Genomic DNA, 229,172 nt, shown 5'->3' on the forward strand with positions numbered 1-229,172 from the left:
GATCCAGGCGCTGTTCGACGACTGTGCGACGGCGGCGGCGGACAAGCTGATCGGGGACTTCGGTGGGCCGGTGTGGGACGAGGAGTCGTACCGGAAGCTGTACGACAGGGTGCGGGCCGAGATCGTGGACGTGACCGTGCGGACCGTGGGCCAGGTGCAGCAGGTGCTGGCCGCCTGGCAGGCCTGTGAGCGCCGTCTGAAGGCCGTACGCAGCCCCGCGCTGCTGCCGAACCTGGCAGACGTACGGGCGCAGCTGGACGGCCTGGTGAGGCCCGGCTTCGTGACGGAGGCGGGGATACGGCGCCTGCCCGACCTGATGCGGTACCTGGTGGCCGCGGACCGGCGCCTGCAGCAGATGCCGACGAACGTCCAGCGGGACACCACGCGCATGGAGAAGGTCCATGACATGCAGGACGAGTACGCGTGGCTGCTCGAGCGGATGCCGCAGGGCCGGCCGGTGCCGTCCTCGGTGCTGGACATCCGCTGGATGATCGAGGAGCTGCGGGTCAGCTACTTCGCCCACGCGCTGGGCACGGCGTACCCCGTCTCGGACAAGCGGATCGTGAAGGCGATCGACGCGGCGGCCCCGTGACGGCCCGCGCACCCTGAGTGAGTTCGACCAGGCGCCGCGCCTCCTGTACAGTCTCTTCTCGCAGCGCAACGCACCAATGGCGCCGCGAAGCCTGGTCCTGTGGAGCAGTTTGGAGTGCTCGCCACCCTGTCAAGGTGGAGGCCGCGGGTTCAAATCCCGTCAGGACCGCATCACACACGAAGGCCCGCCCCCGGCAACGGAGGCGGGCCTTCACCGCATCACCCGCCCGCCCCGCCAACACAACCCGCCACCCTGTCAAGGTGGAGGCCGCGCCCGCGGCGCAGCCGCAATCGGGACAGCAAATCCCGTCAGGACCGCATCACACACGAAGGCCCGTCCTCCCCCACACAACGGAGGCGGGCCTTCACCGCATCACCCGCCCCGCCCTCCCTCCCGACAACAACGTGCAGGCGCGCCCCTGGGACAGGCCATGGTCTCGGGGTGTCCCACGAGCCCTCAGGACGGCTCTGGGCATCTTGACGGAGTCACATTCCCTCGGTACCCAGAGAGGCAGAGCCCGTTCCCGTACGGTCCGCTGGAGGTGGCGTATGGCGGCATCGGCCAGGCACGAGACGCGGGCGTTGCTCCGTGCGCACCTCGCGGCCGCCTCGTCGTATCGCCATCTCACTCGCCACTGTCCTGTCTGCCATCACCTGTTGCGGCTCGCGATGGACAGCGCCCCGCGGACGGCCTCTCAGCCCCCGGAGGACGCGGTCGAGGACGACAGCGCTCCCAGCGTGTGAGGCGCGAACTCCCTTGCCGGCGTGGGGTGGTGGAAGCGCGGGTTCCAATAGCGCAGAGACCCGGCGGGCAACAAGCGTCTCAGCGTGTGACGGGTGTCACCGCATGAGTTTCTGGAAGTGCGGTATTTACACCCCTCCTACAACCACTCAATTTAATATGTGCAATTGCACTGCCTCGCAGGGCGCTCCACAGATGATCCGCCGAGCCTCCCCAGACTCCGACAAGCCCACTCACAGAGCCACCCGGCAGGCCGCCGCAGACGCACAAAAAAGATCGCGCCGGACCCAGCGGAGTCCAGCGCGATCGACGACGCACCCTTGTTCACTTGCCTGCGAAGCTCTGACGGCTTGGGCGTGGGGTCTGTTGGGGCAGGCCCCGCGTCGCTTGGAGCTGTGGTTTCGGGCGCCTCGGCCAATTGGGGGACCAGCCGGTTTGCCCGGTTATTCGGTTGTTCAGGCCTCGCTGCGCTGCTGCGGAATACCCGCCAGCAGTGCACGGACCTCGGCCTCGCGGTAGCGGCGGTGCCCGCCGAGCGTGCGGATCGACGTGAGCTTGCCGGCCTTCGCCCAGCGCGTGACCGTCTTGGGGTCGACGCGGAACATGGTGGCGACCTCAGCCGGGGTCAGCAGCGGCTCGGCATCAGGGGTGCGAGCGGTCATGAGCGGCCTCCTCGGGAGAACCGACGTTCTCGGTTCTTTCCTCTAAATTCTGCACCTTGACCCGCGTTGCCCGAAATGGCGGACGCGAGTCGAGTCGGTTATAGGACGAACGGCTTGTCCTCGGCACTACAACTACACCATCTGTCCAGCCGCGTCGGCCAAACCGATGGAATTGCCCTCCCAGGTGTTCATCAGCGACGGAAGCCGATGGACCATGCCATAGCGGACAGTCACGCCGTTGTGACGATCAGTCACAGGGCAATCAGGAGTTACCAAACCCCCCAAAGTGTGCAATGCGGAGAGTCCGCCCATGATGGAGCGTAGTTGGACGGATGGAGCCCTCCCCGGACTCCTTGTCCTATTTTGGCATGAGGAGGGGCAACAGAGGCAAGGGCCTTGTACGTGCGGTCCGTCACCCTTGACGCAAAAGCCCGGATCGGGACCTACGCCCCGCCAGCTCCCCGAAAGACCCTTGACGGTACGCCGTTGACGGGCGACGGCACCGTGACCTGCGTCACCCGCACCGCGCCCGCCGCACCTGTTGCCCCGTCAGTTGGCCGACCGCCGGTCGCGCACCGCCCGCCAGCGCTCCACGAGCCGCCCGTACGCCTCCCCCGCCGCCGCGCCGTCGCCGAGCCGCAGCGCCTCGATCCCCTCGGCCACGTCGGCGGCCGAGTGGTCGCCCTCCAGCTCACCGGCCGGCAACGCGTGCACCAGCCCGCCGTAGTCCAGCTCCACCAGCGAGCGCGGGTGGAACTCCTCCAGCCAGCGCCCGACGTCCACCAGGCCGTCGATCAGCGGCCCCTCGTCGATGGCGTCCTTCAGCGCCCGCAGCGCCCGCGCCACCCGCCGCCGGGCCTGCACCATCGGCGTGCGGTAGCGCAGCACCGAACCGTCGCCGCCGAAGTCCGGGGAGTCCTCGGAGCCGCCGTCGCCCTTGACGTACTCCCGCTCCTCGTCGGACACCAGCACGAACCAGTTCAGCGGCACCTGCCAGGTCGCCGTGCGGATCCAGGGGCGGGCGTCGGGGTTGCCGGCCAGCCAGCGCTCGTAGTCCTGGGTGGCCTGGCGCCGTACGACCGGGGGCAGTACCGCGTCCAGGACGACCGCCGGGAGTTCCTCGGCGAGGTCGCCCAGGGCCTGCCAGCCGCGCAGCCGGGTGCGCCAGGGGCAGACGCAGACCACCCCGTCGACGTCGAGCACGAACGCGTCCCGGCTCTCGTGCACCGGCACCGGCACCGGCGGGGTGGGCAGCAGGTCGGCCAGGGAGCGGCGCAGTTCGTCCTGGTAGGAGGGGCGGTCGGGGCGGCGGGCATAGCGCGCCCAGTGGCTGCGCTCCGGCTCCGGGAAGGCGGCCAGCGGCTCGTAGACGCGCAAGTAGGTCGCGTACGGGACGACCACGGAGGACACCTTGGGCACGCCTGCTCCCTCCCCAGCGGACCGGACCCGAAACCCGTCCGGCCCGCGCCCGGGTGGACGGAAAACCACTGCAAATCGTCCCACGCCCGGGTGGGAACGTACTCCGCGGGAGGGTGATCCCGACCACTGCGGGCATGGCGGAGGTGGTCAGGGTCTAATCTCCTGGCACGGCCCCCGCCACCCGCACGAGGGCCTGTCCCCACTCGCCGCTACTTACCCGGGAGTCACCACCGTGACCGACGTGACCGACGGCGTCCTGAACACCCTGTTCCACTCGGAGCAGGGGGGCCATGAGCAAGTCGTGCTCTGTCAGGACCGCGCCAGCGGCCTCAAGGCCGTCATCGCCATCCACTCCACCGCCCTGGGCCCCGCGCTCGGCGGTACGCGCTTCTACCCGTACGCGAACGAGGAGCAGGCCGTCGCCGACGCGCTGAACCTCGCCCGCGGCATGTCGTACAAGAACGCCATGGCCGGCCTGGACCACGGCGGCGGCAAGGCCGTGATCATCGGCGACCCGGAGCAGATCAAGACCGAGGAGCTGCTGCTCGCCTACGGGCGGTTCGTGGCCTCGCTCGGCGGGCGGTACGTCACCGCGTGCGACGTCGGCACATATGTCGCCGACATGGACGTGGTGGCGCGCGAGTGCCGCTGGACGACCGGCCGCTCGCCCGAGAACGGCGGCGCGGGCGACTCCTCGGTGCTGACCTCCTTCGGTGTCTACCAGGGCATGCGGGCCGCGGCCCAGCACCTGTGGGGCGACCCGTCGCTGCGCGACCGCACGGTCGGCGTCGCGGGCGTCGGCAAGGTCGGGCACCACCTCGTGGAGCACCTGCTCAAGGAGGGCGCCCGGGTCGTGATCACGGACGTACGGGAGGAGGCCGTACGGCGCGTCGCCGACCGGCACCCGTCCGTGGCCGTGGCGGCCGACACCGGCGCACTGATCCGGATGGAGGGGCTGGACGTCTACGCCCCCTGCGCGCTCGGCGGCGCCCTGAACGACGACACCGTGCCGGTGCTGACCGCCAAGGTGGTGTGCGGCGCGGCCAACAACCAGCTCGCTCACCCGGGTGTCGAGAAGGACCTGGCCGACCGCCGGATCCTCTACGCGCCGGACTACGTGGTGAACGCCGGCGGTGTCATCCAGGTCGCCGACGAGCTGCACGGCTTCGACTTCGACCGGTGCAAGGCGAAGGCTGCGAAGATCTTCGACACCACGCTCGCCATATTCGCACGTGCGAAGGAGGACGGGATTCCGCCGGCCGCCGCCGCCGACCGGATCGCCGAACAGCGGATGGCGGACGCGCGGGCCGCCCACTGAGGGTGCAGGGATCTCGCTCATTTGTGCGGTACCTGTCGGTGGAGGGGTGGAGAGAACCATCACTTCCACCGGCGGGTCGTCCGCCGATAAGTGGTTGAAATCGCCGCTGACCAGCGAGGATGGGGTGCCTCGACGGTTCTGTGCACACGCGCGTCCTGTGGGCGACGTACCGTATGGGCGCGGGCTCAGGTACCGTGGAAGCCCTACGGACCGGTCTCTCCACGGAGAGCCCGTTCCGGATCATGAACGCGTGTCAGACTCTGGGGCCGTTGAGCCCCGTCGTTGAGGGGGTCGAGCCATGGGGCGCGGCCGGGCCAAGGCCAAGCAGACGAAGGTCGCCCGCCAGCTGAAGTACAACAGCGGTGGGACGGACCTCTCACGCCTGGCCGAGGAGCTGGGCGCATCGACGTCGAATCAGTCACCGAAGGGCGACCGCTTCGAGGACGATGAGCACGACGACCTGTACGCACGGTACGCCGATCTGTACGAGGACGACGACGAGGACGAGGAGGACGACTCCTCGAGGCAACACCGTCGCGGCGCGTAACGCCCGCGGCGGCTCAGCCGTCTCTCGCCGCGTGCCGTAGGCATCGCACCTCACCCGGTCCGGGGCTCACGCACCGGACCGGGTTTCGTGCTGCCGACCCCGATCGGCACCGCTCACGGCCGGCTCGCGCCGCGCGGTCACGGGCGGTCTGCCCGTGCGGGGCGCGGGCCGTCGCCGGTGCTGGTTACGGACCGCCGGCCCGTGCTGGGCGGAGGGCACGCTCACGCGTGGGCTCCCACCAGGGCCGCGCCTGTGGTGTGGTCGCCGCGGTCGGTGATCTCGCCGGCCACCCAGGCGTCGACGCCGCGGTCGGCCAGGGTGGCGAGGGCCGCGTCGGTCGACTCCCCGGGCACGATCGCGAGCATGCCGACGCCCATGTTGAGGGTCTTCTCCAGCTCCAGCCGCTCGACGTCGCCGCTCTTCGCGACGAGGTCGAAGACGGGGGCCGGGGTCCAGGTGGCGCGGTCGATCACGGCGTGCAGACCGTCCGGGATCACCCGGGCCAGGTTGGCGGCGAGCCCGCCGCCGGTGACGTGGCTGAAGGCGTGCACCTCGGTGGTGCGGGTCAGCGCCAGGCAGTCCAGCGAGTAGATTCTGGTCGGCTCCAGCAGCTCCTCGCCGAGGGTGCGGCCGAGGTCCTCGATGTGCGCGTCCAGCGACAGGCCGGCCCGGTCCAGCAGCACATGCCGGACCAGGGAGTACCCGTTGGAGTGAAGACCGGAGGACGCCATGGCGATCACCGCGTCACCCTTGCGGATGCGATCCGCGCCGAGCAGCCGGTCGGCCTCCACGACGCCCGTACCGGCGCCGGCGACGTCGAAGTCGTCCTCCCCGAGCAGCCCCGGGTGCTCGGCCGTCTCGCCGCCGACCAGGGCGCAGCCGGCCAGCACACAGCCCTCGGCGATGCCCTTGACGATGGCGGCGACCCGCTCGGGGTGCACCTTGCCGACGCAGATGTAGTCGGTCATGAACAACGGCTCGGCGCCGCACACCACGATGTCGTCCATGACCATGGCGACCAGGTCGTGGCCGATGGTGTCGTAGACGCCCATCCGGCGGGCGATGTCGACCTTCGTGCCGACGCCGTCCGTGGCGGAGGCGAGCAGCGGGCGCTCGTAGCGCTTGAGGGCGGAGGCGTCGAAGAGTCCGGCGAAGCCACCGAGGCCGCCCAGCACCTCGGGACGCCGGGTCTTCTTCACCCACTCCTTCATGAGTTCTACGGCGCGGTCGCCCGCCTCGATGTCGACGCCGGCGCTCGCGTAGCTGGCGCCAGTGGTCTCGGAAGACATGACCTTGGGTACCTTCGTGTCGTCTGCGGGCTTACGGGCGGCGGATCGCGTCGTCCGCGGCCGTGGCGGAGGGGCCGGCGGCCAGCTCGGTCTCCAGCAGCTGCTTGCCGAGCAGCTCGGGGTCGGGGAGTTCCATCGGGTACTCGCCGTCGAAGCAGGCGCGGCACAGGTTGGGCTTGGCGATGGTGGTCGCCTCGATCATGCCGTCGATGGAGATGTACGCCAGCGAGTCGGCGCCCAGCGAGGTGCCGATCTCCTCGATGGTCATGCCGTTGGCGATGAGCTCGGCGCGGGTGGCGAAGTCGATGCCGAAGAAGCAGGGCCACTTCACCGGCGGGGAGGAGATGCGGATGTGCACCTCGGCCGCGCCGGCCTCGCGCAGCATCCGGACCAGCGCCCGCTGGGTGTTGCCGCGCACGATGGAGTCGTCGACGACGACCAGGCGCTTGCCCTTGATGACTTCCTTCAGCGGGTTCAGCTTCAGGCGGATGCCGAGCTGGCGGATGGTCTGCGAGGGCTGGATGAAGGTGCGGCCGACGTAGGCGTTCTTCACCAGGCCGCTGCCGAAGGGGATGCCGGAGGCCTCCGCGTAGCCGATGGCGGCGGGGGTGCCGGACTCGGGGGTCGCTATGACGAGGTCGGCCTCGGCCGGGGCCTCCTTCGCCAGCCGGCGGCCCATCTCGACGCGGGACAGGTAGACGTTCCGGCCGGCGATGTCGGTGTCGGGGCGGGCCAGGTAGACGTACTCGAAGACGCAGCCCTTGGGCTTCGCTTCCGCGAATCGGGAGGTGCGCAGACCGTTCTCGTCGATGGCGACGAACTCGCCCGGCTCCATCTCCCGCACGAAGCTCGCGCCGGTGATGTCCAGGGCGGCGGTCTCCGAGGCGACGACCCAGCCGCGCTCGAGGCGGCCGAGGACCAGCGGGCGGATGCCCTGCGGGTCGCGGGCGGCGTAGAGGGTGTGCTCGTCCATGAAGACGAGGCTGAAGGCGCCCTTGACCTGCGGGAGGACGGTGTGGGCCGCCTCCTCGACGGTCAGCGGCTTGCCGTCCTCGTCGACCTGGGCGGCCAGCAGGGCCGTGAGCAGGTCGGTGTCGTTGGTGGCCGCGACCCGGGTCGAGCGGCCGTTCGTGTCCTTGGGCAGCTCGGCGACCATCTCGGCGAGCTGGGCGGTGTTGACCAGGTTGCCGTTGTGGCCGAGCGCGATGGAGCCCTGCGCGGTGGCGCGGAACGTCGGCTGGGCGTTCTCCCACACGGAGGCGCCGGTGGTCGAGTAGCGGGCGTGGCCTACCGCGATGTGACCCTGCAGGGAACCGAGCGAGGTCTCGTCGAAGACCTGGGAGACCAGGCCCATGTCCTTGAAGACGAGGATCTGGGAGCCGTTGCTGACCGCGATACCCGCGGATTCCTGGCCCCGATGCTGGAGGGCGTACAGCCCGAAGTACGTGAGCTTTGCGACCTCTTCGCCCGGAGCCCAGACACCGAAGACGCCGCATGCGTCCTGGGGGCCCTTCTCACCGGGGAGCAGATCGTGATTGAGTCGACCGTCACCACGTGGCACGCCATCGAGTGTAGGCGAGGTCGACCACTGGTCCGAATTGGGGAAGGCCCGAAAAGGCGCGGCCGCAGTGGAACACGCGTGCGCGCCCGCAGGCGTTCCTGCTGGTGTTTCCGCTGGTCAGAGGGGTGAGCGGGAACACCGACCGAACGAGCGACCGCGCCCCTCGAAGCGGTGCGTCGGCCCGGTGCGCGGACACACGAGTGAGGCGTCGCACATCATTCGGTCCCCGGGCGGCCGCTCATGCCATCAGCGGCAGCAGCCCTGAGAGATCCGCCCGCTCCCCGCTCGCGCCGACCTTCGCCGCCTCGAGGGCGTCCGTCCAGGCGAGCCGTCCGGTCGCGAGGCGCAGCCAGGTCAGCGGGTCGGTCTCGACGACGTTGGGCGGGGTGCCACGGGTGTGCCGGGGTCCCTCGACGCACTGCACGACGGCGTACGGCGGGATCCGCACCTCGGTCGACCCGCCGGGCGCCCTCGCGGCGAGCACGTCGGCGAGCAGGCGGGTGGCGGTGGCGAGGGCCTGCCGGTCGTACGGGACCTCCAGGCCGGGCACGGCGGCGTTCAGGTCGTCGGTGTGGACGACGAGTTCGACGGTGCGGGTGACGACGTAGTCGGTCAGCGGCAGGACGCCCGCGCTGGTGTCGAGCAGCCGGGTGCCGGGGTGCTCGGCGAGGGCGGCCGTGAAGCGCCGCTCGACGTCGTCCAGGTAGGCGGCGAGGTCCGTGTTCCGCTCGGCGACGTCCCGGGCGTACGCGGCGATGGCCGGGGCGTCGGCGCCGATGGCCGAGGGCCAGTCGAGCAGCGCGCCGCCCGGCCGCGCCGGTTCCGGCCGCTCCAGCAGCCGGCCGACGGCCGCGAGCGTCATACCGACGTGCGCGACCAGCTCCCGCACCCGCCAGTCCCCCAGCCGCGTGGGCGACGCGAGCTGCTCGGGAGCAAGCGTCCGCACGGCATCCCGCACATGCCCGAACTGCGCCAGAACGGCGGCACGGGTCTTGTCGGGGTCGTAGCTCCGAGTGCGCTTCTTGGCCGGCGACATGACGGTGAGCCTATGCCAGTCGCGCGAAAGCCCCGGCCGTTCAAGTGGCCGGGGCCTTCACCGTCGTACGGCGGATTACGCGAGCAGCGCCGGGATCGTGGCCTCGTGGGCCTCGCGCAGCTCGGTGAGCGTGAGCTCGAACTCGCCCTGGACCTCGATCACTGCATTCGAATCGGACACAGTGCCGTCGACGACGCCGATGCGGGTGGCGGGCAGGCCGCGGGCGCCGCACATGTCGTTGAAGCGGACCTCCTCGGAGCGCGGCACGGCGACGATCGCGCGGCCGGCCGACTCGGAGAGGAGGAAGGTGAACGCGTCCAGGCCGTCCGGTACGACCAGACGCGCGCCCTTGCCGCCCAGCAGCGCGGACTCCACGACCGCCTGGATCAGGCCGCCGTCGGACAGGTCGTGCGCGGAGTCGATCATGCCGTCGCGGGAGGCGGAGATCAGGATCTCGGCCAGCAGGCGCTCACGCTCCAGGTCGACCTTCGGGGGCAGGCCGCCGAGGTGGTCGTGGACCACCTGCGACCAGGCCGAGCCGCCGAACTCCTCACGGGTGTCGCCGAGGAGGTACAGCAGCTGGCCCTCCTCCTGGAAGGCCACCGGCGTACGGCGGGACACGTCGTCGATCACTCCGAGGACGGCCACGACCGGCGTCGGGTGGATCGCCGCCTCGCCCGTCTGGTTGTAGAGCGAGACGTTGCCGCCGGTCACCGGCGTCCCGAGCTGCTGGCAGCCGTCCGCCAGACCGCGTACGGCCTCCACGAACTGCCACATGACCGCCGGGTCCTCGGGCGAGCCGAAGTTCAGGCAGTCGGAGACGGCGAGCGGCTTCGCGCCCGTGGTGGCGACGTTGCGGTACGCCTCCGCCAGCGCCAGCTGGGCGCCCGTGTACGGGTCGAGCTTGGCGTAGCGGCCGTTGCCGTCGGTGGCGATGGCGACGCCGAGGCCGGTCTCCTCGTCGATGCGGATCATGCCGGAGTCCTCGGGCATGGCGAGGACGGTGTTGCCCTGCACGAAGTGGTCGTACTGCTGGGTGATCCACTTCTTGGACGCCTGGTTCGGGGACGCCACCAGCTTCAGGACCTGGTCCTTCAGCTCCTCGGACGTCTGCGGGCGCGGCAGCTTGCCGGCGTCGTCCGCCTGGAGTTCGTCCTGCCAGGACGGACGGGCGTACGGGCGCTCGTAGACCGGGCCCTCGTGCGCGACCGTACGCGGGTCCACGTCGACGATCTTGCCGCCGTGCCAGTAGATCTCCAGGCGGTCGCCGTCGGTCACCTCACCGATGACGGTGGCGATGACGTCCCACTTCTCGCAGATCTCCAGGAAGCGGTCGACCTTCTCCGGCTCGACGACGGCGCACATGCGCTCCTGCGACTCGCTCATGAGGATTTCCTCGGGCGAGAGCGTCGAGTCGCGCAGGGGGACGTCGTCCAGGGTCACGCGCATGCCGCCGGAGCCGTTGGAGGCGAGCTCGCTCGTCGCACAGGACAGGCCGGCCGCGCCGAGGTCCTGGATGCCGACGACCAGCTTCTCGGCGAAGGCCTCCAGGGTGCACTCGATGAGCAGCTTCTCCTGGAAGGGGTCGCCGACCTGGACCGCGGGGCGCTTGGACGGCTTGGCGTCGTCGAAGGTCTCCGAGGCGAGGATCGACGCGCCGCCGATGCCGTCGCCGCCCGTGCGGGCGCCGTACAGGATGACCTTGTTGCCCGTGCCCGAGGCCTTGGCCAGGTGGATGTCCTCGTGCCGCATCACGCCGATGCAGCCCGCGTTGACCAGCGGGTTGCCCTGGTAACAGGCGTCGAAGACGACCTCGCCGCCGATGTTGGGCAGGCCCAGGCAGTTGCCGTAGCCGCCGATGCCCGCGACCACGCCCGGCAGGACGCGCTTGGTGTCGGGGTGGTCGGCGGCGCCGAAGCGCAGCGGGTCGACGACCGCGACCGGACGGGCGCCCATGGCGATGATGTCGCGGACGATGCCGCCGACGCCGGTGGCCGCGCCCTGGTAGGGCTCGACGTAGGAGGGGTGGTTGTGCGACTCCACCTTGAAGGTGACGGCGTAGCCCTGGCCGACGTCCACGACACCGGCGTTCTCGCCGATGCCGACGAGCAGGGCGTCGTTCTCGGGGGCCTTCTCGCCGAACTGGCGGAGGTGGACCTTGGAGGACTTGTACGAGCAGTGCTCGGACCACATCACGGAGTACATGGCGAGCTCGGCGCCGGTCGGGCGGCGGCCCAGGATCTCCACGATCCGCTCGTACTCGTCCTTCTTCAGGCCGAGTTCGGCCCAGGGCAGCTCGACGTCGGGGGTCGCGGCCGCGTGCTCGACCGTGTCCAGAGGCGTCCTGCTCATGCGGTGACCAGCTTCTTGAGGATCGAGGTGAAGAAGGGGAGGCCGTCGGTGCGACCGGTGCCGATCAGTGGCTCGGTGGCGTGCTCGGGGTGCGGCATGAGGCCTACGACGTTGCCGGCCTCGTTGGTGATGCCGGCGATGTCGCGGAGCGAGCCGTTGGGGTTGCCGTATCCATCAGCGGCTTCGCCGCGGACCAGGTAGCGGAAGGCGACCCGGCCCTCCGCCTCCAGCTTGTCGAGCGTGTACTCGTCGGCGACGTACCGGCCGTCCATGTTCTTCAGCGGGATGCGGATCTCCTGGCCGGCGGTGTAGTCGCTGGTCCAGGCGGTCTCCGTGTTCTCCACCCGCAGCTTCTGGTCGCGGCAGATGAAGTGGAGGTGGTCGTTGCCGAGCATCGCACCCGGGAGAAGGTGGGCCTCGGTGAGGAGCTGGAAGCCGTTGCAGATGCCGAGGACCGGCAGTCCGGCCTTCGCCTGCTCGATGACGGTCTCCATCACCGGCGAGAAGCGGGAGATGGCGCCGGCCCGCAGATAGTCGCCGTAGGAGAAACCGCCGGGCAGGACGACCGCGTCGACCTGCTTGAGATCCTTGTCCTTGTGCCAGAGGGCGACCGGTTCGGCGCCCGCGAGGCGGATCGCGCGCTGGGTGTCCCGGTCGTCGAGGCTGCCAGGGAAAGTGACGACGCCAATACGAGCGGTCACTTCGCGGCCTCCGCGACTACGTCATCGGACTCGACCTTGACAGTGAAGTCCTCGATCACGGTGTTGGCGAGGAAGGATTCGGCAAGATCGTGAATGCGGGCGAGCGCGGCCTCGTCGACCGGCCCGTCCACTTCCAGTTCGAATCGCTTTCCCTGACGTACGTCGGAGACGCCTTCGAAACCCAGCCGCGGCAGTGCGCGCTGCACCGCCTGGCCCTGGGGGTCGAGGATCTCCGGCTTGAGCATGACGTCGACTACGACGCGTGCCACTGGCACTCCCGGTGTGTGGTGCTGAGCAGGTTCCTTCAGACTACCCGCCCAAAATTTCTACGCGGGTAGCCTCGTAGGAAGCTACGTGACGACCATCACGGTCCCGCATCGACGGGGGCCTTCGTGAAAAGTTCTGGGAAAGTTCCGCGCCCCCTGCCGGATCCCGTATTGCACTGAGGACACGCGGACAGATTTAGCCGGGCTTCCCCTTGCAATGCCCGGCACTGTACAAATGAATTGGCGACAGCCGATACTTTTCCCGATAACAGCCGAACAGCCGGCATCCGGCGAACATCTCGGCACGTCATGCGCATCATGTGCGCATGACGGAGCAGATGACCGCCGAGGTGCCGCACGAAGGGACCGATATTCGTGGCGCAGCGTGTCGTAGTCACTCTCTTTGACGACATCGACGGCTCGGAAGCGGCGGAAACGATCGCCTTCGGACTCGACGGCAAGTCCTATGAGATCGACCTGAACCAAGCCAATGCCAAGAAACTGCGCAAGGCGCTCGCGCCGTACGTGCAGGCCGGCCGGAAGCGGTCGAACTCGGGCAAGGCGTACCGGCAGACGGAGGTCGCCCCGCACCCCGCGGCCGTCCGGGCCTGGGCGCAGGCCAACAAGATGGACGTACCGGCGCGCGGCCGCATCCCCAAGAAGGTCTACGAGGCGTTCAGCGCGGCCCAGTGAGGGACGCCTGTCAGGGGACGGACCCAAGGCGCTCGGAGCCGGCCCCAGGGTCCGTCAGCGGGCCCTGGGAGCAAGCGACTTGCGCACCCCCCCTGCTGATCAGCTAATGTCTGGGGCACGCCGAGGGGCGAGGCCGAAAGGCCGAGGCCCACGGAGTCCATGCGGGTGTAGTTTAGTAGCAGAACAACCCCCTTCCAGGGGGAAGGCGCAGTGTGCGATTCCTGTCACCCGCTCTGCACCACCGGTCCCGACCGCTCATGTGGATCAGGTAAGCTGGTGCTCGCACCGATCGGTGAAAGCCGGTCGGAGGCATTGCGGACGTAGCTCAGTTGGTAGAGCGCAACCTTGCCAAGGTTGAGGTCGCGAGTTCGAGCCTCGTCGTCCGCTCGGGAAAAAGACCCCGGTCCACTGGACCGGGGTCTTTTCGTAGATCCTTCCGTTCCGCTGCCCTCGCTCTGACATTTGTCATGCCGAGCGATGACATCGCGCACTGCTGCCGCGCCCCGGCCGCCGGGACGCTGAAGCCATGGACACGAGCGAACACGTGATAGAAGTCACCGACCTGCGGCGGGTGTACGAGGACGGATTCGAGGCGGTGCGCGGCGTCACGTTCCACGTGGACCGCGGAGAGATCTTCGCCCTGCTGGGCACCAACGGCGCCGGCAAGACCTCGACGGTCGAACTGCTGGAGGGCCTGGCACCACCGGACGGTGGACACGTGCGCGTCCTCGGGCACGACCCCTGTGCCGAGCGTGCCGCCGTACGGCCGCGCACCGGCGTGATGCTGCAGGAGGGCGGCTTCCCGTCCGAGCTGACCGTCGGCGAGACCGCGCGGATGTGGGCGGGGTGCGTGAGCGGAGCCCGCCCGGTCCGGGAGGCGCTGGCGCTGGTCGGTCTGGAGCGGCGGACGGACGTACGGGTCAAGCAGCTGTCCGGGGGAGAGCGGCGCCGCCTGGACCTGGCGCTCGCGCTGCTCGGCGAGCCCGAGGTGCTGTTCCTGGACGAGCCGACGACCGGACTGGACGCCGAAGGGCGCCGGGACACCTGGGAGTTGGTGCGGGCGCTGCGCGACGGCGGGACGACCGTGCTGCTGACCACGCACTACCTGGAGGAGGCCGAAGGGCTCGCCGACCGGCTCGCCATCCTGCACGAGGGGCGGGTCGCCGCCGCCGGCACCCCGACCGAGGTGACGGCCGCCCAGCCGTCCCGGATCTCCTTCGAACTGCCCACCGGGTACTTCCCGGGGGACCTGCCGCCGCTCGCCGGACTGGGGGTGGTCGAGCACGAGACGGACGGCCGCCTCGTACGGCTGCGCACCCGTGAGCTCCAGCGGACGGCCACGGAACTGCTGCTGTGGGCCCGGCGGGCCGGCGTCGAGCTGCGCGGGCTCGATGTGCGGTCGGCCTCGCTGGAGGAGGCGTTCCTCGGGATCGCGCGGGACGCCTCCGCGCCGCGGACGAAGGAGTACGCCGCATGAGCGCCACGGTGACCACCCCCGCGGGCCGGATGGCCGCGCTCGCGCGCGCCGAGCTGACCCTGCTGGGACGCAGCAAGGGCGCCCTGGTGACGGCCGTGTTCGTGCCGCTGGTGCTGCCGCTCAGCGTGCGGTCGGCGGCCGGGCAGATGAACCTGGAGGACACCGGGCTGACCGTCGGGCTGGTCATCCTGCCCGCCGCGATCGGCTTCTCGCTGCTGTTCGCGGTGTACTCCACGCTCGTCGGGGCGTTCGTCGCCCGGCGCGAGCAGCTGGTGCTCAAGCGGCTGCGCGCGGGCGAGCTGCGGGACGCCGAGATCCTCGCCGGGGCCGCGCTGCCGGCCGCCGCCATCGGCCTCGCCCAGTGCCTGCTGCTGGCCGGCACCTGCGGCGCGGTGCTGGATGTGCCCGCCCCGCGCGCGGCCCACCTCGCCGTGGCCGGGCTCGTTGCGGGGCTCGTGCTGTGCGTGGTGCTCGCGGCGGTCACCGCGGGCTTCACCCGGACCACCGAGAGCGCGCAGGTCACCTCCATCCCGCTGATCATGGTCTCGACGATGGGCTCCGGGCTGGTCGTACCGGTGGAGCTGCTGCCCGACCGACTGGCCGCCGTGTGCGAGCTGCTGCCTCTGACCCCGGTGATCACACTGGTGCGGGGCGGCTGGACCGGCGACCTGAGCGCCGCCGACGCGCTGCGTGCGACGGCCGTCGCCCTGGCCTGGCTGGGACTCGGGGTGTTTGCTGTACGGCGGTGGTTCCGGTGGGAGCCGCGACGCTGAAAGGTGGGGGAAGATGCGCGGGCCCGTGGGCTGGTGGCGCGGCAAGAGCACGCCGGAGAAGGTCGAGACGTACACGCGGTGGTCGTTCCACTTCTTCGCGGTGATCGAGGTGGCCGCCTTCGGCCTCTCGTCCCTCCGGCAAGCGGGTCCAGAGCTGGGTGCCTGGCTGCTGCTCATGGTGTGCGGACACGCCGTGATCTGTGCGGTCACCGCGGCACGGGCGCTGGACTGGACGCGCGGCCGCCGCGCACAGCCCGTGCGGTTGCTGTGGACGCTGGCCGGCGTCACGACGGTGATCGCCACCGCCGCGATCGCGATCGCGGAGCGCGGGCCGAGGAGCGACGACGCCGTCACCGCGGCGGGTGCGGTCTTCGGGGGCGTGCTCTGCTTCAGCGCCGGCTTCATCGCGCTCGGCGTGCGCGACCGGCGGCGCGTGGTGGCGATCGTGATGGGCTTCGCGGTCGGCGCCGGTCTCTACACCTTTCCGCTCGGCGTCCCCGGCATCGTCGCGCTGACCACGATGGCCGCCGTGCTGGTCGGCGCAGGCTTCCTCGCCTTCACTTCCGTCTTCTCCGTCTGGCTGCTCAACGCCGTCTACGAACTCGACGAGGCCCGGGAGGCCCGCGCCCGGCTCGCCGTCGCCGAGGAGCGGTTGCGGTTCGGGCGGGATCTGCATGACGTGATGGGGCGCAACCTCGCGGTGATCGCGTTGAAGGCCGAGCTGGCCGTGCAGCTGGGCCGGCGCGGGCGGCCCGAGGCGGTGGAGCAGATGATCGAGGTGCAGCGGCTCGCCCAGGAGTCGCAGCGCGAGGTGCGCGCGGTCGTCCGCGGCTACCGCGAAGTCGACCTCGCCGCCGAACTCGCCGGTGCCCGGGGCGTACTGGCGGCGGCCGGCATCGACTGCGCGGTCACCGGCTCGCCCGCCGGCCTGCCCGCCCCGGTGCAGTCTGCGCTCGGCTGGGTCGTCCGCGAGGCCACGACGAACGTGCTCCGGCACGGCGACGCCCGGCGGTGCACCGTGTCCCTGCGCGTCGCCGACGGCCGGGTGGAGCTGTCCGTCGAGAACGACGGGGTGCGGGAGGCCTCCGTCGGCGACCGGCCGGGCTCGGGACTCGCCGGGCTGCGCGAGCGGCTGTCGGAGCTCGACGGCACGCTGCGCGCCGGACCCGCGGGCCGCGACCGGTTCCGGCTGACCGCCGAGGTGCCTCTGCCGGCCGCCGCCGAACCCGTGTCCGCCCGTCCGATGAGTGAGGTCACCGCATGACGACGTCCCCGGCGCCGGTCCGGCTGCTGCTGGCCGACGACGAGCACCTGATCCGCGGTGCGCTCGCCGCGCTGCTCTCGCTGGAGGACGACCTGCTGGTCGTCGCCGAGGCGGCGAGCGGACCGGAGGCACTGGCCATGGCGCGGGCGCACGAACCCGACGTGGCCGTGCTGGATCTGCAGATGCCGGGCGCGGACGGTGTGAAGGTCGCCACATCCCTGCGGGCCGAACTGCCCGGCTGCCAGGTACTGATCGTGACCGGTCACGGGCGCCCCGGTCACCTGAAGCGGGCGCTCACGGCGGGGGTGCGCGGGTTCGTCCCGAAGACCGTCAGCGCCCAGCGCCTCGCCGAGATCATCCGTACCGTGCACGCCGGAAACCGCTACGTCGACCCGGAGTTGGCCGCCGACGCGATCTCCGCCGGGGACTCGCCACTGACCGTGCGGGAGGCCGAGGTGCTGGAGTTCGCCGCCGACGGGGCACCGGTCGCGGAGATCGCCGAGCGGGCCGCGCTGTCGCCGGGGACCGTACGGAACTATCTGTCGTCGGCCGTGACCAAGCTGGGGGCGGAGAACCGGCATGCGGCAGTGCGTCTCGCACGCGAGCGGGGTTGGGTATAGTTGGCTTCGCGCCACGGCGCAACGCGGACGTAGCTCAGTTGGTAGAGCGCAACCTTGCCAAGGTTGAGGTCGCGAGTTCGAGCCTCGTCGTCCGCTCCAGCAAGAAGCCCCCCGGCCTTCCGCCGGGGGGCTTCTTCGCGTCCTACGACCAGCTCGTGCCCGTCAGCCGCTCGTACGCCTCCGTGTACTTCTCCCGGGTCGCCGCCACGATCCGCTCGGGCAGCGGCGGCGGGGGCTGCTCGCTCGTGCGGTCCCAGCCGGACTCGGCGGAGGTCAGCCAGTCCCGGACGAACTGCTTGTCGTACGACGGCTGCGCGCGGCCCGGCTGCCACTGGTCGGCCGGCCAGAAGCGGGAGGAGTCCGGGGTGAGGACCTCGTCGGCGAGGACCAGCGTCTCCCCGTCGAAGCCGAACTCGAACTTGGTGTCGGCGAGGATGATCCCCCGGTCGCGGGCGATGTCCCGGGCGCGGCCGTAGACGGCGAGGGTGACCTGGCGCAGCTGGGCGGCGGTCTCCGCGCCGACCTGGCGGGCGACCTCCTCGTAGGAGACGTTCTCGTCGTGCTCGCCGACCTCCGCCTTGGTGGCCGGGGTGAAGATCGGGCCGGGCAGCTCGGAGCCGTCGACCAGGCCCTCGGGCAGGGCGAGGCCGCAGACCGTGCGGGACTCGTCGTACTCGGCCAGGCCCGAGCCGGTGAGGTAGCCGCGGGCCACGCACTCCACCGGGACCATCCGCAGGGACTTGCAGACCAGGGTGCGGCCCGCCCAGTCGGCGGGGGCGCCCTCCGGCACGTCGGTGCTCAGGACATGGTTCGGGACCAGGTCGGCGAGTCGGTCGAACCACCACAGGGACAGCTGCGTGAGGATGCGGCCCTTGTCGGGGATCTCGGTGGGCAGCACCCAGTCGTAGGCGGACAGGCGGTCGCTGGCGACCATCACGAGGTCGCCCGCCTCGTTCCGGTACAGGTCGCGCACCTTGCCGGTGTGCAGATGCACCAGACCCGGAACCTGGATCGGTTCGGGCTTTTCGACGAATCCGGACACGGTTCCTCCCCGTGGTTCTGTCCAATGCCTCGATTCTCCCGTATGGGGCAGAAGGCGAGGACAGCGGGTCAGTCGCGTTTGCAGATGCGGTCGAGGAGGTTGGCGGTGGCGCGCTGGACACGGGCGTCGACGTGGCCGGGGCGGTCCAGGGCCGGGGACCAGGCGAAGGTGCCGGAGGCGAAGACCAGGGCGCCGGAGGGGGCTCGGTACAGGGACGTCTCCTGGTGGCGCATGGCCCCCTCGCTGTCGGTGTACGGGGAGTGCGCGAGCAGGATGCGGTCCTGGTGCTCGGGCAGCGGGGTGCGCGGGAAGTAACGGTCCGCCTCGCCCGCGACCAGGCCCGCGATCTCCTCGCCCTCCTCCGCCCCGGTCGCCTCCCACAGCCAGTGGTCGGCGTTGCGGACGATCAGCGGGTGCGGCTCGGGGACGCGGCCGGCGTACTGGATGCCGACGAGTTGCTGCTCGGGGCGGTCGATCTCCCGCCACAGCACCGGCCGGCCGGGACCCTTGCGCTTGCGGCAGGTCAGCAGGCGGTCGGGGACGCCGGACGGGGAGGGGCCCAGCTCCACCTGCCAGTACATGGTGTTGGCGGACAGGAACACCAGCGACGTGCCGTGCTCGCGGGCGAGCTCGACGGTGCGGCGCATGCTGACCGACCAGTACTCGTCGTGGCCGGGGAAGACCAGGCCGCGGTAGCGGGTGGGGTCGACGCGCCCGGCGTGCAGGTCGCGGGCGTCGGCGTAGGCGAGGTCGTAGCCGTAGCGCTCGGCCCAGCGGACGAAGTCGTAGGCGTGGCCGACGTGCAGGGGCAGGCCCGCGCCCGCGTACGGCCGGTCGAAGGAGACCGTGGTGGCGGCGTCGGCCTCGCCGAGCAGGCGGCCGTTCTCGTCCCAGGCGTGGTAGAGGCTGGCGCCGGTGTGGCCGTCCTCCGGGTAGAGGTTGTAGGCCTGCCAGGTGACGTCGGGCAGGAGCAGGAGCAGGTCCGCCGGGTGGTTGTCGCGGACGGTGAACGGGATGTGGGAACGGTAACCGTCGGCGGTGGTCAGGACGGCGACGTACGCGCCGATGCTCCAGTACGACGGGACCTGCAGCCGCCAGGACAGCCACCAGTGGTGGCAGGAGACCGTGCGGTCGGCGGTCAGCGGCGGGGGCTGGACGATACCGGACAGGCGCGGGCTGGTGGTGATCTTGGCAGCGCCGTCGCCGCCGTAGTGGCCGATGCGGTAGACGTCGACGCCGAACTGCTGGGGCGGGTCGACCGTGATGTGGAAGTCGATCGCCTCGCCGGGTGCCACGGCGCCGGTGGAGGCGAAGCCCTTGATCTGCCGATGGACGTCGTCGGCCGAGCGGGGGCTGCCGTCGGAGGCGCGGGGGGCGGGGACGCGGGGAGTGCCGGGCGGGGTCTGCGGAGGCGGGTCGACGTACCAGGGGACCACGTGGCCGGTGTCGTCGAAGTACGTCTCGCTGCCGCGCAGCCAGGGGACGGGGCCCTGGCCGAAGGGGTCCGTCACGGCGTGCGCGAGCGCTCCCGACTCCCAGCGGCGGATCTGCTCCGATCCCATGGCCGTTCCCCTCCCTTGCCGTGCCCCCGTGATCTGTCGTGCGGCGGTGCGGGTCTGTCGGTGGCTGTCGTATGTCGGACGCGTTTGCCACGCGTGTCGGCGGTCCCAGCACATCACATTACGCACGCATGCTGTCACTATTCGTTGTGAATTGGCCGAAAGTGGAAGCGGGGGATCCGGTAACGCGGTGGTGGGCTCGGCATCGACGCAGGTCAGACCAGTCGTACCGGTTTTTCCGGACGTATGCCCGAGTCGATCAGCCAGGTCCGCAACGGTGCCGGATCGCCGTTTTCGACCAGGGCGAGGACCTTGGTGCCGAGGTCGGCGGCTCTCTCGCCGTTGATCAGGAGGGCGGGACCGTCGAGCCAGTCGAGGCCCGGGATGGCGCCCGCGGTGTCCATCGCGGCGCAGCACACCATCGCGGTGACGTGGTCGGCGAGCAGTTCCCGGCCGGTGCGGGGCGGTTCGAGCGGGAAGAGGGGCAGCGAGCCTTCGTCCCATTCGGGTGTGGCGGGGAGCCGGTCGGTGTCCGACGCCGGCGCCGGGCGCACCGGCGGGGCGGCGGCCTCCTCGCGGGCCAGTTCGGCGCTGAGGCCCGCCACGAGGGCGGCGCCGCGCTCGACGCCGAGGCCGGCTTCTTCGTCCGGTGCGGCGGGGGCGGTCGCCGGAGAGGCCAGGGCGGACGGGGCGGGGCCGGCGCCGTCGTCGACTGAGGGTTCCCCCTGCTCGGAGAGCTTGGGGGAGGGCGATGCGGGTGACGGAGCGGACAGGTGCTCCAGGACCCGGGCCAGGGTCGGTCCGTGCGGATCGGCGGCGGGCCCGGCGGACTGGCGGACGCCCAGGGTGTCCAGAACGCGGTGGAGACGGGCGGCGTCGGTACGCCACTTCCGGTCGACGACCTCGTCCGGATACTCCCGCCAGTCCACCGGGGACCAGCCGGGGCCGCGCTCGGCCGGGCCGCCGTGGAAGAGCCGTGCGGCCAGCAGCGAGGCGGCCTCGTCGACGACGCCGGGCTCCTCGAGCAGGTCGCAGGCGGGGCGCTCGCCGAGCCGGGAGGCGAAGCCCTCGGCCAGGCGGTCGCGGCGGGACAGCTCGGTGAGCGCCGCGACGACACCCGCGTCCAGCCGGGAGGGCCAGCGGCCCATGCGCCAGGCGGGGAGCGCGACCCGGGTCAGCAGCCGGTCCCAGCCCGCGTACGCCAGGCCCACCTGCTCCTGGGCGACGATCCTGAGCCCGTAGTCCACAGCCTGTGCACGCTCGGCGGCCGCGGCCGCCACGCCGCGCTCCATCTCGGCCGCGTGCTCCCGGCAGCCGCGCAGCAGCAGCCGGGCCGTCCAGCCGAGGCCGGCGCACACCGAGCGGGACAGGGGGCAGCGGCCGGACGTGGAGGCGACGGCCACCGCCGCGTCCAGACCACGGACGAAACGACGGGCCGCGGCTATGTCCGGCTGCGCCGAGGGTCCCGTACCGGCGACGACCGGGGCGAGCACGGCCCGCAGCTCACCGACGCGCATCCACCACAGGAACGGTGAGCCGATGACGAGGACGGGCGCCGCCGTACGGCGCGGACGGGCCGGGGCCGGGCCGCGCAGGGCATCCGGCTCGTCGGGGTCCTCCCGTGGGGGAGGGCCGTGCGCCGGGTGCGTACGGTCCTCCAGCCAGCTGTCGCAGTCCGGGGTGAGCGCTATGGCGGACGGGGCGGGCACGTCCAGACGATCGGCGAGGTCGCGCACCAGGCGGTACAGGTCCGGGGCCGACTCCTCCGGTATCGGAACGGTGGGGGTCATGGCGGGGCGGGCACGGGCAACGACCAGTCCGATACCGGCGGCCAGGAGCAGGACGACGACCGCGACGGCGCTCACCACCCAGCGGGCGAGGTCCCAGCCCCGGCCCAGGAGATGACCGGCGGAGCCGCCGGCGAGCAGGATCACGGCGAGGGCGGCGGGCAGCAGGGCGACGGCCAGCGCCCGGCTGCGGACACGCAGCACGGCGAGGGCCCGGGAGCGCGCGGTCCGCGCACCGACCTCCATCACACCCATACCGGTCACGACCGGACGTCACCCCCTCCCGACTGTCCTGGTGTTGCTCACTCCCCCACTGTGGCACCCGCCACTGACATCGCAATGCCGATGGGCCAAGTGCCGGACCGCCTGCGCCGCACCCTAGTTGGGGCTCCGGCCCACGTCAGCCGGATGGCCCATTGGTCACTCGATGGAATGGCTTTGGTCAAAGCAGACCGACACACGGCAACGGATCAGGACCCGGATCGGGTCCGGGGCCTGCACGGAGCCTCTGCGGAGGGAGCGGGGGTGCGGGGAGAGGGGGCCGCCGGGCTCTCGGGCCGGGCCCGGGGAGGCCGGGGCACGTGCGCCGCGCCGCCGGGCACAGGCGCCCCGCCGCCAGGAGCGGACACCGCCCCGTCGAGAAGCCGCGTCGACCCGGCACGCGGCAGGTGCCGCGTTACGCCTTCGCCGCCGCGCTCGCCGCGATGTCCGAGCGGTGCTGGGAGCCTTCGAGACGGATGCGGGAGACGGCGGTGTACGCACGGTCGCGGGCCTCGGTGAGGTCCTTGCCGGTCGCCGTGACGGACAGCACACGGCCGCCCGCGCTCAGGACGGTGTCGCCGTCACGCCGGGTGCCGGCGTGCAGTACGTACGCGTGCGGGGCGTCCTGCGCGGCGACCTCCCCCAGACCAGTGATCGGGTCGCCGGTGCGCGGGGTGCCGGGATAGTTCTGCGAGGCGACGACCACGGTGACGGCCGCATCGTCGCTCCACCGCAGCGACTCGAGGTGGGCGAGGTTGCCGGTGGCCGCGGCCATCAGGACACCGGCCAGCGGGGTCTGGAGGCGGGCGAGGACCACCTGGGTCTCGGGGTCGCCGAAGCGGGCGTTGAACTCGATCACGCGGACGCCCCGGCCGGTGATCGCGAGCCCGGCGTAGAGCAGACCGGAGAACGGGGTCCCCCGGCGCCGCATCTCGTCGACCGTGGGCTGCAGCACCGTCCGCAGAACCTCGTCCACGAGCTTGGGGTCGGCCCAGGGCAGCGGGGAGTACGCGCCCATGCCGCCGGTGTTCGGACCCTCGTCGTTGTCGAGCGCCCGCTTGAAGTCCTGGGCCGGCTGGAGCGGCACGACGGTCTCGCCGTCGGTGACGGCGAAGAGGGAGACCTCGGGACCGTCGAGGTACTCCTCGATCACCACACGCTCACAAGCCTCCGCGTGTGCCCTGGCCGCGTCCGCGTCACCGGTGACGACGACGCCCTTGCCGGCGGCGAGCCCGTCGTCCTTGACGACGTACGGCGCGCCGAAGGCGTCGAGGGCCGCGGCGACCTCCTCCGCCGTCGTACAGACGTACGACCGAGCCGTGGGCACACCGGCCGCGGCCATCACGTCCTTGGCGAAGGCCTTGGAGCCCTCCAGCCGCGCGGCCTCCTTGGAGGGGCCGAACACCGGGATGCCCGCCTCGCGCACGGCGTCGGCGACCCCGGCGACCAGCGGCGCCTCGGGGCCGACGACCACGAGGTCGGCACCCAGCTCCGCGGCCAGCGCGGACACGGCCGCGCCGTCGAGGGCGTCGACCTGGTGCAGCTTGGCGACCTCGGCGATGCCGGCGTTGCCGGGCCCGCAGTGCAGCGCGGTGACGGCGGGGTCGAGGGACAGGGAACGGCACAGGGCGTGCTCGCGGGCGCCGCTGCCGATGACGAGGACCTTCACGAGGTCAGCCTAACGGCAGCGGCCCGAGGTGCTTTGTGCGGGTTGCCGAGGGGGTGGGAGCAACGCACTTGTACGTTCCTCCGAGACGGGCGGGAACGGCGGTGGCCGCGGCGCCGCTACTCGGTCGTGTACTCCTCCACCACTGTCGCGCCCAGCTCCCGCACGATCAGTTCGTGACCGGAGAGAGCCGACTCGTCGAGGTCCGGGTCGTCGTCCTCGGGGATGTCGTCCTCGGGGGCGACGGGAGCCGGCTCGAAGGCGGAGGGCCGTGGCGGCGGGGCCGCGGCGGGCGTGGGAACGGCTGCGGCCGACGGCGGGGACGGGGTGGACGCGGGCGCCGAGGCCGTGGGCTGAGGAGCCGGCGTACGCGGCGCGGCCGTACCACCGCCACCACCGCCGCTGCCGTATCCGCCACCGAAGCCGCCGGAGCCTCCGCCGTATCCACCGGCCGCCGGAGATGCGGAGCCGCCGCCCGTCGGGTCGACGATCGCCTCGATCTTCCACTGCACGTGGAACTGCTCGGCCAGCGCCTGGCGCAGCACGTCCTCGCTGCCGCTGCTCGCGAAGTTGTCGCGGGCGCCGGCGTTGACGAAGCCGAGCTGGAGGGTGGTGCCGTCGAAGCTCGTCACCTGGGCGTTCTGGCTGAGCAGGATCCAGGTGAAGCGGCGGCGGTTCTTCACGGCTTCGAGGATGTTGGGCCACAGCGACCGCGGGTCGAGCCCGCCGGCCGCGGGGGCCGGGGACGCGGGCGAGCCGGGCGGGGCTGCCGGAGCGGCAGACCGCGCGGGGGCCGGGGCGGCCGGAGCCGGCCCGCCGCCGGGCGCCGCCGCGGTGGGCCAGCCGCCGGGCCGTCGTCCACTGCCCGCGGCGGCCGCGGTGGGCCAGGCACCCGGCGCGGCGGCGGCAGGCGCCCCCGTGGGAGCCGCGGCCGGCGCGGAGGCGCCACCGGGGTCCGCCGCGCCGCCATGCGGCGGAACGGCGGCCGCAGGGGGCGCGGGAGCCGCCGCCCCGGCGGGACCGGGCCCGCCCGGTGCTCCCGGGGTCCGTACGGCAGCTCGCGCGGCCGCGGCCCCGCCGCCCGGCGGCACCACCGGAGCCGCCGGAACAGGCGCAGCCGCCGGAACAGGCGCAGCCGCGCCACCACCGCTCATCGGGCCGCCCACCGGGCCGCCATGGGCCTCCGGCCCCGGCGCGTACCCCATCGCAGGCGCCCCGGCCCCCGTGGAAAAGCTCACACCCCGCTCGAGCCGGTCGAGGCGGGCCATCACCGACCGCTCGTCGCCGTAAGCCGCGGGCAGCAGCACGCGGGCACAGATCAGCTCGAGCTGGAGGCGGGGCGAGGTGGCGCCGCGCATCTCGGTCAGCCCCTCGTTGACGAGGTCGGCCGCGCGGCTCAGCTCGGCGGCGCCGAAGGACCGGGCCTGGGCCTGCATCCGCTCGACGACATCGGCGGGGGCGTCGATGAGCCCCTTCTCGGCGGCGTCCGGAACGGCGGCCAGGATCACCAGGTCCCGCAGCCGCTCCAGCAGGTCGGCGACGAACCGGCGAGGGTCGTTGCCGCCCTCGATGACGCGGTCGACGACCTCGAAGGCGCCGGAGCCGTCCCCGGAGGCGAAGGCCTCGACGACGGAGTCGAGCAGCGAGCCGTCGGTGTACCCGAGGAGCGAGGTGGCCATGGCATAGGTCACGCCCTCCTCCCTCGCGCCGGCGAGCAGCTGGTCCATGACGGACATGGAGTCACGCACGGACCCGGCACCGGCCCGCACGACCAGCGGAAGGACTCCCTCCTCGACCGGGATGTCCTCCTTCTGGCACACCTCACCGAGGTAGTCGCGCAGGGTCCCCGGCGGGACCAGCCGGAAGGGATAGTGATGGGTCCGCGACCGGATGGTCCCGATGACCTTCTCGGGCTCGGTGGTCGCGAAGATGAACTTCAGGTGCTCCGGTGGCTCCTCGACCACCTTGAGCAGCGCGTTGAAACCGGCCGACGTGACCATGTGGGCCTCGTCGATGATGTAGATCTTGTACCGGCTGCGCGCCGGCCCGAAGAAGGCCTTCTCCCGCAGGTCACGGGCATCGTCCACACCGCCGTGCGAAGCAGCGTCGATCTCGATGACATCAATGGAACCCGGCCCGTTCCTGGCCAGGTCACGGCAGGAATCGCACTCACCGCAGGGCGTGGGAGCCGGCCCCTTCTCGCAGTTCAGGCACCGGGCGAGGATGCGCGCGCTGGTCGTCTTGCCGCACCCGCGCGGGCCGCTGAACAGGTACGCGTGATTGACCCGGTTGTTCCGCAGCGCCTGCTGCAGCGGGTCGGTGACATGCTCCTGCCCGATGACCTCGGCGAACGACTCCGGGCGATAGCGGCGGTACAGCGCGAGAGACGACACGCCTACGAGGTTATAGGCGCCCACTGACAACCGGCCCGCCCACGGACGCGAGCCCTCTTGGAACGCAAGCGCCCCCCACGCACCCGCCAGAGCCAACCTACCCTTGCTGCCTTCCGGCCCTGGGGGAGTTCAGTCAGATAGCGCCGCGTGAGGGGCTGCGAGAAGCCTACCCGATGCCGGCGGCGGGGAACGAGTTCGCGAGCACTCCTCTCGGTCATGTAATGTTTCCGGCGGAGGATTCGCCTAGAGGCCTAGGGCGCACGCTTGGAAAGCGTGTTGGGGGCAACCCCTCACGAGTTCGAATCTCGTATCCTCCGCAGTCGCCCAGCAGGGCAGACGCAAGGCCCCGACCGTTCGCCGGTCGGGGCCTTCGTCGTACTCCGTCTCAGTTTCCGTCTCAGTCGGCTTCCGGCGGCTCCCAGAGCGCACCTCCGACTTGCTGCGCGACCTTCCGGAGCATCGGCCCGGTCACGTGCATGTACCGAGCCCGCATCCGCGCCGCTCCCCCAGGCTCCCAACCCATGATCGCGTCGACCACGACATCCGGGACGTCAAGGATCAGGAGCACGGTCGCGGCGGTATGACGTGCGTCATGCAGACGGCCGTCCCGTACGCCCGCGTCCCGAAGCAGCCGCTTCCAGACGTGATAGTCGGTGTTCGGGCTCAGCGGCCCGCCGGTCGGTGAGGCGAAGACGTACCCCTTGCCCTCCCAGTCGGTGCCGGCCTCCACCCGCTCCTTCTCCTGCTCCTCCTGGTGCTGGCGCAACAGCTTGATCAGCGGATCGGGCAGACCGACCGTGCGCCGCCCGGCACGCGACTTGGTGCTCTTATGCTCGCGGCGGATCTGCTCGCGCTTGGGGCAGTACCCGGCCTTCCGGCCGCACGGATCGTCACCACAGCCGTGCGCGTACTTGGGCCGCAGCCGGTTCTTGCGGATACGGACGTACCCCGCCTCCAAGTCGACGTCTTCCCAGTGCAGCCCGAGCGCTTCCCCCTGCCGAAGACCCAGCGCCAGGGCGACAACCCAACGAGCGCTGTTGCGGAGCTTGGCCGCCTCCACGAGCAGGCTCTGAACCTCTTCGATCGTGTACGGCTCGATGTCCTCTTCTTCGAGCCGCGGAGCTTTGGCGATCTCAGCCGCATTGGTCGGGACGTGCCCGCGCCGCACGGCTTCCCCGAGGGCAGTCCGGACAGTGCGGTGAACGTGGTGGGCGGTGCCGGCGGAACCCCCGGACTCCTGCATCTTCCGGTAGAAGCGCTCCAGATGCTCGGGCTCCAGACGGTCGAGCTTGTGGGCGCCCAGGCCGGGCACGAGGTGCACGCGGACGTCGACCTCGTACCCGGCGTACGTGTTCTCGGAGACGTACGGCTTGGCGATGTTCTCGACCCAGTGCTCAAGCCAGCTCTGCAGGGTCCAGCTCTGCCCAGGCTTCCGGAGTTTCTTGGCGTCCCGCGCCCGTTCTATCTCGCGAACAGCTCTGGTGACCTCTGCCTTGGTCTTCCGCTCGATGTGGCGGCGGTCGGGCTTGCCATCATCACGGACGCCGACCGTCACCCTGCCGTGCCATTTCCCGTCCTTGCCGAGGTAGATCGACGAGGCGCCGTTGGGCTGGCGGGTGCGCTTCCTCTCTGCCATGCCGTCCCCCTCAGGCCGCATCGGCGGGACGGTGACGCAGTTTGGCCACGTAGGCGGGCACAGCGTCGACAGGAACCCGGCGCAGCCTTCCGACCATCACCGACTCAATCTCTCCGGCCAGGACGAGCCGGAAGCACGTCGTACGCCCGATGCGGAGCCGCCGGGCCGCCTCCTCGACGGTCAGCAGAATCAGCGTGGGGTCAACGTCTTGAGATCCGTTCACTGCCATGTCCCTTCGTCGTCGAGGTCGTGGAGGGCTTCGTGGGCGATTTCGCGGTTTTGCTGGATGTCCCGGCGGATGTTGGCGGCGAGCCAGGATTCGCCGGGGGTGTGGCCGTGGCCGGCGTAGGCCCAGTGGGCGAGGGTGAGTGTGGTCGCTTCCTCGTCGTCGGGGTCGGGCAGGCCGAGGGCGGCGCGTTGCTGGTCGGCGCGGTAGTCGGCGCGGGTCTGGCGGAGGGCGCCGAGGGTGGTGGAGTAGCGGCGGGACTTGGTGGAGAAGTGGCCGCGGAAGCCGAGCATGTGGGCCCAGTCGCGGAGCTTGCGGTCCGGGTAGAGCGGGTGCAGGTCGAGGCACGCCTCGATGAGCCGCCGGGGGTGGTCGGGCACGCCGAGGAGGTCTCGGCGATCCGGTCGAGGGCCGAGGCGGCTTCCCCGGCGGCGCGAGCCAGGGCGCGCAGGGCGTCGGCCGTGCCCGGACGGGCGATCAGCGCGAGGTCGACGAACTCTCCCCCGATGCGCAGGCTGACGAAGCCTTCGTCCTCGGGCGTGGGGTCGAACACGGTCACCCGGGCGGTGGTGTCCGGCTCCAGGTGGGCAGAGGTGGTGAGCGTCCTCACGTGGCGGTCACCTCCCGGCGCGGACGAGGCCGGCGGCGGGGACGGTGCGGCCGGTGCCATGGCAGGCCGGGCAGGCGACGCGGACGGTGGCGCGGGTGCCGTCGTGGTGGCGGGTGCCTGTGGTGATGGCGACGGTGGCGAAGCCGTCGCAGTCGCGGCAGATCCGCGCGGTCGGGGCGTGCTGGGGCATCATGGGTTTGCCTTTCGGGTCCGTTGGATCTGGAAGGTGGGAAGGCGCCCGGAGCGGCGGATGTTTGGCGACGGATGCCGCTCCGGGGGCCGTTCAGCGGTGGTTGTGCATGTCCTTCACGAGCAGGCGCAGGACGCTGGCGACCAGGGCGACGGAGACGCCGGTGATGGCGACGGCCAGGAGCATGGAGACCAGGACCGCGCCGACGACGAGGACGACGGCGCCGCCGCCGGCCGCGAGGGCGAGCGCGCTGCCCGGTGTGAGCTGGACAGTGGGCCGGTTCGAGGCCGGAACCACCGGAGCCGGGGCCGAGGCGGGGACCGGGGCCGGCGTGGTCGTGGCCGGGGCGTCGGTCGCGGGTGCCGGGGCCGGGACGGCGGGGGCGGTGTCCGGGGGCGGGTACTTCGGAACGAACACGGGTTCTTCCTCCTGTCAGGGGTTGCAGCGGTGGGTACGGGCGGCGAGTTCGGCGGCCGACCGGTCGCGGTGCTCGGTGGAGAAGCCGCAGCCGGGAGCGGTGCAGGCGGCGGTGTGTCTGGTCTGGCCACGGCCGTTGTTGTAGGTGCCGACCTTGACCGGCCCGAGCTGGATCACGTTGTAGAAGCGGTTCGGGCGCATCGGATCAACCTCCTTCGGTGTCAGATCAGTTGGAGTTGTTCGGCGATCGCTTGGCAGGTCGGGACGGGCAGGCCGAGCCGGGCGGTGAGCGCGTCGGCGGTGATCGGCTCGCCCGTGGTGTTCCGGTGTGCGTCGGCGATCGACCGGGCGTGGTCGAGCAGTGCCGGCGGGACCGCCGGACCAGTGGCGGGCGGCTTGGCCGGTGCCGGATCCAGTTCCGCCGCCGGGGCAGGGACCGGGACCGGGTCGGGTGTGTCGGTGCGGTGCATCTCGACTTCCGGCGCCGCTGGTTCGTCATCCGGCACCGGTTCCAGGTCCGGCGTGGCCGGGGTCGGGGTGGGGGCGTGGACCAGGAGGGTGCCGCCGAGGAAGGCGAGGGCGGGCCAGCAGGCGACGAGGATGCGCAGCCAGGCGGGCACGTGGTGCAGGTCGAGCAGCCCGGCCGTGGCGACGTTGGCGCCGAGCGAGGCCGCCAGGGCGATGGTGAACCAGGTCCAGGCGGAGCGGTCCCGGCCGGCGCGCAGCCGACGCCAGGCGGCGACCATCAGCAGGTCGACCGAGACCGGGTAGGCCCACGCCTTCCATCCGGACTGCCCGGCCGCCGCAGCCAGGTCGTACAGGTGCGCGAAGGACAGGGCACCGGCGATCACGGCTTGGATGAGGACGGCATCGAGGCGGAGCGAGCGGGTCACGGCGATCACTCCCCTAGTCCGTGACGGGCAGCGGCTTGACCAGGGACACTCCCGGGGCCGGGGCGTCGGTGGGCACGTGCGGGCGGAACGGGTCCAGGGTGGGGAAGTCCGGGACGAGGTGGGCGGACTCCCGACACACCGCCACGGCCTCATCGCGGGAGGTGTGCGGCGTGCGGATCTTCGCCCAGCCCCCGGAGGAGTCGGCGGCGACCGCCGTTCCCGGACGTTCTGCGGGGATCAGGCCGGCAGCCACGACCGCGTCCGGGGCCACATCCGCGAGGCCCATTTCGGCGGTCTGTTTGTCGTTGACGCGGTGCACGACCCGGCCGGTGAGCTGGGCGCGCAGCATGGTCGCGCCCTTGCCCGGCTCGGAGCCGAAGCGCTGCCCGCACACCTCCAGGTGGATGCCGACCGCGCGGGCCATCTGCGCCAGCCGGATCAGCGCGGTGACGATCCGTTCCCGCCGCTCCTCGTCCTTCCTGGAGGCGATGAGGAACAGTTCGGCCGCCTCGTCGACCAGGACGACGACCGGCACCGGCCGTAACCCTTCGGGCAGCTCCCACACGTCGGAGACGTCGCGCGCGCTGAGCAGGTCGAAGCGGGATTCCATCTCCGCCACCAGCACGTCCAGCAGCGAGGCGGCATCGTCCGGCGTGGTGGCCAGCGCCGACAGCCGGGGCGCGTACGCCTTCTGTTCCACGCCGCGCTTGCAGTCGATCCCGACCAGCGCCACCGGCAGCCGCGCCAACCCGCTGATCAGGTTCCGCTGGTACACGGACTTGCCCGAGTTGTTCGCGCCCAGCGTCAGCGCCATGGGCACCTTGCGGTAGTCGCGGACGAACGCGGTGCCGTCCTCCCGCAGCGCCACCGGCACCGCCAGCCCGTCAGGGCGCGCCCCGCGCGGCATCTTCACCCGGAACAGCACGTCATAGCCGGTCATGCGCAGCTCGACGTACCCCGGCTTGGTCTCCGCGATGGTCACTGAGTGCACGCCCCAGGCGTGCCGCAGCCGCTCCGAGGCGGCCACCAGGTCCGCCGGCTCCAGACCGGCCTGGAGCCGCAGGGTCACCCGCAGCCCGGTCGACGTGCCCCGAACTCGGCGCACCTTCGGCGGGACCGGCAACACCTCCCGCCGGGCGATGTTCCGCGCGAGGAACGCCCGCAGCCGCGAGGGCTGCACCGTCAGCCCGCACACGTCCATCGTGGAGCGGTAGGTGATCGTGAACCGGCCCCCGGTGACCGGCAGCCCGACCAGCGACCAGTACACGCGCGGCGCGCGCACCCTCGCGTAGCCCAGACCGCCGGCCCCCGCCAGAGCGCCCGTGGCCTCCAGCCACATCGTCAGGTCGGTCATGGTCAGGCCGCCGAGGTGATCGCGACCGCGCGGAACGAGATCCCGTGGCGCTTCTGGCCCTGGGGACCGGCTGCCGTCAGAAGCGGACTTGTCCGCTCGCTTCAACCTCTCGCGGAACACCGTCCGATCAGGGTTGAGTCTGTTGGTGAGCCAGGGGCTCATCACGTCGAGCCAGGGCCTGGGCTACGAGGTGCGGAAGCACGAGGTGTTCGAGCTGAACGCTTCCCGCTTCGAGAACTTGGACTTCCCGCAGAACGACGACGCGTACTCGACGGACGTGACGAACGCCGGCCGACGACCGCACCAGACGTTCCGGGTGGAACTGACGAAAGCACCCGAGTACATCGCCGAGCGGTTGAAGGTCGAGCCGGGAACGCGCTCCGTACTGCGGTTCTGCCATCGCTTCGTGGACGATGCGCCGTGGTCGACCCAGGCGACGCACTACCCGGATTGGCTGGTCCAAGAGGCGCCGCGTCTCGCCGAGCCGGGCGATATCGACGAGGGCACCACCCGCTACCTCACCAGCCTGGGCATTGAGCAAGTCGGGTACGCGGATGAGATCGCCACCCGGATGCCCACGCCAGAAGAGGCACGCCTCTTGGAGATTGGCCCCGGAGTCCCGGTTCTGCTCTGGACGCGCACGGGCTACACGACTGAACGTCCCGTGCGGTGCACGGTCACGACCTTCCGCGGCGACTTGAACCGCATGAACTACGAGATCGGCGACCTGTCCGCCCGGAACGAGAACGACGCCAAGTGAGAATCACGAGTGCCACGCCGGCAGACCTTGACCAGTTGCTGAGCTTCCGGAAGGAAGCGGCGGAGTGGATCAGCAAGCTGGGCAGCGACCAGTGGAGTCGGCCGTACCCGGCAGACCGCCTCTTGGCGACCATCGAGGTCGGAACCGTCTTCATGCTGAGGGATGGAGGGTGCACCACCGTCACCATCACGCTTACACCGGAGGCCGAGGAGGGGTTGTGGTCCGCCGAGGAGCTCAGCGAACCGTCCATGTTCGTCAACAAGTTGACGGTGTCGCGCGACTACGCAGGCCAGAACCTCGGGGGCAGGCTTCTCGATTGGGCCGGCGATCGAGCGTACCGCGTCGGGGCGAAGTGGCTGCGACTCGACGCATGGACCACCAATGACCGGTTGCAGCGGTACTACCTGGACCAGGGCTTCCAATACGTGAGGACCGTCCTCGAAGGCAATGCCGTCAACGGCGGCCCGCGTGTCTCAGGCTGGCTTGCCCAACGCCCAACCCGTCGAACCGAGCACGGATTCACCGACGAGGCAGCAAGCCCCGAGCCACTACGCGCCTGAGCTGTTACAGGTTTCTCTACCTCATCAAGCCCCGGCTGCGCTCCGCTCCGCCGGGCGCGCTTCCCGGCTCCGCTGCGCGCTGCGCTCCTGCCTTCGGCCCGCTCCGCGCACGCTGCGCCGACGCGCGCCCACATGTGGATAGGGCCGGTGGCCATGAGTCGAGCACCGCAGAGCGCGGCCCACGGTCAAGGCAATGCCTCCGGCGGGGGATCGGCCGGCACCGGGATGGAGGGGGCGCCGCTTCCGACTGCGGGTCCGTAGTGGCGTGCGCGGGGAGCTCCCATCCCGTCCGCCGTCGACCCAGGCAGAGCCGAGCAGACGCGGCCCATGGCGTCCAGGTCGTTCGTACAGTGGCGCGCTCCACCTGGACGCCAGGAACCACGCCCGCTCCACAGTGTGTGGGTCGACGGCAGACGGGATGGGAGCTGGGGTGAGTGGTGGGTGCAGGGGGCGTATGCAGTGACCGACGGCGGGATCGGCAAGGTCACGTCCGCCGACTCCCCGTGATCGGCCTGACAAGGATGAGGCCAGATCTCGAAGCCGGCCCCCTGACCGCAGCACGGCGGCCCGGTCTACGCCGGATGGCGGACGTCATGGACACAAGGCCCTGGCGGGGCAGGGTGGCTGCCGTGATCCGGTCTGTGACCCGCCTGTCCCGGTACGCCCGGGCTCATCGCGCCGGCGGTTCCAGGTGACTCGCTGCCGCATGGGTGAGCAGGCGTCAGAGATCACCTTGAAGGCCTAATCGATCATCGATTCGCCTTTTCTATTGGGTCATTTGACGCTCCATCAGCAAATGGAGAGTGCCCCGTTCGGCCCTTCGGCGCCAGCTTTTCCGATATGCCCGAAATGACGTCTCTGGGGGTCGTCAGTACGTTCAGTCACACGTCGGCTGTTGAAGCCGGCTTCTCAGAGAAGGAGCAAAAACGACATGATCATGACCCGTTCCTCCGCCATCACTGCGGCCGTGGCGGCCGCCGCGGCCCTGACCGCGACCGGCATCACCTACGCCACGGCCGCCCCCGCGTCGGCACCCCAGACGGCCCCGGCCGTCGTCCAGCAGGCGCCCGTTCCCGCCCAGGCACCCATGGGCAACGAGGGCGGCGAACGCGGCGGCGAGGGTGGCGAGCGCGGCGAGCGCGGCGAGCGCGGCCACGAGAAGAAGGAGCGCCACCACAGGGTGGGCCGGATCTTCATCAACGAGCGGTCGTTCTCCGCCCGCCCGGACGGCTGCATCACCGTGGTGAGCGGCCTGGGCGCCAACAGCTTCAACATCCGTAACGACAGCCGCGACACCGTCGAGTTCTTCCGCGGCGTCACCTGCGACAACGGTGCCCCCATCGCCACCGTCGGCCCCCACAGCGAGGCCAACAACGTCCGCCCGAAGTTCAAGGACGAGGACGAGAACTGCGAGAAGGGCGAGCACCACAAGAAGCACCACGAGGAGATGGAGGACGGCCTGAAGGTCAAGAACGGAGTCGTCGGCAGCTTCCGCGTCATCAAGCGCCACCACCACGAGAAGGGCGGATTCGACGGATTCGACGGATTCGACGAAGACTAAAATCGGCAACCGCGTGATGCGCATGCTGGAGAACCCCCGCCCGCCGTAATCGGGCCGGCGCCCTCCGGCCAGGCGCACAACACAGGATCCCGGCCCGCCGTAATCGGGCCGGGATTCTCGTCCGGACCCCGGCCCAAGGACATCCCTTCTCGGAACATCCACGCCAGACCATTGTCCGACAGATCACGCGCCTGCTACGCCATCCTCACCCCGGCGACGACCGCCAGTCCACCTTCCACGGCATGACCGGACACATCCCCCTCGTTCCCCCGCCAGTCGGCCAACTGGTGCCAGGTGGTGAGCGTGTCGGGATGCTCGGGACCGGACGACGAAGCGGTGCGGCTGTGGGACACGTTCACCCGCTGGCCCGTCGGCGAACCCCTCACCGCCCATAAAGACCGGGTTCAGGGTCTGGCGTTCTCGCGAGCACATCGCAGCTGGCGCGCCCATCCCGGAACGCCGGCGGAGGCGGAGGAGCGGCTGGGCCGTGTATTCAGGTCCCTGGGTGACTCGCTCGGCAGGAAGGGCAGGCTGGTCCAGCGGCAGCCGCCGGGCCGTCTCTGACGGCGCTCGGCCCGCTCGTGGGACCGGAACCCTCCACCGAGGGATTTGCGGGACGTGGGCGAAGCCGGTGGCGGTACAGCAGCGAAGCACAGCAACCGGCCCCGCCCGGCGGCGACCTCGTAAGGCCGTAGCGCGACCGGTATGACCGCCTCCGACCGATCCACATAGAGCTACGGATCAGAAGGTCATGCAGCTCACGAGACGGCCCAGTCACCGGCGGGCCGTCTCGGTTCCCGTCTCATTCAGCCCCGTACAGGGCCGTTCAGCCCGGGCCGTGAGCGAGGCTCGTCCCGGCACCCGGTCAGCCATGAATACAGGTGAACGACCCTGTACGAGGTTGTGTCCCGCCTCGTGGTGTAAGCGACCTTGCTCGACGCGTTCCGGTAAGCCGCACGCCGGCCACCCCATGGGACACGGCTCCCGCATCGCGCGCGGTTGACCTGCTGTCAGCGCCATGGGTGGCCCCTGAACCGCATCGATGCGGCGGCGACCTGCGCATTCCGAGTACTTGATCGGCTACACCACCTGGCGGGACGCGATCCTGTACGAGGCTCACCACCCCGCCAACACAGTTGGAAAGCGTGTTGGGGGCAACCCCTCACGAGTTCGAATCTCGTATCCTCCGCAGCCGCCCGCCAGGGCAGGCGAAGGTCCCGAGCGCTCAGCGGTCGGGGCCTTCGTCGTTCCTTGGTCGCAGTTCATCGCCGGGCAACGCGACGCCGGCACCACGAGGAACGCCGACAGTCCTCATGCGTCGACGAGGGCGACCCGGTGCGAGAAGGCATCGCGAAGCTCGGCGGGGATGCCCACGATTTCCCAGACCCCGGTGCGCTCGTTCCGCTCGCGCCGTACGCCGAACCGCTCGTACGGCAAGGAGCGGTCCCGGGCCTTGAAGCAGGCGTCCGCGGCGCCGGTGTGGGCGTGCGGGTCGTTGCCGGAGTTCGCGGTCGAGCGCCACTTCCCGTCCTCACACAAGTCGAGGTCGGCAATCGCGATGTGCCGGTGGCGGGCTCGTCGGGCGCAGGGCGGATGTCAGTGCGGATGTCAGTGCGGCGCAGGGCTTCGCCGGTGACCTTCTGGCGAAGGATGCCGACGCAGGTGCTGGACAACAGCACGCAGGCCGGCGCCGTGGCAGTGACGCCGCTTGCGAACGCCCGCTGATCTCTCCGCACTTCGGATGCCATATCCTCCACTGGCGAGCGGTGCCGGGGGCATCGCTCAGGGTCTCTCAGGGGGGAGTCACCGTGCTCGTACTGTCATGCCTGCTCGTTCTCGCCGCCGTGGTGATGTACTTCGTCGCCCGTGCCCAGAACTCGTTCCGGCTTCGGCTGGGTGCCGGCGCCGCACTGCTCGGCAGCGTGCTCTGCGGCATCGCCAGCAGCGTGTACGTCGTCGGCGCCTACGAGGTCGGCGTGCCGGTGACGTTCGGCAAAGTGGGTGCGCCGATGACGTCCGGGATGCATCTGAAGGCGCCGTTCACCGATGTCACGCCCTTCTCCACCCGTCCGGTCGACCTCAACCTCTCCGACAGGGACGTCGTCGAGGTGCGGTCCTCCCAGGGCGGTGTGATGTACGCGGAGTTGACCGTGAAGTGGGCGGTCACCCCGGACAAGGCGGGGGAGCTGTACCGGCTGGCAGGGAGCGAGGAAGCCATTCAGCAGCGGCTGGTCTACCCGGACAGCCGGGAGATCGTCCGGAACGTCTTCGCCCGCTACACCAGCGAGCAGGGCTACGCCTCGGCCCGGGAGAAGATCAACGCGGAGATCGGTGAGTTGATCAAGGAGCGACTCGCGCCCCGCGGTATCGACATCACCGCCGTGAACCTGCGCAACGTCAAGCCTTCGGACGCCCTCCAGAAGCAGATCGACCGCAAGATCCAGCAAAAGGAGGCCACCGAGCGGGCCGCCGAGGCGACCCGCACGGCGGAAGAGGAGGCCAAGCGCCGCAAGATCGAAGCCGAGGGCATCGCCCGCGCCAACAAGATCCTCAACGACTCTCTGACCGACAAGGTTCTGATGAACCAGTGCATCGACGCGTACAGGGAAGCGTCCAAGGAGAACCCGGTCTACGCCGTGCCCTGCGGCTCGGGCAACGGCACCCCGGTCATCGTGAACGGCGGCGGCCGGAACTGATTCTTCTTGCCGGCCGAGCCGGCGCATCGCACTCGGCTCGCACGGGCACACCCGGTGAACCTGTTCCCGGGCCCAGCCGCACCCGAGATCGTCCCGGGTGGCGTCAAGCAATCCGCGGTCGGGGTGGCGTGCGGTCAAACGGCATGGCAGGGCACCGCCCCGCCGGGTCCTGGCGTACGTGGGGCTACCGCCGACCTCACCCGCACATATTGCCCGCAGGTCAGAACGGTCACGAACACCCCCGTACACCCCCGCACACCCCCGCATACCCGGACGAAGACTTGGAAAGCGTGTCGGGGACAACCCCTCACGAGTTCGGATCCCGTACCCTCCGCCGCCCCAGAGGGCCGGACCACGAAAGTGGCCCGGCCCTCTGGCGTCCGTCCCAGTCTCCGTCCCAGTCTCCGCCCCAGTCGGCTCTCCGGCCCGCGCCGGGCGGCTCCCGGAGCGCGTCTCCGACCTGCTGCGCGACCTTCCGCGGCATCGTCCCCGTGATGTGCGTGTACCGGCCCGCATCCGGGCCGCTCCCCCGGGCTCCCCACCTGTGATCGCGTCGACCACGGAGTCCGGAACACCGGCATGTCCTCGGTGGTGGTCAGCCGGTAGGGCCGGAAGCCCCGGAAGAAGCGGGAACGGTTGCGGCGGTATCCGTATCCGGCGTGCCCGGTCGGCTCGGAGTGTTTGACGGTCCTGCGGGAGGCTGCGCAGGGCAACGGGGTGGAATCGATCAGCCGCAGGCTGTCGTGCCGGGTGGGCACCTGCCGGGCAGGGGCTCGATGACCCGGCTGACCGGTGGCCCGGCGACGCGGGGCCACCTGGTCGTCGATGAACACGTACAGCGCCGCCGGAAGGGCGTCCGGACCGGCAGTCGCACCTCAGCTGCGGGCGATGGACTGTTCGACGAGGGCGACGGTGGCGCGGGGGTCGTCGACCTCGATGACGAGGCGGTCGTAGGTTTCGGCGTCGGCGAGTTCGATGACGACCGCCTTGTCCGGGTTCTTCACGTCCCAGAAGAGGCGTTCGCCGCCGCGGCGGAAGCGGCCGGCGGTGATCACGCCGGGGAAGTGGGTGCCGCCGACGCGGATGCCCTTCGGTTCGCGGGCGATGCCGGGGTCGTGGGTGGCGCCGCGCACGTGGGCGAGGGGGATTTCCAGGCGGCTCTTGAAGGTCCAGAGCTTGTCGAGGCCCTGGAACTCGACGGTCAGCAGGTTGCGTTCACGGTCGATGGCGATCAGGGCCATGTCACTGCTCCTTGGAGGTGGTCGGCTGGGCGCGCAGGCGCAGGCGGGTGCCGAGGACGGTGGAGGCGAGTTGGGGGGCGGCGTCGCCGTGGGTGGGGCGCAGGGCGTTCTCCAGTGCGGTGATGCCTTCCGCGACCAGCGCGGCGACCTCCGGGTCGTGGGGGGCGCGTTCGGCAGCGGCGAGGAGGAGGAGTCCGGCGGCCGGGCCGTTGTCGTACGAGGCGATGGCCGCCGTCAGTGCCTGCGCGGGGTCGGTGAGGGCGGCGATGGCGGCGGTGGTCGGGTGGATCTCGTGGTCGAGGTGGTTGCGCAGGGCGGTCAGGTGCAGGCTCCGTTTGGAGCCGAAGACCTTGTAGAGACTGCCCCGGTGGATACCGGTGGCGGTCACCAGGTCGTCCACCGAGGTGCCCTCGTAGCCGTGGGTGGCGAAGAGGGCGGCCGCGGTTCCGATGGCCTGGTCGGTGTCGAAGGCGCGTGGTCGTCCCATGGCCATGATCGTATGCGGTTGGAGAACGATCAGTCAAGAACGAGCGTTCTTTTACGAGGACGCCGGAGACGCCGGCAAGCCGACACGCCTCAAGGGATGGGGCGCCCCTGGCGACGGTGCGGCACCGGTTCAGGGCGCGGTGGGCCCGCACCGCCTTCACGCAGGGCCTGGAATTCTGCGGCGGCGACCTCGTACGCACCGGCCGGAGGCAAGGCCGACGACAGTGACCGGCACGTTCCGGTCCGGGGTGTCGCGCCCGAGACCGACGAGCCCCATGCGTCGAACACCCCGCCTGGTCCCCGGACGGCAAGCGGATCGTCTACGACAGCCCGCGCGGCATGGAGTGGATCAACAGCGACGGCACCGGGCAGGAGGTGCTCACCGCGACCGGCAGCGCGGGCACCTTCTCGCCCGGCGGTACCCGGATCGCCTTCTCCACCATGGACGGCTCCGACTGCACCCGCAGCACCTACGTCGTCGATGCCGGGGAAAGAACCTCCAAGTCCTCCGACGGCCGCCTTCGACGCCGCCCTGATCACGGACGGTCTCCCGCTGATCTGCGCAAAGTGGCGGGCCGGAGCGGATGTCCGGGAGTTCCTCCGCGACTCGCTGGACAACCCGATCCCGGCGCTGCTGGTCTCCGCCGAGCGCTCACTGGCCGCGGAGCTTCCACCGCGGGCGATGAGCAGGGAGGTCCTGCGGGCCATCGGAACCGGGGAACGGACCTTCACCAACATCGCGCGCGCCGCAGGCGGCATCGCCCACACCACTCTCACCCGAGCCACGGAGGTCCTGACCGGGAAAGCGTGGTGGCAGTCGAGTTGCCGCTCTCACTGCGTCCGTCGAAGGAACGCCGCCACCGAGCGGTCGACCCTTGTCTGCGATTCTGGCTCGCGTTTCCGGACCCGCACATGGCGGAGATCGAGCGAATGCGGGGAGATCGAGCGAATGCGGGGAGATCTCGCTCTGGGCCGGATCAAAGAGCAGTGGACGAGTTGCCGGGGCCGCGCGATCGAGCCCCTGGTCCGGGAATCCCTCGCCCGTCTCCTGCCGGACGGGCGCCTGCCCGCCGCCCCGGCGATCGGCGGGTACCGGACCCGGAGCAACGACGTCGAAATCGACTTGGTGGGCGCCGACGGGTAGCCGATGGCCAAGCAGTCGCCCTTCCTCGGCTCGGTCGAATGGCTGGAGAATCCCACGTCCGACAGCCACGACCTGGCCGCGCTGCGGAAGCACCGGGCGGCGATCACCGACGAGCCGGTACCGCTCGTGGCGGTCTCCCGCAACGGGGTCGGCCGTTCCGGGCTCCAGGTCGCGTACGGCCCCGAGGAACTGCTCAGCGCCTGGCGCAGGTCCTGAGCAGGGCATGGACTCCCTTGGTTGCGGTACCGGTTGCGCCGGCCCACGTTCGACGGACTGCGCGTCGGCACATGATTCCCTCACCAGCGAGTTCATTCACGATCCGCAATATTCACATTCTCGTCACAAGTGACTCCAACACCCCCACCCCCTCCACAAAACAGGGCGGGCACATCCATCGGATGGTGTTTCTCGGCAAGTAATGCGGGAAAATCCCCAAGTTTGCCCGGGACGCCGAAACAGTGATTGCATCACGCCTGAGCACGGTGACGGAAAGTCAGAGCACGCGAATGGAGAACGGCGACCGTCCGCCCCGAACGGGCGGTGCGCGCCGGTCAGAAGGGAGCAACATGGGTTGCTCGCACGCCGCAGCATGTCCCCTTTTCCCCCTGCTCAGGGCGAGCTTGCAAGGTTGGCGCAACTACTACTGCGACAGCGCGGACCGGTGGCGCGAGTGCGCGCGCTACGAGTTGTCACTGACCGGCGAGCGCGTGCCCATCAGCCTGCTGCCCAACGGGGCCACCGCGCGACACCTCGAACGCGATGCCGACGCGAACCGGTCGGGCGTGGCCGGTCCGAAGCAGACACCCCGGCACACCCCGCCGTCACAGCCCGGTCCGTGGTCCCCGGAGACCGAATCCTGGTCCCAGCCGGTACCGGTCGGATCACCCGAGCCGTCGGAACCCGGAACCGCGGCAGCGGAGACCACGGCCCGGCCCGAGGCGACACTCACGCCGGCACCGATCCGGCCTCACCCCTCGTCACCCTCCATACGGATCACCCAGCCGCCGGACCGCCCCATGGGACACAGGCGCCAGGCGAGCAGTCCGAAGCGCGGCTGGTGGGCTCGACTCGCCGATTGGATGAGAAACCCCGTATGAGTACGTACTGGCCCTGGTGGGCGGGCGCCATCGGGCTCGCTCTGGTCACCATCTACTACACCCTCACCACCGACCGGTCTTTCGGGATGTCGTCGGCGTGGGATCGCGTGTTGCACTGGCGCCGCGAACGCCGCCTCGAACGGATGGAGGAGGAGTTCACCGACGAGCGTGCGCTCGCCGACGCGCTTGCCGCGGCCACCGCGGAGCACTTCGGAACCGGCGCCGGCGCGCCCGTCGCGCCGCAGCTGCCGTACGGGGATTCACAGCCGCCGCCCCCGGACGGTGAACGGACGGCGCACGAGTCCCCCTCCGTCACGAACCAGCGGCCGGCCCCGCTGGTCACCCAGGCCGCCCTGTTGGTGTCGGTCTTCCTCGGCGGATTGATCGCCGCGTTCACTTCCGGACGGTTCCAGATCCGCTACGACATGGGTCCGGGTTTCCGGGACCTGATCACCGCCGATCCCGTCGCCATGATCGCCCTGCTGTTCCTGGGCGGCGTGCTGGTCGGTTTCGGCACTCGACTGGCCGGCGGGTGCAGCTCCGGCCACGGACTCAACGGCTGCGGCCGTCTACGCCCGGTCAGCATCGTCGCGACTGCCGTGTTCTTCGGCACCGCCGTCGGAGTGTCGTTCCTCCTGTGGAAGGTGATCTGATGCGTACCAGGGGCCGTACCAGGGGCGCGATTCTGCTGGCCAACGTCGTCACCGGGCTGGCTCTCGGCTACACCGTCGCCAACATCGGCTTCGGCGACTACGCCGAGCTGAACCGCATGTTCACCTTCCAGGACCTGCGCATGTTCCTCTCCTTCGCCGGCGCGGTCGCGATCATCGTGTGCGTGTTCGCTCTGCTGCGGGTCCCCCGCACCCCGGGGCGCATCCACGCCGGTGTGATCCCCGGAGCGGTGTTGTTCGGTACGGGCTGGGCGATCTCGGGCGGATGCCCGGCGATCCCGATCGTCCAGGTCGCCGGCGGATACCTGCCCGCCGTGGTCACCATCGTCGGCGTCGCCGTCGGCATCCGGCTGTGCCGCTGGGCCAATGCCCGGTACTTCCACCTCGACCGCGGCTCCTGCGGGCTGTAATCGGATACGAAGGCGGCCGCGGAGCCGCGGGACCGGCTCCGGCGGTCAGCTCTTCTTGCCGGCCGTTCCTCCGGGGGATCGTGTCGTCGTGGTGCGGCTGGTGTCGCGGGCGGAGGCGGGGGTGGGGGGCTGACGGTGGCGGGGGGTCGTGCGGCGGGGTGGGCGGGTCAGGGTGATCTGGCGTACGAGTTGCTGGAAGCAGGCCAGGGACGCCAGGCCCGGCAGGGCGGCCGCCGCGATGTCGACGATCGTCCTGGGCGCCTGGACGACGCACAGAAGCATCGCGATGGACGAGAAGATCAGCACCACGCACCAGGAGTGGACGGCGCGGCGCTGGTGCAGCGCGGCCCGCAGGACCGACAGCGACGCCACCAGCCAGGGCCCGTACACCAGGAGAGGCCACCACGACGCGAGGCCGTCCTCCATGCGGGCCAGGGCCACGACGCGGAGGGGTTCGTAGGCGACCATTCCGCCGAAGAAGCTCACCGAGGAGGCGATCACCGCGGTCAGCGCGGCGACGACATGACTGGCGGTCCGCAGGGCGTTCGGGCGCTTGCGTTCCCGGACCTTTCGATGGCGTCGGGAGACCTCCCTCAGCGGAGGCAGTTCCGCGGTGATCTGCTGCAGGTTCTCCAGGGGGGTGTTCGGGGTGTCCGGGGTGTCCGGGACGGGCTCGGCGGTGACCGGTGCCTCGTCCCGGACGGTGGGAGCAGTCGGACCGTGCTCCTGCCGGTGCTCCTGCATCGCGTCCTGGAGCATGAAGGCCAGTTCCTCGGCAGGGTCCCAGGCCTCGTCCGGCGGTACCAGAGGGGATGAGAAGAACTCCGTCGGAGCCCGGTGGCGGCCCGTGCCGGCCTCCCGGTATCCGTCCGGGTAGGGCGAGTGGTCCGAGAAGCCCGGGTGACCCGAGTGGCGCCAGGAATCCGGATCACCTGAATAGCCGGTCGAGTAGCTCGTGGAATTTACCGAACGGCGGTCGATACGTTCGTCATACATCACGCGGTCGGCTGTTCCGCTGCCGAGAAGGCGGACCTGGCCTCCGAACCGACCCAGCGGCAGGCGAGGTCGGCTTCCAGTGTGCTCATCGCGTTCAGGAAATCCCGCAGCAGGGGCTCGGTCACCTTCAGCGCGACCGGGCAATCGCCTCTGGTCAGGGTGCCGTTGACGGTGGCCGACGAGTGCACCGGGGCGGGAAGGTAGGTATAGGGACCCAGCGGCACCGCCCGTGCGGCGGCGCTCGTGCTCTCTCGCTCCCGCCCCACGAGCAGACCCCAGTACCCTTCCCTGGTTGTCTTGGTCATATCCCGACTAACGCCGTCCGACTTCCCCGGATGCGCGGCAAACGGGTGAAGGAATTCGACCGTTCGGGGCTGTGTCGCCGACGACTCGAACGGTGGCGTTGCGCTGATCGGGGGTAACCGCCCGCCATGGGCGAGATCCTGGTCGGTACGTGTTCGTGGACGGATCCGACGCTGGTGCGCAGTGGCTGGTATCCGGCGGGGTCACGCGGTGCCGAGGGCCGGCTGCGGTACTACGCCACGCGGTTCCCGGTCGTCGAGGCCGACTCCGGGTACTACGCCCTTCCCAGTGAGCGGAACAGCCGGCTCTGGGTCGAGCGGACTCCGGAGGACTTCGTCTTCGACGTGAAGGCGTTCTCGCTGCTCACCGGGCACCCGACCCGGCGCGGCGCGCTGCCCGAGGAGCTGCGCGGCACGTCGTACGACCCCCGCGACGCGAAGTCCCTCGACGCCGTGTGGGCGCGGTTCGCCGAGGGGATCGGGCCGTTGCGGCGCTGCGGACGGCTGGGCAGTGTGCTGTTCCAGTTCCCGCCGTGGTTCCGGCCGGGCGCGCGGGCCGAGGCGTTCCTGGCCCAGTGCGCCGAGCGGACCGCGAACTGGCCCGTCGCGGTGGAGTTCCGGCACCCCTCGTGGTGGCGGGAGGAACAGGCGGACGCGACCGCCGCGCTGCTGCGCCGGTACGACTTCACCGCCGTCGGCGTCGACATGGTGCGGACGCTGCCCTCCTCCATCCCGCCGGTCGTGCCCGTCACCTCACCGCGGCTGTCCGTCGTGCGCTTCCACGGGCGCAGCCCCGCATGGGGGACCGGGAGCAAGGAGGACCGGTTCCGGTACGAGTACGCCGGCCACGAGCTCGAGGAGTGGGTGCCGCGGCTGCGCTCCCTCGCCGGGCGCGTCGAGCGGCTCCACGTACTGTTCAACAACTGCTGCGGCGACGCGGCGGTCCGGGCCGCCGAGCGGATGCGCTCGCTGCTCGACGACCGGCGTCCCGCGTCCCGCGCTCCGCGTCCGGCTGACTAGCGCAGGATCCGAACCTTCCCCTCCGCGCTCACCTGATCGATCTCCGACACCCGCACCGTCGCCTTCATCGTCCACTCGCCGGCGATCGGGAGGTTGAGGGTGTCGGTGCCCCAGAAGCCGCCCCTCTTGGTGAGCTTCGCGTCGATCGGACCGATCTTCTGTGCGGGCAGGGACAGGGACAGGCGCAGCTCGGGGACGCTGCTCAGGCCGCCGTCGGGGCCGTAGACCACGGCCTCCACCGCGTTCTGGCCGACGCGGCCCGGCACCAGCGTGATCTGCACCGTGCCGCGGCCGCCCGGGGTGCCGACGTCGAACGGGATCATCGTGAGGGAGGCGCCCGGCGCCCCCGCCACGGGCGGGGCCTCGGCCGCCTCGGCGGCCACGCGGCCCGGGAGGGTGCTGACCAGCATCGTGGTGACGACCAGCACCGCGATGCCCACGGCGACCTCGGCCAGGACCGAGCGGCGCAGGGCACGGTGGTGGGCGTCGGACGCCGACGAGGGCGCGGATTCCCCCGCCCCGGGTTTCTCCGCCGGGGCTTTCTCCGCCCCGGGTTCCCCCGTCTCGGGAAGCCGCGTCCCGCCCGCCGGCTCCGGGATCCGCTCGTGTGCCACCGCCCGCGGCTTCCCGGCCCGTACGGCGGCCTCCTCGTCCACCGTCACCAGCCGCGCCGTCCAGCGCCGCGAGAGGCTCGCCACGGCCAGCATCAGCACCACCGCCACCAGCTTGACCAGCAGCAGCCGGCCGTACGTGGTGTCGGTGAGCGTGGCCCAGGAGCCGAGGCCGCGCCAGGACTGGTAGACCCCGGTGACCACGAGGACGGTGACGGCGCCGAAGGCGATCCGGGAGAAGCGGGCCACGGCCGCCGTCAGCGCGGGGCCGCCGCCGTCCGGGGAGACGTCCGGTCCACCGGCGTTCGAGTCGCCGTCCGGGGCCGCCGTCCGAGGCTCGTCCGCCGTCACCCGCTGCAGGATCGTGAGGAGGGCCGTCAGCCCGCCCAGCCAGACCCCCATCGCCAGCACGTGCAGCACCGAGGACGTCATCGCCACCGGGACCTGGATGCCGGCCGAGGCGTGCTCGGACGCCGCCAGTGTCAGCGCCAGGGCGAGGGCGAGCGCGGCGCCCGCCGCCAGGGTCGCGCGCGCGGGCTCCTGGCCCGGCCGGCGCCGGAAGAGCCGTACGAGGAAGACGGCCGTCGGCGCGAGCAGGGCCAGACGGGCCATCAGGACCAGGCCGGGGCGGCTGCTCAGGGTGCGGGAGACGGCCGCGAGGTCGAAGGCCGACGCCGGGCCGGTTCCGGTCTCGTAGGGAGCCCGCAGCACCAGCAGGACGAGTGTGGACGCCAGCGCCGCCCACCAGCTCGCGACCAGCGGCCTGCGCAGCGGGCGGGGGTCCGGCGGACGGCACAGCAGGGCGAAGGCGGCCGTGCCGATGAGCAGGGCGGCGGCGCCGTAGGCGGTGTAGCGGCCGAGGTCGTAGAGGCTGCCGGTCACGGGGTCCTGGTCGGGGCCCGTGTCGATCGCGGCAGGTGCCGGGGAGGGCTTTCCCACGGAGAAGGTGAAGGCGCCGGAGACCGGGTGGCTGTCCGCCGAGATCACCCGCCACGCCACGGTGAAGGTGCCCTCGCCCAACCCGTCCGGGAACGTCACCCGGGCCGTGTCCGACTGGCCCGGCGCATGCCTCGGTTGGCCCGTCCTCACCCGCCGGCCCTCGGGGTCGAACAGGCGGAAGGAGTCGTCGAGCAGAGCGACGGACTCGGAGTAGGTCAGCGTGATCGTGCGGGGCGCCGACTTCAGGACGCTTCCGTCGGCGGGGTCGGCCTTGCGCAGGGCCGCGTGGGCGAAGGCGGGAGCGGCCCCGCCGAGCAGGAGCAGGGCCAGTACGGCGCCGAGCAGCGTCAGCACCCGAAGTGGTCGCCGTACGGTCACGTCGCTTCTCCGTCTTGGAACTTGCCGGCTTCCGGAGAGGTACGGATGAAGACGGCGCCTTGCTCACCGGGATCGTGCGGGAAGACTATCTCGCGATACGAAAGGCCAGTTGGGCGCAGTACGGCCGTACGCGGCGCCGCGACACCCCCGCTCCGGTCGGGCGACGGGGAGAGTACGGAAACCTCGTCCGGCCGCGCCCCGCACCGCGGCGGGTGACCATCGGGACATGGACGTCGCTCTTCACCTCGCCCAGGACCCCGAGGCCGACGCGCTTCTCGGCCGCAGTCCGCTCGCCGCGCCGGTCGGGATGGTGCTGGACCGGCAGATCCCGGTGGAGTGGGCGTTCAAGGGGCCGGCGACGATCGTCCGGCGCATGGGCACCGACGACCTGACGCCCACGAGATCGTCGCCTTCGGGCCGGAGACCTTCGCCCGGCTCCTGTCGGACGAGCCGGCCGTGCACCACTGCCCTGGGCCATGGCCAAGCTGATCCAGCAGCTGTGCCACTACCTCGTCAAGCACTACGACGGCGATCCCGAGGCGATCCGGCGGGACGTCGACAGCGGGCGGGAACTGCTGCGGCGGCTGGAGGAGCTGCCCGGGTTCGGCAGGCAGAAGACGCAGATCCTCCTCGCGCTGCTCGGCAAGCAGCTCGGTGTGCGTCCGGTTGAGCCGGAGCACCTTGGACAGCAGCAGCGGGCCGAAGCTGGTGACGGTCGCCCGCAGCGGGACGCCGGGGCCCGTGCCGCCCAGGGCGTGGAACTCGGCGGGGAAGCCGGCCGGCGTCCACTGCTGATGCACCTCGGCGGTCCGCGAGCGGATCCGGTCGTTCGCCGCGCCCGGCTCCGAGATTCCGGACAGGTCACCTTTGACGTCCGCGAGGAAGACCGGCACGCCCTGCGCCGAGAGCTGCTCGGCGATCAGTTGCAGCGTCTTGGTCTTGCCGGTGCCGGTGGCGTCCGCGACCAGGCCGTGGCGGTTCAGCATCGGCAGGGGATGCGGATCCGCGCGTCGGGCAGGCAGTGGCCGTCCCGGATCAGGGCGCCCAGGTCCAGGGCGGGCCCGGCGAAGGCGTATCCGGAGGGGATCTCCAAGGCCTTCCGCGGGAGCGCCGGGGCGCTTCCCGGAGCCTCGCGAGCGGCGGCCCCGGACACGGTCTCGCTGTCACCCGTCTCAAGCCCCTGTTCCCGATTCGCCCGGGTTTGCTGCGGCTTTTCCAGCGTCGCACTCCGGCGGCCGGGCTGCGCCCGGAAGCTCTTGGCCGGTAGGCTTTCCGTGTGATCTTCAAGCGCATCGGAAACGGCCGGCCGTACCCCGACCACGGCCGGGAGAGCACCCGGCAGTGGGCGGACGTCGCGCCGCGCCCGATCCGCCTCGATCAGCTCGTGACCACCAAGCAGCAGCTCGACCTGGAGACCCTGCTCGCGGAGGACTCGACGTTCTACGGCGACCTCTTCGCGCACGTCGTGAAGTGGCAGGGCGACCTGTATCTGGAGGACGGCCTCCACCGCGCGGTGCGGGCGGCGCTCCAGCAGCGCCAGGTGCTGCACGCGCGCGTGCTCGAGCTGGACTGAGCCGTCCGGGTCGCCGTTCGGTAACGGCTTGGACCTTTTGGGTTCTCCTGCGCGGTATCGAATGATCATCTAGTAGGAATCACCGCTCACGCGCACTACGCTGCGCCCATGAGCATGCTGACTCCCCCCGGCATGGGCGGGAAGTACCGGATCACGGGGAACAAGTACCCGCGGATGCGCAGGCCTCGGAGGCACGGCAGGCTCGTGTTCCCCGCCGTCGCCTCCGTCGCGGTGCTCGGTGTGATCGGCTGGGGCACGCTGCAGCTCATCGACGTCTTCACCGGCAGCGGCAAGAAGGTCTCGGCGGTCGGCACCAAGGAGGACTGCTCGACGAAGACGGCGCCCGGGGCGAGCCCGTCGGCGGCGAACGCGGCCCGTACGCTGCCCAAGCCGGGCCAGATCACCGTCAACGTCCTCAACGCCACGCCCCGCAGCGGCCTGGCCAAGCAGACCGCGGACGAGCTGAAGAAGCGCGGCTTCCGCATCGGCCAGGTGGGCAACGCGTCCAAGGAGTTCGACAAGAAGGTCAAGGGCGCCGGGATTCTCCTCGGCCCGGCCTCCTCGCTGAACACCTCGCTGCCCGTCCTCGCCACCCAGCTCGCCGGCGCCGAGAGCCGTACCGACACCCGCAAGGGCGCGGAGGTCGACCTGATCATCGGCACGGGCTTCAAGGAGCTGACCCAGCAGGCGGCCGCCGAGAAGGCCCTGGCCGCCCTGAACGCCCCGCAGCCGACGGCGGACACGGCGAAGAAGAGCTGCTGAACGGCCGTACGGCTGCGTACGAAAAGCGCTCGGTCCCGAAAAGGGCGACCGAGCGCCGTACCGCTTCCCTGCTCGCGCAGACCGGACGGGCCCCGTGGCACCGGGACCCCGGGGCCTGCCCGGCGGATCATGCCGCAGACGCGGGGCCCGGCACTCCCCCAAGCTCTCCGAGCAGGGGCCCCAGCGGCGTTGTCGCCGGTTGCCGACTCCCCCGAGCTTCGGCTTCGCTCGCGCAGGGGGACCCATCGCCCCCGCTCACCCGGGCCGCTGGCCGACCGCCGATTCCCTGCGACTCGACCCGCCGGGCGGACCCTAGGACCCTAGTCCGCCGCCCCGTACATCCGGTCGCCCGCGTCTCCGAGGCCCGGGACGATGTAGCCCTGCTCGTTGAGGCGTTCGTCGACCGACGCCGTCACGACGGTCACCGGGGTTCCGGCCAGGTCGCGTTCCATGACCGCGACGCCCTCGGGGGCGGCCAGGAGCACCACCGCGGTCACGTCGTCGGCGCCGCGCTTGATCAGCTCCTGTATCGCCGCGACCAGCGTGCCGCCGGTGGCGAGCATCGGGTCGAGGACGTAGACCTGGCGGCCGGAGAGGTCCTCCGGCATGCGCGTGGCGTACGTCGAGGCCTGCAGCGTCTCCTCGTTGCGGATCATGCCCAGGAAGCCCACCTCGGCGGTAGGCAGCAGCCGGACCATGCCGTCCAGCATGCCGAGCCCGGCCCGCAGGATCGGCACCACCAGCGGGCGCGGACGGGCCAGCTTGACGCCGGTGGTCCGGGCGACCGGCGTGTCGATGTCGACCTGCTCGGTGCGCACGTCCCGCGTCGCCTCGTAGGCGAGCAGGGTGACCAGTTCGTCGGCGAGCCGGCGGAAGGTCGCGGAGTCGGTACGCCGGTCGCGCAGCGTGGTGAGCTTGTGGGCGACCAAGGGGTGGTCGACGACATGGAGACGCATGTGCCAACAGTAACCGGGCCCCCAATCCGTCCGCCCCCCTGCCGTCCCGCCCAGGGCACCCCGGCCGCACCCCCGCCACCGTGCACCGTTGTGGCATCAAGCCCTCGTCAGAGGGAAAGTGGGAGGGACGCACTGGGGTGGTGAATCAATGCCTGACCGGGAATCCCGCAAGAAACCGTCGCCGCGCGCGCAGCCGGAGACGGCGGACGCGCCGCGGACGGCGGACATGCCCGAGACCGACAGCGAGCGCCGGCGCCGCCGGGCCCGCTTCCTGCGCGACCTCGCCGAGGCCCGCGCCCTGCGCGACCGCGTCCAGCCCCGCCGCGCCAAGACCGCCCGGCTGCGGCGCGCCATGCGTATGCGCACGTTCCGCTGGTAGGCGGGACACGCGGGAACAACGACACCCGCGCGGACGCCCGGACGGTGGACGTGCGTGGACGCCGGGGGAAACCCGCGTACGATCCGGGTGCGGCGGCAACGACTGCGCTGATGAGTCCTCTGCCCGACGTACCGACGTACCGACGAAACCGCCGGACACAGGGAGGCGAAGACGTCCCCTGATGGCATTGTTTCTGCCACGATTCCGAGTGGGCGGGGCTCGGAGCCAAGCTCTCTCCGCCCAGAACCTCCGCCGGGGGGACCCCCAACCGGCACACCTATGACCAGTGGGAGAGTCACGGTGTACTTCGCCGCACTGCTCGCGCGCACCGAAGACGGGTGGGAAGCGAGCGACACAGAGCTCGACGACGTGGAGACGCTGTCCGACCTGGCCGACCTGGCCCGGGAAGCCTCGGCCGACGACGACACGGTGCTCGTCCTGATCGAGCAGGAGGACGCGTGGTTCGGCGTCGTCCGCGTGGACGGCGAGGACGACCCTCGTATCTACGTCTCCGACGCCGCCGCCGCTGCCCGCAGTTCGTACGGCGAGATCCTGCTCACCGACGAACTGCTCGGCCGGGAACCCGGCGACGACGGCCCCGACCTGGACTCCCTCGACCTCGACGGCACGGAGGACGGCGAACCGGCGTCCGTCGAGGACGACGAGGAGCCGTCGTCCGCCGAAGCCATCACCCACAGCCCGCTGGGCGACGGCGAGATCCTCGACGACCTGGGCGTCAGCGCGAAGGAGCTGCGCACCCTGGACGCGGAGGACGCGCTGAGCGCGATCGCCGACGCCCTGGGCGCCTCGGAGGTCCTGGAGACCGTCCGCTGACCGGGCCGGGCACCCCGGGCACGAGCAGGACGCCGGAGGCGGCCGGGGCCCCGGACCCGGTGCGCGACCGCTGGCGGGCCGCGATGCGGCTCGCCCTGGACGAGGCCGGGCAGGCCGTCCGGGGCGGGGACGTCCCCGTCGGCGCCGTCGTGCTGTCCGGCGACGGTACGACCGTGCTCGGCACCGGCCACAACGAGCGCGAGGCCACCGGCGACCCGACCGCCCACGCGGAGGTCCTCGCCATCCGGCGGGCCGCCGCGAAGACCGGGCAGTGGCGACTGTCGGGCTGCACGCTGGTGGTGACGCTGGAGCCGTGCACGATGTGCGCGGGCGCGATCGTCCTGTCCCGTGTCGACCGGGTGGTCTACGGCGCCCGCGACGAGAAGGCGGGTGCCGCCGGCTCCCTGTGGGACGTCGTACGGGACCGGCGGCTCAACCACCGGCCCGAGGTGATCGAGGGCGTGCTCGCCGACGAGTGCGCCGCGCTGCTCACCGACTTCTTCCGCGGCCGCTGAGCCCCGGGGTCCGCCGGACGGGAAACGGATTTCGGCCCGCGCCACCTGTGCTGTAAGGTCTCCCTCGGTAGCGTGTCCGAGCGGCCGAAGGAGCTCGCCTCGAAAGCGAGTGTGGCGCAAGTCACCGAGGGTTCAAATCCCTCCGCTACCGCTCGAGAAGGGCCCCGTCCGGTGGACGGGGCCCTTCGTGCGATCATCTACAGCGCTCGGCCCGGTACGGCTCTTCGGCAAGGCAGTCCCTCGACAGGGCAGTCGACGACAGGACAACCAGCGACAGGGGGAGACCGCGATGGCGATGAACGCCAAGAAGATCGTCGTCTATGTGCTCGTGGTCTTCGTGCTGTACGTGATCATCACAGATCCGAAGGGGGCTGCGGGCTACGTCCAGATAGGGTTCGAGGGCATCTCGGACGCCGCCAAGGCCATCGGCGAGTTCATGACGTGGGTCGCCGACGGAGGAAAGTGATGATCCGCCACCTGGTCCTGTTCAAGCTCGACGAGGGCGTCGAGCGCGACGACCCGCGCGTCGTGGCCGGCGTGGAGGCCTTCCGCGCCCTCGGCGGCCGGATCGACGAGCTGCGCTTCTGGGAGTGCGGCTGGAACGTCAGCGACCGGCCCATCGCCTACGACTTCGCGATCAACTCGGCGGTCGAGGACGCCGACGCCCTGCGCCGGTACCTGGAGCACCCGGCCCATCAGGCAGGCGTCGCCCTGTGGCGGGAATTCGCCACGTGGGTGATCGCCGACTACGAGTTCTGACGGCCACGGATTTCCCGGCCGCGCAGCCGTACGGCCGTATGGCTGCACGGCCGGTCCCGCACCGGAACGGTGCGGGACTTTTCCGCGTTTTATGACCTGATTCATCCCTCAACACGTGAGTATGTGGTGCTTGAACCCCATGCAGCTGTCTTGTGATGCTATGACCGCTTTTGCTGGATGAGTTGATCGATGAAGAGGTGGCGTTGACCGTGTCGGCCAGGACTGCGCCGCCCCCGGAGGGAGCTTCCGCCCAGGCGGCCGCCCCTGCCGCCGCCCCGCCCCCGGAGAAGCGGCGCGGCGCCGACACCCGGGCCCTCACCCAGGTGCTCTTCACCCAGTTGAAGGAGCTCGAACCGGGCTCAGCGGAGCACGCCCGCGTGCGAGGAGCGCTCATCGAGGCGAACCTCCCGCTCGTACGCTACGCCGCCGCCCGCTTCCGCTCCCGCAACGAGCCGATGGAGGACGTCGTCCAGGTCGGCACCATCGGGCTCATCAACGCCATCGACCGCTTCGACCCGGACCGGGGCGTGCAGTTCCCGACCTTCGCGATGCCGACGGTCGTCGGCGAGATCAAGCGCTACTTCCGCGACAACGTCCGCACCGTCCACGTCCCGCGCCGGCTGCACGAACTGTGGGTGCAGGTCAACAGCGCCACCGAGGACCTGACGACCGCCTTCGGCCGCTCCCCCACGACCGCCGAGATCGCCGAGCGGCTGCGCATCACCGAGGACGAGGTGCTCTCCTGCATCGAGGCGGGACGCTCGTACCACGCGACCTCCCTGGAGGCGGCCCAGGAGGGCGACGGGCTGCCCGGACTGCTGGACCGGCTCGGCTACGAGGACCCGGCCCTCGACGGCGTCGAACACCGCGACCTGGTCCGCCATCTCCTCGTCCAGCTCCCCGAACGGGAGCAGAGAATCCTGCTGCTGCGCTACTACAGCAATCTCACCCAGTCGCAGATCAGCGCGGAACTCGGCGTCTCCCAGATGCATGTCTCCCGGCTACTCGCACGTAGCTTCCAGCGGCTGCGATCCGCAAACAGGATCGAGGCGTAACCGGCACGGGCGAATCGCCCACCTGGGCGGTTCCCGACATCTTCGACCCGAAAAGCCGTCAGACCCCTTCTTTCCAGGGCCGATTCGCTTCTCACATGTCGACAAGTCCCTACAGCGCGTTGCCGACATGTGACATTCTGCGGGAAGCGCGTTTGCCGTGGCTTCGGCTCCGGTATCTCAGGTGAGGGCTGCGTTCTTCTCTTCGGAGGGCGCGGCCGCGACCGTCCCGCGACCCAAAGGGGGTGGCATGTCCGCAGAACAGGGCAGCTCCAAGGTGCTGACGCTCACGAAGAGCGAGACGCCCTCCCCGGCGCTCGAGCCGATCGACGCCCTCGACGATGTGGCGGCCCTCGAGGCCGCTCCCGCCACGGCTCTTCCGGCCACGGCCTCGCCGGCCTCGGAGACCATCGACACCCGCACCCTGTCCCGCTCCCTGTTCCTGCGGCTCGCCGCACTCGACGAGGACAGCCCCGAGCGTGCCTACGTCCGGGACACCCTGATCGAGCTCAACCTCCCGCTGGTCCGCTACGCGGCCGCCCGCTTCCGCTCCCGCAACGAGCCGATGGAGGACATCGTCCAGGTCGGCACGATCGGCCTGATCAAGGCGATCGACCGCTTCGACTGCGAGCGTGGTGTGGAGTTCCCGACCTTCGCGATGCCGACGGTCGTGGGCGAGATCAAGCGCTTCTTCCGCGACACGTCGTGGTCGGTGCGGGTGCCCAGGCGCCTGCAGGAGCTGCGCCTGGCCCTGACGAAGGCGTCCGACGAGCTCTCCCAGAAGCTCGACCGCTCCCCGACGGTCACCGAACTGGCCACCGTCCTCGGTGTGTCGGAGGAGGACGTGGTCGACGGCCTGGCGGTGGGCAACGCCTACACCGCCTCCTCGCTGGACTCCCCGGCCCCCGAGGACGACGGCGGCGAGGGCTCCCTGGCGGACCGCCTCGGCTACGAGGACACGGCGCTGGAGGGCGTGGAGTACCGCGAGTCGCTCAAGCCCCTGCTGGCCAAGCTGCCGCCCCGCGAGCGGCGGATCATCATGCTGCGCTTCTTCGCCAACATGACCCAGTCGCAGATCGGCGAGGAGGTCGGCATCTCGCAGATGCACGTCTCACGGCTGCTGACGCGGACTCTCGCACAGCTGCGGGAGGGGCTCATCTCGGACTGATCCGTTCGGGTCGGCCCTTCCCCGTCGACGGGTTGTCAGCCACCATGGCGCGCTGCCATGGTGGCTGATTTCTCATGCTCCTGATCGCCCTACCTGAGCGCGAGCCAGGCGACGGCCGCGACGATCGCCACGGCGACGACGACACCGACGATCAGGCCGACGCGCGGGCCCGAGGAGGCCTGCTGCTGCCTGCCCTGGGGAGCCTCGTCGACGAACGCGCGGAACATCTGGGTGCTGCCGGCGGGGTCGTAGTTGCCCTGGGGGCCCTGGGTGTTAGCCATGGCCCGAGACCCTAGCGAAGACGCTGGGCGCTGCCCAAGCGGGGGTGGTCCTGCCCTCGCTTGGTACGCACCGGAGTTGGCGTGACCGGCCCTGGGGCTGCCGCCCCCAGACCCCCGCTGTCGGCCTGGACGGCCTCGTCCTCAAGCTCCCCCAAGCTCTTCGAGCAGGGCCCCCAGACAGGCTGATTGCACCGGTCTGGGCTGAATGGTGATCGTCGGTGGCCCTCGCGTCCGCCATCACCTGCGGGTTTACGTCCGCCAATACTTGCCTTTGCCAAGTTTTTGCGCCGCCGACCCCCAATTTGTTTGCCTACAGCAACCAACCACTCTTATCGTTGCCCAAAGCAACGAATACGGGAGGTGTGATGGCTGAGCAGGCGCAGTACGAAGAGCTGGCGCGTCAGCTCAGTGCCGTCGGAGTCGTGAAACGGGGCATGGGGCGGATCCTGCCGCCCGACTGCCCGGCCGGCTCGGCCGGCGTGCTGACCCTGCTCGGCCGCCACGGGGACATGCGCATGAGCAAGCTCGCCGAGCTGCTCTCCGTGGACATGTCGGTGACCAGCCGGCATGCCGCGCACCTCGCCGAGCGCGGCTGGATCGAGCGGTTCCCGGACCCCGCGGACAAGCGTTCGCGCATCCTGCGCCTGACGCCCGCCGGGGTGAACCTGCTCGACGAGCTGTACCGGCGGACCACCCACCTGCTCGCCGAGCGGCTGAGCGACTGGACCGACGACGAGGTCGGCCAGCTCATCCGGCTGATGACACGCCTGCGCGCCAGCTTCGGCGAATGCCGGTCCACCGCGAACCGGCTCCCCACACCTCTGGGACCTGGGTCCTAGTCACCAAGACCACCCGTACACCCGCAAACACGTAAGAAAAAGGAAGCCCATGGCAACGACCACACCAGCCGGTGTGCGGGCCCACGCCAAACACGGGGGAGGCTCCTCCAGCGACGCTCCGATGACGCACCGGCAGATCATGGAGGCGCTCTCCGGGCTGATGCTCGGCATGTTCGTGGCGATCCTGTCGTCCACGATCGTCTCCAACGCGCTGCCGCAGATCATCGGTGACCTCGGGGGCGGCCAGTCCGCCTACACCTGGGTGGTCACCGCCGCCCTGCTGTCGATGACCGCGGCCACTCCCCTGTGGGGCAAGCTCGCCGACCTCTACAGCAAGAAGGCGCTCGTCCAGATAGCGCTCGTCATCTTCGTCCTGGCGTCGGCCTGCGCGGGCCTGTCGCACAACCCGGGCATGCTGATCGCCTGCCGCGTGGTGCAGGGCATCGGCAGCGGCGGTCTGGCCGCCCTCGCCCAGATCATCATGGCCGCGATGATCTCCCCGCGGGAGCGCGGCCGGTACTCCGGTTACATCGGTGCCACCTTCGCCGTGGCCACCGTCGGCGGCCCGCTGCTCGGCGGTGTCATCACCGACACCTCCTGGCTCGGCTGGCGCTGGTGCTTCTACGTCGGCGTGCCCTTCGCGGTGATCGCGCTGATCGTCCTGCAGAAGACCCTGGACCTGCCCGTGGCCAAGCGGGAGGTCAAGGTCGACTGGACCGGCGCGTTCCTGATCTCCGCCGCGGTGTCGCTGCTGCTGGTCTGGGTCACCTTCGCCGGTGACAAGTACGACTGGCTGTCGTGGCAGACGTACACGATGGTCGCCGGTTCGGTCGTCCTCGGTGCGCTGTTCGTGCTCGTCGAGGCCAGGGCGAGCGAGCCGATCATCCCGCTGCGGCTGTTCCGCAACCGCACCATCACGCTGGCCTCGCTCGCCTCCCTGTTCGTCGGTATCGCGATGTTCAGCGGGACCGTGTTCTTCAGCCAGTACTTCCAGCTGGCCCGTGACAAGTCCCCGACCATGTCGGGCGTCCTGACCATCCCGATGATCGGCGGTCTGTTCGTCTCCTCCACCGTCTCCGGTCTGCTCATCACCCGTACCGGGCGCTGGAAGAGCTGGCTGGTCGGCGGTGGTGTGCTGGTGACGGCGGGACTGGGTCTGCTCGGCACCATCCGGTACGACACGGACTACTGGAAGACGGCCGTCTTCATGGCGCTGCTGGGCCTCGGCATCGGCATGATGATGCAGAACCTGGTGCTGTGCACGCAGAACCAGGTGGCGCCGAGCGACCTCGGCGCGGCCAGCTCTACGGTCACCTTCTTCCGCTCCCTGGGCGGTGCGGTCGGCGTCTCCGCGCTGGGCGCGGTGATGGCCCACCGGATCACCGAGTACGTCAAGGACGGTGTGGCCGGCCTTCCCCCGAAGTACGCGGCCGCCCTGTCCGGTTCCGGCTCGGCGAGCGACAGCATCCCGGACATGGACGCGCTGCCCAAGCCGCTGCGCACGGTCATGGAGAGCGCCTACGGGCACGGCATCGCCGACATCTTCCTGATCGCCGCCGCGCTGGCCGCGGTCGCCTTCCTGATCTCGCTGTTCATCAAGGAGGTCCCGCTGCGGACCCAGGGCGCGCTGGCGCAGGCCGCCGAGGAGGAGACCACGCCGGTGGGCCCGGCCGCGGCCCCGGTGGTGGCCGAGGCCCGGTCCCCGCAGCCCGCGGCCGTCGCCGCGGAGACGCCCGGTGCCGGGGAGGTGCCCGGTCCCGTCGGGGAGCGGGTGCCCAGCTGGGCGGTGGCCGCCTCCACCGAGGCCGGCCCCGAGGGCACGCCGCGGCCGGCCGCGCTCGCCACGGCGGCGCCCGGTGAGTCGGCCGCCGGGTACGGCGGCGGGCTCCCGGTGCACGGCTTCGTCCGGGGCGCCGAGGGCGCGCCGGTGCCGCAGGCCGCGGTCACGCTGATCTCGCTGGCGGGCCGCCAGCTGGGCCGGTCGGTCGCGCAGGCCGACGGTGCCTACGCGGTGGACGCGCCGGGCGCGGGATCGTACGTCCTGATCGCCTCCGCCGACGGCTTCCAGCCGCAGGCTTCCACGATCGTGGTGAACGGCGAGCCGGTGGCGTACGACATCCTGCTCAGCGGCACCAGCGGACTGAACGGTGTGGTCCGGGCCGCTCAGAGCGGGCTGCCGGTGAAGGACGCGATGGTCGTCGTCACCGATGTGCGCGGCGATCTGCTGGCCACCGGGACCACCGGTGAGCAGGGCGAGTTCTCCTTCGCCGAGCTGGTGCCGGGAGCCGTGACCGTCGCGGTGAACGCCGCCGGGTACCGACCGCGGGCGCTGCCGGTCGAGGTGGCCGGCAGCGGGGTCACCCGGGTCGAGATCGACCTGGACGCCGGCGCCCGGCTCCAGGGTGTGGTCCGCGCCCCGCACGGCCCGCTGGCCGACGCCCGCGTGACGCTGGTCGACGCGGTGGGCAACGTGGTCGGCACGGCCACCACCGGCCCCGACGGGGCGTACGCCTTCACCGACCTGGGCAGCGGCGAGTACACCGTCATCGCGACGGGCTACCCGCCGGTGGCGACGGCCCTGACGGTCACCGGCCGCGGCGTCGACGCCCACGACATCGAACTCGCTCACCCCGGCGAGTAGTTCGAACCCCGGCCCGTGGTGGGACGCTTCCCGAGCGGCGGAGCGTCCGGTCACGGGCCGGTCATTTTACGACCATTTTGTGATGCTTTGCAGGGAGAAAACGGGATGGGACTGACCGCGAGGATCCGTACCCGGGACGGATGGGCCGTGTCGCACGCGGTCGTCACGGTGACCGACATGACCGGCACGCAGGTGCTGCGGGCCGAGGCCGACGCGGAGGGCGCCGTACGGCACGCGACCGCGCTGGCGCCGGGGGCGTACACGGTCATCGTCACGGCGGTCGGGTACGCGCCCGCCGCCTCCAGCGCGATCGTCACCGCGAGCGGGCGGGCCGAGGTCGGCACGGTGACGCTGGCCCGGCAGGGCGGCAGCGAGCTGCCGCCACCGGGACCGTGGACCATCGACCCGGCGCACTCCTCGGTCGCCGCGGTCGCCCAGCACCTGGGGATCTCCAGCGTGCACGGCCGGTTCACGGACTTCGCCGGCACCATCGAGATCGCCCCGGACGACGTCTCCGAATCCAGGGTGGAGGCGGTCATCCGCGCCGGCTCCATCGACACCGGCAACGGGACGCGCGACAGCCATCTGAAGTCCCCGGACTTCCTGGACGTCGAGCGGCACCCGCGGATCATCTACCGCTCCACCGGCCTGACCGCCGCCGGCCCGGACCGCTGGACGGTCCACGGCGAGCTGGGCATGCGCGGCGTGGTCCGCCCGGTCGACCTCGACCTCGCCTACCTCGGCACCGGCGCCGACCCGTGGGGCGGCACCCGCGCCGCCTTCCGCGCGACGGCACAGCTGCGCCGCGAGGACTTCGCCATGAACTACAACCAGATCCTCCAGGCCGGCATCGCCGCCATCGGCACGACCCTGAGGGTGGAGCTGGACATCCAGGCGGTCCAGGGCACGGTGCTCCCGGCGGCGTGACCCGCCGGAAGCACCCTCACTGGGTGTTGTGCGCGTCGACGAGCCGGCGGGCGAGGTCCCGCAGCTTGATGTTCTCCCGCTGCGAGGCGCGCACGAGGCTGTCGAAGGCTTCCGCCGCGTCGATGTTCAGCCGCTCCATGAGGATGCCGGTGGCCTGGCCGATCAGGTCCCTGGTGCGCATCGCCTCGGTGAGCTGCTCGCGCACGGTCACCGAGTCCAGGGCGAGGCTGACGTGCGCGGTGAACAGCCGGCCGATGCGTGTCGCGGCGTCGTCGAAGGCGCGCGGCTTGCGGGAGTAGGCGGTGAGCACGGTCAGCCGCCGCTTGTCGGCGCGCAGCCGCAGGGCGAGCGCCGAACGCAGCCCCAGGCCGGCCAGCGACTCCCCGCCGTCCTCGGCCTCGCTGTCCGCCACGCGCACGACGGGCGCCTGCCACAGGTGCTCCCAGTACGGCGCCTGACGACGGTCGCCGCCGGAGTCCTCGGCGGTGCGTACGACCTCGTCGGTCCAGGCGACCGTACGGCGGTGGCGGCCGCGTTCCAGTACGGAGATCCCCGAGTGCTCGGCGCCCGGCAGCAGACGCACGGCGAGCTGGACCGCCGCGCGCATGGTGCTGTGCGGGGTGACCGTGTCGTGCAGTTGCCGAGCCGCCACCGTCAGGGCTTCGGCCAGCTCGAAATCCCCCGAAAAACGGGGCGATTCGGAAAAATCGGACGCAGGCACCACGAACCTCTTCGGCATGCACGGCCATACGGCCATGCGCAGGAGAGCTCCGCAGCACATTCCCGACTGCGAGCACAGGACGGACAGAACTTTATATCGTCCGTGCTCGGAGGTTTCCGCCTGGTGGACACTTGGGCTCCGGCCTCTTCGAGACGTACGGACGTCCGCCTTCTGTCAGGTGAGTGCCGTGACCCGCTTCCCGAGCCCGTGTCAGCCGCGGGCCACCATCGCCTCGATGCCCGCGACCAGCAGATCGAGGGCGAAGGCGAAGTCGCGGTCCAGCATCTCCGCGACCGTGTCGCCGCCGCGGGCCGCCATGAAGGTCACGGACTCCTGGAGCACCTCGGCGGCGTCCGGAGCCTGGGTCGCGGCGCTCAGCGCATGCCGGAAGTAGTCGTCCGGGGCCATCCCCGCGTCGGCACAGCGGGCCACGAAATGGCCCTCGATCGTGCCGTAGCCGTACACGAACTGGAAGACGGCCGCGATCGCCCCCGTCAGGCGCCGCTCGGGCAGCCCGGTGCGGCGGACGACCCGCTGCACCGTGCCCGAGAAGGCGAGCGAGTTCGGGCCGATGTTGAGGAACGTCCCGGCGAGCGGCGACAGCCAGGGGTGGCGCACCAGCAGCCCCCGGTACTCGGTGGCGAGCCGGCGCATCTGGTCGCGCCAGTCCGCGTCGACGTCCGGGGCGGGCAGCCGCAGCTCGCCGAAGGCGGCGTCGAGGGCGAGTTCGAGCAGGTCGTCCTTGGTGTCGACGTACCAGTACAGGGACATCGCCGTCACGTTCAGCTCGGTGGCGAGCCGGCGCATGGAGAACTTCGCCGGCCCCTCCGCGTCCAACAGCCGCACCGTGACCTCGGTGATCCGCTCCCGGCCGAGCCCGGAGGACGGCTGCCCGCCGCCGCGCCCGCCCCGGCGCGCCTTGCCCTCCAGCCAGACGCTGGTCCGCGCCGCGCCCTTGGCCCGGGCTGCCTTCACCATGCCGTACCTTCCTGAGCATTCCGACGCCGGTCATGAGTCTGCCCGCTCAGCCCCGCCCGGCAACGCGGTCGTACGAGAGAGGCGGTACCCAGGCGGGTACCGCCTCTCTCCCCGGTGAACCGTCAGTCGCTCGTCTTCCGCGTGAGGTCGTAGAAGGTGGCCGGACCGACCGTCACCTTCCTGAAGTTCTCCTCGACCCGCGAGGTGGTCCGCGAGGCGGTGCCGGTGCCGCCGCCCAGGCCGCCTCTCCCCATGCCTCCGCCGGCGATGAAGCAGTGGATCCTTCCTTCCGTCACGTCTGCCCGGAACTGCGCCGGCGTCGTCACGGTGCCGATCACCGCGCAGACCACGGCGATCAGCACCACGGACGCGACGACGAGCCGGGTCCGCAGGGTGCGCGGCTGACGCGGACGCGGCCGTCGCCGCCCGCTCATGGCACGGCGGGCTTGATCAGGTAACCGGCGCCGCGCCTGGTGTGGATCATCGGCTCGCGGCCGGCGTCGATCTTCCGGCGCAGGTACGAGATGTAGAGCTCGACGACGTTGGCCTGCCCGCCGAAGTCGTACGACCACACCCGGTCCAGGATCTGCGCCTTGCTGAGCACGCGCCGTGGATTGCGCATGAGGAAGCGCAGCAGCTCGAACTCGGTGGCGGTGAGGTGGATGCCGTCCCCGCCCCGGAAGACCTCGTGGCTGTCCTCGTCGAGGGTGAGGTCGCCGACGACGAGCACGGAGTCGGGCCGCCGGTCGGCGGCACCGGAGCGGCGGATCAGCCCGCGCAGCCGTGCCACGACCTCCTCCAGGCTGAACGGCTTGGTGACGTAGTCGTCCCCGCCGGCGGTGAGCCCGGCGATTCTGTCCTCGACGGCGTCCTTGGCGGTCAGGAAGAGGACGGGCACGTCGGGGAGCTCGCGGCGCAGCCGCCCCAGGACGGCGAGTCCGTCCATGTCGGGCGGCATCATGTCCAGGACGACGGCGTCGGGCCGGAACTCGCGCGCGGTCCGGACGGCACCCTGCCCGTCCCCCGCGCTGCGGACCTGCCAGCCCTCGTAGCGCAGGGTCATGGACAGCAGTTCGGTGATCGACAACTCGTCGTCCACCACAAGCACCCGGACGGGGCTCCCGTCCGGCCTCAGCAGTTCGGTGCGCCCCCGGGGCGAGGTCGTGGTCATGGTGGACACCGTGTCGGGGTCCTCTGAGAGCGCGCTTTCAACCGTCTGTGATTCCCCTGAGATTCCCCTGAGAAAGCCACAGGCGGCTCTCGGGGAACGCCTGGAAAGCGCGTGGCTCACGGCGGGGTGTGGCTCACGACAGCCCGAACAGCCGCGCCCCGTTGTCATGGCACACCGCGCGCAGCCAGTCGTCGCCGAGGTCCAGACGCTCCAGGGCGTGCAGCTGATGGACATAGGGGTAGGGGATGTTGGGGAAGTCCGAGCCGAGCAGGATCCGGTCGGCGAGGCCGGCCAGCCGGGGCAGGGCGTGCCGGGGGAACGGGGCGAGCCGTTCACTGAAGTCGGTGAACGCCATGGTCGTGTCGAGCCGCACCTCCTCGTACCGCTCGGCCAGGTCGAGGAAGTCCTCGTACTCCGTCATGCCCATGTGGGCGACGACCAGCCGCAGCCGCGGGTGCCGGGCGAGCACCCGCCCGACCGGCTCCGGCCCGGTGTGCTTGCCGGGCGCCGGCCCGGACCCGCAGTGGATCACGACGGGAACCTCCGCCTCGGCGAGCAACCCCCAGGTTTCGTCGAGGAGTTCGTCGGCGGGATCGTACGCCCCGACCTGGACGTGCGCCTTGAACACCCGGGCGCCCGCCTCGAGGGCCTGCCGGACGTACGCGTGCACGTCCGGCTCCGGGAAGAGAGTCGAGGTGTGCAGACAGTCGGGCGTGCGGCGGGCGAAGCCGGCCGCCCAGCCGTTGAGCCAGCGGGCCATGCCCGGCTTGTGCGGGTACAGCATGGCGGTGAAGGCCCGCACCCCGAACTCCCGCAGCCGCGCGACCCGTTGTTCCTCCTCCTCCCGGTAGGTGATGGGCCACTCGATGCCGCCGGTGAGCGCGCCGAGTCCGTCGAAGTAGTCCCAGACCTTGCGCAGTACCCGCTCGGGCATGAAATGGGTGTGGACGTCGACGAGCCCGGGCAGCCCGAGCCGCTCCTGGAACCGCCGGACCTCGGCGGTCTCCGGCGCAGGGATCATGGACGGCGGCTGATCACTCATGCGCCCACGATCGTCCCGGGAGGTGCACGGCGTCCAGCCCCCTCCTCCCGGCACCTCAGAACAACCCGTCCTGCACCCCCGTCGGCTCCCGGAACTCCCGCACCGGCACGGTGAACCCCACGCCCCTCGCGGGCCGGAGCCCCCAGCCGGTCATCAGCCGTGTATCGAGCACGACGACCCCGCCGTCCGTCACCAGGTGCAGATCGGGCCCGGCGGCGGCGACCAGCTCACCGCTCACCACTGAGCCCGCGACGAGCTCGGTCACCTCGCCCACGGCGGCCGGCAGACCGGCCAGCCCGAACACCCCGGCGTGATCGACGGGCCGGAACGGCTCCGGCTCCAGCGACTCCGGCCAGCCGCCGAGCGCGGTCGCCCGCCCGTGCAGCTCCCCGATCTCGGCGGCCCGCTCCGTCGCGGTGGCCGGCAGGGCGGACCGTACGGCGCGCTTCTTGGCGTACGGAATCCGGTCGGGGACCCGGAGCGCGGCACGCAGCAGCTCTTCGGTGCGGCGTGCCGCCATGAGCGGCCCCGCCCCGAGCCGGCTGAAACAGACGGCACCCTGCTCAAGCAGCCGCGCGGACCCCCGCTCGACGGCCGTGATCCCGACCTTGACCATGCCGGGCCCGAACCACGCCAGATATACGTGGTACGGCCGCGGGTCGTCCGCGATCGTGTCGGCGGCCACGGAGTGCGCCCGCTCCAGCCGCGCGCACTCCTCGCACCGCGCCCCCGTACTCCGCCCCGGCACGACCGCCCGGACCGGACACGCATGCCCCCGCGCTCCCGCACATGTCCGCACTCCCCCTTCCGCGACCTCGAAGGCCACCCGTTTCCCCCGGTGCAGCGCACTCGACCGCCCGCCGTCCCACACCAGCAAGGGACCGTCCGCCGGCCACCGCAGCCCCGAGCACCTCCACACCCGCGCCATCACGTCCGAGAGTACGAGCCACCACTGACAACGCGGATTCGTCCGCGCTCCCGCCGGAGCCCGGAAGTACCGTGGTGGGTGCGAAGGGCAACGCCCCGGAAGTTGGTGAGCGCGATGCCCGAACGGGCCCAGGCACTACTTCGCCTGTTGAGGAACTACGCGACCGTCGCGCCCGCCGACCTGCCCGAGGAGCTGCGGCGCGAGTACGAATCGCTGCACATCAGCCGTCTGAACATCTACCTCGCCGACCTCCAGCAGAACGTGCTGGTGTCGGTACCGGACGCCCGCTTCGAGGCCCCGCGCACGGTCCCCATCGACGGCACCCTGGCCGGCTGGGCGTACCGGACACTCTCACCTCGCATCACCGAAGACGACATGACCGACGGGCTGATCCTGTGGCTGCCCCTGCTGGACGGAGTGGAGCGGTTGGGCGTCGTCTCCGTCCAGGCCCCGTCCTTCGACGCCGCCACCTTGGAGACCTGCCGCGCCCTGGTGTCCTTGATCGCCCTGATAACGGTCGACAAGGCCGCCTACAGCGACGCCTACATCATGCGGCAGCGCCTGTCGCCGATGGCGCTGCCCTCCGAGATGGTCTGGGCGTTTCTCGCCCCGCGGACCATCGGTACCGACCGGTTCACCTCCAGCGCCGTGTTGGAGCCCGCCTACGATCTGGGCGGCGACGCCTTCGACCACTCCACCCTCGACCACACCCTGCACCTCGGCATCTTCGATTCCATGGGCCACGACCTGGCTGCCGGACTCACCACCTCCGTGGCTCTCGCCGCCTGCCGCACCGCCCGCCGCAGGGGCGTGGGCCTCGCCGGCATCGCCGCCACCATCGACGAAGCGGTGCACGAGGTCTTTCCCGACCGCTACGTCACCGCCGTCCTGGCGAACCTGCAGACCGGCACCGGCAGGCTGGAGTGGGTCAACTGCGGCCACCCCGCACCAATGCTCATCCGCGGCGACGAGGTGCTGCGCGACGCGCTGCAGGGGGAGCCGGAACCGCCGCTCGGCCTGAGCGACATGTGCTCCGGCACGGCACGCCGCGTGCAACGATTCCAGCTGGAGCCCGGTGACAGGATCCTGCTCTACACCGACGGGGTCACCGAGGCTCGCTCGCCGAGTGGGGTCCGCTTCGGCGAGGAACGCTTCACCGACTTCAATCATCCGCGCCATAACCGCCGGCGACCTGGCCCCCGAAGCGCTGCGCCGCCTGATCCACACGATCCTCGACCACCACGGCGGCCGGCTCGACGACGCGACCATCGTGCTCTCGGAGTGGCACCCCCTCCCTCAGGTACAGGGCATGCCCCAGGCCTGAGACGCACCTCCGGAACGCCAGAGGCCCCGGATCTCTCCGGGGCCTCTTACCTGTGTGCACTCGGCAGGATTCGAACCTGCAACCTTCTGATCCGTAGTCAGATGCTCTATCCGTTAAGCTACGAGTGCCTGTTCTGTTTTTCTGCCTTCGCTCTCGGCCCTTCCGGGCCGCTCGCGGCGACAGGAAGAACATTACATGACTGCCGCCGTCATGTGAAATCCATTCCCCGCACCCCTTGTGACCTGGGGAAGTATGGTCGGAGACGGACGGGAACACCGAAGCCCCGGTCGGGAGGACCGGGGCTTCGGCGATCACGCGCGGAGGCGGAGGGATTTGAACCCTCGATGGGCTTTAAGACCCAAACCGCATTAGCAGTGCGGCGCCATAGACCGGACTAGGCGACGCCTCCAGCACAACCGCTCGCGCGAGTGCGTGAGTGGTGCGTGCAGATGATGACACAGTCGCGTGGGGTGTCACCAATCGCCCCCCACGGTACTAGGCAGGCAGGGTCCAGGGCAAAGTCCTTGCCGTGGCGTCGGGCGTGGTGCCGGTGGAGCGGCGCAAGGAGCGCAACTTCCTGGGGGCCGTCGCGTTGGTCCGGGCATGATGCAGGTCTCCTCCCTTCCGCCGCGGCGCACCGCCGTCCTGCGTGCGCTTCTCCTCGGCGTCTCCGCCTCTCTCGCCGGTCTCGCGTCTCTCTCCGCCGTGCCCGCCGCCGCCTCGTCCGCCGTGCCTCCGCCCGTGCGGGGCGAGGGCCGGGGCGGCGATCACCTCACCGTCACCGTGCGGCACACGGGTGGGCGCGGGGACGGGACGTACGAGCTGTACTGCCACCCCGCCGGCGGCAGTCACCCGGATGCGCGGGGCGCCTGTGACGTGCTCGACCGGAACACGCGCTGGGGACGGGAGGTCTTCGCGCCCGTGCCGGACGGCAGCCTCTGCACCATGCAGTACGGCGGGCCGGCCACCGCCCACGTCACCGGGACCTGGGCCGGGCGGCCCGTCGACGCGTACTACGACCGCGGCGACGGCTGCCGGATCGACCGCTGGAACCGGCTCGTGCCGCTCCTGCCCGACCTCGGTGCGCCGGGGAGATCCGGGGGGCGGTAGAGATCTCGCGAAGGTCGTGTGCGGCGAAACCGTACGGTCACAGGTTCGACGTCACTTCCTCGTGCGACCTCCCTCTCATCCGGCGTCGCGGGCGCAACGTCTGCGCATAGACTCCCTCGCGTGACACGTTGCGGGCCGGTTGGCAAGATGGCCCCCGCGGTCGGCAAGGTGCGGTAACAGGGAGGAAGCGTCTCGTGAGCAGCAGGCCATCCCGAGGCGCTGCTCGCCTCGCTGCCATACTCGACGCGCTGCCCGACGCCTTGGTGCTGGTCAACGCCAACGGCACCGTCGTCAACGCCAACACCATCGCCCTGGAGGCGTTCGAGACGCCGGGGACGGCGCTCGTGGGGCGCGGGCTGCTCGATCTGCTGCCGCAGTTCGACTCCAAGCTGATCCCCGGTTCCATGCGCCGGCCCGACCACATCGACCCGCGCGGACGCACCAAGCCGACCCGGATGACGGCGCGGCGGACCGACGGAAGCGAGTTCCCGGTCGAGGTCACGAGCGCGAATCTGGAGAACAGCCAGCAGGCCTACGACGCGTCCGGCTACACCGGCGACGAGCTGCTGATGCTGGTCGTCCGCGACCTGTCCGGCACCGTCGACACCGAGGCCGAGCTGGCCCGTTCGCAGCGGCAGACCGAGATGATCCTGCGGGCCGCCGCCGAGGGTGTCGTGGGGACCGACACCGACGGGCGGGTCGTGCTCGTCAATCCGGCCGCCGCCCAGATACTGGGTTACCGGGCCGGCGAACTCGGCGGGCGCGAGCTGCACACCCTCGTCCTGCACTCGCGCGCCGACGGCTCGCCCTTCCCGTACGAGGAGTCCCCGCTCGCCGACACCCTGCGCTCCGGGCGCAAGCACCGGGTGCGCGGGCAGGTGCTGTGGTCCAAGGCCGGCGACAAGGTGCCCGCCGATCTGACCACCGCGCCGGTGCGCGACGGCGACCAGCTCGTCGGCGCCGTCATGACCTTCACCGACCGGCGCCCCTACGACGCGCTCGCCGACGAGAAGGCCGCCGCCGAGAAGCGGCACGAGGAGGAGCTCGAGCGGCTCGCCGAGGAGCACGCCTCCGAGCTCACCGCCCTGCGCCAGCAGCACGTCACCGAGGTCGAGGATCTCACCGAGCGGCACGCGGAGGAACTCGCCGCGAACGAGGAGCGGTACGCCGCGCTCGGCGAGCGGGAGAAAGACCGCTACGAGGCACTCGCCGCCCGGCACGAGCAGCTGCTCACACTCCTCGGCGGCTCCCTGCGCGGGCCCCTGGACGAACTGCGCCGCGAGCTGGCCGCTCTCGCCTCCGACGACGCCGGGCAGCTGTGGCCCGAGGCCAACCAGGTGCTGCACCACCTGTCGGCCGGCTACGCGCGGATCACCACCCTCATCGACAACGTCCTCGGCTACCAGCGCCTCGACGCCGGCGGCGAGGAGATCGCCCGTACGAAGGTCATGCTCGACGCGGTCGTCGCCGCCGGTGTCGACGGAGCCGTCGAGCTGATCGGGCCCGGCCGGGTGCAGTTCGCCGTGCACGCGCCGCCCATCGAGGCCGAGGTCGACCCGCGGCGCCTGGCGACCGCGCTCGCGCACCTCGTCGCGGACGTGGCCGGCGTCGACGCGACCGGCAACACGCCCGTGTCGGCGGGCGGCTACATGGACAACACCGTCGTGGTGGCGGCGGCGCAGCGCGGCGAGGTCGTACGGATCGAGGTGCGCGGGCCGTACGCCGGGGGAGACCCGGTGCACGAGCCGATCGTGCGCGGGATCGTCCGGGCGCACGGCGGGGTGCTGCAGACGCACGAGGTGCCCGGGATGAGCGGCAGCGCGTACGTCCTCGAGGTGCCGCTCGGCGGAGGCGCGGGCGTCGTCCCGGTCGAGGTCCAGGGTCCGGCGGCCGGCACGGAGGAGAGCACCTCCGCGGAGGTCGCCGTGCCCGAGCAGCGTGCGGGCGGCGGGCGGCGGCGGGCCCGGCGGGCCTCCACGGACGCGTTCCTCGAGGGTGACGGCGAGGGCGAGACCGCCGGCGCCCAGGCGACTCCGACCGGGCGGCGCAGGCGGCGGGCGGCCGAGGAGTCCCAGGGCGCCGCGCGGATTCCGGCCCGGGAGCCGGGGGCTTCCGGCGGTACGGGGCGGCGGCGCGGGCGGCCCGCCGAGGACGCGGCGGGCGTGTCCGAGGGTGCCGTGGTCACCGCGGCCGAGCATGCCGCGGGCGCGGCGGCCTCGGGTACGGGCCTGGGCGGTACGGTGCCGCCGCAGGGCGTGCCCGCGCCCACCGGACGGCGTGCCCGGCGCGAGATCGGCGAGCCCCAGGCGCTGCCGGCGGCGCTGCCCGCGGCCGCGGACGCGCAGCCCGAGCCGGGCGGTGAGAACCCCGCGGCGCCCGCTGCGCAGCCGACCGGACGGCGTCGCCGTGCCCTGGCCGCGGCGACCGAGCGTGCCGCCGCGCAGGAGGCGGCTCCCCGTACGGTGTTCGCCCTGCCGCCCGCGGGGGTGGACCGGCCGGACGACGGCCCGGAGGGAGCGGGGGCGGTTCAGCTGCCGGCGCAGGGCGACGCTCCCGTCGTCCCCGTGGCGGACGAGGGACGGCACGACGCCGTACCCCACGATCAGGCCGACGACCACACTCCGCCGCAGCCGCACCCGGCGAGCGTGCCGACGGGACGCCGGCGCCGAGCGGTGGCCCAGCCGCAGGAACCCGCCGCAGCGGGCGCGACGCCCGCGCAGGAGGTGCCCGGAGGGGCCGCAGTGCCGGGGACGATGCCTGCGGGGGCCCTGCCCGCGCAGGGCGTGCCCGCAGTGGCCGTGCCCGCGGGGTCGATGCCCGCGGTGGCCGTGCCCGCGCAGGGCGCGCCTTCGCAGGGGGCTGCCGGACCGGGTGTTCCCGCGCAGACCGGCCCGGGTGGCGCGCAGGCGTTGCCGCAGGTCGTTCCCCAGGTGGCTCCTGGGCAGTCGGTCGCGCCCCAGGGGGTTCCGGGGCAGCCGATCGCGCCCCAGGCAGCCCCCGGACAGCCGATCGCGCCCCAGGCAGCCCCCGAACAGCCGGGGGCGGGACCGCAGCAGCCGGTGCTGGGGCAGGTGGCCCTGCCCGCCCAGGGCGGTGCGGTTCAGCCGCTGCCCCAGCAGGGCGTGACGCTCGTACCCGCGCAGAATCCCGCCGCTCCGGCCCAGCAGGCCGCCGCCGGACCGCTCCCGGCGCAGGCCGTGCCGGCCCAGGGCGCACCCGCCCCGCAGCCGGCTCCCGCCGCCATGCCGGCCCCGCCGCAGCCGTGGCCCGGCACCGACGCCACCCCCGGCGCGAGCACCCCCGTACCACCGCACGGCCCCGCCGCCCCCGTACCGAACCCTGTCGGCACGCCCATGCTCCCGGCCCAGGGCACTCCTGCCCCACAGCCCTGGCCCAACGCCGACGCCACCCCCGGCGCGAGCACCCCCGTACCACCGCACGGCCCCGCCGCCCCCGTACCGAACCCTGTCGGCACGCCCATATCCCCGGCCCAGGCCGCCCCGCAGCAGGCCGCCCCCGATACGCCGCCCCACGGCACCCCCGCCTCCGGCACCGCCCTCCCGCCCGAGCAGGCGGCCGGGCAGCCCGCCGTACCGCCGGCGCCCCGCACGGCTCAGCCGCTGCCCGCCGAGGCCGCCGCGCCCGTCGACCCGAACTCCACGCAGGGGCGGGCGTTCAGTGTGCGGACGTTGGGACAGGGCGTGCCGTTCAGCCGGCAGGCCGCGCAGGTGCAGGCGCCGCAGCCGTCGTCGGCCACGCCGCCCCCGCACGCGACCGGCGGCTCCGGCCGCCGTCGCAAGCTGGGCACGCCGCCCGACCCGGCCGCCGCGCGCCCGCAGGCACAGGCGCAGGCGCAGGCACAGCGGCCGGAGCAGACGGCCCGCCCGCACCCGCCGGCCGAGCAGCCCCCCGCGCAGCCTTCCCCGGGCGGGCCCCCGGCGCAGCCCCGGCCGGTACAGGCCACCGACGGTGCCGGACGGTCGTACGCCATAGGAGCCCCGGACCGGAACGCCGCCGAGGGTCCCGAGCCGCTGGACGGCCCCGGCGGTGCGGTGGAGGTCGCGGACTCCCCCCGGCCGCAGCCGATGGACGACGAGCTGCCGCCGGAGCCGCTGGACAACCCGCGCCGGCTGCTCGTCTGGCCGGCCCCCGACGTCACCACCCAGCAGGCGCTGAGCGACCGCGGCTACAGGCCTGTGATCGTGCACTCGCGCGAGGAGGTGGACGCGCAGATCGCGGCCTTCCCCGCCGCACTGTTCGTCGACCCGCTGACCGGGCCGATCACCCGCACGGCGCTGCAGTCGCTGCGACAGGCGGCGGTCGCCGCGGAGGTGCCGGTGCTGGTCACGGCCGGGCTGGGACAGGCGACGCGCGAGGCGGCCTACGGCGCCGATCCCGCCGTACTCCTCAAGGCCCTGGCTCCGCGCGACAGCGAGCAGCACCCGCCGCGCGTGCTGCTGATCGAGGAGCACGCCGAGATCGCGCTGGCGCTGACGGCGACGCTGGAGCGGCGCGGGATGCAGGTGGCGCGGGCCGCGAGCGACAACGACGCGGTGACACTGGCCGGGCAGTTCCGGCCGAACCTGGTCGTGATGGACCTGATGCAGGTCCACCGCCGCCGGGCCGGGATCCTGGACTGGCTGCGGGCGAACGGGCAGCTCAACCGCACCCCGCTGGTCGTCTACACGGCCGCCGTCGACCAGGCGGACCTGCCGCGGCTGGCCTCGGGCGAGACGGTGCTGTTCCTGGCGGAGCGGTCCACCGGCACCGAGGTGCAGGACCGGATCGTCGACCTGCTGGCCCGTATCGGCACCAATTAGCAATCGGTACGCGCGGCATGACGCCGGGCGGGAAGCCCCGAGGCTCCCCACCCGGCCCCCGCGCTCGTCAGATCCGGGTGACGCCCAGCTCCCCGGCCGCGTACTGCCGGCGCAGTACCTTCTTGTCGAACTTGCCGACGCTGGTCTTCGGGACCGCCGTGACGATCGTCCAGCGCTCCGGGAGCTGCCACTTGGCGATCCCGCACTCCTCGGCGAGGAAGGTGCGCAGGGTCTCGAAGTCGGCGGTGGCGCCGTCCTCGAGGACGACGGTGGCCAGCGGGCGCTCGCCCCACTTGTCGTCGGGGACGGCGACGACGGCGGCCTCGGCGACGTCCGGGTGGGACATCAGGGCGTTCTCCAGCTCGACGGAGGAGATCCACTCGCCGCCGGACTTGATGACGTCCTTGGCGCGGTCGGTGAGGGTGAGGAAGCCGTCCGGGCTGATGGTGCCGACGTCGCCCGTCTTCAGCCAGCCGTCCTCGCTGAACTTGTCGGCGGGGCGCAGCGGTTCGGCATCGGGGCCGTTGTAGTAGGCGCCGGCGATCCACGGGCCGCGGACCTCCAGCTCGCCGGCCGACTCGCCGTCCCAGGGGAGGCGTTCGCCGCCGGGGCCGGTCAGGCGGGCCTCGACTCCGACCGGGAAGCGGCCCTGGGTGAGGCGGTAGCCGAACTCGTCGTCCGTGCCGACCGCGTGGGCCGGCGGGCGGGCCACCGTGCCGAGCGGGGAGGTCTCCGTCATGCCCCAGGCGTGGCAGACCCACATGCCGAGCTGGTCGAAGGCCTCCATGAGGGAGGGCGGGCAGGCCGAGCCGCCGATGGTGACCTGGGTGAGGGCGGAGACGTCCCGGGGGCGGGCGGTCAGCTCGGCGAGCAGGCCCTGCCAGATGGTGGGGACGGCGGCGGCGTGCGTCGGCTTCTCGCGCTCGATCATCTCGGCGAGCGGGGCGGGTTGCAGGAAGCGGTCCGGCATCAGCATGTTGACGCCGGTCATGAAGGTGGCGTGCGGCAGGCCCCAGGCGTTGACGTGGAACTGGGGGACGACGATCAGCGAGGTGTCCTGGTCGGTCAGGCCCATGGACTCGGTCATGTTGACCTGCATGGAGTGCAGGTAGATCGAACGGTGGCTGTAGACCACACCCTTGGGGTCGCCGGTGGTGCCGGATGTGTAGCACATGGCGGCGGCCTGGCGTTCGTCCAGCTCGGGCCAGTCGTACGTGGTCGGCTTGTCCGCGATCAGGTCCTCGTACTCGTGCACCCGCGCGTGGGAGCCCTCGAGCGGGGCGCGGTCGCCGGGGCCGGAGACGACGACGTGCTCGACCGTCTTCAGGTGCGGCAGCAGCGGGGCGAGGAGGGGGATCAGGGAGCCGTTGACGATGATCACGCGGTCGGCCGCGTGGTTGACGATCCAGGTCAGCTGCTCGGCGGGCAGGCGCAGGTTGAGGGTGTGCAGCACCGCGCCCATGGAGGGGATCGCGAAGTACGCCTCGACGTGCTCCGCGTTGTTCCACATGAGGGTCGCCACACGGTCGTCGCCGCGGACGCCGAGGTCGTCGCGGAGGGCGTTGGCCAGCTGCACCGCGCGGGCGCCCGCCTCGGCGAAGCTGCGCCGCTGCGGTTCGCCCTCGCCGGTCCAGGTGATGATCTGGGACCGCCCGTGCACCAGCACCCCATGAGCGAGGATGCGGTTCACGGTCAGCGGTACGTCCTGCATGGTGCTCAGCACGGCGTCCTCCCGGGGCGGCGTTGCCTACTCGGTAGTAGGGGTTGCGCAGATTCTGCTCACATACCGATTGGTATGTCACTAGCCCCGGCCGATCGATCACATAATCGCCGCGCGGTTCGCGCCCGCGGGCCCTGCCGGCCCTGCGGACGGATCAGCGCACGAGGCCCAGTTCCGGGTCGTCCCGCAGCTTGCCGAGTGCCCGTGACACCGCCGACTTCACGGTTCCCACCGACACTCCGAGCACCTCGGCCGTCTGCGCCTCGGAGAGGTCCTCGTAGTACCTGAGGACGACCATCGCCCGCTGCCGGGCGGGCAACTTCATGATCGCCCGCCACATGGCGTCGCGCAGCGCCTGCTGCTCCGCCGGGTCGGCCGCGCCGGCCGCCGGCTCCGGCTCGGGCAGCTCCTCGCAGGCGAACTCGTCGACCTTCCGCTTGCGCCACTGCGAGGTGCGGGTGTTCAGCAGGGCACGGCGCACATAGCCGTCGAGCGCCCGGTGGTCCTCGATCCGCTCCCAGGCGGTGTACGTCTTGGTCAGCGCGGTCTGCAGCAGGTCCTCCGCGTCGCTCTGGTTCGCGGTCAGCGACCGGGCGGTGCGCAGCAGTACCGGCTGCCGGGCCCGTACGTACGCCGCGAACGACGGATACGCCAGAGTCTGGGTCGCCGCCGGTACGGCGGCGGTCGACGCGCTGGTGCAGACGGGTGTGGTCATGGCTCCACGCTAGGAGCGGTACCCGCTGCGGCGGATCGCCCGCAGGTCCCGAAGCGGAGTCCGCCTCAGGTTGTAGGGGTGGGGTTGGCCTCACCTCCTGAAGGTGGAGGAGCGGGCCGCGCGCCCTGCGGGTTCTCCCCTGGGTGAGCGCGTCTGCGCGGCGGAGCCGAAGCGCCGCCGCGCAGACGCGTGTCACGTCCCCACAAGCACACCCACAAGAGGGTTCAGGGCCGGCGGCGGGTCCCCGAAGTGCGCGCCGGCCCGCCCCGGCTCACCACAGAGGGGTGAAGTGGACGGCGACGTTCTCGTTGCCCTGCTGGACGGATGTGAAGGGGGAGCCGTTGACCTGGGCGGTGTTGCTCCGGTTCGAGGCGCCGGCGCCGATCGCCTGCTGTCCCGTGGTCGACGAGTTGCCGCTGTTGTTGTGGCCGACGCCGCTGCCCACGACGCCCGCGACGCCCGCGTTGGATCCGTCGCCCGCGATGGCCCCCGTGTCCGCGGCCGCGGCGCCGGTGAAGAGTGCGGCCGCGAGAGGGACGGCCGCGACGGCGGCGAGAACGCGGGCGGTACGGCTGCTTGCCATGTTGCTCCTCCAGTACGAGGTACGCACCGGCTGCCTTGCCGGAAGTACGTGAAGCTGTGAAGTACGGCTGTCACCAGGGCAGTTGGCCGACCGCCCGGGCGGATTCCTCACGACGTCGCAGGATCAGGGTTGCCCACCGGAACCAGGCGAACCACCCCGGAAGGCTCGGTTCCCACGCAAGCGTGAGGACAGGTCGATAAACCTCTGCGGCCACTTTTCCCGCCCGGAAGCTCCACCGTGGAGCGATACGGAACCCTCCCTCCCCAAGCGCCGCAAGGACTGAAGCCGCCCACCGGAAATCCGCCCGAACCGACCGCCCCCGGCGTGTCGCACCCACCCCTCTTCCTTTTTTCGAACTTACGTACGAATATAGAGTCATGGCCACCATCGACCGGCAGGCCACGACGCTGGCCCTCGCACACGCCCTGTCAGCCGCCGAACGCGGCCTGGCCGTCATCCCCCTCTCCCGGACGAAACTCCCGGCCCTGCGCTCCCCGCACCGCGACGACCCGGATCCGGCCGGCCCGCCCTGCCACGGCGAGTGCAGCCGCTTCGGCCACGGCGTGTACGACGCCTCCACCGACCCGGCCCGTATCCGCGCCCTGTTCGCCGCCGCGTCCTGGGCCACCGGCTACGGCATCGCCTGCGGGCTGCCCCCGCACCACCTGATCGGCATCGACCTGGACACCAAGACCGGCACGGACTCCTCCACCGCCCTGCGCGAACTCGCCCTGCGCCACCTGTTCACCATCCCCGCCACCGTGGTCGTCCTGACCCCCAGCGGCGGCCGCCACCTGTGGCTGAGCGGACCACCGGACGTCGTCGTGCCCAACTCGGCCGGGCGCCTGGCACCCGGCATCGACATCCGCGGCGCCGGCGGCTACCTGGTCGGCCCCGGCTCCCGCACCGAGCACGGCGTGTACGCCACCGCCCCCGGCACCGCGCGCCTCGCGCCCGCGCCCTGCCCGCGCGCCCTTCTGCGCCTCCTCCTCCCACCGCCCCGCACGCCCCACCGCCCCTCGCCGGCCCCGGCGGGCCGGCACGGCCAGGGCCTGGTGCAGTTCGTCCTCGGCGCCCACGAGGGCCAGCGCAACACCCGCCTGTTCTGGGCCGCCTGCCGCGCCTACGAGAACGGCATCGGTCCCGCCCTCGTCGCCCCCCCTGGTCGACGCGGCCCTGCACACCGGCCTGACCGAGCACGAGGCCCGCGCCGCCATCGCCTCAGCGGCCCGCTTGACGGGCCACCGGCCGTAAGGTCCTGCGGCGCATGCTCCGCACGAAGAGCGGCACCGAGAGCAGGAGCAGGGCTCCTTCGACGGCCAGGCTGACGAGCCCGAGCATCTCCGTCCAGTTGCCGATGTCGTCGCTGTAGTCGGGCAGGCCCGGGCCCCTGGAGAGGACGTAGCCCAGTATGGGACCGGCAGCGACCCCGATCGCCAGCAGCCACCCCAGTCGGACGAGGCCGACGAGGAGCAGCACGGCGGCGACCACGGCGGCGACCTCCAGGACGTGGTAGGCCACGCCGACGTAATAGGGGTCTCGCGTCACCGTGACGCCGCCTTGGTCCACCACGTGGATGACGGCCACCGCGAGGCACAGCAAAGCTCCCGCCCACCTGGTCACCCAGGTGTCTCGCGGCACCGTCCCGGTGCGGTGTGCCATGCCGAGGTACCTCGCCGTAGCTCTCAGTGGCGCGCGCCCGCCGCTGCGGCGTCAGGCCGCGCCGTGATCCCATGAGCGCGTTCGACTGCCGGACGGGCAACGCGCCGCACCATCACCCGATCTTGGACTGCGTCTGTTCGGCGAGCCTCAGGTGGGTCTGGAGGACAGGCAGGTCCTTGCGTGCCTCGTTGATCACCCGTTGGTCGCTGCCGGTGGAGATCTGCTTCTTGGCGTCGGAGATGTCCATCTTGTGGTCGCTGATCTCCGTTTTCACGTACTGCTTGTCGAACGCGGCCCCGTGCAGGGAGGCCAGCCGCGCCAGCTCTGCGCGCTGCTTGCCGTCCGGGGTGGTCGGGAGGGTGACCCCCAGCTGTGCGGCGAGCTTTTTCATGTCCCTGGAGGACTTGGTGTGGTCGGATGCCAGCCGAGCGCCGAACTGCTTGACGGCAGCGCTGTGGGCGTGGGTCTGGGCCATCTGCCCGCCCTGGATTTCGAACAGGTCTCCGGCGGCGGATGCTTTCATCCAGGCGATGTCCTGCGGCGAGGGGCTGGACGCCGCGAGCGCGGTGCCCGGCGACAGGGCTGCCGCAGCGATGACTGACGCGGTGACCACGACTGCTTTGGGACTGGGCACGATGCCTCTCCTCTCGAAAAAGGCGGGAACGGACCCCGGCTGCACGTGTTGCGGCAGGGTGCGCTTCTGGCGTCGGCAGAGCGAGGCCGCTTGTCCGTCATACGGCGGGTTTCCACTGCTGTGAGTCACGAGCAACACGAACAGCAAAAGGTGAGCAAATAACCCAAAACGTCACCATTACTGGTCAGTACGACCACTGATGGACGGACCGGTCAATGATCGGCTTCCCACGGCGGGCGGGCAGCGAACAGCGCAACGGCCCCTGACCGATGACCTGGTCAGGGGCCGTTCCCGCGACTCGTCGAGCGGAGGCGGTGGGATTTGAACCCACGGTGACATCGCTGCCACGACGGTTTTCAAGACCGTTCCCTTAGGCCGCTCGGGCACACCTCCCCGCGCCGCCCGTGATCGGCGACGCGGGACAAGACTAACGGGTCCGCACGCGCGCGCGTGGGTCAGCCGTTGTCGCCGATGCGGGAGCCGAGGGTGAGGTCCACCGTGTGCTCCTTGCCGGCGCGCTCGTAGGTGAGGGTGACCTTGTCGCCGGGCTTGTGGGTCCAGATCTCGCCGATGAGGGTGGGGCCGGAGTCGATGACCCTGTCGTCGAGCCTGGTGATGACGTCGCCGGGCTTGAGGCCGGCCTTGTCGGCGGGGCCGCCCTGTTCGACCGGGTCGGAGCCGCCGGCGCCCTGCTCGGTGACCTTGGCGCCGTCCGTGGTGCCCTCCAGGGAGACCGACGCGCCGATCTTGGCGTAGACCGGCTTGCCGGTCTTGATCAGCTGCTGGGCGACGTACTTGGCCTGGTTGATCGGGATGGCGAAGCCCAGGCCGATCGAGCCGGACTGGCTGGAGCCGCCGAAGCCGCCGCCGCTCGTGGACTGGATCGCGGAGTTGATGCCGATGACCGCGCCGCGCGCGTCGAGGAGCGGGCCACCGGAGTTGCCCGGGTTGATGGAGGCGTCCGTCTGCAGGGCGCTCATGTAGGACGCCCTGCTGTCGGAGCTGCCGTCGCTGGAGGCCACAGGACGGTTCTTGGCGCTGATGATGCCGGTCGTCACCGTGTTCGACAGGCCGAAGGGAGCGCCGATGGCGATCGTCTCGTCGCCGACGGCCACCTTGTCGGAGTCACCGAGGGGAAGCGGCTTGAGGTCGGAGGGCGCGTTCTTGAGCTTGATGACCGCGACGTCGTAGCCCTGGGCGTTACCGACGATCTCGGCGTCGTACTTCTTGCCGTCGGGGAAGGTCGCGGAGAGCTTGCCGCCGTTCGCGGCGTCGGCCACCACGTGGTTGTTGGTGGCGATGTGGCCCTGAGTGTCGAAGACGAAGCCGGTGCCGGTGCCGCCCCGGCCGCCGGTGCCCTCGGCCTCGATGGTGACCGTGCTCGGCAGCGCCTTGGCGGCCACGCCCGCGATCGAGTTCGGATCGCGCTTGATCTGCGAGGCGCCGGTGTCGGAGGCGGAGACCGTGGTGGAGGTGGCGTCGTCGTTCCTGGCCAGGGTGTAGCCGATGCCGCCGCCCAGGCCGCCGGCGACCAGGGCGGCCACCAGGACCGCGGCGACCAGGCCGCCGCGCCGGCCGGCCGGCTTGGGCGCGGGCTGCTGGTGCTGGTACGGGAAGCCCCAGCCGGAACCTCCTCCCGCGCCGCCGTCGCCGTACGAGGGCGGGGGCGGCCAGGAGCCGTCGACGGGCGAGCCCGTGCCGCCCTGCGGTCCGGAGGCGCCGGTCTCGCCGTGCGCTCCCGGCACGTGCGGGGGCGTGCTGGGGGGCGGGGGTGTGGCGCCGCCCTGGGTGGCCGGATGCGGGGAAGCTGCGGGAGATTCCACCGGCACGGGAGGTGCGGACGGGGCCGGGGGTACCGCGTTGCCCTCGTTCTCGGTGCTCACAGCTCTTCTCCTCGATCCACGGCTGTTGTTGTCGGTCGCACTCGGTCACGCTCGTCACGCCTGCCGGCGACCCGGCCTGCTCCAGCTGTGCATGTGCATGTGTATGTATTCAGTTTTTCCCATGGGCCGTCAGAGCACCATAAGCGGTGGCTGTGGGTCCGGGCTCATTCTTTATATAGGTCATCTCGCATGAAACGGACACATTGTCGACGGTCTCCCACCGCCCCACCTACCCCGCCGCGGTGGCACCATGACGCGGTGACCCACGCACGGCAGCACCACATCCAAGTCGTCGCCCACCGCGGCGCCTCCGAGGCCGCCCCCGAGCACACGCTGGCCGCCTACAGGAAGGCGATCGAGGACGGCGCGGACGCCCTCGAGTGCGACGTACGCCTGACCGCGGACGGCCATCTCGTCTGCGTGCACGACCGTCGCGTCAACCGTACGTCCAACGGCCGTGGAGCGGTGTCGGCCCTGGAGCTCGCCGACCTCGCCGCACTGGACTTCGGCTCCGGACGTGCGCGCGCCTTCTGGCGGGGCCGGGACGAGGAGCCGGACTGGGAGGTGCGGCCGGAGGACCCCGAGGACACCTCGGTCCTCACCCTGGAGCGGCTGCTCGAACTCGTCGCCGACGCCGGGCGGCGGGTGGAGCTGGCCATCGAGACCAAGCACCCCACGCGATGGGCGGGGCAGGTCGAGGAGCGGCTGCTGATGCTCCTGAAGCGGTTCGGCCTGGACGCCCCGGCGTCGGCCGAGGAGTCGCCGGTGCGTGTGATGAGTTTCTCGGCGCGCTCGCTGCACCGGGTGCGGGCGGCCTCGCCGACACTGCCCACGGTCTATCTGATGCAGTTCGTCTCGCCCCGGCTGCGCGACGGGCGGCTGCCGGCGGGGGTCCGGATCGCGGGGCCCTCGATCCGGATCGTGCGCAATCATCCGGCGTACATCGAGCGGCTCAAGCAAGCGGGGCACCACGTGCACGTGTGGACGGTGAACGACCCCGAGGACGTCGATCTCTGCGTCGGCCTGGGCGTCGACGCCATCATCACCAACCGCCCGCACGCGGTCCTGCGCCGGCTCGGCCGCTGACCGGCCGCAGGTCCACCGGGGCTCGGCCACTGACCGGCCGCGGTCCGCCGCCGGTCCGCCGCCGGTCCGTCACGGGCAGATCGCGCCCCGGTCGCGGGCCCGTCGCAGGTCGGCCGCTGATCGGTCGCGGGCCTTGACCGGGGCGGCCGCACTGCACCATCCTCCTTTTTCGGCCACACCGTAGAAATCCAGCCACACGATGACAGGGAGTGCTCCGGCGCGTTCGGTGCGTGTTCGACCGTTTTGAATGCGTCGCCGGACGGCGATCGGCCGGTTTCCGGTACAGGCCAGTGGGGCATCCACACCGTGGCGTGGGGCGAAGGAGGTCTCGGGGGTGGCGTTGGTGGTGGCACAGGAGGTGCCCACGTCGTCGAGCATGGCCGTACCCCATGGTCCTGCGGGCGTGGGGGAAGCACGACACCGGATGCGCGACCAGTTGCGCAGAGGTGGCGTGGCGGAATCGGTCATCGACGATGCCGTACTGGTCCTTTCCGAACTCTTGAGCAATGCCTGCAAACACGGCCGGCCACTGGACGGCGCCCTGGCCGGTGACGGCGACGTCCGGGCCGCGTGGCACGTGGACGCGGGCGGCCGGCTGGTCGTGGAGGTGACCGACGGCGGCGGTCCGACCCGCCCGGCCCCGGCCACCCCCTCGGTCACCGCGCACGGCGGCCGCGGGCTGAACATCATCACCGCGCTCTGCGAGGACTGGGGCGTACGGGACGACGTGGACGGCGAGGTCACCGTGTGGGTGGTCGTCCACGACGACGTGCACGACCCGGATGCCGGCCACCGCCGCGACGACTTCGCCTCCCGGGTCACCGCACCGCCGGTGTCGGCCCTGCCCGAGCTGGGTTTCGCGGACGTCTTCGACGACCTGGACTGAACGCGCACGCGTGCCACATCGCCCGCCCCGTCCACAGGGTCCCGTCGTCGGCGGCGTGAGCGGCTAGGCTCGCGCCCGTACGAGACGAGCCGTAACCGGGAGACACCCAGATGGCCAAGAAGCGACCCCAGACGAAGGCCAAGCGCCCGCAGCTCACGGACGGAGAGATCCCGGTGGTCGGCGCGCGCGAGCCGTGCCCCTGCGGCAGCGGCCGCCGCTACAAGGCCTGCCACGGCCGGGTCGCCGCGCACGCGGTGACCGAGCTGGTGCAGCGGCCGTTCGAGGGACTTCCCGGCGAGTGCGACTGGGTGGCGCTGCGCGAGCTGGTCCCCGCCGCCACGGTCGAGCTGACCCTCAAGGACGGCCTGCCCGAGGGCGTCCCGGCGGTCACGCTCGCCACGGTCCTGCCGATGGCCTGGCCCGCACTGCGCCGTGACGACGGCTCGGTGCTGCTCGGCCTGCAGAACGACACGGCGTCCGGTGACATCAGCCGCGACCTCGCCGATACCCTGCTGCGCGCGCTGGAGGCCGAGTCCGGCACTCCGGTGCAGGGCCGCCGCGCCCCGGCCGACGGTCCGCGGCTGCAGGACCTGCTCGATGCCGGGGCTCCTTTCGAGCCGGTGGTGCACGAGGGCTTCGAGTTCTGGGTGCCGGACGCGGAGAACGCGACGCCGGAGGTCACCGCCTCCCTGGAGCGGGCCAACGCGGCGGCCATCCCGACCGTGCGCCTGCAGGGCGTCGAGGCCGCGTACTGGTGCCGGACACCGGAGAAGAACCACCTGCGCTGGGTCATGCCGCATCCGGAGGAGCGGCTTCTGGACGCTCTGGCGCGGCTGCACGCGGCGGGCCGTTCGAGCCTGGGTGAGAACACCCGGCTCGTGGGCTCCTTCCGTGCCCACGGCCTCACGGTGCCGGTGTGGGACCTGCCGAGCGAGGTCGGCGCCCAGGATGTGGAGAAGCCGGCCGCCGAGTTCGCCGAGCGGCTGGCCGAGGCCCTGGCCGCCCAGGCGCCGCTGACCGGGGACGAACGCCGGGCCCGCGGCGGCCTGACCAACCGGCAGGTCACGCTCAGCTGATCCAACGGGGTGCGGCTGACCGACCGGTCAGCCGCACGGCTTCGCCACGGTAGGTGACTCCAGTCACAACTCCCGGTCGTCGCAGGGAAGTCGGTGACCGGAAAGGCAGTCCACCCGGTGACTGGAAAGCCGAGACCGAATTTGCGAACCGCCGATCTCTTGTTACCGTGCAAGTAGCCCGGTTGCTGGTGCATCCCCCGTCGCCAGCAACCGGGCCTTCGCATGCGCGCCGTCGATCACCGCGCGCAGCCACTCATCAACCGTCCGTCACCGCAGGCGAGTTGCTTCCGGAGCGCAGCAGCAGCGGCCCGCTCGCGCCGCGTTCGGCGAACTCCGCGACGGCGGTGTACGCCATGGGCGCTCCCCGGACGTGTTCCCGGGGTGTGTCGCACGTTCCCGGCTCGTCGTCCCCGTCCGGCGCGCAGTGCGTCCGCACGGTGCGCTCGCCCGGGCCCATGAGGGTCAGATCGGCGTCCAGGGGACGGCCGGTGGCGTTTCGGTAGTAGGCGCGTGCCCAGGTGTCCTGCCCCTGGGTCAGCACGCAGGTCTGAGCCTCGACTCCGTCGGGCGAGGTGACCTCCGGGCCGCAGCGTGCGGCGGTGGCCAGGCCCAGGCCGAGCAGCAGCGGGGAACGGCCGGGTTCGGCGGACGGGATCCCGTCGTCGCCGCGCGGCAGGGGGCGTACGGCGGACCGGGCGGCCGCGGGGCTCCGGCCGCCCACCTGGCCCGCGGACGCCACGGCCAGCGGCAGTGCCACGGCGCCGGCCACGACGGCCGACAGAGCGAGCAGACGGACTCGTCGGGGGCCGGGACCGCCGCGCGGCAGCGATCGGCCTCCGTGTCCTCCGCAATGACGCAGCATGCGGGGACGATAACGGCGCGAGGCGGGCCCTTCGCCCGCCGCGCGCCCGACACCCCTACAACTCGGGCGCGCTCACACCCGTACGAGTGAGGGTCTCCACCACGGTGTCGACCACGGCCTCCACGTCGGGCACCCAGGGCGAGGCGGAGCCGGGCAACGGGGCCCGCTCCCAGCGGATCGGGCCGGCCCCGGTCTCGGAGGGGGGCAGCGCGAGGTAGCCGCCCTCGCCGTGGAAGCGGAGGGAGCCGGGGACGAAGTCCTTGGCGTAGAGCAGTTCGCCCAACTGCTCCATGGAGTACGGCTTGACGAGGATCGCCCAGCGCGTGGGCGAGGCGACGACCGGGCCGAGCCGTATGCCGACGCGGTCGAGCGCGGTGAGGGCCCGGGCGGCCGGGAGGGCCGGCAGGCTCACCGCGCAGGGGGCCTTTCCCCCGGTGGCCAGGACGATCGGCGCGGCGGGCCGGTTGGTCCACCACCAGCGCACCATGCGGGCGTCGGTGGTGGCCGCGAGGAGGCCGGGTTCGAAGGGGTGCGCGCCGGGCACCGTGCAGTCCGGGTCGGGGCAGCCGCAGCGGCCGGGCCGCCGCGGATCCGGCGCCACGCCCGGGAGTACGGGCCACTGCCACTGGGCCGCGAAGGCCAGGGCCGCGCTGATCGACTCGGACCTCCCGTCGCTGCGCTGGGACAGGAGCCTGCGTCGCCTTCCCGGGATCTCGCGCATGAGCGCTCGTTCCTTTCCGTTGCACCGCTGGCAACACCGCTGGACCACTCACATCATGTGTCGATCACTTCACTGTGCGTACCTGTTGGCGCATCACACCCCTGCCTTCAGGCACGGGGAACCCCTATGGCCGAGCACTGGCTGCTTCCGCGGCAGCCCCGTCCATACTGCGTCTACCAAAGCATGGGCGTGGCGTGGGGTGGCGGAGCATGGCGATTTGGCGTCGCGCGTTTGCTCTCCGCCTCCGTCACGCGAGGATGGGGCACGGTCGTCGGTGGATAGGACGCCCGGGTCCGTCGCCAGGTTCCGGGTGGCCCCCAACCACCCCTGGCCTTCTCCGAGTACGTACCCATCACGACCGCTGTGACGCTCTGTGGAGCAAGCCCAGTCGACCGCAATAGGCCGTCACTCGAGGCAGTTTCAAGCCAACTTCGTGTTTTCGCAAGGGGTTCGGGAGAACACCCCGGGAGTCCCTCTGACACCAGGAATCCCGGCAGGACAATGCTGGACATCTCCTCACGAGTCCGTGTACATGTGGAGACACTGCCGGCGGCGCAGAATGACATGGGGGTTTGCGATGCTTTTGAGCAGTACGCACTGGCCAGAAAGCCGGACGCCATGAACGCCCCTCACCCTTCGAAAGTGGCTGGAATCGATGCGACGGTTCCGGCCCCCGCACACACTGTCGCGCCCGCGTCTGCCGCCTCGGGTACCTCCCCGGCCTCCTCCGCAAACAGCCCGGCGGCCCCGCACGCCCCCTGCGCACCGGGCGCCCTCCTGCAGGACCGGCTGGCCGGCTGGGTCTCCGACCTGACCACCCTGCACGAGCTCACCGAGCGGCTGGCCCGGACGAGCGGGATCGACGCCGCCCTGCAGGAGTTGCTGCGCGCCGGCGCCGCCCTCGTCGGCGCCCGGCGCGGTCTGGTCGTACTGGAACCGGACGACGGACTCGGCCCCGACACCACCATCGGCCTCGGCCTCGCACGGGCCGATCTCGGCCACATCGAGACCGTGCCGCGCAGCGCCATGCCCTACGGCACGCTCCTCGACACCGCGGCCGGGCTGCCGGGCGGCGAGGGCGAGGTCGTACGCCCCGACCTGTTCTCCGAGGACGGCCTCGACCCCCGCCACCGCGAGGTGGCCGCCCGCCTCGGCTACGCCGCCAGCTACGCGCTGCCCCTGTCCACCGACACCGCCGGCCGCATCGGCGCCGCCGTATGGCTCTACGACGAGCCCGCCAAACCGGTCGAGCGCCGACGCCACCTCGCCGGTCTCTACGTCCGCTTCGCCACCGAACACCTGGCACGCCTGCTCGACACCGAGCGCACGCGCGCGTGCATGGCGACGGTCTACGAGGAGCTGCTGCCCTCCCGGCTGCCCCGGGTGCCCGGCGTCCAGCTCGCCTGCCGGCACCGCACCGGACCGCGCGGCGGCGGCGACTGGTACGACGCGTTGCCGCTGCCGGACGCCGCGCTCGGCCTCGCGGTCGGCTCGGTCACCGGCTCCGGGCCGGGAGCGGTCGCCGCGATGGGCCGGCTGCGCGCGTCCCTGCGGGCGTACGCGGTGATGGAGGGCGAGGACCCCGTCGCCGTCCTGTCCGACCTCGAACTGCTCCTGCGGCTGACCGAGCCCGCCCGCTGCGCGACCGCCCTGTTCGCCTACTGCGAGCCCGCGCTGCGCAGGATCACCCTGGCCGGCGCCGGGCACAGCCCGCCGCTGCTGGTCGGCGAGCGGCGCACCGAGTTCGTGGAGACGTCCGTGTCCGCGCCGCTCGGCATGCTCGCCTGCTGGGAGGCGCCCAGCGTGGAGTTCCAGGTGACGGCCGGCGAGACAGTGCTGCTCTACACCGACGGGCTGCTGCACCGCACCGGCGACCCGGTGGACCGCGCCTTCGCCCGGCTGCAGGCGGCCGCGGCGAGTGTCCCGCGCGCGCGGCGCCACGATCCGGAGGCCGTCGCCGACCACGTCCTGCACACGGTCCTGCCGGGCGATCAGGACATGACCGACGGCAGGGAGGACGTCGCCCTGATCGCGGCGCGCTTCGAGTAGGCCCCGGCACCGGCGCTCCCGGTAACAGGTGCTTCCGCCCCGGGCCCCCTTCCGCACGACCGTACGATGGTGGGGGTCCCCCCTGCTCGCGCGAGCCGAGAGCTTGGGGGAGGTCCAGTGCGTATCGAGGAGGAAGACAGTGGCGGAGGAGCTCCCGGAGACCCCGGAGACCACCGAAGAAGAGCCGGTCAAGCAGCGCAAGAACGGCCTGTACCCGGGCGTGTCCGACGAGCTCGCCGAGAACATGAAGTCCGGCTGGGCCGACACCGAGCTGCGCGACCTGAAGCCGGTCGAGCAGGCGGAGCACACCGCGCGCCGCCGCGCCGCGCTGTCCGCGCGCTTCCCCGGCGAGCGCCTGGTGATCCCCGCGGGCAACCTGAAGACCCGCTCGAACGACACCGAGTACCCCTTCCGGTCCGCGGTCGAATACGCCTACCTCACCGGCAACCAGACCGAGGACGGCGTCCTGGTCCTGGAGCCCACCGCAGACGGCCACCAGGAGACGCTCTACCTCCTGCCCCGCTCCAACCGGGAGAACGGCGAGTTCTGGCTCTCCGGGCAGGGCGAGCTGTGGGTCGGCCGCCGCCACTCCCTGGCCGAGGCCGAGCAGCTGTACGGCATCCCGGCCTCCGACGTGCGCGAGCTGCCGCGGAAGCTGAAGGAGGCCACCGGCCCGGTCCGCGTCGTGCGCGGCTACGACGCCGACGTCGAGGCCGCCCTGACCGACAAGGTCACCGCCGAGCGCGACGAGGAGCTGCGCGTCTTCCTCTCCGAGGCCCGCCTGGTCAAGGACGGGTTCGAGATCGGCGAACTGCAGAAGGCCGTCGACTCCACCGTGCGCGGCTTCGAGGACGTGGTGAAGGTCCTCGACAAGGCCGAGGCCACCTCCGAGCGCTACATCGAGGGAACGTTCTTCCTTCGTGCCCGCGTGGAGGGCAACGACGTCGGCTACGGCTCCATCTGCGCCGCCGGCCCGCACGCCTGCACGCTGCACTGGGTGCGCAACGACGGCCCCGTCCGCTCCGGCGACCTGCTCCTGCTGGACGCGGGCGTGGAGACGTACACCCTCTACACCGCCGACGTCACGCGCACGCTGCCCGTCAACGGCACGTACAGCGAGATCCAGAAGAAGATCTACGACGCGGTGTACGAGGCCCAGGAGGCCGGCATCACGGCGGTGAAGCCGGGCGCCAAGTACCGCGACTTCCACGACGCCGCCCAGCGGGTGCTCACCGAGAAGCTCGTCGAGTGGGGCCTGGTCGAGGGCCCGGTCGAGCGGGTGCTGGAGCTCGGCCTGCAGCGCCGCTGGACGCTGCACGGCACCGGCCACATGCTCGGCATGGACGTCCACGACTGCGCGGCCGCGCGCACCGAGACGTACGTCGACGGCACGCTGGAGCCGGGCATGGTCCTCACTGTCGAGCCGGGCCTGTACTTCCAGGCCGACGATCTGACCGTCCCGGAGGAGTACCGGGGCATCGGCGTCCGCATCGAGGACGACATCCTCGTCACCGAGGACGGCAACCGCAACCTCTCGGCGGGCCTGCCGCGCCGCTCCGACGAGGTCGAGGCGTGGATGGCGTCGCTGAAGAGCTGATACGACGGTGACGGCCGGGTACCTGACAGGTGCCCGGCCATTCACGTGCCTGGGGGAGGATTTTCGTGGACGTGGACGACTTCTGGTCCGGTGTCGGAGCGGACCTGCGTCCGGAGCCGGACACGGCGGCGGGCCGCCGGGCGGGGCTGGAGAAGACGCTCAGGAACGCCGTGCGCGACGGACGGCTCGCCCCCGGGACGCGGCTGCCGGCGACCCGGCGGCTGGCGTCCGAGCTCGGCATCTCGCGCGGCACCGTGAAAGCGGCGTACGACCAGCTGGTCGCCGAGGGCTACCTGACGGCACGGCAGGGCTCGGGCACCCGGGTCGCCGCGCTGCCCACCGTCGACGAGGAGAAACCGGGCGCGGCGGCACGCGCGCGTGCGCCCCGGTTCGACCTGCGGCCGGGCAGTCCGGACGTGGGGGCGTTTCCGGCGGCGGCCTGGCTGCGGGCACTGCGCCGCGCCATCGCGACGGCGCCCTCGCTGGCGTACGACTACGGCGATCCGCGCGGCCGGATCGAGCTGCGCACGGCGCTCGCGGGCTACCTGGGGCGGGCCCGCGGAGTGATCGCGTCGCCCGAGCGGATCGTCATCACCTCCGGGTACGTGCAGGGGCTGGCGCTCCTCACGCGCGTGCTGGACGGCGGCGCGGTCGCCATGGAGGACCCCGGACTGCCCTTCCACCGCGAGGTGGTGCGGCGGGGCGGCGGGAGCGTGGTGCCGGTGCGGGTCGACGAACAGGGCGTGCGCGCGCAGGACCTGGGCGAGGAGAGGGCCGTGGTCGTCACGCCCGCGCACCAGTACCCGACCGGCGTGCCCCTGCACCCGGAGCGGCGGCGGGCGCTGACCGACTGGGCACGCGCGCGTGGCGCCCTGATCGTCGAGGACGACTACGACGGCGAGTTCCGCTACGACCGCCAGCCCGTGGGCGCGCTGCAGGGCATGGCGCCGGGTCAGGTCGCGTATCTGGGTACAGCCTCCAAGACACTCGGGCCGGCGCTGCGGCTCGGCTGGATGGTGCTGCCGCCGCACCTGGTCGACGCGGTGGCCGACGCCAAGCTGCACAGCGACCACCACACCGAGTCCATCGGCCAGTTGGCGCTGGCCGAACTCATCGACAGTCACGCCTACGACCGGCACGTACGCGCGTGCCGACTGCGCTACCGGCGCCGCCGGGACCAGCTCCTGGACCGGCTGGGCTCCCGCCGGGTGCGCGGCATCGCGGCCGGGTTGCACGTCCTGGTGGACGTCGCCGACGAGCGGGAGACCCTGGCCCGCGCGGTGGCGGAGGGCCTGGCCCTCGGCCACCTGGGCGACCACTGGCACACCCCCGGCGAGGACCACCCGCAGGGTCTGGTCGTCGGCTACGGAACGCCCCGGGAGCGGCTGTATCCCGAGGCGCTGGAGGTGCTGGTGAAGGTCCTGGACGGGTCCTGAGACCCTGTCGGCCGTCTACACCGCCACCAGCGGCGCGTCCTTCCGCCACTTGAGGATCTTGTCGAAGCTCACCACCGCGCCGCCCCGTCCCGGCTTGTTGCCGATGTGGACGTGGTCGGCGAGTTCCTGGATGAGGCACAGACCGCGGCCGTGCTCGGCCTCGGGGTGCACGGCGCGGAACGGGGGGCGGCGGCCGCCGGACGGGAAGCCGGGGCCCGCGTCGGCCACCTCGATGCGGCACTTCTCCCCGTCGAGGTAGGCGGTGACGCGGTACGCCTCGGAGGATCCGGCGTCCCCGCCGTGCTCGACCGCGTTCGCGCAGGCCTCGCTCAGGGCGACGGACAGGTCGTAGGAGATGTCGGGGTCGACGCCCGCGGTCTCCATCGTGCCCAGCAGCAGCCGCCGGGCGAGCGGCACGCTCGCAGCGTCACGCCGCAGATGGAGTGACCACCAGATGCTCATGCTCCAGCCTCCCGGCCGCGGCTCGACTACCGTTACGTATTGCCCCGAGTGCCCGGCCGTAAGCACGGAGTTGACGCGACACCGTCCAATCGGCGGATGCGGCGGCCAAGGAATCGGTGTATGTACGGGCCGGTGGCGACAGACCGCGACCTTCCGGACGTACCACATCTTGCGGACCTGCCGTACGGCACCCCGGGGTCCAGTGCGATGATGAGGCTGCCATGACTGCCCCCCACCCGCGCACGGCGTGCGCCGGACGCGATCTCAGGATGCTGCGGGCCGCGGTGTTCGCCGCGGTCTGTGTCGTGCTGGCCGCGGCCGGTCACACGGTGGCCTCCTGCGCCGCGGTGCCGCTGTGGACGCTGGGCGTGGGTTTCCTGGGGGCGCTGGTCGTGGTGGCGCCGCTCGCCGGGCGGGCGCGTTCCCTGCCGGGGATCGCGACACTGCTCGCGGCCGGCCAGACCGTGCTGCACATCCTGTTCGGACTGGGCCAGAGCGGCACGGGCGGCACGACCACGGGGTCGGCGGGGGCCATGGTGTCGACGGGATCCATGCCCGTCATGTCCGACGCCGAACTCGTGCGGCAGGCCGCGCGGTACGTGTGCGGGGCCGGCGTCGGGGCGATCAGCCCGGCCCAGGCCCATCGGATACTCGTCGACGCACGCGTCTACGACGGCGGCGGCATGGACATGAACGCCATGCACCACCCGGCGGACGCCCTGGCCACCAACGGTGCGGCCGCGCTGCTGCCGTCCCTGACGATGCTGCTCGTCCACGTCCTCGCCGCGGTCGCCGCGGGCTGGCTGCTGCGCCGCGGCGACCTGGCCCTGCTGCGGCTGATCGACCTGTCGGCGCACGGAGTCGCCGAGGGGGCGCTCATGCGGTCCCTGCGCGCGGCGCTCGCGCTGGTGCGCGCCCTGTGCGCCGGGCTGCCGACCGCGCCCGACGCGGTTCCCCGCTTCTGGCGGGCCACCGGCTCCGCGTCCCCGGCCCCCCACACCACCGCACTCCAGCACACGGTGATCCGCCGCGGCCCGCCGGCCGCCGCACTCGTCCTCGCTGCCTGACGCGACGCGACCACCAGCCCACCGAGCGGGTTCCGCCGGAGGGAGCGGCCGCCGTCGTGCGGCACGCGCGCGTGCCCGTCCGCCGGGAACACCGCACCGCCGGCCCCGCCGCGCACGCGCACCCCTCCGACACCGAACACACTCGAAAGGGAGTGCACCCCCCATGAAGACTTCCCGTCTCGCCGCTGCCGCCGCCCTCGCCGGCTCGGCCGTCCTCGTCCTGTCCGCCCCCGCCTTCGCACACGTCAGCGTGCAGCCGGAGGGCACGGCCGCCAAGGGCGGCTACGCGGTCGTCGACTTCAAGGTCCCCAACGAGCGCGACAACGCCTCCACCACCAAGCTCGAGGTCGCCTTCCCGGCCGACCACCCGCTGGCCTCCGTGATGCCGCAGCCGATGGACGGCTGGAAGATCGAGGTCACCAAGTCCAAGCTGGACAAGCCGCTCGAGGTGCACGGCAGGAAGATCTCCGAGGCCGTCACCAAGGTCACCTGGACCGCCGACGGCAAGGGCATCGAGCCCGGCTACTTCCAGAAGTTCGCGGTCTCCATGGGCGCCCTGCCCGAGGACACCGACCAGCTGGTCTTCAAGGCGATCCAGACGTACTCCAACAAGGAGGTCGTGCGCTGGATCGAGGTGCCGCAGAAGGGCCAGGAGGAGCCGGACACCCCGGCGCCGGTGCTGCAGCTGGCCGCGGCCTCGGACGACGGTCACGGCGCGTCGGCCAAGGACACCTCCGGCGACGCCGAGCCCGCCGCCCAGAGCACCGCCGCCGACACCTCGAAGAGCGGCAGCGACACCACCGCCCGCGTCCTCGGCATCGCCGGCATCGTCGTCGGCGTCGCCGGCGTGGCCTACGGCGTACTCGCCGGCCGCAGGCGGACCGCCGCCTGATCCGGCTCATCCGTCACGCGCCCGGGGGTCGTGCGACTCTTGCGTACGACCCCCGGTGCGCGCCGGAGTTTTCACATCTGGGACATTTTTCTATGCGTAAGAAGACATTCGCGGCAGCCGCGCTGCTCGCCGCCGCCACGATGACCCTCTCCGCCTGCGGCAGCGGCGACGACAGCAAGAAGCCCGTCGCCGTCGTCTCCGAGGACACCTCACGGAAGGCCGCGACCGTTCTCGACAAGCCGTTCGAGAAGCCCGACCTGGTCCTCACCGACACCCACGGCAAGGAGTACGACCTCCGCAAGGAGACCGCCGGCCACCCGACGCTGGTCTACTTCGGCTACACCCACTGCCCCGACGTCTGCCCGCTGACGATGAGCAACATCGCGGTCGCCACGAAGAAGCTGCCCAAGGCCGAGCAGGACAAGCTGCGCGTGGTGTTCGTCACCACCGACCCGGCCCGCGACACCCCGGCCGAGCTCGGCAAGTGGCTCAAGATGATCAACGCCGAGTTCATCGGCCTGACCGGCGACTTCGCCACCATCCAGGCCGGCGCGCGCACCCTCGGCATCTCCATCGAGCCGCCCGCCAAGGACAAGAACGGCAAGATCGTCTCGTACCACGGCACCCAGGTGATCGCGTTCTCCCCGAAGACCGACGCCGGATACGTCCTGTACGGCGAGGACGCCACCGTCGACGACTACACCAAGGACCTCCCCAATCTCGTCAAGGGTGAGAACCCATGAGGCGGCCCGCACCGGCGGCCGCGCTCATGGCCGCCGCCCTGGCAGGGACGGCCATGCTCACCGGCTGCGGCGGCCCCTCCTCCGACTCCGGCGGTGCGGAAGCCGAGCTGTCCGTCCACTCCGCCTACATCCCCCAGCCCGTCTCGGACTCGATGGCGGCCGGCTTCCTGACCATCGAGAACAAGGGCGGCGCCGCCGACCGGCTCACCTCGGTCACCAGCGCCGACGCGGGCGAGGTCACCGTGCACGAGACTGCCGGCGGGGTGATGAAGGAGGCCGGCCCCCTCACCGTCCCCGCCCATGGCGAACTCGTGCTCAAGAGCGGCGGCGACCACCTGATGTTCGACAAGCTGAAGCGCAAACTCCAGCAGGGCCGGACGGTCACCGTCGAACTGCACTTCGCGAAATCCGGCGACCTCAAGGTCGAGATGCCGGTGAAGGCGGCCACGTACAACCCCACGACCGGACACTGAGGGAGGGACCACCTTGTCGCAGACCATCGCCCCCCGTGTCCGGAACCTGGTGCTGCTGCTCCTGGCCGCCACCGGGCTGCTGCTCGCCGGCGCCGCCCCGGCCTCCGCGCACGCCGCGCTGACCGGCAGCGATCCCCAGCAGGGGGTGGTGGTCGACAAGGCGCCCGGCCAGGTGTCGCTGACCTTCTCCGAGCAGGTCGCCCTGAACGACGACTCGCTGCGCGTGCTCGACCCCAAGGGCAACCGTGTCGACGCCGGGAAGCCCTCCGCCGTCGGCGGGACGACGTACGCCGTGCAGCTGCGCGGCGGCCTGCCGGACGGCACCTACACCGTCGTCTACCAGGTGGTCTCGGCCGACAGCCACCCCGTCGGCGGTGCCTACACCTTCTCCGTCGGCGCCCCTTCCAAGACCTCCGCCGCGGTCGGCGGCCAGGACGTGGGCGGCGGGGTCGTCGGCGCGCTCTACGGGTTCGGGCGATACGTGTCGTACGCCGGCTTCATCGTTCTCGTCGGCGGCGCCGCCTTCGTCCTGGCCTGCTGGCAGCGCGGCTCGGGGGTGCGGGCCGTACAGCGGCTCGTCGTCTCCGGCTGGGTCGCCCTCACCGCGGCCACACTCGCCCTGCTGCTCCTGCGCGGCTCCTACACCACCTCCGGGAAGGCCGGGGACATCTTCGACCTGACCCTCCTCGGACAGGTCCTCCAGACCAAGACGGGTGCCGCCCTCGTCTCCCGGCTGCTGCTGCTCGCCGCGGCGGCCCTGTTCGTCGCGGTGCTCTTCGGGGCCTACGAGAAGCGGGACGACGAGGAGAAACGCGATCTGACCTTCGGGCTCGCGATCGGCGGGACCGTGGTCGCCGCCGGACTCGCGGCCAGCTGGGCCATGGCCGAGCACGCCTCGACCGGCCTCCAGACGGGCATCGCGATGCCGGTCGACGTCCTTCATCTGCTCGCCGTGGCCACCTGGCTCGGCGGGCTCGTCGCCCTCCTGGTCGCACTGTACGGGGCGTCCGAGCAGACCCCGGTCGAGACCGCGGCCGTACGCCGCTTCTCCCGCCTCGCCTTCGGCTCCGTCCTCGCTCTGGTGGCCACCGGTACCTACCAGTCCTGGCGCCAGGTCGGCTCCTGGCAGGCGCTCACCGGCACCCGCTACGGGCAGTTGCTCCTGGTCAAGATCGGCCTGGTGGTGCTGCTGGTCGGCATCGCCTCGATCTCCCGCCGCTGGACGGGACGGCTGGCGGAGACGGTGACCGCGGAGGCGGCGGTCACGACGCGCACCAAGGTCCCGGCGACCGCGGGCGAGAAGAACGGCTCGGACAAAAAGGCCGGGACCGACGGCGGGTCCGGAGGCGAAGGGGAGTCCGGGTCCGGCGAGAGGGCGAAAGCCGGTGGCAGGGCGGCGAACGGCGAGACCTCCCGGCGGGCCGCCCAGCTCGCCCGGCAGCGGGCCGCCCTGGACACCGCACGGCGCAAGCGGCTGCGGGACGCCGACCCCAGCCGCCTGGGACTGCGCCGGTCCGTACTGACGGAGGCCGGTGTCGCCGTCGTACTGCTCGCCGTCACCACCGCGCTGACGCAGACCGAACCGGGACGCACCGAAGTGGAGGCCAAGGCCGCCACGTCGTCCTCGTCCTCGCCCTCGTCCTCCTCGGAAGGCGCGGTGACCCTCGACATGCCCTTCGACACCGGCGGACAGAACGGCAAGGGCCTCGTACGGCTCGACATCGACCCCGCGCGCGTGGGCGGCAACGAAATGCACGTCTACGTACAGCGCACCGACGGGCGCCCCTACGACATCCCCGAGGTCAAGGTCGCCTTCTCACTCGCCGCCAAGAAGCTCGGGCCGCTGCCGGTGGCCCCCGACCGCATCACCACCGGGCACTGGGCCGCGAGCGGAGTGCAGATCCCGCTGGCCGGTGACTGGCAGGTCGAGGTGACCGTGCGGACCTCCGACATCGATCAGGTGACCGTCACCAAGAACGCGCAGATCGGCTGAACCCCACCATGACCGACCAGTCCACCCCGGAGGCCACCTCCCAGCGCCCCTCGCCCGCGGTTCCCGCGCCCACGACACCGGACGCTCCCGCGAGAGCGGGCGTATCGCGTCGGCGGTTGCTCGGCACGGCCGGCGCGACCGGACTCGTCCTCGGCGCGGCGGGCGCCTCCGCCGGATACACGGCGGCGCCCGCCGGCGCCACCCCGCTCACCTCGCTCGGCGCCGACCGGGCGATGTTTCACGGGAAACATCAGCCCGGCATCACCGACCCCCTGCAGGCCCGCGGCCATCTCATCGCCTTCGACCTCGCGGCCGGTGCGGGCCGCAAGGAGGCCGCCGGGCTGCTGCGCCGCTGGTCGGCGACGGCCGAGCGACTGATGGCCGGCGAGCCGGCCGATCACGCCGACACCGGCGTGGCCCTGGACGCCGGCCCCTCCTCGCTGACGGTCACCTTCGGCTTCGGCCACTCCTTCTTCGAGCGGACGGGCCTGCGAAAGCAGCGTCCCAGCGCCCTCGACCCGCTGCCCGACTTCTCCTCCGACCAGCTCGACAAGGCCCGCAGCAACGGCGACCTGTGGGTGCAGATCGGCGCGAACGACGCGCTGGTCGCCTTCCACGCCCTGCGCGCCCTGCAGAAGGACGCGGGCAGCGCCGCCCGCGTCCGCTGGCAGATGAACGGCTTCAACCGCTCCCCCGGCGCCACGGCGCACCCCATGACGACTCGCAACCTGATGGGCCAGGTCGACGGCACCCGCAACCCCAAGCCGTCCGACCCCGACTTCGACCAGCGCGTCTTCGTCCCCGCGAACGGTGAGCCGGCCTGGATGGCGAACGGCTCCTACGTCGTCGTACGCCGCATCCGCATGCTCCTGGACGACTGGGAGAAACTGTCGCCCGACCGGCAGGAGAACGTCATCGGGCGCCGCAAGTCCGACGGCGCGCCGCTCAGCGGGGGCACCGAGACGACCGCGATGGACCTGGAGAAGACGGGGAAGGACGGCAGCTATGTCGTCCCGGTCAACGCGCACGCGCGGATCACCCGGCCCGACCAGAACGGTGGCGCGGCCATGCTCCGGCGTCCCTTCTCCTACCACGACGGCTTCGGCGCCGACGGCACCCCCGACGCGGGCCTGCTGTTCATCTGCTGGCAGGCGGACCCGCTGCGCGGCTTCGTGCCGGTGCAGCGCAAGCTGGACCGCGGTGACGCGCTGTCGCAGTACATCCGGCACGAGGCGAGCGGGCTGTTCGCGGTGCCGGGCGGGGCTGCCAAGGGCGAGTACGTGGGGCAGCGGCTGCTGGAGGGGTGAGCGCGGCGAGGGGGAATGGTCCGGGTGGGGTTACGCGGGTTCACCTTCGGGAGGGGCTCTCGTGAGACACGCGAGCCTGCTCCCCGGACGGCCATTAGGGTGAGGTCATGCCAGCGAGCTACGCGTACCTCGGCCCCGAGGGCACCTTCACCGAAGTCGCCCTGCGCACCCTTCCCGAGACGGCCACCCGGGAGCTGATCCCGTACGTGTCCGTGCAGTCCGCGCTGGACGCGGTCCGCGCCGGCGAGGCCGAGGCCGCGTTCGTGCCGATCGAGAACTCCGTCGAGGGCGGCGTCACCACCACCCTCGACGAGCTGGTCGCGGGCGAGCCGCTGATGATCTACCGCGAGGTGCTGCTGTCGATCACCTTCGCGCTGCTGGTCAGGCCCGGCACGAAGCTGTCGGACATCAAGACGGTCACCGCCCACCCGGTGGCTCAGCCGCAGGTGCGCAACTGGCTGAAGGCGCACCTCCCGGACGCCGTCTGGGAGTCGGCCGCCTCGAACGCGGACGGCGCCCGCCTGGTCCAGGAGGGCCGCTACGACGCCGCCTTCGCCGGTGAGTTCGCGGCCGCGCGCTACGGGCTCGTGCCCCTGGAGACGGGCATCCACGACGCCGAGAACGCGCAGACGCGGTTCGTGCTGGTCGGCCGGCCCGCCCGGCCCGCCGCCCCGAGCGGCGCGGACAAGACCTCCGTGGTGCTGTGGCAGCGCGACGACCATCCCGGTGGGCTGCGCGATCTGCTGGGCGAGTTCAGCACCCGCGGCATCAACCTGATGCTGCTGCAGTCCCGCCCGACGGGCGCCGGCATCGGCAACTACTGCTTCTGCGTCGATGCCGAGGGGCACATCAACGACCGCCGGATGGCCGAGGCCCTGATGGGGCTGAAGCGGATCTGTCTGCAGGTGCGCTTCCTCGGCTCGTACCCGCGGGCGGACATCGGCGTGGCGGACGTACGGCCGCCGCTGGCCGGGACCTCGGACGGGGAGTTCGTGGCGGCGGCGGACTGGGTGGCGCGCTGCCAGGACGGTCGTTTCTAGCCGACGACGTTATCCACAGGAGTTGTCCACAGGCCGCCTTCTCGACCAGGGGACAAGTCGACATCTGCGGACGATTCGATCAACAAATCCCCCTGCGATCCACTGGGGGGGATCAGGGTGGACAGGTCACTCTTCGTCCACTCGTCTCCTTTGGTTCATCTTTTGAGGCGACCCCTTTCCACCCGAAAGTGGGCGTCAGGCCGGTCGAGCAGGGAATTCTTCCTTCCGATCACGATTTCCGGAGTGATCGATTCCGGCTTCCACAGATCTTCCACACAGCCTGTGGATAACTTTCCCGGGCATGTGGATCGTTGTTGACCGCTGTGGACAACGCGGGCCCAAATCCCGGTCTTCGCGGGGAAATCCGGTCAACCGCACGTCTGCCGCCCGCCCTGTTCCAGGGAGCGGGACGACTCTTGTGACACAGGGGGCAATTCCTCCATAACGGTATGTAATGCGCGGTTCGGAATACTGGGTCGTGAGGTGGAACGCCGCACCGGTAGCCTTGACCGCGTGATTGACCTTCGCCTGCTCCGTGAGGACCCCGACCGTGTGCGCGCCTCCCAGCGCGCCCGTGGAGAGGACGTCGCGCTCGTCGACTCCCTCCTGTCTGCCGACGAGCGGCGCAGGTCGTCCGGCGTCCGCTTCGACGAGCTGCGCGCCGAGCAGAAGGCGCTGGGCAAGCTCATCCCCAAGGCCTCCGGCGAGGAGAAGGCCGAACTGCTGAAGAAGGCGAGCCAGCTCGCCGCCGACGTCAAGGCGGCCGACGCCGAGCGCGACGCGGCGGACGCGGAGACCCAGGAGCTGCTGCTCCAGCTCGGCAACCTCGTGTACCCCGACGTGCCCGTCGGCGGCGAGGAGGATTTCGTCACGCTGGAGACGCACGGCACGATCCGCGACTTCGAGGCCGAGGGCTTCACGCCCAGGGACCACCTGGAGCTCGGGCAGTCGCTCGGCGCGATCGACATGGAGCGCGGTGCGAAGGTCTCCGGTTCGCGCTTCTACTTCCTCACCGGTGTCGGCGCCCTGCTGGAGCTGGCCCTGGTGAACGCGGCGATGGCCCAGGCCACCGCGGCCGGCTTCACGCCGATGCTGACCCCGGCGCTGGTCCGCCCGCAGTCGATGGCCGGAACCGGCTTCCTCGGCCAGGCCGCCCAGGACGTGTACCACCTCGACAAGGACGACCTGTACCTGGTCGGCACGTCCGAGGTGCCGCTGGCGGCCTACCACATGGACGAGATCATCGACGCCGAGCGCCTGCCGCTGCGGTACGCCGGCTTCTCGCCGTGCTTCCGCCGCGAGGCCGGCTCGCACGGCAAGGACACCCGCGGCATCTTCCGCGTGCACCAGTTCGACAAGGTCGAGATGTTCTCCTACGTCACCCCCGAGGAGTCTCAGGAGGAGCACCGGCGGCTGCTGGAGTGGGAGAAGCAGTGGCTGACCTCGCTGGAGCTGCCCTTCCGGGTCATCGACGTCGCCTCGGGTGACCTGGGCGCCTCGGCCTCGCGCAAGTTCGACTGCGAGGCGTGGATCCCGACCCAGGGCAGGTACCGCGAGCTGACCTCGACCTCGGACTGCACCGAGTTCCAGTCCCGCCGCCTGCAGATCCGGGTGCGCGAGGACAAGAAGGTCCGGCCGCTGGCCACGCTCAACGGCACGCTGTGCGCCGTCCCGCGCACCATCGTCGCGATCCTGGAGAACCACCAGCAGGCCGACGGCTCCGTACGGGTGCCCGAGGTGCTGCGTCCCTACCTCGGCGGCCGGGAGGTCCTGGAACCGGTGGCCAAGTGAGCCGTCCCGCTGGATCCTTCCCCTACAAGCTGATAGCGACCGACCTCGACGGCACGCTCCTGCGCTCCGACGGCTCGGTCTCGGGACGCACCCGTGACGCGCTCGCCGCGGCCACCGCGGCGGGTGCCGCACATCTCGTGGTCACGGGCCGCGCGGTGCCCTGGACACGGCACATCCTCGACGACCTCGGCTACCGGGGCCTCGCGGTCTGCGGCCAGGGCGCCCAGGTGTACGACGCCGGGGAGCACCGCCTGCTGACCTCGGTGACCCTGGACCGGCAGCTGGCCGGTGTGGCGCTGGCCAAGATCGAGGCCGAGGTCGGTCCGCTGTACCTGGCGGCCGGCCGCGACGGCCTGGACGGCGAGGTGCTCGTGGGCCCCGGCTACGCGGTCTCCGGCCCGCTTCCGGCGATTCCGTTCACGGACGCCTCGGACCTGTGGAGTGCGCCCCTCAACAAGATCTACATCCAGCACCCGACCCTCACGGACGACGAACTGGCCGACGTGGCCCGCCGGACCGCCGGCGGTTTCGTCTCGGTCACCATGGCCGGTGAGGGCATAGTCGAGCTGCTGCCGCTCGGCCTGTCGAAGGCGACAGGCCTGTCGCTGGCCGCGCGGCGGCTGGGCCTGAAGGCGGCGGATGCCCTCGCCTTCGGCGACATGCCCAACGACGTCCCGATGTTCGCCTGGTCGGCCCACGGTGTGGCCATGGCCAACGCCCACGGGGAGCTGAAGGCGGTCGCGGACGAGATGACGGCCTCGAACGACGAGGACGGCATCGCGGTGGTGCTGGAGAAGTTGCTGGGCTGAACTGTCGGTCTGTGCCTTCGGTCTCTGTTCCCGGTCTGTGCGGAGGATGCACGGATCGAACGTGCGCGGGCTTTCCGGGCCCGACCACGGTTTAGCAAACCGGTGCCTTACCACTCGGCCAATCCTCCGGGTGGGCGGCCCACGCGAAGCGATTCGCGTGCTCGAAGCGGCCGCCCCGGGCAGCTCCCCGTGCGGGGCGGGCTCGACGGAATGGGTAGTTACTCCGGAGCCCGCCGTGGGCTGCCCTGTCGGGAGCTCGGCGTACTGCCGTGCATGGACATCGCCCAGCTCCTCTCCCAGATCGTGACGCCGGCTCCGTCCGGCGTCGTGGACACCACCACTGTGCCGTGACGACGGCGTCGGCGCCACCGAATTAGCAGGCGACCGGCCCGGTCACCGCCGCCGACGGGGTCTCACTCCTCGCCGGCGAGGGTCAGCGACCGCAGCTTCTGCCCGGCGTACCAGGTGGCCAGCACGGTCACCACCACCAGCAGCACGGTCGCCGTCGGCAGTCCGACGTCGGAGGTGACCAGGTCTGTGCCGGCGACCTTGTGGGCGACGGCCAGCGCCCACTGCTGGACGCTCAGCGTGCGTGCCCCGGGGACCAGGGAGCCGAACAGCGCCTCCCACACGAGCGCGTAGACGAGCCCGAGGACCACCGCGTGCCGGGAGACCGTGCCCAGCAGGAGGAAGAGGGCCGCGTAGGCGATGGAGGCGACCAGCGCGGCCACGGTGTAGGCGACGGCTATCTGCTGGCCGTTGCCGTTGAGGATCAGCCCGGCGACCAGCGTCGGCACGGCGGAGAACACCATGGTCACCGCGATCGCCACGATCAGCTTGGTGAAGATGATCGTCGGCCGCTTCAGCGGCTTGGACAGCAGGTAGACCACCGAGCCGTCGTCGATCTCCGGCCCGATGGCGCCGGTGCCGGCGATGACGCCGATGATCGGCACCATGGTGGCGAGGGCGAACCCGCCGAGGACGTTCACCGCGGTCTGGTCGTCGGCTCCGGCGAGGGCGCGGACGGCGGCCGCGATCACGATGAGCAGCAGCGGCAGCGCGCCGAGGATGAGGGCCCGGCGGCGGCCGAGCAGGGCCCGGTAGGTGAGTCGGGCGACTGTGGGGTCGTACATCGTGGGCCTCCTACGCCGCGACCAGGTACGAGAAGACGGACTCGAGGGACTCGTCGGACGGCGAGACCGTGTGCAGCCGGATGCCGTGGTCCCGGGCCACCCTCGGCAGCAGGGTCGTGAACCGGCCGAAGTCGACGGCCTGGATGCGCAGTGCGCCCTCGGCGAGGTCCACCTCGATGCCCGACGTCGAGGGATCGGCGATCAGCGCGGCCGCGAGGGCGCGGTCGTCGCTGGAGCGCACCAGGTAGCGGTGCGGGCGGTCGGTCATCAGGCGGCGGATCTTGCGGAAGTCACCGCTGGCCGCGTGGCGTCCGGCGACGACGACCTCGATGTGCCGGGCGAGCTGTTCGACCTCCTCCAGGATGTGGGAGGAGAACAGCACCGTGCGGCCCTCGTCGCCCATGCGCCGCAGCAGGTCCATCATCTGCATGCGCTGGCGCGGGTCCATGCCGTTGAACGGCTCGTCGAGCAGGAGCAGGGACGGGTCGTGGACGAGGGCGCTCGCCATCTTCACGCGCTGCCGCATGCCCTTGGAGTAGGTGGAGATCTTCCGGTCCTGCGCGTACTCCATCTCGACGGTGGCGAGCGCCTTCTGGGCGGCCTTGGCGCCCAGACCGTGCAGTTCGGCGTTGGCGACGACGAACTCGCGGCCGGTGAGGAAGTCGTACATCGCCTCCCGCTCGGGAACGATGCCGATGTGCCGGTAGATCCGCTCGTTGCGCCACACCGGCTGCCCGTCGAGGGTGACGCTGCCGGTGGAGGGGGCGAGGAAGCCGGCCATCATGTTGATCAGCGTGGACTTTCCGGCGCCGTTGGGGCCGAGCAGGCCGGTGACGCCGGGACCGATCGTCATGGTGATGTCGTTGACGGCGACCACGTTGCCGAACCAGCGGGAGACATGGTCGATGCTGAGGGTGGTCACCTGAACCTCCGGAAGCAGTCCTGGCGTTCGGGCCGAGGAAGAATGCGGCTTCCCGCGCAGCGGGGCAGCGATCTGCGGTACGCACGCGGCGTGCCGAGCGAGAGCCGAGCCGGCACAGCAGCCTCCAATTCATCGGGCGACCGGGCTGGTTCCAACCCGGCTGGTGTTGATCGTGTGAGGCTCGAGCGCTCGCGGAGCGCTGGAGCAGCGTGAGCCGGGATTCCCCCTCGGTCACGAAGGGGAGGGCTCAAAGTCCCACCTTCTTGTAGCGGCGCATCAGCAGTCCGTAACTGCCGGCGATGAGGCCGAGGACGGCGAGGACGTACACGATGCCCTCGCCGTTCGCCGGGCTGACACCGCCGGGTGCCGAGGAGGTCGCGCCCAGGAAGGCGGTCTGCACTCCGTCGATCAGGGTGACCGGCGAGAACAGGCCGATCCAGGGGATGGCGCCGGTGTTGTTCCGGGCGTCCGCGATGGCCTGGAGGGTGGAGACGGCGCCGTAGGAGATGACCAGCACGGCGATCACTGCGGCTATGCCGAAACCGCGGCGCGGGGTGACGGCGGCGATGACCAGGCCGATGCCGGCGAAGAGCAGTGAGAGCAGTGCCACGGAGACGAGTCCCTGAGCGAATCCCTTGGTCTGGTCGGCGAAGTCCAGCTCGGCCAGCAGTGCGCCCACGTAGAGCACCAGCAGCGGGGCGGCGGTCAGGACGAACATCGCCGAGGCCAGCGCCGCGTACTTGGCGCGGACGTAGTCGGCGGTCTCGATGGGCCGCGAGAAGTACAGCGGAACGGTCTTGAAGCGCAGGTCGCGAGAGACGGACTGGGGTGCCTGCGAGGCGACGTAGAGGCTGATGACGCCCTGCATGATGATGGCGTAGTCCGTGTAGGCGACGGGCAGGTCCTTGGCCTTGGTGGCGACCGCGACGGCGACCATGATGGCCGCGGGCACGCACATCACCACGAACAGCAGCATGGGCAGCACCTTGGACTTCACCGAGCGGCCGAGGCCGTAGGCGCCGCGCAGGGACTGCGAGTACAGCGAGCGGCGGGCGTAGGCGCGGCCGAGGCGGGGGCCGTCGTAGCTGCGGTAGCCGATGTTGTGGATGCGGGTCTGGCCACCCGAGGGCGGTGCCGCGGAGTGCTCAACTGCCATGGCCGACCGCCTCCTTCCGCTGTCCGTCGCGCTGTTCGTCGTTGTCCCGGAAGACCTCCGAGATGTGGTGCCGGCGCTGCTCCATGCGCACCAGGCCGAGGCCGAGGTCCGCGATCACGTCCCGCACCAGGTCGTACGTCTCCTCGCCCCGCGCGGTGAGCAGCAGGACGTGGCCGGCGCCCGGCAGGCCCGTGCTGTCCTGGGTGTCCACCCCGCGCGCGTGGAGCGCGTCGCGCACCGCGCGAGTGCCGTCCGGGTGCTCGTCGCTGTCGGTGACCTCGATGGCGAGGGTGGTCGTGGTCTGGGTGAAGTCGGTGGTGGAGCTGGAGCGCAACAGCTTGCCGCCGTCGACGACGACGACGTGGTCACAGGTGCGTTCCAGCTCGCCCAGCAGGTGGGAGGTGACCAGGACCGAGATGCCGAAGTCGGTGTGGATGCGGCGGATCAGGCCGAGCATCTCGTCGCGGCCGACCGGGTCGAGACCGTTGGTCGGCTCGTCGAGGAAGACCAGCTGCGGGTCGTGCACCAGGGCCTGGGCGAGTTTCACGCGCTGCTTCATGCCGGTGGAGTAGCCGCCGATGGGGCGGTAGCGCTCCTCGTACAGGCCGACATGGCGCAGGGTGTCCGCGGTGCGCTCGCGCGCGGCCGTCGGGGGCAGGCCGGACATGCGCGCCATGTGGACGACGAACTCGGTGGCCGAGACGTCGGGCGGCAGGCAGTCGTGCTCCGGCATGTAGCCCACGCGCTCGCGGATGGCGGCGCCCTTGGTGGCGACATCGAGGCCGAGCACTTCGGCGCGGCCCTCGGTGGCGGGGGACAGACCCAGCAGGATCTTGATGAGTGTGGACTTGCCGGCCCCGTTGGCGCCGACGAGTCCGGTCACACCGGGTCCGACGTCCACGGAGAGCCGGTCAAGCGCGGTCACCCGGGGGAACCGCTTGCTCAGGCTTTCGGTCGCGATCACAGTCACGCCCTCGACGGTAGTGACCCGTGCCACGCACGTCGTCAGACCCGAGAGCCGTCTTGGCATCAGACTCGAGTATTACGGGGACCTTAGGGGTCACACCCTCAAGACCTCGCACAGTCTCAGGAGAGGTGACGCGCGTGACGCCGTTGGAAGGTGCTCGGGAGCGCTGGGTCCGCACGGGCGGGGTCGAGCTGTGCGTGGCCGAACTGGGGGACCCCCGGCAGCCGACGGTCGTCCTGGTGCACGGTTATCCGGACAGCAAGGAGGTCTGGTCCCAGGTGGCCCGGCGCCTGGCCGGCCGGTTCCACGTCGTGCTGTACGACGTCCGGGGCCACGGCCGCTCCACCGCGCCCCTGCCTCTGCGCGGCGGCTTCACGCTGGAGAAGCTCACGGACGACTTCCTGGCGGTCGCGGACGCGGTCAGCCCCGACAGGGCGGTGCATCTCGTGGGGCACGACTGGGGTTCGGTGCAGTCCTGGGAGTTCGTCACCGTCCGCCGCACCGAGGGCCGGATCGCTTCCTTCACGTCCATGTCCGGCCCGTCCCTGGACCACTTCGGCCACTGGATCGACACGTGCGTCAAGCGCCCCACCCCGCGCCGGGTGGGCCGGCTCCTCGGCCAGGGCGCCAAGTCCTGGTACGTGTACCTGCTGCACACGCCGAAGCTGCCCGAACTGGCCTGGCGCGGCCCGCTCGGCAAGCGCTGGCCCAAGATTCTCAAGCGCGTCGAGAAGCTGCCCGACGGCGACTACCCGACCTCGTCGCTGCCCCAGGACGCAGCGCACGGCGCCTGGCTGTACCGGGACAACGTCCGGTCCCGGCTGCGCAGGCCGCGACCGGACGCCTACGCGCACGTGCCGGTGCAGCTCATCACGCCCCTCGAGGACGCCTTCCTGTCGGAGCACCTGTACGACGGCCTGGAGCGATGGGCCCCGGAGCTGGTGCGCCGTACGCTCCCCGCCAAGCACTGGACCCCGCGCACCCGACCCGACCAGCTGGCGGCCTGGATCACGGAGTTCGTGACGGCCACCGAGGACGGCCGGCAGCGGCCCGCCGCCGGGAAGTACGCCGACCGATTCGCCGGGCAGCTCGTGCTGGTCACGGGCGCGGGCAGCGGCATCGGACGGGCCACGGCGTTCGCCTTCGCCGAGGCGGGCGCGCGCGTCGTGGCCGTCGACCGGGACGCCGAGGCCGCGGCCCGTACCGCGGAGCGGTCCCGGCTGCTCGGCGCGCCGGCCGCCTGGGCCGAGCCGGTGGACGTCTGTGACGAGCAGGCCATGGAGAAGCTGGACGAGAAGGTCGCCGCCGAGTACGGCGTGGTGGACGTGCTGGTGAACAACGCCGGCATCGGCCTGTCCGGCTCGTTCTTCGACCACACCACCGAGGACTGGAGAAAGGTCCTCGACGTCAATCTGTGGGGAGTCATCCACGGCTGTCGGCTCTTCGGGAAGCGAATGGCCGAGCGCGGGCAGGGCGGCCACATCGTCAACACCGCGTCCGCGGCGGCGTACCAGCCCTCGAGGGCTCTGCCCGCCTACAGCACCTCCAAGGCGGCGGTGCTGATGCTGAGCGAGTGCCTGCGCGCGGAGCTGGCCGGGCGGGGGATCGGCGTCACGGCGGTCTGTCCCGGCTTCGTCAACACCGACATCACGTCGACGGCGCACTTCGCGGGTGTCGACGCGGAGGAGGAGAAGCGCCTGCGGCAGCGCACGGCCCGTCTGTACGGGCTGCGCGACTACCCGCCGGAGAAGGTGGCCGACGCGATCCTGCGCGCCGTCGTGCGCGACGAGGCGGTGGTACCGGTGACGCCGGAGGCGCGTCTCTTCCACGCGATGTCGCGTTTCGCTCCGCGGGCCCTGCGCAGGCTCGCGCGGGTGCGGCCGCCGCTGGGAGCCGCCGATCCGGGCACAACGTCCTGAATCGGCGACCGTTGTCCACAGGTCCCGTCAATTAACCTGTGGATAAAGCAAGTTCGCTGTGGATCAAACCTCCCGGGCGAAATTGGCCTGCGTGATGCTCGTCTCTCCCGGCAGGCTGGTCCGATGGACGAAAGACGCACCGTGAAGGTGTCGAAGTACCTCTCCAAACACCTCCGCCACCAGCCCGGGAGGATCGGGATCACCCTCGACGAGGGCGGCTGGGTCGAGATCGACACGTTGCTCGCGGCGGCGGCCGCCCACGGCTTCCGCATCTCGCGCGAGGAACTGGACCATGTGGTCGCCACCAACGACAAGCGGCGCTTCGCGATCGAGGGCACCCGCATCCGCGCCAGTCAGGGGCACAGCGTCGAGGTCGACCTCGCACTGCCGGCCGCGACCCCGCCGCCGTACCTCTACCACGGGACGGTTGCCCGCAGCCTGGACGCCATCCGTGTCGAGGGCCTGCGGCCCATGAACCGGCACGACGTGCATCTCTCACCCGATCGCGAGACCGCCACCCGTGTCGGCGCCCGCCGCGGCCGTCCGGTGGTGCTCACCGTGGACGCGGCCGCCATGCACCGCGACGGCCATGTCTTCCATGTCAGTGCCAACGGGGTATGGCTGACGAAGGCCGTGCCACCTCGCTACCTGCGGTTTTCCTCCAAGCGCTGAGCCCGGTCCGGTATGATCGACGGCATGGGCCGCCACCTGGCCACCACCGAAGCCGCCGTCACCGCCTGCCGCGCCATCGCCGCCGAGTACGCACGCGAGGTGGAGATGATCCATGGCATCGGCGCCGACCAGACCTCCCGCCGCGGTGCCGCAGGCGCCGGCGTCACCACCGCTCCGGACGGCTCGCTCTCGCACGAGGCCTCCCTGGAGTTCGGCGGCTTGCCCCGGGTGACCGCACGCACAAGGAGTACGTCCCGATGCTCGTCCTCAGCCCGCGGCCGGCCGGCCGCGAGCGGTGATGGTTTCACGTGAAACACTTGCGGGCGCTTAGGCTCGGGCCCATGAGTCTGCGTCTGAGCACCGTGATCCTTCCGTACCGTCGCTGGCAGGAGGGCGGCCGTTCGGCATGGACGCGTGCCGAGCAGCTCGGCTTCCACAGCGCCTACACCTACGACCATCTGTCCTGGCGCAGCTTCCGGGACGGCCCGTGGTTCGGGGCGGTGCCGACACTGACCGCCGCCGCGGCTGTGACCGACCGGCTGCGGCTGGGCACGCTGGTGACCTCGCCGAACTTCCGGCATCCGGTCACCCTCGCCAAGGAGCTGATCTCCCTCGACGACATCTCCGGCGGACGGGTCACGCTGGGCATCGGCGCGGGCGGTACCGGCTTCGACGCCACCGCGCTCGGACAGGAGCCGTGGACGCCGCGGGAGCGGGCCGACCGGTTCGTCGAGTTCGTATCCCTGCTCGACCGGCTGCTGACCGAGGACGCGGTGTCCTACAAGGGCGACTTCTACTCGGCCCACGAGGCCCGCAACATCCCCGGCTGTGTGCAGCGTCCCCGGCTGCCGTTCGCGGTGGCCGCGACCGGTCCGCGCGGGCTGCGGCTCGCGGCGCGATACGGGCAGGCGTGGGTGACCACCGGCGACCCCAAGCTGTATGAGAGCGGCACGCCGGAGCAGTCCGTTCAGGCTCTCCGCGCTCAGGCCGAGAAGCTCGCGGACGCCTGTGCCGAGGCGGGCCGTGACGTTGCCGCGATCGACAAGGTCCTGCTGACCGGATTCACACCGGACCGGGGGCGGCCGCTGGAGTCCCTCGACGCGTTCGTCGACTTCGCCGGCCGTCACCAGGAGCTGGGTTTCACCGAGATCGTGGTCCACTGGCCGATCCCCGACTCGGACTTCGCCGCGGAGGAGAAGGTCTTCGAGCGGATCGCCCTGGAAGCGCCCGCCCAGCTGACGTGACCGAGGCAACCCCTCAAATGTGCGGAGTGCCGCACGGTCGTGCGGGCATATGCGGGACAATGCCCCGGTGACCTCAGCGACTCGACAGCCCGAGACCCCGGCCGCCGCCCTGCCGCCGCGGCTGATCGCCACCGATCTCGACGGCACCCTGCTGCGCGACGACAAGTCGGTCTCCCCCCGCACGGTCGCCGCCCTGGCGGCCGCGGAGGAGGCGGGCATCGAGGTCTTCTTCGTCACCGGCCGTCCGGCCCGCTGGATGGACGTGGTCGCTGACCACGTCCACGGGCACGGCCTGGCGATCTGCGGCAACGGCGCGGCCGTGGTGGACCTGCACGGCGGCCCCGGCGCCCACCGTTTCGTGAAGGTGCGCGAGCTGGCACGGGAGAACGCGCTGGACGCGGTACGGCTGGTGCGCGAGGCGGCACCGGGCACGGTGTACGCGGTCGAGCAGACGTACGGCTTCCATCAGGAGCCGGCCTATCCGAAGCTGCACATGGAGATACCCGACGCCCTGGCGCCCGCCGAGGAGCTGCTGGCGGCGGGCGGGGTCGGCGCCGAGCAGCCGATCCTGAAGATCCTCGCCCACCACCCCACCCTGGACCCGGACGCGTTCCTCACTGTCGCCCGGCTCGCCGTCGGCGAGCGCGCCACCATCACCCGGTCCAGCCCCAGCGCCCTGCTGGAGATCAGCGGCCCGGACGTCTCCAAGGCGAGCACTCTGGCGCTGTGCTGTGCCGAGCGCGGCATCTCGCACGAGGAGGTCGTCGCCTTCGGCGACATGCCGAACGACATCGAGATGCTCACCTGGGCCGGTCAGTCCTACGCCATGGGCAACGCCCACCCCGACGCGATCGCCGCGGCCTCAGGAGTGACGTTCGCCAACAACGAGGACGGGGTCGCCGCGGTGATCGAACGGATGCTGGGGGAGCGGCTGTAACGGGCGCACTGCCCGGTCGGCGGGACTTGGCCCGCGGGTGAGCCGCTACCTCCTCCCCACCAGCAGCTGGGTCTCCGCCTCCCGCTCGGTCATCCGCCGCAGCGGTCCCGGCAGTGCGGCCAGTTCCGTGTACGCCCCCTGCTGGACCACGCATCCCTGGTCCAGGACGATCACCTCGTCCACTGCCTCCAGCCCGGCCAGGCGGTGCGTGATGAGCAGCGTCGTACGGCCCTCGGTGGCGGCCAGCAGATCGGCGGTGAGCGCGTCGGCGGTGGCCAGGTCGAGGTGTTCGGCGGGCTCGTCGAGCACGAGCACCGGGAAGTCGGCGAGCAGCGCACGGGCCAGGGCCAGCCGCTGGCGCTGCCCGCCCGACAGCCGGGCCCCGTGCTCGCCGACGAGCGTGTCGAGCCCGTCGGGCAGGGTGTCGGCCCAGTCGAGCAGCCGGGCCCGTGCGAGGACGTCCCGCAGCTCGGCCTCGGTCGCGTCCTTCTTCGCGAGCAGCAGGTTCTCCCGCACCGAGCTGTCGAAGAGGTGCGCGTCCTGGGCGCACAGCCCGACCAGCCGTCGTACGTCGTCGCCGGCCAGGGCGTGGGCGTCGACGCCGCCGAGGGTGTAGGTGCCCGCTTCCGCGTCGAGGAAGCGCAGCAGTACCTGGGCGAGCGTGGTCTTGCCGGACCCGGACGGCCCGACCACGGCGACCCTGCGGCCCTCCTGGAGCGTCAGGCCGACGCCGGCGAGTGCCGGCCGGTCCTGGCCCGCGTGCCGGGCCGTCAGGTTGTCGACGGTGAGCGGGAACGGTGAGGCGGGCGCCTGCCGGGGCCGCTCCGGCTCGCGGACGGGCTCGGGGGCGTCCAGGACCTCGTGCACCCGCTCCGCGCTGCGGCGCACCCGTTGCCGGTACTGCACGGCGAGCGGCATGCCGAGGACCGCTTCGAAGGCGGCCAGCGGAGTGAGGACGACGACGGCCATGGTCACACCGGCCAGCCGCCCGTCGGCAACCGCCTGGGCACCGACGAGGGCCGCCGCGGCGACGGTCAGCCCGGAGATCAGAGCGGTGAGTCCGTCACCGAGCGCGGTGGCGGTGGCGGCGCGCGAGGCGATCCGGGTCAGCACGCCGTCGGCCCGCCGGGTCTCGGCGGTACGAGCGGGCAGGGCACCGGCGACCGTCAGTTCGGCGGTTCCGGTGAGCAGGTCGGTCACCCGGGTGGCGAGCGCGCCGCGTGCGGGGGCGAGCCTGTGCTCGGCGCGCCGTGACACGGCCCCGGTGACAAGGGGGATGCCTGCCCCGGCCGCGAGCAGGCCGGCAGCGAGCACCGCACCGGCCTCGGGCAGCAGCCAGGTGGTGAAGGCGACGGAGACGGCGGACACGGTCAGTGCCGCACCGGCGGGCAGCAGCCAGCGCAGCCAGTAGTCCTGCAGGGCGTCCACGTCCGCGACGAGCCGCGTGAGCAGATCGCCGCGGCGCATCCGCCGCAGCCCGGCGGGTGCCAGCCGTTCCAGCCGCCGGTAGACGGCCACCCGCGTATCGGCCAGCATCCGCAGCACGGCGTCGTGCGACACCAGCCGTTCCACGTAGCGGAAGACCGCCCGCCCGATGCCGAAGGCCCTGGTCGCCGTGACGGCCACCATCAGGTAGAGCACGGGCGGCTGCTGGGACGCCCGCGAGATGAGCCATCCGGACGTGGCCATCAGCCCGACCGCGCTGCCGAGCGCGAGGCTGCCGAACAGCAGGGCGAGGGCGAGACGTCCGCGCCGGGGTCCGGACATCGCCCGGACCCGGGCGAGAACGCCACCCGCGGTCGTCGTGACCTCGGTCCCGGGTCCGACCGGGGTATCGGTGCGCCCCGGCTGCGGCTCTTCCGCCGGGCGTGCCGCGGCGCTCGGGACCGCGGCACGCGCGGACGCGGAGAACTCGGCCTCGTCGAGGCGCACCACCCGGTCCGCCACCTCCAGCAGGGCCGGCCGGTGCACCACCAGCAGCACCGTCCGCCCGGCGGACAGTCGACGCACCGCCGCCACGACCTCCGCCTCGGTGGCTCCGTCCAGCGCGGCCGTCGGCTCGTCGAGCAGCAGGACGGGCCGGTCGGCGAGGAAGGCCCGGGCGAGCGCGAGCCGCTGGCGCTGCCCTGCGGACAGCCCGGCCCCGTCCTCGCCGAGCCCGGTGTCCATTCCCTTGGGCAGCACGTCCACGAACTCCAGCGCACCGGCGTCGGTCAGCGCCCTGCGTACGGCGGCGTCATCCGCGTCGGGCCGTGCCAGCCGTACGTTCTCGGCGATCGTCCCGGCGTACAGGTGCGGCCGCTGCGGCACCCAGGCGATCCGCGACCGCCACTGCTCCAGGTCGATGTCGGCGAGATCGACTCCCGCGATCCGCACCCGGCCCGCGGTGGGCCGCACGAACCCCAGCAGAACGTTCAGCAGCGTCGACTTGCCCGCACCGCTGGGCCCGACAAGCGCGACCGTCTCCCCCGGCCGCACGGCGAAGGACACGCCCGTCACGGCGTCCGCGGACCGCCCGGGGTAGCGGACGCTCACGTTCTCGAAGGCCAGGTCGCCCGTCGGGACGGCACCGGTGCCGGACTCCGGCACCGGTGCCTCCAGCACGGCGAAGATCTCCTCGGCCGCCGCCAGCCCCTCTGCCGCCGCGTGGTACTGCGCACCCACCTGCCGCAGCGGGAGATACGCCTCGGGCGCGAGCACGAGGATGACCAGCCCGACGTACAGGTCCATGTCGCCGTTGACGAGCCGCATGCCGATCGTGACCGCGACCAGGGCCACCGACAGCGTGGCCAGCAGTTCCAGGGCGAACGAGGACAGGAAGGCGATCCGCAGGGTACGCATGGTCGCCCGCCGGTACTCGCCGGTGATGCGCTGGATCGACTCCGCCTGCGCCTTGGCCCGGCCGAACACCTTCAGGGTCGGCAGCCCCGCCACGACGTCCAGGAAGTGCCCGGACAGCCGGGACAGCAGCCGCCACTGACGGTCCATGCGGGACTGCGTGGCCCAGCCGATCAGCATCATGAAGACCGGGATCAGCGGAAGGGTGCCCACGATGATGGCCGCGGAGACCCAGTCCTCGGTGACGATCCGCGCGAGCACCGCCACCGGGACGACCACCGCCAGCCCCAGCTGCGGCAGATAGCGCGAGAAGTAGTCGTCCAGGGCGTCGATCCCGCGTGTGGCCAGGGCGACCAGCGAGCCGGTCCGCTGCCCGCTCAGCCAGCCGGGGCCGAGTGCCGTCGCGCGCTCCAGCAGCCGCCCGCGCAGCTCCGACTTCACCGCCGCGCTCGCCCGGTGCGCGGCGAGCTCGGTCAGCCAGGAGACCAGCGCACGGCCGCAGGCCACGGCCACCAACAGCAGCAGGGGAGTGCGGAGTTCGGCGACCGCCATCCGGTGCTGGAAAGCGCCCACCACCACCTCGGCGATGAGCATCGCCTGTGCGATCACCAGCACCGCGCCGACGGCGCCCAGCCCGACGACGGCCACCAGGAAGAGCCGGGTGGCACGGGCGTAGCGGAGAAGTCGCGGATCGATCGGTTTCACGTGAAACATGCCCTTCGGCCCCGAGGGTGTGTTTCATGTGAAACACACCCTCACCGGACTCAGTGCGCGGGTTCGGCGATGTGCTGCGTACCGATCCGCTTGCGGAACACCCAGTAGGTCCACCCCTGGTAGAGCAGGACGACCGGCATGGCGATCACCGCGAGCCAGGTCATGATCTTCAGGGTGTACGGGCTGGAGGAGGCGTTGGTGACCGTCAGGCTCCAGTCCGCGTCGAGCGTGGACGGCATGACGTTCGGGAAGAGCGTCAGGAAGAGCATCGCCACAGCCGCCACGATGGTGACGCCGGACAGCGTGAACGACCACCCCTCGCGTCCCGCCCGGTTCGCCACCAGGGCGGCGACCAGCGCGGCGACCGCGGCGACCAGCGCGACCAGGCTCTTGCCGTCACCGCCGTCGGCCTGCGTCCACAGCAGGAAGGCCAGAGCCAGTACGGCCGCGACCAGCCCCACACGCTGCGCCAGCTGCCGCGCACGCCCGCGGATGTCACCGACGGTCTTGAGCGCCGCGAACACCGCACCGTGGAAGGTGAAGAGTGTCAGAGTGACCAGGCCGCCCAGCAGGGCATACGGGTTGAGCAGGTCCCAGACGTTGCCCACGTACTCGAACTCGGAGTCGATCTTCACTCCGCGCACGATGTTCCCGAACGCCACGCCCCAGAGGAACGCGGGGATGAGCGAGGTCCAGAAGATCGCCGTCTCCCAGTTGCGCTGCCAGCGCTCCTCCGGCCGCTTCACCCGGTACTCGAAGGCGACACCCCGGACGATCAGGCTGATCAGGATGACCAGCAGCGGCAAGTAGAAGCCGGAGAAGAGCGTGGCGTACCACTCGGGGAAGGCGGCGAAGGTGGCGCCACCGGCCGTGAGCAGCCACACCTCGTTGCCGTCCCAGACGGGGCCGATGGTGTTGATCAGCACCCGCTTCTCGGCGCGGTCGCGGGCGAGCAGCCGGGTGAGAATCCCGATCCCGAAGTCGAAACCCTCCAGGAAGAAGTAGCCGATCCACAGGACGGCGATCAGAACGAACCAGACGTTGTGCAGTTCCATGACTGTGCGACTCCCTCGGCCTAGTACGAGAAGGCCATCGGCTTGTCGGCGTCACGGGGATCGCCGCCGAGCTTCGTGGGCGGGTTGAGGTCGGCCTCGGTGAGCTCGGGCGGGCCCGCCTTGACGTACTTGGCGAGCAGCTTGACCTCGATGACGGCCAAAGCGGCGTACAGCGCGGTGAAGACGCTCATCGAGGTGATGACCTCGGCCTGGGACACGCCGGGAGAGACCGCGTGCCGGGTCTGCATCAGGCCGTAGACGACCCAGGGCTGCCGGCCCATCTCGGTGAAGATCCATCCCCAGGCGTTGGCGATCAGCGGGAACGCCATCGTCCAGAGCGCCAGGAGCCAGTACAGCCGGCTGAGCCTCGGACCGATCGGCTTCTTCAGCAGCACCAGATGCGGGACCTCGTCCTCCCCGGTGCGCAGGGCGGCCGGCAGCAGGAACCTCTTCCGCGTGAGCCAGAGCCCCAGCAGGGCGAGCGAGAAGGACGCCATACCGAAGCCGATCATCCAGCGGAAGCTCCAGTAGGCGACGGGGACGATGGGCTTGTAGTCACCGGGGCCGAACTTCTCCTGCAGGGCCTCATTGGTGTCGTTGATGCCGGGCACGGGCGAATCGAAGTCGCCGTGGGCGAGGAAGGACAGGAGTCCGGGGATCTCCAGGGCGACCTTGTTGTGCCCCTTGTCGACGTCTCCGTACGCGAAGACCGAGAAGGGCGCCGGACTCTCGCTCTCCCACAGCGCCTCGGCGGCAGCCATCTTCATGGGCTGCTGCTCGTACATGACCTTGCCGAGGGTGTCCCCGCTGACCGCGGTGAGCAGTCCCCCGACCGCCATGGTGACCAGGCCGAGCCGGAGCGAGGTGCGCATCACGGGGATGTGCTTCTTGCGCATGAGGTGGAAGGCGGCGATTCCCACCATGAAGGCGCCGCCCGTCAGGAAAGCCGCCGAGAAGCTGTGGAAGACCTGGTTGAGCGTGGTGTTCTGGGTGAGCACCAGCCAGAAGTCGGTGAGTTCGGCCCGGCCCTTCTCCTCGTTGATCCGGTAGCCGACGGGGTGCTGCATCCAGGAGTTGGCCGCGAGGATGAAGTAGGCCGACACCAGCGTGCCGAACGAGACCATCCATATGCAGGCCAGGTGGATCTTCTTGGGAAGCTTGTCCCAGCCGAAGATCCACAGGCCGATGAACGTGGACTCGAAGAAGAACGCGATCAGCGCTTCGAAGGCGAGTGGGGCGCCGAAGATGTCACCGACGAAGCGGGAGTAGTCCGACCAGTTCATGCCGAACTGGAACTCCTGCACGATGCCGGTGACCACACCCATGGCGATGTTGATCAGGAAGAGCTTGCCCCAGAACTTGGTGGCTCTGAGGTACTTCTCCTTCTCCGTGCGCACCCATGCGGTCTGCAGCCCGGCCGTCAGGGCGGCCAGCGAGATCGTCAGGGGGACGAACAGGAAGTGGTAGACGGTCGTGATGCCGAACTGCCAGCGCGCCAGTGTCTCCGGCGCCAAAGCCAGGTCCACGTCGTCACTCTCCTTACGTCACCGCTGTGGCGGCGGCCGTTTGCCCCGGTGTGTCCTGCACAACAGAGCAACAATCGGACTCGCTTGTGAACGCGTTCACATTCACAAGCAATTATGACGCACGTGTCTTCGAAGTCCGTAAGGGGGGGTCCCTTCCTGCGCCAACCCCTCGAGTGCGACTTGCCGGCCGGCAGCAAACAGGGCGGGCACCCCGGGACTCACCCGATGCCCGCCCCGGCCGCGGCGCTCAGACCTCCTTGCGGAACGCCTCCGCCGCCTTCAGGAAGATGTCGTTCGCCTCGGCCTCCCCGACGGTCACCCGCACGCCCTCGCCCGGGAACGGCCGGATCACCACGCCGGCCTGCTCGCACGCCTCGGCGAAGGCGACCGTACGCTCCCCCAGCCGCAGCCACACGAAGTTGGCCTGCGTCTCGGGTACCGTCCAGCCCTGCGCGCGCAGCCCGTCGACCACACGCGTGCGCTCGCACACCAGCGAACCCACCCGGCCCAGCAGTTCGTCCTCGGCCCGCAGCGAGGCGATCGCCGCCTCCTGCGCCAGCTGGCTCACGCCGAACGGCACCGCCGTCTTGCGCAGCGCCGCCGCCACCGGCTCATGGGCGATCGCGAAGCCGACCCGCAGCCCGGCGAGGCCGTAGGCCTTGGAGAACGTGCGCAGCACACAGACGTTCGGCCGGTCGCGGTAGAGCATCACACCGTCCGGCACCTCGGGGTCGCGGATGAACTCGCGGTAGGCCTCGTCCAGCACCACCAGCACATCGGAGGGCACCCGGTCGAGGAAGCGTTCCAGCTCGGCCCGCCGCACCACCGTGCCGGTCGGGTTGTTCGGATTGCAGACGAAGACCAGACGGGTGCGGTCGGTGATCGCGTCCGCCATCGCGTCCAGGTCGTGCACCTCACCCCAGGTCAGCGGCACCTGCACGGAGGTCGCCCCGCTGATCTGCGTGATGATCGGGTACGCCTCGAAGGACCGCCAGGCGTAGACGACTTCGTCACCGGGGCCGCTGGTGGACTGGATCAGCTGCTGGGCGACACCGACGGAGCCGGTGCCGGTGGCCACGTGGGAGGCCGGCACGCCGAAGCGCTCGGCCAGCTCGTTGGTCAGGGCCGTGCACGCCATGTCCGGGTAGCGGTTGAAGGAGCAGGCGGCGGCCGTCACCGTCTCCATCACTCCCGGCAGCGGCGGGTAGGGGTTCTCGTTGGAGGACAGCTTGTACGCCACCGGGCCGCCGGCCGCAGCAGGCTTTCCCGGCTTGTAGGTGGGGATACCCTCCAGCTCGGCACGCAGCTTCGGGCTCGTCTCGCTCACCGCAGTCCTCCTCGTGACCACCACCGGCTTCCAATACTGCACACCTTATGAGGATTGGGCGCCGCTGCGTATGGGTCGGACGCCACCACCTGTGCACCAGCACTGACCTCATGGGTCACACTGGCATCAGAGGCATCACCGTACGAAGGCGTACGAATCGAGGGGCGCGTCAAGATATATCTACGCGCCGGTGGCTCACGCCGTGGCGCGCATCCCTCGTGAAGGTGAGTTGAGACCTCTTCGAAACATCGAGGGCTCGGCAGGTCCATGCGTGCCGCCGCGTCAGGTCCTGGCATCGCGCCATTCAACTGACATGGTTTCAAAGGAAATCGAGCCCGGATGACCATGCAGAAACGTGCCTGTCAACGCGTGCATATGCGTCCGCACTACCCCACCGCATGAGCCCTACTATCGGCTCGCCATGACAGCAGCAGGGAAGCACCAGGTGAGCCGCGCGGAAACCTCACGCCGAGGCGGCCGGCCGGGCCGGGCGGGCATCAGAGACGTGGCCGCCGCCGCCGGAGTCTCCATCACGACCGTCTCCGACGCCCTCAACGGCAAGGGCAGGCTCCCGGACGCCACCCGACGCCATGTCCGCGAGGTCGCCGACCGGCTGGGGTACCGCCCCTCGGCCGCGGCCCGCACCCTCCGTACCGGCAAGTCCGGCCTCATCGGCCTGACCGTGACCACATACGGGGATGAACCTTTCACCTTCACCGAGTTCGCGTACTTCGCCGAGATGGCCCGGGCCGCCACCTCGGCCGCGCTCGCCCGCGGCTACGCCCTCGTCATCCTGCCCGCGACCTCACGTCACGACGTGTGGTCGAACGTCGCACTGGACGGCACGGTCGTCATCGACCCCTCGGACCAGGACCCGGTCGTCAGCGAACTGGTACGTCAGGGCTTACCGGTGGTCAGCGACGGCCGCCCGGCCGGCACGCTCCCCGTCACCGCCTGGGTCGACAACGACCACGAAGCCGCCGTCCTCGGCATCCTCGACCACCTCGCCGAGGCCGGGGCCCGCCGCATCGGCCTGCTCACCGGCACCACCACGGACACGTACACCCACCTGTCGACGACCGCCTACCTGCACTGGTGCGAGCGCGTCGGCCAGGACCCGGTCTACGAGGCCTACCCCGCCCACGACCCGTGCGCGGGCGCCGTCGCCGCCGACCGGCTGCTGGCCCGCCCCGACCGGCCCGACGCCGTCTACGGACTGTTCGACCCCAACGGCACCGACCTGCTCGCCGCCGCCCGCCGCTACGGCCTGCGCGTCCCCGAGGACCTGCTGCTGGTGTGCTGCAGCGAGTCCACCGTGTACGCCGGCACGGAGCCGCCCATCACCACGCTCTCCCTGAAGCCGCGCCGGATCGGCACGGCGGTCGTCCAGCTCCTCATCGACGCGATCGAAGGCGTCGAGTCGGACCGTCCGGTCGAGCAGGTCATACCGACCGAGCTGATCGTGCGCACCTCGTCCCAGCGACGCCCGCAACGCCACACGGTCAGCCCACCACGCACATCGGGCGGGCACTAGAGCAAGGCGGCCGGCAGGGCCGTCGAAGACCGGTCATTCGGGGCGAAAGCCACGGCGAACCGGAGTCCTGCTCCGATTCACCACCCCTGGGTCATCACATGGCGCGATCCGCATTCCTATGATGGGCCCACGACACCGCGGGCCGCTGCGACCAGGCAGTCCGAAGCGGTGCAGATGCGGCGCGATGGTGGAGGGGTCGATGACTCAGGGGGCCGGTCAGGGACCCGAGGTGGAGCGCACGTCAACGCTGCGCGACTTCCGGGTGCCCGCGTACGTCAACGAGACCGGTCCGTACGCCCACGGCATGCCCCCCGCCGAGACGGTCCGGCCGGCCCGGGAGGGCTACTCCGACGCGTACACGCCCACCGAGCGCGACCTGCCGGTCATCAACCGCGGTGACACGGTTCAGGTGGCCGTCGACCCGGCCCCCGCGCCCGCCGCACAGCCCGGTACCGGCCCGGGTCCCCTGTACGTCGTCGGTGACGTGCACGGCTACCTCGACCAGCTGGTGGCCGCCCTCCAGGAGAAGGGGCTCATCGACTCCGCCGGCCAGTGGCGCGCGGGCACCACGCGGCTGTGGTTCCTCGGCGACTTCACCGACCGCGGACCGGACGGCATCGGCGTCATCGACCTCGTGATGCGACTGTCCGCCGAGGCGGCCGCCGCCGGCGGCTACTGCAAGGCCCTCATGGGCAACCACGAGCTGCTGCTGCTCGGCGCCAAGCGGTTCGGCGACACCCCCGTCAACTCCGGCGCGGGCACCGCCACCTTCCAGGCGGCCTGGCTGCTCAACGGCGGCCAGAAATCCGACATGGACCGCCTCCAGGACCATCACCTGCAGTGGATGGCCCGCCTCGACGCGGTCGAGGAGGTCGACGGCTATCTGCTCGTGCATTCCGACACCACCGCCTATCTCGACTACGGCGCCTCGATCGAAGAGGTCAACGACACCGTCCGCGAGACGCTCACGCGCAACGACGCGGACGAAGTCTGGGACCTGTTCCGCAAATTCACCAAGCGCTTCTCCTTCCGCGACGAGGGCGGCGCCGACGCCGTACGCTCCCTGCTCGATACGTACGGCGGCACCCGTATCGTTCACGGCCACAGCCCCATCCCCTATCTGCTGGGCGAAGTCGGCTCCGAGGACGGCGACGAGAGCGCGGGTCCGGTCGTGGAGGGACCGCACGTCTACGCCGACGGACTCGCCATCGCGATGGACGGCGGCGTGACCATGGCCGGAAAGCTGCTGGTCCAGCAACTTCCCCTGGAAAGCTGACCGTTCACCGGGCAGCCGCTCTGCGGAGACGACCGCGCGGGTCGGCACCCAATTTGTGGAAACCCCCTGTCACCGCGCACCGTCACGGCTCTACCATCGGCTTATCCGTAGCAGGCTCCCCTCCGTTTCTGCCCGACGGCTCGCCGCCGTGCGAGCCCCAAGCCCTACGGAGCATCGGGGGATGCACATGAACAGCGTTCCGCAGCACCTGCTGAGCGAGGACCGCCAGGAATACGAGCGGATCCTCGATGAGGCGCTGCGCTCCGCCCCACACCACCCGGAACTGGCCGCTGTCGGACGGCGGCTCAACCCAGAACAGCTGCGCACCATGGCGCTGGGCGCCACCGCTCTGATCACGGCGGCCGCGGCGACCGAATACCACCACTACGTCAAGGTCCGCGAGGAACTGCGCCGACCGGCGTCGACCACCCTGTCCACCACCGGCCAGCCCGGCTCCGCCGAGCCGGGCGGAACCGGACTGGCCGCCACCATGGAGGGGGTGGTCGAGACCACCGGCGCGGGCGCGGGCGCCGTCGTGGCGGTACTCGCCCCCGTCCTGGCCGGTATAGCCGCCGCCCTCTTCCTGCTCGTCGGCTACATCCTGAAGATGCTCGACCCGGCGCAGACCTTCGCCCAGGCCATGATCACCACGGGCTGGGTGTTCGGCGCCGTGACCGCGGTGGCGATCCTCGTGGCCGCCGCCGGGCTGCTGCTCACCGCACTGCGCAACCGCCCTTCACCGGAGACCGGACCCTACGGCGAACCGGACGAAGAGCTAGCCCAGGCGAGGGAGGCCTGGCACGAGGCACTGCTCGAACGAGGCATCCTGCCGTTCCTGCGCGACGCACTCGCCGACGCCGGCTCCCCCGCGCCGGACCGTACGGACCCGTCGACGCCCTCCGGCCGTATCCCGCAACTCGGCTACGACCGCCCCGGTTTCAGCAGCCCGCACGACGGAGCCCCGAGTCCTCGCCCGAGCTTCACCAGTCCCGACTTCACCAGCCCGGACTTCGGAGGCCCGGACCACCAGCCGGAGTGACCGGAGCCCTCACCCCGAGGGTCCCGGCACGCCTCCCCGCCCCGCACGCGGCGGGGCTCGGTCCACGACCGGCAGGTACACCGGGTTGCCGGCGGCCGCGAACTCCTTCGCCTTCCGAGCACGCCCTCCTCGACCCCGGCCTTGCCGAGCCGTGTTCACGGCGGATTTCCTGCGAGATCTTCATCGACAACATCGGGCAGCAACAAGCCCTACAGACGTCGGATGACTTGTGCCTCCACTCGTTCGACGAGCGTACGACTGTAGGCATGTACGAGCGAGAGGTGAAACAGCGCCGGCGCCAATGGCGCCCACCGATGAACGCGATCGTTTCGCAGCATGTATCTGACCACCGCTGCGGGGCGGAAGGGGACGTAATCGATGGTCTGGTGTTCCCATCGGTCCGCGACGCCCCGGCTCATGCGTGCTTGCAGGTCTGAGCTCTTCAGGTCTTTCAGCTTGGCGTAGAAATGACCGCTCCAGTGGCGCTTCTCAATGTCCAGGACGAAGGCCAGCAGGTCGAGTGAGTACTCATGCGGCTCCAGGGAGAGTTCCTCGCGCATCCCTCGACGGGACACGGCATGAAGATCTGGTGCGCTCCTTCCCGACGAGTCGATATGTCGGGACAATCCCTCGTTGACGGAGGAGTTCCAGACGCCCGGAGCCATACGAACCCGGTCACTTCGCTGGCTGACCACGAGCATGTCATCGGCGGTGACGACCGCTACGTTGACGGCGAAGCTGCACTGCAGAAAGGGCGGTGCCTTCAAAGGCTCGTCCGGGTTCAAATAACGGGATCGGGGTGTGCTGCCGTCCGGAAGCCGACGATCGAGTTGCTGAGCAGCCAGAAAAGTGTAGTAGTCGGTCGGCCGCAGCCGCAGATGGACTTCGGGCCTCTCGTCGAGAGCAGTTCGCGAGATGTCGAACGATTCGACCGCATACCGTGGCCCATTCCACAGAGGGGTGCGCCCCTCGGCGCGCAAGTGCTCGCTCTCGGCAGCGATTTCGTCCCGCCAGGACAGCATGTCCGAGGGCAACTCGACCTCGTCGTCGAGCACGTGAACGTAGACGGTTTCGGGAGGAATTGGAGATTCTCCGTCCCCCTCGGCAATCAAAGCAGAGGTCTGCAGGGGCCCGAGTGAGAACGTGCGCCAAGCGGGACCCGATTCCTCCCGACGTCCCAGACTACGAATCGCACTCGTTGAGCGCCTGCGCAGTCGGTACCAGGCGTCCTGCAACGGCTGCTGGAACAGCACAGCAAACAGCATGCCGATGACAGCGCCCACTACTCCGTTGGCAACATCAATCCCAGCCATAGGCAAGACACATTACGGATCTTGATCGAACCAAGCGACACTGTGTCCTTTTCGTTACTGGATCGGATCTCGTTGAACGAAGCGCGGAGTGTCTGTCCGGCCCGGATGCAGGCGTTCGGGCCGGACAGGACTGGAACACGCGCCGAGCAGGTGGCCCGCGGATCAGTCCACGGTCGGCAGATACACCCGGTTCCCGCCTGCCGCGAACTCCTTCGACTTCTGCAGCATCCCCTCAGCGATCTCCTCGGGCGAGGCCCCCTCAGTCACGTCGCCGCCGAACCGCTCTGTGATGCTTTGACTGATCTTCATCGAGCAGAATTTCGGGCCGCACATCGAGCAGAAGTGGGCCGTCTTGGCGGGTTCCGCCGGGAGGGTCTCGTCGTGGAAGTCCCGTGCCGTGTCCGGGTCGAGGGACAGGTTGAACTGGTCCTCCCACCGGAACTCGAAGCGGGCGTCGGACAGCGCGTCGTCCCACTCCTGCGCGCCCGGATGTCCCTTGGCGAGGTCGGCGGCGTGAGCGGCTACCTTGTAGGTGATGACGCCGGTCTTGACGTCGTCGCGGTTGGGCAGGCCCAGGTGCTCCTTGGGCGTGACGTAGCAGAGCATGGCCGTGCCCCACCAGGCGATCATCGCGGCGCCGATGCCGGAGGTGATGTGGTCGTAGGCCGGCGCGATGTCGGTCGTCAGCGGGCCGAGCGTATAGAACGGTGCTTCATCGCAGATCTCCTGCTGAAGGTCGATGTTCTCCTTGATCTTGTGCATCGGGACATGTCCCGGGCCCTCGATCATGGTCTGTACGTCGAAACGCCTGGCGATCCGGCCGAGTTCCCCGAGCGTGCGCAATTCCGCGAACTGGGCCTCGTCGTTGGCGTCCGCGATGGAGCCGGGCCTGAGGCCGTCACCCAGGGAGTATGTGACGTCATAGGCGGCGAGGATCTCGCTGAGCTCCTCGAAGTGCTCGTACAGGAACGACTCCTTGTGATGCGCGAGGCACCAGGCCGCCATGATCGAGCCGCCGCGCGAGACGATGCCGGTCTTGCGGTTCGCGGTCAACGGCACGTAGGCCAGGCGCACGCCGGCGTGGACGGTCATGTAGTCCACGCCCTGCTCGGCCTGTTCGATGACCGTGTCCTTGTAGATCTCCCAGGTCAGTTCCTCGGCCTTGCCGTCCACCTTCTCCAGGGCCTGGTACAGCGGCACCGTGCCGATGGGGACGGGGGAGTTGCGCAGCACCCACTCCCGGGTGGTGTGGATGTTGCGGCCGGTGGAGAGGTCCATGACCGTGTCGGCGCCCCAGCGGGTCGCCCAGGTCATCTTCTCCACCTCCTCCTCGATGGACGATGTCACCGCGGAGTTGCCGATGTTGGCGTTGACCTTCACCAGGAACCGCTTACCGATGATCATCGGCTCGGTCTCCGGGTGGTTGACGTTGGCCGGCAGCACGGCGCGGCCCGCCGCGATCTCCTCGCGGACGACCTCGGGAGCGAGGTTCTCCCGGATCGCCACGAACTCCATCTCCGGCGTGATCGCCCCGCGGCGCGCGTACGCGAGCTGCGTCACCGCCCGGCCCTCTCGGCCGTGGCGCGGCTGACGCGGCCGTCCGGGGAACACCGCGTCGAGGTTGCGCAGGCCACCGCGCGGTGAGGTGTGCTTGATCCCGTCGTCCTCGGGGCGGACGGGACGCCCCGCGTACTCCTCAGTGTCACCGCGGGCGACGATCCAGTTCTCCCGCAGCGGCGGCAGCCCCCTGCGGACGTCGGTGTCGAGGAGTGGGTCGGTGTACGGGCCCGAAGTGTCGTACAGCGTGACCGACTTCCCGTTGGTGATGTGCACCTGGCGGACCGGCACCCGCAGATCGGTGCGCGAGCCCTCCACGTACCCCTTGTGCCAGCCGATGGACTTCTGCGTGGAGACAGGCGTGCGCACGTCCTCGTTGGTCATGAGACCTACTCCCTACGCCGGCATTACCCGGTAACAGGTTCGGCGGTCGACGCAGCGGTGTCCGTCCGCCGATGTTTCAGGTGAAACATCACATGTTCCACGTGAAACATCGCGAAGACGGAGGTCAGCGCCCTCTCAGCCCGGTGCTCCGAGCTCCCGCGTGTACAAAGGCACCTCAACGCTAGCGTCATGTGTGGCGCGGTGAACAGTGGGCCTGTGCCGTTCTTGCGATGATCGGGCGGTGACCACGACACAGCAGTCCCCCTATCCGCCACCCGAACCGCGGCACGGACACGACCCCGGGCACGGCCAGAACGTCACCGATGCCGGCCACGGACACGGGCATGGGCACGGTTCGGGGACCGGCGGCGGGCACGGGCACTCGCACAGCCACGGACCGGCCACGCCCGTCTCCAAGCACCTCCGCAAGGTCATCGCGGCAATCCTGATCCCGTTCGCCGCCGCGGTGGTGGTCGGTCTCACCGTGCTGTGGCCGGGCGGCGCCCCGGCGCACGAGCGCACCGGCGTGGGTTTCGACCGGCAGACGCAGCAGGCCACCGTCACCCAGGTGGTCGAGGTGAGCTGCAAGTCGGTGAACGCCTCCGCGGCCACACCTACCGGCGACACCTCCACCGCCGAGGGCTCCTCCGCACAGCAACAGGCGTCCGGTACCTGCAAGAAGGCCACGATCCGGGTGGACACCGGCAAGGACAAGGGCCGTACGTTCACCGAGATCGTGCAGCCCGACCAGTCCCGCCAGTTGCACCAGGGTGAGAAGGTCGTGGTCGCCTACGAGCCCTCCGCGCCAGAGGATTTGCAGTACTCGGTCGCCGACGTCAACCGGCACTTCCCGATGGCGCTGCTGGCCGGTGTCTTCGCACTCGCCGTCGTGGTCGTCGGGCGAATGCGGGGCGTCATGGCGCTGATCGCGCTGGCCATCAGCTTCCTGGTGCTGAACCTGTTCATCCTGCCCGCAATCCTGCAGGGCTCGAACCCTTTGGCCGTGGCGGTCGTGGGGTCGAGCGCCATCATGCTGATCGCGCTGTACATGTGTCACGGCCTGTCCGCCCGTACGTCGGTGGCGGTGCTCGGCACACTGATCTCGCTGATGCTGATCGGGGTGCTGGGATCACTGTTCATCGGCTGGGCCGCGCTCACCGGCAACACCGACGACAGCACCGGGCTGATCCACGGCCTGTATCCGTCGATCGACATGAGCGGTCTGCTGCTGGCCGGCGTCATCATCGGCTCGCTCGGTGTGCTCGACGACGTGACGGTCACACAGACGTCCGCGGTCTGGGAACTGCACGAGGCCAATCCCTCGATGGGCTGGCGCGGGCTGTACCGCGCGGGCATCCGCATCGGGCGCGACCACATCGCCTCGGTGGTCAACACCCTCGTCCTCGCGTACGCGGGTGCCGCGCTTCCGTTGCTGCTGCTCTTCTCCATCGCGCAGAGCGGCGTGGGGACCGTCGCCAACAGTGAACTGGTCGCCGAGGAGATCGTGCGCACGCTGGTGGGCTCGATCGGCCTGGTCGCCTCCGTTCCGGTCACCACGGCCCTGGCGGCGCTCGTGGTCTCGGCCGACCGTGGCGGACGGGGGCCGGCCGCCGCATCGGCCGCCGTGCCCGCTCCGGCACGCGGCGGGAGGGGCAGGCGCCGCAAGCGGTGACCCGGTACGGGGACCGGCGCCTGGTCGGCGAACCGTTCCTGCACTCTTGCGGGGCGCGGCCAAGCGCTACATCACCACCCGTGCAGCCAATGCCGTAACGCTTCAGCCCGTGCTCTGCTCCTCCGCCAGGATGCGGTCCAGGGCCTCGTCGAGGTGGGCGTCGAAGTCGGCCAGCGCGCCCTCCTGGCCCAGCGGCACCAGCTTGTCCGTGCGGTCCAGGAACGCCACCAGCGGCGCCGTGGAGGAACGGAACAGCGCCCGGTCGCCACCGACCTGAAGCCGGATCAGGACCTCGCTGAGCGAGCCGGCGTCGGCGGGCGCGATGCGCACATCGCCGTCCCCGCACGGTGTGCCCACTCCGTCGATCAGCAGCTCCCGTCCGAACGCCCAGGTCACCGGGGCATCGCCGGGAAGATGGAAGGTCAGCCGCACGGCATAGGGATCACAGGTCTCGTACCGCAGCTCCACCGGAATGCGGAAGGAGAGCTCCTCGGACACGAGAAAGCTCATCATGACCTCTGCCTGTACGGACTCGCGCATCGCTACCCCGTCATTTGCCGTCGACTGGCCGGGAACCCATCCCGTGACACTGGTGCATCTTGCTGAACGTACACGGCAGATCACAAGGAGTGAGTTTTCAGATACTGATAGAGAGCGCCAGGGAGCCCAGACACCGTCCCACCTCACGCTGCAGTTGTCGCGCGGCGGGCAGCAGCCGATCGGCCTGGTGGGCGGGAAGGGAGAGGGCCATGGTGGCCGCCGTGGCGCCCATGGTGATGGGAACCGCCGCGCACGCCGTCCCCAGCGCGTACTCCTGCCGCTCGGTCACCGGCTCCATCCGCGGCGTCCGCTCCAGGCGCCGCAGCAGGCTGTCCTCGTCACGGACCGTGTACGGGGTGAGGGACAGTACGGGATAGCGGTCGAGGTGGTCGCGGCGGGTGCTGTCGTCCAGCTGGGACAGCAGGCACTGGCCGACCGCGTGCGCGTGCCCGGTCTCGCGGAAGTCGGCCCACTCCTCGACCGCCGGGTTGGCCGCGGAGGCCGAAACGCACATGGTCTCGATCTCGCCGTCGCGGTACATCGCGTAGTACACCGGCGCACCGATCGCATCCCGCCACCGCGCCATCGCCTCGACGACTGCGCTGCGACGTTTCTGCGCCGCCCCGCTGCTGCCCAGCCGCTCGGCCGCCTCGCCCAGGAAGAACAGGCCCCGGTCGCGGTACAGATAGCCCTCGTGGACGAGGGTGCGCAGCAGGTGGTAGGCGGTGGGGAGCGCCAGGTCCGTCTCGCGGGCGAGCTGTTTGGCGGGCGCTCCCTGCTCGTGCCGTGCGACGGATTCCAGCAGGCGCATCGCGCGCTGCACGGACCCGATGAGGGTCTGGGGCTGCTGCTCCGGGGCCGCGGCGCGGGGCTGTTCCACGGGGGGCGACGAGCGCGGCTGCGTCAGAAGTGCCGTGGAGTGGCACAGCCCCCGGGGTGCGGAGGGCGCGTGCCGTTCTGCGGGTGCGGTTTCAACCGTGGCCAAGGGTCACTCCCGTAGCGCGAGGGGGCAGCCGTGCCGGGAGCACGGGTGGGGGTGCAAGCCGCCCGCGGGGATCTGCCCCGCGTCGATTTCCGGACCTTATCCGCCTGTCACCGCTCACAGACGGACTGTCCGGGAAACTTCCCTCCCCCGAGGGAACCGGCGATTCCCGTCACCGGTCACCGGTGTCCCACGGCTCTCACCAGTCGCTGCGTGAGGACGAGCTCGACATGAACTTCCGGACGATGTAGATCAGTCCGCCGACCAGGGCCACGAAGACCAGCAGCTTGAACAGCAGGCCGATCACGAAGCTGACCACGCTCGCTATCAGGCCGCCGAAGACGACCAGGGCGATGACCGGCACCGCGATCCACTTCACCCACCACGGCAGACCCGCGAAGATCTCTCGCATTGCCCTCGTCCTCATCTCTCCACCGGTCCTGTGCCGGTCCTGTCGGTGTCCCGCACTCCCCGGTGCGGGCCCTTCGATGTCCTGCACTCGATGCTAGGACGGCCAGGGGGTCCGGTGGGGCCCTCACACCCCTTGTCCTCCCCTGACCGTTCCCCTAGGGAACCCCGAGACGGCGCCTCAGGCTTCCGGGGGAGAGAACACCACCAGGACCCGCAGATCCTCGCTGATGTGGTGGAACTTGTGGGCGACTCCGGCCGGCACGTAGACTACGCTGCCGCGCGCCACTTGGGTCGTCTCCAGGCCGACCGTGATCGAGGCGCGGCCGCTCACGACGAAGTACACCTCGTCCTGGTTGTGCGGCTTCTGCGGGTCGTGATCGCCCGCGTTGAGCGCGTACAGACCGACCGACATGTTCCGCTCCCGCAGGAACTGAAGGTAGGCGCCCTCGTTGGCGGCTCGCTCCGCCTCCAGTTCGTCCAGCCGGAATGCCTTCATCGCCCTCGCCCACGCTCGTCACCGATCTCGTCTGCCACGATCAGACACATGAAGAATTTCGTAGTCAAGACGATCGCCAACGCGGGCGCCCTGGCGGTCGCCGTCTGGCTGCTCGACAAGATCACCCTGACCGGCGACAGCACTGCTCGGAAGGTCGGCACGCTGATCGCCGTCGCCCTGGTCTTCGGCCTGGTGAACTTCCTGGTCAAGCCGGTGGTGAAGGTGCTGACCTTCCCGCTGTTCCTCCTGACGCTCGGCCTGATCACCCTGGTGGTCAACGCGCTGATGCTGCTGCTCACGTCGTGGGTGTGCGGCAAGCTCGAGGTGAGTTTCCACGTCGAGGGCTTCTGGGCGGCCGTCCTCGGCGGTCTGATCGTCTCGGTCGTCTCCTGGGCGCTGCACATGGTCCTGCCGGACGAGGACTGAGTGACCGATGACGGGCCGAACGAAGGAGAGCAGGGCGGCATGAACGATTCCGCTGCGAATGGTCCGGACGGTGTTCGGAAGGAGTCCCTTTTCTCCGCCGACGCCGGTGAGGGCACGCGCGCGGTGCGGGCCGGACTGCCCGAGCCGGTCAAGCACGAGCCGACGCTTCCGGGGCCGGTGTTCGCCGCCCACTTCCATCTGCCGGGCGACCCGACGGGCCCCTACACCTACGGTCGCGACGAGAACCCGACCTGGACCCTGCTGGAGCGCGCCATCGGCGAGCTGGAAGCGCCAGGGCAGGGCGGCGTGGAGACGCTGGTGTTCGCCTCCGGCATGGCCGCCATCTCCTCGGTGCTCTTCTCCCAGCTGCGCGCGGGGGACGCGGTGGTCCTGCCCAGCGACGGCTACCAGGCGCTGCCGCCGGCAGGCGAGCAGCTGCGGGCGTACGGCATCGAGGTGCGCACCGCACCGACCGGCGGGAACGCCCAGCTCGACGTGCTGGACGGAGCACGGCTGCTGTGGATCGAGTCCCCGTCGAACCCGGGGCTCGACGTGTGCGACATCCGTCGGCTGGTTCAGGCGGCCCACGCGCGTGGGGCCCTGGTCGCGGTCGACAACACCCTGGCGACCCCGCTCGGGCAGCGGCCACTGGCGCTCGGCGCGGACTTCTCGGTGGCCAGCGGCACCAAGCAGCTCACCGGGCACGGCGACATCCTGCTGGGATACGTCGCCGGCCGCGGCGGCGAGGCCATGGCGGCCGTACGCCGCTGGCGCAAGATCGTGGGTGCGATCCCGGGGCCGATGGAGGCCTGGCTCGCACACCGTTCGATCGCCACCCTGCAGATGCGCGTCGACCGGCAGAACGCCTCCGCCCTGGCACTCGCCAAGGCGCTGCGCGGACGTCCCGAGGTGACCGGGCTGCGTTATCCGGGGCTCCCGGACGATCCCTCGCACAAGATCGCCTCACAGCAGATGCGGCGCTACGGGTGCGTGGTGTCCTTCACGCTGCCCACGCGCGCGCGTGCCGAGCGTTTCCTCGGCGCGCTCCGGCTCGTGGACGCCGCGACGAGCTTTGGCGGGGTGCGCTCCACGGCCGAGCGACGTGGGCGCTGGGGCGGGGACGCGGTGCCGGAGGGTTTCATCCGGATGTCCGTCGGTGCCGAGGACCCCGAGGATCTGGTGGCGGATGTGCTGCGGGCACTGGAAGAATCGGCTCACTGACCGCCTTGGGGACGCCGGTCGAACGCCGATACGCCGCCGGCCACGTACGACGGGCGGTCCGAGCCTCCCCCCTCGTGGCTCGGACCGCCCTCCGGTTCCCGCGCGTAGAACCGCGCGAACAAGGCTAGTTGACTCAGTGTCAGTGTCCAATCACGGTAGCGACAGAGACCTATCGACATATTTATAGTTGGGCGGGGCCGGGGGGCCGCGCGAAGGGCACCGAGAGGGGTGGGTGCGCCATGGATCTGGCGTTGCTGCGCACGTTCGTGACTGTGCACCGGGCGGGCTCCTTCACCCGGGCCGCGGCGCTGCTCGGTCTCTCCCAGCCGGCCGTCACCTCCCAGATCCGTACGCTGGAACGGCAGGTGGGCCGCCCCCTGTTCCTGCGCCAGGCCCGCGGTGTGACGCCCACGACCATCGGCGACGAACTCGCCCACAAGACCGCGCCGCATCTCGACGCCCTGGTGGAGATCACCGAATCCGGCCTCGACGACGAGTCTTCCTTACGCACTCTGCATCTGGCCGGTCCGCCGGAATTCACCGCGGAGCGGGCACTGCCCGCGCTGACCGGACTGACCGGCGACGACGGGCAGGGATTCGCCTTGCGCACCTCGTTCGGGACCGCCGAGGAAACCCTGGACGGCCTGTCCGCCGGACATCATGATCTGGCCATCAGCACGGCCCGGCCGCGCGGCGGACTGCTCACGGCGGCTCCGTTGTGCGACGAGGAACACGTCCTGGTCGCCGCCCCGCGCTGGGCCGAGCGGATCGGCTCCGCGAAGCCGCGTCGCAAGACCGTACCCCCTCTGGAGGCCATTCCCCTGGTTGAGGTCCACGAGTCGCTTCCCTTCGCATCCCGCTACTGGGCCTCGGTCTTCGACTCCCGGCCGGCGGCGTCCGGCACGGTGATCGTCCCCGATCTGCGCGCGGTCCTCGCCTGTGTGGTGGCGGGCGCCGGGCTCGCGGTACTGCCCCGGTATCTGTGCGCGGCCGCCCTGGGGCAGGGGGAGGTCGTGGCTCTCCACGAACCGGCGGTGCCGCCGCTGCGCACCTATTTCCTCGTCGTCCGGACCGGCACGCTGGCGATGCCGCACATCGCGCGGGCCCACGAGTGGCTGCTGCGTGCGGCTGCCGACTGGTCCTGAGCCGCCAGCGGAACGCCGTGCCCTGAGGGCTGCGGCGTCGCGCGATGTTTCACGTGGAACCAGCCGGGCCACATTTCCCCCATGACCGTCCGACCCGTGGTCAAGCGCACCGCCCGTGCCGTTCTCCTCGACGGTGACGACCTGATCCTGATCAAGCGTACGAAGCCCGGTGTCGATCCCTACTGGGTCACTCCCGGTGGCGGAGTCGAGCCTGGGGACACGACCGTCGTCGACGCCCTGCACCGCGAGGTCCACGAGGAGCTCGGCGCCAAGATCACCGACGTGGTGCCTTGTTTTGTGGACACCGTGGAGCACATCGGCGAGGACGGCGGTGCGACCGGTGTGAAGGTGCAGCACTTCTTCGTCTGCCGACTGGAGTCCATGGACGCCTCCCAGCGGCACGGCCCCGAAATGGACGAGCCCGCCGGCGAGTACGAGATCGTGCGGGTGCCGTTCACCCGGGTCGGCATCGCCTCCGTCCACCTGGTTCCGCTGTCCCTGCGGCACTATCTGGACGGAAACATCGAGGGCGTACGCGCCATGCACGCGCCTGACCTGGGCTGAGAAACCGGATGTTTCACGTGAAACACCGCACATCTGTCCATGGGCTGCGCAGATGACCACCGTATGGCCAGAACCACGTCCGCCCGGTCCGAAAACGGCTGGACGCCGAGGGCGCCCGTCGGACAGCCTGACCTGCGTGTCGACTCCTTCCCCCGTCCTTTCCCCCATCCGCCGTCTGACGCTTCGCGATCTCACCGCCTGCGCCGACCTGTCCGAGAACCGGGGGTGGCAGCGGGAGGAGCACAAGTGGGGCTTCCTTCTGACATCCGGGACGGGCTACGGCATCGACGATCCGAACGGGGGGCTCGTCGCCGCGTGCGTCCTCACCCAGTACGGACCGCAGGGACGTCCGGATCTGGGCGCCATCGGCATGGTCCTGGTCGCCGAACGACACGCCCGCCAGGGCATCGGGCGCCGACTGATGCACCACGTCGTCTCGACTATGGGCACCACACCCCTGACGCTCCACGCGACGCCGTACGGCCGTCCGCTGTACGAGGAGCTGGGCTTCAAGGTCACCGGATGGGCGGAGATGGTGCTCGGGCGCTTCACACCGACGCCGGACGAGCAACGCCCTTGTATCGCCACGCGAGCGGCCACCGCCGGTGACCTCACCGGCATCATCCGGCTCGACGAGGAGGTCTTCGGCGCCGATCGCACCTCCCTCGTCACCCGGCTTCCCGCGTTCGCGGACCAGCTGCGGGTCGCCGAGGACCACGGCCGGATCATCGGCTACGCCACGGCCTGGCCCAACATGGACACCCACGTCGTGGGTCCCCTGATCGCCCGGGACACCGAGACGGCCAAGGCCCTGCTCGCCTCCCTCGCCGCTCACACCAGCCGCCCGCTGCGCACGGACATCGACGTACGCCACGAGGAACTGCTGGTCTGGCTGAAGGAACGCGGGTTGGCGTCCGTGGCCCGCAACGCCGTCATGACCTACGGCATCGTGGAACCACCCGGGGACTGGAGCCGACGCTTCGCCCCACTCACCGTGGCGGCGGGCTGAGGGAACCGCCTCGGGCAAGCGTTGTGCACACGCGCGCCCCGACCGCACCATAGGGTGCGGGACATGACAGATTTCGAGATACGGTCGGCTGTTGCCGGTGACGTGCCCGCCATCGTCGGCATGCTCGCCGACGACCCGCTGGGTGCGCAGCGCGAGTCCCCGGACGACCTCGCGCCCTATATGGCCGCGCTGGAGCAGCTGAGCGCCGATCCTCATCAGCACCTGGTGGTCGCGGTGCGCGAGGGCCGCGTCGTCGGCACGCTCCAGCTCTCGATCATTCCCGGCTTGTCCCGGCGCGGCTCCACCCGGTCGATCATCGAAGGCGTCCGCGTCCACGCCGACGAGCGCGGCAGCGGCCTGGGCACGCAGCTCATCGAGTGGGCCATCGACGCATCACGACACCACGGCTGCCAGTTGGTGCAGCTGACATCGGACCGAACCCGCACCGACGCCCACCGCTTCTACGAACGACTGGGCTTCGAAGCCTCGCACCTGGGCTTCAAACTGCGGCTGTGAACCCCCGGTCCCTAACCGATGCCTCGCCACCCCTCCGGATCCACGCCACCGGGCACGGAAGCCTCCGCGTCGTACGGCTGGCGTGTGAACACGAACGACCCGAGGTCCAGGTGGTCCACCGATCCGTCCGGCCGCCGTACCGCCCGCAGCACCTCGCCGGCGTAGTAGCCCTCCAGCCCCGTCCAGGTTCCGTCACCGTTCGCCCGGAACCGTGAACGCCGACCGCTGCCGGACAGCGGCTCCAGCGAGAGGAGTCCGTCGGCGGTCAGCCGCAGACCGAAGCCGTACGTCCCCCAGTACCACTGTCCCGCCAGCTCCAGTACCGACGGGTCGGTCTCCCGCAGCGGCCGCCAGGGCTCGGGAATCCGCGGCTCCGCGTCGGCGACGATGCGCACGAGGTCGGCACCCACCGCGACGGGCAGCGGGCCGGACGTGCAGTTGGTCAGTACGACCGCGGCCACGTCGTCCTCCACATCGATGGTGAGCGAGGCCAGAAAGCCCGGGAGCGACCCGCTGTGCCCCACGAGGAGCCGGTCGCCCCACCGCCGCAGTTCGAGCCCCAGGCCGTACGCGTACCCGGAGGCCACATCCGCCACTTGGGAGGGGGCCGCCGGAGTCCGCATTTCCCGAAGCGAATCGGCGCTCAGGACCCGCTCGTCCCCCTTGGTGAGGAAGGCGGCGAAGCGAGCCAGATCCCCTGTGGTGGACCACAATTGCCCGGCAGGAGCCATCCGGCCGAGGTTCTCGGCGGGCTCCGGCAGCATCACATCGGCCCAGGGATGCACCGCCCAGCCACCCGCGTACGGCGCCTCGGGGTGAGCGCTCGTGCGGTTCAGTCTCAGGGGTTCGAGTACTTCCCGCCGAAGGACCTCCTCCCAGTCGGCGCCGTGCACCTCCTCGACGAGCGCGCCCAGCAGGGTGTAGCCGGGATTCGAGTAGTGGAACCGCCGGCCGACCGGATGCCGCAGCGGCTCCTCGCCCAGTACGTCGGCGAGTTCGGGGCGCAGAGCTCCGGGCGATCTCTCCCACCACGGTGCGGGCGACTCGGCGGCCAACCCGCCCGTGTGCGCCAGCAGGTCGGCGATCGTGGCCTCCCCCACTCCGGTGCCCGGCAGATGTTTCTCCAGCGGGTCCGTCAGGTCCAGGACACCCTCGTCGCGCAGCCGCAGGACGAGCACGGCGGTGAAGGTCTTGGTGATCGAGCCGATCCGGTACTGCGTCTTCTCGTCCGGTCCGTGGCCCTCCACCGACGTCCGCGCGCCATGCCAGACGGTCCGCCCCTCGCGCACGACCGCGGCGACGAGCGACGGCGCCCGCCCCTCGGTCTGTGCCACGGCGATCCGGTGCGACAGCGCCCGGCGCGTACCGGGAAGCAATTCGTCCTGAGAAGTCGTCATGCCCTCAGTCCATCCGGTGTGCCCGCGCACGTCGAGCGCATTTCTGGCGGACACGGCGACAGCCGCGGCGGACCACGGGACGCCGCTCAGGTCTGCGCCATGTCCACGAACCGCGAGTAGTGGCCCTGGAAGGCGACCGTGATCGTCGCCGTCGGGCCGTTGCGGTGCTTGGCGACGATCAGGTCGGCCTCACCGGCGCGCGGCGACTCCTTCTCGTAGGCGTCCTCGCGGTGCAGCAGGACGACCATGTCGGCGTCCTGCTCGATGGAGCCCGACTCACGCAGATCGGAGACCATCGGCTTCTTGTCCGTGCGTTGTTCGGGGCCACGGTTGAGCTGGGAAAGCGCGATGACCGGGATCTCCAGCTCCTTGGCCAGCAGCTTGAGGTTGCGGGACATGTCCGAGACCTCCTGCTGCCGGCTCTCGGCGCGCTTGGAGCCGCCGGACTGCATCAGCTGCAGGTAGTCGATGACAACCAGCTTGAGGTCGTTGCGCTGCTTCAGGCGCCGGCACTTGGCGCGGATCTCCATCATCGACAGGTTCGGAGAGTCGTCGATGTAGAGCGGGGCGGCCGAGACGTCCGGCATCCGGCGGGCCAGCCGCGTCCAGTCCTCGTCGGTCATCGTGCCCGAACGCATGTGGTGCAGGGCGACACGAGCCTCGGCGGACAGCAGACGCATCGCGATCTCGTTGCGCCCCATCTCCAGCGAGAAGATGACGCTGGGCAGGTTGTGCTTGATCGACGCCGTCCGCGCGAAGTCCAGCGCGAGCGTCGACTTGCCCATCGCGGGGCGCGCTGCGATGACGATCATCTGGCCCGGGTGCAGGCCGTTCGTCAGCGAGTCGAAGTCGGTGAATCCGGTGGGCACACCGGTCATCTCGCCGCTGCGCGAGCCGATCGCCTCGATCTCGTCGAGCGCGCCTTCCATGATGTCGCCCAGCGGCAGGTAGTCCTCACTGGTGCGCTGCTCGGTGACCGCGTAGACCTCGGCCTGGGCACGGTTGACGATCTCGTCGACGTCGTCGTCGGCCGCGTATCCCATCTGCGTGATGCGTGTACCGGCCTCGACGAGGCGGCGCAGGATCGCACGCTCGTGGACGATCTCCGCGTAGTACGAGGCGTTCGCCGCCGTCGGCACGGTCTGCACGAGCGAGTGGAGGTAGGAGGCACCGCCCACCCTGTTGATCTCACCGCGCCTGGTGAGCTCGGCGGCGATGGTGATGGGGTCGGCGGGCTCACCCTTGGCATAGACGTCGAGGATGGCCTGGTAGATCGTCTCGTGCGCCGGTTTGTAGAAGTCATGGCCCTTGAGGATCTCCACGACATCGGCGATGGCGTCCTTGGACAGGAGCATTCCACCGAGGACCGACTGCTCGGCGTCCAGGTCCTGCGGGGGCAATCGCTCGAAGGAGGAGCCTCCGTCGTCCCACGCGCCGCGGTCCTGGCCGCGGTCGTGCTGCTCGTCGCGGCCGGGACCCGAGCCGAGACGGCGGGAGGCGGGTAGACGATCACTGGGCCCTCTGTCGGCCCACGGGTCGTCCAAGGGCTCGGAAATGCTCACCGAGCGTCCTCCTCCCGTCCGCCGAGCGGACCTCGCCGTGCCCCTCTTTCCTAAGGGACGGCACTGACAAATGAGGGGCCCGTCTCCGCTTCAGGCATGCCAGGTTTATGACGGTTCGGAAGGCCGACGAACAGAGGGGGCGCCGGACCACGGTAGGTCCCCGGAGGGCGTCAGCCAATCTGGTTATCCACAGGCCATGTGGACGAGCGCCCGGATGCTGTGGAGAACTCCGCCAAACCTGTGCACGACCCGGTGGACAGCGCTGTGAACAAGCCCTCGACATCTTCCGCGGGGCGCTTCTGACCTGGGGCTTTCCCATCCACTGGCTGTGCAGGAGAAAAACTTTCCCAGTTGGGTCAAGATCGCTTGAGGCGGTACGCACAAGCGAACGCCACGAGAGCAGAAGTAAGGAGCAATACGCCTTTGCATCTCTTACCTGTGGACGATTAGATTGGTGCTCATGACACAGGCCCCCGCACGCCGCACGGCCATCCGGCACCGGCACGACCGAGAGATCGTCGCGCTGGCCGTCCCGGCCTTCGGCGCACTCGTCGCCGAGCCGCTCTTCGTGATGGCCGACAGCGCGATTGTCGGCCATCTCGGCACGGCGCAGCTCGCCGGGCTCGGCGTCGCCTCGGCCCTCCTGATGACCGCCGTCAGCGTCTTCGTCTTCCTTGCCTACGCCACCACGGCGGCCGTCGCCCGCCGCGTCGGCGCGGGCGATCTCCGGGCAGCCATCCGCCAGGGCATGGACGGCATCTGGCTGGCGCTGCTGCTCGGCGTCACCGTGATCGCGGTCGTGCTGCCCACCGCCCCCGCTCTGGTGGAGCTCTTCGGCGCCTCCCGGACCGCGGCTCCGTACGCGACCGTCTATTTGCGTATCTCCTCACTGGGCATTCCGGCCATGCTCGTCGTTTTGGCCGCCACCGGTGTCCTGCGCGGACTGCAGGACACCCGGACGCCGCTGTATGTGGCCGTCGCGGGTTTCGTCGCCAACGCGGTCCTGAACGCCGGTCTCGTCTACGGTGCCGGACTCGGCATCGCGGGCTCGGCCTGGGGCACTGTCATCGCCCAGTGCGGCATGGCGGTCGTCTACCTTGCCGTGGTCGTCCGCGGAGCCCGCAGGCACAACGCCTCTCTCCGCCCCGATGCGGCCGGTATCAGGGCGTCCGCGCAGGCTGGCGTCCCCCTGCTCGTCCGTACGCTCTCCCTGCGCGCGATCCTGATGATCGCCACGGCGGTGGCGGCCCGCCTCGGTGACGCGGACATCGCCGCTCACCAGATCGTCCTGTCCTTGTGGAGTCTGCTCGCGTTCGCCCTCGACGCCATCGCGATCGCCGGACAGGCCATCATCGGCCGCTATCTGGGCGCCGAGGACGCCGAAGGTGCCAGGGAAGCCTGCCGGCGCATGGTGCAGTGGGGCATAGCCGTCGGGTTCTGCCTCGGGCTCCTCGTGATCCTGAGCCGCCCGCTCTTTCTGCCCCTCTTCACCAGCGACGTCGTCGTCAAGGACACCGCGCTGCCCGCACTGCTCGTGGTGGCGCTCTCCCAGCCGGTCTGTGGCATCGTCTTTGTCCTGGATGGTGTGCTGATGGGAGCCGGAGACGGGCCGTATCTCGCCGGAGCCATGCTGGTCACCTTGGCGGTCTTCACCCCGGTGGCGTTGCTCGTTCCCACCCTCGGGGGCGGACTCACCACGCTCTGGGCGGCCATGGCACTGATGATGACCGTGCGCATGCTGACCCTGTGGCTGCGCTCCCGCTCGGGCCGCTGGGTCGTCACGGGAGCGGCGCGCTGACCGTTTCACGTGAAACACCGCTTCTCGCACCACAGCGCGCCGACCACGCAAAGGGGCCGCACCCTCGACGGGTGCGGCCCCTTTGCCGACTTCTCAAGCCGAGTGCAGCGGTCAGGCCGCGACGACCTCGATGTTGACCTTGGCGGCAACCTCGGGGTGCAGACGCACGGACGTCTCGTGGGCGCCCAGGCTCTTGATCGGCGCGCCCAGTTCGATGCGGCGCTTGTCGACCTCGGGACCGCCGGCAGCCTTGATCGCCGAGGCGATGTCGGCCGGGGTGACGGAACCGAAGAGGCGACCAGAGTCGCCGGAGCGGACCGACAGGCGGACCTTCACACCCTCGAGCTGGGCCTTGATCTGGTTGGCCTGCTCGATGGTCTGGATCTCGTGGATCTTGCGAGCGCGACGGATCTGCTCGACGTCCTTCTCGCCGCCCTTGGTCCAGCGGATCGCGAACTTCCGCGGGATCAGGTAGTTGCGGGCGTAACCGTCCTTGACGTCGACGACATCGCCCGCGGCACCGAGGCCGGAGACCTCGTGGGTGAGGATGATCTTCATGAGTGGCTCACCCTTCCCTTAGCGCGCGGTGGAGGTGTAGGGCAGCAGCGCCATCTCACGGCTGTTCTTGACGGCCGTGGCGACGTCACGCTGGTGCTGCGTGCAGTTGCCGGTCACGCGGCGGGCACGGATCTTGCCGCGGTCGGAAATGAACTTCCGCAGCATGTTCGTGTCCTTGTAGTCGACGTACGTGACCTTGTCCTTGCAGAAAGCGCAGACCTTCTTCTTAGGCTTGCGCACAGGCGGCTTCGCCATGGTGTTTCTCCTGTGTGATCAAGAAGTGTGGGTACGGCCCGCCCTCGGTCCGAGGACCTAGAAGGGGGGCTCGTCCGAGTAGCCGCCACCGCCGCCGGAGCCGCTGCCGGAGCCGCCGCCCCAGCCGCCGCCCTGGTTGCCACCGGCGGGAGCACCGGTCGCCCACGGGTCGTCGGCGGGAGCACCGCCCTGCTGGCCGCCGCCGGGGCCGCCGCCCCAGCCGCCGCCACCCTGGCCGCCACCGCCGCCGTAACCGCCCTGGCCACCGCGGCCGGTGGTCTTGGTGACCTTGGCCGTGGCGTTGCGCAGGCTGGCGCCGACTTCGTCGACGTCCAGCTCGTAGACCGTGCGCTTGACGCCCTCACGGTCCTCGTAGGACCGCTGCTTCAGCCGGCCCTGCACGATGACGCGCATGCCTCGCTGGAGCGACTCGGCGACGTTCTCCGCCGCCTGACGCCAGACCGAGCAGGTGAGGAAGAGGCTCTCGCCGTCCTTCCACTCGTTCGTCTGGCGGTCGAAGGTGCGGGGCGTGGACGCGACGCGGAACTTCGCGACCGCCGCACCGGAAGGGGTGAAGCGCAGCTCGGGGTCGTCGACAAGATTGCCGACGACCGTGATGACGGTCTCGCCTGCCATGGGGAACCTCTCGGCGGGTGTGCTGCTGGCTGCTTGTGCTGCTACTCGAATCCCGAGGCCGGCTGAGCGGAAGGGCTCAGTGGGTCTCGGGGCGGAGGACCTTGGTCCGGAGGACCGACTCGTTCAGGTTCATCTGGCGGTCGAGCTCCTTGACGACCGCAGGCTCGGCCTGCAGGTCGATGACCGAGTAGATGCCCTCGGGCTTCTTCTTGATCTCGTACGCGAGACGACGACGGCCCCAGGTGTCGACCTTCTCGACCTTTCCGCCACCGTCACGGACGACGGAAAGGAAGTTCTCGATCAGCGGGGAGACAGAGCGCTCCTCGAGATCGGGGTCGAGGATGACCATCACCTCGTAGTGACGCATGTGGAACCCACCTCCTCTGGACTCAGCGGCCACGGTCGTTCCGTGGCAGGAGGGTTGTGATGCGTACGCAACAGTGTCTGCATTACATCAGCCGCCACTGACAATAGGGTCGGCCGACGCACTCTCCAGGTTCGCCTTGGCTCCGCCGGGGCAGACACTGTGCAGACCGTACAGAGTACCCGCACATCCGCTTCCGGTTGAAATCGGGTCGCAGGACCCGTCAACCTGTACATCACGGGTGTGCGCGGCGCTAGGATGCGTCGCCTTTCGCAGGAGGTGCCCCATGGCACAGACGATGCGACCGAACACCGCCGCGAGCGGCGGCCTCTTCGCCACGGACGGCAAGCCCCATCCACTCCAGGACACCCTGCTCGTGGTGACCCTGGTGCTGGGCGTGCTGGCCTTCATCACCGGGCTCCTCTTCCACAGTCTGCACCTGTTGAGCTCCTGGGCCGGCCTGGTGGGCATCCTCACCGGCGCATACGGCCAGTGGGTCTCGGAGACCACACGCGGACGCTTCGGACTGGTCCTCGGCCTCGGCGCCTCCGCGATCGGCTTCTACCTCGGCCTGGCGCACGGCGGTCTCTTCGGCGGCCTCTTCAGCTGATCCCGGGCACCCCGGCCGCTCCTGACGGGCGGCGTCCACCGGACTTCGCGGACGTCGCCCGCACGACCGCGCACGGCGCCCCGGCGGGCGACAGGCCGGGGCGAAGGTTGCGTGCGGCCAGTCTGCGCGCTCCCCGGGCGCAGTAGGCTTCGGCGCGAGAGCCGGAGCCCCTGACCCCATGGGGACACACCAGCCCGAGGAGCGCCCCGAATGAGCCTGACCCTGAGGACCATCAGCCGAGAGCAGCATCTGGCCTACATCCAGAGCCTGCCCGCGGCGAGTCACATGCAGGTCCCGGCCTGGGCGGACGTCAAGGCGGAGTGGCGCTCGGAGAACTTGGGCTGGTTCGACGACCGCACCGGCGAGATGGTCGGTGCGGGCCTCGTTCTGTACCGCCAGTTGCCCAAGATCAAGCGGTATCTCGCCTACCTGCCCGAGGGCCCGGTCATCAACTGGTTCGCGCCGAACCTCGACGACTGGATCCAGCCGATGCTGGCGCACCTGAAGCAGCAGGGTGCCTTCTCGGTGAAGATGGGCCCGCCGGTGATCATCCGTCGTTGGAGCGCCGAGACCATCAAGAGGGGCATCCAGGACTCGGACGTCAAGCGTCTGCGTGACCTGGAGGCCGACTTCATCGAGCCCCGCGCCTTCGAGGTCGCCGACAAGCTGCGTCGTATGGGCTGGCAGCAGGGTGAGGACGGGGGCGCCGGCTTCGGTGACGTCCAGCCCCGCTACGTCTTCCAGGTGCCGTTGGCCAACCGGTCCCTGGAAGAGGTGCACAAGAACTTCAACCAGCTGTGGCGCCGCAACATCAAGAAGGCCGAGAAGGCCGGTGTCGAGGTTGTCCAGGGCGGCTACCAGGATCTCGAGGAATGGCAGCGGCTGTACGAGATCACCGCGGTGCGTGACCACTTCCGGCCTCGCCCGCTGTCGTACTTCCAGCGCATGTGGACGGCCCTCAACACCGAGGACCCCAACCGCATGCGGCTGTACTTCGCCCGGCACAACGGCGTGAATCTGGCCGCGGCGACCATGCTGATCGTCGGCGGCCACGTCTGGTACTCCTACGGCGCCTCCGACAACATCGGCCGGGAGGTCCGGCCCTCGAACGCGATGCAGTGGCGGATGCTGCGCGACGCCTACGCGCTCGGCGCCACGGTCTACGACCTGCGCGGCATCTCCGACTCGCTGGACGAGACCGACCACCTCTTCGGTCTGATCCAGTTCAAGGTCGGCACCGGCGGGCAGGCCGCCGAGTACCTCGGCGAGTGGGACTTCCCGCTGAACAAGCTGCTCCACAAGGCGCTCGACATCTACATGTCGCGCCGCTGACCTGGCGATCTTCGCTTCGACACCGTCGACAACTTCCATACTTCTGATACACCGCAGCCACGAGAAAGGTTCCGGGTCCGGCCATGGCGCTCACGCTTTACGTCGACTCCGCGCGCTGGCGGGCGCACCACAAGCACGTGCAGGAGCAGTTCCCGGGACTCGTCCCGGTCTGCAAGGGCAACGGCTACGGCTTCGGGCACGAACGGCTGGCGGAGGAGGCCACCCGGCTGGGCGCGGACATCCTCGCCGTCGGCACGACGTACGAGGCCGCGCGCGTCAAGGACTTCTTCAGCGGCGACCTGCTGGTGCTCACGCCGTACCGCCGCGGCGAGGAACCGGTTCCGCTGCCCGACCGGGTGGTCCGCTCGGTGTCGTCGGTCGACGGGGTGTACGGCCTCGTCGGGGCCCGTGTCGTCATCGAGGTGATGTCCTCGATGAAGCGGCACGGTGTCAGCGAGCAGGACCTGCCGCAGCTGCACGCCGCCATCGAGAACGTCCGGCTGGAGGGCTTTGCCATCCACCTGCCGCTGGACCGCACCGACGGCTCGGACGCGGTGGAGGAGGTCATCGGCTGGATGGACCGGTTGCGCGCGGCCCGGCTGCCGTTGCACACGATGTTCGTCAGCCATCTCAAGGCGGACGAACTCGCCCGGCTGCAGCAGCAGTTCCCGCAGACCCGTTTCCGTGCCCGGATCGGCACGCGGCTGTGGCTGGGGGACCACGAGGCCACCGAGTACCGCGGCTCGGTCCTGGACGTCACGCGGGTCGCCAAGGGCGACCGCTTCGGCTACCGCCAGCAGAAGGCGGCCTCGGACGGCTTCCTGGTGGTCGTGGCGGGCGGTACGTCGCACGGGGTGGGCCTGGAGGCCCCCAAGGCGCTGCACGGCGTCATGCCGCGGGCCAAGGGTGTCGCCCGCGCCGGTCTCGCCACGGTGAACCGGAACCTCTCCCCGTTCGTCTGGAGCGGCAAGCAGCGCTGGTTCGCGGAGCCGCCGCACATGCAGGTGTCGATCCTGTTCATCCCCGTGGACGCCCAGGAGCCCAAGGTCGGTGACGAGTTGGTGGCGCACCTGCGGCACACCACCACGCAGTTCGACCGGCTCGTGGACCGCTGAGCCCCCTTCTCATGCGAAGGGCCGCACACGGTCATTGCCGTGTATGGCCCTTCGCATGACCTCCGTGGACGAGCTCTTTTCGCTCAGAGCGAACCGTCCCGGGATGCGGCCGTGTTCCGGCCGCCCCACTCCACCTGCGGTGAGCCGACGTGAGCCACGTGGCGCGGCGAAGGAGTGCGAGTGCCGAGGGCGAAGACGTCCTCGGCACCGTCGAGAACGCCGCCCGAGGGGTCGTCGCCGCCGGCGCGACGCACCACGTCCCTCTCCGGCATGAGGATGTCGCGTACGACGACCGCGCACAGGTACAGCGTGCCCAGCAGATGCGCGGCGATCGCCCAGTGGTAGCCGTCGGTCGGCAGACCCTTGTGGGCATCTCCACTGGTCGTGTACGCGAGGTACATCCAGATCCCGAGGAAGTACGCCACCTCGCAGGCCTGCCAGATCAGGAAGTCCCGCCACTTGGGGCGGGCCAGCACGGCCAGCGGGACCAGCCACAGGACGTACTGCGGCGAGTAGACCTTGTTGGTGAGTATGAAGGCCGCCACGATCAGAAAGGCGAGCTGGGCGAAGCGCGGACGGCGCGGGGCGGACAGCGCCAGCACCGCGACACCGAGGGCGCACAGCACCACCAGCAGCGTGGCCGTGGTGTTGACGAAGTCTGTGCTGGGCGGGTCGCTGGAGTTCTGGGCCCAGATCAGCCAGAAGGAGCCGAAGTCGACGCCCCGGTCATGGCTGAACTTGTAGAACTGCCACCAGCCGTCCGTGGCGAAGGCCATCACCGGCAGGTTCACCACCAGCCAGGCGACGACCACGCCCGCCAGGGCCTTGCCGAAGTCGCGCCACTTCCCCGCACGCCAGCACAGCAGGAAAAGCGGGCCGAGCAGGAAGACGGGGTAGAGCTTGGCGGCCGTGGCGAGCCCCAGCAGGACGCCGAAGGCGAGCGAGCGTCCCCGGGACCACATCAGCATCGCGGCGGCCGTCAGGGCGACCGCCAGCAGGTCCCAGTTGATGGTGGCGGTCAGCGCGAAGGCCGGTGCCAGGGCGACCAGCAGACCGTCCCACGGCCGCCGGGTGTGCGTACGGGCCACGCAGACGGCGATGACGGCCGCGCACACCATCAGCATCCCGGCGTTGACCATCCAGTACCACTGCTCCTGGTGCTGGATGCTGCCGCTGTGCGGGGTCAGCCAGGAGGCCACCTCCATGAACAGCCCGGTCAGCACCGGGTACTCCAGGTACGGCATGTCGCCGGGGAGCTTGTCGAAGTAGGGCACGAGGCCATCGGCGAAGCCGCGCCCCTGGTAGAGGTGCGGTATGTCCGAGTAGCAGGCCTTCGTGTACTGCGAGCTCGCACCGAAGAACCAGGCGCCGTGGTAGCAGGGCGCCTTCTGGACCAGGCCGAGGGCGAACATGCCGATCGCGACGAGCGAGACGACCCGTACCGGGGTCCACCAGGACGTCCCGAGCAGGGCGCGCCGCCCGACCGGGCCGCCGATCAGCTCGCTGCCGGCCGTGGCGACCTCGTCCTCGTTGGTGGGCCGCACCGGGTCGGGCTCGTGCGTGCTCGCTTGCGTGGATTCAGCACTGGGCATGGAGCACATCCTGCCGTACATGTCCGGGAACAGGCGGAGGGCCGCCGCACCGGGTGGGTGCGGCGGCCCCTGTTTCACGTGAAACACCCTCGCCGGACGGCGAAGCGGCTAATTGTTCGTACCTCCGAAGAAGCCGCCTCCGTTGCCATTGCCCCGGTTGCCGCCTCCGTTGCCGTTGCCGTTGTCATTGCCACCCGTGTCGGTGGGTGTGGGCGTCGGAGTGATGCCGCCGTCCGTGCCGCCGTCGCCCGTCTGACCGCCGTTGTCGCCGCAGCCGAAGAAACCGCAACGTGTACGGGTCGGCGTGGGCGTCGGGCTGGGCTCGGTCTGACTGGGCGTGGGTGTGGGCGTCGGGCTCTCCTCCTGGGTCTCGGTGACCGAAGGAGTCGGCGTGGGGGTGGGCTCGGCGTTGACGATCTCGCCGATGGGCTCGGGCGTCGGGAAGTCCTTCGCCGGCACGTTCTTGAGCGCTTCCAGCATGTAGTCGTGCCAGATCTCGGCCGGGAAGGAGGCACCGTGGATCTTCTCCTGGCCACCCGTTCCGAACATCTTCAGGAACTCGCGCGACTTGTTGTTCGCGTCGTCGTCGAGCCGGAACATGCTGATCGCGGTCGACAGCTGCGGGGTGTAGCCGACGAACCAGGCCGACTTGTTGCCGTCCGTGGTACCGGTCTTGCCGGCCACCTCACGGCCCGGCAACTGGGCGTTGGTGCCCGTGCCCTTCTCGACCACGGTCTTCAGGACGTCGGTGACGTTGTCGGCAACCTTCGCGGTGAAGGCCTGCTTGGGCTGGCTCTTGTGCTCGAAGACCACCCCGTCCTTGTTCTCGACCTTGGTGACCGAGAACGGCTCATTCTGATTTCCGCTGGCGGCGAAGGTGGCGTACGCGCCCGCCATACGAATGGCGCTGGGGTCGGAGATGCCGATGGAGAAGGCCGGGAAGGTGGCGCCGGTCAGGCTGTTCTCCTTCAGGCCGGCGTTGATGGCAGCCTGCTTGACCTTGTCCAGGCCCACGTCCATGCCCAGTTGCACGAAGGCGGAGTTCACAGACTCGCGCATCGCCTCGCGAAGATCGATCAGGTAGTCGGGCGGGCTGCCGTAGGTCTTCTGGCCGTCGTTGGGCTGGAGCCACTCCCGGTCCTTCTCGTTCTTCCAGACCGTCCCGTCGTACTCCTTGATCTTGAGCTTGTTCTTACCGCTGAAGCGGCTCTTGGGCGAGACCTGCGTGCGCTCGTCCTGCGCCTGTGAGCGGCCGAGACTTGGGTTGCGGACGCCGTCCTGCATGGCTGCGGCCAGCACGAACGGTTTGAATGTCGAACCCACCTGGGCGCCCGTGGCGTCGGCGTTGTTCGTGAAGTGCTTCGTCGCGTCCTCACCGCCGTAGATCGCCACGATGGCGCCCGTTTCCGGGTTGACCGAGGCCCCGCCGAACTGGACGTGCGTGTCGGTCCTCGGGCGCTTCTTGGGATCGATGTTCGCCTTGTACACCTTCTTGACGGCCTTTTCCAGCTCGCTGACCTTCTTCCGGTCGAAGGTCGTACGGATCTGGTAGCCGCCTTGTTGCAGCTTCTCGGCAGTGATCTCCGTGTTGTTGACGACGTACGCCTTGGCAAGGTCGACGAGGTAGCCGATCTGGCCGCTCAGCTGCGTGTTCGCCCTGGGGTTCTCCAGCTTGGGCAGCGTTGTGTACTTGGCCCGCTCCGTGCTGCTCAGATGGTTGTACTCGACCATCTTGTTGAGGGTGTCCTGCATCTGTCGCAGGGCCCGCTTCTTGTTGTCCTCGGGCGTGGCCGCCGGGTCGATCGAGGTCGCGCCCGCGGGGTCGTAGTAGGTCGCACCCTTGAGCGTCGCGGCGAGGAAGGCGCACTCACCCGGATTCAGTTCGCTGGCGTCCTTGTTGAAGTACGCGCGCGCGGCCGCCTGGAGGCCGTACGCCCCACGGCCGTAGTACGCGGAGTTCAGGTAGCCGGCCATGATCTTGTCCTTCTTCACGGTGGCCCCGACCTTGACCGCGACGAAGATCTCCTTGAACTTCCGCGAGAGCGTCTGCGACTGGTCGTCGAGCATCGCGTTCTTGACGTACTGCTGGGTGATGGTGGAACCACCCTGCGTCTGACCGCCGCTCGCCATGTTGAACACGGCGCGCCCGATGCCCTTGGGGTCGATGCCGCTGTCGGTCTCGAAGGTCTTGTTCTCCTGCGAGATGACGGCGTACCGCATCTCCTTGGGGATGGATTCGTAGTTGATGATCTGGCGGTTGATCTCACCGCCCGTCCGCACCATCTCGCTGCCGTCGGACCAGTAGTACACGTTGTTCTGAGCGGTCGCGGTCTTCGCGACGTCCGGTACGGACACCATGGCGTATCCGATCCCCGCGAGCGCCACCAGGCTCCCCATGAAACCGATGAACAGCCCTGTCACGAGCTTCCAGGACGGCATCCAGCGGCGCCATCCGTACTTGCCCGCGCGCGGGTAGTCGATGATCCGGTTCTTGTCGGGCGGTGCCGCCCGGCCGCGCCCGGGCCCGTTGGGACCGCCCGGCGGTCGGCCTCGCCGGCCGCCGCCTCTCTGCGCGGCCCGCCGGGCCTCGGCACGGCCACCGTACGGGCGCTCCCCACCTCCCGCACTGTACGAATCCGACCCACGACCCGATCCATGCGAACCGGACCCATAGGAGTCGGCAGGAGATCCGGTGGCGCCTCGCGGTGCCGCACGGCGGCCGGAGGACGAACCGGACTGGCCGCGTCGGGCCGCGGCACGTCCGCCTCCCTGCGGCTGCGGCGGTTTGCGACGGTGCTCGCTCATCGAACGACTACTCCTCGGGCAGGCGCACCCTCGCGCGCCTGGAAACGGCGGCTGGTTTCCGGTCCCCCCGAAGTACGGATGCGGTCGGTCGCTCATTCACCCGTACTGCACCAGGGACGAGGACGTCCCCAGGCGTCACACGGTTCCCGGCGGTATGCATGGCGCACAGACTACGCACCACCGCAACCCGCTGAACCCCGAAGTTCACCCCAAACCCGGCAACTTGGTCCCAACGAAACGGCGATGTGATCCCGCTCACCCGGTCCCCTCTTGTCGCATCCGAAGCGCCGTTCTATCGTCGTGATGTATCGAGTCGATACATCAGCGCGAGATAAAGACCGTCACGGCACTCGGAGCGGAACCCGCCGCACCGGGTCGCGGCAGAGAGGAGGCGACGATGGGCCGGCGTTCCGGAATCCTGGAGTTCGCCGTACTCGGCCTGCTGCGTGAATCTCCGATGCACGGCTATGAGCTGCGTAAACGGCTCAATACGTCACTGGGTGTGTTCCGGGCGTTCAGCTACGGGTCGCTCTATCCCTGCCTCAAGACGCTGGTCGCCAACGGCTGGTTGATCGAGGAACCGGGGAACGCACCGGAGGACGCCGTCTCCGCCGCGCTCGCGGGACGCCGGGCCAAGATCGTCTATCGGTTGACGGCCGAGGGCAAGGAGCACTTCGAGGAGCTGCTCTCCCAGACGGGCCCCGACACGTACGACGACGAGCACTTCGCCGCGCGCTTCGCCTTCTTCGGACAGACGTCGCGCGACGTACGCATGCGCGTGCTCGAGGGACGCCGCAGCCGGCTGGAAGAGCGCCTGGAGAAGATGCGGGCCTCCCTGGCACGCACCCGGGAGCGCCTCGACGACTACACACTTGAGCTCCAGCGCCACGGGATGGAGTCCGTGGAGCGCGAAGTGCGCTGGCTGAACGAGCTCATCGAGAGCGAGCGGGCCGGGCGAGACCTCAAGGGTTCCGGCTCCGGGGGGCCCGCCTCGCAGGACACCACCACTGGAGCGACGGGCGGCCTGCCCCGGTCCGGGGAGACTTCCCGGCCGGATACGCCCGACGACACCGCCACGTGAGGTCCCGTCGGGGCTTCACCGAGTACACAGGGAGCAACCGCCAATGGGTTCGGTTCGCGTAGCCATCGTCGGCGTGGGCAACTGCGCCGCGTCGCTGGTGCAGGGCGTGGAGTACTACAAGGACGCCGATCCGGCGTCCAAGGTCCCGGGCCTCATGCACGTGCAGTTCGGCGACTACCACGTGCGTGACATCGAGTTCGTCGCCGCCTTCGACATCGACGCGAAGAAGGTCGGCCTGGACCTCGCGGACGCCATCGGCGCCTCCGAGAACAACACCATCAAGATCTGCGACGTGCCCTCCACCGGTGTGACGGTCCAGCGCGGTCACACCCTCGACGGCCTCGGCAAGTACTACCGCGCCACCATCGAGGAGTCCGCCGAGGAGCCGGTCGACGTCGTCCAGGTCCTCAAGGACAAGCAGGTCGACGTCCTCGTCTGCTACCTGCCCGTGGGCTCCGAGGACGCGGCGAAGTTCTACGCCCAGTGCGCCATCGACGCCAAGGTCGCCTTCGTCAACGCCCTGCCGGTCTTCATCGCCGGCACCAAGGAGTGGGCGGACAAGTTCACCGAGGCGGGCGTGCCGATCGTCGGTGACGACATCAAGTCGCAGGTCGGCGCCACCATCACGCACCGCGTCATGGCGAAGCTGTTCGAGGACCGCGGCGTCGTCCTGGACCGCACGATGCAGCTGAACGTCGGCGGAAACATGGACTTCAAGAACATGCTCGAGCGCGACCGCCTGGAGTCCAAGAAGATCTCCAAGACGCAGGCCGTCACCTCCCAGATCCCCGACCGGGACCTCGGCGAGAAGAACGTCCACATCGGCCCGTCCGACTACGTGGCCTGGCTCGACGACCGCAAGTGGGCCTACGTCCGCCTCGAGGGCCGCGCCTTTGGCGACGTCCCGCTGAGCCTGGAGTACAAGCTCGAGGTCTGGGACTCCCCGAACTCCGCGGGTGTCATCATCGACGCCCTGCGCGCCGCGAAGATCGCCAAGGACCGGGGCATCGGTGGCCCGATCCTCTCCGCGTCCTCCTACTTCATGAAGTCCCCGCCGGTGCAGTACTTCGACGACGAGGCCCGCGAGAACGTGGAGAAGTTCATCCGCGGCGAGGTCGAGCGCTGACCATCCGCTTCTGAAACCGCTCCTGCCAGGGCTGCCGGGCCCCCGGGCGCACCGTGCGTGCTTCCGGGGGCCTGCCGTACGTGAGGCTGTGCCCCATGCCCGTCGTCGGTGACCTGCGCGTTCTGCTGCGCTTGAGGAACTTCAGACGCCTGCTCGCCGTGCGGCTGCTCTCCCAGGGCGCGGACGGGGTCTACCAGGTCGCGCTTGCCACATACGTCGTCTTCTCCCCGGAGAAGCAGACCTCGGCCGCCGCGATCGCCTCCGCGATGGCGGTACTGCTGCTTCCGTACTCCCTGGTCGGCCCGTTCGCCGGCGTCCTGCTGGACCGCTGGCGGCGCCGCCAGGTCTTCCTCTACGGCAATCTGGTGCGCGCGGTGATGGCGGCCGCCACCGCGGTGCTGATGGTCGCCGCCGTACCGGACTGGCTGTTCTACGTCTCCGCCCTGTGCGTCACCGCCGTCAACCGCTTCGTCCTGGCCGGGTTGTCCGCCGCGCTGCCGCGCGTGGTCGACGCCGAGCGGCTGGTGATGGCCAACTCCCTGTCGCCGACCGCCGGCTCCCTGGCCGCGTTCGCGGGTGGCGGTCTCGCCTTCCTCGTACGGCTGCTGGGCGCGGACTCCGACGCGGCCGTGGTGCTGCTGGGGGCCGCCCTCTATCTGTGCGCGGGACTCACTTCGCTCCTCATGAGCCCAGAACTGCTCGGCCCCGACCGGGGCTCGATCCACCCCCGGCTGGGCGCGGCGCTGACCGGCACCGCGCGCGGCCTGATGGCGGGTATACGGCATCTCGCCGCACCACCGCGCCGGGAGGCCGTACGGGCGCTGGCGTCGATGACACTGATGCGGTTCTGCTATGGCGCTCTGACCGTCATGGTGCTGATGCTGTGCCGCTATGGCCTGACTTCGAACACGAAGGGTGGGCTGCGCCTGCTCGGGCTGGCGCTGGGGCTCTCTGGCGTCGGGTTCTTCGCGGCGGCCGTCGTGACGCCGTGGGCGGCGGGGCGGCTCGGGCCCGCCCGCTGGATCGCCGTGTGCGCCGGCTGCGCGGCGGTCCTCGAACTCGCCCTCGGTCTGCCGTTCACCACTGGCCCTCTGCTGGTCGCGGCGTTCGTCCTGGGGCTGACCACTCAGGGCGCGAAGATCGCCACGGACACAGTGGTGCAGTCCGCGGTCGACGACGGCTTTCGCGGCCGGATCTTTTCCGTGTACGACGTGCTGTTCAACGTCGCCTTCGTGGGCGCCGCGGGCGTCGCCACGCTGATGCTGCCACCGGACGGCCGCTCGACCGCGCTGGTGATCACGGTCGCTGTCATCTACGCAGCGGTTGCGGCCACCATGGCCGGCTTCGAACGCCGATAGGCGTCACATCATCAACGACCCTTCGATGAAGGGGGGCGATGTTTCACGTGAAACATCGCTCCTCGGTGTTCTCCCTGGGGTCATGTTTCACGTGAAACATGACCCCACCGCGTGATGTCAGCTCAGCCCGTCCTGCTCGGCCCACCACTCCTTGAGGGCCGCCACCGCCACGTCGTGCCCCATTGGCCCGTTCTCCAGGCGGAGCTCCAGCATGTGCTTGTACGCCTTGCCGACGGCCGGGCCAGGCTTGATGCCGAGGATCTCCATGATCTGGTTGCCGTCGAGATCCGGGCGAATCGCGTCGAGCTTCTCCTGCTGCTGGAGCTGGGCGATGCGCGCCTCCAGACCGTCGTACGCCCGGGACAACGCGGCCGCCTTGCGCTTGTTGCGGGTGGTGCAGTCCGAGCGGGTCAGCTTGTGGAGCCGGTCGAGCAGCGGGCCCGCGTCACGGACGTAGCGGCGGACCGCTGAGTCCGTCCACTCGCCGGTGCCGTAGCCGTGGAAGCGCAGGTGGAGCTCGACCAGACGGGAGACGTCCTTCACCAGCTCGTTGGAGTACTTCAGCGCCGTCATGCGCTTCTTGGTCATCTTCGCGCCGACCACCTCGTGGTGGTGGAAGGAGACCCGGCCGTCCTTCTCGAAACGGCGTGTGCGTGGCTTGCCGATGTCGTGCAGAAGGGCGGCCAGGCGGAGGGTCAGGTCGGGGCCCTCCTCCAGCGCCATTGCCTGCTCCAGGACGATCAGCGTGTGGTCGTAGACGTCCTTGTGCCGGTGGTGCTCGTCGCTCTCCAGGCGCAGGGCCGGCAGTTCGGGCAGGACATGGTCGGCGAGACCGGTGTCGACGAACAGGGTCAGGCCCTTGCGCGGGTGAGCCGACAGAATCAGCTTGTTCAGCTCGTCCCGGACCCGCTCGGCCGAGACGATCTCGATGCGTGCGGACATCTCCTTCATCGCCGTGACGACCTCGGGAGCGACCTCGAAGTCGAGCTGGGCGGCGAAACGCGCGGCCCGCATCATGCGCAACGGGTCGTCGGAGAAGGACTCCTCTGGCGTGGCGGGAGTGCGCAGCACGCGCGCCGCGAGGTCCGCGAGGCCGCCGTGCGGGTCGATGAACGTCTTCTCCGGCAGCGCCAGGGCCATCGCGTTGACGGTGAAATCACGCCGGACGAGGTCCTCCTCGATGGAGCCGCCGTACGACACCTCGGGTTTGCGTGAGGAGCGGTCGTAGGACTCCGACCGGTAGGTGGTCACCTCGATCTGGAAGCATCGATCGGCGTCTCCGACGCGGGCCTGCTTCTGCACCCCGACCGTGCCGAAGGCGATCCCGACATCCCACACGGCGTCGGCCCACGGCCGCACGATCTTCAGTACGTCCTCGGGACGGGCGTCGGTGGTGAAGTCCAGGTCGTTGCCGAGTCGGCCGAGCAGCGCGTCCCGGACCGAGCCGCCGACCAGGGCGAGGGAGAACCCGGCCTCCTGGAAGCGGCGCGCGAGGTCGTCGGCGACGGGGGCCACCCGCAGCAGTTCGCTCACCGCGCGCTGCTGCACCTGGTTCAGAGCAGAGGAAGTGTCTTCGTTGGCGTTCGGCACAACAGAAAAGAGTACGTGGCCCGGGTGGCCGGCCGCGCCGTCATTGTTCCTGCGGGAACACCCGGCCGGCGCGCGGGGACGACACCCCACAAGACGCGGCGGCAGGCTCCTCATCACCCGCCCAAGACCAGCCTTTGTGACATAACGAACAGCATCCCCGGATACACGCATATCCCGGGCAGCTGTCGGCGTCCCATGATCGTATGGCCGCCTCCGTGGCACTTCCCTTCGGCGCGCATCGTTACCATGCGTGGACGCACATTCCGACGACCACTGACGACGAGGGACGGGCGAGCGCGTGGCCGAGGCGGCAGACTTCCAGGGGACCTGTCCCTCACCTGCCCGCCGCCTGCTGCGGCGTGCCGGAGCACTGCTCGTCGGGGCGCCCCTGCTGGCCGGACTGCTCCAGCTGCCCGCCGCGCCGGCCGCGCACGCCGTCGGCCAGGCTTCCCTCCGGGCCGCGTCGGGCTCACGCACGGTGGCCGTCTCCCTCGACTCCCTCAGCCCCAGCGTGCCCTCGGACGGGGACACGCTGACCGTCTCGGGCACCGTGACGAACAACGGCAAGCAGGCGGTCACCGACGCCCACGTGGGCCTGCGCGTGGGTCAGGAACTGGACACCCGCTCGGCGATCGACGCCGTGGCCCGGCGCACCGCGTTCGAGCCGGGCGCCGACGGCTCCGAGGTCGGCGGCAAGTACGTCCAGAAGTTCACCGAACTCGCCCCGGGCGTCGCCGAGCACTTCAACATCTCCGTGCCGGTCGACAGGCTGAACCTCGGCTCGGACGGGGTCTACGAGTTCTCCGTCTCGCTGTCCGGCCAGACCTCCGCACAGCCCTGGGAGCAGGTCCTGGGCATCCAGCACACGTTCCTGCCGTGGCAGCCGACCGATGCGGACACGAAGACGAAGACGACCTACCTGTGGCCGCTCGTGTCCAACGTCCGCATGACCGCCGAGACGGGCCCCGGCGCCCAGCAGACGCCGGTCTTCCTCAACGAGGACCTGGCCAAGGACATCGCTCCCGGCGGTCGCCTGGAGCAGATGCTGTCGCTGGGCAAGGACCTCGACGTCACCTGGGTCATCGACCCCGACCTGCTGGCGTCCGTGGACGCCATGACCCGCAACTACCGCATCCAGACCGACGGCGGCACGCCCACCCCGGGCACCCGTCAGGCGGTCGCCAAGCGGTGGCTCACCGAGCTGCAGCAGGCGGTGGCGGGCAAGGAGGTCGTGGCACTGCCCTTCGCCGACCCCGACCTGGCCTCCCTCGCCCACGGCGGCACGAGCGTGACCGGCTCGCTGAGCCAGCTCAAGGACGCCACCGATGTCGCCGCCGGCACGGTGGAGACGGTGCTCCATGTGAAACCGAGCACGGACTTCGCCTGGCCCGTGGACGGCGCCGTGGATCCCTCGATCGTCAAGGTCGCCACCTCCGCGGGCGCCGACAAGGTCATCGCGCGCAGCGACAGTCTGCAGGAGACCGGCGACATGACCTACACGCCCTCCGCGGCCCGTCCCATCGGCGGCGGCACCACGGCGGTCGTCGCGGACGAGCGTCTGTCGACGGCGTTCGAGGGCGACATGTCGCGGGCCGGCACCACCACACTCGCCGTGCAGCAGTTCCTCGCCCAGAGCCTGGAGCTCCACGACCAGACGAACAAGCAGCGCAGCATCGTCGTGGCCCCGCAGCGCATGCCGACCGCGCACCAGGCCCAGGCCATGGCGCAGGCGCTGACGGCCCTCCAGCAGAGCACCTGGTCCCAGTCGCAGGACCTGACCGCGGCCGCCAAGGCCGCGCCGGACCCCGGCGCCACCACGAAGGTGCCGTCGACCGCCGACTACCCCTCCTCGCTGCGCAAGAAGGAACTGGGCCGCTCCGCCTTCGCGGCGATCGCCAGAACGCGGGACAAGGTCGACAACTTCAAGGTCGTCCTGACCGACGAGTCCCGGGTCGTCACGCCCTTCGGACGCGCCATGAACCGGGAGATGTCCACGGCGTGGCGCGGCCGGGCCGACGAGGCGGAGCGCTTCCGGGACGGCGTGGAGGCGTACCTCGACGACCTCTCCGAACAGGTCAAGCTGATCGACAAGTCGGAGACGAAGCTCTCCGGCCGTAGCGCCACGATCCCGGTGACCGTGCAGAACAACCTGGTGCAGGGTGTCGACCACCTGGTGCTGCGGCTCACCTCGACCAACCCCACCCGTCTCAAGATCCGCGGCAAGGCCTACTCGGAGCAGCCCGTCGCGGTCTCCGGCGGGCACAGCCAGTCCGTGAAGTTCACCACATCGGCCAACGCCAACGGCCCGGTGACGGTGGTCGCCCAGCTCTATACGCAGGACGGCCGGGAGTACGGGGCGCCCGTCACCTTCGACGTGAAGGTCACCGAGATCACGGCCACGGTGATGCTGGTCATCGGCGGCGGTGTCCTGCTGCTCGTCCTCGCCGGCTTCCGCATGTACACCCAGCGCAAGCGGGCGGCGGCCCGGGAGGCCGCACAGGGCGCTGAGACGGCCGAGGACGACGAGAACACGGACGCTGACAGTGGTGGGGGCGGCGCCGACGGGACCGGCGAGAGCGCGGACGAGCCGGAAGACGACGCCCCAAAGCAGCCGAGTGACCCGACATCGGACACCGCAGCGGGAAACGCCGGCCCGTCCGGCGCGGGTGAGAAAGTGGACCGTTGAGGATGTCGTGGCCCGGAGGGCCCGGGACGATGAGGTGGGGTAATCCATGAACGCGCCGTACGACGGTGACCGCGGCCGGGCCGTGGGCGGCTCGGACAGCCCCGACGCCCCGCCGCCCGAGCACGGTCAGGTGCCGCCGCAGCCGCCCGCGGACATGTACCTCCAGGACGCCTACGACGAGGACCCCTACCGAGCGCAGGACCTCACCGCCCAGGACCCGGTCGACGAGGCACTGTACGACCGCGCCGCGCACCCCCCGCCGCCCCCCGGCACGTACGGGCCGCAGCAGCCGCTCTACGGGCGGCCCCCGCAGTCGCCGTACGCCCCCGACCCGCGGGTGTGGGCGCAGACTCCGCCGCCGGAGCCGTCGGGCGCCGCCCAGTACCTGCCGCACGGCGAGGACCCCCGCACCACACAGTTCGTCGGGGTCGACGACCTGGTCAGCCACTCCGGCGAGAACCACCAGGAGCCGGATGCCTTCGCCCACCTCTTCCGGGACCAGCAGCAGGGCGGCTACCAGGACACGCGCCAGGGCGGCTACGGCTACCCGGACCCCGGGCAGCACGGCTACCAGCCCCCGCAGCAGTCCGACGGGCGCCCACCGATCGGAGCCCCCTCGGTTCCCGGCCCCGCCCCGGCCCCGGCCGCCGGTCAGGGGCCGATGGGCCCGTACGCCCCCGCACCGGCCGTTGCCGAGGCCGCAGCCCCAGCGGCCGTGTCCGCGCCCGCTCCCGCCCCGGCGAAGAAGGGCGGGAAGGCATCGGGCCTGCTGAAGTCGAGCGCCGTCATGGCGGCGGGCACCATGGTCTCCCGCCTCACCGGATTCATCCGCTCCGCACTGATCGTCTCGGCACTCGGCATCGGTGTGCTCGGCGACACCTTCCAAGTGGCCTACCAGCTGCCGACGATGATCTATATCCTGACCGTCGGCGGCGGACTCAACTCCGTCTTCGTGCCCCAGCTCGTGCGCGCCATGAAGGATGACGACGACGGGGGCGAGGCATACGCCAACCGGTTGCTGACCCTCGTCATGGTGGCACTGGGTGCGCTCACCGCACTCGCGATGCTCGCCGCGCCACTTCTGATTCACCTTCTCTCCCCGTCAGTGGCGGGCGACCCGGCGGCCAACGAGGTCGGCATCACCTTCGTCCGCTACTTCCTGCCCTCGATCTTCTTCATGGGCGTCCACGTGGTGATGGGCCAGATCCTCAACGCCCGCGGAAAGTTCGGCGCGATGATGTGGACGCCGGTCCTGAACAACATCGTCATCATCGTGACGCTCGGCATGTTCATCTGGGTGTATGGCACCGCCGCCCACTCCGGCATGAAGGTCACGAACATCCCGGCGGAAGGCCAGCGGCTCCTCGGCATCGGCATCCTGCTGGGTCTCGTCGTCCAGGCCCTCGCGATGATCCCCTACCTGCGCGAGACCGGGTTCCGCCTGCGGCTGCGCTTCGACTGGCGGGGCCACGGCCTCGGGAAGGCCGCTGCCCTCGCCAAGTGGACGCTCCTCTTCGTGCTCGCCAACCAGGCCGGCGCGATCGTCGTGACACAGCTCTCCACTGCGGCGGGCAAGCACTCCGGCGTAGACGGCACCGGCTTCGCCGCGTACGCCAACGCCCAGCTGATCTGGGGCCTGCCGCAGGCCATCATCACCGTCTCCTTGATGGCCGCCCTGCTGCCGCGGATCTCCCGTTCGGCCGCCGAGGACGACAGCGGCGCCGTCCGCGACGACATCTCCCAGGGCCTGCGGACCACCGCCGTCGCCATCGTGCCCATCGCCTTCGGCTTTCTCTCGATCGGCATCCCGATGTGCACGCTGATCTTCGGCTCCTCGGGCATCAGTGAGGCCACCAACATGGGCTACATGCTGATGGCCTTCGGCCTCGGCCTGATCCCCTACTCCGTGCAGTACGTCGTCCTGCGCGCCTTCTACGCCTACGAAGACACCCGCACGCCCTTCTACAACACGGTCATCGTGGCCGCGGTCAACGCGGTTGCCTCGGTCCTGTGTTACTTCCTGTTGCCGGCCCGCTGGGCCGTTGCGGGCATGGCCGCCGCCTACGGTCTCGCGTACGCGATCGGCGTCGGTGTCGCCTGGCGGCGGCTGCGCAAGCGGCTGGGCGGCGACCTGGACGGCTCGCACGTGGTGCGGACGTACGCCCGGCTGTGCATCGCCTCGGTGCCGGCGGCACTGGTCAGCGGCGCGGCCTGCTACGGCATCGGCCACACGCTGGGCCAGGGGGTCGTGGGATCGTTCGCCGCGCTGCTGGCCGGTGGAGCCCTGCTGCTCGGCATCTTCTTCGTCGCCGCCCGCCGCATGCGCATCGAGGAAGTCAACTCGCTCGTGGGCATGGTCCGCGGGCGCCTGGGGCGTTGAGGCGGGGGTAGACGCACAACCATCGTCCGCAGCCGTGTGTCGTGCATAGCGGCGGACTGTGGGCACAATTGGTTTCGGCGTCGGACAGCGCGCGATGGATGGGGAGGCAGGAGCGACGGTGGCGGAACGGAGTACGGCTGCCGTCGACGTGGCAGACAACAGCGGCGAGGAGTCGCTGACCGCCAAGGCGGACCAGTCCACGTCCGACGGGGTGGCCCAGAACCGGGAGCGGGACACGGACAACGACGAGGCGCAGGGGAGCGGCAGGACCGGGAGCCCCGGAAAGAAGGCTTCACCTCCCGAACTGCACAGCGGTCACAAGCTGGCCAGACGCTACCGTCTCGAGGAGTGCGTCACCCGTCTGGACGGATTCAGCAGTTGGCGAGCGGTGGACGAGAAACTCCGTCGCGCCGTCGGGGTGCACATCCTGCCCGCGGACCATGCACGCGCCCGGTCCGTGCTGGCCGCGGCCCGCTCCTCCGCGCTGCTCGGCGACCCCCGCTTCGTGCAGGTCCTCGACGCCGTCGAGGAGAACGACCTCGTCTACGTCGTCCACGAGTGGCTGCCCGACGCGACGGAGCTGACCACGCTGCTGTCCTCCGGGCCTCTGGAGCCGCACGACGCCTACCAGTTGGTGAGCCAGATCGCCTCCGCGATGGCCGCCGCGCACCGCGAGGGCCTCGCGCATCTGCGGCTGAACCCCAACGCCGTGCTGCGCACCTCCACCGGCCAGTGGCGCATCCGCGGCCTGGCCGTGAACGCCGCGCTGCGCGGCGTCAGTTCCGACACCCCGCAGCGCACCGACACCGAGGCGATCGGTGCCCTGCTGTACGCGGCGCTCACCCAGCGCTGGCCGTACGAGAACGACGCCTACGGCCTGTCCGGCCTGCCCAAGGACATCGGCCTCATCGCCCCGGACCAGGTGCGCGCGGGCGTCCACCGCGGCCTGTCCGAACTCGCCATGCGCGCCCTCGCCAACGACGGCGCCACCGCCTCCCGGCACGAGGCGGCGTGCACCACGCCGGAGGAACTGGTCAAGGCCATCGGCGAGATGCCGCGCATCCGTCCTCCGGAGCCGACGTTCACCGCGCCGCCGGAGTACCAGCACACCTCGTACCAGCAGGGCACGTACGGCCGTCCGGTGCCGCACCCCGGCGTCACCCAGCCGGTGCCGGCCCCGCCGCCCCCACTGCAGAGCCGCACCGGCAAGGCCCTGAAGTGGGCCGTCTCGGCACTGCTCATCGCCGCCCTGGGCCTGGGCAGCTGGCAGCTCGCGGACGCTCTCTTGGGCCAGGGCGACAAGTCCGGCAACGACACCCAGACCCAGACACAGGAAGACAACGACAAGAACGACAAACAGCCGAAGCCGGCCAAGCCGCTCAAGATCTACGGTGCGCAGGAGTACGTCGCGAAGGGTGCGGCCCAGCACCCCGCCGACGTCGGCAAGACATACGACGGGAACAGCTCGACGTACTGGCGTACTGCCAGCTACACGGACGGACCGGACATGAACCCGGCCTTCAAACCCGGTGTCGGCATCGTCTACGACCTCGGCTCGGTGCAGGAGGTCTCCTCCGCGTCCATAGGGCTCCTGTTCGGCGGAGACCACACGACCGTCACGTTGTACGGCACGGACTCGATGAGTTCGTCGGTGCCGATCACCTCGATGGCGAAGCTGGGGTCCGTGACGACGACCGGCACCACCGCCCAGGTGAAGGTCGCCAAGCCGGTGAAGACCCAGTACGTGCTGGTGTGGTTCACCGCCCTGCCGTACGCCCCAGGTGACGCGTACAGCGACCCGGGATTCAAGCAGGCCATGACGGACCTCAAGTTCACCGGCTGAGCACGGACGCGAGGGGGGAGGGGTCCCGGTGGCGGACGGCACCGCATACGGCGACGCAAGCGATCAGGACCTCCTGGCCCGCCATGTGGAGGGCGATCCCGACGCCTTCGGTGAGCTCGTACGGCGCCACCGCGACCGGCTCTGGGCGGTCGCCCTGCGCACGCTGGGCGACCGTGAGGAGGCCGCCGACGCCGTGCAGGACGCGTTCGTCTCGGCCTACCGAGCCGCCCACACCTTCCGGGGGCAGTCGGCCGTCACGACCTGGCTGCACCGGATCACAGTGAACGCCTGTCTTGACCGCGTCCGCAAGGCGGCCTCGCGGAAGACCTCATCGGTGGACGACGCCGAGCGTCTGGAGCAGCTGCTGGAACCACACGAGTCGGCCTCGGCGCCCGCCGAGAGGAACGACGTGCAGCGGCAGCTCGTCGAGGCGCTGGGCACCCTGCCGCCCGATCAGCGGGCCGCGCTTGTGCTCGTGGACATGCAGGGGTATCCGGTCGCCGAGGCCGCGCGCATCCTCGATGTGCCGACCGGGACGGTGAAGAGCCGCTGTGCCCGGGGCAGAGCAAGACTCCTGCCGCTGCTCACCCATCTACGGCCGGAAAACACCGATGACGAGAAGGAACCGGGCACGGGACGGAACCGGGCGCAGGGGACATCCGTCCCACCGGCAGCGGGTCCTGAGGGCGCGGGCACGCAGGGCACGGGGCCAAGCGATTCAGCTGCTGTGAAGGGCGGAGGTGGGCGAGCGTGACAACCACGACGGACGCGGCCGGGCACCCGGACGTCACGGAGATCTCCGACCTCACCGAGGGACTTCTCGGCCCCTCCCGGACCACGGACCTCCGACGGCATCTGGGCGAGTGCGAGCTGTGCGCCGATGTCCACACGTCGCTGGAGGAGATCCGTGGCCTGCTCGGCACCCTCCCGGAACCACCGGACATGCCCGGCGACATCGTGGACCGTGTTGATGCTGCCCTCGCCGCTGAGGCCGCAGAGACCGCCAAGGACACTGAGCCCGGCGCCGTCGTCAACGGTACGCATGTTTCACGTGAAACATCAGTGGCGGACCGTCCCTCGGGCAGTGCTCGCGCTTCCAGCACCGGACCGGGCCGCAAGCTCCGCACCCGCCGCGGACGCCGCAGGATCGCCGTCCTGGGCTCCGCCTTCACCGTGGCCGCCCTGGGAGTCGCTTCCGTGGTGGTGGCGACCCTGCACGACGACAAGGGTTCCGACACCACGGCTCACGGCCGGCCGAGTGCGTCCGCGGGCACTTTCTCCGCGGGAACGCTCGAGGCCCAGGTCGCGAACCTCCTCCAGAAGACACAGAAAGCGCCGGGAGACACCCGTGCCCCGCGCAGCTTCGGCGTGGACCCCGCTCCGGGCACCGGTAAGCCGAAGGTTCTGAAGACACCCGCCGTCACGGTTCCCTCGTGCGTCCGGCAGGGCATCAGCGACTCCGGCGCCCCGCTCGCCGCCCAGGCGGGCACCTACGACGGCAAGGACGCCTATCTCGTCGTGCTGCCCGACTCCTCTGGCGACAGCACCCACGTCATGGCCTACCTGGTCGACGCGAGCTGTGTCCGGCACCCCGCGGCCACGCCCAAGGTCCTGCTGAAACACTCCTACGCGCGTTAACCGGCACTCCTACGCGCGTTTCCTGAGCGCGCACGCTTGGTCCTCGCGCCCCGTGGTATTCCGTACGCTGACGCGCCCCTGTGTGCCCGGGCACAGAGGGAATGCGTGCCCCGTAGGATCCGTTGGATCGGGTGAGAGCTGTGAGACAGGGCTCCCACCGGCCGTACGACACAGTCCAGAGACGAGGAATCAAGCCGTGAGCGACGTCCGTAACGTGATCATCATCGGCTCCGGGCCCGCCGGCTACACGGCGGCGCTCTACACCGCGCGCGCGTCGCTGAAGCCGCTGGTCTTCGAGGGCGCCGTCACCGCGGGTGGCGCGCTGATGAACACCACCGATGTGGAGAACTTCCCGGGCTTCCGCGACGGCATCATGGGCCCCGAGCTCATGGACAACATGCGTGCGCAGGCCGAGCGCTTCGGAGCCGAGCTCGTCCCGGACGATGTCGTCTCCGTCGACCTCAGCGGTGAGATCAAGACCGTCACGGACACGGCGGGCACGGTGCACCGGGCGAAGGCCGTCATCATCGCCACCGGCTCGCAGCACCGCAAGCTCGGCCTGCCGAACGAGGACGCGTTCACCGGCCGGGGTGTCTCCTGGTGCGCGACCTGTGACGGCTTCTTCTTCAGGGACCAGGACATCGCCGTGATCGGTGGCGGCGACACCGCCATGGAGGAGGCCACCTTCCTCTCCCGTTTCGCCAAGTCCGTCACCGTGGTCCACCGCCGGGACACTCTGCGCGCCTCCAAGGCGATGCAGGAGCGTGCCTTCGCCGACCCGAAGATCACGTTCGTCTGGGCCAGCGAGGTCGCCGAGATCCAGGGCGACCAGAAGCTCTCCGGTCTGAAGCTGCGCAACGTCAAGACCGGCGAGCTCTCGGACCTGCCGGTGACGGGCCTGTTCATCGCGATCGGCCACGATCCGCGCACCGAGCTCTTCAAGGGCCAGCTGAACCTGGACGAGGAGGGCTACCTGAAGGTCGACTCGCCGTCCACCCGCACCAATGTCACCGGTGTCTTCGGCGCCGGTGACGTGGTCGACCACACCTACCGCCAGGCGATCACCGCCGCCGGCACCGGCTGCTCCGCCGCCCTGGACGCTGAGCGTTTCCTCGCCGCCCTCGCGGACAACGAGCAGAAGGCCGAGCCCGAGAAGTCCACCGTCTGAGACCCCCAACCACCCCGCCCCACCCCACGCACGACCAGTTAAGGAGCCCGCCGTGGCCGGCACCCTGAAGAACGTGACCGACGACACCTTCGAACAGGACGTCCTCAAGAGCGACAAGCCCGTCCTGGTGGACTTCTGGGCCGCCTGGTGCGGTCCCTGCCGCCAGATCGCTCCGTCCCTCGAGGCGATCGCCACCGAGTACGGCGACAAGATCGAGGTCGTCAAGCTCAACATCGACGAGAACCCGAACACGGCCGCCAAGTACGGCGTCATGTCCATCCCGACCCTGAACGTCTACCAGAACGGCGAGGTCGCCAAGACCATCGTGGGTGCCAAGCCGAAGGCCGCGATCGTACGTGACCTCGAGGACTTCATCGCCGAGTGACGTGGCAGGCCGTCGTGACGACGGCGCATGTTTCACGTGAAACACGAATGGGCCAACCCTGCGGGGTTGGCCCATTCGTGTAAGGCGGCTCCTCTACAGCGGCCGCAGCGCCGGTTCCTTCTGCACCGCTCCCAGAAGCCGATCGAGCGCCATCTCCACGTCTTCCTTCCACGACAGCGTCGACCGCAGTTCCAGCCGCAGCCGCGGGTGGGTGGGGTGGTGCCGGACCGTCTTGAACCCCACGGCCAGCAGATGGTCGGCCGGGAGCATGCAGGCGGGTTCCTTCCAGCGGGCGTCCCCGAATGCCTCGATGGCCTTGAAGCCCCGCCGCAGCAGGTCCTTCGCGACCGTCTGGACCATCACTCGACCCAGCCCCTGACCCTGGTAGCCCGGCATGATGAAGCCGGTCATCAGCTGCACCGCGTCCGGCGAGACGGGACTCGTGGGGAACGCCGCGGAACGGGGGACGTAGGCGGGGGGAGCGTAGAGCACAAAGCCCACGGGTACGTCGTCGACGTAGACGACCCGGCCGCAGGAGCCCCAGTCCAGCAGGACGGCGGAGATCCACGCTTCCTTTTCCAGTGCGGGCGTGCCCGCCTTCACCGCGGCTTCGCCACTGACGGGGTCCAGCTCCCAGAAGACACACGCACGACAGCGCTTGGGAAGGTCCTGAAGGTTGTCCAGCGTGAGCGGTACGAGCCTACGGCCCATGAAGGCTGTTCCTCGCTTCCTTCACCCTCAAGCGTCATGAGCGGGCGTCCATCACAGGTGCCGACGGATGGATGCGCATATCCGAACGCATCGTAACCAGGATGCGATTGTGTCGATACCGACTGAAAACAAAGAGCGGGCCCTGTTTCGGTACACACCGGACATGGCCCGCTCCCGCCGAACAGTCGACTCGGCACCCTCCCCGAACGGGACCTCAGGCGTCCGACTCCGTCTCCTCCACCCCGCCGTCCAGAAGGCCCTTCTGCAGCACCGGACCCTCGCCCGGAGCCAGCGTGCCGAGGATGCGCTCCAGGTCCTCCATGGAGGCGAACTCGACGGTGATCTTGCCCTTCTTCTGCCCCAGGTCGACCTTCACCCGGGTCTCGAAACGGTCGGACAGACGAGTGGCGAGATCCGACAGGGCCGGAGAGACCCGAGCCCCGGCACGGGGGCCCTTGGAACGTGGCGCCGACTTCGGCCGCGCCCCCATCAGGGTGACGATCTCCTCGACCGCCCGTACCGACAGGCCCTCGGCAACGATCCGGTGGGCCAGCCGGTCCTGTTCCTCGGAGTCCTCTACCGAGAGCAGCGCCCGCGCATGCCCCGCTGAGAGGACCCCGGCAGCGACCCGGCGCTGCACCGCCGGCGAGAGCTTCAACAGCCGCAGGGTGTTGGAGACCTGCGGACGTGAGCGGCCGATGCGGTCCGCCAGCTGGTCGTGCGTGCAGCTGAAGTCCTTCAGCAGCTGGTCGTAGGCGGCCGCCTCTTCCAGCGGGTTCAGCTGGGCCCGGTGCAGGTTCTCCAGCAGGGCGTCCAGGAGGAGCTTCTCGTCGTCCGTCGCCCGCACGATCGCCGGGATCGCCTCGAGCCCCGCCTCACGGCAGGCCCGCCAGCGCCGCTCGCCCATGATGAGCTCGTAGCGTGCGGGGCCGAGCTGCCGTACGACGACGGGCTGGAGGAGCCCGACCTCCTTGATGGAGGTGACGAGTTCGGCCAGCGCGTCCTCGTCGAAGACCTCACGCGGCTGGCGCGGGTTCGGCGTGATGGAGTCCAAGGGGATCTCGGCGAAGTGCGCGCCCATCGGAGCCACAGGAGCCTCCGCCGCGCTGCTCGACGACGACTCCTCCGTTTCACGTGAAACAGAGGGCAGCATGGTCACCTTCGCCGCCGCCACCCCCCGGTCACCACGGTCGCCGGTCAGCATCGGGACGGCCGCGGGCGACGTGGAGGCAGCGCCTCCCACGGCCGCCGGGGCCGACGGTTTCTCTGCGGTCGGGGCAGCAGGGATCAGTGCGCCGAGACCACGACCCAGCCCCCTCCGTCGCTCGCTCACTGAATCCCCTCCACCATGCTTGGATCACTCTGTGCGCCGATGTGGGCGTGCGTGGCGTCATAGCTGACTCCGACACCCTTCAGCGCGATTTCTCGTGCCGCCTCAAGATAGGAGAGGGCACCGCTCGATCCTGGATCGTAAGTCAGCACCGTCTGCCCATAGCTCGGCGCCTCGGAGATACGGACGGAGCGGGGGATGCTCGTCCGCAGCACCTCGTCACCGAAGTGGGTGCGCACCTCTTCGGCGACCTGGGACGCAAGGCGCGTCCGGCCGTCGTACATGGTGAGCAGGATCGTCGACACATGCAGGGCGGGGTTGAGGTGCCCCCGCACCAGGTCGACGTTGCGCAGCAGCTGCCCCAGGCCCTCCAGCGCGTAATACTCGCACTGGATCGGGATGAGGACCTCCTGACCGGCGACCAGAGCGTTGACCGTCAACAGGCCGAGGGAGGGCGGACAGTCGATGAGGATGTAGTCCAGCGGCTGCTCGTAGGCCTGAATCGCCCGCTGCAGTCGGCTCTCCCGCGCCACCAAGGACACCAGCTCGATCTCCGCACCGGCGAGATCGATCGTGGCGGGGGCACAGAAGAGACCCTCGACATCGGGGACGGGCTGGACGACCTCGGCCAGCGGCCTGCTCTCCACCAGCACGTCATAGACGGAAGGGACTTCCGCGTGGTGGTCGATGCCCAGCGCGGTGGATGCATTGCCCTGTGGGTCGAGGTCGATCACCAGGACGCGGCCGCCATGCAGAGCCAGCGAAGCGGCAAGGTTGACGGTCGTCGTCGTCTTGCCCACGCCACCCTTCTGGTTGGCGACCACGATGACGCGGGTCTGTTCGGGCCGGGGCAGGCCCTCGCCGGCGCGGCCTAGAGCCTCGACCGCCAGTTGGGCAGCACGACCGATGGGAGTGTCGTCCATAGGGGGCGGTGTTTCACGTGAAACATCCTCCCCCGTCGACTCGGTACGGGGACCGGGGACCGGATCGGTCATCGGTCCCGCAATGTTGGCGTCGGACCGCAAGGATTCACTCTCCTCGACTTCAGGCTCGCAATGAACAGAGCCTCCCATGCCTTCGGGGTCGTGAACCAGTGAGGTCTGTCGTTCTGTGGAGAAATCCACCTCTGTGGACAACTCCGTTCCCTGTCCGAGTGAACCAAGCGGCTTGCGGTCGCGGGGGTGGGCCGCAGCGCGGCCACGGTTGATGATGCCGTGCAGCAGTGAGCGACGTTTCACGTGAAACACGATGCACAGCGTCCACGGCCGAACTGTCGCGACACTCCGTCATGCATGGGTTTGGCAGCTTGTGTGGAGTACATCCGTCTACCGGCGCCGTCGCGTCCGTCCCGTCCGAGCCGCCTTCGCACGCTTGGCCGCGAAGCGCACACCGCCCGGGCTCTCCCCGACCTCGACCCGCACGACGGTGGACTGAGGATCCACGACTCCCTCACCCACATGCAGGATGGATGTCTCCACCGCACCGAGCTTGGTCAGTGCCGTGGCCGCGCTCTTCAGCTCCTCCTCGGCCGTGTCCCCCTTGAGGGCGAGCATCTCGCCGTAAGGACGCAGCAGCGGAATGCCCCAGGTGGCCAGACGGTCCAGTGGGGCGACCGCCCGGGCGGTCACCACATGCACCGGCGGGATCTTGCCCATCACTTCCTCGGCCCGCCCACGGACGACCGTGACGTGATCGAGCCCCAGCAGCTCGACGACCTCGGTGAGGAAGTTGGTCCGCCGCAGCAGCGGCTCCAGCAGTGTGATCTTCAGGTCCTCCCGGACCAACGCCAGGGGAATGCCCGGCAGGCCGGCGCCCGAGCCGACATCGCACACCGTCACCCCCTCGGGCACGACCTCGGAGAGCACCGCACAGTTCAGCAGGTGCCGCTCCCACAGACGAGGTACCTCACGCGGGCCGATGAGCCCTCGCTGCACCCCTGCCTCGGCCAGTAGCTCGGCGTACCGGACCGCATCCGCGAAGCGATCACCGAATACATCACGTGCCTGCTCGGGCGCAGGGGGGAGCTCCGCTGCCTCCGTCACGGGGACCGTCCTTCCGTACCACATCAGCGCGACCAGCGCCGACCACCAGAACTACCAGGCTGACAAATACGGCCCCGCCTGCAGGCAGACGGGGCCGGTGGAACGTGGGACCGCTCAGGCGGGAAGCACGACGACGAAGCGCTGCGGCTCCTCGCCCTCGGACTCACTGCGCAGGCCCGCGGCCTTGACCGCGTCGTGCACGACCTTGCGCTCGAACGGGGTCATCGGCTTCAGCTTCACGGGCTCGCCGCTGCTCCTGGCCTCGGCCGCGGCCTTGGCACCCAGCTCGGACAGCTCGGCACGCTTCCTGGCGCGGTAGCCGGCGATGTCCAGCATCAGACGGCTGCGGTCACCGGTCTCCCGGTGCACGGCCAGCCGCGTGAGCTCCTGCAGCGCCTCCAGCACCTCGCCGTCACGGCCGACCAGCTTCCGCAGATCACGGCTGCCGGTGTCACTGATGATCGAGACAGAGGCGCGGTCGGCCTCGACATCCATGTCGATGTCACCGTCGAGGTCGGCGATGTCCAGCAGGCCCTCGAGGTAATCCGCCGCGATCTCGCCCTCCTGCTCCAGGCGGGTCAGGGCGTCTGCGCCCTCGGCAGCGGCGGAGGTGGTGCCTTCCGTCACGGGATGGGCTCCTTCTTACTTCTTGGACGGGGACTTGGGCCGCTGCGGACCCTTGCGCTGGCCGGACTGGGCCCTACTGCGGGTACCGTTGCCGGGCTTCGCGGCGGCCTTGTCGGCGGCTGCGGGCGGGGCGTCCTGCGGCTGGTCGGACTTGCTCAGCGACGGTGACGCCTCGGCGTCACCGGCCGGCTTGGCGGCACCCGACTGGCGCTGGGCCTTGCTCTGCCGCTTGGGCTGCTGACGCCGCGGGGCGGTGACAGTGGTGGTCGTACCGTCCTCGGACTGCACGGCGGCAGCGCTCTCGCTCTTCACCACGGAGCCATCGGCCTGGGCCTCCAGGCCGGCCTTGTTCAGCCCGTTGATGAACTTGCGCTCGAACTCGTTGCGGTCGCGGCCCTTGACGACGATCGCCTTGACGATGGCCCTGTCACGGCGGTTGCGGGTCTTGCCGTGGTGCGAGACGTGCTTGAAGAGCCGCTCCAGGTACGCCGCCTGAGCCTTGGAACCCGGGGTCGGGTTGTTGTGGATGACGTACATCTGCTGGCCCATGGTCCACACGTTGGTGGTCAGCCAGTAGACGAGGACACCGACCGGGAAGTTGATGCCGAAGACGGCGAACATGACCGGGAAGACGTACATCAGCATCTTCTGCTGCTGCATGAACGGCGTCTTCACCGTCGTGTCGATGTTCTTCGTCATCAGCTGGCGCTGCGTGTAGAACTGCGACGCCGACATCAGGACGATCATGACCGCGGTGACGATCCTCACGTCGACCAACGAGGCGTTGAGCTCCGCGACCTTGGACTGGCTGTCCATGAACTTCGTGGCCAGCGGGGCGCCGAAGATGTGCGCCTTCTGCGCGCTGGCCAGCAGCTGGTCGTTGATGACGCCGATGGTCTTGCCCGAAGCGATGCCGTTCAGCACGTGGTACAGGGCGAAGAAGAACGGGGACTGCGCCAGGATGGGAAGGCACGAGGAGAGCGGGTTGGTACCCGACTCCTTGTACAGCTTCATCATCTCTTCGGACTGACGCTGCTTGTCGTTCTTGTAGCGCTCCTGGATCTTCTTCATCTCCGGCTGGAGCGTCTGCATCGCGCGCGTCGCCTTGATCTGCTTCACGAACAGCGGGATCAGGCAGATACGGATGAGGATCACCAGGGACACGATGGACAGGCCCCAGGCCCATCCGGTGTCAGGGCCGAAGATCGCGCCGTACACCGTATGGAACTGGACGATGACCCAGGAAACTGGTGTCGTGATGAAGCTGAAGAGGCTGGCAATCGTGTCCACTAATCATGCTCCTTGGGCATGGGACGAGGTCTCTGCGGCCGGGCTCGGCGGGACGTCCCCGTCGGTGGCCGTTTCGGCGGCGGAGGGCCCGCCCTTGCGTGCGCGCCAGGCGCCACGCAGCATTTCGTGCCACCGCGGACGCTTGCGCGGCGGGACATGGTCCACACCACCGAGCGACCACGGATTGCAGCGCAGGATCCGCCAGGCAGTGAGTGCCGTCCCCTTGATCGCACCATGGCGGTCGATGGCCGTGTACCCGTAGTGGGAACACGACGGGTAGTACTTGCACACCGGCCCGAGCAACGGGCTGATGGTCCACTGGTACAGCTTGATCAAAGCCAGCAGCGGGTACTTCATCGCGCGCCCCCTCCCAGCAGTCGTCGAAGGGCGGCATCCAGGTCTCGGGCCAGCTGTGCGTGGTCGGCGTCGCCCGCACCGGGCAGCGCTCGTACGACTACCAGGCTACCGGGGGGCAGCAGGGCGACCCGGTCACGCATCAGATGACGAAGCCTGCGCTTCACCGTGTTGCGTACGACCGCGCCGCCCACGGCCTTGCTCACGACGAAACCCGCACGCGGCGGAGGAGCGCTCTCCCCAGGCGCGTGCGGGTCCGTGGCACCGCTACGTAGATGGACGACGAGGAGCGGGCGTCCGGCCCGGCGCCCTCGTCGTACCGCGGTCGCGAAGTCCTCGCGCCGCCTCAGCCGGTTCTCGGTGGGCAGCACGACGTCATGACCTGACCGGGATCAGGCGGACAGACGGGCGCGACCCTTGCTGCGGCGGGACGCGAGAATCGCGCGGCCGGCACGGGTGCGCATACGCAACCGGAAGCCGTGGGTCTTCGCGCGACGACGGTTGTTCGGCTGGAAGGTGCGCTTGCTCACTCGGGGGCTCCAGAAAGAAATCGGTAATGGCGGGGTGCCGTCCTGGCTGTCACCGTGCGCCCACGAGCAGCTCGCAGTTACGCCCGAGTGCACCGCTTACCGATCACCTTGACGCGATCTGTGCCCATCGGAGGCAGGCGGCAGCAGCCATCGACAACTCGACCTCGTTACGGTACGCGCGGCGGCGCCATCCGGTCAAACCGCAGGACACGGAGAGACACTGTCCACAGCCTGGGGACAACAACTTGAACCGTACCCGCCGCGCTGACTACCGTGGCCGAACTCCGATTCGTTCCCTTGTCCCCCGCCCCACCCGAATAGATACCGACCCGTCCCGAACCACACGTTCGTGGGACCCGTGAGAGAGCGTGCCCTGTGGCTGACGTACCTGCCGATCTCGCCGCAGTGTGGCCACGAGTCCTGGAACAGCTTCTCGGCGACGGCCGCGGACAGGGCGTCGAGACCAAGGACGAACACTGGATCCGGCGCTGCCAGCCGCTCGCGCTGGTCGCCGACACCGCCCTGCTCGCCGTGCCGAACGAGTTCGCCAAGGGCGTCCTCGAGGGGCGCCTCGCCCCGGTCGTCAGCGAGACGCTGAGCCGCGAATGCGGCCGCCCCATCCGCATCGCCATCACCGTCGACAGCTCCGTCGGCGAGCACCAGGCCGCCGCGCCGCCCGCACCCGCGCCGCGCTACGAGGAGCAGGAGCTGCCCACCGGCCAGGGCGGGTACGAGGCCTACGGACGGCGCCGGCCCGACAGTCACAGCCCCGGCCGCGCCGACCGGCTCCCGGGCACCGGAGGCGACCAGCTGCCGCCCCCGCGCTCCGGCCCCCAGCCGACCGACGACTCCGACCCGCTCCCGACCGCACGCCCCGCCTACCCCGCGGAGTACGCCGACTACCAGCGTCCTGAGCGCGGCGCCTGGCCCCGCCGCGCTCAGGACGACTACGGCTGGCAGCAGCAGCGGCTCGGCTTCCCCGAGCGGGACCCGTACGCCTCCCCCTCCGCACAGGACCCCTACGGCCCGCAGGACTCCTACCCTCCGTCGGTGCCGGCCCAGGACTACCGTCCGCAGCCGATGGACCGCCCGCCGTACGACCCGTCCCGCCCCGACTACGACCAGCGCGACACCGGCCGCCGCGAACTGCGCGAGCCGCCGTCCGGCTCCGGCCAGGTGCACCGCGGCGGTCCCGTGGGCCCGAACCTGCCCACCACCGGCGCCCCCGGCCCACTCGCCGCACAGCCCGCACCGGCGACCGGACCCGGCGAACCGACCGCGCGTCTGAACCCGAAGTACCTCTTCGACACGTTCGTCATCGGTGCCTCCAACCGCTTCGCACACGCCGCCGCGGTCGCCGTCGCCGAAGCGCCGGCCAAGGCCTACAACCCGCTGTTCATCTACGGGGAGTCCGGGCTCGGCAAGACGCACCTGCTGCACGCGATCGGGCACTACGCGCGCAGCCTGTACCCGGGCACGCGCGTGCGGTACGTCAGCTCCGAGGAGTTCACCAACGAGTTCATCAACTCCATCCGCGACGGCAAGGGCGACAGCTTCCGCAAGCGCTACCGCGAGATGGACATCCTGCTCGTCGACGACATCCAGTTCCTCGCGGACAAGGAGTCGACGCAGGAGGAGTTCTTCCACACCTTCAACACCCTCCACAACGCCAACAAGCAGATCGTGCTCTCCAGCGACCGGCCGCCCAAGCAGCTGGTGACCCTGGAGGACCGGCTGCGCAACCGGTTCGAGTGGGGCCTGATCACCGACGTCCAGCCGCCCGAGCTGGAGACGCGCATCGCCATCCTGCGCAAGAAGGCGGTACAGGAACAGCTGAACGCCCCGCCGGAGGTACTGGAGTTCATCGCCTCCCGGATCTCGCGCAACATCCGCGAGCTGGAGGGCGCGCTGATCCGGGTGACCGCGTTCGCCTCGCTCAACCGGCAGCCGGTGGACCTGGGCCTGACGGAGATCGTCCTCAAGGACCTCATCCCCGGCGGCGAGGACACCGCCCCGGAGATCACGGCGACGGCCATCATGGCGGCCACGGCCGACTACTTCGGTCTCACGGTCGAGGACCTGTGCGGCACCTCGCGCGGCCGCGCCCTGGTGACCGCCCGGCAGATCGCCATGTACCTGTGCCGCGAGCTGACCGACCTGTCGCTGCCGAAGATCGGCGCGCAGTTCGGCGGCCGCGACCACACCACCGTCATGCACGCCGACCGCAAGATCCGCGCGCTGATGGCCGAGCGGCGCTCCATCTACAACCAGGTCACGGAGCTGACCAACCGCATCAAGAACGGCTGAGGAGCGGCAGTACGGCGCGAGGGGGCGTCCCGGTGATCCCGGGACGCCCCCTCGTCATACCCGGGCCTCCCGACGTGCCCTTTCGTCGCGCCGAACCGGGCCAGGGCAACGGAACGGGCGGAGACCACGCCGGAATCCCCTCGCACCGCCCTGTCGGCCCGTACCGCCATCGGCCCGTACCGAGCGTTCGCAGGCCGGCCCAGACGGGCCCAGGGCCGCACAGGGTGTTCAGGGCCGCTCCCACGCGGTCTCGCGGCAGGCCCGCCCCGGCCTCCGCCCGCTTCCCCGCGCCCGGCACCCTTCGGGGCCATCCCCGCTGTTCGAATCCGTCCCGGGGTTACGGCCCCCCTCCACAGATTCCGGAACTTTTTCCCGTCCACATCCTGGGGACCGCCAAGTTGTCCAGACAGCATCCACAGGCTGTGCTGTTGACAGACCATCAGCCCAGCTCATCAGCCTGTGGATCCGTGGATGAGCGATCTCCACAGACTGTGGACGAAAGGGAGATCCACAAGCTCCGCACCGAGTTGTCCACCGGCAACCCACAGCCTGAGCCCCGTTGTCCCCAGCGATCGGCGGCTTCTCCACAGCCCTGTCCACTGTTCGGCAACTGGAAGCGACCACTCACCGCGTCGAGTGAAAGCCGTCACACCGAGGTGCCGGATTGGGGTGTGGGAAACGTGGGTAAACCTGGGGACGCAGCTGGGGAGAACTACCCTCAGGCTGTGGGCGGGGTGTGCAGAACTTCCTGTTCTCCACAGAGCCCCCGAGTTGTCCACCGGTGCCACCCACAGGGTCCGTGGACAAAATCTCTGCGCTGAGCTGGGCAAACGTGGTTATCCACCGTATCCACAGCCCCTACTACTACTCCCGACTAGAGAGAGCGCGGAATTCGTTTCGAAGCGGGACCTGTGCACAACTCGCCCTCTCGGGCCCGACCGTCCCTCTGAGCGACTTGACCCCGACAGGCACCTACTGTCAGTGCCGTGCGTCAGACTGGTCCCGGGTGTCCTTCCCGTCGCAGTGGGCGGTGACACCGAGTCGGAGGACTCAGCAGCGACTCAGCAGCAACAGCAGGAGGCGGCTTACGGTGAAGATCCGGGTGGAACGCGACGTACTCGCGGAGGCAGTGGCCTGGGCGGCACGCAGCCTCCCGGCCCGTCCGCCGGCGCCTGTTCTCGCCGGCCTGCTGCTGAAAGCGGAGGACGGCCAGCTGAGCCTGTCCAGCTTCGACTACGAGGTCTCCGCGCGCGTGTCGGTGGAGGCCGAGGTCGAGGAGGAGGGCACGGTCCTGGTCTCCGGCCGCCTGCTCGCCGACATCTCCCGTGCCCTGCCCAACCGGCCGGTGGAGATTTCCACAGACGGTGTACGGGCCACGGTGGTCTGCGGCTCCTCCCGCTTCACGCTCCACACACTGCCTGTGGAGGAGTACCCGGCGCTCCCGCGGATGCCGAACGCGACGGGCACGGTCCCCGGCGAGGTCTTCGCCTCCGCCGTGCAGCAGGTCGCCATCGCGGCGGGCCGCGACGACACGCTGCCCGTCCTGACCGGTGTCCGCATCGAGATCGAGGGCGACACGGTCACGCTGGCCTCCACCGACCGCTACCGTTTCGCGGTCCGCGAGTTCCTGTGGAAGCCGGAGAACCCGGACGCCTCCGCGGTCGCCCTGGTGCCCGCCAAGACCCTGCTGGACACCGCCAAGGCGCTGACCAGCGGCGACAGCGTGATCCTGGCGCTGTCCGGCTCCGGCGCGGGTGAGGGTCTGATCGGCTTCGAGGGTGCGGGGCGACGTACGACCACGCGTCTGCTGGAGGGTGACCTCCCGAAGTACCGGACGCTGTTCCCGACGGAGTTCAACTCGGTCGCCGTCATCGAGACCGCCCCCTTCGTGGAGGCCGTCAAGCGCGTGGCCCTGGTCGCCGAGCGCAACACCCCGGTGCGGCTGAGCTTCGAGCAGGGCGTGCTGATCCTGGAGGCCGGCTCCAGCGACGACGCACAGGCTGTGGAAAGGGTGGACGCGCAGCTGGACGGCGACGACATCTCCATCGCCTTCAACCCGACGTTCCTGCTGGACGGCCTGAGCGCCATCGACTCCCCGGTGGCGCAGCTGTCCTTCACGACGTCCACCAAGCCCGCGCTGCTCAGCGGCAAGCCGGCGGTGGACGCCGAGGCGGACGAGGCCTACAAGTACCTGATCATGCCGGTACGGCTCAGCGGCTGATCGGCCGGGCCGGGCCGACGAGCCGAGCGGATTTCCGCAGGTGGCGGGCCTCAGGCGCGGGCATACGTATGAGCGCGTATGCCCACGGATGTGCGCGAGCGTCCGGGTTTAGGCTCGGACGCGGGTACGAAAGTGCCTGAACGCCACGTCGTGCAACCTAAGGAACGCAACTGATGGAGCTCGGTCTCGTCGGCCTCGGCAAGATGGGCGGCAACATGCGCGAGCGGATACGCCGCGCGGGCCACACCGTCGTCGGATACGACCGCAACCCCGACCTCGCGGATGTCCACAGCCTGGAGGAGCTTGTGGGCAAGCTTCGGGGCCCGCGCGTGGTCTGGGTGATGGTCCCGGCCGGCGAGCCCACCCAGATCACGATCGACGCGCTCGCCGAGCTGCTGGAGCCCGGCGACGTCGTCGTGGACGGCGGGAACTCCCGCTGGACCGACGACGAGAGGCACGCGAAGGAGCTGGCCGAGAAGGGCATCGGCTTCGTCGACTGCGGTGTCTCGGGCGGCGTGTGGGGCCTGGAGAACGGCTATGCGCTGATGTACGGCGGCGACGCGGAGCACGTCGCCAAGGTGCGGCCCGTCTTCGACGCGCTCAAGCCGGAGGGCGACTTCGGCTCGGTGCACGCCGGCAGGGTGGGCGCGGGCCACTTCGCGAAGATGGTCCACAACGGCATCGAGTACGCGATGATGCAGGCCTACGCCGAGGGCTGGGAGCTGCTGGAGAAGGTCGACTCCGTGGACAACGTCCGCGAGGTCTTCCGCTCCTGGCAGGAGGGCACCGTCATCCGCTCCTGGCTGCTCGATCTCGCCGTGAACGCCCTCGACGAGGACGAGCATCTGCAGCAGCTGAAGGGGTATGCGCAGGACTCCGGTGAGGGCCGGTGGACCGTGGAGGCCGCCATCGACAACGCCGTGCCGCTGCCGGCGATCACGGCCTCGCTGTTCGCGCGCTTCTCCTCGCGTCAGGAGGACTCGCCGCAGATGAAGATGATCGCCGCGTTGCGCAACCAGTTCGGCGGCCATGCCGTAGAGAAGAAGCCGTAGGGAAGAAGCAGTCCACAGGACCACCGAGTGGTCCACAACGCCGGGGGAGGTCGGCGTACGACCATGCACGTCACGCATCTGTCGCTGGCCGACTTCCGTTCGTACGCCCGGGCCGAGGTGCGGCTCGACCCGGGCGTCACGGCGTTCGTCGGCCCGAACGGCCAGGGCAAGACGAACCTCGTCGAGGCGATCGGCTATCTCGCCACGCTCGGCAGTCACCGCGTCGCCTCCGACGCACCTCTGGTCCGTATGGGCGCCGAGCGGGCGGTGATCCGGGCGCAGGTCAAGCAGGGCGAGCGGCAGCAACTGGTCGAGCTGGAGCTGAACCCCGGCCGGGCCAACCGGGCCCGCATCAACCGGTCCTCGCAGGTGAGGCCGCGGGACGTGCTGGGGATCGTACGGACCGTGCTGTTCGCGCCCGAGGACCTGGCTCTGGTCAAGGGTGATCCGGGGGAGCGGCGGCGTTTCCTGGACGAGCTGGTCACCGCGCGCTCCCCGCGGATGGCGGGGGTGCGCTCGGACTACGAGCGGGTGCTCAAGCAGCGCAACACGCTGCTGAAGTCGGCCGCGCTGGCGCGTCGGCACGGCGGCCGCTCGATGGACCTGTCCACGCTGGATGTGTGGGACCAGCATCTCGCGCGCGCGGGTGCGGAGCTGCTGGCCCAGCGCCTGGACCTGGTGGCCGTGCTGCAGCCGCTGGCCGACAAGGCGTATGAGCAGCTGGCTCCGGGCGGTGGCCCGCTGGCGCTGGAGTACAGGCCGTCCGCGCCCGGTGAGGCACGCGCGCGGGAGGAGCTCTTCGCGCAGCTGATGACCGCGCTCGCCGAGGTCCGCAAGCAGGAGATCGAGCGGGGTGTGACGCTCGTGGGGCCGCATCGGGACGATGTGGTGCTCAAGCTCGGTCAGCTGCCCGCCAAGGGGTACGCCTCCCACGGGGAGTCCTGGTCGTATGCGCTGGCGTTGCGTCTGGCGTCGTACGACCTGTTGCGGGCGGAGGGCAATGAGCCGGTGCTGATCCTCGACGACGTCTTCGCCGAACTGGACACGCGGCGCCGTGAGCGGCTGGCCGAGCTGGTCGCGCCCGGTGAGCAGGTCCTGGTGACGGCCGCGGTGGACGACGACGTGCCGCACGTGCTGGCGGGGACGCGGTTCGCCGTGTCGGACGGGGCGGTGGAGCGCGTATGAGCACCGAGCAGGATCCCGCCCCCGCCCCTCGCGACAGTCCCAGGAAGGCGGCCGAGCCGTCCGGCGTGGACCTCGCGCGCGTGGCGCTGCGCGCGGCGAAGGAGGCGGCACGCGCGCGTGGGGACGCGGTGCAGCAGAGGAAGCAGGCGCGGCGTGGTGGTCTGCGCTCCGGCGCGCGCGCCGACGGCCGTGATCCGATGGCGCTCGGCGCGGCGATCAACCGGTTGATCACGGAGCGCGGTTGGGAGACGCCGGCCGCGGTGGGCGGTGTGATGGGGCGCTGGCCGCAGATCGTGGGTTCGGATGTGGCCAAGCACTGTGTGCCGGAGCGGTACGACGAGGTCGAGCGGGTGCTGACGGTGCGCTGCGATTCGACCGCGTGGGCGACGAACCTGCGTCTGCTGGCTCCGACGCTGGTGGCCCGGCTGAACGAGGATCTCGGGCATGGCGCGGTTCGGATGATCAAGGTATTCGGGCCTGGCGGGGGTGGCCGTGGGTACGGCCCGCTGCGGGCGCCGGGCAGCAGGGGCCCCGGTGACACCTATGGGTGACAGACCTCACACAGCGGGTTCATGAGGGGTCGTGCGGTGGGCCGTGGTGGCCGCTCGTCGTACAACCGCACGCTCTTGCGAATCCCGACCTGACCGGGGGGTAGCGAAGGGTTGACGCCCGGAAGCGCTGAGTGCCGCTGTGAGCCCCTTGGAGCCCCCTTGTGTATATCGGGGTCCGGCCAAGACCGGTTCAGGGCGCCACATGCGTACTCAGGTACCGGCAAACACCCATCACTGTCTGCGCTACCGGTAGACTGGAAGACAATCCCGCCCCGAACGTGGGGACCGTCCGGGAAAAGCTGAGCAACGCTGATCAAGGCTTATCAACGCAACATGCCGCAGCCGCTCCGGCAACCCGCCGACGAGCCTGGCTCGTGCTGTGCCAGAAAGGGCGCTTCGTGGCCGATTCCGGCAACCCCAACGAGAACATCCCGTCCACCGACGCCGACGTGAACGGTGCCGTCTCCTCGAACGGTGAGGCCACGGCCTCCTACGACGCCAGCGCGATCACCGTCCTCGAGGGCCTGGACGCGGTCCGCAAGCGACCCGGTATGTACATCGGTTCGACCGGTGAGCGTGGTCTGCATCACCTCGTGTACGAGGTGGTCGACAACTCCGTCGACGAGGCGCTGGCCGGGTACGCGGACACCATCGACGTGACGATCCTGTCCGACGGCGGCGTGCGTGTCGTCGACAACGGCCGTGGCATCCCGGTGGACATCGTTCCCTCGGAGAACAGGCCGGCCGTCGAGGTCGTGCTGACCGTCCTGCACGCGGGCGGCAAGTTCGGCGGCGGCGGGTACGCCGTCTCCGGCGGTCTGCACGGCGTCGGCGTCTCCGTCGTGAACGCCCTGTCCAGCAAGGTGTCCGTCGACATCAAGCGGGACGGCTACCGCTGGACGCAGGAATACAAGATGGGCGTCCCGACGGCGCCGCTGGCCCGGCACGAGGAGACGGACGAAACCGGCACGTCGGTCACGTTCTGGGCCGACCCGGACATCTTCGAGACCACCGACTACTCCTTCGAGACGCTGTCGCGGCGCTTCCAGGAGATGGCGTTCCTCAACAAGGGGCTGAGGATCAGGCTGACCGACGAGCGGGAGTCGGCGAAGGCCACCTCCGGCGCGGACGAGGCGGGCGCGGACGAGAAGGACGAGGTCAAGGCCGTCACGTATCGCTACGACGGCGGCATCGTCGATTTCGTGAAGTACCTCAACTCCCGCAAGGGAGACGTGGTGCATCCCTCCGTGATCGACATCGAGTCCGAGGACAAGGAGAAGCTCCTGTCCGTCGAGGTCGCGATGCAGTGGAACGCTGGTTACAGCGAGGGCGTGTACTCCTTCGCGAACACCATCCACACCCACGAGGGCGGTACGCACGAGGAGGGCTTCCGGGCCGCGCTGACGTCGCTGATCAACAAGTACGCGCGCGACAAGAAGCTGCTGCGCGACAAGGACGACAACCTCACCGGTGACGACATCCGCGAGGGTCTGACCGCGATCATCTCGGTCAAACTGGGTGAGCCGCAGTTCGAGGGCCAGACCAAGACCAAGTTGGGCAACACCGAGGCGAAGACCTTCGTTCAGAAGATCGTCTACGAGCACCTGGCCGATTGGCTGGACCGCAACCCGAACGAGTCCGCGGACATCGTCCGCAAGGGCATCCAGGCGGCCACCGCGCGCGTGGCGGCCCGCAAGGCGCGCGACCTGACCCGCCGAAAGGGCCTGCTGGAGTCCGCTTCCCTGCCCGGCAAGCTGTCGGACTGTCAGTCGAACGACCCCACCAAGTGCGAGATCTTCATCGTCGAGGGCGACTCCGCCGGCGGTTCGGCCAAGTCCGGCCGCAACCCGGAGTACCAGGCGATCCTCCCGATCCGCGGCAAGATCCTCAACGTGGAGAAGGCGCGCCTGGACAAGATCCTGCAGAACCAGGAGATCCAGGCACTGATCTCCGCGTTCGGCACGGGTGTGCACGAGGACTTCGACATCGACAAGCTCCGCTACCACAAGATCATTCTGATGGCGGACGCCGACGTGGACGGCCAGCACATCAACACGCTGCTGCTGACCTTCCTGTTCCGCTTCATGCGGCCGCTGGTCGAGGCCGGGCACGTGTTCCTGTCCCGTCCCCCGCTGTACAAGATCAAGTGGGGCCGGGAGGACATCGAGTACGCGTACTCCGACCGTGAGCGCGACGCGCTGATCGAGATGGGCCGCCAGCGCGGCAAGCGCGTCAGGGAGGACTCGATCCAGCGCTTCAAGGGCCTTGGCGAGATGAACGCCGAGGAGCTGCGCGTGACCACCATGGACGTCGACCACCGTGTCCTCGGTCAGGTCACCCTCGACGACGCCGCCCAGGCCGACGACCTGTTCTCGGTCCTGATGGGCGAGGACGTCGAGGCCCGCCGGCAGTTCATCCAGCGCAACGCCAAGGACGTCCGCTTCCTCGACATCTGAGTCGGTCTCAGCTGACCGCACCAGGAAGGATTCCCACCAGCAATGGCCGACGAGAACACCCCCGTGACGCCTGAAGAAGAGGGCGGCGAGACCGTGCTGCGCATCGAGCCCGTCGGGCTCGAGACGGAGATGCAGCGCTCCTACCTCGACTACGCGATGTCCGTCATCGTCTCGCGTGCGCTGCCGGACGTCAGGGACGGTCTCAAGCCCGTCCACCGCCGCGTGCTGTACGCCATGTACGACGGCGGGTACCGCCCCGAGCGCGGCTTCTACAAGTGCGCCCGTGTCGTCGGCGACGTCATGGGCAGCTACCACCCGCACGGCGACTCCTCGATCTACGACGCCCTGGTGCGCCTGGCGCAGCCGTGGTCGATGCGGATGCCGCTGGTGGACTCCAACGGCAACTTCGGCTCGCCGGGCAACGACCCGGCGGCGGCCATGCGCTACACCGAGTGCAAGATGGCGCCGCTGTCGATGGAGATGGTCCGTGACATCGACGAGGAAACCGTCGACTTCATGGACAACTACGACGGCCGCTCCCAGGAGCCGACCGTCCTGCCGTCCCGCTTCCCGAACCTGCTGATCAACGGCTCGGCCGGGATCGCGGTCGGCATGGCGACCAACATCCCGCCGCACAACCTGCGCGAGGTCGCCGCCGGCGCCCAGTGGTACCTGGAGAACCCGGACGCCTCCCACGAGGAGCTTCTGGAGGCGCTCATCGAGCGCATCAAGGGCCCGGACTTCCCCACCGGCGCGCTCGTCGTCGGACGCAAGGGCATCGAGGAGGCGTACCGCACCGGCCGCGGCTCGATCACCATGCGCGCGGTGGTCGAGGTGGAGGAGATCCAGAACCGCCAGTGCCTGGTGGTCACGGAGCTGCCGTACCAGGTCAACCCGGACAACCTCGCGCAGAAGATCGCCGACCTGGTGAAGGACGGCAAGATCGGCGGCATCGCCGACGTCCGCGACGAGACGAGTTCCCGTACGGGCCAGCGCCTGGTCATCGTGCTGAAGCGGGACGCGGTCGCCAAGGTCGTCCTGAACAACCTGTACAAGCACACCGACCTGCAGACGAACTTCGGCGCCAACATGCTGGCGCTGGTCGACGGCGTGCCGCGCACGCTGTCGCTGGACGCGTTCATCCGCCACTGGGTGACGCACCAGATCGAGGTCATCGTCCGCCGTACGCGCTTCAGGCTGCGCAAGGCCGAGGAGCGGGCGCACATCCTGCGCGGTCTGCTGAAGGCCCTGGACGCCATCGACGAGGTCATCGCGCTGATCCGGCGCAGTGCGACCGTCGAGGTCGCGCGCGAGGGCCTGATGAGCCTGCTGGAGATCGACGACATCCAGGCCAACGCCATCCTCGAGATGCAGCTGCGGCGACTGGCCGCCCTGGAGCGCCAGAAGATCGTCCAGGAGCACGACGAACTGCAGGCGAGGATCAGCGAGTACAACGAGATCCTGGCCTCACCGGTCCGTCAGCGCGGGATCGTCAGCGCGGAGCTGGCCGCGATCGTCGAGAAGTACGGCGACGACCGGCAGACCAAGCTGATCCCGTACGAGGGCGACATGTCCATCGAGGACCTGATCGCCGAGGAGGACATCGTCGTCACGGTCACCCGCGGCGGCTACATCAAGCGCACCAAGACCGACGACTACCGTGCCCAGAAGCGCGGCGGCAAGGGCGTGCGCGGGACGAAGCTGAAGGAGGACGACATCGTCGACCACTTCTTCGTCTCCACCACGCACCACTGGCTGCTGTTCTTCACCAACAAGGGCCGGGTGTACCGGGCGAAGGCGTACGAGCTCCCGGACGCCGGCCGGGACGCGCGCGGGCAGCACGTGGCGAACCTGCTGGCCTTCCAACCGGACGAGAGGATCGCCCAGATCCTCGCGATCCGCGACTACGAGGCCGCGCCGTACCTTGTGCTGGCCACCAAGGCCGGCCTGGTCAAGAAGACGCCTCTGAAGGATTACGATTCGCCTCGCTCCGGTGGTGTCATCGCGATCAACCTGCGCGCGCAGGAGGACGGATCCGACGACGAACTGATCGGAGCCGAACTCGTCTCGGCCGAGGACGATCTGCTGCTGATCAGCAAGAAGGCGCAGTCGATCAGGTTCACCGCCTCGGACGCCACCCTGCGTCCCATGGGCCGTGCCACCTCGGGTGTCAAGGGCATGAGTTTCCGCGAGAGCGACGAACTGCTCTCGATGAATGTTGTTCGACCCGGTACGTTCGTGTTCACTGCCACTGATGGTGGGTACGCCAAGCGGACCCGAGTCGACGAGTACCGCGTCCAGGGCCGTGGCGGCCTCGGCATCAAGGCCGCCAAGATCGTGGAGGACCGCGGTTCGCTCGTGGGCGCGCTGATTGTCGAGGAGAGCGACGAGATCCTCGCCATCACGCTCTCTGGCGGTGTGATTCGTACGCGGGTCAACGAGGTCAGGGAGACGGGCCGTGACACCATGGGCGTCCAACTGATCAACCTGGGCAAGCGCGATGCCGTCGTCGGTATCGCACGTAACGCCGAGGCGGGGCGCGAGGCGGAGGAAGTCGACGGCGACGTGGCCGTGGACGAGACCGCCGAGGGTGCCGAGACCACCGGCACGGACGAGGGTGAGGCGCCCTCGGCCGAGTAGCACGAGGAGAGAGTCATCGTGAGCGGAGCCACGGGCGCCGGATCGTCCGGTACCTCCACCGGTACGGAAACGAACGGCGGCGGCCGTGGCTCCGCCGCGCGTGCGATGGACACGCACACGACCAACCTGCAGGCGATCAAGTCGCCCGCGACCGACTCGCACGGATCCCAGGGGGCAACGGTGACGGACGCCCGAGGCTCGCAGACCCAGCAGACCCAGGCCGCGGCCGGACAGCAGGCGGGCCCGGGGGCCCCGCAGCAGGCGGCGGGCTCTCCGCTGCCGGGGGAGCGGCAGCCGCAGCAGCCCTCGGGGCCGTACCACCCGCCGCAGGCCTACTCGTCTGCCGAGGTGTCCGCGGGCGCGGTGCGCCGGCCGCGCACGGGCGCGCGTACCGTGCCGCGCACCCGCAAGGCCCGGCTGCGCGTGGCCAAGGCCGACCCGTGGTCGGTGATGAAGGTCAGCTTCATGCTCTCCATCGCGCTGGGCATCTGCACCATCGTGGCGTCCGCCGTGCTGTGGATGGTCGTGGACGCGATGGGCGTGTTCTCCACGGTCGGCGGGACGATCTCCGAGGCCACCGGCTCGAACGAGTCGAACGGCTTCGATCTGCAGTCCTTCCTGTCCCTCCCGAACGTCCTGATGTTCGCGACGATCATCGCCGTCATCGACGTGGTCCTCGCCACGGCCCTCGCGACCCTCGGGGCGTTCATCTACAACCTCTCCGCGGGCTTCGTCGGCGGCATCGAGCTGACGCTGGCCGAGGACGAGTGACGCGAGGCTCGACGCGCCTCGCGAACGTCCGCTGACGGTACCGCGGCAACCGATTTTGGGACTGCCCCCCTCGTGCGCTAATCTTCAGGAGTCAGCGCGCGGGACACATACCGCAGAGCGCGGCGGGGCTATAGCTCAGTTGGTTAGAGCGCATCCCTGATAAGGATGAGGCCACAGGTTCAAATCCTGTTAGCCCCACCAGTGAAAAGACCCCCGGCCGATTGGGACCGGGGGTCTTCTGTCTTCCCCGTCCTTCCCCGTCCTTCCTCGTCCTTCGGCATCCGTGGCTGACACCGGCAGGCATCGGCAGGTGCTCAGCGGGCGCAGACGCGCAGGCGTGGGGGACACGGCCGGCAACGCGGAAAGCCCCGGATCGCAGGGGGCCGAGGGAGACCAGGGGCGGGAACGCGAAGATCCCCGGTCGGTGGTGACCGGGGATCTGTGGGGGTGCGGCTGGTGCTGTACGCAATGTCGCCGTTGTGTCATGGGTGCGGGTGGGGGCACCGGTGGGGCCGGTGCGGTGCTGTCAGCGTTGCAGGGGGATGGTGGGCCGGGCAGGTGGGGCGGCGGGGACGCACTGGGGATCGGCGGTGAGGGAAGGGGCGTCGGCCGTCGGGTGGTGGCGGCAGGCGGGCGTCTTGCCGTGGGCCTCGGCGCGGATGCGCTGTTTCATCGTGGGGGGCAGGGACCGGGCATGCATTCTGGACCAGGGTGACGTCGGCTGGGCCGGCACCGGTGCGGTGCTCTTGGGCGTCGTCTCGGGCTGCTCCGCGGCCGCGGCGGCGGAGGCGGTCGTGGTGATGAGTCCGAGCGCCGTGCACAGCGCGAGGAAGGCAGTGACGATGGCGGTCCACAGCTTCATGACCTTGTGCTGGTCCATGTCCCCTCACTTTCGGGTTGGGCGATTTGCGTACTTTGCTCATGATGTGTATGAGGGCCGCGAAGTGGTGGACCGACGCCCGTGGCGCCGCGATCTTCGGATGAACACCACTCGGATGGGCGCATGAGCGGCGAAAAGCTGCCAAGGAGGGAGGATGGCGGTCGAAGTCACCGTCCGTGCGGGTATGACCACCCTCCGGTCCAGGTGATTTCGCCCGCGTCCACTGCGCTCGCGTACCCGGCAGTTGAGCGCCGACGCAGGTCACCGATCGGTATCGGTCGGTGTGTATAGTCGGGCGCCAGAGGTCCCCTACGTCAAGGAAAGACGAGGTCGCGCGGTGAAGAAGCTTCTCCTGGTCGCACTGGCCGCCATCGGCGGGCTCCTCGTGTACCGCCAGATCCAGGCGGATCGCGCCGAGCAGGATCTGTGGACGGAGGCGACTGACTCCGTGCCCACGGGTTCCTGAGCACCGACATCCGATACTGAACAGACCCCGACCGCCCGAGCGGTCGGGGTTTTGTGCGGGGCCCGCGGGCCCGGCCTCCTGTTGCGCGGGCGCGTCCCGTGGGTTAGGGCTCGCTCCCGGAGGCGGACGTTTCGGACGCTCGTACGGAACGCGCGGACGGCCCAGTGGCCCGCGGGGCAGGATGGGCGACGTCCGGAGCGACGAGACGCGAGGGGTGGCGCGGCATGGAACGGGGCGGAGCGGACCGGCGGACGAGGGCGGGGCGCCTCCGGCGCGGTCGTCGGCCCCCGCACAACCCCGCCGTGCGCCTGGCCGTCGCCGTGGCGGCGCTGTCCCTGGCGGCGGCCGCCCCCGGGCCGAGCGCGTTCGCGGCCGGGACACCGGGGCCGTACGCCTTCGCCGACGGCGTCCCGTCCGTCGCCGGGGCGACGAGCACCACGGACGCCGGACGCCTCGAGCCCGGCCGTACCTACAAAAGCTCCCTGCCGAGGGACGGCAAGCTCTCCTACCGCCTCGACCTCGACGCCACCTCCGCCGTGTACGTCTCCGCCACGGCGGTGCCCGCGGCCGGCACCACGGTCGCCGCCACCGACGGTCTCAGGCTCTCGGTGCAGGACGCCCACGGCACCTCCTGCTCCTTCCATGCCGCCCGCTTCGGCGCGAGCCGCAGCCCGCATCCCATCGCCGCCTGGGGGGTGCGCGACGCATCCCCGGGCCACACGCTGTGCCAGGGAGCCGGCACGTACTACGTGCTGATCGAACGCATCGGTGCCGACGGCTCCTCGTCCGACACCTGGCCCCTCGAACTCGCCGCGTTCTCGGAGCCGCCCCTGAGACACACCGGAGCGACAAGAGCGCCCGAGTCGTGGAACTCCGCCTCGCCCGAGCCGGTCACCGGCCAGGCGGTGGAACGCGCGGGCGGCGCCGGATTCGCCAAGGCGAGCGCGATCGGACCAGGGGCCTGGCGAACCCGGATACGGCCCGGCCAGACCCTCTTCTACAGGGTGCCGGTCGACTGGGGACAACAGCCGAACGCCACCGCCGAACTGGGCAGTTCGAGCAGCGGCAGCGGCTACGTGAGCGGCGCGCTGACACTGTCGCTGTACAACCCGGTGCGCGGGCAAGTGGAGGAGGCGTACGCCGGTTACAGCGGACGGCAGACCTCGGCCGGCCTCGCGCCCCTGCCGCCCGTCGCCCACGCCAACCGTTACGGCTTCGCCGACCGGGTGAAGAGCCTGCGGTTCGCCGGCTTCCACTACCTGGTCGTGCACCTCGCCGCCCAGACCGCCGAACGGTTCGGCGAGGGGCCCTACGGCCTGACCCTGCGCGTGCGGGTGGACGGCACGGCACGGCCCGGACCGGGCTACGCGGGCCGGTCCGAACCCGGGCAGCTCTTCGAAGTCACCGCCCAGGACCGGGTGGCGGCGACACCGGCCGGGGCCGCGGGCGGCACGGTGGCGCTGCGGGCGCTCGCCGTCGGCGGGATCGGCGCGGGGACCGTCCTGCTGGCCGTCCTCGGGGTGTGGACGGTGGCCGCCCGGCGCAGGACGGGCCCCTCGTCGTAGGGCGCGGGCAGGGGATCGAACCCGGCCCCGGAGGCCTCACGAACGGGTCAGCGCCCAGAAACCCACGGCATAGCAGGCCAGCGCGAGCAGCAGCAGGGGGACCGCCACCCTGGCGGGCGGGCCGGGACGGCGAGGACGTACGGCGCGGTGGCGCGAGATTCCCTGAGCCGGAACGGGAACCTGCGGATCCTGAGCGGTGTACGAGGCGGTGGAGACATCAGCACGGCCCACGGGCTCGAGCGGCACGCCGCCGGAGGGCGGTAAGGCCTGGACCGGAGGGGCGGCCGGCACGGGCGGAACGGCCTGCGGCGGCGGCAGGTGGAAGCTGCCGGTGTCCGACAGCGTGGAGGGCTGGGCCGGACCGGCAGGCGAGCCGCTGCCGTCCGGCTCCGGCGCCGACCCGGTCCCCTGCCGGGGAGCGAGCCGCGGGTCCGACGCGACGGAACCGGTGCCTGAGTCCGCGGAGCCGGCGGCGGCAGCCCCGGTGCCGGGCCGATCCGGTACGACGGCGCCGTCCGACGCATCGGCGGACCCAGCCGCCGCACCGTGCCCGACCGCCACCCCCGGGCTCCGCCTGAGCGGACCCTCCGGGCCGAACCCCGGTGGCAGCGGCCCGAGTTGGTCGAAGATCTCGACCAGCTCGTCGTCGGGACCCGGCTCCGGCAGAAGCTCGGCGCACGCGACGAGGGCCTTGCGCGCCCCCGTCGCCGTACGGAACCGGGCCTGCGGGTCCGGCTGCAGCAGCGCGGCCACGACCTGCCACAGCGGCTCGGGCACGCCCTTGGGCGCACTCGGCGTCCCGTGCTCCGCGAAGTACTCCACGAGCGCCTTGGCGTCGGGCTTGGCGCCCTGCAGCAGATAGAGGGCGACCAGGCCGGTGGCGAACAGGTCGGCGGGGAAGTCCGGTTCGGCGCCCATCATCTGCTCGGGTGCGAGGTAACCCGGCGTCCCCACCACCAGGTCGGTCTCCGTCAGCCGCGGTTCGCCCAGCCGCATCGCGATGCCGAAGTCCGACAGCCGCAGCCTGGGCCGACCCGTCCCGGTCGCCTCCAGCAGCACGTTGGCGGGCTTGATGTCGCGGTGCACGACCCCCTCCGCGTGCACCGCGGCGAGCCCCGACAGCAACTGGTCGAGCAGGGTGCGGACGAACGCCGGGGGCAGCGGGCCGTAGTCCCCGACCAGATGGGCCAGAGAGCCGCCGGCCACCAGGTCCATGGTGAACAGGACCTTGTCGTCGTCGGCGGCCCAGCTGGCCGGTGCGAGCACATGGGGGTGGTCGATCCGCAGCGCCTGCTCCCGCACGAAGCGCAGCAGGGAGTGCGCGTCGCGCTGCTGCAGGACCTTGGCGGCCACATACCTGCGGCGCCGGTGGTCCCAGGCACGCCAGACCGCGCCCACTCCACCGCGTCCGATCGGGTCGGCCAGCTCGTACCGGCCGGCGAAGACCTCACCCATGGCTGTGCGTCGCTCCTCCCCCTGCGGCCACTCCCCTCGTCCTCCTCGACGGGGCGATACGGCCCCCGCCGGGTCAGTTCTGGTGGGCCTGGTAGTGCGCGACCGCGTCCGAGGTGCGGCCCGCGCCGTACACCCGGAGGAACTCCGCCAGTTCGGGGTGGGTCGGGGCCAGGGCGTTCGCCGCGTCGATGATGTCACCGGCCGCCGCGACCGAGCGCAGCAGCGACTGGATCTCGCGGACCACCCGCTTGACCGTCGGTGCTCCCGAACTGATCGTCGACTGCGTGGTGTTGCTGAGCACCGAGCCCCCCTGCGACCGCTTGATCTCCTCCATGCGCTCGGTGGCCTCGGCCGCGCTGACGCTGCCGTCCGCCACCTGCCCCGCCAGCTCCTGCAGCAGCTGCACCCGCTGGACCACCGCCGGATTGCCGATCTTCGCGCGCTGGCCGCTCATCAGCTGCGACAGCATCGGCGCGGACAGTCCCAGTACCCCCGCCAGCCGGGCCTGGTTGAGCCCGAGATCGTCTATGAGCTTACGGAAGAGCGCCCCCAACGGCTCCCCGTACCAGTTCCGCTGCAGTTCCCGCGCTCTTGCGGTGGCTTCCTGCTGTGCGGCGTCCATTGCGTCTCCCCATCGCTTCCCCGAGTACGGCGGTTCGCTGTAGCGAACCACGCCGAGCATCTTACGGAGAGTGGTCGGCCACGGGGACCCCCAATCTTTTTGCGAGATCCGGGGGGTGACCCGGTACTCTGGTCTGCGGCACCCGACCGGCAGCCCGTTCTCCGGCCGGATGCTCCTCTTCCGGGGCCTTAGCTCAGTTGGTAGAGCGCTGTCTTTGCATGGCAGATGTCAGGGGTTCGACTCCCCTAGGCTCCACGGACACGGACACGGCCGTGGGCATGGACGTGGACGCGAAAAAGAAGCTCCCCTGATCCGGGAAACGGATCAGGGGAGCTTCTTCGTGCCACGCCGGCCGATGGCCGCGCCACCGGGAGGTGGTCAGCCGCGTTCGTCGCGGTCCGCCACCTCCTCCTCGGCCTGCTTCGCCTGCACCTCCGGGTCCAGTACGGACTGGCCGCTGCCGTCCACCGAGGTCAGCCCATCCGACTCGGGCACCTCCGTGGCGGCCGGCGGTTCCACCAGCCAGTCGGGGTTGGCCTGCTTGTCCCACCACTTCCAGGCGGCGAAGGCGCCACCGGCGAGCACGCCCACCACCGCGAACATCTTCGCGGCACGGCCCGCCCGGCCCCGCCGCTGCTGCTTGCGGGCCAGCTTCTGGATCTTCCGCGCCGGGACCTGACCGCGCAGCGCGACCAGCGCGGCGGCACCGCGTGCGGCGGCCTCGTCCGCGACAGGCCCCGCCGCGGCCCTCGCCTGCTCGATCCTCGGCCGGGAGTACTCGGCGGCCTGCCGGGCGGCCCTACGCGTCCGTTCGGCCGCCTGCTGGGCGGCCAGGTCGACCTTCGGCGGTACATGGGCCTTGGCCTGCGCGCCATAGACCACGGCCTGCGTACGGGCCTGCTCCAGCCGGGGTGCGACATGGGCGCCGTACTGGACGCGGGCCTGGTCGGCGGCCAGCGACACCTTCGGCGCGAGCCGTACGCGTGCCTCGTGTGCGTAGTGCGCGGCCCTCTCCTTGGCCGTGTCGGCGTAGGGCGCCACCACTTCCGCGGCGTGCAGCACGCTGTCCTTCGCCGAGCCGGTCGCGGCGCGCACGCTGTCGATGCGGGTCACGGGTTCCTCCTCCTCGGTGGCGTACGGTATTTCGACTTTCCACCCTTTTACGGATCATGCATGTCCACGCGCCCGGGGGCATGTGATGACGGGCATCCGGGTCACGGGCCATGACTCCGGCGACCACAGCGGTCCTTCCGGTCTGGAGCCCGCCGCGAGACGATCACGTGTGATAGCGGATGAATACGGAACAACGGGGGCTTGTCGTCGACAATGCCACGGATTGTCGCGCCGCGCTCCCGACCCGGGAGGACCGGCCGGGTATCGCGCAACCGGATCCGGCGGATGTCCGCTCAGAAACCGCCGCCGGACGACGCACGACACAGGCCGTGCGAGGATCGGGGAGTCACAGGAAGACAACGGAAGGCAGATCGTGGCTGAGCAGCTCTACGCCACCCTGAAGACCAACCACGGCGACATCGCGGTCCGGCTCCTGCCGAACCACGCTCCCGAGACGGTCCGGAACTTTGTCGAGCTCGCCAAGGGCGAGCGAGAGTGGACCCACCCCGCCACCGGCGAGAAATCCACGGCGAAGCTCTACGACGGCACGGTCTTCCACCGGGTGATCAGCGGTTTCATGATCCAAGGCGGTGACCCGCTGGGCAACGGCACCGGCGGTCCCGGCTACCAGTTCAAGGACGAGTTCCACCCGGACCTCTCCTTCGACAGGCCCTACCTGCTGGCGATGGCCAACGCCGGCCCGGGCACCAACGGCTCGCAGTTCTTCATCACCGTCGGCGCGACGACCTGGTTGAACCGCAAGCACACCATCTTCGGCGAGGTCACCGACCCGGCCAGCCAGAAGGTCGTCGACTCCATCGCGACCACGCAGACCAACCCGCGCACCGACCGCCCCCTCAACGACGTCGTCATCGAGTCCGTCGTCGTCGAGACCCGCGAAGGCTGACCAAGGGCTCGGCCCGGCAGCCCCCCGAGGGAACCAATCGCCCCGCTCGTCCGTAAGGATGGGCGGGGCGGTGCCTTGCCCGAAGGAGCCGCAGCCGCGCACCGCCCACGACGAATCGAGGGGACCCCCATGGACCAGGCACCAGGCAGCCCGCAGGGCCCGACGGGTCAGGGCCCGGCGGACCAGGGCCCGCAGGACGCCCACCGCCTGCCCACCTGCTACCGCCACCCGGACCGCGAGACCGGCATCCGCTGCACCCGCTGCGACCGGGCGATCTGCCCCGAGTGCATGATGAACGCCTCCGTGGGCTTCCAGTGCCCGGACTGCGTCCGGGGCGGCTCCGGCACCGGCCACTCACCTGCCGCGAACCGGCCCCGCACCCTGGCCGGCGGCACCGTGACCGCCGACCCCCGCCTGCTCACCAAGATCCTCATCGGGATCAACGTCGCGGTGTTCATCGCGATCCAGGTCAACGACTCGCTCCTGGAGCACCTCGTCCTGCTCGGCGCGTGGCCGCCGCCGCCGTTCACACCCACCGCGGGCCTCGCGGACGGCGAGTGGTACCGCCTCGTGACCTCGATGTTCGCCCACCAGGAGATCTGGCACATCGCCTTCAACATGCTGAGCCTGTGGTGGCTGGGCGGCCCCCTGGAGGCGGCCCTCGGCCGGCTGCGCTATCTCGCGCTGTACTTCGTCTCCGGCCTGGCGGGCGGTGCGCTGACGTATCTGCTGGCCGCCCCCACGCAAGCCTCGCTCGGCGCCTCCGGCGCCATCTTCGGCCTGTTCGGCGCCACCGCCGTGCTGATGCGCCGGCTCAACTACGACATGCGGCCGATCATCGCCCTGCTGGTGATCAACCTGATCTTCACCTTCAGTCCGGGCATGAACATCGCCTGGCAGGCCCACATCGGCGGCCTGGTCGCCGGAGCGATCATCGGGTATGCGATGGTCCACGCCCCGCGCGAGCGGCGGACCCTGGTGCAGTACGGGACCTGTGCGCTGGTGCTGGCGGTCGTCGTGGTGCTGACGCTGCTCAGAACGGCCCAGCTCACCTGAGATCGCGGCCGGGGACCCCGCGGTACCACCGTTGTCCACAGACAGTGGCGAATCTTGTGCATAGCGTGTGGGAACACGTGTGCCCCCTGCCGCCTGCGTTTGTGCAGGTCAGGAAGGGGGCGGGAGGTTGCCGAGGGCGGTGTGACAGTCGTACAGGCGTCAACGGCGGAGTGGTTATCCACAGATCGGGGCTTTTCCCCAGGTCCCTGTGGACATTCCACCGACCTGTGGATAACTCAGCGAACAGCCATGGGCAGAGCTGGGTCGCCGGGAAGCCGGCGTCACTTCCACTGCGTGGAGACGGCGAATCCGGCGGCGATGAAGCCGAAGCCCACCACGATGTTCCAGTTGTCCAGGGCGTCGATGGGCAGCGAGCCGTCGGTCACATAGAAGACGACGATCCAGACCAGACCGATGAGGAACATGGCCAGCATGACGGGCGCCACCCAGCTGCGGTTCTCCAGCTTGATGCTCGCGGACTGCTTGGCGGGCGGCGGGGTGTAGTCGGCCTTCTTGCGGATACGTGACTTCGGCACGAGGGTCTCTCCTGTCGATGCGCTGCGTGGCCGCGCAGGGAACTGGGCTGACTCCGGGGCAGCGTACAAGGGGACACTGAGTAATCTCCCGGGCGTCCGTTAGCGTAGTGCTTCCGCGGCGTCTAAGGAGATAAGGGTACGTTGAGCAATTCCGCCGACTCCCCCACGACGGGTGACGGCCCGGCCCGCTCGCGCCGTCCGAAGCCCGTGCGGCTCCTCACCGTGGCCGTCTTCGCCCTCGCCGGGCTCATTTTCTTCACCAGTTTCAACACGGCCAAGGGCACCAACATCCGCACGGACGCGTCCCTGCTGAAGCTGTCCGACCTCGTCCAGGAGCGCAGCCGCAAGAACAAGGAGCTGGACGAGTCCAACGCCGCCCTGCGCGACGACATCGAGTCCCTCGCCCGGCGCGACGACGGTGACGGCGACGGCAAGGCCCGGGGCGACAGGCTCACCGGCCTGGAGAGGAGCGCGGGCACGCAGAAGCTCAAAGGCAGGGCGATCACGGTCACCCTCGACGACGCCCCGCCGGACGCCACCGCGAAACTCCCCGGCTACCCCGAGCCGCAGCCCGACTACCTGGTGATCCACCAGCAGGACCTCCAGGCCGTGGTCAACGCGCTGTGGAACGGCGGCGCCCAGGGCGTCAAGGTCATGGACCAGCGGCTGATCTCCACCAGCGCGGTGCGCTGCGTGGGCAACACACTGATCCTCCAGGGCCGCGTGTACTCACCGCCGTACAAGATCACGGCGGTCGGCGACCCGGAGAAGCTGCGCAAGGCGCTCGCCGGCTCCCCGGCGATCCAGAACTACATGGTGTACGTCAACGTCTACGGCCTCGGCTGGAAAGTCACCGACGAGGGGACGGTGACTCTTCCGGGCTACTCGGGCACAGTGGACCTGCACTACGCGAAGCCCGTGGAGTAGGCGACACCGGCCGGCTCCGCATCACCATCGGCACCGGGCCCCGCGAAACCGCGCCCACCGATGTTGAGGTGATCGCCCCCCGTGCCACGTATGTCCGGGCACACGCGTCCGGGACGCGGTCTCCACCCAGCCCCGTGGAGGCCGGGAAACCTCGGGCGCCGCGCCGTTAGTCTGGTGGCGTACGGCGTGAGTCTGGTGCCGTGGGAGACGGAAGGGACGGCATGTACGGCTGGATCTGGCGGCATCTGCCGGGGAACGCGGGGGTCAAGGCGCTGATCTCACTGGTGCTTGTCCTGGCCGTGGTCTACGTCCTGTTCCAGTACGTCTTCCCGTGGGCCGAACCGCTGCTTCCCTTCAACGATGTGACGGTGGACAACCAGTGAGTGCGCGGATTCTCGTCGTCGACAACTACGACAGCTTCGTCTTCAACCTTGTCCAGTACCTGTACCAGTTGGGGGCCGAGTGCGAGGTGCTGCGCAACGACGAGGTGTCGACGGCGCACGCCCAGGACGGCTTCGACGGGGTGCTGCTCTCGCCGGGGCCGGGCACGCCCGAGCAGGCCGGTGTCTGCGTGGAGATGGTCCGTCACTGCGCCGCGACCGGTGTTCCGGTCTTCGGGGTGTGCCTGGGCATGCAGTCGATGCAGGTGGCGTACGGCGGTGTGGTGGACCGCGCGCCCGAGCTGCTGCACGGCAAGACCTCGCCGGTGGAGCACGAGGGCAGGGGCGTCTTCGCCGGTCTGCCCTCCCCGTTCACGGCGACCCGCTACCACTCGCTGGCCGCCGAGCCCGCGACCGTGCCCGAGGAACTGGAGGTCACGGCACGCACGCCCGACGGCATCATCATGGGGCTGCGGCATCGTGAACTTCCCGTCGAGGGCGTGCAGTTCCATCCCGAGTCGGTGCTGACCGAGCACGGGCACCGGATGCTGGCCAACTGGCTGGTGGAGTGCGGCGACGAGGGGGCCGTGGCGAGATCGGCGGGGCTGGCCCCGGTGGTGGGCAGGGCCACGGCGTGACCGCGCTGCGCCCCGAGCGCGAGACGGACCCCTCGTACGGGCAGCAGCCGTACGGGGGGCCGGGCACGTTCGAGGAGTGGTACGGCACGGGGGCGCAAGGCGCGCCTCAACAGCCGTACGCGGCGCCCCACGCGGCCCCGGCGGCGCCCCAGGCGGGTCCGGCGGGGGTGCCCTACGAGCCGGCCGGTGACGCGGCGACGGCGTATCCGCCGCCTGTGCCGCATCCCGTCCCGCCCGCCGCCGACGAGGAGACGATGGCGCTGCGGATCCCGGATCCGCCGCCTGGCGCGCCTTCGGCCACGGGGGTCACTGGACCTCCAGCGGGTGGGCGTGCGGCCCGCAGAAAGGCCGCCAGGCGCCGTCAAGGCCGTCGTGGGGCCGCCGCGGGGACGGCGCCGGAGGAGGACAGGCCGGCGGACCGGTCGTCCGCGCCGCTGTCCCGGGTGGAGGCGCGCCGGCAGGCACGGGCGCGCAGGGCGAGCCCGGGGGTCGTCGCCAGCCGGATCATCGGTGAGATGTTCATCACCACGGGCGTGGTGATGCTGCTCTTCGTCACCTACCAGTTGTGGTGGACGAACGTGCGGGCGCACGCCCAGGCGGGCAGTGAGGCGAACCAGTTGCAGAACGACTGGGCGAGCGGCAAGCGGAACCCGGGGACGTTCGAGCCGGGGCAGGGCTTCGCCCTCCTGCACATTCCGAAGCTGGACGTGGTGGTGCCGATCGCGGAGGGCATCAGCAAGTCGAAGGTGCTGGACAAGGGCATGGTCGGGCACTACGCGGAGGGCGCCCTCAACACGGCGATGCCGGAGGCGAGGACGGGCAACTTCGGGCTCGCGGGCCACCGCAACACGCACGGCGAGCCGTTCCGGTACATCAACAGGCTCTCGCCGGGCGACGCCATCGTCGTGGAGACGCAGGACACGTACTTCGTCTACAAGATGGCGTCGATACTGCCGGTGACGCCGCCGGCCAACACGAGCGTCCTCGACCCCGTCCCGGAGGGTTCGGGTTTCACCAAGCCCGGCCGCTACATCACGCTGACCACCTGCACGCCGGAGTTCACCAGCAAGTACCGGTTGATCGTCTGGGGCAAGATGGTCGAGGAACGGCCGCGCAGCAAGGGCAAGCCGGATGCGCTCGTCAGTTAAAGGGCGGATGAACAGTGGCAGCGACCACGGACGACACGGCAGAGCACAGCGACGGCAGCGAATGGCGCGGTGACGCGTCGGCTGCCGGTCCCGGGGGACGCCGCCGACGGCCCGGCCCGCTGGCCCTCGCCGTCAGCTTCTTCGGTGAACTCCTCATCACGGCGGGCCTGGTCCTCGGCCTGTTCGTCGTCTACTCCCTGTGGTGGACGAACGTCCTGGCGGACCGCAAGGCCGATCAGCAGGGCCACAAGATCCGGGACGAGTGGGCCCAGTCCGCCCCCGGCGGCCCCGGCGCGCTGGACACCATGGACGGCATCGGCTTCCTGCACGTGCCGTCCATGCACAACGGCGAGATCCTGGTCAAGAAGGGCACGTCGGAGAACGTCCTGAACGGCGGCGTGGCCGGCTACTACGTCGACCCCGTCAAGGCGACCCTCCCGACCTCCGGCAAGACCGGCAACTTCTCCCTCGCCGCCCACCGGGACGGGCACGGTGCGAAGTTCCACAACATCGACAAGGTGGGCAAGGGCGATCCGGTCGTCTTCGAGACCAAGGACAAGTGGTACGTCTACAAGGTCTACGGCATCCTCCCGGAGACCTCGAAGTACAACGTCGAGGTCCTCTCCCCGGTCCCGAAGGAGTCGGGCGTGAAGAAGCCCGGCCACTACATCACTCTGACGACGTGCACCCCGGTGTACACCTCGCGCTACCGGTACATCGTCTGGGGCGAACTGGTCCGCGTGGAGAAGGTGGACAGCGAGCGGACGCCGCCGGAGGAGCTGCGGTGACGTAGGGCGGCGGTACGACGGAGCCCCAGCCCCCCTCGCAGGAGGGGGCCGGGGCTCTTGCCGTCAGGGCCGGGTGACGGTCGGGGTCAGCCGCCTCCGCCGAAGAGGCCGCCGTTTCCGTTGCCGTTGTTGCCTCCGCCGAAGGCCGTCAGCGTGATCTGCGTGCCGCCGGGGTCGTCGACCGGCTGGTCGGCACCCGGGTCCTGGCTGAAGACCCGAGCGTTGTCGTCCTGGCTGCTTCCCGGGGTGAACTGGATGTTGGTGAAGCCGGCTGCCCCCAGAATCTGCCTGGCCTCCGCAACGGTCCGGCCGCGGACGTTGGGCACCCGCGTCTTGTCCTGCTGCTGGAGCTTGCCGATCTTGATGGTCACCCGGGAGTTCTTGTCGACCTGCTGGCCGATGTCCGGAGTGGTCCCTATGACCTTGCCGTCCTGGCCGGGATCGTCGGTGGGAGCCTCGGTGCAGTCGCCGGAGAGGTTGTTGGCCTGCATCTGGGCCTTGGCCTCGTCACAGGTACTGCCCGCGACGTTCGGAACGGTGGCCTTCGCGACGGCCTTGGCGACGGTGAGGGTGATCGTCGAGCCCTTCTCGACCTCCGTGTCCACCGTGGGGTTCTGGGAGATGACGACGCCCTCGGGCCGGTCGGACTCCTCGGTCTTCTGCTCGACCTTGAAGCCCTTGTCCTTGAGCGTGGACTCGGCCTTTTCGAAGGTGAGGTTCGTCACATCCGGGACGGCGATCTTCGGCGCTCCGGTGGACAGCACCAGGTCGACGGTCTCGCCCTTCTTGATGGTGCCCGTCTTGGGATTCTGCGAGCAGACCTTGCCCTTGGGCTGGTCGTCGCAGGTGTCCTGGGTGAACGCCAGTTTCAGGGTGACGTTGTCCGCCGTCCGCTGGGCCTCCTGCTTCGTCTGGCCGACGAAGTTGGGCACGGTCATCGTGTCGTTGCTGACGCCGTTGCCGCTGAAGATCCACTTGCCGATGAGGATGGCGCCGACGAGGACCAGGACGCCGGCGACGACCAGCATGATCGTCGAGGTGTTGGACTTCTTCTGGCGCCGCCGGTCGGGGCGGTCGTCGTAGCCGAAGCCGCCGTCGTCCGGGTTCATGGGCGGCAGCATCGTCGTGGCGCCGGCGGCGGGCTCGGAGCGCAGGGCGGTGGTCGGCTGGTCGTCGGGGTAGCCGCCGTAGCCGACGGAACCCATGGCCGCTGTGGCCGCGACCGGCTGGCCGTCGAGGCAGGCCTCGATGTCGGCGCGCATCTCGTCGGCGGACTGGTAGCGGTAGTCGGGGTCCTTGACCAGCGCGCGCAGCACGATCGCGTCCATCTCGGGCGTGATCTCGGGGTCGAAGACGCTCGGCGGCTGCGGTTCCTCGCGGACGTGCTGGTAGGCGACCGCGACCGGGGAGTCGCCGACGAACGGGGGGCGGACCGTCAGCAGCTCGTAGAGCAGGCAACCCGTCGAATAGAGGTCCGAGCGCGCGTCGACCTGTTCGCCTTTGGCCTGCTCGGGGGACAGGTACTGGGCGGTGCCGATGACGGCCGCGGTCTGGGTCATCGTCATGCCGGAGTCGCCCATGGCCCGGGCGATGCCGAAGTCCATGACCTTGACCTGGCCGTTGCGCGTCAGCATGACGTTGGCCGGCTTGATGTCGCGGTGGACGATGCCGCTGCGGTGGGCGTACTCCAGGCCCTGGAGGATGCCGATGGTCATCTCCATGGACCGCTCGGGCAGCAGCTTGCGGCCGCTGTGCAACAGCTCACGGAGCGTGGAGCCGTCGACGTACTCCATCACGATGTACGGGATCGAGACCCCGTCGATGTAGTCCTCGCCCGTGTCGTAGACCGCGACGATCGCGGGATGGTTGAGCGAGGCGGCCGACTGGGCCTCCCGGCGGAACCGGGCCTGGAAGGAAGGGTCGCGCGCCAGGTCGGCGCGGAGCGTCTTCACCGCCACGGTGCGGCCCAGGCGGGTGTCATGCGCGAGGTACACCTCCGCCATGCCACCACGGCCGAGCACATGGCCCAGCTCGTACCGGCCGCCGAGGCGACGCGGCTCTTCCATAATTCCCTACCAGCCCTCTCCGTCGGTCCCGACCGGCACCACGTGTGCCGCCGGAGCTGCTGTCCGGGCCTACCGTACCCGGCTCGCTTTCCGTGACCTGGCCAAGCCCGTCACCCGATACAGGACCGGTATCGCAACGTGCACCGATGTGAAGGGGACGTGACAGGGGTCACTGCCTGGAGTTGATGACCGCCTCCATCACGCTCCTGGCGATGGGCGCCGCGAAGCCGCCGCCGGAGATGTCGTCGCGGTTGGCGTTGTCGTCCTCGACGACCACGGCGACCGCGACCGGCGAGCTGCCGTCGCTCGTCTTGGCGTAGGAGATGAACCAGGCGTACGGCTTCTCGCTGTTGTCGACGCCGTGCTGGGCGGTACCGGTCTTGCCGCCCACGGTGGCGCCGCCGATCTGCGCGTTCTTGCCGGTGCCGTCCTTGACGACGGTCTCCATCATCGACTGCAGTATCTGGGCGTTCCTCGACGACAGCGGCCGGCTCAGTTCCTCGGGGTCGGTCTGCGCGACGGTGTCGACGTTCGGCGACTGCAACTTGTCGACCATGTACGGCTTCATCAGCTTGCCGTCGTTGGCGATCGCCGAGACGACCATGGCCATCTGCAGCGGGGTCGTGGCGGTGTTGAACTGGCCGATCGAGGACAGCGCGGTCTGCGACTTGTTCATGTCGTCGGAGAACACCGAGGCGTTGGCCCGGACCGGGACGAAGTGCTCCTTGGTGAAGCCGAACTTCTTGGCCTCCTCGAGCATCTTCTCGTTGCCGAGGTCCGCGCCGATCTTGCCGAAGACGGTGTTGCAGGACACCCGCAGCGCCTGCCGCATGGTGGCGTTCTTGCAGGGGATGTTGCCCTCGTTCTTCAGTTCGGTGGTGGTGCCGGGCATGACCCACGGCAGCGGCGAGTCGGTGGACTGGTCGGCCGACGTGTACAGGCCGCTTTCCAGCGCGGCGGCCGCGGTGACCACCTTGAAGGTGGAGCCCGGCGGGTAGGTCTCGCGCAGCGCCCGGTTGAGCATCGGGTCGCTGGGGTCGTTCTGCTTCTGCAGCTTCTTCCAGGCTTCGGCGTCCGCGTTGGAGGTGCCGGCGAACGACGAGGGGTCGTACGACGGGTAGGAGGCCAGCGCCAGGATCTTGCCGGTGGACGGTTCCAGGGCGACGACGGCGCCCTTGCCGTGGCCCTTCAGGCCGTTGTACGCCGCCTTCTGCGCGGCCGCGTTGAGCGTGGTGACCACGTTGCCGCCCTGCTTGGGCTTGCCCGTGATCATGTCCAGGGTGTTGCGGAAGAACAGCCGGTCGTCGTTGCCGGTGAGGATGCCGTCCTCGATGTTCTCCAGCTGGGTGGCGCCGTAGGACTGGGAGGCGAACCCGGTGACGGGCGCCCACATGGGGCCGTTCTTGTAGGTGCGCTTGTACTTCAGGTCGTTGAGCCCGTTGCTCTTCGTCTCCGTCGACCCGGTGATCGGGGAGCCGCCGACGATGATGTCGCCGCGAGGGGTGGAGTAGCGGGCGATGGTGACGCGGCGGTTCTTGGGGTCGCTCTTGAGGCTGTCGGCCTTGGCGTACTGGATCCAGTTGTCCCGGATGAGCAGGGTGAGGACCAACAGGCCGCAGAAGAGCGCGATCCGGCGCAGGGGCTTGTTCACGGGCGGACCACCTGTGTCATCTCGGCGTCGGGGTCGGAGGCGGGGGCGGGCGCGGGCCGGCGTGCGGTGTCGCTGATGCGGAGGAGGATGCCGATCAGGGCCCAGTTGGCGATGACGGAGGAGCCGCCGTAGGCCAGGAACGGCATCGTCATGCCGGTGAGCGGGATGAGGCCCATCACGCCGCCGGCCACGACGAAGACCTGCAGGGCGAAGGCGCCGGAAAGGCCGATGGCGAGCAGCTTGCCGAAGGGGTCGCGGGCAGCCAGTGCGGTGCGTACGCCGCGCTCCACGATCAGGCCGTAGATCAGCAGGATAGCCATGATGCCGGCCAGGCCGAGTTCCTCGCCGAAGGTGGCGAGGATGAAGTCGGAGTTGGCGGCGAACTTGATGAGGTCGGAGTGGCCCTGGCCGAGGCCGGAGCCGAGGGTGCCGCCGGAGCCGAAGGCCCACAGCGCTTCCATGGACTGCTCGGAGTGGCCGTAGACGCCCGCCTGGCTGAGCTTGTACTCCCTCATGGGATCCAGCCAGGCCTGGACGCGCTGCTGGACGTGCGACTCGAAGCTGGCCACGCCGACGGCGCCGACGCCGGACATCAGCAGACCGAAGACGATCCAGCTGGTCCGCTCGGTGGCGACGTACAGCATGATCACGAACATGCCGAAGAACAGCAGCGACGTGCCGAGGTCGGTCTCGAAGACCAGGATGAGGATGGAGATGAACCAGACGACCAGGATCGGGCCGAGGTCGCGGCCGCGCGGCAGGTACAGGCCCATGAAGCGGCGGCTGGCGAGGGCCAGCGCGTCGCGCTTCACCATCAGGTAGCCGGCGAAGAAGACCGCCAGCACGATCTTCGCGAACTCACCGGGCTGGATGGAGAATCCGGCGACCGAGATCCAGATCTTGGCGCCGTAGATGTTCTGCCCGAGGCCGGGGACCAGGGGCAGCAGCAGCAGGACCAGCGCGCCGACCATGGAGATGTAGGTGTAGCGCTGCAGGACACGGTGGTCCTTGAGGAAGATCAGCACCACCACGAACAGGGCGATGCCCATCGCCGTGTACATCAGCTGCCGTGGTGCGGCCGTTCCCGCCTGCTTGATGGCCTGCAGCAGTTTCGACTGGTCCAGGCGCCAGATGACGACCAGTCCGAGTCCGTTCAGCAGCGTGGCCAGCGGCAGCAGCAGCGGGTCCGCGTACGGGGCGAACTTGCGTACGACAAGGTGGGCGACGCCGGCCAGCAGGCCCAGGCCCAGGCCGTAGCTCAGCAGACCGGCGGGCACCTGGTTGTTGATGGCCAGGCCCACGTTGGCGTAGGCGAACACCGGGACGGCGACGGCGAAGACCAGCAGCGCGAGCTCGGTGTTGCGCCGGCTCGGCGCGCCGATCGCGCCGATCGTGGACGTGTGGTGCGTCGACGGGTTGGTAGTGCTGCTCATCGTGTGACAGGGCCTCTCACGGCTTGCCTACTGCTTACCGCACAGCGAGACGACCTTCTGCTCTTCCTCCGAGAGAGTGGGGCCGGGGCTGGGAGTGGACGCGGTCGTGGACGTGGACGGGGACGACGGTGACGACGGGGACTTCGGCGCCGATGGGTTCGGCGTCGGTGTCGCCTTGGACGTGAAGGCGGTGCGGGTGGTTCCCGTGGTGCTCGCGGTGCCGGTGGTGCCGCCGGCCTGGCCCTGGCCCGACTTGGCGTTGTTCTCCTCGGCGACCCGGCGCTGCGCCTCCTTCTTGCACGCGGAGGCCTGTACCGCCAGTTCGTCGACCTTCTTGCGGGCGTCCATGAGGCCGCCCTCGGCGATCGTCGCCCTGACCTGCTTCTGCTGGTAGGGCGGCAGGTACTTGAGTTCGATCTCGGGGTGGTCGGTCTCCACCTCGGACAACTTCACCCAGGCCAGGTCCTGGCTGATGCCCCGGTACAGCGCGACGTGCTCCTTGTTGGCGCCGACGTAGTACTGGGTCTGCGTCCAGCGGTGACCGCCGTACAGGCCGCCGCCGATGACGGCGAGCGTGAGCACGCTGTAGAAGGATCTCTTCAGCCACCTGCGGCTCTTCTTCGGCTTGACGAAGTCGTCGTCGCCGTAGTCGCCGAAGCCGGCCGCGGGGACGTAGCCGGTGGTGTCACCGGAGCCGGGCGGGCCGAACTGGCCGCCCCCGCCACCCTGTCCGGGGACCTGACGGCCGAGGCCGGAGGCGCGTCCGGCCGGAGTCTGCATGATGCCGTTGTCGTGCAGGTGGTGCTGGTTCTCGGCGACCGCGCCGACCACGACGGGGGTGTCGGACAGCTGTCCGGCGAGGGTGTCGCCGGTGTCCAGGTCGAGGACGTCGGCGACGATGACGGTGATGTTGTCCGGGCCGCCGCCGCGCAGCGCGAGCTGGATCAGTTCCTGCACGGTCTCCTGGGGGCCCTGGTAGCCGGCGAGGGTCTCCTCCATCGTCTGATGGGAGACGACGCCGGACAGGCCGTCGGAGCAGATCAGGTAGCGGTCGCCGGCACGGACCTCGCGGATGGACAGGTCGGGCTCGACGTGCTCGCCACTGCCCAGGGCGCGCATCAGCAGGGCGCGCTGCGGGTGGGTGGTGGCCTCCTCCTCGGTGATGCGTCCCTCGTCGACGAGGCGCTGCACCCAGGTGTGGTCCTGCGTGATCTGGGTCAGCACGCCGTCGCGCAGCAGGTAGGCGCGTGAGTCGCCGACGTGCACGAGGCCGAGGCGCTGGCCGGTCCACAGCAGGGCGGTGAGCGTGGTGCCCATGCCCTCCAGCTGGGGGTCCTCCTCGACCATGGCGCGCAGCTGGTCGTTGGCGCGCTGTACGGCCTGGCCGAGCGAGGTGAGGATGTCGGAACCGGGGATGTCGTCGTCGAGGGCGACGATGGTGGAGATCACCTCGGAGGAGGCGACCTCGCCGGCGGCCTGGCCGCCCATCCCGTCGGCGATCGCGAGCAGGCGCGGTCCGGCGTAGCCGGAGTCCTCGTTGCCCTCGCGGATCATGCCTTTGTGCGATCCGGCGGCGAAGCGCAGTGACAGACTCATGCGCACCTCGCCCGTCGGCTCCGGGTACATCCGCACGGTGCCCACCCTCCGGTCGGGAGCGCGCCGGGGCCCGGGGTGCCGGCCGCCGCTGCGTGCTCGCTCCGCTCGCGCTCATTCATGACGTAGCACTACTTCCGCAGCTCGATGACGGTTTTGCCGATGCGGATCGGCGCGCCCAGCGGGATCGGTGTGGGGGTCGTCAGCCGGGACCGGTCCAGGTACGTGCCGTTGGTGGATCCGAGGTCCTCGACGATCCACTGGCCGTCGCGGTCCGGGTAGATCCTGGCATGGCGGCTGGAGGCGTAGTCGTCGTCCAGCACGATCGTGGAGTCGTGCGCGCGGCCCAGGGTGATCGTCTGGGACTGCAGCGCGACGGTGGTCCCGGTGAGGATGCCCTCGGTCACCACCAGCTTGGTGGGGGCGTTGCGGCGCTGGCGGCCGCCGCCCTGCTGGCCGCGCTGGGGCGGAGGCGCGGCCTGCCGCGCGGCCTGCTGGGGCCTCGTGGCCTCCCGGCGGGCCCCCCGCTGGGTGACGCGCGTACCGAACAGGTCGCTGCGGATGACCTGCACGGCCACGATCACGAACAGCCACAGTACGGCCAGGAAACCCAGCCGCATGACCGTGAGGGTCAGCTCTGACATTGCCCCCGCTTCACCCTTCGGCTTGCCTATAGATAACGGTGGTGCTGCCCACGACGATCCGCGAGCCGTCGCGGAGCGTAGCGCGGGTGGTGTGCTGCCCGTCCACCACGATGCCGTTGGTGGACCCGAGATCCTGGATCGTCGAGGGCGTTCCGGTCCGGATCTCGCAGTGCCGGCGGGAGACGCCGGGGTCGTCGATCCGCACGTCGGCTTCGGTGCTGCGGCCCAGCACCAGCGTCGGGCGGGAGATCTGGTGGCGGGTGCCGTTGATCTCGATCCAGTGGCGGGTGCGGCCGCCGGCCTGCGGGGCCTGCGGGGGCCGCTGGGCGGGCTGCGGGTAGCCGTAGCCGCCGGGCCGGCCCGGCGGCGGCGCGGACGGCATGGGCGGCGCCCCCGCGGGGCCGGCGGCGGGCGGGTAGCCGTATCCACCCGGGGTGCCGGGGCGGCCGGACGGGGCCGCGGAAGGCGCGTGGGGGGACCCGGGGGCCTGCTGGCTGCTGGAGGAGGCGAGGGTGCGGCTGCGGACCCGGTACAGGCCGGTGTCCAGGTCCTCCGCCTTCTCCAGGTGGACCTTGATCGGACCCATGAAGGTGTAGCGCTGCTGCTTGGCGTAGTCGCGCACCATGCCGGCGAGCTCGTCGCCGAGCTGGCCGGAGTAGGGGCTCAGACGCTCGTAGTCGGGCGCGCTGAGCTCCACGATGAAGTCGTTGGGTACGACGGTGCGGTCGCGGTTCCAGATGGTCGCGTTGTTGTCGCACTCGCGCTGGAGCGCACCCGCGATCTCCACGGGCTGGACCTCGGACTTGAAGACCTTGGCGAAGGTGCCGTTGACCAGACCTTCGAGACGCTGCTCGAACTTCTTCAGGACTCCCATGGGGCACCTCCTCCGTCGTTGCCGTCGTGCTGCTGCGTCCTGCTTACCTGGTACTGCTTACTGATCGTATCCACGCGCCGGTAAATCGGCTGGTTCCCCCTGTCGGCCCCGTCGACGGGTGTCGACGCCTCCTGCGGATCGCACTTCTGCGCGTACTTCTGCCCAGGATCGTAGAGGCGGCCGCCAACCAGTGTCCCGCACCTGACCGTGGACCTCGTACGGCTCCCGGGGAGACGGGCGGGACCGGTACGAGGTTGATACGTGAACAAGCACGGGCTGATACGGAACGGGGCCTTCCAGGCGCTGCCGCGGAGACCGGCCGCCGGTGCGGCCGGCCCTGGACGCCTGCCCCGGGAAAGCGATGTGAACCCACCCTTCAGGGCGTGCTAATGTTCTGGATGTCGGAAGGCGCCAGCCCACCAGGGGAGAGGGAGCCGGAGGACACACCCAATGCGCGGGTGGCGGAATAGGCAGACGCGCTGGATTCAGGTTCCAGTGCCCGCAAGGGCGTGGGGGTTCAACTCCCCCCTCGCGCACCATGAGATACCGGGGTACGGGTCTCCGCCGGTGACGGAAGTCACGGTGGGGGCCCGTTTTCGGTTGGTCGGTGATGGTGCGGCAGGCTCCGGTGCGTGAGGTATCTCACGGACGGGGCCTGCTGTGTTGTGCGGCGGGGCCGGTGGGCGTGCGCGGTGCCACGGGGTTCCGGGTACGGCGGTTCCGCGACCGGAAGGGGCCCGCCCGGTACGGCGCTACGCTGGTCGGGTGACGACTCCGGAAGCTGAACAGGGTGGCGTCGCCGGAGCGGATCGGGCGACGTCCGAGGGCGCTGCGGTGCGGCCCGAGGAGCGGTTGGAGCGGGCCGTACGGGCCGCCGAACAGGCGCTCATCGAGTACGAGATCGCGGTGGAGACCTTCCGGGTGGAGGTCGAGAACTTCGCCCGGCTGCACGAACAGAAGCTCGGGCCGCTCTACGCCCGGCTGGAGGAGCTGGAGGCGCAGACGGCCGAGGCCAGGGCCGCGCGCACCGGTGACCCCGAGGACCTGCGCAAGGCGCAGGAGGCGCGGGCCAGGCTGCAGCCGATCGACGGTGTCGAGGAGTTGCTGCACGGCTGGATGGACTCCCACGGCCTGTTCCCGGAGGCCGCCGCGATGCTCACCGACCAGCCCGTGCGGCCCCCGCAGCGGGTGCGCCCCAGCGAGGAGGCCCGCAGGCTGTACCGCGAGCTGGCCCGCAAGGCCCACCCCGACCTGGCGCAGGAGGACGACGAGCGCAAGCGGCGCGAGGAGTTCATCACCCGGGTCAACGCCGCCTACGCCCGTGGCGACGAGGACGAGCTGCGGGAGCTGGCCGCGGAGTGGGCGGCCGGCCCGAAGCCCAAGGAGCAGCGGCCGAGCCGCAGCGAGGAGCTCTACGCCCGCCTCGAGTGGCTCGCCGAGCGCAAGGAACTGCTCACGCTGGTCGCCAGGCAGCTGGAGGACGGCGCGATCGCCGGGATGCTCCGCCTGGCCCCGGACGACCCCGACGGCCTCCTGGACGAGATCGCCGAAAAGCTCCGCAAGGAGGTCGCGGAACGGGAGGCGGAACTGGCCGCGCTGCTGAGCCGGGAGTGACGTACGTCACCCGCAGTCGTCTGCGTCACGGAGCCTTCGGGTAGCGTCGAGGTATGCATTTCGGAGCTGGTGTGCCCACGGTCGAGGTCACGGACCTCAAGGACGGCGACTTCCTGCTGGACGTCCGTGAGGACGACGAGTGGCAGGCGGGTCACGCCGAAGGTGCGCTGCACATTCCCATCAGCGAGTTCGTGGCCCGGTACGGCGAGCTGACCGAGGCGGCGCCCCAGGACGGGCGGGTCCATGTGATCTGCCGCTCCGGCGGGCGGTCGGCCCAGGTCGCGATGTACCTGGTCCAGCAGGGCATCGACGCGGTGAACGTCGACGGCGGCATGCAGGTGTGGGCGGCCTCGGGCCGGCCCGTTGTGACGGACGAGGGGAAGTCCGGGTACGTGCTGTGACGGCGGGTGGCCGGTGCTGAGCCGTTCGTACGGCCAACTCCTCGTCGCCTCCAGGCCGCTCCGCCGGACAGGCTCCGGTCCACGGCGCACGGTGCGAGTCGTCGGCGACGGCGCCGGGAGTCCACGGTCCCTGCTGCCCTGCGCGTACGCCGACCTGACGGTGTGTCAATGAAAGCCGGGGGTGTGCCCGCCGGGTCGTCCTGAGTACCGTTCCGGTGCGGCGCCGAGAAGCGGTGCGCGTGGTGGTACGGCGCCCCGCGCGACCGGGCGACCGGAAGACGGACCGGCATCGGGAACGGGGCGGAATGAACGCGCACGACGACGACTCGAACGCCCCGCACGGGCGCCGCGAGCCGCGTGGCACCGACCGCCACCGACCGTCCGGCGCCGTCGAAGCCCCGCTCGCCCCGCTCTCGGCGCCCTGGCAGGTCGGGGCCGCCTTGGCGCTCGCCGTTGTCGCGGTGGCCGCCTGTGTGCATCTCGGGATGGTGTTTCTGCATGTCGCGCCGTCGAACACGGTGACGAAGCAGCACGGAAAGGCCATCGACGACTGGATCTACCCGGAGTTCGAGCAGAACTGGAAGCTCTTCGCGCCGAACCCGCTGCAGCAGAACATCGCCGTACAGGTGCGCGCCGAGATCGGCACGGCGGACGGCGGGACCCGGACCACCGACTGGTACGACCTGTCCGCCGAGGACGGCCGGGCCATCGAGGGCAACCTGCTGCCCAGCCACACCCAGCAGAACGAGTTGCGGCGCGCCTGGGACCTCTACGGCGCCACGCACGACAGCGACAACCGGCCGGTGGGCCTGCGCGGCGCCCTGGCGGAGCAGTACCTGCGCCGCATCGTGGTGCTGCGCCTGGACCGCGCCCACGCGGCCGGTGCGGGCGGCGTCGTCGAGCGCGTCCAGGTCCGCTGCCGTATCACCGACGTGCCCCCGCCCAAGTGGAGCAAGGAGAAGGCGAAGGACGCGCCCGAGTACCGCCTGCTGCCCTGGTGGACGGTGCCGGCCGACGAGGCCCGGGGAGGCGTGCGGTGAACCGGTTCGCGCTGTCGGTCTCACGCGGGATCGGCCGGGTCACCGAAGCGGCTCTAGGCCCCCACCAGACCGCCGTGATACGCATCGGCTTCTCAGCGACCTGGCTGCTGTTCCTGCTGCGCGAGTTCCCCCACCGTCAGGAGCTGTACGGCCCCGACGGCCCGTGGAGCCGGAACCTCGCCCAGCAGCTGACCTCGGACAACGGCGCCTTCACGGCCCTGATGTGGTTCAGCGGCCAGTTCTGGTTCGAGACCGTCTACGCGCTGGCCGTGCCGGCGAGCCTGCTGCTCGCGCTGGGCTGGCGCACCCGCACGATGTCCGTGCTCTTCATGGTCGGCGTGCTCTCCCTGCAGAACCACAGCGTCCTCGTGGGCGACGGCGGCGACAACGTGCTGCACCTGATGTCGCTGTACCTGGTCTTCACCCGCTGCGGCCAGGTGTGGTCGCTGGACGCGCGGCGGGCGGCCCGGGTGCGGGCGGCACACGCGCGTGGGGAGCGGATGCCCGACCGGGCCGGTCCCGTCCTGTGGAGCGTGCTCGGGCTGTTCCTGGCCGCGGTCACGGCGGCGGGCAGGGTGCAGGGCGAGTGGTTCGTTCCCAGGCTGCTGTGGGCGGTGTGGCTGGGCCAGGCCCTGTGGTGGGTCGTCGGGCGGCGCGCGCGGTGGGCCCAGCCGCGGATCCTGCTGGACGTCGTCGCCAACATCGTGCACAACGGCGCCCTGCTCGTGATCATGGCCGAGGCCTGCCTGATCTACGCCACGGCCGGCTGGTACAAGATCCAGGGCTCGCGCTGGCAGGACGGCACCGCCGTCTACTACCCGCTCCACCTGGACTACTTCTCGCCCTGGCCGGCCCTGACCGACCTGCTGTCCGCCAACGGCACGCTGGTGATGATCGTGACCTACGGGACGGTGTTCGTGCAGGTCGCCTTCCCGTTCACGCTGTTCAACCGGCGAGTGAAGAACGTCCTGCTGGCCGCCATGATGGCCGAGCACGCGGTGATCGCGGTCGTCCTGGGGCTGCCGTTCCTCTCCCTGGCGATGATCGCGACGGACGCGGTGTTCCTGCCGACGTCCTTCCTGCGCCGGCTGGGCCGCTGGGCGTCACGCGCGCGTGCCCGGCTGTCGCGGCGCGGCGGCCACGCCCCGGCGGGGGACCCGCGCGCGCCGGAGGACACCGAGCCCGCCCACGTAGGCTTCCCGGCATGAACGACCCCGTACGCGCCTGGCACCGGCTCGCCGGCACCTGCGTGCTCCTCGACGGCTTCCACGCCCTCAAGCACGCGGTCCGCTTCGGCGCCGACGTGCCGGTGGCGGTCACCGCGGACCGGCGTGCGGCACTCGCCCTCGCCGACGAGCTCGCCCCCGACGTGCGGGACACGCTGGACGCGCTGCTGAGCGAGGTGCCGCAGGAGACGTACGCCTCGCTCGTGCCGCGCCCGCATCCCACCGCCGTGGCCGCCCTGGCCGTACGGCCCTCCCGCGAGGTCAATCTGCGAACGCTGGCCCGTACGCCCCGCAGCGCGCCGGTCGTCGTCCTGGACCAGCCGCGCAACCTGGGCAACGCCGGGGCGGTGATCCGTCTGGCCGCCGGTTTCGGGGCCACCGGAGTCGTCACCACCGGCACCCTGGACCCCTGGCACCCGACGGTGGTGCGCGGCGGTGCGGGACTGCACTTCGCGACCGCCGTGGAACGGCTGGGCGTGGACGAGCTCCCGCGCGGGCCGCTGTTCGCGCTCGACCCGGAGGGCGAGGACATCCGTGGCGTGAAGCTGCCCGACGACGCCGTGCTCGCCTTCGGCTCGGAGCGCAGCGGCCTGTCGGCCGCCCTTCGCGCGCGCACCGACCATCTGGTGGCCCTGCCGATGCGCCCCCAGGTCTCCAGCTACAACCTCGCCACCAGCGTGGCGATGACGCTGTACCACTGGAGCGCCGCCGGAGGCGCACCCGCGTCCTGACGGGACTTGCGGAACACGCCCTACGCCTCCCGGCGGACCTCCACCACCCGGAAGCGGTTCGCCACGAAGGCGCCGTCGGTGAGGGCCGCGTTGGCCGCCGGGTTGCCGCCCGAGCCGTGGAAGTCGGAGAAGGCGGCGGTCTGGTTGACGTACACCCCGCCGGTGAGGTTGAGCGACAGCTGGGCGGCCTCCTCCAGGCACACCTCCTGCACCGCCCGCTCGACCTCCTCGTCGGTCGTGTACGCGCCGACCGTCATCGCACCCTTCTCGTGAATGGTGCGGCGCAGCAGCTCCACCGCGTCGGCGGCCGAGTCGACGGCGACGGCGAAGGAGACCGGGCCGAAGCACTCGCTCATGTAGGCGGCCTCGGCGTCCGGCTTGGCGCCGTCCAGCTTCACGATCACCGGCGTACGGACCACCGCGCCCGGGAAGTCGGGGTTCGTCACCTCGCGGGAGGCGAGGGCGACCTCTCCGAGGGAGGCCGCGGCCTCCAGGCGGGCCTTGACGTCCGGGTTGACGATCGCGCCGAGCAGCGCGTTGGCGCGCGCGTCGTCGCCGAGCAGGCCGTCCACCGCCTTGGCGAGGTCGGCGGCCACCTCGTCGAAGGACTTGGGGCCCTGGTCGGTGCGGATGCCGTCGCGGGGGATCAGCAGGTTCTGCGGGGTGGTGCACATCTGGCCGCTGTAGAGGGACAGCGAGAAGGCCAGGTTGGCGAGCATCCCCTTGTAGTCGTCGGTGGACTCCACGAGCACCGTGTTGACGCCCGCCTTCTCCGTGTAGACCTGCGCCTGGCGGGCGTTGGCCTCCAGCCAGTCGCCGAAGGACGTCGAGCCGGTGTAGTCGATGATGCGGATCTCGGGGCGGGTGGCCAGGGTCTTGGCGATGCCCTCGCCGGGCCGCTCGGCGGCCAGGGCCACCAGGTTGGGGTCGAAGCCGGCCTCGGCGAGCACCTCGCGGGCGGTCTTCACCGTGAGCGCGAGCGGCAGCACCGCGCGCGGGTGCGGCTTGACCAGGACCGCGTTGCCGGTGGCGAGGGAGGCGAACAGGCCCGGATAGCCGTTCCACGTCGGGAAGGTGTTGCAGCCGATGACAAGGGCGACGCCCCTCGGGACGGGCGTGAACTGCTTGGTGAGGGCGAGCGGGTCGCGCTTGCCCTGCGGCTTGGTCCACTCGGCGGTGTCGGGGGTGCGGACCTGCTCCACGTACGCGTACGCCACCGCCTCGAGGCCGCGGTCCTGGGCGTGCGGGCCGCCGGCCTGGAACGCCATCAGGAACGCCTGGCCGGAGGTGTGCATGACCGCGTGCGCGAACTCGTGCGTCCGGTCGCTGATCCGCTTGAGGATCTCCAGGCACACCACGGCACGCGCCTCCGCGCCCGCGTCCCGCCACGCCCGCAGGCCGGCCCTCATGGCGGGCAGCAGCACGTCGATGTCCGCGTGCGGGTAGCTCACGCCCAGCTCGATGCCGTACGGGGAGACCTCGCCGCCCACCCAGTCGTCGGTGCCGGGCTGGCCGAGGTCGAGGCGGGTGCCCAGGAGGGCGTCGAAGGCGGCCTTGCCGGCGGCCGCGTCCAGGCTGCCGTTCTCCCCGTAGGCCTTGGGGTGCTCGGGATGGGGTGACCAGTACGCGCGTGTGCGGATCGCCTCCAGCGCCTGGTCCAGGGTGGGCCGATGCCTGGCGATCAGCTCGTGCGTGGTCAGTTCGGCGGCCATGCGGGACCAACTCCTCGTCTCAAGAGCTCCTCGTCGAGCTCATGACCTGGGCGGAACCATGGTCACAAGCATGGGCAGGAACAGGCGGTCAGAGTTAGAGTAACCGAACGATCGGTCGGGACAAGGGGGTCCGCCGCATCTGTGGACAACGTCGTGCGGGAGGATCGCGCACATGACAGCACTCGACCTCAGCAGCCCCGTGGCTGTCGTCGGCACCGGCACCATGGGCCAGGGCATAGCCCAGGTCGCGCTGGTCGCGGGCCATCCCGTGCGCCTGTACGACGCCGTGCCGGGGCGGGCCCGGGAGGCGGCCGCCGCGATCGGTGCCCGGCTGGACCGGCTCGTGGAGAAGGACCGGCTCACCGGCGCCGACCGGGATGCGGCCCGCGCCCGGCTCAGGGCCGCCGACAGCCTCGCCGGACTCGCCGACTGCTCCCTGGTCGTCGAGGCCGTCCTGGAACGCCTGGACGCCAAACAGGAACTGTTCCGCGAGCTGGAGGGCATCGTCGGCGACGACTGCCTGCTCGCCACCAACACCTCCTCCCTGTCGGTGACCGCCGTCGGCGGCGCGCTGCGCGCCCCGGGCCGCTTCGTGGGCCTGCACTTCTTCAACCCGGCCCCGCTGATGCCGCTGGTGGAGGTGGTCTCCGGGTTCGCCACCGACGTCACGTCGGCCACACGCGCGTACGAGACGGCCCGCGCCTGGGGCAAGACCCCCGTCGCCTGCGCCGACACCCCCGGCTTCATCGTCAACCGCATCGCGCGCCCCTTCTACGCCGAGGCCTTCGCCGTTCTGGAGTCCCAGGGCGCCGACCCGGCCACCATCGACGCGGTCCTGCGCGAGTCGGGCGGCTTCCGGATGGGCGCCTTCGAGCTGACCGACCTCATCGGGCAGGACGTCAACGAGTCCGTCACGCACTCGGTGTGGCAGTCCTTCTTCCAGGACGTCCGCTTCACGCCCTCGCTCGTCCAGCGGCGCCTGGTCGAGTCCGGGCGGCTGGGCCGCAAGAGCGGGCACGGCTGGTACGACTACGGCGAGGGCGCCGAGCGTCCCGAGCCGCACACCGCGGAACAGGAGGCGCCGCCCGCGTACGTGGTCGCCGAGGGCGGTCTCGGGCCCGCCTCGGACCTGCTCGCCCTGATCCGCGAGGCGGGCATCCAGGTGCGCGAGGAGGACGAGGACCACGGCACTCGCCTGGTGCTGCCGAGCGGCGGCCAGTTGGTCCTCGCCGACGGGCAGACCTCCGTGGAGTTCCGCGACGTCGTCTACTTCGACCTCGCCCTCGACTACCGCAAGGCCACGCGGATCGCCCTGTCCGCCTCCCAGGACACCTCCCCGCGGACCGTCGCCGAGGCCACCGGCCTGTTCCAGGCGCTGGGCAAGAAGGTCAGCGTCATCGGCGACGTCCCCGGCATGATCGTCGCGCGCACGGTGGCGCGGATCATCGACCTGGCGCACGACGCCGTCGCCAAGGGCGTGGCCACCGAGGAGGACATCGACACCGCGATGCGCCTGGGCGTCAACTACCCGCTCGGGCCCTTCGAGTGGAGCCGCCGGCTCGGAAGCACATGGGCCTGCTCCCTCATGGACAACCTGCATGAGTGCGACCCGTCCGGCCGCTACGCGCCGTCCCTCGCGCTCTACCGCCACGCGTACGCCACCGACAAGCGGGAGGGCACCTCATGACCACCGCCAGGCGCGACACGTACACCCCCGAGACGCTGCTGTCCGTCGCCGTGCGGGTCTTCAACGAGCGCGGCTACGACGGCACCTCCATGGAGCACCTGTCCAGGGCGGCCGGCATCTCCAAGTCGTCGATCTACCACCACGTCGCCGGCAAGGAGGAGCTGCTGCGCCGGGCGGTCAGCCGGGCGCTGGACGAGCTCTTCGGGATCCTCGACGAGGAGCACGCGCGCGTGGGGCGTGCCTCCGAGCGCCTGGAGTACGTGGTGCGGCGCATGGTCGAGGTGCTGATCACCGAGCTGCCGTACGTGACCCTGCTGCTGCGCGTGCGCGGCAACACCGCCACCGAGCGCTGGGCGCTGGAGCGGCGCCGCGAGTTCGACCACCGGGTGGCCGAGCTGCTGAGGGCGGCGGCCGCGGAGGGGGACGTGCGCGCCGACGTGGAGGTGCGCCTGGCGACCCGGCTCGTCTTCGGGATGATCAACTCGATCGTCGAGTGGTACCGGCCCGACGGGCGCGGCATGGGGGAACGCGAGGTGGCCGACGCGGTGGTGCGGCTGGTGTTCTCGGGACTGCGCAAGGACTGAGTTCACCCCTGCGGCTCCAGGTCCTCCTCCTCGAACACCAGCAGTGTGCGCGTGCTGAGTACCTCGGGGATCGCCTGGAGCCGGGTGAGCACCAGCTCGCGCAGCGCCCGGTTGTCCGGGGTGTGCACCAGCAGCAGGACGTCGAAGTCGCCGCCCACCAGCGCGATGTGGGAGGCGCCGGGCAGCTGTCTGAGCTGCTCGCGCACGGTGCGCCAGGTGTTCTGCACGATCTTCAGCGTGATGTACGCGGACGTGCCCTGCCCCGCGCGCTCGTGGTCGACGCGGGCGCCGAAGCCGCGGATGACGCCGTCCTCGACGAGCCGGTTGATCCGGGCGTAGGCGTTGGCGCGCGAGACGTGGACCCGTTCGGCGACCGACCGTATCGAGGCGCGGCCGTCCGTCTGCAGCATCCGCAGGATGTCCTGGTCGATGGCGTCCAGCGGGCGGGGCGGCAGAGCGGCGCCGTCCGGGTTCTCGGCCATTTGTTCAGACGCCATGTCCCCCCGCCTCTCCGCCGTGGACGTACTGCGTCCATCTCATGCTGTGGAGAACCGTTTGTCCACAGCCTGGGCCCGCCTGTAGCCAAAATGTGTCGGCGACCGAACAATCGGTAGGTGAGGCGGGTCGCAGCCGACACGCCTCCCGTAGCCGCTCCCACGAGGAGGAGGTGCCCGTCATGACGGTCATGGAGCAGCGGGGCGCGTACCGGCCATCGCCGCCGCCCGCCTGGCAGCCCCGTACCGACCCCGCGCCGCTGCTGCCCGACGCGGAGCCGTACCGCGTCCTGGGGACGGAGGCGGTCGCGAAGGCCGATCCGGAGCTGCTGCGCCGTCTGTACGCGCAGCTGGTGCTCGGCCGCCGCTACAACACCCAGGCCACCGCGCTCACCAAGCAGGGCCGGCTCGCCGTCTACCCCTCCAGCACCGGCCAGGAGGCCTGCGAGGTCGCCGCCGCGCTCTGTCTCGAGGAGCGCGACTGGCTCTTCCCCAGCTACCGCGACACGCTCGCCGCCGTGGCACGCGGCGTGGACCCCGTCGAGGCCCTCACGCTGCTGCGCGGTGACTGGCACACCGGCTACGACCCCTACGACCACCGTGTCGCCCCCCTGTCCACGCCGCTCGCCACCCAGCTCCCGCACGCCGTCGGCCTCGCCCACGCCGCCCGCCTCAAGGGCGACGACGTGGTGGCACTGGCCATGGTCGGCGACGGCGGCACCAGCGAGGGCGACTTCCACGAGGCGCTGAACTTCGCCGCCGTCTGGCAGGCGCCCGTCGTCTTCCTGGTGCAGAACAACGGCTTCGCGATCTCCGTCCCGCTGGCCAAGCAGACCGCGGCACCGTCCCTGGCCCACAAGGCCGTCGGGTACGGCATGCCGGGCCGCCTGGTCGACGGCAACGACGCCGCCGCCGTGCACGAGGTGCTCCGTGACGCCGTACGGCACGCGCGCGAGGGAGGCGGCCCGACCCTCGTCGAGGCGGTGACCTACCGCATCGACGCCCACACCAACGCCGACGACGCCACCCGCTACCGCGGCGACGCCGAGGTCGAGGCCTGGCGCGCGCACGACCCGATCCAGCTGCTTCAGCGGGAGCTGACCGAGCGCGGCCTGCTCGACGAGGACGGCATCGCGGCCGCCCGCGAGGACGCCGAGACGATGGCGGCGCGGCTGCGCGAGCGCATGAACCAGGACGCGCCGCTCGACCCCATGGACCTGTTCGCGCACGTGTACGCCGAGCCGACCCCGCAGCTGCGCGAGCAGCAGGCCCAGCTGTGCGCCGAGCTCCAGGCCGAGGCGGAGGAGGGTGCGGCCCGATGACCACCGTCGCGCTCAAGCCGGCCACCATGGCCCAGGCCCTCACGCGCGCGCTGCGCGACGCGATGGCCGCCGACCCCGCCGTGCACGTCATGGGTGAGGACGTCGGCACCCTCGGCGGTGTCTTCCGCATCACCGACGGCCTCGCCAAGGAGTTCGGCGACGACCGCTGCACGGACACCCCGCTGGCCGAGGCCGGCATCCTCGGCACCGCCGTCGGCATGGCCATGTACGGCCTGCGCCCGGTCGTCGAGATGCAGTTCGACGCCTTCGCCTACCCGGCGTTCGAGCAGCTCGCCAGCCATGTCGCGAAGATGCGCAACCGCACGCGCGGAAAGATGCCCCTGCCGATCACCATCCGCATCCCCTACGGCGGCGGCATCGGCGGCGTCGAGCACCACAGCGACTCCTCCGAGGCGTACTACACGGCGACTCCGGGGCTCCATGTCGTCACGCCCGCGACCGTCGCCGACGCCTACGGGCTGCTGCGCGCCGCCATCGCCTCCGACGACCCGGTCGTCTTCCTCGAGCCCAAGCGGCTCTACTGGTCGAAGGACTCCTGGAACCCCGACGACCCGCAGACCGTCGAACCGGTGGGCCGCGCGGTGGTGCGGCGCACCGGCAGAAGCGCCACGCTCATCACGTACGGCCCGTCCGTGCCCGTCTGCCTGGAAGCCGCCGAGGCGGCCCGGGGCGAGGGCTGGGACCTGGAAGTCGTCGACCTGCGCTCGCTGGTGCCGTTCGACGACGAGACGGTGTGCGCGTCGGTGCGGCGGACCGGGCGCGCGGTCGTCGTGCACGAGTCGGGCTCCTTCGGCGGCCCCGGCGGGGAGATCGCCGCCCGGGTCACGGAGCGCTGCTTCCACCACCTGGAGGCACCGGTGCTGCGCGTGGCCGGGTTCGACATCCCCTACCCGCCGCCGATGCTGGAGCGGCACCACCTGCCCGGCGTCGACCGGATCCTGGACGCCGTGGCGCGTCTGCAGTGGGAGGCCGAGAGCTGATGACACAGGTGCTGGAGTTCAAGCTCCCCGACCTCGGGGAGGGGCTCACCGAGGCGGAGATCGTCCGCTGGCTGGTCGAGGTGGGCGACGTGGTCGCCGTCGACCAGCCGGTCGTCGAGGTCGAGACGGCCAAGGCGATGGTCGAGGTGCCCTGCCCCTACGGCGGCGTGGTCACGGCCCGCTTCGGCGAGGAGGGCACGGAACTGCCCGTGGGAGCGCCCCTGTTGACGGTGGCGGTCGGGGAACCGGCCGCCGGTGGCGAGACCGAGGGCTCCGGCAACGTCCTGGTCGGCTACGGCACGGGGGCACCTCCGGCGCGCCGGCGCAGGGTGCGCCCGGCGCCGATGGCGCCGGCGGGAGCGCCGGCGGCACCGGCCGCCGGCGGGGCGTCGCGCGCGGCGGCCGTTCCGGCACCGGTCGCGGAGGCTGTCCCGGCTGCGGTTGCCGAGGGACCCGTCCCCGTGATCTCGCCGCTGGTGCGCCGGCTCGCGCGGGAGAACGGCGTGGACCTGCGGCAGCTGTCCGGCTCCGGGCCCGAGGGGCTGATCCTGCGCGCGGACGTCGAGGACGTGCTCCGGGCCAGCGCGGCACAGGACCGGATGGCTACGACGACGGCCCCGGCCGCGCCGGCCTCTGTGCCGGCTCCGAGCGCCCGCGTCCCGCTCAAGGGCGTCCGCGGCGCCGTCGCCGACAAGCTCTCCCGCAGCCGCCGCGAGATACCGGACGCGACCTGCTGGGTGGACGCCGACGCGACAGAGCTGATGCGGGCACGGGCCGCGATGAACGCGGCCGGGGGACATAAGATCTCCCTGCTCGCCCTGCTGGCCCGGATCTGCACCGCCGCGCTCGCCCGCTACCCGGAGCTCAACTCCACGGTCGACATGGAGGCCAGGGAGATCGTCCGGCTGGACGCCGTGCACCTCGGCTTCGCCGCGCAGACCGAGCGCGGGCTGGTCGTCCCCGTCGTACGGGACGCGCACGCGCGGGACGCCGAGTCGCTGACGGCCGAGTTCGCCCGGCTGACCGAGGCGGCCCGGGCCGGGACCCTCACGCCCGCGGAACTCACCGGCGGCACCTTCACGGTGAACAACTACGGCGTGTTCGGCGTCGACGGCTCCACACCGATCATCAACCACCCCGAGGCCGCCATGCTCGGCGTCGGCCGCATCGTCCCCAAGCCCTGGGTGCACGAGGGCGAGCTGGCGGTGCGGCAGGTCGTCCAGCTCTCGCTCACCTTCGACCATCGGGTGTGCGACGGCGGCACGGCGGGCGGTTTCCTGCGGTATGTGGCCGACTGCGTGGAACAGCCGGCGGTGCTGCTGCGCACGCTGTGAGTGCCAGGTCCCGCCCGCGTTCCCGGTGATCGCGGGCGGGACGCATACTCGGGGGGTGACCGCCTACGAGTCCCTCTCCTACGACGCCGTCGTGCTCGCCGGGGGAGCCGCCCGACGGCTCGGCGGCGCCGACAAGCCCGGCGTGCGCGTCGGCGGCCGTGCCCTGCTCGACCGCGTGCTCGCCGCCTGCGCCGACGCGCGCACGACCGTCGTGGTCGCCGATCCCCGCGCCACCGCGCGGCCCGTGCGCTGGGCACGCGAGGAACCACCCGGCGCAGGCCCGCTCGCCGCACTCGACACCGGGCTGCGCCACACCACGGCGGACCACGTCGTCGTACTCTCCGCCGACCTGCCGTTCCTCCAACCGGCCACGGTACGGCGGCTGCTGAGCGCCCTGCACGCCGGTGAGGCCGACGGCGCGCTGCTCACCGACGCCGATGGCCGCGACCAGCCGCTCGTGGCCGCCTACCGCGCACACGCGCTGCGCCGCGAACTGACGGCGCTCACCGAGGACCGCGCGGCACACGGCGCACAGGGCGCCCTCACCGGGCTGCCGCTGCGCCGGCTGACCGCCGCGCTCGACCTCGTCCGCGTCCCCGACCACGTCGCCTCCTTCGACTGCGACACCTGGGACGACATCGCCACCGCCAGGGCACGTATCAGGGAGCATGGGCACGTGTTGGATGAATGGATTTCCGCAGTCAAGGACGAGCTGGGCATCGACTTGGACGTCGACATCCGCGCACTGCTCGACCTCGCCCGCGAGGCCGCCCACGGCGTGGACCGGCCCGCGGCACCCCTGACCACCTTCCTCGTCGGTTACGCGGCCGCCCGGGGCAAGGGCGGTCCCGAGGCGGTCGCCGAGGCCGCCCGCAAGGCCGCTGCCCTCGCCCGGCGCTGGGCGGAGGAGAAAACCGAGGACACCGAGGACACCGAGGACACCGAGGACACCGCGGACACCGCCGGCACCCCCCGCACCGGCAGGCCCGACGTGGCTCCCGACGCCACGCCCGACACCCGCCCGGACGCCTGATGACCGTCCGTGGTGCGCAGGTCGGCGAGGACGCCGAGGATCTGGACGTCGAGGAGGCGCTCGCCCTCGTGAACGAAGGCAACGGCCACGCTCCCGGCAACGGCACCGCTCCGCGCCCCGCGCAGGCCCCGCACTCCCCGGAGGCCCGCCACCGGGCCGTCCCCTGGCCGCAGGCCCGCGATACCGCCGCCCGCGCGGTCCGTGCCGGTGCCCGCCGCACCCCCGTCCCGGCGCCCCTCGACGCCGCCCTGGGCCTGGTCCTGGCCGCGCCTCTGACCGCCCTCACGGACCTGCCCTCCTTCGACACCTCCGCCATGGACGGCTGGGCGGTCGCCGGTCCAGGCCCCTGGGACGTACGCGGCGAGGGCGTCCTGGCCGGGCACGGCGAGCCCGAGCCGCTGACCGACGGCGAGGCGGTGCGGATCGCGACCGGTGCCCGCGTCCCGCAGGACACCACCGCCGTGCTGCGCAGCGAGCACGGCCGCACGGACGCCAAGGGCAGACTGCACGCCACCAGCGAGGCCGGACACGGGAGGGACATCCGCCCGCGCGGGCAGGAGTGCCGCAGCGGAGACCAGTTGCTGCCCGTCGGCACCCTGGTGACCCCGGCCGTGCTCGGTCTCGCCGCGGCCGCCGGGTACGACACCCTCACCGTGGTCCCCCGCCCCCGTGCCGACGTCCTGATCCTCGGCGACGAACTGCTCACCGAGGGCCTGCCGCACGACGGCCGGATCCGGGACGCGCTCGGCCCGATGCTGCCGCCCTGGTTGCGGGCGCTGGGCGCCGAGGTCACCACCGTGCGCCGGATCGGCGACGACGCGAAGGCCCTGCACAGGGCGGTCACCCGGTCCGGGGCCGATGTGATCGTCACCACCGGCGGCACCGCCGCCGGACCGGTCGACCACGTCCACCCCACCCTGCGCCGTATCGGTGCCGAGCTGCTGGTGGACGGCGTCGAGGTGCGCCCCGGCCACCCCATGCTGCTGGCCCGCACCAAGGAGAACCAGCATCTCGTCGGTCTGCCCGGCAACCCGCTCGCGGCCGTCTCCGGCCTGCTGACGCTCGCCGAGCCCCTGTTGCGCACGCTGGCCGCGCGCCCGGCCCCGGAGCCGTACACGCTGCCACTGCGGGAGGCGGTGCACGGGCATCCGTACGACACCCGGCTCGTGCCGGTCGTGCTGCGCGGCGACCACGCCGTCCCGCTGCACTACAACGGTCCCGCGATGCTGCGCGGTGTCGCGGCGGCCGATGCCCTCGCCGTCGTACCACCGGGTGGCGCCCGGCCGGGTCAGGAGGCCGAGCTCCTCGATCTGCCCTGGGCCGCCGCCGGGATCGGGGTGTGTTTCACGTGAAACTTCCGGGCCATGACGCGATCGCCCGCCAGGCGGACGAACATCTCGTGACCCATCGGGTGAAGCTCCCGCGGAAACTGGTGGAGCGACCGATACGTCAAGTCGGCAAACGGCTGGCCCTCGCGCTGCTGGTGCTGTGCGTGACCATCGTGATCGTGTATGCCGATCGTGGCGGATACCGGGACAGCGGGAGGGACGCCCCGATGGACCTCATCACCGCGGCGTACTACGCGACGGTGACCCTCTCCACCACCGGATACGGCGACGTCACCCCCGTCAGCGACAGCGCTCGGCTCACCAACATCTTCGTCATCACGCCGCTGCGTGTGGTCTTCCTGATCATCCTGGTCGGCACCACGCTCGAAGTCCTCACCGAACGCACCCGTGAGGAATGGCGCCTGAATCGCTGGAGGTCCGCTTTGCGCGATCACACCATAGTCGTCGGATTCGGCACGAAGGGCAGGTCGGCCCTCCAGACCGTCTGTGCGGCCGGACTGAAGAAGCAGCAGGTCGTCGTGGTCGACCCCAGTTCCAAGGTGATCGACGCGGCCACGGCGGAGGGCTACGCGGGCGTGGTCGGAGACGCCACCCGCAGCGAGGTGCTCAAGCGGGCCGAGGTGCAGCGGGCGCGGCAGATCATCATCGCGACCCAGCGGGACGACACGGCCGTGCTGGTGGCACTGACGGCCCGGCAGCTCAACCGGGCGGCGAAGATCGTCGCGGCGGTGCGGGAGGAGGAGAACGCGCCGCTGCTCAAGCAGTCCGGGGCCGATGCCGTCGTCACCAGCGCGAGCGCCGCGGGGCGGCTGCTCGGGCTGTCCGTGCTCAGTCCGGCCGCGAGCATGGTCCTGGAGGACCTCATCCAGCAGGGCAGCGGTCTGGACATCGTCGAACGGCCCGTCATAAAGGCCGAGGTGGGCCAGGATCCGCGGGACATGGACGACCTGGTGGTGAGCGTCCTGCGCGGGCACCGGGTGCTGGGCTACGACGACCCGTCCGTACGGGAGCTGCAGTTGACCGACCGCCTGATCACCATCGTCCGGACCACGCCGGACACGAAGGTCACCCCGGACACACGGCCGCTTCCGCAGGACTGAGGACGGGTTCGGAACGAGGGAGGCAGTAGCGTCGGCCCCATGCATGCGATCACGATTCCCGAACCCGGTGGACCCGAGGCGTTGGTGTGGGACGAGGTGCCGGACCCGGTGCCCGGCGAGGGGGAGGTGCTGGTCGAGGTGGCGGCCAGTGCCGTCAACCGGGCCGACATCCTGCAGCGGCAGGGCTTCTACGACCCTCCGCCCGGCGCCTCCCGTTATCCCGGCCTGGAGTGCTCCGGGCGGATCGCCGCGCTCGGGCCCGGTGTGTCCGGCTGGGCCGTCGGCGACGAGGTGTGCGCGCTGCTCGCAGGCGGCGGCTACGCCGAGAAGGTCGCCGTTCCGGCCGGTCAGCTGCTGCCCGTTCCTGCGGGCGTCGACCTGAAGCAGGCCGCGGCGCTGCCCGAGGTGACCTGCACCGTCTGGTCCAACGTCTTCATGATCGCCCACTTGCGCCCCGGCGAGACGCTGCTCGCGCACGGCGGCTCCAGCGGCATCGGCACCATGGCGATCCAGCTCGCCCGGGCCGTCGGCGCCAAGGTCGCCGTCACCGCGGGCACCAAGGAGAAGCTCGAGCGCTGCGCCGAACTGGGCGCCGAGATCCTGATCAACTATCGCGAGCAGGACTTCGTCGAGGAGATCCGGCGGGCCACGGACGGGGCCGGCGCCGACGTGATCCTCGACAACATGGGCGCCAAGTACCTGGACCGCAACGTACGGGCCCTCGCCGTCAACGGCCGGCTCGCGATCATCGGCATGCAGGGCGGGGCCAAGGGCGAGCTGAACATCGGCGCCCTGCTCAGCAAGCGGGCCGCGATCAGCGCGACCTCGCTGCGCGCCCGCCCGCTCGACGAGAAGACGGCCATCGTCGCCGCCGTACGCGAACACGTCTGGCCGCTGCTCGCCGACGGCCACGTCCGGCCGGTCGTCGACCGGGAAGTGCCGATGAGCGACGCCGCGACCGCCCACCGGCTCGTGGAGGAGAGCGGCCACATCGGCAAGGTGCTCCTGGTGACGCCCTGACCTTCGTGGGCCCAGAGCCTGTCCGGCGGATCAAGTCGCGGGAAATCGGCGGTCGGCCGTCGGCCCGGGTGAGCGGGGGCGATGGGGGTTCCCCTGCTCCTCAAGAGCTTGGGGGAGCGTGCAGCCGCAAGGCGGAGGAGGGCGTCGACGCGATGGGGGTCTCCTGCTCGAGCGAAGCCGAGAGCTCGGGGGAGTCGGCAACCGACGACAACGCCGCTGGGGGTCCCCCTGCTCGAAGATCTTGGGGGAGTGCGTGCCGGACCCCGTGTCTGCGGCATGATCCGCCGGGCAGGCCCTAGTCCCGGCGCAGCCGGAGGGCGATGAACGCGAGCCCGAGGCCGAGGCCGATCAGGACCAGCCCGCTGCCCAGGGGCAGTATCCGCAGCATGGGCCCGGTCTCGGGACCGGGCCGCGGGACGGGCACGGGGGCAGGGCTGTCCGGGGGCCCGGACGTCACGGGGGCGGCCTGCTGCGGTGATGTGGAAGCGGGAGTCACCTCCGGGCTGCCGCTCGCGCTCCCGGGGTCCTTGCTGCCGTCGTCCTCCCCCGGTCCTGTCGTGTCGTCGCTCCCCGCCTTCGTCTCCCGCCGGTGCGGCCGCCCCGGCCGCCCCCGTCCCACACCCGGCCGGCTCCCGTGCCGCGGAGGGCCGGCGGAGGGCGAGGCCGGGACCGAGGCCGAGTGCCCGTGGGACGACGCGGTGGCGTCCGAGGGCGTGGACACCGCGTCGTACGCCGCGGCGGAACCGCCGGACAGGATGGCCGCTCCCAGCACGATCAGCAGCCCCGTCGCGCGCAGCAGAACGCGCAGCCATGGAGTCACGCAACAACACTCACATCACTGGCCCAATCCGGCATTCCGTGATCGGCCGCCGGGGCGAACCCACTGCACAATCCGTTTATGTCGATACATCACGGGCTGCTGGCGCTCCTGGAGGACGGCCCCCGTCACGGCTCCCGGCTGCGCACCGAGTTCGCGGCACGCACGGGGTCGGCCCGGCCGCCGGGCATCGGCCGGGTCTGCGCCGCGCTCGGCCGTCTGGAACGCGACGGCATGGTCGCCCATGAGGGCGTGGACGAGGCCGGCCGGGTGCTGTACGCGCTGACGGAGGCGGGCCGCGCCGAGCTGCGGGCCTGGTACGCACGGCCGGTGGAGCGGGCCGGCCCGCCGCGCGACGAGCTGGCGATCAAGCTGGTGCTGGCGGTGGGGACGCCCGGCGTCGACGTGCGGCAGATCCTCGAGGCGCAGCGCCGGCGCGTCTCCGAGACGCTGCACGACTACGTGCGGCAGCGGGCCGAAGCGCTGTCGCACCATCCCGAAAGCCCCGACGAAGTGGCCCGCCTGCTGCTTCTGGAGCAGCAGGTCTGTCACGCCGAGGCGGAGGCCCGCTGGCTGGACCACTGCGAGGCCCGTCTGCTGCGCCTGGACCTTCAAAGGGACGCACGGGCGGAGAAGTGACGTGGTGGATCACCCCGTGCGGGGGGCACCACGAAAGGGGACGCACGGGTGCGAGAGAATGGCGGCATGGAGATGCCGAGGAACGAACGGTCGCCGGAGAATCCGCAGATCCTGGTCGTGGGCCAGGACGGCATGGCGCTCGGCGGTGGTGGGGGCGACGACTCCCGCGAGACCCCGGTGACGGAACAGGTGGAGCAGCCCGCGAAGGTCATGCGGATCGGCAGCATGATCAAGCAGCTCCTCGAAGAGGTGCGCGCGGCCCCTCTGGACGAGGCGAGCCGGAACCGGCTGAAGGAGATCCACGCCAGCTCGGTCAAGGAGCTGGAGGACGGCCTGGCGCCGGAGCTCGTGGAGGAGCTGGAGCGGCTCTCCCTGCCGTTCACCGACGAGGGAACCCCCAGCGACGCCGAGCTGCGGATCGCCCAGGCGCAGCTGGTGGGCTGGCTGGAGGGCCTCTTCCACGGCATCCAGACGACCCTGTTCGCCCAGCAGATGGCCGCTCGCGCCCAGCTGGAGCAGATGCGCCGCGCCCTTCCCCCGGGCCTCGGCCACGACGGCGGCGACGACCCTCGCACGGGAGGCCGTCAGGGCGGGCCGTACCTCTGAGGTCCTGAAGTCGTCCCATGTCCCAGTCGTGGGGCCCGGCGGTATCCTGCCGGGCCCTTTCTCATGACTGCTTTTCAGGACTGCGGGTTGCCGGTCGAGACGTCGAGTTGGATCTCCGGCGCGTTCTTCGGGTCGATGTCCGTGCCGGCTGCGGGGAACTGGTTGATGACCGTGTCCTTGCCGAACGTGTTCTCGTCGAAGTCGTTCTTCTTCAGTTTCCAGCGCGCGGCCTGGAGACACTCCTTGACCGAATCGAGGTTCTTGTACCGGAAGTCCGGGACCCGGACCTTGCCCGGGTCGTCGTACGACTTCCGCGGCTCCTTGCACTCGTTCACGTCGATCGTCTTCGACTTGTCCGGCCCGCGGTGGCCCTCGACCACCGACGGGGGCGCGGTCGTGGTGCTGTCGCCGCCCCCTGCGCCGTTGCCGTCGCCGTTGCTCTGGGCCAGCGCGGCGATCAGGCCGACGACCGCGATGACGGCGACGGCGACCGACCCGATGATCACCGGCTTGTTGCTCCTGCCGCCGCCCGGTCCGGGCGTGTGCTGGAGCGGGACGGTGTACGGCGGCGGGGTCGGAGCCTGCGCCGGCTGGGCGTACGGCGACGCGGCGGGCGTCTGGTAGCCGGCCTGCTGCGGGTAGCCGTACCCCTGGGGCGGGATGCCGGTGCTGTACGGGTTGGGCGCCGGGGTCGGCTGGTAGGGCGTCTGCACGTTGCCCGCGGAGGCGGGGGTGGCCTGGTCGACGGGCGGGAAGACGGCGGAGCCGACGCCCGCGCCGCTCGATGTCCGGGCACCGGGGACGATGCTGGGCGGGGCCGCCTGGAAGGAGGCCGCCACACGCAGGCACTCGTCGCGCATGGACTCGGCGTTCGGGAAGCGCTCGTTGGGGTTCTTCCGCAGCGCGCGGGCGACCAGCGCGTCCACCGCCGGGGGCAGCGAGCGGTTGACCGAGGAGGGCGCGACCGGCTCCTCCTGCACATGTGCGTAGGCGATGGCGAGCGGCGAGTCCGCGTCGAACGGCAGCCGTCCGGTGACCAGTTGGAACAGCATGATGCCGACCGAGTACAGGTCGGAGCGGGCGTCCACGCCCCGGCCGAGGGCCTGCTCCGGCGACAGGTACTGCGGGGTGCCCACGACCATGCCGGTCTGGGTCATCGAGGTCACGCCGGACTGCATGGCGCGGGCGATGCCGAAGTCCATGACCTTGACCACACCGCGCTTGGTCATCATCACGTTGCCCGGCTTGATGTCGCGGTGGACCAGGCCCATCTCGTGGCTGATCTCCAGCGCGGCGAGCACGTCCGCGGTGATCTTCAGGGCCTTGTCGGCGGGCATCGCGCCCTGTCGCCGGATGTCCTCCTCCAGCATCGAGCCCAGGGGGCGGCCCTCGACGTACTCCATGACGATGTACGGCATCGGCGTGCCGTTCCCCGCGGCGGAGCCGCTGATGGACGGCGTGTCCTCGCCGGTGTCGAACACCGAGACGATGTTCGTGTGCGTGAGTTTCGCCACTGCCTGGGCCTCGCGGCGGAACCGCTCGCGGAAGGCCGGCTCCCGGCCCAGCTCGGTGTGGAGTGTCTTGATGGCGACCTGACGGTCGAGCACGGAGTCGTAGGCGAGGTGCACCGAGGCCATGCCGCCCTCGCCGAGCAGGTCGCGCAGCTGGTAGCGGCCGCCGGCCAGTGCCAGCCCCGCGTAGCGGCCGTGTGCGCCGTCCTGGCTCATGTTTCCGTGTCCCCCGCTGGGCCGTCGGGCGCCCTCGTTGATCGAATGAGTCATTCCCGGCCAAGTCTGCCCCAGGGCACCGACACGTCAAGCTCGGTGCCCGTTCCGTGACCGTAAGCGAAGGAACCGTCGCGGAAGCGTTACAGCAGGCGTACGGCCGGTACACGGAATTTGCACGGCGGTACCCGCGCGGGGTTTCATGGCCGGTCCGTCTCGGGCCGGTTTCCGCAGCGGCCGCCACCACGATCCTGGACCGGCGGCTTGCGCGGAGCCTGTAGCGTGGCCGACGGAGACCGTGACAACACCGCGCGCACCGCGGGCAGAAACGACGGCGAGGACTGATGGCACAGCAGCAGCGCGCCCAGGGCCCGTCCGACCCCGAGGCGACTGGCGGCGGTATGTCGGACGCGCCGGAGATGTGGGGCAACGGCGGCCTGGTCGGCGACGGCCGGTACCGGCTGACGCACAGACTCGGCCGGGGCGGCATGGCCGAGGTGTTCGCCGCCGAGGACGTGCGTCTGGGACGCACCGTCGCGGTCAAGCTGCTCCGTGCCGACCTGGCCGAGGACCCCGTCTCCAAGGCCCGCTTCACCCGCGAGGCCCAGTCGGTGGCCGGGCTCAACCACCACGCGATCGTCGCCGTGTACGACTCCGGCGAGGACCAGGTGGGCGGCCAGGCCGTGCCGTACATCGTGATGGAGCTGGTCGAGGGCCGCACCATCCGCGACCTGCTGCTCACCGCCGAGGCACCCGGCCCGGAGCAGGCGCTGATCATCGTCTCGGGTGTCCTGGAGGCGCTGGCCTATTCGCACCAGCACCACATCGTGCACCGCGACATCAAGCCCGCCAACGTCATCATCACCGACAACGGCGCCGTGAAGGTGATGGACTTCGGCATCGCCCGCGCCCTGCACGGTGCGTCCACGACGATGACGCAGACCGGCATGGTCATGGGCACCCCGCAGTACCTCTCCCCGGAGCAGGCCCTCGGCAAGGCCGTCGACCACCGCTCCGACCTGTACGCGACGGGCTGTCTGCTGTACGAACTGCTCGCGCTGCGGCCCCCGTTCACCGGTGAGACCCCGCTGTCGGTGGTCTACCAGCACGTCCAGGACATGCCGGTGCCTCCGTCCCAGGTCGCCGACGGCACCTGCCCGCCGGAGCTCGACGGCCTGGTCATGCGTTCGCTGGCCAAAGAGCCCGACGACCGTTTCCAGACGGCCGAGGAGATGCGCGGCCTGATCCAGTACGGGCTGCAGATGCTGTACGACCAGGGCGGCCACACCGGCACCTGGAACACCGGCCCGGTGGAGATGCACGACGGCCGGCACGCTCCGGCGGCGGGCTTCGCCGGTACGACCGTGATGCCGCACGCCGGCGACCCCGGCTCGGGCACCACGCAGATCCCGCAGCCGATGCTGCCCGCCGGGTACGGCAACCGCGACGACGGCGGCTTCGAGGGGTACGGCAACAGGGGCGGTGGCCGCGGCAAGCTGTGGATCCTCGCCGTGCTCGCGGTGATCGCCGTCGCGGCGGGCGTGGCGCTGGCGCTGAACAAGACCGGCGACACCGGCACCGGCGGCGGCACCGGCACCACCCAGTCGCCCACGAGTACGCCGTCCACGGACGACCGGGAGCCGAGCGCCACTCCGAGCGACACCTCGAACGACCAGCCGTCGGACACGTCCACGGGCCGGGGCAACGGCTCGGGCAGGGGCAACTGGAACTACACGCCGTCCTACCGGCCGTCGTACACCCCGTCCGAGCCGTCCGGCGGCCAGCCCTCCCGTCAACCGTCCGACCCGCAGCCCACCGACACCCCGTCCGAGCCGGTGACCCCGCCGCCGCCCCAGGACACGGGAAGCGGCCCGACCGACGGGGCGGGTGACAACGGCGGCGACAGCAGCGGTACGTCCCAGGGAGGGGCGGGGAACCCGGGGAACGGCTGACTCCTCCCCGGGCCGCTCACTCCGCGAACGCCCCGCACACCGCGCCGTACTCCCGTGTCCACCACACCGCGAGCGCCGAGGCGGCCGGGAACTGGGGGTCCGCGCGCGTGTCGCCGCGCTCGTAGTGCCAGCGCAGCATCCAGAAGTCGTTCAGGCGCTCCCACCACACGCGGTGCACGGCCGCCGCGAGTTCCGAGGGCGTGACGCCGGCCGCGCGGCGGTACGCGCGTGCGTACGCCCTGACCTTCGGCAGGTCCAGGGTGCCGGCGGGCCGGACGAAGAAGATCGCGGCGGCGCGTACCGCCTCCTCCGCGCGCGGCTGCACGCCGAGCCGGTCCCAGTCGACGATCGCGGCGGGAGCGTCCCCCTTGTAGAGCAGGTTGTACGGATGGAAGTCGCCGTGCACCCAGCCGACCGGGCCGCCGGGCGGGGGACGCCGGTCGGCGTGCCGTTCCAGGAGCGCCCGGCGTTCCAGGAGCCGGTGCCGGGCCAGTTCGTCGAAGGCGTCCGCGGGGCGGTGGCGGCGGACGTGGGCGAGCAGGTCGTCGATCAGCGTGAAGGTGTCGGCGGGATCGGCGCTCTCCACGGGGTGGGGGCTCGCGGCGGGGCGGGTACGCCCCTTGGGTGGCATCACGCGCTCCAGACAGGCGTGCACGGCCCCCAGCAGCACCCCCAGGCGGGCGCACTGCCCCGTGGTGAGCTGGCCGCCGTGGCGGTGCCGGCCGTCGATCCAGGGGTGCAGGGCGTAGGCGTGGCCGCCGACGACGGCGACCGTGCGCCCGTCGCGGCCGGCCAGCGGCGGCGCCACCGGGACGCCGAGGTCGGCCAGGCGCTGGGTGGCCCGGTGCTGGCGGGCGATGGCGGCCGGGTCGGCGGTGTCCGGATCGAAGTGGTGCTTGAGGAAGTAGCGGCCGCGGGTGGTGCACAGCCGGTAGCCGCGGTTGAGCAGGCCCTGGTCGACCGGCTCGCAGGTGAGGGCGGAACCGGCGGCGTACTGGCGCAGCAAGGCGCTCAGAGGGGGCGCGTGGGGCATGGGGGGTGGTACACAAGGGCGCGGCACGCGCCAGATGCTAGGGCACCGGAGGAGGCTGTGAGCTGGGCGTTATCACAGAAAGTCATCGGTAGTCGCTTTCGGTCACATCAGGTCGCGGTGCCGCTCTTTCCCCGCGCCGCTCGCCGACGCGCCCGTCACCCGGCGGTGTCCTCCATCCAGAGCAGTTCCGGCCACTCGTCAACCCTTCCCGACTCAGGGGTGACCGGGATAACGTGCCGGTGTTCCGGCCCCTCTGCACGGCTGTGACCAGCGGCTGCCCCCGACGCCCGGCGCGGTACTTGGACGTCCAAGCGAAAATACTTGGAAGCCCAAGGAAACGCGCAGGTCAGAGGGGGTTTCCCAGAAATGTGGAGCACTGGGTAACGTGACTGCTGCAGGGCGCTCGCCGGGGCACCTGTCACGCCTGTTCCCGGCCGAGTGGCACCCACCCCGTGCCCCGTGGTCCGGAACAGGTGAGCCGCACTGGCCTACCGGCAACCCCGGGGGCCGGACCGACGGAGGAGCACACGTGACCGTGGAGAGCACTGCCGCGCGCACACCGCGACGCAGCGCCGGAAGCAAGGCCGGTTCGACCGGTACGAAAGCCGCCGGCACCAGGGGCCGCGCCGGCGCCAAGAAGGGCGCCGACCCCGAACTCGTGCAGTTGCTGACGCCCGAGGGCAAGCGCGTCAAGAACGCCGAGTACGACAAGTACGTCGCCGGCATCACCGCCGAAGAGCTCCGCGGTCTGTACCGCGACATGGTGCTCACCCGTCGCTTCGACGCCGAGGCCACCTCCCTGCAGCGCCAGGGCGAACTGGGCCTGTGGGCCTCGCTGCTCGGCCAGGAGGCCGCCCAGATCGGCTCCGGCCGGGCGCTGCGCGACGACGACTACGTCTTCCCGACCTACCGCGAGCACGGCGTCGCCTGGTGCCGCGGGGTCGACCCCACCAACCTGCTCGGCATGTTCCGGGGGGTGAACAACGGCGGCTGGGACCCGAACAGCAACAACTTCCACCTCTACACGATCGTCATCGGCTCCCAGACCCTGCACGCCACCGGCTACGCGATGGGCATCGCCAAGGACGGCGCCGACTCCGCGGTCATCGCCTACTTCGGCGACGGCGCCTCCAGCCAGGGCGACGTGGCCGAGTCCTTCACCTTCTCCGCGGTCTACAACGCCCCCGTGGTGTTCTTCTGCCAGAACAACCAGTGGGCGATCTCCGAGCCGACCGAGAAGCAGACCCGTGTGCCGCTCTACCAGCGTGCACGGGGCTTCGGCTTCCCCGGCGTCCGCGTCGACGGCAACGACGTGCTGGCCTGCCTCGCGGTCACCGAGTGGGCGCTGGAGCGTGCCCGCAGCGGCGAGGGCCCCACCCTGGTCGAGGCGTACACCTACCGCATGGGCGCCCACACCACCTCCGACGACCCCACCCGCTACCGGGGCGACGAGGAACGCCTGGCCTGGGAGGCGAAGGACCCGATCCTGCGCCTTCGCCGCCACCTGGAGTCCGCAAACCACGCGGACGAGGGATTCTTCGCGGAACTCGAGGCCGAGAGCGAAGCGTTGGGCAAGCGAGTGCGCGAAGCGGTCCGTGCGATGCCCGACCCGGACCACTTCGCCATCTTCGAGAACGTGTACGCGGACGGGCACGCGCTCGTCGACGAGGAGCGCGCCCAGTTCGCCGCCTACCAGGCGTCGTTCGCGGACGCAGAGGGGGTCTGAGCATGGCAGCGGAGGCTGTGACATTGAAGAACATGGCCCTGGCCAAGGCGATCAACGAGTCGCTGCGCCGTGCCCTGGAGTCCGACCCCAAGGTCCTGGTCATGGGCGAGGACGTCGGCAAGCTCGGTGGCGTGTTCCGGGTGACGGACGGTCTGCAGAAGGACTTCGGCGAGAGCCGGGTCATCGACACGCCGCTCGCCGAGTCCGGCATCGTCGGCACCGCGATCGGTCTCGCCCTGCGCGGCTACCGCCCGGTGGTCGAGATCCAGTTCGACGGCTTCGTCTTCCCGGCGTACGACCAGATCGTCACGCAGCTGGCGAAGATGCACGCGCGCTCGCTGGGCAAGGTCAAGCTCCCGGTCGTCGTCCGCATCCCCTACGGCGGCGGCATCGGCGCGGTCGAGCACCACTCGGAGTCGCCGGAGGCGCTGTTCGCGCATGTGGCGGGCCTGAAGGTCGTCTCCCCCTCCAACGCGTCGGACGCGTACTGGATGCTGCAGCAGGCCATCCAGAGCGACGACCCGGTGATCTACTTCGAGCCCAAGCGGCGCTACTGGGACAAGGGCGAGGTCAGCACGGAGGCCATCCCGAGCCCGCTGCACAAGGCACGGGTCGTCCGCGAGGGCACGGACCTGACCCTGGCGGCCTACGGCCCGATGGTGAAGCTCTGTCAGGAGGTCGCCGCCGCGGCCGCCGAGGAGGGCAAGTCCCTGGAGGTCCTGGACCTGCGCTCGGTGTCCCCGCTGGACTTCGACTCGATCCAGGCGTCGGTGGAGAAGACCCGCCGCCTGGTGGTCGTCCACGAGGCACCGGTGTTCCTCGGCTCCGGCGCGGAGATCGCCGCCCGGATCACCGAGCGCTGCTTCTACCACCTGGAGGCTCCGGTGCTGCGGGTCGGCGGCTATCACGCGCCGTACCCGCCGGCCCGCCTGGAGGAGACGTATCTGCCGGACCTGGACCGCGTGCTCGACGCCGTCGACCGCTCGCTGGCGTACTGAGGGAGAGGTTCGTGACGACGATGACCGAAGCGTCCGTGCGCGAGTTCAAGATGCCGGATGTCGGCGAGGGTCTGACCGAGGCGGAGATCCTCAAGTGGTACGTCCAGGTCGGTGACACGGTCACCGACGGCCAGGTGGTCTGCGAGGTCGAGACGGCCAAGGCGGCCGTCGAACTGCCCATCCCCTACGACGGCGTGGTGCGCGAGCTGCACTTCGCCGAGGGCACCACGGTGGACGTGGGCATGCCCATCATCGCGGTGGAGGTGGCGGGTGCGGCGCCGGCGGAGGTCCCGGCGCAGGCCCCGGCGGCCGAGCCGAAGGCGGACCCGGAGCCGAAGGCGGAGGGCCGCCAGCCGGTCCTGGTGGGCTACGGCGTCTCGACGTCCGCCACCAAGCGCCGCCCGCGCAAGGGCCCGGAGGTCGCGGTCCCCCAGGCGTCGACGGCGATCCAGGCCGAGCTGAACGGCCACGGCACCCCCGCCGCCGCTCCCGAGGCCAAGCCCCGTCCGCTGGCGAAGCCGCCGGTGCGCAAGCTGGCCAAGGACCTGGGCGTGGACCTGGCGACGGTGGTCCCGTCCGGCCCGGACGGCATCATCACGCGTGAGGACGTGCACGCGGCGGTGTCGGCGACGGTGGCCGCGCCGCCGGCGCCGGTTCCTGCTCCGGCGCCGGCGGAAGCCCCGGTGACCCGGGCCCCGGCACTCGTGCCGTCGTACGACACGGCCCGCGAGACCCGCGTCCCCGTGAAGGGCGTCCGCAAGGCGACGGCGGCGGCGATGGTCGGCTCGGCGTTCACCGCGCCGCACGTCACGGAGTTCGTGACGGTGGACGTGACGCGCACGATGAAGCTCGTCGAGGAGCTGAAGCAGGACAAGGAGTTCGCGGACCTGCGCGTGAGCCCTCTGCTGCTGATCGCCAAGGCCCTCCTGGTCGCCATCAAGCGCAACCCGGACATCAACGCC

At 70.6% G+C, this 229,172-nt stretch carries 201 protein-coding genes, 13 tRNA genes, 1 other RNA gene and 11 pseudogenes (2 of these 226 running past the window's edge); 125 read left to right on the plus strand and 101 right to left on the minus strand.

Features of this window, described 5'->3' with window-relative positions:
• The 3 genes from hrpA to ACX25U_RS16905 form a co-directional block, all read left to right on the plus strand.
• Positions 1–592 carry the end of an ATP-dependent RNA helicase HrpA gene (gene hrpA, locus ACX25U_RS16895; protein ID WP_454392974.1) on the plus strand. The gene continues 3,386 nt to the left of window position 1, outside the view, so only the last 592 of its 3,978 coding nucleotides appear in the window; the start codon falls outside the window, past its left edge; it ends in the stop codon at positions 590–592.
• A gap of 93 nt (positions 593–685) precedes the next feature.
• Positions 686–760 (plus strand) — tRNA-Asp (locus ACX25U_RS16900).
• A 380-nt stretch (positions 761–1,140) separates the two neighbouring features.
• On the plus strand, positions 1,141–1,335 hold the full coding sequence (locus ACX25U_RS16905; RefSeq protein ID WP_454392976.1) for a DUF6274 family protein: 195 nt from the start codon (positions 1,141–1,143) through the stop codon (positions 1,333–1,335).
• Positions 1,336–1,788: 453 nt separating this feature from the next.
• Here ACX25U_RS16905 and bldC read toward each other — a convergent pair whose 3' ends face one another.
• Both bldC and ACX25U_RS16915 read right to left on the minus strand, forming a co-directional pair.
• Positions 1,789–1,995: a developmental transcriptional regulator BldC gene (gene bldC / locus ACX25U_RS16910; protein ID WP_003949541.1), complete on the minus strand. Its 207-nt coding sequence runs from the start codon at positions 1,993–1,995 to the stop codon at positions 1,789–1,791.
• 549 nt (positions 1,996–2,544) lie between these two features.
• The gene (locus tag ACX25U_RS16915; protein ID WP_454392978.1) at positions 2,545–3,414 is read right to left on the minus strand and encodes a hypothetical protein; all 870 of its coding nucleotides are present in this window, start codon (positions 3,412–3,414) and stop codon (positions 2,545–2,547) included.
• 232 nt (positions 3,415–3,646) lie between these two features.
• On the opposite strand from ACX25U_RS16915, the gene ACX25U_RS16920 reads away from it, so the two are divergent.
• Positions 3,647–4,732 carry a Leu/Phe/Val dehydrogenase gene (locus ACX25U_RS16920; protein ID WP_454392980.1) on the plus strand — a complete coding sequence of 362 codons (1,086 nt, stop codon included), beginning with the start codon at positions 3,647–3,649 and terminating at the stop codon, positions 4,730–4,732.
• Positions 4,733–5,030: 298 nt separating this feature from the next.
• Entirely contained in the window at positions 5,031–5,279 is a 249-nt protein-coding gene (locus ACX25U_RS16925) for a DUF3073 domain-containing protein (protein ID WP_454392982.1), read from the plus strand.
• 221 nt (positions 5,280–5,500) lie between these two features.
• Here ACX25U_RS16925 and purM read toward each other — a convergent pair whose 3' ends face one another.
• The 6 genes from purM to purS form a co-directional block, all read right to left on the minus strand.
• Positions 5,501–6,568 (minus strand): phosphoribosylformylglycinamidine cyclo-ligase, encoded by a 1,068-nt coding sequence (gene purM, locus ACX25U_RS16930; RefSeq protein ID WP_454392984.1) that lies wholly within the window; start codon positions 6,566–6,568, stop codon positions 5,501–5,503.
• Between the two features lie 31 nt (positions 6,569–6,599).
• On the minus strand, positions 6,600–8,129 hold the full coding sequence (gene purF, locus ACX25U_RS16935; protein ID WP_454392986.1) for an amidophosphoribosyltransferase: 1,530 nt from the start codon (positions 8,127–8,129) through the stop codon (positions 6,600–6,602).
• Between the two features lie 238 nt (positions 8,130–8,367).
• On the minus strand, positions 8,368–9,165 hold the full coding sequence (locus tag ACX25U_RS16940; protein WP_454392988.1) for a sterol carrier family protein: 798 nt from the start codon (positions 9,163–9,165) through the stop codon (positions 8,368–8,370).
• A 75-nt stretch (positions 9,166–9,240) separates the two neighbouring features.
• Entirely contained in the window at positions 9,241–11,517 is a 2,277-nt protein-coding gene (gene purL / locus ACX25U_RS16945; RefSeq protein ID WP_454392990.1) for a phosphoribosylformylglycinamidine synthase subunit PurL, read from the minus strand.
• Positions 11,514–12,218 carry a phosphoribosylformylglycinamidine synthase subunit PurQ gene (purQ, locus tag ACX25U_RS16950; protein WP_454392992.1) on the minus strand — a complete coding sequence of 235 codons (705 nt, stop codon included), beginning with the start codon at positions 12,216–12,218 and terminating at the stop codon, positions 11,514–11,516. The genes purL and purQ overlap by 4 nt, the downstream gene beginning before the upstream one ends.
• Positions 12,215–12,487: a phosphoribosylformylglycinamidine synthase subunit PurS gene (purS, locus tag ACX25U_RS16955; RefSeq protein ID WP_454392994.1), complete on the minus strand. Its 273-nt coding sequence runs from the start codon at positions 12,485–12,487 to the stop codon at positions 12,215–12,217. The genes purQ and purS overlap by 4 nt, the downstream gene beginning before the upstream one ends.
• A 372-nt stretch (positions 12,488–12,859) precedes the next feature.
• Between purS and ACX25U_RS16960 the strand changes: the two genes are divergently transcribed.
• The 8 genes from ACX25U_RS16960 to ACX25U_RS16995 all read left to right on the plus strand — a co-directional run bounded on the left by ACX25U_RS16960 (position 12,860) and on the right by ACX25U_RS16995 (position 17,410).
• Positions 12,860–13,177, plus strand: a complete 318-nt coding sequence (locus ACX25U_RS16960; protein WP_454392996.1) for a histone-like nucleoid-structuring protein Lsr2 — start codon at positions 12,860–12,862, stop codon at positions 13,175–13,177.
• Between the two features lie 161 nt (positions 13,178–13,338).
• Positions 13,339–13,410: transfer RNA gene (locus ACX25U_RS16965), tRNA-Gly, on the plus strand.
• A gap of 81 nt (positions 13,411–13,491) precedes the next feature.
• A tRNA-Gly gene (locus ACX25U_RS16970) sits at positions 13,492–13,564 on the plus strand.
• A gap of 139 nt (positions 13,565–13,703) precedes the next feature.
• Positions 13,704–14,654 carry an ABC transporter ATP-binding protein gene (locus tag ACX25U_RS16975; protein ID WP_454392998.1) on the plus strand — a complete coding sequence of 317 codons (951 nt, stop codon included), beginning with the start codon at positions 13,704–13,706 and terminating at the stop codon, positions 14,652–14,654.
• Positions 14,651–15,427, plus strand: coding sequence for an ABC transporter permease (locus ACX25U_RS16980; protein ID WP_454393000.1), 777 nt, complete (start codon positions 14,651–14,653; stop codon positions 15,425–15,427). Before ACX25U_RS16975 ends, ACX25U_RS16980 begins: the two co-directional genes overlap by 4 nt.
• A 13-nt stretch (positions 15,428–15,440) precedes the next feature.
• Positions 15,441–16,691, plus strand: a complete 1,251-nt coding sequence (locus ACX25U_RS16985; protein ID WP_454393002.1) for a sensor histidine kinase — start codon at positions 15,441–15,443, stop codon at positions 16,689–16,691.
• Positions 16,688–17,311: a response regulator gene (locus ACX25U_RS16990; protein WP_454393003.1), complete on the plus strand. Its 624-nt coding sequence runs from the start codon at positions 16,688–16,690 to the stop codon at positions 17,309–17,311. The genes ACX25U_RS16985 and ACX25U_RS16990 overlap by 4 nt, the downstream gene beginning before the upstream one ends.
• Before the next feature lie 23 nt (positions 17,312–17,334).
• Positions 17,335–17,410, plus strand: a tRNA-Gly gene (locus tag ACX25U_RS16995).
• A gap of 43 nt (positions 17,411–17,453) precedes the next feature.
• Here ACX25U_RS16995 and ACX25U_RS17000 read toward each other — a convergent pair.
• From ACX25U_RS17000 to ffs, 6 genes are all read right to left on the minus strand, one after another.
• A complete protein-coding gene (locus tag ACX25U_RS17000; protein ID WP_454393005.1) occupies positions 17,454–18,353 on the minus strand; it encodes a phosphoribosylaminoimidazolesuccinocarboxamide synthase in 900 nt (299 codons plus the stop codon).
• A gap of 68 nt (positions 18,354–18,421) precedes the next feature.
• Positions 18,422–19,915 (minus strand): N,N-dimethylformamidase beta subunit family domain-containing protein, encoded by a 1,494-nt coding sequence (locus tag ACX25U_RS17005; protein ID WP_454393007.1) that lies wholly within the window; start codon positions 19,913–19,915, stop codon positions 18,422–18,424.
• A 212-nt stretch (positions 19,916–20,127) separates the two neighbouring features.
• Positions 20,128–21,954 (minus strand): hypothetical protein, encoded by a 1,827-nt coding sequence (locus ACX25U_RS17010; protein ID WP_454394324.1) that lies wholly within the window; start codon positions 21,952–21,954, stop codon positions 20,128–20,130.
• Between the two features lie 421 nt (positions 21,955–22,375).
• A complete protein-coding gene (gene purD / locus ACX25U_RS17015; protein ID WP_454393009.1) occupies positions 22,376–23,629 on the minus strand; it encodes a phosphoribosylamine--glycine ligase in 1,254 nt (417 codons plus the stop codon).
• Positions 23,630–23,745: 116 nt separating this feature from the next.
• Positions 23,746–26,019 (minus strand): DNA polymerase III subunit gamma and tau, encoded by a 2,274-nt coding sequence (locus ACX25U_RS17020; protein WP_454393011.1) that lies wholly within the window; start codon positions 26,017–26,019, stop codon positions 23,746–23,748.
• A gap of 61 nt (positions 26,020–26,080) precedes the next feature.
• Positions 26,081–26,179, minus strand: an RNA gene (ffs, locus tag ACX25U_RS17025) — signal recognition particle sRNA small type.
• Between the two features lie 72 nt (positions 26,180–26,251).
• On the opposite strand from ffs, the gene ACX25U_RS17030 reads away from it, so the two are divergent.
• Positions 26,252–26,336, plus strand: a tRNA-Ser gene (locus ACX25U_RS17030).
• Positions 26,337–26,416: 80 nt separating this feature from the next.
• Here the strand turns inward: ACX25U_RS17030 and ACX25U_RS17035 are convergent.
• The 8 genes and pseudogenes from ACX25U_RS17035 to ACX25U_RS17070 all read right to left on the minus strand — a co-directional run bounded on the left by ACX25U_RS17035 (position 26,417) and on the right by ACX25U_RS17070 (position 31,345).
• Positions 26,417–27,655, minus strand: a complete 1,239-nt coding sequence (locus ACX25U_RS17035) for a tyrosine-type recombinase/integrase (RefSeq protein WP_454393012.1) — start codon at positions 27,653–27,655, stop codon at positions 26,417–26,419.
• Positions 27,656–27,665: 10 nt separating this feature from the next.
• Positions 27,666–27,878, minus strand: coding sequence for an excisionase family DNA-binding protein (locus ACX25U_RS17040; protein ID WP_454393014.1), 213 nt, complete (start codon positions 27,876–27,878; stop codon positions 27,666–27,668).
• Positions 27,875–28,270, minus strand: a pseudogene (locus ACX25U_RS17045) (replication initiator); the annotation flags it as partial. The pseudogene ACX25U_RS17045 and the gene ACX25U_RS17040, both read right to left, overlap by 4 nt.
• 228 nt (positions 28,271–28,498) lie before the next feature.
• Positions 28,499–28,681 carry a hypothetical protein gene (locus ACX25U_RS17050; protein WP_454394326.1) on the minus strand — a complete coding sequence of 61 codons (183 nt, stop codon included), beginning with the start codon at positions 28,679–28,681 and terminating at the stop codon, positions 28,499–28,501.
• Between the two features lie 93 nt (positions 28,682–28,774).
• Positions 28,775–29,098 carry a SpdD protein gene (locus ACX25U_RS17055; protein ID WP_454393016.1) on the minus strand — a complete coding sequence of 108 codons (324 nt, stop codon included), beginning with the start codon at positions 29,096–29,098 and terminating at the stop codon, positions 28,775–28,777.
• 15 nt (positions 29,099–29,113) lie between these two features.
• Positions 29,114–29,299, minus strand: a complete 186-nt coding sequence (locus ACX25U_RS17060; protein WP_454393018.1) for a mobile element transfer protein — start codon at positions 29,297–29,299, stop codon at positions 29,114–29,116.
• Positions 29,300–29,319: 20 nt separating this feature from the next.
• Positions 29,320–29,991: a DUF2637 domain-containing protein gene (locus ACX25U_RS17065; RefSeq protein WP_454393020.1), complete on the minus strand. Its 672-nt coding sequence runs from the start codon at positions 29,989–29,991 to the stop codon at positions 29,320–29,322.
• A gap of 13 nt (positions 29,992–30,004) precedes the next feature.
• Complete coding sequence (locus tag ACX25U_RS17070; protein ID WP_454393022.1) at positions 30,005–31,345, minus strand: FtsK/SpoIIIE domain-containing protein; 1,341 nt, start codon at positions 31,343–31,345, stop codon at positions 30,005–30,007.
• A 46-nt stretch (positions 31,346–31,391) separates the two neighbouring features.
• Between ACX25U_RS17070 and ACX25U_RS17075 the strand changes: the two are divergent.
• The 3 genes and pseudogenes from ACX25U_RS17075 to ACX25U_RS17085 form a co-directional block, all read left to right on the plus strand.
• A pseudogene (locus ACX25U_RS17075) lies at positions 31,392–32,105 on the plus strand (GntR family transcriptional regulator); the annotation flags it as partial.
• Entirely contained in the window at positions 32,102–32,665 is a 564-nt protein-coding gene (locus tag ACX25U_RS17080; RefSeq protein WP_454393024.1) for a GNAT family N-acetyltransferase, read from the plus strand. The pseudogene ACX25U_RS17075 and the gene ACX25U_RS17080, both read left to right, overlap by 4 nt.
• A gap of 931 nt (positions 32,666–33,596) precedes the next feature.
• Positions 33,597–34,226, plus strand: coding sequence for a hypothetical protein (locus ACX25U_RS17085; RefSeq protein ID WP_454393026.1), 630 nt, complete (start codon positions 33,597–33,599; stop codon positions 34,224–34,226).
• Between the two features lie 1,311 nt (positions 34,227–35,537).
• Here ACX25U_RS17085 and ACX25U_RS17090 read toward each other — a convergent pair.
• Positions 35,538–35,786, minus strand: a complete 249-nt coding sequence (locus ACX25U_RS17090; RefSeq protein ID WP_454394327.1) for a relaxase domain-containing protein — start codon at positions 35,784–35,786, stop codon at positions 35,538–35,540.
• A 248-nt stretch (positions 35,787–36,034) separates the two neighbouring features.
• Here ACX25U_RS17090 and ACX25U_RS17095 point away from each other — a divergent pair, with 248 nt between their 5' ends.
• Positions 36,035–36,922 (plus strand): prohibitin family protein, encoded by an 888-nt coding sequence (locus ACX25U_RS17095; protein ID WP_454393028.1) that lies wholly within the window; start codon positions 36,035–36,037, stop codon positions 36,920–36,922.
• 572 nt (positions 36,923–37,494) lie between these two features.
• Here the strand turns inward: ACX25U_RS17095 and ACX25U_RS17100 are convergent.
• The 4 genes and pseudogenes from ACX25U_RS17100 to ACX25U_RS17115 form a co-directional block, all read right to left on the minus strand.
• Positions 37,495–37,761 (minus strand): annotated as a pseudogene (locus ACX25U_RS17100) (hypothetical protein); the annotation flags it as partial.
• A gap of 36 nt (positions 37,762–37,797) precedes the next feature.
• Positions 37,798–38,163, minus strand: coding sequence for a hypothetical protein (locus tag ACX25U_RS17105; protein ID WP_454393030.1), 366 nt, complete (start codon positions 38,161–38,163; stop codon positions 37,798–37,800).
• A 1-nt stretch (position 38,164) separates the two neighbouring features.
• Entirely contained in the window at positions 38,165–38,650 is a 486-nt protein-coding gene (locus ACX25U_RS17110) for a TetR/AcrR family transcriptional regulator (RefSeq protein ID WP_454393032.1), read from the minus strand.
• A 319-nt stretch (positions 38,651–38,969) separates the two neighbouring features.
• Positions 38,970–39,110, minus strand: coding sequence for a hypothetical protein (locus tag ACX25U_RS17115; protein ID WP_454393034.1), 141 nt, complete (start codon positions 39,108–39,110; stop codon positions 38,970–38,972).
• A 47-nt stretch (positions 39,111–39,157) separates the two neighbouring features.
• On the opposite strand from ACX25U_RS17115, the pseudogene ACX25U_RS17120 reads away from it, so the two are divergent.
• From ACX25U_RS17120 to ACX25U_RS17130, 3 genes and pseudogenes are all read left to right on the plus strand, one after another.
• A pseudogene (locus tag ACX25U_RS17120) lies at positions 39,158–40,009 on the plus strand (ATP-binding protein); the annotation flags it as partial.
• Between the two features lie 877 nt (positions 40,010–40,886).
• Complete coding sequence (locus ACX25U_RS17125) at positions 40,887–41,543, plus strand: YeeE/YedE family protein (RefSeq protein ID WP_454393036.1); 657 nt, start codon at positions 40,887–40,889, stop codon at positions 41,541–41,543.
• Positions 41,543–41,971 (plus strand): YeeE/YedE thiosulfate transporter family protein, encoded by a 429-nt coding sequence (locus ACX25U_RS17130; RefSeq protein ID WP_454393038.1) that lies wholly within the window; start codon positions 41,543–41,545, stop codon positions 41,969–41,971. Before ACX25U_RS17125 ends, ACX25U_RS17130 begins: the two co-directional genes overlap by 1 nt.
• 45 nt (positions 41,972–42,016) lie before the next feature.
• Here ACX25U_RS17130 and ACX25U_RS17135 read toward each other — a convergent pair whose 3' ends face one another.
• Together ACX25U_RS17135 and ACX25U_RS17140 are read right to left on the minus strand one after the other, a co-directional pair.
• Complete coding sequence (locus tag ACX25U_RS17135) at positions 42,017–42,967, minus strand: DUF2637 domain-containing protein (RefSeq protein ID WP_454393040.1); 951 nt, start codon at positions 42,965–42,967, stop codon at positions 42,017–42,019.
• On the minus strand, positions 42,967–43,272 hold the full coding sequence (locus ACX25U_RS17140) for a hypothetical protein (RefSeq protein WP_454393042.1): 306 nt from the start codon (positions 43,270–43,272) through the stop codon (positions 42,967–42,969). Before ACX25U_RS17140 ends, ACX25U_RS17135 begins: the two co-directional genes overlap by 1 nt.
• A 126-nt stretch (positions 43,273–43,398) precedes the next feature.
• Here ACX25U_RS17140 and ACX25U_RS17145 point away from each other — a divergent pair, with 126 nt between their 5' ends.
• The gene (locus ACX25U_RS17145) at positions 43,399–44,289 is read left to right on the plus strand and encodes a DUF72 domain-containing protein (protein ID WP_454393044.1); all 891 of its coding nucleotides are present in this window, start codon (positions 43,399–43,401) and stop codon (positions 44,287–44,289) included.
• Here the strand turns inward: ACX25U_RS17145 and ACX25U_RS17150 are convergent.
• Positions 44,286–46,217, minus strand: coding sequence for a copper resistance CopC/CopD family protein (locus ACX25U_RS17150; protein WP_454393046.1), 1,932 nt, complete (start codon positions 46,215–46,217; stop codon positions 44,286–44,288). The genes ACX25U_RS17145 and ACX25U_RS17150 overlap by 4 nt on opposite strands.
• Before the next feature lie 226 nt (positions 46,218–46,443).
• On the opposite strand from ACX25U_RS17150, the pseudogene ACX25U_RS17155 reads away from it, so the two are divergent.
• A pseudogene (locus ACX25U_RS17155) lies at positions 46,444–46,882 on the plus strand (HhH-GPD-type base excision DNA repair protein); the annotation flags it as partial.
• On the opposite strand, the pseudogene ACX25U_RS17160 reads toward ACX25U_RS17155, so the two are convergent.
• Positions 46,862–47,370 (minus strand): annotated as a pseudogene (locus tag ACX25U_RS17160) (helicase HerA-like domain-containing protein); the annotation flags it as partial. The pseudogenes ACX25U_RS17155 and ACX25U_RS17160 sit on opposite strands and share 21 nt — an antisense overlap.
• Positions 47,371–47,493: 123 nt before the next feature.
• Here ACX25U_RS17160 and ACX25U_RS17165 point away from each other — a divergent pair.
• Positions 47,494–47,790, plus strand: a complete 297-nt coding sequence (locus tag ACX25U_RS17165) for a type II toxin-antitoxin system VapB family antitoxin (protein WP_053759397.1) — start codon at positions 47,494–47,496, stop codon at positions 47,788–47,790.
• 132 nt (positions 47,791–47,922) lie between these two features.
• A complete protein-coding gene (locus tag ACX25U_RS17170; protein WP_454394329.1) occupies positions 47,923–48,552 on the plus strand; it encodes a LytR C-terminal domain-containing protein in 630 nt (209 codons plus the stop codon).
• A 320-nt stretch (positions 48,553–48,872) separates the two neighbouring features.
• Here ACX25U_RS17170 and upp read toward each other — a convergent pair whose 3' ends face one another.
• Entirely contained in the window at positions 48,873–49,508 is a 636-nt protein-coding gene (upp, locus tag ACX25U_RS17175) for a uracil phosphoribosyltransferase (protein WP_454393048.1), read from the minus strand.
• Between the two features lie 148 nt (positions 49,509–49,656).
• Here upp and ACX25U_RS17180 point away from each other — a divergent pair, with 148 nt between their 5' ends.
• The 8 genes from ACX25U_RS17180 to ACX25U_RS17215 all read left to right on the plus strand — a co-directional run bounded on the left by ACX25U_RS17180 (position 49,657) and on the right by ACX25U_RS17215 (position 54,215).
• Complete coding sequence (locus ACX25U_RS17180) at positions 49,657–49,887, plus strand: hypothetical protein (RefSeq protein ID WP_454393050.1); 231 nt, start codon at positions 49,657–49,659, stop codon at positions 49,885–49,887.
• 300 nt (positions 49,888–50,187) lie between these two features.
• On the plus strand, positions 50,188–50,721 hold the full coding sequence (locus ACX25U_RS17185; RefSeq protein WP_454394331.1) for a tRNA adenosine deaminase-associated protein: 534 nt from the start codon (positions 50,188–50,190) through the stop codon (positions 50,719–50,721).
• 83 nt (positions 50,722–50,804) lie between these two features.
• Positions 50,805–51,236 carry a tRNA adenosine(34) deaminase TadA gene (gene tadA / locus ACX25U_RS17190; RefSeq protein WP_454394332.1) on the plus strand — a complete coding sequence of 144 codons (432 nt, stop codon included), beginning with the start codon at positions 50,805–50,807 and terminating at the stop codon, positions 51,234–51,236.
• A 66-nt stretch (positions 51,237–51,302) separates the two neighbouring features.
• A tRNA-Ser gene (locus ACX25U_RS17195) sits at positions 51,303–51,387 on the plus strand.
• Positions 51,388–51,525: 138 nt separating this feature from the next.
• Entirely contained in the window at positions 51,526–51,702 is a 177-nt protein-coding gene (locus ACX25U_RS17200; RefSeq protein ID WP_454393052.1) for a hypothetical protein, read from the plus strand.
• Entirely contained in the window at positions 51,702–51,995 is a 294-nt protein-coding gene (locus ACX25U_RS17205) for a Dabb family protein (RefSeq protein ID WP_454393054.1), read from the plus strand. The genes ACX25U_RS17200 and ACX25U_RS17205 overlap by 1 nt, the downstream gene beginning before the upstream one ends.
• Positions 51,996–52,165: 170 nt before the next feature.
• Positions 52,166–53,050: an RNA polymerase sigma factor SigF gene (locus tag ACX25U_RS17210; RefSeq protein ID WP_454393056.1), complete on the plus strand. Its 885-nt coding sequence runs from the start codon at positions 52,166–52,168 to the stop codon at positions 53,048–53,050.
• Between the two features lie 247 nt (positions 53,051–53,297).
• Positions 53,298–54,215: an RNA polymerase sigma factor SigF gene (locus ACX25U_RS17215; protein ID WP_454393058.1), complete on the plus strand. Its 918-nt coding sequence runs from the start codon at positions 53,298–53,300 to the stop codon at positions 54,213–54,215.
• A gap of 89 nt (positions 54,216–54,304) precedes the next feature.
• Here ACX25U_RS17215 and ACX25U_RS17220 read toward each other — a convergent pair whose 3' ends face one another.
• Positions 54,305–54,496, minus strand: a complete 192-nt coding sequence (locus tag ACX25U_RS17220) for a hypothetical protein (protein WP_454393060.1) — start codon at positions 54,494–54,496, stop codon at positions 54,305–54,307.
• A 365-nt stretch (positions 54,497–54,861) separates the two neighbouring features.
• Here ACX25U_RS17220 and ACX25U_RS17225 point away from each other — a divergent pair, with 365 nt between their 5' ends.
• The 3 genes from ACX25U_RS17225 to ACX25U_RS17235 all read left to right on the plus strand — a co-directional run bounded on the left by ACX25U_RS17225 (position 54,862) and on the right by ACX25U_RS17235 (position 58,903).
• A complete protein-coding gene (locus ACX25U_RS17225) occupies positions 54,862–55,335 on the plus strand; it encodes a MarR family winged helix-turn-helix transcriptional regulator (protein ID WP_454393062.1) in 474 nt (157 codons plus the stop codon).
• A 121-nt stretch (positions 55,336–55,456) separates the two neighbouring features.
• Positions 55,457–57,976: an MFS transporter gene (locus tag ACX25U_RS17230; protein ID WP_458633815.1), complete on the plus strand. Its 2,520-nt coding sequence runs from the start codon at positions 55,457–55,459 to the stop codon at positions 57,974–57,976.
• Between the two features lie 105 nt (positions 57,977–58,081).
• Positions 58,082–58,903 (plus strand): YceI family protein, encoded by an 822-nt coding sequence (locus ACX25U_RS17235; protein ID WP_454393066.1) that lies wholly within the window; start codon positions 58,082–58,084, stop codon positions 58,901–58,903.
• Between the two features lie 16 nt (positions 58,904–58,919).
• Here ACX25U_RS17235 and ACX25U_RS17240 read toward each other — a convergent pair whose 3' ends face one another.
• The 6 genes and pseudogenes from ACX25U_RS17240 to ACX25U_RS17265 all read right to left on the minus strand — a co-directional run bounded on the left by ACX25U_RS17240 (position 58,920) and on the right by ACX25U_RS17265 (position 63,743).
• A complete protein-coding gene (locus tag ACX25U_RS17240; protein WP_454394334.1) occupies positions 58,920–59,642 on the minus strand; it encodes a GAF and ANTAR domain-containing protein in 723 nt (240 codons plus the stop codon).
• A gap of 192 nt (positions 59,643–59,834) precedes the next feature.
• Positions 59,835–60,602, minus strand: coding sequence for a TetR/AcrR family transcriptional regulator (locus ACX25U_RS17245; RefSeq protein ID WP_454393068.1), 768 nt, complete (start codon positions 60,600–60,602; stop codon positions 59,835–59,837).
• A 122-nt stretch (positions 60,603–60,724) separates the two neighbouring features.
• Positions 60,725–60,922: pseudogene (locus ACX25U_RS17250) on the minus strand (hypothetical protein); the annotation flags it as partial.
• 110 nt (positions 60,923–61,032) lie between these two features.
• The gene (locus ACX25U_RS17255) at positions 61,033–61,773 is read right to left on the minus strand and encodes a response regulator transcription factor (protein WP_454393070.1); all 741 of its coding nucleotides are present in this window, start codon (positions 61,771–61,773) and stop codon (positions 61,033–61,035) included.
• A 133-nt stretch (positions 61,774–61,906) separates the two neighbouring features.
• A complete protein-coding gene (locus tag ACX25U_RS17260; protein WP_454393072.1) occupies positions 61,907–62,815 on the minus strand; it encodes an amidohydrolase family protein in 909 nt (302 codons plus the stop codon).
• 55 nt (positions 62,816–62,870) lie between these two features.
• Positions 62,871–63,743, minus strand: coding sequence for a DUF2797 domain-containing protein (locus tag ACX25U_RS17265; RefSeq protein ID WP_454393074.1), 873 nt, complete (start codon positions 63,741–63,743; stop codon positions 62,871–62,873).
• A gap of 735 nt (positions 63,744–64,478) precedes the next feature.
• Here ACX25U_RS17265 and ACX25U_RS17270 point away from each other — a divergent pair.
• Positions 64,479–64,859: pseudogene (locus ACX25U_RS17270) on the plus strand (PP2C family protein-serine/threonine phosphatase); the annotation flags it as partial.
• 263 nt (positions 64,860–65,122) lie between these two features.
• Here ACX25U_RS17270 and ACX25U_RS17275 read toward each other — a convergent pair.
• Together ACX25U_RS17275 and ACX25U_RS17280 are read right to left on the minus strand one after the other, a co-directional pair.
• Positions 65,123–65,195, minus strand: a tRNA-Arg gene (locus ACX25U_RS17275).
• Positions 65,196–65,385: 190 nt separating this feature from the next.
• Positions 65,386–65,476: transfer RNA gene (locus ACX25U_RS17280), tRNA-Ser, on the minus strand.
• 194 nt (positions 65,477–65,670) lie between these two features.
• Between ACX25U_RS17280 and ACX25U_RS17285 the strand changes: the two genes are divergently transcribed.
• Positions 65,671–66,177 (plus strand): SSI family serine proteinase inhibitor, encoded by a 507-nt coding sequence (locus ACX25U_RS17285; protein ID WP_454393076.1) that lies wholly within the window; start codon positions 65,671–65,673, stop codon positions 66,175–66,177.
• A gap of 194 nt (positions 66,178–66,371) precedes the next feature.
• Complete coding sequence (locus ACX25U_RS17290; protein WP_454393077.1) at positions 66,372–70,997, plus strand: PAS domain-containing protein; 4,626 nt, start codon at positions 66,372–66,374, stop codon at positions 70,995–70,997.
• 67 nt (positions 70,998–71,064) lie between these two features.
• Here the strand turns inward: ACX25U_RS17290 and ACX25U_RS17295 are convergent, their stop codons facing one another.
• From ACX25U_RS17295 to ACX25U_RS17305, 3 genes are all read right to left on the minus strand, one after another.
• Positions 71,065–72,720, minus strand: coding sequence for a long-chain fatty acid--CoA ligase (locus tag ACX25U_RS17295; protein WP_454393079.1), 1,656 nt, complete (start codon positions 72,718–72,720; stop codon positions 71,065–71,067).
• Between the two features lie 151 nt (positions 72,721–72,871).
• Positions 72,872–73,432, minus strand: a complete 561-nt coding sequence (locus tag ACX25U_RS17300) for a SigE family RNA polymerase sigma factor (RefSeq protein ID WP_454393081.1) — start codon at positions 73,430–73,432, stop codon at positions 72,872–72,874.
• Between the two features lie 271 nt (positions 73,433–73,703).
• Positions 73,704–74,015, minus strand: coding sequence for a hypothetical protein (locus tag ACX25U_RS17305; protein ID WP_454393083.1), 312 nt, complete (start codon positions 74,013–74,015; stop codon positions 73,704–73,706).
• Between the two features lie 377 nt (positions 74,016–74,392).
• On the opposite strand from ACX25U_RS17305, the pseudogene ACX25U_RS17310 reads away from it, so the two are divergent.
• Positions 74,393–75,269: pseudogene (locus ACX25U_RS17310) on the plus strand (bifunctional DNA primase/polymerase).
• Here ACX25U_RS17310 and ACX25U_RS17315 read toward each other — a convergent pair.
• From ACX25U_RS17315 to ACX25U_RS17330, 4 genes are all read right to left on the minus strand, one after another.
• The gene (locus ACX25U_RS17315; RefSeq protein WP_454393085.1) at positions 75,237–75,677 is read right to left on the minus strand and encodes a hypothetical protein; all 441 of its coding nucleotides are present in this window, start codon (positions 75,675–75,677) and stop codon (positions 75,237–75,239) included. The pseudogene ACX25U_RS17310 and the gene ACX25U_RS17315 overlap by 33 nt on opposite strands.
• 112 nt (positions 75,678–75,789) lie before the next feature.
• Positions 75,790–76,311 (minus strand): DUF4142 domain-containing protein, encoded by a 522-nt coding sequence (locus ACX25U_RS17320; protein WP_454393087.1) that lies wholly within the window; start codon positions 76,309–76,311, stop codon positions 75,790–75,792.
• Positions 76,312–76,617: 306 nt separating this feature from the next.
• Positions 76,618–76,704: transfer RNA gene (locus ACX25U_RS17325), tRNA-Ser, on the minus strand.
• Between the two features lie 62 nt (positions 76,705–76,766).
• On the minus strand, positions 76,767–78,194 hold the full coding sequence (locus ACX25U_RS17330; RefSeq protein WP_454393089.1) for a S1C family serine protease: 1,428 nt from the start codon (positions 78,192–78,194) through the stop codon (positions 76,767–76,769).
• Positions 78,195–78,452: 258 nt separating this feature from the next.
• Between ACX25U_RS17330 and ACX25U_RS17335 the strand changes: the two genes are divergently transcribed.
• Positions 78,453–79,280 (plus strand): glycerophosphodiester phosphodiesterase, encoded by an 828-nt coding sequence (locus ACX25U_RS17335; RefSeq protein ID WP_454393091.1) that lies wholly within the window; start codon positions 78,453–78,455, stop codon positions 79,278–79,280.
• A gap of 69 nt (positions 79,281–79,349) precedes the next feature.
• Here the strand turns inward: ACX25U_RS17335 and ACX25U_RS17340 are convergent, their stop codons facing one another.
• A complete protein-coding gene (locus tag ACX25U_RS17340; protein ID WP_454394886.1) occupies positions 79,350–79,658 on the minus strand; it encodes a hypothetical protein in 309 nt (102 codons plus the stop codon).
• Between ACX25U_RS17340 and ACX25U_RS17345 the strand changes: the two genes are divergently transcribed.
• Both ACX25U_RS17345 and ACX25U_RS17350 read left to right on the plus strand, forming a co-directional pair.
• Positions 79,615–80,166: an ATP-binding protein gene (locus ACX25U_RS17345; RefSeq protein WP_454393093.1), complete on the plus strand. Its 552-nt coding sequence runs from the start codon at positions 79,615–79,617 to the stop codon at positions 80,164–80,166. The two genes, ACX25U_RS17340 and ACX25U_RS17345, sit on opposite strands and share 44 nt — an antisense overlap.
• Positions 80,167–80,276: 110 nt before the next feature.
• The gene (locus ACX25U_RS17350; RefSeq protein WP_454393095.1) at positions 80,277–81,242 is read left to right on the plus strand and encodes a DUF5926 family protein; all 966 of its coding nucleotides are present in this window, start codon (positions 80,277–80,279) and stop codon (positions 81,240–81,242) included.
• Positions 81,243–81,498: 256 nt separating this feature from the next.
• Here the strand turns inward: ACX25U_RS17350 and ACX25U_RS17355 are convergent, their stop codons facing one another.
• Together ACX25U_RS17355 and ACX25U_RS17360 are read right to left on the minus strand one after the other, a co-directional pair.
• Positions 81,499–82,104: a hypothetical protein gene (locus ACX25U_RS17355; protein WP_454393097.1), complete on the minus strand. Its 606-nt coding sequence runs from the start codon at positions 82,102–82,104 to the stop codon at positions 81,499–81,501.
• Positions 82,105–82,159: 55 nt separating this feature from the next.
• On the minus strand, positions 82,160–82,825 hold the full coding sequence (locus ACX25U_RS17360; protein ID WP_454393099.1) for a bifunctional DNA primase/polymerase: 666 nt from the start codon (positions 82,823–82,825) through the stop codon (positions 82,160–82,162).
• 501 nt (positions 82,826–83,326) lie between these two features.
• Here ACX25U_RS17360 and ACX25U_RS17365 point away from each other — a divergent pair.
• The 3 genes from ACX25U_RS17365 to pdxR all read left to right on the plus strand — a co-directional run bounded on the left by ACX25U_RS17365 (position 83,327) and on the right by pdxR (position 87,907).
• Positions 83,327–84,874, plus strand: a complete 1,548-nt coding sequence (locus ACX25U_RS17365) for a PP2C family protein-serine/threonine phosphatase (RefSeq protein WP_454393101.1) — start codon at positions 83,327–83,329, stop codon at positions 84,872–84,874.
• 139 nt (positions 84,875–85,013) lie between these two features.
• Positions 85,014–86,471 carry an aminopeptidase P family protein gene (locus ACX25U_RS17370; RefSeq protein ID WP_454393102.1) on the plus strand — a complete coding sequence of 486 codons (1,458 nt, stop codon included), beginning with the start codon at positions 85,014–85,016 and terminating at the stop codon, positions 86,469–86,471.
• Positions 86,472–86,542: 71 nt separating this feature from the next.
• Positions 86,543–87,907, plus strand: a complete 1,365-nt coding sequence (gene pdxR, locus ACX25U_RS17375) for a MocR-like pyridoxine biosynthesis transcription factor PdxR (protein ID WP_454394336.1) — start codon at positions 86,543–86,545, stop codon at positions 87,905–87,907.
• A gap of 15 nt (positions 87,908–87,922) precedes the next feature.
• Here the strand turns inward: pdxR and ACX25U_RS17380 are convergent, their stop codons facing one another.
• Complete coding sequence (locus ACX25U_RS17380) at positions 87,923–88,369, minus strand: ATP-binding protein (protein WP_454393103.1); 447 nt, start codon at positions 88,367–88,369, stop codon at positions 87,923–87,925.
• Positions 88,370–88,590: 221 nt separating this feature from the next.
• Between ACX25U_RS17380 and ACX25U_RS17385 the strand changes: the two genes are divergently transcribed.
• From ACX25U_RS17385 to ACX25U_RS17425, 9 genes are all read left to right on the plus strand, one after another.
• Complete coding sequence (locus tag ACX25U_RS17385; protein ID WP_454393105.1) at positions 88,591–89,436, plus strand: hypothetical protein; 846 nt, start codon at positions 88,591–88,593, stop codon at positions 89,434–89,436.
• A gap of 163 nt (positions 89,437–89,599) precedes the next feature.
• Positions 89,600–90,328 carry a YcnI family copper-binding membrane protein gene (locus ACX25U_RS17390; protein WP_454393107.1) on the plus strand — a complete coding sequence of 243 codons (729 nt, stop codon included), beginning with the start codon at positions 89,600–89,602 and terminating at the stop codon, positions 90,326–90,328.
• Between the two features lie 92 nt (positions 90,329–90,420).
• The gene (locus tag ACX25U_RS17395; protein WP_454393109.1) at positions 90,421–91,071 is read left to right on the plus strand and encodes an SCO family protein; all 651 of its coding nucleotides are present in this window, start codon (positions 90,421–90,423) and stop codon (positions 91,069–91,071) included.
• Positions 91,068–91,544 carry a copper chaperone PCu(A)C gene (locus ACX25U_RS17400; RefSeq protein WP_454393111.1) on the plus strand — a complete coding sequence of 159 codons (477 nt, stop codon included), beginning with the start codon at positions 91,068–91,070 and terminating at the stop codon, positions 91,542–91,544. Before ACX25U_RS17395 ends, ACX25U_RS17400 begins: the two co-directional genes overlap by 4 nt.
• A gap of 13 nt (positions 91,545–91,557) precedes the next feature.
• Positions 91,558–93,537 (plus strand): copper resistance CopC/CopD family protein, encoded by a 1,980-nt coding sequence (locus ACX25U_RS17405; RefSeq protein ID WP_454393113.1) that lies wholly within the window; start codon positions 91,558–91,560, stop codon positions 93,535–93,537.
• Between the two features lie 8 nt (positions 93,538–93,545).
• Entirely contained in the window at positions 93,546–94,844 is a 1,299-nt protein-coding gene (gene efeB / locus ACX25U_RS17410; RefSeq protein WP_454393115.1) for an iron uptake transporter deferrochelatase/peroxidase subunit, read from the plus strand.
• Positions 94,845–94,951: 107 nt separating this feature from the next.
• Positions 94,952–95,884 (plus strand): prephenate dehydratase, encoded by a 933-nt coding sequence (gene pheA / locus ACX25U_RS17415; protein ID WP_454393117.1) that lies wholly within the window; start codon positions 94,952–94,954, stop codon positions 95,882–95,884.
• Positions 95,885–96,397: 513 nt separating this feature from the next.
• Positions 96,398–97,675, plus strand: a complete 1,278-nt coding sequence (gene serS / locus ACX25U_RS17420; protein WP_454393119.1) for a serine--tRNA ligase — start codon at positions 96,398–96,400, stop codon at positions 97,673–97,675.
• Positions 97,672–98,484 (plus strand): HAD family hydrolase, encoded by an 813-nt coding sequence (locus ACX25U_RS17425; RefSeq protein ID WP_454393121.1) that lies wholly within the window; start codon positions 97,672–97,674, stop codon positions 98,482–98,484. The genes serS and ACX25U_RS17425 overlap by 4 nt, the downstream gene beginning before the upstream one ends.
• Positions 98,485–98,524: 40 nt before the next feature.
• Here the strand turns inward: ACX25U_RS17425 and ACX25U_RS17430 are convergent.
• Positions 98,525–98,612 (minus strand) — tRNA-Ser (locus ACX25U_RS17430).
• An 82-nt stretch (positions 98,613–98,694) separates the two neighbouring features.
• On the opposite strand from ACX25U_RS17430, the gene ACX25U_RS17435 reads away from it, so the two are divergent.
• Positions 98,695–98,835 (plus strand): hypothetical protein, encoded by a 141-nt coding sequence (locus ACX25U_RS17435; protein ID WP_454393123.1) that lies wholly within the window; start codon positions 98,695–98,697, stop codon positions 98,833–98,835.
• A 62-nt stretch (positions 98,836–98,897) separates the two neighbouring features.
• On the opposite strand, the gene ACX25U_RS17440 is transcribed toward ACX25U_RS17435, so the two are convergent.
• From ACX25U_RS17440 to ACX25U_RS17455, 4 genes are all read right to left on the minus strand, one after another.
• Positions 98,898–99,617: an ABC transporter permease subunit gene (locus ACX25U_RS17440; RefSeq protein ID WP_454393125.1), complete on the minus strand. Its 720-nt coding sequence runs from the start codon at positions 99,615–99,617 to the stop codon at positions 98,898–98,900.
• Between the two features lie 10 nt (positions 99,618–99,627).
• On the minus strand, positions 99,628–100,539 hold the full coding sequence (locus ACX25U_RS17445; RefSeq protein ID WP_454393127.1) for an ABC transporter ATP-binding protein: 912 nt from the start codon (positions 100,537–100,539) through the stop codon (positions 99,628–99,630).
• A gap of 247 nt (positions 100,540–100,786) precedes the next feature.
• Complete coding sequence (locus ACX25U_RS17450) at positions 100,787–101,695, minus strand: ABC transporter permease (protein WP_454393129.1); 909 nt, start codon at positions 101,693–101,695, stop codon at positions 100,787–100,789.
• Positions 101,685–102,659 carry an ABC transporter ATP-binding protein gene (locus ACX25U_RS17455; RefSeq protein WP_454394338.1) on the minus strand — a complete coding sequence of 325 codons (975 nt, stop codon included), beginning with the start codon at positions 102,657–102,659 and terminating at the stop codon, positions 101,685–101,687. The genes ACX25U_RS17450 and ACX25U_RS17455 overlap by 11 nt, the downstream gene beginning before the upstream one ends.
• A 140-nt stretch (positions 102,660–102,799) precedes the next feature.
• Here ACX25U_RS17455 and ACX25U_RS17460 point away from each other — a divergent pair, with 140 nt between their 5' ends.
• The 5 genes and pseudogenes from ACX25U_RS17460 (at position 102,800) to ACX25U_RS17480 (ending at position 107,434) form a co-directional block, all read left to right on the plus strand.
• Positions 102,800–104,581, plus strand: a complete 1,782-nt coding sequence (locus ACX25U_RS17460; protein WP_454393131.1) for an SDR family oxidoreductase — start codon at positions 102,800–102,802, stop codon at positions 104,579–104,581.
• A gap of 123 nt (positions 104,582–104,704) precedes the next feature.
• Positions 104,705–105,253, plus strand: a complete 549-nt coding sequence (locus ACX25U_RS17465; protein WP_454393133.1) for an RNA 2'-phosphotransferase — start codon at positions 104,705–104,707, stop codon at positions 105,251–105,253.
• A 12-nt stretch (positions 105,254–105,265) separates the two neighbouring features.
• Positions 105,266–105,493, plus strand: a pseudogene (locus tag ACX25U_RS17470) (hypothetical protein); the annotation flags it as partial.
• Between the two features lie 101 nt (positions 105,494–105,594).
• Positions 105,595–106,497 (plus strand): LLM class flavin-dependent oxidoreductase, encoded by a 903-nt coding sequence (locus tag ACX25U_RS17475; RefSeq protein WP_454393135.1) that lies wholly within the window; start codon positions 105,595–105,597, stop codon positions 106,495–106,497.
• 49 nt (positions 106,498–106,546) lie between these two features.
• On the plus strand, positions 106,547–107,434 hold the full coding sequence (locus tag ACX25U_RS17480) for a Cof-type HAD-IIB family hydrolase (protein ID WP_454393137.1): 888 nt from the start codon (positions 106,547–106,549) through the stop codon (positions 107,432–107,434).
• A gap of 45 nt (positions 107,435–107,479) precedes the next feature.
• Here the strand turns inward: ACX25U_RS17480 and cydD are convergent, their stop codons facing one another.
• From cydD to hisC, 4 genes are all read right to left on the minus strand, one after another.
• Positions 107,480–110,986 (minus strand): thiol reductant ABC exporter subunit CydD, encoded by a 3,507-nt coding sequence (gene cydD / locus ACX25U_RS17485; protein WP_454393139.1) that lies wholly within the window; start codon positions 110,984–110,986, stop codon positions 107,480–107,482.
• A 50-nt stretch (positions 110,987–111,036) separates the two neighbouring features.
• A complete protein-coding gene (gene cydB / locus ACX25U_RS17490; RefSeq protein ID WP_454393141.1) occupies positions 111,037–112,041 on the minus strand; it encodes a cytochrome d ubiquinol oxidase subunit II in 1,005 nt (334 codons plus the stop codon).
• Positions 112,042–112,061: 20 nt separating this feature from the next.
• Positions 112,062–113,567: a cytochrome ubiquinol oxidase subunit I gene (locus ACX25U_RS17495; protein ID WP_454393142.1), complete on the minus strand. Its 1,506-nt coding sequence runs from the start codon at positions 113,565–113,567 to the stop codon at positions 112,062–112,064.
• Positions 113,568–113,814: 247 nt separating this feature from the next.
• Entirely contained in the window at positions 113,815–114,894 is a 1,080-nt protein-coding gene (gene hisC / locus ACX25U_RS17500) for a histidinol-phosphate transaminase (protein ID WP_454393144.1), read from the minus strand.
• A gap of 421 nt (positions 114,895–115,315) precedes the next feature.
• On the opposite strand from hisC, the gene ACX25U_RS17505 reads away from it, so the two are divergent.
• The 3 genes from ACX25U_RS17505 to ACX25U_RS17515 all read left to right on the plus strand — a co-directional run bounded on the left by ACX25U_RS17505 (position 115,316) and on the right by ACX25U_RS17515 (position 118,743).
• On the plus strand, positions 115,316–116,428 hold the full coding sequence (locus ACX25U_RS17505; RefSeq protein WP_454393146.1) for a LacI family DNA-binding transcriptional regulator: 1,113 nt from the start codon (positions 115,316–115,318) through the stop codon (positions 116,426–116,428).
• A 184-nt stretch (positions 116,429–116,612) separates the two neighbouring features.
• Positions 116,613–117,704, plus strand: a complete 1,092-nt coding sequence (locus ACX25U_RS17510; RefSeq protein WP_454393148.1) for a metallophosphoesterase — start codon at positions 116,613–116,615, stop codon at positions 117,702–117,704.
• Positions 117,705–117,885: 181 nt separating this feature from the next.
• The gene (locus ACX25U_RS17515; protein ID WP_454393150.1) at positions 117,886–118,743 is read left to right on the plus strand and encodes a hypothetical protein; all 858 of its coding nucleotides are present in this window, start codon (positions 117,886–117,888) and stop codon (positions 118,741–118,743) included.
• Between the two features lie 209 nt (positions 118,744–118,952).
• Here the strand turns inward: ACX25U_RS17515 and ACX25U_RS17520 are convergent, their stop codons facing one another.
• Both ACX25U_RS17520 and thiC read right to left on the minus strand, forming a co-directional pair.
• Entirely contained in the window at positions 118,953–120,056 is a 1,104-nt protein-coding gene (locus ACX25U_RS17520) for a hypothetical protein (protein ID WP_454393152.1), read from the minus strand.
• A gap of 162 nt (positions 120,057–120,218) precedes the next feature.
• On the minus strand, positions 120,219–121,997 hold the full coding sequence (gene thiC / locus ACX25U_RS17525; RefSeq protein ID WP_454393154.1) for a phosphomethylpyrimidine synthase ThiC: 1,779 nt from the start codon (positions 121,995–121,997) through the stop codon (positions 120,219–120,221).
• 241 nt (positions 121,998–122,238) lie between these two features.
• Here thiC and ACX25U_RS17530 point away from each other — a divergent pair, with 241 nt between their 5' ends.
• Positions 122,239–123,669 (plus strand): YibE/F family protein, encoded by a 1,431-nt coding sequence (locus ACX25U_RS17530; protein ID WP_454393156.1) that lies wholly within the window; start codon positions 122,239–122,241, stop codon positions 123,667–123,669.
• Positions 123,670–123,771: 102 nt separating this feature from the next.
• Here ACX25U_RS17530 and ACX25U_RS17535 read toward each other — a convergent pair whose 3' ends face one another.
• The 4 genes from ACX25U_RS17535 to ACX25U_RS17550 form a co-directional block, all read right to left on the minus strand.
• Complete coding sequence (locus ACX25U_RS17535; RefSeq protein ID WP_454393158.1) at positions 123,772–124,209, minus strand: SsgA family sporulation/cell division regulator; 438 nt, start codon at positions 124,207–124,209, stop codon at positions 123,772–123,774.
• A 97-nt stretch (positions 124,210–124,306) separates the two neighbouring features.
• Complete coding sequence (locus tag ACX25U_RS17540; protein ID WP_454393160.1) at positions 124,307–125,089, minus strand: IclR family transcriptional regulator; 783 nt, start codon at positions 125,087–125,089, stop codon at positions 124,307–124,309.
• A gap of 301 nt (positions 125,090–125,390) precedes the next feature.
• The gene (locus tag ACX25U_RS17545; RefSeq protein WP_454393162.1) at positions 125,391–125,603 is read right to left on the minus strand and encodes a DUF5326 family protein; all 213 of its coding nucleotides are present in this window, start codon (positions 125,601–125,603) and stop codon (positions 125,391–125,393) included.
• 177 nt (positions 125,604–125,780) lie between these two features.
• Complete coding sequence (locus ACX25U_RS17550) at positions 125,781–126,098, minus strand: cupin domain-containing protein (protein ID WP_454393164.1); 318 nt, start codon at positions 126,096–126,098, stop codon at positions 125,781–125,783.
• A gap of 48 nt (positions 126,099–126,146) precedes the next feature.
• On the opposite strand from ACX25U_RS17550, the gene ACX25U_RS17555 reads away from it, so the two are divergent.
• The 6 genes from ACX25U_RS17555 to ACX25U_RS17580 all read left to right on the plus strand — a co-directional run bounded on the left by ACX25U_RS17555 (position 126,147) and on the right by ACX25U_RS17580 (position 130,979).
• A complete protein-coding gene (locus tag ACX25U_RS17555) occupies positions 126,147–126,524 on the plus strand; it encodes a phage holin family protein (RefSeq protein ID WP_454393166.1) in 378 nt (125 codons plus the stop codon).
• Between the two features lie 39 nt (positions 126,525–126,563).
• Positions 126,564–127,745: a cystathionine gamma-lyase gene (locus ACX25U_RS17560; RefSeq protein ID WP_454393167.1), complete on the plus strand. Its 1,182-nt coding sequence runs from the start codon at positions 126,564–126,566 to the stop codon at positions 127,743–127,745.
• Between the two features lie 239 nt (positions 127,746–127,984).
• Complete coding sequence (locus ACX25U_RS17565; protein ID WP_454393169.1) at positions 127,985–128,890, plus strand: LysR family transcriptional regulator; 906 nt, start codon at positions 127,985–127,987, stop codon at positions 128,888–128,890.
• 81 nt (positions 128,891–128,971) lie between these two features.
• The gene (locus tag ACX25U_RS17570; RefSeq protein ID WP_454393170.1) at positions 128,972–129,454 is read left to right on the plus strand and encodes an NUDIX domain-containing protein; all 483 of its coding nucleotides are present in this window, start codon (positions 128,972–128,974) and stop codon (positions 129,452–129,454) included.
• A 136-nt stretch (positions 129,455–129,590) separates the two neighbouring features.
• On the plus strand, positions 129,591–130,463 hold the full coding sequence (locus tag ACX25U_RS17575; RefSeq protein ID WP_454393171.1) for a GNAT family N-acetyltransferase: 873 nt from the start codon (positions 129,591–129,593) through the stop codon (positions 130,461–130,463).
• Positions 130,464–130,526: 63 nt separating this feature from the next.
• Positions 130,527–130,979, plus strand: a complete 453-nt coding sequence (locus ACX25U_RS17580; protein ID WP_454393172.1) for an N-acetyltransferase family protein — start codon at positions 130,527–130,529, stop codon at positions 130,977–130,979.
• An 11-nt stretch (positions 130,980–130,990) separates the two neighbouring features.
• Here the strand turns inward: ACX25U_RS17580 and ACX25U_RS17585 are convergent, their stop codons facing one another.
• Positions 130,991–132,376: a serine hydrolase domain-containing protein gene (locus ACX25U_RS17585; RefSeq protein ID WP_454393173.1), complete on the minus strand. Its 1,386-nt coding sequence runs from the start codon at positions 132,374–132,376 to the stop codon at positions 130,991–130,993.
• Between the two features lie 86 nt (positions 132,377–132,462).
• Entirely contained in the window at positions 132,463–133,938 is a 1,476-nt protein-coding gene (dnaB, locus tag ACX25U_RS17590; protein WP_454393174.1) for a replicative DNA helicase, read from the minus strand.
• A gap of 460 nt (positions 133,939–134,398) precedes the next feature.
• Between dnaB and ACX25U_RS17595 the strand changes: the two genes are divergently transcribed.
• Entirely contained in the window at positions 134,399–135,736 is a 1,338-nt protein-coding gene (locus ACX25U_RS17595; RefSeq protein ID WP_454393176.1) for an MATE family efflux transporter, read from the plus strand.
• Between the two features lie 111 nt (positions 135,737–135,847).
• On the opposite strand, the gene rplI is transcribed toward ACX25U_RS17595, so the two are convergent.
• From rplI to rpsF, 4 genes are all read right to left on the minus strand, one after another.
• On the minus strand, positions 135,848–136,294 hold the full coding sequence (gene rplI / locus ACX25U_RS17600) for a 50S ribosomal protein L9 (protein ID WP_454393178.1): 447 nt from the start codon (positions 136,292–136,294) through the stop codon (positions 135,848–135,850).
• An 18-nt stretch (positions 136,295–136,312) separates the two neighbouring features.
• Positions 136,313–136,549 (minus strand): 30S ribosomal protein S18, encoded by a 237-nt coding sequence (gene rpsR / locus ACX25U_RS17605; RefSeq protein ID WP_003949403.1) that lies wholly within the window; start codon positions 136,547–136,549, stop codon positions 136,313–136,315.
• A 57-nt stretch (positions 136,550–136,606) separates the two neighbouring features.
• Entirely contained in the window at positions 136,607–137,185 is a 579-nt protein-coding gene (locus ACX25U_RS17610) for a single-stranded DNA-binding protein (RefSeq protein ID WP_454393180.1), read from the minus strand.
• 76 nt (positions 137,186–137,261) lie between these two features.
• On the minus strand, positions 137,262–137,552 hold the full coding sequence (gene rpsF, locus ACX25U_RS17615) for a 30S ribosomal protein S6 (protein ID WP_009189556.1): 291 nt from the start codon (positions 137,550–137,552) through the stop codon (positions 137,262–137,264).
• Positions 137,553–137,835: 283 nt separating this feature from the next.
• Between rpsF and ACX25U_RS17620 the strand changes: the two genes are divergently transcribed.
• The 3 genes from ACX25U_RS17620 (at position 137,836) to ACX25U_RS17630 (ending at position 140,606) form a co-directional block, all read left to right on the plus strand.
• Positions 137,836–138,159 (plus strand): hypothetical protein, encoded by a 324-nt coding sequence (locus ACX25U_RS17620; RefSeq protein WP_454393181.1) that lies wholly within the window; start codon positions 137,836–137,838, stop codon positions 138,157–138,159.
• 210 nt (positions 138,160–138,369) lie between these two features.
• On the plus strand, positions 138,370–139,491 hold the full coding sequence (gene femX / locus ACX25U_RS17625) for a peptidoglycan bridge formation glycyltransferase FemX (protein WP_454393183.1): 1,122 nt from the start codon (positions 138,370–138,372) through the stop codon (positions 139,489–139,491).
• 83 nt (positions 139,492–139,574) lie between these two features.
• Positions 139,575–140,606: an alanine racemase gene (locus ACX25U_RS17630; protein ID WP_454393185.1), complete on the plus strand. Its 1,032-nt coding sequence runs from the start codon at positions 139,575–139,577 to the stop codon at positions 140,604–140,606.
• 83 nt (positions 140,607–140,689) lie between these two features.
• Here ACX25U_RS17630 and ACX25U_RS17635 read toward each other — a convergent pair whose 3' ends face one another.
• Positions 140,690–142,198: a glycosyltransferase family 87 protein gene (locus tag ACX25U_RS17635; protein WP_454393187.1), complete on the minus strand. Its 1,509-nt coding sequence runs from the start codon at positions 142,196–142,198 to the stop codon at positions 140,690–140,692.
• A gap of 108 nt (positions 142,199–142,306) precedes the next feature.
• On the minus strand, positions 142,307–145,003 hold the full coding sequence (locus ACX25U_RS17640) for a transglycosylase domain-containing protein (RefSeq protein WP_454393189.1): 2,697 nt from the start codon (positions 145,001–145,003) through the stop codon (positions 142,307–142,309).
• Between the two features lie 397 nt (positions 145,004–145,400).
• On the opposite strand from ACX25U_RS17640, the gene ACX25U_RS17645 reads away from it, so the two are divergent.
• The 3 genes from ACX25U_RS17645 to ACX25U_RS17655 all read left to right on the plus strand — a co-directional run bounded on the left by ACX25U_RS17645 (position 145,401) and on the right by ACX25U_RS17655 (position 148,568).
• A complete protein-coding gene (locus ACX25U_RS17645) occupies positions 145,401–146,084 on the plus strand; it encodes a helix-turn-helix transcriptional regulator (protein ID WP_454393191.1) in 684 nt (227 codons plus the stop codon).
• A 43-nt stretch (positions 146,085–146,127) separates the two neighbouring features.
• Entirely contained in the window at positions 146,128–147,210 is a 1,083-nt protein-coding gene (locus ACX25U_RS17650; RefSeq protein ID WP_454393193.1) for an inositol-3-phosphate synthase, read from the plus strand.
• A gap of 95 nt (positions 147,211–147,305) precedes the next feature.
• Positions 147,306–148,568 carry an MFS transporter gene (locus ACX25U_RS17655; RefSeq protein ID WP_454393194.1) on the plus strand — a complete coding sequence of 421 codons (1,263 nt, stop codon included), beginning with the start codon at positions 147,306–147,308 and terminating at the stop codon, positions 148,566–148,568.
• Positions 148,569–148,685: 117 nt separating this feature from the next.
• Here the strand turns inward: ACX25U_RS17655 and ACX25U_RS17660 are convergent, their stop codons facing one another.
• Positions 148,686–150,158: a CCA tRNA nucleotidyltransferase gene (locus tag ACX25U_RS17660; protein WP_454393196.1), complete on the minus strand. Its 1,473-nt coding sequence runs from the start codon at positions 150,156–150,158 to the stop codon at positions 148,686–148,688.
• Between the two features lie 298 nt (positions 150,159–150,456).
• On the opposite strand from ACX25U_RS17660, the gene ACX25U_RS17665 reads away from it, so the two are divergent.
• The 7 genes from ACX25U_RS17665 (at position 150,457) to trxA (ending at position 160,258) form a co-directional block, all read left to right on the plus strand.
• A complete protein-coding gene (locus ACX25U_RS17665; protein ID WP_454393198.1) occupies positions 150,457–152,844 on the plus strand; it encodes a DUF6049 family protein in 2,388 nt (795 codons plus the stop codon).
• Positions 152,845–152,890: 46 nt separating this feature from the next.
• Complete coding sequence (gene murJ / locus ACX25U_RS17670; RefSeq protein ID WP_454393200.1) at positions 152,891–155,224, plus strand: murein biosynthesis integral membrane protein MurJ; 2,334 nt, start codon at positions 152,891–152,893, stop codon at positions 155,222–155,224.
• 118 nt (positions 155,225–155,342) lie between these two features.
• Positions 155,343–157,067 carry a protein kinase family protein gene (locus ACX25U_RS17675; protein WP_454393202.1) on the plus strand — a complete coding sequence of 575 codons (1,725 nt, stop codon included), beginning with the start codon at positions 155,343–155,345 and terminating at the stop codon, positions 157,065–157,067.
• A 28-nt stretch (positions 157,068–157,095) separates the two neighbouring features.
• The gene (gene sigM, locus ACX25U_RS17680) at positions 157,096–157,821 is read left to right on the plus strand and encodes an RNA polymerase sigma factor SigM (protein WP_454393204.1); all 726 of its coding nucleotides are present in this window, start codon (positions 157,096–157,098) and stop codon (positions 157,819–157,821) included.
• A complete protein-coding gene (locus ACX25U_RS17685) occupies positions 157,818–158,705 on the plus strand; it encodes an anti-sigma factor family protein (protein WP_454393206.1) in 888 nt (295 codons plus the stop codon). Before sigM ends, ACX25U_RS17685 begins: the two co-directional genes overlap by 4 nt.
• A gap of 196 nt (positions 158,706–158,901) precedes the next feature.
• Positions 158,902–159,873 carry a thioredoxin-disulfide reductase gene (gene trxB / locus ACX25U_RS17690; protein ID WP_454393208.1) on the plus strand — a complete coding sequence of 324 codons (972 nt, stop codon included), beginning with the start codon at positions 158,902–158,904 and terminating at the stop codon, positions 159,871–159,873.
• A 52-nt stretch (positions 159,874–159,925) separates the two neighbouring features.
• Positions 159,926–160,258, plus strand: coding sequence for a thioredoxin (trxA, locus tag ACX25U_RS17695; protein ID WP_112466332.1), 333 nt, complete (start codon positions 159,926–159,928; stop codon positions 160,256–160,258).
• Between the two features lie 93 nt (positions 160,259–160,351).
• On the opposite strand, the gene ACX25U_RS17700 is transcribed toward trxA, so the two are convergent.
• From ACX25U_RS17700 to rpmH, 9 genes are all read right to left on the minus strand, one after another.
• Positions 160,352–160,969, minus strand: a complete 618-nt coding sequence (locus ACX25U_RS17700) for a GNAT family N-acetyltransferase (protein ID WP_454393211.1) — start codon at positions 160,967–160,969, stop codon at positions 160,352–160,354.
• Between the two features lie 214 nt (positions 160,970–161,183).
• Positions 161,184–162,302 (minus strand): ParB/RepB/Spo0J family partition protein, encoded by a 1,119-nt coding sequence (locus ACX25U_RS17705; protein WP_454393213.1) that lies wholly within the window; start codon positions 162,300–162,302, stop codon positions 161,184–161,186.
• The gene (locus tag ACX25U_RS17710; protein WP_454394340.1) at positions 162,299–163,372 is read right to left on the minus strand and encodes a ParA family protein; all 1,074 of its coding nucleotides are present in this window, start codon (positions 163,370–163,372) and stop codon (positions 162,299–162,301) included. Before ACX25U_RS17710 ends, ACX25U_RS17705 begins: the two co-directional genes overlap by 4 nt.
• A 252-nt stretch (positions 163,373–163,624) precedes the next feature.
• Entirely contained in the window at positions 163,625–164,341 is a 717-nt protein-coding gene (rsmG, locus tag ACX25U_RS17715) for a 16S rRNA (guanine(527)-N(7))-methyltransferase RsmG (protein WP_454393214.1), read from the minus strand.
• Between the two features lie 114 nt (positions 164,342–164,455).
• Positions 164,456–164,968 carry a Jag family protein gene (locus tag ACX25U_RS17720; RefSeq protein WP_454393216.1) on the minus strand — a complete coding sequence of 171 codons (513 nt, stop codon included), beginning with the start codon at positions 164,966–164,968 and terminating at the stop codon, positions 164,456–164,458.
• Positions 164,969–164,983: 15 nt separating this feature from the next.
• Positions 164,984–166,258 carry a membrane protein insertase YidC gene (gene yidC / locus ACX25U_RS17725; protein WP_454393218.1) on the minus strand — a complete coding sequence of 425 codons (1,275 nt, stop codon included), beginning with the start codon at positions 166,256–166,258 and terminating at the stop codon, positions 164,984–164,986.
• Positions 166,259–166,261: 3 nt separating this feature from the next.
• Positions 166,262–166,615, minus strand: a complete 354-nt coding sequence (gene yidD, locus ACX25U_RS17730) for a membrane protein insertion efficiency factor YidD (RefSeq protein WP_454393220.1) — start codon at positions 166,613–166,615, stop codon at positions 166,262–166,264.
• Complete coding sequence (gene rnpA, locus ACX25U_RS17735; RefSeq protein WP_454393222.1) at positions 166,612–166,983, minus strand: ribonuclease P protein component; 372 nt, start codon at positions 166,981–166,983, stop codon at positions 166,612–166,614. Before rnpA ends, yidD begins: the two co-directional genes overlap by 4 nt.
• A 21-nt stretch (positions 166,984–167,004) precedes the next feature.
• Positions 167,005–167,142, minus strand: a complete 138-nt coding sequence (gene rpmH, locus ACX25U_RS17740; RefSeq protein WP_003956500.1) for a 50S ribosomal protein L34 — start codon at positions 167,140–167,142, stop codon at positions 167,005–167,007.
• Positions 167,143–167,517: 375 nt separating this feature from the next.
• On the opposite strand from rpmH, the gene dnaA reads away from it, so the two are divergent.
• The 9 genes from dnaA to ACX25U_RS17785 all read left to right on the plus strand — a co-directional run bounded on the left by dnaA (position 167,518) and on the right by ACX25U_RS17785 (position 180,526).
• A complete protein-coding gene (gene dnaA, locus ACX25U_RS17745) occupies positions 167,518–169,449 on the plus strand; it encodes a chromosomal replication initiator protein DnaA (RefSeq protein ID WP_454393224.1) in 1,932 nt (643 codons plus the stop codon).
• Between the two features lie 1,090 nt (positions 169,450–170,539).
• Positions 170,540–171,670 (plus strand): DNA polymerase III subunit beta, encoded by a 1,131-nt coding sequence (dnaN, locus tag ACX25U_RS17750; RefSeq protein WP_454393226.1) that lies wholly within the window; start codon positions 170,540–170,542, stop codon positions 171,668–171,670.
• Between the two features lie 173 nt (positions 171,671–171,843).
• Positions 171,844–172,722 (plus strand): phosphogluconate dehydrogenase (NAD(+)-dependent, decarboxylating), encoded by an 879-nt coding sequence (gene gnd, locus ACX25U_RS17755; RefSeq protein ID WP_454393228.1) that lies wholly within the window; start codon positions 171,844–171,846, stop codon positions 172,720–172,722.
• A gap of 63 nt (positions 172,723–172,785) precedes the next feature.
• Positions 172,786–173,907, plus strand: a complete 1,122-nt coding sequence (gene recF, locus ACX25U_RS17760; RefSeq protein WP_454393230.1) for a DNA replication/repair protein RecF — start codon at positions 172,786–172,788, stop codon at positions 173,905–173,907.
• The gene (locus tag ACX25U_RS17765) at positions 173,904–174,458 is read left to right on the plus strand and encodes a DUF721 domain-containing protein (RefSeq protein ID WP_454393232.1); all 555 of its coding nucleotides are present in this window, start codon (positions 173,904–173,906) and stop codon (positions 174,456–174,458) included. Before recF ends, ACX25U_RS17765 begins: the two co-directional genes overlap by 4 nt.
• Before the next feature lie 374 nt (positions 174,459–174,832).
• On the plus strand, positions 174,833–176,914 hold the full coding sequence (gene gyrB, locus ACX25U_RS17770; RefSeq protein WP_454393234.1) for a DNA topoisomerase (ATP-hydrolyzing) subunit B: 2,082 nt from the start codon (positions 174,833–174,835) through the stop codon (positions 176,912–176,914).
• Between the two features lie 42 nt (positions 176,915–176,956).
• Positions 176,957–179,554, plus strand: a complete 2,598-nt coding sequence (gyrA, locus tag ACX25U_RS17775) for a DNA gyrase subunit A (RefSeq protein ID WP_454393235.1) — start codon at positions 176,957–176,959, stop codon at positions 179,552–179,554.
• Between the two features lie 18 nt (positions 179,555–179,572).
• Positions 179,573–180,325, plus strand: a complete 753-nt coding sequence (locus tag ACX25U_RS17780; protein WP_454393237.1) for a DUF3566 domain-containing protein — start codon at positions 179,573–179,575, stop codon at positions 180,323–180,325.
• Between the two features lie 124 nt (positions 180,326–180,449).
• Positions 180,450–180,526: transfer RNA gene (locus tag ACX25U_RS17785), tRNA-Ile, on the plus strand.
• Between the two features lie 325 nt (positions 180,527–180,851).
• Here ACX25U_RS17785 and ACX25U_RS17790 read toward each other — a convergent pair.
• Positions 180,852–181,205 (minus strand): DUF6344 domain-containing protein, encoded by a 354-nt coding sequence (locus ACX25U_RS17790; RefSeq protein ID WP_454393239.1) that lies wholly within the window; start codon positions 181,203–181,205, stop codon positions 180,852–180,854.
• A gap of 337 nt (positions 181,206–181,542) precedes the next feature.
• Here ACX25U_RS17790 and ACX25U_RS17795 point away from each other — a divergent pair, with 337 nt between their 5' ends.
• On the plus strand, positions 181,543–181,671 hold the full coding sequence (locus ACX25U_RS17795; RefSeq protein WP_003999697.1) for a DLW-39 family protein: 129 nt from the start codon (positions 181,543–181,545) through the stop codon (positions 181,669–181,671).
• A gap of 302 nt (positions 181,672–181,973) precedes the next feature.
• Positions 181,974–183,236: a hypothetical protein gene (locus ACX25U_RS17800; protein WP_454393241.1), complete on the plus strand. Its 1,263-nt coding sequence runs from the start codon at positions 181,974–181,976 to the stop codon at positions 183,234–183,236.
• Positions 183,237–183,272: 36 nt separating this feature from the next.
• Here ACX25U_RS17800 and ACX25U_RS17805 read toward each other — a convergent pair whose 3' ends face one another.
• Both ACX25U_RS17805 and ACX25U_RS17810 read right to left on the minus strand, forming a co-directional pair.
• On the minus strand, positions 183,273–184,691 hold the full coding sequence (locus ACX25U_RS17805; protein WP_454393243.1) for a serine/threonine-protein kinase: 1,419 nt from the start codon (positions 184,689–184,691) through the stop codon (positions 183,273–183,275).
• Between the two features lie 73 nt (positions 184,692–184,764).
• The gene (locus ACX25U_RS17810; protein WP_454393245.1) at positions 184,765–185,313 is read right to left on the minus strand and encodes a helix-turn-helix domain-containing protein; all 549 of its coding nucleotides are present in this window, start codon (positions 185,311–185,313) and stop codon (positions 184,765–184,767) included.
• 182 nt (positions 185,314–185,495) lie between these two features.
• On the opposite strand from ACX25U_RS17810, the gene ACX25U_RS17815 reads away from it, so the two are divergent.
• Positions 185,496–185,568 (plus strand) — tRNA-Ala (locus tag ACX25U_RS17815).
• A gap of 123 nt (positions 185,569–185,691) precedes the next feature.
• Here the strand turns inward: ACX25U_RS17815 and ACX25U_RS17820 are convergent.
• Positions 185,692–186,426: a DUF5324 family protein gene (locus ACX25U_RS17820; RefSeq protein WP_454393247.1), complete on the minus strand. Its 735-nt coding sequence runs from the start codon at positions 186,424–186,426 to the stop codon at positions 185,692–185,694.
• 373 nt (positions 186,427–186,799) lie between these two features.
• Here ACX25U_RS17820 and ACX25U_RS17825 point away from each other — a divergent pair, with 373 nt between their 5' ends.
• Both ACX25U_RS17825 and ACX25U_RS17830 read left to right on the plus strand, forming a co-directional pair.
• Positions 186,800–187,333, plus strand: coding sequence for a peptidylprolyl isomerase (locus tag ACX25U_RS17825; RefSeq protein WP_454393249.1), 534 nt, complete (start codon positions 186,800–186,802; stop codon positions 187,331–187,333).
• 129 nt (positions 187,334–187,462) lie between these two features.
• A complete protein-coding gene (locus tag ACX25U_RS17830) occupies positions 187,463–188,389 on the plus strand; it encodes a rhomboid family intramembrane serine protease (protein ID WP_454393251.1) in 927 nt (308 codons plus the stop codon).
• Between the two features lie 281 nt (positions 188,390–188,670).
• Here the strand turns inward: ACX25U_RS17830 and crgA are convergent, their stop codons facing one another.
• On the minus strand, positions 188,671–188,925 hold the full coding sequence (gene crgA, locus ACX25U_RS17835) for a cell division protein CrgA (protein ID WP_454393253.1): 255 nt from the start codon (positions 188,923–188,925) through the stop codon (positions 188,671–188,673).
• Between the two features lie 141 nt (positions 188,926–189,066).
• Here crgA and ACX25U_RS17840 point away from each other — a divergent pair, with 141 nt between their 5' ends.
• From ACX25U_RS17840 to ACX25U_RS17860, 5 genes and pseudogenes are all read left to right on the plus strand, one after another.
• Positions 189,067–189,852: a DUF881 domain-containing protein gene (locus ACX25U_RS17840; RefSeq protein WP_454393255.1), complete on the plus strand. Its 786-nt coding sequence runs from the start codon at positions 189,067–189,069 to the stop codon at positions 189,850–189,852.
• A 174-nt stretch (positions 189,853–190,026) separates the two neighbouring features.
• Positions 190,027–190,235 (plus strand): annotated as a pseudogene (locus tag ACX25U_RS17845) (hypothetical protein).
• Positions 190,232–190,870, plus strand: a complete 639-nt coding sequence (locus tag ACX25U_RS17850) for an aminodeoxychorismate/anthranilate synthase component II (RefSeq protein WP_454393257.1) — start codon at positions 190,232–190,234, stop codon at positions 190,868–190,870. The pseudogene ACX25U_RS17845 and the gene ACX25U_RS17850 overlap by 4 nt, the downstream one beginning before the upstream one ends.
• Complete coding sequence (locus tag ACX25U_RS17855) at positions 190,867–192,018, plus strand: class E sortase (RefSeq protein WP_454393259.1); 1,152 nt, start codon at positions 190,867–190,869, stop codon at positions 192,016–192,018. The genes ACX25U_RS17850 and ACX25U_RS17855 overlap by 4 nt, the downstream gene beginning before the upstream one ends.
• A gap of 14 nt (positions 192,019–192,032) precedes the next feature.
• On the plus strand, positions 192,033–192,806 hold the full coding sequence (locus ACX25U_RS17860; protein WP_454393261.1) for a class E sortase: 774 nt from the start codon (positions 192,033–192,035) through the stop codon (positions 192,804–192,806).
• An 86-nt stretch (positions 192,807–192,892) separates the two neighbouring features.
• On the opposite strand, the gene pknB is transcribed toward ACX25U_RS17860, so the two are convergent.
• From pknB to ACX25U_RS17890, 6 genes are all read right to left on the minus strand, one after another.
• A complete protein-coding gene (gene pknB / locus ACX25U_RS17865; protein ID WP_454393263.1) occupies positions 192,893–194,872 on the minus strand; it encodes a Stk1 family PASTA domain-containing Ser/Thr kinase in 1,980 nt (659 codons plus the stop codon).
• Between the two features lie 169 nt (positions 194,873–195,041).
• A complete protein-coding gene (locus ACX25U_RS17870; RefSeq protein WP_454393265.1) occupies positions 195,042–196,523 on the minus strand; it encodes a peptidoglycan D,D-transpeptidase FtsI family protein in 1,482 nt (493 codons plus the stop codon).
• Positions 196,520–197,956 (minus strand): FtsW/RodA/SpoVE family cell cycle protein, encoded by a 1,437-nt coding sequence (locus ACX25U_RS17875; protein ID WP_454393267.1) that lies wholly within the window; start codon positions 197,954–197,956, stop codon positions 196,520–196,522. The genes ACX25U_RS17870 and ACX25U_RS17875 overlap by 4 nt, the downstream gene beginning before the upstream one ends.
• A 27-nt stretch (positions 197,957–197,983) precedes the next feature.
• The gene (locus ACX25U_RS17880) at positions 197,984–199,552 is read right to left on the minus strand and encodes a Stp1/IreP family PP2C-type Ser/Thr phosphatase (RefSeq protein ID WP_454393269.1); all 1,569 of its coding nucleotides are present in this window, start codon (positions 199,550–199,552) and stop codon (positions 197,984–197,986) included.
• Positions 199,553–199,680: 128 nt separating this feature from the next.
• Positions 199,681–200,193 carry an FHA domain-containing protein FhaB/FipA gene (locus ACX25U_RS17885; protein ID WP_454393271.1) on the minus strand — a complete coding sequence of 171 codons (513 nt, stop codon included), beginning with the start codon at positions 200,191–200,193 and terminating at the stop codon, positions 199,681–199,683.
• A gap of 10 nt (positions 200,194–200,203) precedes the next feature.
• Positions 200,204–201,067: an FhaA domain-containing protein gene (locus ACX25U_RS17890; RefSeq protein WP_454393273.1), complete on the minus strand. Its 864-nt coding sequence runs from the start codon at positions 201,065–201,067 to the stop codon at positions 200,204–200,206.
• Positions 201,068–201,519: 452 nt separating this feature from the next.
• Between ACX25U_RS17890 and ACX25U_RS17895 the strand changes: the two genes are divergently transcribed.
• From ACX25U_RS17895 to ACX25U_RS17920, 6 genes are all read left to right on the plus strand, one after another.
• Positions 201,520–201,606, plus strand: a tRNA-Leu gene (locus ACX25U_RS17895).
• Positions 201,607–201,832: 226 nt separating this feature from the next.
• A complete protein-coding gene (locus tag ACX25U_RS17900; protein WP_454393275.1) occupies positions 201,833–202,681 on the plus strand; it encodes a hypothetical protein in 849 nt (282 codons plus the stop codon).
• 71 nt (positions 202,682–202,752) lie between these two features.
• Positions 202,753–203,082: a rhodanese-like domain-containing protein gene (locus tag ACX25U_RS17905; RefSeq protein WP_454394342.1), complete on the plus strand. Its 330-nt coding sequence runs from the start codon at positions 202,753–202,755 to the stop codon at positions 203,080–203,082.
• 305 nt (positions 203,083–203,387) lie between these two features.
• Positions 203,388–204,122, plus strand: a complete 735-nt coding sequence (locus ACX25U_RS17910) for a DUF5819 family protein (protein WP_454393277.1) — start codon at positions 203,388–203,390, stop codon at positions 204,120–204,122.
• On the plus strand, positions 204,119–205,330 hold the full coding sequence (locus ACX25U_RS17915; RefSeq protein ID WP_454393279.1) for an HTTM domain-containing protein: 1,212 nt from the start codon (positions 204,119–204,121) through the stop codon (positions 205,328–205,330). The genes ACX25U_RS17910 and ACX25U_RS17915 overlap by 4 nt, the downstream gene beginning before the upstream one ends.
• A complete protein-coding gene (locus ACX25U_RS17920; protein ID WP_454393281.1) occupies positions 205,327–206,079 on the plus strand; it encodes a TrmH family RNA methyltransferase in 753 nt (250 codons plus the stop codon). The genes ACX25U_RS17915 and ACX25U_RS17920 overlap by 4 nt, the downstream gene beginning before the upstream one ends.
• A gap of 20 nt (positions 206,080–206,099) precedes the next feature.
• On the opposite strand, the gene paaN is transcribed toward ACX25U_RS17920, so the two are convergent.
• A complete protein-coding gene (gene paaN, locus ACX25U_RS17925) occupies positions 206,100–207,791 on the minus strand; it encodes a phenylacetic acid degradation protein PaaN (protein WP_454393283.1) in 1,692 nt (563 codons plus the stop codon).
• A gap of 172 nt (positions 207,792–207,963) precedes the next feature.
• Here paaN and ACX25U_RS17930 point away from each other — a divergent pair, with 172 nt between their 5' ends.
• Complete coding sequence (locus ACX25U_RS17930) at positions 207,964–209,478, plus strand: 3-hydroxyacyl-CoA dehydrogenase (RefSeq protein WP_454393285.1); 1,515 nt, start codon at positions 207,964–207,966, stop codon at positions 209,476–209,478.
• Complete coding sequence (locus ACX25U_RS17935) at positions 209,475–210,062, plus strand: TetR/AcrR family transcriptional regulator (protein ID WP_454393287.1); 588 nt, start codon at positions 209,475–209,477, stop codon at positions 210,060–210,062. Before ACX25U_RS17930 ends, ACX25U_RS17935 begins: the two co-directional genes overlap by 4 nt.
• A 2-nt stretch (positions 210,063–210,064) precedes the next feature.
• Here the strand turns inward: ACX25U_RS17935 and ACX25U_RS17940 are convergent, their stop codons facing one another.
• Entirely contained in the window at positions 210,065–210,544 is a 480-nt protein-coding gene (locus tag ACX25U_RS17940) for an Lrp/AsnC family transcriptional regulator (protein WP_454394344.1), read from the minus strand.
• Between the two features lie 194 nt (positions 210,545–210,738).
• On the opposite strand from ACX25U_RS17940, the gene pdhA (ACX25U_RS17945) reads away from it, so the two are divergent.
• The 7 genes from pdhA (ACX25U_RS17945) to ACX25U_RS17975 are packed head-to-tail and all read left to right on the plus strand — an operon-like array spanning position 210,739 to position 218,715.
• The gene (pdhA, locus tag ACX25U_RS17945) at positions 210,739–211,878 is read left to right on the plus strand and encodes a pyruvate dehydrogenase (acetyl-transferring) E1 component subunit alpha (protein WP_454393289.1); all 1,140 of its coding nucleotides are present in this window, start codon (positions 210,739–210,741) and stop codon (positions 211,876–211,878) included.
• A complete protein-coding gene (locus ACX25U_RS17950) occupies positions 211,875–212,879 on the plus strand; it encodes an alpha-ketoacid dehydrogenase subunit beta (RefSeq protein WP_454393290.1) in 1,005 nt (334 codons plus the stop codon). Before pdhA (ACX25U_RS17945) ends, ACX25U_RS17950 begins: the two co-directional genes overlap by 4 nt.
• Positions 212,879–214,213 carry a dihydrolipoamide acetyltransferase family protein gene (locus tag ACX25U_RS17955; RefSeq protein ID WP_454393292.1) on the plus strand — a complete coding sequence of 445 codons (1,335 nt, stop codon included), beginning with the start codon at positions 212,879–212,881 and terminating at the stop codon, positions 214,211–214,213. Before ACX25U_RS17950 ends, ACX25U_RS17955 begins: the two co-directional genes overlap by 1 nt.
• A gap of 55 nt (positions 214,214–214,268) precedes the next feature.
• On the plus strand, positions 214,269–215,246 hold the full coding sequence (locus tag ACX25U_RS17960; protein ID WP_454393294.1) for an NTP transferase domain-containing protein: 978 nt from the start codon (positions 214,269–214,271) through the stop codon (positions 215,244–215,246).
• A complete protein-coding gene (locus ACX25U_RS17965) occupies positions 215,246–216,598 on the plus strand; it encodes a molybdopterin molybdotransferase MoeA (RefSeq protein ID WP_454393296.1) in 1,353 nt (450 codons plus the stop codon). Before ACX25U_RS17960 ends, ACX25U_RS17965 begins: the two co-directional genes overlap by 1 nt.
• Positions 216,595–217,695, plus strand: coding sequence for a potassium channel family protein (locus tag ACX25U_RS17970; protein WP_454393297.1), 1,101 nt, complete (start codon positions 216,595–216,597; stop codon positions 217,693–217,695). Before ACX25U_RS17965 ends, ACX25U_RS17970 begins: the two co-directional genes overlap by 4 nt.
• 39 nt (positions 217,696–217,734) lie before the next feature.
• Entirely contained in the window at positions 217,735–218,715 is a 981-nt protein-coding gene (locus ACX25U_RS17975) for an NAD(P)H-quinone oxidoreductase (protein WP_454393299.1), read from the plus strand.
• A gap of 295 nt (positions 218,716–219,010) precedes the next feature.
• On the opposite strand, the gene ACX25U_RS17980 is transcribed toward ACX25U_RS17975, so the two are convergent.
• Complete coding sequence (locus ACX25U_RS17980) at positions 219,011–219,535, minus strand: hypothetical protein (RefSeq protein ID WP_454393301.1); 525 nt, start codon at positions 219,533–219,535, stop codon at positions 219,011–219,013.
• 78 nt (positions 219,536–219,613) lie between these two features.
• On the opposite strand from ACX25U_RS17980, the gene ACX25U_RS17985 reads away from it, so the two are divergent.
• On the plus strand, positions 219,614–220,171 hold the full coding sequence (locus ACX25U_RS17985) for a PadR family transcriptional regulator (protein ID WP_454393303.1): 558 nt from the start codon (positions 219,614–219,616) through the stop codon (positions 220,169–220,171).
• 66 nt (positions 220,172–220,237) lie between these two features.
• A complete protein-coding gene (locus ACX25U_RS17990) occupies positions 220,238–220,777 on the plus strand; it encodes a bacterial proteasome activator family protein (RefSeq protein WP_454393305.1) in 540 nt (179 codons plus the stop codon).
• 74 nt (positions 220,778–220,851) lie between these two features.
• Here ACX25U_RS17990 and ACX25U_RS17995 read toward each other — a convergent pair whose 3' ends face one another.
• Positions 220,852–222,504, minus strand: coding sequence for a protein kinase domain-containing protein (locus tag ACX25U_RS17995; protein WP_454393307.1), 1,653 nt, complete (start codon positions 222,502–222,504; stop codon positions 220,852–220,854).
• Positions 222,505–222,845: 341 nt separating this feature from the next.
• On the opposite strand from ACX25U_RS17995, the gene ACX25U_RS18000 reads away from it, so the two are divergent.
• The gene (locus ACX25U_RS18000; protein ID WP_454393309.1) at positions 222,846–224,453 is read left to right on the plus strand and encodes a protein kinase domain-containing protein; all 1,608 of its coding nucleotides are present in this window, start codon (positions 222,846–222,848) and stop codon (positions 224,451–224,453) included.
• A 16-nt stretch (positions 224,454–224,469) separates the two neighbouring features.
• Here ACX25U_RS18000 and ACX25U_RS18005 read toward each other — a convergent pair whose 3' ends face one another.
• The gene (locus ACX25U_RS18005) at positions 224,470–225,486 is read right to left on the minus strand and encodes a phosphotransferase (protein WP_454393310.1); all 1,017 of its coding nucleotides are present in this window, start codon (positions 225,484–225,486) and stop codon (positions 224,470–224,472) included.
• A 529-nt stretch (positions 225,487–226,015) separates the two neighbouring features.
• Between ACX25U_RS18005 and pdhA (ACX25U_RS18010) the strand changes: the two genes are divergently transcribed.
• The 3 genes in view from pdhA (ACX25U_RS18010) to ACX25U_RS18020 are tightly spaced (at most 32 nt apart) and all read left to right on the plus strand, a layout consistent with a single transcriptional unit that may run on beyond the window.
• Positions 226,016–227,212, plus strand: coding sequence for a pyruvate dehydrogenase (acetyl-transferring) E1 component subunit alpha (gene pdhA, locus ACX25U_RS18010; RefSeq protein ID WP_454393312.1), 1,197 nt, complete (start codon positions 226,016–226,018; stop codon positions 227,210–227,212).
• 32 nt (positions 227,213–227,244) lie between these two features.
• Positions 227,245–228,210, plus strand: a complete 966-nt coding sequence (locus ACX25U_RS18015) for an alpha-ketoacid dehydrogenase subunit beta (RefSeq protein WP_454394346.1) — start codon at positions 227,245–227,247, stop codon at positions 228,208–228,210.
• Between the two features lie 11 nt (positions 228,211–228,221).
• A protein-coding gene (locus tag ACX25U_RS18020) for a dihydrolipoamide acetyltransferase family protein (RefSeq protein WP_454393314.1) crosses the window boundary here: on the plus strand, positions 228,222–229,172 show its 5' portion. The gene runs 462 nt beyond the window's last position; only the first 951 of its 1,413 coding nucleotides appear in the window; it begins with the start codon at positions 228,222–228,224; its stop codon lies beyond the right edge, outside the window.

This window comes from Streptomyces sp. JNUCC 63 (assembly GCF_054366325.1).

Bases quoted from the DNA above. Each gene is read 5' to 3' on its own strand.
- ACX25U_RS17955 (WP_454393292.1), top strand. From the start codon at position 212,879: ATGACACAGGTGCTGGAGTTCAAGCTCCCCGACCTCGGGGAGGGGCTC.
- ACX25U_RS17535 (WP_454393158.1), bottom strand. From the start codon at position 124,209: ATGCGCGAGTCCGTACAGGCAGAGGTCATGATGAGCTTTCTCGTGTCC.
- ACX25U_RS17435 (WP_454393123.1), top strand. From the start codon at position 98,695: ATGGGTAGTTACTCCGGAGCCCGCCGTGGGCTGCCCTGTCGGGAGCTC.
- femX (WP_454393183.1), top strand. From the start codon at position 138,370: ATGAGCCTGACCCTGAGGACCATCAGCCGAGAGCAGCATCTGGCCTAC.
- thiC (WP_454393154.1), bottom strand. From the start codon at position 121,997: ATGACCAACGAGGACGTGCGCACGCCTGTCTCCACGCAGAAGTCCATC.
- ACX25U_RS17650 (WP_454393193.1), top strand. From the start codon at position 146,128: ATGGGTTCGGTTCGCGTAGCCATCGTCGGCGTGGGCAACTGCGCCGCG.
- ACX25U_RS17505 (WP_454393146.1), top strand. From the start codon at position 115,316: ATGACAGCAGCAGGGAAGCACCAGGTGAGCCGCGCGGAAACCTCACGC.
- ACX25U_RS17035 (WP_454393012.1), bottom strand. From the start codon at position 27,655: ATGGCAGAGAGGAAGCGCACCCGCCAGCCCAACGGCGCCTCGTCGATC.
- ACX25U_RS17885 (WP_454393271.1), bottom strand. From the start codon at position 200,193: ATGTCAGAGCTGACCCTCACGGTCATGCGGCTGGGTTTCCTGGCCGTA.
- ACX25U_RS17200 (WP_454393052.1), top strand. From the start codon at position 51,526: ATGGCGATGAACGCCAAGAAGATCGTCGTCTATGTGCTCGTGGTCTTC.
- ACX25U_RS17640 (WP_454393189.1), bottom strand. From the start codon at position 145,003: ATGAGCGAGCACCGTCGCAAACCGCCGCAGCCGCAGGGAGGCGGACGT.
- ACX25U_RS17620 (WP_454393181.1), top strand. From the start codon at position 137,836: ATGGCACAGACGATGCGACCGAACACCGCCGCGAGCGGCGGCCTCTTC.
- ACX25U_RS17385 (WP_454393105.1), top strand. From the start codon at position 88,591: ATGACTGCCCCCCACCCGCGCACGGCGTGCGCCGGACGCGATCTCAGG.
- ACX25U_RS17260 (WP_454393072.1), bottom strand. From the start codon at position 62,815: ATGAGTGATCAGCCGCCGTCCATGATCCCTGCGCCGGAGACCGCCGAG.
- ACX25U_RS17130 (WP_454393038.1), top strand. From the start codon at position 41,543: ATGCGTACCAGGGGCCGTACCAGGGGCGCGATTCTGCTGGCCAACGTC.
- ACX25U_RS17765 (WP_454393232.1), top strand. From the start codon at position 173,904: ATGAGCACCGAGCAGGATCCCGCCCCCGCCCCTCGCGACAGTCCCAGG.
- ACX25U_RS17700 (WP_454393211.1), bottom strand. From the start codon at position 160,969: ATGGGCCGTAGGCTCGTACCGCTCACGCTGGACAACCTTCAGGACCTT.
- ACX25U_RS17595 (WP_454393176.1), top strand. From the start codon at position 134,399: ATGACACAGGCCCCCGCACGCCGCACGGCCATCCGGCACCGGCACGAC.
- ACX25U_RS16940 (WP_454392988.1), bottom strand. From the start codon at position 9,165: ATGTCGCCGGCCAAGAAGCGCACTCGGAGCTACGACCCCGACAAGACC.
- ACX25U_RS17400 (WP_454393111.1), top strand. From the start codon at position 91,068: ATGAGGCGGCCCGCACCGGCGGCCGCGCTCATGGCCGCCGCCCTGGCA.
- ACX25U_RS17240 (WP_454394334.1), bottom strand. From the start codon at position 59,642: ATGCCGAAGAGGTTCGTGGTGCCTGCGTCCGATTTTTCCGAATCGCCC.
- ACX25U_RS17005 (WP_454393007.1), bottom strand. From the start codon at position 19,915: ATGGGATCGGAGCAGATCCGCCGCTGGGAGTCGGGAGCGCTCGCGCAC.
- ACX25U_RS17475 (WP_454393135.1), top strand. From the start codon at position 105,595: ATGAGTCTGCGTCTGAGCACCGTGATCCTTCCGTACCGTCGCTGGCAG.
- ACX25U_RS17255 (WP_454393070.1), bottom strand. From the start codon at position 61,773: ATGACCACGACCTCGCCCCGGGGGCGCACCGAACTGCTGAGGCCGGAC.
- ACX25U_RS17710 (WP_454394340.1), bottom strand. From the start codon at position 163,372: ATGGGAGGCTCTGTTCATTGCGAGCCTGAAGTCGAGGAGAGTGAATCC.
- ACX25U_RS17805 (WP_454393243.1), bottom strand. From the start codon at position 184,691: ATGGGTGAGGTCTTCGCCGGCCGGTACGAGCTGGCCGACCCGATCGGA.
- ACX25U_RS17380 (WP_454393103.1), bottom strand. From the start codon at position 88,369: ATGAGCATCTGGTGGTCACTCCATCTGCGGCGTGACGCTGCGAGCGTG.
- ACX25U_RS17265 (WP_454393074.1), bottom strand. From the start codon at position 63,743: ATGGCGCGGGTGTGGAGGTGCTCGGGGCTGCGGTGGCCGGCGGACGGT.
- paaN (WP_454393283.1), bottom strand. From the start codon at position 207,791: ATGGCCGCCGAACTGACCACGCACGAGCTGATCGCCAGGCATCGGCCC.
- ACX25U_RS17145 (WP_454393044.1), top strand. From the start codon at position 43,399: ATGGGCGAGATCCTGGTCGGTACGTGTTCGTGGACGGATCCGACGCTG.
- ACX25U_RS17300 (WP_454393081.1), bottom strand. From the start codon at position 73,432: ATGACCACACCCGTCTGCACCAGCGCGTCGACCGCCGCCGTACCGGCG.
- ACX25U_RS18000 (WP_454393309.1), top strand. From the start codon at position 222,846: ATGGCACAGCAGCAGCGCGCCCAGGGCCCGTCCGACCCCGAGGCGACT.
- ACX25U_RS16980 (WP_454393000.1), top strand. From the start codon at position 14,651: ATGAGCGCCACGGTGACCACCCCCGCGGGCCGGATGGCCGCGCTCGCG.
- ACX25U_RS17985 (WP_454393303.1), top strand. From the start codon at position 219,614: ATGTCGATACATCACGGGCTGCTGGCGCTCCTGGAGGACGGCCCCCGT.
- ACX25U_RS16905 (WP_454392976.1), top strand. From the start codon at position 1,141: ATGGCGGCATCGGCCAGGCACGAGACGCGGGCGTTGCTCCGTGCGCAC.
- ACX25U_RS17180 (WP_454393050.1), top strand. From the start codon at position 49,657: ATGCCTGACCGGGAATCCCGCAAGAAACCGTCGCCGCGCGCGCAGCCG.
- pheA (WP_454393117.1), top strand. From the start codon at position 94,952: ATGCCAGCGAGCTACGCGTACCTCGGCCCCGAGGGCACCTTCACCGAA.
- ACX25U_RS17450 (WP_454393129.1), bottom strand. From the start codon at position 101,695: ATGGCAGTTGAGCACTCCGCGGCACCGCCCTCGGGTGGCCAGACCCGC.
- cydD (WP_454393139.1), bottom strand. From the start codon at position 110,986: ATGTTTCACGTGAAACCGATCGATCCGCGACTTCTCCGCTACGCCCGT.
- ACX25U_RS16975 (WP_454392998.1), top strand. From the start codon at position 13,704: ATGGACACGAGCGAACACGTGATAGAAGTCACCGACCTGCGGCGGGTG.
- ACX25U_RS17125 (WP_454393036.1), top strand. From the start codon at position 40,887: ATGAGTACGTACTGGCCCTGGTGGGCGGGCGCCATCGGGCTCGCTCTG.
- ACX25U_RS17935 (WP_454393287.1), top strand. From the start codon at position 209,475: ATGACCACCGCCAGGCGCGACACGTACACCCCCGAGACGCTGCTGTCC.
- ACX25U_RS17950 (WP_454393290.1), top strand. From the start codon at position 211,875: ATGACCACCGTCGCGCTCAAGCCGGCCACCATGGCCCAGGCCCTCACG.
- yidD (WP_454393220.1), bottom strand. From the start codon at position 166,615: ATGAAGTACCCGCTGCTGGCTTTGATCAAGCTGTACCAGTGGACCATC.
- ACX25U_RS17585 (WP_454393173.1), bottom strand. From the start codon at position 132,376: ATGACGACTTCTCAGGACGAATTGCTTCCCGGTACGCGCCGGGCGCTG.
- rpsF (WP_009189556.1), bottom strand. From the start codon at position 137,552: ATGCGTCACTACGAGGTGATGGTCATCCTCGACCCCGATCTCGAGGAG.
- ACX25U_RS17355 (WP_454393097.1), bottom strand. From the start codon at position 82,104: ATGCTGCGTCATTGCGGAGGACACGGAGGCCGATCGCTGCCGCGCGGC.
- ACX25U_RS17085 (WP_454393026.1), top strand. From the start codon at position 33,597: ATGATCATGACCCGTTCCTCCGCCATCACTGCGGCCGTGGCGGCCGCC.
- ACX25U_RS17215 (WP_454393058.1), top strand. From the start codon at position 53,298: ATGTCCGCAGAACAGGGCAGCTCCAAGGTGCTGACGCTCACGAAGAGC.
- ACX25U_RS17560 (WP_454393167.1), top strand. From the start codon at position 126,564: ATGAACGATTCCGCTGCGAATGGTCCGGACGGTGTTCGGAAGGAGTCC.
- ACX25U_RS17135 (WP_454393040.1), bottom strand. From the start codon at position 42,967: ATGTATGACGAACGTATCGACCGCCGTTCGGTAAATTCCACGAGCTAC.
- purL (WP_454392990.1), bottom strand. From the start codon at position 11,517: ATGAGCAGGACGCCTCTGGACACGGTCGAGCACGCGGCCGCGACCCCC.
- ACX25U_RS17975 (WP_454393299.1), top strand. From the start codon at position 217,735: ATGCATGCGATCACGATTCCCGAACCCGGTGGACCCGAGGCGTTGGTG.
- cydB (WP_454393141.1), bottom strand. From the start codon at position 112,041: ATGGAACTGCACAACGTCTGGTTCGTTCTGATCGCCGTCCTGTGGATC.
- purM (WP_454392984.1), bottom strand. From the start codon at position 6,568: ATGTCTTCCGAGACCACTGGCGCCAGCTACGCGAGCGCCGGCGTCGAC.
- ACX25U_RS17225 (WP_454393062.1), top strand. From the start codon at position 54,862: ATGGCTGAGCAGGCGCAGTACGAAGAGCTGGCGCGTCAGCTCAGTGCC.
- ACX25U_RS17070 (WP_454393022.1), bottom strand. From the start codon at position 31,345: ATGACCGACCTGACGATGTGGCTGGAGGCCACGGGCGCTCTGGCGGGG.
- ACX25U_RS17910 (WP_454393277.1), top strand. From the start codon at position 203,388: ATGAACGCGCACGACGACGACTCGAACGCCCCGCACGGGCGCCGCGAG.
- ACX25U_RS16990 (WP_454393003.1), top strand. From the start codon at position 16,688: ATGACGACGTCCCCGGCGCCGGTCCGGCTGCTGCTGGCCGACGACGAG.
- ACX25U_RS17790 (WP_454393239.1), bottom strand. From the start codon at position 181,205: ATGGACCAGCACAAGGTCATGAAGCTGTGGACCGCCATCGTCACTGCC.
- gyrA (WP_454393235.1), top strand. From the start codon at position 176,957: ATGGCCGACGAGAACACCCCCGTGACGCCTGAAGAAGAGGGCGGCGAG.
- ACX25U_RS16985 (WP_454393002.1), top strand. From the start codon at position 15,441: ATGCGCGGGCCCGTGGGCTGGTGGCGCGGCAAGAGCACGCCGGAGAAG.
- ACX25U_RS17140 (WP_454393042.1), bottom strand. From the start codon at position 43,272: ATGACCAAGACAACCAGGGAAGGGTACTGGGGTCTGCTCGTGGGGCGG.
- ACX25U_RS17520 (WP_454393152.1), bottom strand. From the start codon at position 120,056: ATGGCTGGGATTGATGTTGCCAACGGAGTAGTGGGCGCTGTCATCGGC.
- ACX25U_RS17315 (WP_454393085.1), bottom strand. From the start codon at position 75,677: ATGGCACACCGCACCGGGACGGTGCCGCGAGACACCTGGGTGACCAGG.
- pdhA (WP_454393289.1), top strand. From the start codon at position 210,739: ATGACGGTCATGGAGCAGCGGGGCGCGTACCGGCCATCGCCGCCGCCC.
- ACX25U_RS17990 (WP_454393305.1), top strand. From the start codon at position 220,238: ATGGAGATGCCGAGGAACGAACGGTCGCCGGAGAATCCGCAGATCCTG.
- ACX25U_RS17555 (WP_454393166.1), top strand. From the start codon at position 126,147: ATGAAGAATTTCGTAGTCAAGACGATCGCCAACGCGGGCGCCCTGGCG.
- ACX25U_RS17050 (WP_454394326.1), bottom strand. From the start codon at position 28,681: ATGCCCCAGCACGCCCCGACCGCGCGGATCTGCCGCGACTGCGACGGC.
- ACX25U_RS17060 (WP_454393018.1), bottom strand. From the start codon at position 29,299: ATGCGCCCGAACCGCTTCTACAACGTGATCCAGCTCGGGCCGGTCAAG.
- ACX25U_RS17480 (WP_454393137.1), top strand. From the start codon at position 106,547: ATGCGGGACAATGCCCCGGTGACCTCAGCGACTCGACAGCCCGAGACC.
- ACX25U_RS17235 (WP_454393066.1), top strand. From the start codon at position 58,082: ATGGGACTGACCGCGAGGATCCGTACCCGGGACGGATGGGCCGTGTCG.
- murJ (WP_454393200.1), top strand. From the start codon at position 152,891: ATGAACGCGCCGTACGACGGTGACCGCGGCCGGGCCGTGGGCGGCTCG.
- ACX25U_RS17890 (WP_454393273.1), bottom strand. From the start codon at position 201,067: ATGGGAGTCCTGAAGAAGTTCGAGCAGCGTCTCGAAGGTCTGGTCAAC.
- ACX25U_RS17965 (WP_454393296.1), top strand. From the start codon at position 215,246: ATGACCGTCCGTGGTGCGCAGGTCGGCGAGGACGCCGAGGATCTGGAC.
- ACX25U_RS17205 (WP_454393054.1), top strand. From the start codon at position 51,702: ATGATCCGCCACCTGGTCCTGTTCAAGCTCGACGAGGGCGTCGAGCGC.
- ACX25U_RS17880 (WP_454393269.1), bottom strand. From the start codon at position 199,552: ATGAGTCTGTCACTGCGCTTCGCCGCCGGATCGCACAAAGGCATGATC.
- ACX25U_RS17515 (WP_454393150.1), top strand. From the start codon at position 117,886: ATGCACATGAACAGCGTTCCGCAGCACCTGCTGAGCGAGGACCGCCAG.
- ACX25U_RS17230 (WP_458633815.1), top strand. From the start codon at position 55,457: ATGACGCACCGGCAGATCATGGAGGCGCTCTCCGGGCTGATGCTCGGC.
- ACX25U_RS17565 (WP_454393169.1), top strand. From the start codon at position 127,985: ATGGATCTGGCGTTGCTGCGCACGTTCGTGACTGTGCACCGGGCGGGC.
- ACX25U_RS17110 (WP_454393032.1), bottom strand. From the start codon at position 38,650: ATGGGACGACCACGCGCCTTCGACACCGACCAGGCCATCGGAACCGCG.
- ACX25U_RS17940 (WP_454394344.1), bottom strand. From the start codon at position 210,544: ATGGCCGAGAACCCGGACGGCGCCGCTCTGCCGCCCCGCCCGCTGGAC.
- ACX25U_RS17610 (WP_454393180.1), bottom strand. From the start codon at position 137,185: ATGGCAGGCGAGACCGTCATCACGGTCGTCGGCAATCTTGTCGACGAC.
- ACX25U_RS17395 (WP_454393109.1), top strand. From the start codon at position 90,421: ATGCGTAAGAAGACATTCGCGGCAGCCGCGCTGCTCGCCGCCGCCACG.
- tadA (WP_454394332.1), top strand. From the start codon at position 50,805: ATGCGGCTCGCCCTGGACGAGGCCGGGCAGGCCGTCCGGGGCGGGGAC.
- recF (WP_454393230.1), top strand. From the start codon at position 172,786: ATGCACGTCACGCATCTGTCGCTGGCCGACTTCCGTTCGTACGCCCGG.
- ACX25U_RS17245 (WP_454393068.1), bottom strand. From the start codon at position 60,602: ATGGTGAAGGCAGCCCGGGCCAAGGGCGCGGCGCGGACCAGCGTCTGG.
- ACX25U_RS17930 (WP_454393285.1), top strand. From the start codon at position 207,964: ATGACAGCACTCGACCTCAGCAGCCCCGTGGCTGTCGTCGGCACCGGC.
- ACX25U_RS17645 (WP_454393191.1), top strand. From the start codon at position 145,401: ATGGGCCGGCGTTCCGGAATCCTGGAGTTCGCCGTACTCGGCCTGCTG.
- ACX25U_RS17630 (WP_454393185.1), top strand. From the start codon at position 139,575: ATGGCGCTCACGCTTTACGTCGACTCCGCGCGCTGGCGGGCGCACCAC.
- ACX25U_RS17570 (WP_454393170.1), top strand. From the start codon at position 128,972: ATGACCGTCCGACCCGTGGTCAAGCGCACCGCCCGTGCCGTTCTCCTC.
- ACX25U_RS17360 (WP_454393099.1), bottom strand. From the start codon at position 82,825: ATGCGCGAGATCCCGGGAAGGCGACGCAGGCTCCTGTCCCAGCGCAGC.
- ACX25U_RS17875 (WP_454393267.1), bottom strand. From the start codon at position 197,956: ATGAGCAGCACTACCAACCCGTCGACGCACCACACGTCCACGATCGGC.
- rpsR (WP_003949403.1), bottom strand. From the start codon at position 136,549: ATGGCGAAGCCGCCTGTGCGCAAGCCTAAGAAGAAGGTCTGCGCTTTC.
- ACX25U_RS17580 (WP_454393172.1), top strand. From the start codon at position 130,527: ATGACAGATTTCGAGATACGGTCGGCTGTTGCCGGTGACGTGCCCGCC.
- ACX25U_RS18005 (WP_454393310.1), bottom strand. From the start codon at position 225,486: ATGCCCCACGCGCCCCCTCTGAGCGCCTTGCTGCGCCAGTACGCCGCC.
- ACX25U_RS18015 (WP_454394346.1), top strand. From the start codon at position 227,245: ATGGCCCTGGCCAAGGCGATCAACGAGTCGCTGCGCCGTGCCCTGGAG.
- ACX25U_RS17635 (WP_454393187.1), bottom strand. From the start codon at position 142,198: ATGCCCAGTGCTGAATCCACGCAAGCGAGCACGCACGAGCCCGACCCG.
- ACX25U_RS17010 (WP_454394324.1), bottom strand. From the start codon at position 21,954: ATGGGTGTGATGGAGGTCGGTGCGCGGACCGCGCGCTCCCGGGCCCTC.
- pknB (WP_454393263.1), bottom strand. From the start codon at position 194,872: ATGGAAGAGCCGCGTCGCCTCGGCGGCCGGTACGAGCTGGGCCATGTG.
- ACX25U_RS17440 (WP_454393125.1), bottom strand. From the start codon at position 99,617: ATGTACGACCCCACAGTCGCCCGACTCACCTACCGGGCCCTGCTCGGC.
- ACX25U_RS17340 (WP_454394886.1), bottom strand. From the start codon at position 79,658: ATGCTCGACGACGTGGGCACCTCCTGTGCCACCACCAACGCCACCCCC.
- ACX25U_RS17350 (WP_454393095.1), top strand. From the start codon at position 80,277: ATGGCCAAGAAGCGACCCCAGACGAAGGCCAAGCGCCCGCAGCTCACG.
- bldC (WP_003949541.1), bottom strand. From the start codon at position 1,995: ATGACCGCTCGCACCCCTGATGCCGAGCCGCTGCTGACCCCGGCTGAG.
- ACX25U_RS17305 (WP_454393083.1), bottom strand. From the start codon at position 74,015: ATGGCAAGCAGCCGTACCGCCCGCGTTCTCGCCGCCGTCGCGGCCGTC.
- ACX25U_RS17995 (WP_454393307.1), bottom strand. From the start codon at position 222,504: ATGAGCCAGGACGGCGCACACGGCCGCTACGCGGGGCTGGCACTGGCC.
- ACX25U_RS17105 (WP_454393030.1), bottom strand. From the start codon at position 38,163: ATGGCCCTGATCGCCATCGACCGTGAACGCAACCTGCTGACCGTCGAG.
- ACX25U_RS17655 (WP_454393194.1), top strand. From the start codon at position 147,306: ATGCCCGTCGTCGGTGACCTGCGCGTTCTGCTGCGCTTGAGGAACTTC.
- ACX25U_RS17810 (WP_454393245.1), bottom strand. From the start codon at position 185,313: ATGGACGCCGCACAGCAGGAAGCCACCGCAAGAGCGCGGGAACTGCAG.
- ACX25U_RS17830 (WP_454393251.1), top strand. From the start codon at position 187,463: ATGGACCAGGCACCAGGCAGCCCGCAGGGCCCGACGGGTCAGGGCCCG.
- upp (WP_454393048.1), bottom strand. From the start codon at position 49,508: ATGCGTCTCCATGTCGTCGACCACCCCTTGGTCGCCCACAAGCTCACC.
- ACX25U_RS17365 (WP_454393101.1), top strand. From the start codon at position 83,327: ATGCTGGACATCTCCTCACGAGTCCGTGTACATGTGGAGACACTGCCG.
- ACX25U_RS17170 (WP_454394329.1), top strand. From the start codon at position 47,923: ATGGGCGGGAAGTACCGGATCACGGGGAACAAGTACCCGCGGATGCGC.
- ACX25U_RS17285 (WP_454393076.1), top strand. From the start codon at position 65,671: ATGATGCAGGTCTCCTCCCTTCCGCCGCGGCGCACCGCCGTCCTGCGT.
- ACX25U_RS16925 (WP_454392982.1), top strand. From the start codon at position 5,031: ATGGGGCGCGGCCGGGCCAAGGCCAAGCAGACGAAGGTCGCCCGCCAG.
- ACX25U_RS17550 (WP_454393164.1), bottom strand. From the start codon at position 126,098: ATGAAGGCATTCCGGCTGGACGAACTGGAGGCGGAGCGAGCCGCCAAC.
- ACX25U_RS17390 (WP_454393107.1), top strand. From the start codon at position 89,600: ATGAAGACTTCCCGTCTCGCCGCTGCCGCCGCCCTCGCCGGCTCGGCC.
- gnd (WP_454393228.1), top strand. From the start codon at position 171,844: ATGGAGCTCGGTCTCGTCGGCCTCGGCAAGATGGGCGGCAACATGCGC.
- efeB (WP_454393115.1), top strand. From the start codon at position 93,546: ATGACCGACCAGTCCACCCCGGAGGCCACCTCCCAGCGCCCCTCGCCC.
- rplI (WP_454393178.1), bottom strand. From the start codon at position 136,294: ATGAAGATCATCCTCACCCACGAGGTCTCCGGCCTCGGTGCCGCGGGC.
- ACX25U_RS17220 (WP_454393060.1), bottom strand. From the start codon at position 54,496: ATGGCTAACACCCAGGGCCCCCAGGGCAACTACGACCCCGCCGGCAGC.
- ACX25U_RS17465 (WP_454393133.1), top strand. From the start codon at position 104,705: ATGGACGAAAGACGCACCGTGAAGGTGTCGAAGTACCTCTCCAAACAC.
- ACX25U_RS17510 (WP_454393148.1), top strand. From the start codon at position 116,613: ATGGTGGAGGGGTCGATGACTCAGGGGGCCGGTCAGGGACCCGAGGTG.
- ACX25U_RS17920 (WP_454393281.1), top strand. From the start codon at position 205,327: ATGAACGACCCCGTACGCGCCTGGCACCGGCTCGCCGGCACCTGCGTG.
- ACX25U_RS17545 (WP_454393162.1), bottom strand. From the start codon at position 125,603: ATGCGAGAGATCTTCGCGGGTCTGCCGTGGTGGGTGAAGTGGATCGCG.